General features: G+C 67.0%; 156 protein-coding genes, 1 other RNA gene and 1 riboswitch (1 of these 158 running past the window's edge). Of the genes, 79 read left to right on the top strand and 78 right to left on the bottom strand.

All coding sequences use genetic code 11. The features are described 5' to 3' along the window. A partial coding sequence (locus tag C1924_RS20625) for a transposase domain-containing protein (protein WP_254051289.1) occupies window positions 1-349 on the bottom strand: 349 nt, incomplete at its 3' end. A 113-nt stretch (window positions 350-462) separates the two neighbouring features. Then, window positions 463-1,515: an NAD(P)-dependent alcohol dehydrogenase gene (locus tag C1924_RS16750; RefSeq protein WP_108766314.1), complete on the bottom strand. Its 1,053-nt coding sequence runs from the start codon at window positions 1,513-1,515 to the stop codon at window positions 463-465. A gap of 104 nt (window positions 1,516-1,619) precedes the next feature. Between C1924_RS16750 and C1924_RS16745 the strand changes: the two genes are divergently transcribed. Beyond that, window positions 1,620-2,504 (top strand): LysR family transcriptional regulator, encoded by an 885-nt coding sequence (locus tag C1924_RS16745; RefSeq protein ID WP_108766313.1) that lies wholly within the window; start codon window positions 1,620-1,622, stop codon window positions 2,502-2,504. Window positions 2,505-2,554: 50 nt separating this feature from the next. Here C1924_RS16745 and C1924_RS16740 read toward each other — a convergent pair whose 3' ends face one another. Beyond that, window positions 2,555-2,971, bottom strand: coding sequence for a VOC family protein (locus C1924_RS16740; RefSeq protein ID WP_108766312.1), 417 nt, complete (start codon window positions 2,969-2,971; stop codon window positions 2,555-2,557). Window positions 2,972-3,087: 116 nt separating this feature from the next. On the opposite strand from C1924_RS16740, the gene C1924_RS16735 reads away from it, so the two are divergent. Further along, window positions 3,088-3,765 (top strand): SMI1/KNR4 family protein, encoded by a 678-nt coding sequence (locus C1924_RS16735; protein WP_108766311.1) that lies wholly within the window; start codon window positions 3,088-3,090, stop codon window positions 3,763-3,765. A 126-nt stretch (window positions 3,766-3,891) separates the two neighbouring features. Here the strand turns inward: C1924_RS16735 and C1924_RS16730 are convergent, their stop codons facing one another. Then, the gene (locus tag C1924_RS16730; RefSeq protein ID WP_108767104.1) at window positions 3,892-4,995 is read right to left on the bottom strand and encodes an alkene reductase; all 1,104 of its coding nucleotides are present in this window, start codon (window positions 4,993-4,995) and stop codon (window positions 3,892-3,894) included. Between the two features lie 128 nt (window positions 4,996-5,123). Here C1924_RS16730 and C1924_RS16725 point away from each other — a divergent pair, with 128 nt between their 5' ends. From C1924_RS16725 to fghA, 5 genes are read left to right on the top strand one after another with little or no spacing between them, the layout of a single operon-like run. Further along, window positions 5,124-6,032 carry a LysR family transcriptional regulator gene (locus tag C1924_RS16725; RefSeq protein WP_108766310.1) on the top strand — a complete coding sequence of 303 codons (909 nt, stop codon included), beginning with the start codon at window positions 5,124-5,126 and terminating at the stop codon, window positions 6,030-6,032. Between the two features lie 56 nt (window positions 6,033-6,088). Continuing rightward, entirely contained in the window at window positions 6,089-6,364 is a 276-nt protein-coding gene (locus tag C1924_RS16720; protein WP_108766309.1) for a metal/formaldehyde-sensitive transcriptional repressor, read from the top strand. A 58-nt stretch (window positions 6,365-6,422) separates the two neighbouring features. Then, window positions 6,423-7,532, top strand: a complete 1,110-nt coding sequence (locus C1924_RS16715) for an S-(hydroxymethyl)glutathione dehydrogenase/class III alcohol dehydrogenase (RefSeq protein WP_079223296.1) — start codon at window positions 6,423-6,425, stop codon at window positions 7,530-7,532. Between the two features lie 8 nt (window positions 7,533-7,540). After that, window positions 7,541-7,885, top strand: a complete 345-nt coding sequence (locus C1924_RS16710; protein ID WP_108766308.1) for a YqcC family protein — start codon at window positions 7,541-7,543, stop codon at window positions 7,883-7,885. Between the two features lie 21 nt (window positions 7,886-7,906). Continuing rightward, window positions 7,907-8,737 (top strand): S-formylglutathione hydrolase, encoded by an 831-nt coding sequence (fghA, locus tag C1924_RS16705; protein ID WP_108766307.1) that lies wholly within the window; start codon window positions 7,907-7,909, stop codon window positions 8,735-8,737. Between the two features lie 127 nt (window positions 8,738-8,864). Here fghA and C1924_RS16700 read toward each other — a convergent pair whose 3' ends face one another. Continuing rightward, a complete protein-coding gene (locus C1924_RS16700) occupies window positions 8,865-9,836 on the bottom strand; it encodes a hypothetical protein (RefSeq protein ID WP_159094827.1) in 972 nt (323 codons plus the stop codon). Window positions 9,837-9,844: 8 nt separating this feature from the next. Beyond that, a complete protein-coding gene (locus C1924_RS16695) occupies window positions 9,845-10,705 on the bottom strand; it encodes a PA4780 family RIO1-like protein kinase (RefSeq protein WP_108766305.1) in 861 nt (286 codons plus the stop codon). A 189-nt stretch (window positions 10,706-10,894) separates the two neighbouring features. Between C1924_RS16695 and C1924_RS16690 the strand changes: the two genes are divergently transcribed. Further along, entirely contained in the window at window positions 10,895-12,340 is a 1,446-nt protein-coding gene (locus C1924_RS16690; RefSeq protein WP_108766304.1) for a GGDEF domain-containing protein, read from the top strand. A 168-nt stretch (window positions 12,341-12,508) separates the two neighbouring features. Here the strand turns inward: C1924_RS16690 and C1924_RS16685 are convergent, their stop codons facing one another. Next, window positions 12,509-12,949, bottom strand: coding sequence for a universal stress protein (locus tag C1924_RS16685; protein ID WP_108766303.1), 441 nt, complete (start codon window positions 12,947-12,949; stop codon window positions 12,509-12,511). Window positions 12,950-13,091: 142 nt separating this feature from the next. Here C1924_RS16685 and C1924_RS16680 point away from each other — a divergent pair, with 142 nt between their 5' ends. From C1924_RS16680 to C1924_RS16665, 4 genes are all read left to right on the top strand, one after another. Next, the gene (locus tag C1924_RS16680) at window positions 13,092-14,000 is read left to right on the top strand and encodes a LysR family transcriptional regulator (protein WP_108766302.1); all 909 of its coding nucleotides are present in this window, start codon (window positions 13,092-13,094) and stop codon (window positions 13,998-14,000) included. A 226-nt stretch (window positions 14,001-14,226) separates the two neighbouring features. Further along, complete coding sequence (locus C1924_RS16675; RefSeq protein ID WP_108766301.1) at window positions 14,227-15,741, top strand: MFS transporter; 1,515 nt, start codon at window positions 14,227-14,229, stop codon at window positions 15,739-15,741. Between the two features lie 23 nt (window positions 15,742-15,764). Then, complete coding sequence (locus tag C1924_RS16670; RefSeq protein WP_108766300.1) at window positions 15,765-16,802, top strand: HlyD family secretion protein; 1,038 nt, start codon at window positions 15,765-15,767, stop codon at window positions 16,800-16,802. Further along, window positions 16,799-18,211: an efflux transporter outer membrane subunit gene (locus tag C1924_RS16665; RefSeq protein ID WP_108766299.1), complete on the top strand. Its 1,413-nt coding sequence runs from the start codon at window positions 16,799-16,801 to the stop codon at window positions 18,209-18,211. Before C1924_RS16670 ends, C1924_RS16665 begins: the two co-directional genes overlap by 4 nt. 100 nt (window positions 18,212-18,311) lie before the next feature. Here C1924_RS16665 and C1924_RS16660 read toward each other — a convergent pair whose 3' ends face one another. The 5 genes from C1924_RS16660 to C1924_RS16640 all read right to left on the bottom strand — a co-directional run bounded on the left by C1924_RS16660 (window position 18,312) and on the right by C1924_RS16640 (window position 23,096). Beyond that, window positions 18,312-18,650, bottom strand: coding sequence for a hypothetical protein (locus C1924_RS16660; RefSeq protein ID WP_079223285.1), 339 nt, complete (start codon window positions 18,648-18,650; stop codon window positions 18,312-18,314). A gap of 69 nt (window positions 18,651-18,719) precedes the next feature. Beyond that, complete coding sequence (locus C1924_RS16655; RefSeq protein WP_108766298.1) at window positions 18,720-19,661, bottom strand: DegV family protein; 942 nt, start codon at window positions 19,659-19,661, stop codon at window positions 18,720-18,722. A 92-nt stretch (window positions 19,662-19,753) separates the two neighbouring features. Next, window positions 19,754-20,386: a 2-hydroxychromene-2-carboxylate isomerase gene (locus C1924_RS16650; protein ID WP_108766297.1), complete on the bottom strand. Its 633-nt coding sequence runs from the start codon at window positions 20,384-20,386 to the stop codon at window positions 19,754-19,756. A gap of 20 nt (window positions 20,387-20,406) precedes the next feature. Continuing rightward, window positions 20,407-21,690, bottom strand: coding sequence for an amidohydrolase family protein (locus C1924_RS16645; protein ID WP_108766296.1), 1,284 nt, complete (start codon window positions 21,688-21,690; stop codon window positions 20,407-20,409). Next, window positions 21,690-23,096, bottom strand: a complete 1,407-nt coding sequence (locus tag C1924_RS16640; RefSeq protein ID WP_108766295.1) for an amidohydrolase — start codon at window positions 23,094-23,096, stop codon at window positions 21,690-21,692. Before C1924_RS16640 ends, C1924_RS16645 begins: the two co-directional genes overlap by 1 nt. A gap of 153 nt (window positions 23,097-23,249) precedes the next feature. On the opposite strand from C1924_RS16640, the gene C1924_RS16635 reads away from it, so the two are divergent. Together C1924_RS16635 and C1924_RS16630 are read left to right on the top strand one after the other, a co-directional pair. After that, window positions 23,250-24,026, top strand: coding sequence for an AMP nucleosidase (locus C1924_RS16635; RefSeq protein WP_108766294.1), 777 nt, complete (start codon window positions 23,250-23,252; stop codon window positions 24,024-24,026). A 43-nt stretch (window positions 24,027-24,069) separates the two neighbouring features. After that, the gene (locus C1924_RS16630) at window positions 24,070-24,609 is read left to right on the top strand and encodes a DUF924 family protein (protein ID WP_108766293.1); all 540 of its coding nucleotides are present in this window, start codon (window positions 24,070-24,072) and stop codon (window positions 24,607-24,609) included. A 166-nt stretch (window positions 24,610-24,775) separates the two neighbouring features. On the opposite strand, the gene grxD is transcribed toward C1924_RS16630, so the two are convergent. Further along, the gene (grxD, locus tag C1924_RS16625; RefSeq protein ID WP_108766292.1) at window positions 24,776-25,702 is read right to left on the bottom strand and encodes a Grx4 family monothiol glutaredoxin; all 927 of its coding nucleotides are present in this window, start codon (window positions 25,700-25,702) and stop codon (window positions 24,776-24,778) included. Window positions 25,703-25,762: 60 nt separating this feature from the next. On the opposite strand from grxD, the gene C1924_RS16620 reads away from it, so the two are divergent. Beyond that, on the top strand, window positions 25,763-26,542 hold the full coding sequence (locus tag C1924_RS16620) for a polysaccharide deacetylase family protein (protein ID WP_108766291.1): 780 nt from the start codon (window positions 25,763-25,765) through the stop codon (window positions 26,540-26,542). Between the two features lie 73 nt (window positions 26,543-26,615). On the opposite strand, the gene C1924_RS16615 is transcribed toward C1924_RS16620, so the two are convergent. Genes C1924_RS16615 through C1924_RS16605 form a run of 3 tightly spaced genes read right to left on the bottom strand, consistent with a single transcriptional unit; the run spans window position 26,616 to window position 29,233 of the window. Continuing rightward, complete coding sequence (locus C1924_RS16615) at window positions 26,616-27,335, bottom strand: methyltransferase domain-containing protein (RefSeq protein WP_108766290.1); 720 nt, start codon at window positions 27,333-27,335, stop codon at window positions 26,616-26,618. Between the two features lie 3 nt (window positions 27,336-27,338). Further along, on the bottom strand, window positions 27,339-27,956 hold the full coding sequence (locus C1924_RS16610; RefSeq protein WP_108766289.1) for an SGNH/GDSL hydrolase family protein: 618 nt from the start codon (window positions 27,954-27,956) through the stop codon (window positions 27,339-27,341). Between the two features lie 2 nt (window positions 27,957-27,958). Then, window positions 27,959-29,233, bottom strand: a complete 1,275-nt coding sequence (locus C1924_RS16605; protein WP_108766288.1) for a pyridoxal phosphate-dependent aminotransferase — start codon at window positions 29,231-29,233, stop codon at window positions 27,959-27,961. 114 nt (window positions 29,234-29,347) lie between these two features. Between C1924_RS16605 and rsgA the strand changes: the two genes are divergently transcribed. The 3 genes from rsgA (at window position 29,348) to C1924_RS16590 (ending at window position 34,618) form a co-directional block, all read left to right on the top strand. Then, on the top strand, window positions 29,348-30,457 hold the full coding sequence (gene rsgA, locus C1924_RS16600; RefSeq protein WP_108766287.1) for a ribosome small subunit-dependent GTPase A: 1,110 nt from the start codon (window positions 29,348-29,350) through the stop codon (window positions 30,455-30,457). Between the two features lie 219 nt (window positions 30,458-30,676). Further along, window positions 30,677-31,930, top strand: coding sequence for a flavohemoglobin expression-modulating QEGLA motif protein (locus C1924_RS16595; protein WP_108766286.1), 1,254 nt, complete (start codon window positions 30,677-30,679; stop codon window positions 31,928-31,930). 399 nt (window positions 31,931-32,329) lie between these two features. Next, complete coding sequence (locus C1924_RS16590; protein WP_108766285.1) at window positions 32,330-34,618, top strand: TonB-dependent receptor; 2,289 nt, start codon at window positions 32,330-32,332, stop codon at window positions 34,616-34,618. A gap of 94 nt (window positions 34,619-34,712) precedes the next feature. Here the strand turns inward: C1924_RS16590 and C1924_RS16585 are convergent, their stop codons facing one another. From C1924_RS16585 to tssI, 11 genes are all read right to left on the bottom strand, one after another. Then, complete coding sequence (locus tag C1924_RS16585; RefSeq protein ID WP_108766284.1) at window positions 34,713-34,982, bottom strand: PAAR domain-containing protein; 270 nt, start codon at window positions 34,980-34,982, stop codon at window positions 34,713-34,715. 4 nt (window positions 34,983-34,986) lie between these two features. Beyond that, on the bottom strand, window positions 34,987-35,517 hold the full coding sequence (locus tag C1924_RS16580) for an META domain-containing protein (RefSeq protein ID WP_108766283.1): 531 nt from the start codon (window positions 35,515-35,517) through the stop codon (window positions 34,987-34,989). After that, window positions 35,514-36,977: a DUF2875 family protein gene (locus C1924_RS16575; protein WP_108766282.1), complete on the bottom strand. Its 1,464-nt coding sequence runs from the start codon at window positions 36,975-36,977 to the stop codon at window positions 35,514-35,516. Before C1924_RS16575 ends, C1924_RS16580 begins: the two co-directional genes overlap by 4 nt. Next, a complete protein-coding gene (locus tag C1924_RS16570) occupies window positions 36,974-38,986 on the bottom strand; it encodes a DUF2235 domain-containing protein (RefSeq protein WP_159094826.1) in 2,013 nt (670 codons plus the stop codon). The genes C1924_RS16575 and C1924_RS16570 overlap by 4 nt, the downstream gene beginning before the upstream one ends. Next, window positions 38,955-39,536, bottom strand: a complete 582-nt coding sequence (locus C1924_RS16565) for a DUF3304 domain-containing protein (protein WP_159094825.1) — start codon at window positions 39,534-39,536, stop codon at window positions 38,955-38,957. Before C1924_RS16565 ends, C1924_RS16570 begins: the two co-directional genes overlap by 32 nt. Continuing rightward, window positions 39,529-40,110, bottom strand: coding sequence for a DUF3304 domain-containing protein (locus tag C1924_RS16560; protein ID WP_159094824.1), 582 nt, complete (start codon window positions 40,108-40,110; stop codon window positions 39,529-39,531). The genes C1924_RS16565 and C1924_RS16560 overlap by 8 nt, the downstream gene beginning before the upstream one ends. Beyond that, window positions 40,103-40,684 (bottom strand): DUF3304 domain-containing protein, encoded by a 582-nt coding sequence (locus C1924_RS16555; RefSeq protein ID WP_108766279.1) that lies wholly within the window; start codon window positions 40,682-40,684, stop codon window positions 40,103-40,105. The genes C1924_RS16560 and C1924_RS16555 overlap by 8 nt, the downstream gene beginning before the upstream one ends. Then, entirely contained in the window at window positions 40,677-41,255 is a 579-nt protein-coding gene (locus tag C1924_RS16550; protein WP_108766278.1) for a DUF3304 domain-containing protein, read from the bottom strand. Before C1924_RS16550 ends, C1924_RS16555 begins: the two co-directional genes overlap by 8 nt. Next, the gene (locus C1924_RS16545; protein ID WP_108766277.1) at window positions 41,255-41,890 is read right to left on the bottom strand and encodes a hypothetical protein; all 636 of its coding nucleotides are present in this window, start codon (window positions 41,888-41,890) and stop codon (window positions 41,255-41,257) included. Before C1924_RS16545 ends, C1924_RS16550 begins: the two co-directional genes overlap by 1 nt. 100 nt (window positions 41,891-41,990) lie before the next feature. Then, complete coding sequence (locus C1924_RS16540) at window positions 41,991-42,824, bottom strand: DUF4123 domain-containing protein (protein ID WP_108766276.1); 834 nt, start codon at window positions 42,822-42,824, stop codon at window positions 41,991-41,993. Beyond that, entirely contained in the window at window positions 42,821-45,334 is a 2,514-nt protein-coding gene (gene tssI, locus C1924_RS16535) for a type VI secretion system Vgr family protein (RefSeq protein ID WP_159094823.1), read from the bottom strand. Before tssI ends, C1924_RS16540 begins: the two co-directional genes overlap by 4 nt. A gap of 210 nt (window positions 45,335-45,544) precedes the next feature. Between tssI and C1924_RS16530 the strand changes: the two genes are divergently transcribed. Next, on the top strand, window positions 45,545-46,663 hold the full coding sequence (locus C1924_RS16530; protein ID WP_108766274.1) for a DUF4274 domain-containing protein: 1,119 nt from the start codon (window positions 45,545-45,547) through the stop codon (window positions 46,661-46,663). A 36-nt stretch (window positions 46,664-46,699) separates the two neighbouring features. Here the strand turns inward: C1924_RS16530 and phbB are convergent, their stop codons facing one another. From phbB to C1924_RS16515, 3 genes are read right to left on the bottom strand one after another with little or no spacing between them, the layout of a single operon-like run. Next, on the bottom strand, window positions 46,700-47,440 hold the full coding sequence (gene phbB / locus C1924_RS16525) for an acetoacetyl-CoA reductase (protein WP_079223230.1): 741 nt from the start codon (window positions 47,438-47,440) through the stop codon (window positions 46,700-46,702). Window positions 47,441-47,465: 25 nt separating this feature from the next. Next, window positions 47,466-48,797, bottom strand: coding sequence for a CitMHS family transporter (locus C1924_RS16520; protein ID WP_108767102.1), 1,332 nt, complete (start codon window positions 48,795-48,797; stop codon window positions 47,466-47,468). A 54-nt stretch (window positions 48,798-48,851) separates the two neighbouring features. Next, window positions 48,852-49,988 (bottom strand): porin, encoded by a 1,137-nt coding sequence (locus tag C1924_RS16515; protein ID WP_108767101.1) that lies wholly within the window; start codon window positions 49,986-49,988, stop codon window positions 48,852-48,854. A 254-nt stretch (window positions 49,989-50,242) separates the two neighbouring features. On the opposite strand from C1924_RS16515, the gene C1924_RS16510 reads away from it, so the two are divergent. Genes C1924_RS16510 through C1924_RS16495 form a run of 4 tightly spaced genes read left to right on the top strand, consistent with a single transcriptional unit; the run spans window position 50,243 to window position 54,068 of the window. Then, on the top strand, window positions 50,243-50,935 hold the full coding sequence (locus C1924_RS16510; RefSeq protein ID WP_108766273.1) for a response regulator transcription factor: 693 nt from the start codon (window positions 50,243-50,245) through the stop codon (window positions 50,933-50,935). Then, window positions 50,928-52,319 (top strand): sensor histidine kinase, encoded by a 1,392-nt coding sequence (locus C1924_RS16505; RefSeq protein ID WP_108766272.1) that lies wholly within the window; start codon window positions 50,928-50,930, stop codon window positions 52,317-52,319. The genes C1924_RS16510 and C1924_RS16505 overlap by 8 nt, the downstream gene beginning before the upstream one ends. Beyond that, window positions 52,316-53,371, top strand: a complete 1,056-nt coding sequence (locus C1924_RS16500; RefSeq protein ID WP_108766271.1) for an ABC transporter substrate-binding protein — start codon at window positions 52,316-52,318, stop codon at window positions 53,369-53,371. Before C1924_RS16505 ends, C1924_RS16500 begins: the two co-directional genes overlap by 4 nt. Before the next feature lie 49 nt (window positions 53,372-53,420). Then, window positions 53,421-54,068, top strand: a complete 648-nt coding sequence (locus C1924_RS16495) for a response regulator transcription factor (protein ID WP_108766270.1) — start codon at window positions 53,421-53,423, stop codon at window positions 54,066-54,068. A gap of 81 nt (window positions 54,069-54,149) precedes the next feature. Here C1924_RS16495 and C1924_RS16490 read toward each other — a convergent pair whose 3' ends face one another. From C1924_RS16490 to C1924_RS16480, 3 genes are all read right to left on the bottom strand, one after another. Next, window positions 54,150-54,986: an ankyrin repeat domain-containing protein gene (locus C1924_RS16490; RefSeq protein ID WP_108766269.1), complete on the bottom strand. Its 837-nt coding sequence runs from the start codon at window positions 54,984-54,986 to the stop codon at window positions 54,150-54,152. Between the two features lie 87 nt (window positions 54,987-55,073). Continuing rightward, a complete protein-coding gene (locus C1924_RS16485) occupies window positions 55,074-57,722 on the bottom strand; it encodes a PAS-domain containing protein (RefSeq protein WP_108766268.1) in 2,649 nt (882 codons plus the stop codon). Between the two features lie 68 nt (window positions 57,723-57,790). Continuing rightward, complete coding sequence (locus C1924_RS16480) at window positions 57,791-58,957, bottom strand: porin (RefSeq protein ID WP_108766267.1); 1,167 nt, start codon at window positions 58,955-58,957, stop codon at window positions 57,791-57,793. A gap of 329 nt (window positions 58,958-59,286) precedes the next feature. On the opposite strand from C1924_RS16480, the gene C1924_RS16475 reads away from it, so the two are divergent. Next, on the top strand, window positions 59,287-60,630 hold the full coding sequence (locus C1924_RS16475; protein WP_108766266.1) for a dicarboxylate/amino acid:cation symporter: 1,344 nt from the start codon (window positions 59,287-59,289) through the stop codon (window positions 60,628-60,630). A gap of 228 nt (window positions 60,631-60,858) precedes the next feature. Beyond that, window positions 60,859-63,150: an NADP-dependent malic enzyme gene (locus tag C1924_RS16470; RefSeq protein WP_108766265.1), complete on the top strand. Its 2,292-nt coding sequence runs from the start codon at window positions 60,859-60,861 to the stop codon at window positions 63,148-63,150. A gap of 152 nt (window positions 63,151-63,302) precedes the next feature. Here the strand turns inward: C1924_RS16470 and C1924_RS16465 are convergent, their stop codons facing one another. Beyond that, a complete protein-coding gene (locus C1924_RS16465; RefSeq protein WP_108767100.1) occupies window positions 63,303-64,025 on the bottom strand; it encodes a basic secretory protein-like protein in 723 nt (240 codons plus the stop codon). Between the two features lie 8 nt (window positions 64,026-64,033). Next, window positions 64,034-67,384, bottom strand: a complete 3,351-nt coding sequence (locus C1924_RS16460) for a GH92 family glycosyl hydrolase (protein WP_108766264.1) — start codon at window positions 67,382-67,384, stop codon at window positions 64,034-64,036. A gap of 421 nt (window positions 67,385-67,805) precedes the next feature. Here C1924_RS16460 and C1924_RS16455 point away from each other — a divergent pair, with 421 nt between their 5' ends. From C1924_RS16455 to C1924_RS16435, 5 genes are all read left to right on the top strand, one after another. Beyond that, a complete protein-coding gene (locus tag C1924_RS16455) occupies window positions 67,806-70,547 on the top strand; it encodes a TonB-dependent receptor (protein WP_108766263.1) in 2,742 nt (913 codons plus the stop codon). Between the two features lie 119 nt (window positions 70,548-70,666). Continuing rightward, window positions 70,667-70,864 (top strand): zinc-finger domain-containing protein, encoded by a 198-nt coding sequence (locus tag C1924_RS16450; RefSeq protein ID WP_079223205.1) that lies wholly within the window; start codon window positions 70,667-70,669, stop codon window positions 70,862-70,864. Window positions 70,865-70,876: 12 nt separating this feature from the next. Continuing rightward, on the top strand, window positions 70,877-71,992 hold the full coding sequence (locus tag C1924_RS16445) for a glycosyltransferase (protein ID WP_108766262.1): 1,116 nt from the start codon (window positions 70,877-70,879) through the stop codon (window positions 71,990-71,992). Next, window positions 71,973-73,304 (top strand): O-antigen ligase family protein, encoded by a 1,332-nt coding sequence (locus tag C1924_RS16440; RefSeq protein WP_108766261.1) that lies wholly within the window; start codon window positions 71,973-71,975, stop codon window positions 73,302-73,304. Before C1924_RS16445 ends, C1924_RS16440 begins: the two co-directional genes overlap by 20 nt. Window positions 73,305-73,578: 274 nt before the next feature. Then, window positions 73,579-74,028, top strand: a complete 450-nt coding sequence (locus tag C1924_RS16435) for a transposase (RefSeq protein WP_108766260.1) — start codon at window positions 73,579-73,581, stop codon at window positions 74,026-74,028. A gap of 42 nt (window positions 74,029-74,070) precedes the next feature. Here the strand turns inward: C1924_RS16435 and C1924_RS16430 are convergent, their stop codons facing one another. Continuing rightward, window positions 74,071-74,988: an LpxL/LpxP family Kdo(2)-lipid IV(A) lauroyl/palmitoleoyl acyltransferase gene (locus C1924_RS16430; protein ID WP_108766259.1), complete on the bottom strand. Its 918-nt coding sequence runs from the start codon at window positions 74,986-74,988 to the stop codon at window positions 74,071-74,073. A gap of 60 nt (window positions 74,989-75,048) precedes the next feature. Here C1924_RS16430 and waaA point away from each other — a divergent pair, with 60 nt between their 5' ends. Continuing rightward, window positions 75,049-76,347: a lipid IV(A) 3-deoxy-D-manno-octulosonic acid transferase gene (gene waaA, locus C1924_RS16425; protein ID WP_108766258.1), complete on the top strand. Its 1,299-nt coding sequence runs from the start codon at window positions 75,049-75,051 to the stop codon at window positions 76,345-76,347. A gap of 30 nt (window positions 76,348-76,377) precedes the next feature. Here the strand turns inward: waaA and mgtE are convergent, their stop codons facing one another. Next, a complete protein-coding gene (mgtE, locus tag C1924_RS16420) occupies window positions 76,378-77,760 on the bottom strand; it encodes a magnesium transporter (RefSeq protein WP_108766257.1) in 1,383 nt (460 codons plus the stop codon). Between the two features lie 91 nt (window positions 77,761-77,851). Next, window positions 77,852-78,523 (bottom strand): hypothetical protein, encoded by a 672-nt coding sequence (locus tag C1924_RS16415; protein WP_108766256.1) that lies wholly within the window; start codon window positions 78,521-78,523, stop codon window positions 77,852-77,854. Window positions 78,524-79,037: 514 nt separating this feature from the next. Between C1924_RS16415 and C1924_RS16410 the strand changes: the two genes are divergently transcribed. Continuing rightward, window positions 79,038-80,288, top strand: coding sequence for an amino acid transporter (locus C1924_RS16410; RefSeq protein ID WP_254051161.1), 1,251 nt, complete (start codon window positions 79,038-79,040; stop codon window positions 80,286-80,288). 106 nt (window positions 80,289-80,394) lie between these two features. Here the strand turns inward: C1924_RS16410 and C1924_RS16405 are convergent, their stop codons facing one another. From C1924_RS16405 to C1924_RS16395, 3 genes are all read right to left on the bottom strand, one after another. Further along, on the bottom strand, window positions 80,395-81,753 hold the full coding sequence (locus C1924_RS16405; protein WP_108766255.1) for a TolC family outer membrane protein: 1,359 nt from the start codon (window positions 81,751-81,753) through the stop codon (window positions 80,395-80,397). A 16-nt stretch (window positions 81,754-81,769) separates the two neighbouring features. Continuing rightward, a complete protein-coding gene (locus C1924_RS16400) occupies window positions 81,770-82,417 on the bottom strand; it encodes a protein-L-isoaspartate O-methyltransferase (protein ID WP_108766254.1) in 648 nt (215 codons plus the stop codon). 139 nt (window positions 82,418-82,556) lie between these two features. After that, window positions 82,557-83,234, bottom strand: coding sequence for a TetR/AcrR family transcriptional regulator (locus C1924_RS16395; protein WP_108766253.1), 678 nt, complete (start codon window positions 83,232-83,234; stop codon window positions 82,557-82,559). 121 nt (window positions 83,235-83,355) lie between these two features. On the opposite strand from C1924_RS16395, the gene C1924_RS16390 reads away from it, so the two are divergent. After that, a complete protein-coding gene (locus C1924_RS16390) occupies window positions 83,356-84,486 on the top strand; it encodes an efflux RND transporter periplasmic adaptor subunit (protein WP_108766252.1) in 1,131 nt (376 codons plus the stop codon). 4 nt (window positions 84,487-84,490) lie between these two features. Further along, a complete protein-coding gene (locus tag C1924_RS16385; protein ID WP_108766251.1) occupies window positions 84,491-87,652 on the top strand; it encodes an efflux RND transporter permease subunit in 3,162 nt (1,053 codons plus the stop codon). A 177-nt stretch (window positions 87,653-87,829) separates the two neighbouring features. On the opposite strand, the gene leuB is transcribed toward C1924_RS16385, so the two are convergent. The 9 genes from leuB to ilvC all read right to left on the bottom strand — a co-directional run bounded on the left by leuB (window position 87,830) and on the right by ilvC (window position 97,475). After that, window positions 87,830-88,891, bottom strand: coding sequence for a 3-isopropylmalate dehydrogenase (gene leuB, locus C1924_RS16380; RefSeq protein ID WP_108766250.1), 1,062 nt, complete (start codon window positions 88,889-88,891; stop codon window positions 87,830-87,832). Further along, complete coding sequence (gene leuD, locus C1924_RS16375; RefSeq protein ID WP_108766249.1) at window positions 88,881-89,459, bottom strand: 3-isopropylmalate dehydratase small subunit; 579 nt, start codon at window positions 89,457-89,459, stop codon at window positions 88,881-88,883. The genes leuB and leuD overlap by 11 nt, the downstream gene beginning before the upstream one ends. Then, entirely contained in the window at window positions 89,459-90,877 is a 1,419-nt protein-coding gene (gene leuC / locus C1924_RS16370; protein ID WP_108766248.1) for a 3-isopropylmalate dehydratase large subunit, read from the bottom strand. The genes leuD and leuC overlap by 1 nt, the downstream gene beginning before the upstream one ends. Before the next feature lie 60 nt (window positions 90,878-90,937). After that, window positions 90,938-91,711 (bottom strand): class I SAM-dependent methyltransferase, encoded by a 774-nt coding sequence (locus tag C1924_RS16365; RefSeq protein WP_108766247.1) that lies wholly within the window; start codon window positions 91,709-91,711, stop codon window positions 90,938-90,940. Window positions 91,712-91,721: 10 nt separating this feature from the next. After that, the gene (locus tag C1924_RS16360) at window positions 91,722-93,305 is read right to left on the bottom strand and encodes a 2-isopropylmalate synthase (protein WP_108766246.1); all 1,584 of its coding nucleotides are present in this window, start codon (window positions 93,303-93,305) and stop codon (window positions 91,722-91,724) included. After that, window positions 93,302-94,393 (bottom strand): threonine dehydratase, encoded by a 1,092-nt coding sequence (locus tag C1924_RS16355; RefSeq protein ID WP_108766245.1) that lies wholly within the window; start codon window positions 94,391-94,393, stop codon window positions 93,302-93,304. Before C1924_RS16355 ends, C1924_RS16360 begins: the two co-directional genes overlap by 4 nt. A gap of 99 nt (window positions 94,394-94,492) precedes the next feature. Further along, the gene (locus C1924_RS16350; RefSeq protein ID WP_108766244.1) at window positions 94,493-94,741 is read right to left on the bottom strand and encodes an ACT domain-containing protein; all 249 of its coding nucleotides are present in this window, start codon (window positions 94,739-94,741) and stop codon (window positions 94,493-94,495) included. Beyond that, window positions 94,725-96,461, bottom strand: a complete 1,737-nt coding sequence (gene ilvG / locus C1924_RS16345; protein WP_108766243.1) for an acetolactate synthase 2 catalytic subunit — start codon at window positions 96,459-96,461, stop codon at window positions 94,725-94,727. Before ilvG ends, C1924_RS16350 begins: the two co-directional genes overlap by 17 nt. A 39-nt stretch (window positions 96,462-96,500) precedes the next feature. Beyond that, window positions 96,501-97,475: a ketol-acid reductoisomerase gene (gene ilvC, locus C1924_RS16340; RefSeq protein WP_108766242.1), complete on the bottom strand. Its 975-nt coding sequence runs from the start codon at window positions 97,473-97,475 to the stop codon at window positions 96,501-96,503. A gap of 678 nt (window positions 97,476-98,153) precedes the next feature. Between ilvC and ggt the strand changes: the two genes are divergently transcribed. Beyond that, window positions 98,154-99,872 (top strand): gamma-glutamyltransferase, encoded by a 1,719-nt coding sequence (gene ggt, locus C1924_RS16335; RefSeq protein WP_108766241.1) that lies wholly within the window; start codon window positions 98,154-98,156, stop codon window positions 99,870-99,872. A 557-nt stretch (window positions 99,873-100,429) separates the two neighbouring features. Here the strand turns inward: ggt and C1924_RS16330 are convergent. Continuing rightward, on the bottom strand, window positions 100,430-102,007 hold the full coding sequence (locus C1924_RS16330) for a BCCT family transporter (RefSeq protein WP_108766240.1): 1,578 nt from the start codon (window positions 102,005-102,007) through the stop codon (window positions 100,430-100,432). Window positions 102,008-102,273: 266 nt separating this feature from the next. Next, window positions 102,274-102,375: riboswitch (TPP riboswitch) on the top strand. An 83-nt stretch (window positions 102,376-102,458) separates the two neighbouring features. On the opposite strand from C1924_RS16330, the gene thiC reads away from it, so the two are divergent. The 6 genes from thiC (at window position 102,459) to C1924_RS16300 (ending at window position 111,953) form a co-directional block, all read left to right on the top strand. Then, window positions 102,459-104,255 (top strand): phosphomethylpyrimidine synthase ThiC, encoded by a 1,797-nt coding sequence (thiC, locus tag C1924_RS16325; RefSeq protein WP_108766239.1) that lies wholly within the window; start codon window positions 102,459-102,461, stop codon window positions 104,253-104,255. A gap of 116 nt (window positions 104,256-104,371) precedes the next feature. Further along, window positions 104,372-105,043 (top strand): ion channel, encoded by a 672-nt coding sequence (locus C1924_RS16320; protein WP_108767098.1) that lies wholly within the window; start codon window positions 104,372-104,374, stop codon window positions 105,041-105,043. 258 nt (window positions 105,044-105,301) lie between these two features. Beyond that, window positions 105,302-107,605, top strand: a complete 2,304-nt coding sequence (locus tag C1924_RS16315; protein WP_108766238.1) for a winged helix-turn-helix domain-containing protein — start codon at window positions 105,302-105,304, stop codon at window positions 107,603-107,605. A 124-nt stretch (window positions 107,606-107,729) separates the two neighbouring features. Further along, complete coding sequence (locus C1924_RS16310) at window positions 107,730-108,629, top strand: helix-turn-helix transcriptional regulator (protein WP_108766237.1); 900 nt, start codon at window positions 107,730-107,732, stop codon at window positions 108,627-108,629. 49 nt (window positions 108,630-108,678) lie between these two features. Further along, window positions 108,679-111,534 carry a TonB-dependent receptor gene (locus C1924_RS16305; protein WP_108766236.1) on the top strand — a complete coding sequence of 952 codons (2,856 nt, stop codon included), beginning with the start codon at window positions 108,679-108,681 and terminating at the stop codon, window positions 111,532-111,534. Window positions 111,535-111,743: 209 nt separating this feature from the next. After that, a complete protein-coding gene (locus C1924_RS16300; protein ID WP_108767097.1) occupies window positions 111,744-111,953 on the top strand; it encodes a hypothetical protein in 210 nt (69 codons plus the stop codon). A gap of 54 nt (window positions 111,954-112,007) precedes the next feature. Here C1924_RS16300 and C1924_RS16295 read toward each other — a convergent pair whose 3' ends face one another. After that, window positions 112,008-113,129, bottom strand: coding sequence for an HDOD domain-containing protein (locus C1924_RS16295; protein ID WP_108766235.1), 1,122 nt, complete (start codon window positions 113,127-113,129; stop codon window positions 112,008-112,010). 151 nt (window positions 113,130-113,280) lie between these two features. Next, window positions 113,281-113,817, bottom strand: a complete 537-nt coding sequence (ppa, locus tag C1924_RS16290) for an inorganic diphosphatase (RefSeq protein WP_005410935.1) — start codon at window positions 113,815-113,817, stop codon at window positions 113,281-113,283. 219 nt (window positions 113,818-114,036) lie between these two features. Here ppa and C1924_RS16285 point away from each other — a divergent pair, with 219 nt between their 5' ends. The 5 genes from C1924_RS16285 (at window position 114,037) to C1924_RS16265 (ending at window position 119,724) form a co-directional block, all read left to right on the top strand. After that, the gene (locus C1924_RS16285; protein WP_254051160.1) at window positions 114,037-114,492 is read left to right on the top strand and encodes a hypothetical protein; all 456 of its coding nucleotides are present in this window, start codon (window positions 114,037-114,039) and stop codon (window positions 114,490-114,492) included. After that, window positions 114,489-114,968 carry a hypothetical protein gene (locus C1924_RS16280; RefSeq protein WP_108766233.1) on the top strand — a complete coding sequence of 160 codons (480 nt, stop codon included), beginning with the start codon at window positions 114,489-114,491 and terminating at the stop codon, window positions 114,966-114,968. Before C1924_RS16285 ends, C1924_RS16280 begins: the two co-directional genes overlap by 4 nt. 82 nt (window positions 114,969-115,050) lie before the next feature. Beyond that, complete coding sequence (locus C1924_RS16275; protein WP_108766232.1) at window positions 115,051-115,551, top strand: sigma-70 family RNA polymerase sigma factor; 501 nt, start codon at window positions 115,051-115,053, stop codon at window positions 115,549-115,551. A gap of 103 nt (window positions 115,552-115,654) precedes the next feature. Continuing rightward, window positions 115,655-116,626, top strand: a complete 972-nt coding sequence (locus tag C1924_RS16270; protein ID WP_108766231.1) for a FecR domain-containing protein — start codon at window positions 115,655-115,657, stop codon at window positions 116,624-116,626. Window positions 116,627-116,808: 182 nt separating this feature from the next. After that, window positions 116,809-119,724 carry a TonB-dependent receptor gene (locus tag C1924_RS16265; protein WP_108766230.1) on the top strand — a complete coding sequence of 972 codons (2,916 nt, stop codon included), beginning with the start codon at window positions 116,809-116,811 and terminating at the stop codon, window positions 119,722-119,724. A 146-nt stretch (window positions 119,725-119,870) separates the two neighbouring features. Here the strand turns inward: C1924_RS16265 and C1924_RS16260 are convergent, their stop codons facing one another. After that, a complete protein-coding gene (locus C1924_RS16260; protein WP_108766229.1) occupies window positions 119,871-120,128 on the bottom strand; it encodes a DUF2789 domain-containing protein in 258 nt (85 codons plus the stop codon). A 108-nt stretch (window positions 120,129-120,236) separates the two neighbouring features. On the opposite strand from C1924_RS16260, the gene C1924_RS16255 reads away from it, so the two are divergent. Genes C1924_RS16255 through C1924_RS16235 form a run of 5 tightly spaced genes read left to right on the top strand, consistent with a single transcriptional unit; the run spans window position 120,237 to window position 123,162 of the window. Beyond that, window positions 120,237-120,827 carry a biliverdin-producing heme oxygenase gene (locus C1924_RS16255; RefSeq protein ID WP_108766228.1) on the top strand — a complete coding sequence of 197 codons (591 nt, stop codon included), beginning with the start codon at window positions 120,237-120,239 and terminating at the stop codon, window positions 120,825-120,827. 13 nt (window positions 120,828-120,840) lie between these two features. After that, window positions 120,841-121,305, top strand: a complete 465-nt coding sequence (locus C1924_RS16250; protein ID WP_108766227.1) for a YbaN family protein — start codon at window positions 120,841-120,843, stop codon at window positions 121,303-121,305. Then, a complete protein-coding gene (exbB, locus tag C1924_RS16245) occupies window positions 121,292-122,020 on the top strand; it encodes a tonB-system energizer ExbB (protein WP_254051158.1) in 729 nt (242 codons plus the stop codon). The genes C1924_RS16250 and exbB overlap by 14 nt, the downstream gene beginning before the upstream one ends. Further along, window positions 122,021-122,446, top strand: coding sequence for a TonB system transport protein ExbD (gene exbD / locus C1924_RS16240; RefSeq protein WP_108766225.1), 426 nt, complete (start codon window positions 122,021-122,023; stop codon window positions 122,444-122,446). It begins immediately after the preceding gene. Further along, a complete protein-coding gene (locus C1924_RS16235) occupies window positions 122,443-123,162 on the top strand; it encodes an energy transducer TonB (RefSeq protein WP_108766224.1) in 720 nt (239 codons plus the stop codon). The genes exbD and C1924_RS16235 overlap by 4 nt, the downstream gene beginning before the upstream one ends. Before the next feature lie 173 nt (window positions 123,163-123,335). Here the strand turns inward: C1924_RS16235 and C1924_RS16230 are convergent, their stop codons facing one another. Continuing rightward, complete coding sequence (locus tag C1924_RS16230; protein WP_108766223.1) at window positions 123,336-125,363, bottom strand: sodium-translocating pyrophosphatase; 2,028 nt, start codon at window positions 125,361-125,363, stop codon at window positions 123,336-123,338. Window positions 125,364-125,724: 361 nt separating this feature from the next. Between C1924_RS16230 and C1924_RS16225 the strand changes: the two genes are divergently transcribed. After that, the gene (locus C1924_RS16225; RefSeq protein ID WP_108766222.1) at window positions 125,725-126,228 is read left to right on the top strand and encodes a hypothetical protein; all 504 of its coding nucleotides are present in this window, start codon (window positions 125,725-125,727) and stop codon (window positions 126,226-126,228) included. Window positions 126,229-126,533: 305 nt separating this feature from the next. Here C1924_RS16225 and C1924_RS16220 read toward each other — a convergent pair whose 3' ends face one another. Further along, window positions 126,534-127,328 (bottom strand): hypothetical protein, encoded by a 795-nt coding sequence (locus C1924_RS16220; protein ID WP_108766221.1) that lies wholly within the window; start codon window positions 127,326-127,328, stop codon window positions 126,534-126,536. Window positions 127,329-127,513: 185 nt separating this feature from the next. Beyond that, window positions 127,514-128,770: a 6-phosphofructokinase gene (locus C1924_RS16215; protein WP_108766220.1), complete on the bottom strand. Its 1,257-nt coding sequence runs from the start codon at window positions 128,768-128,770 to the stop codon at window positions 127,514-127,516. 136 nt (window positions 128,771-128,906) lie between these two features. Here C1924_RS16215 and C1924_RS16210 point away from each other — a divergent pair, with 136 nt between their 5' ends. From C1924_RS16210 to C1924_RS16200, 3 genes are all read left to right on the top strand, one after another. Beyond that, window positions 128,907-129,470 (top strand): adenylate kinase, encoded by a 564-nt coding sequence (locus C1924_RS16210; protein ID WP_079223114.1) that lies wholly within the window; start codon window positions 128,907-128,909, stop codon window positions 129,468-129,470. 330 nt (window positions 129,471-129,800) lie between these two features. Beyond that, window positions 129,801-131,165, top strand: coding sequence for a UDP-N-acetylmuramate:L-alanyl-gamma-D-glutamyl-meso-diaminopimelate ligase (mpl, locus tag C1924_RS16205; protein WP_108766219.1), 1,365 nt, complete (start codon window positions 129,801-129,803; stop codon window positions 131,163-131,165). Continuing rightward, a complete protein-coding gene (locus C1924_RS16200) occupies window positions 131,162-131,740 on the top strand; it encodes an LON peptidase substrate-binding domain-containing protein (protein ID WP_108766218.1) in 579 nt (192 codons plus the stop codon). The genes mpl and C1924_RS16200 overlap by 4 nt, the downstream gene beginning before the upstream one ends. Window positions 131,741-131,836: 96 nt before the next feature. Here the strand turns inward: C1924_RS16200 and C1924_RS16195 are convergent, their stop codons facing one another. Then, window positions 131,837-133,831, bottom strand: a complete 1,995-nt coding sequence (locus C1924_RS16195) for a bifunctional DedA family/phosphatase PAP2 family protein (protein WP_108766217.1) — start codon at window positions 133,829-133,831, stop codon at window positions 131,837-131,839. Window positions 133,832-133,916: 85 nt separating this feature from the next. On the opposite strand from C1924_RS16195, the gene C1924_RS16190 reads away from it, so the two are divergent. The 4 genes from C1924_RS16190 to C1924_RS16175 all read left to right on the top strand — a co-directional run bounded on the left by C1924_RS16190 (window position 133,917) and on the right by C1924_RS16175 (window position 136,278). Then, window positions 133,917-134,579: a serine/threonine-protein kinase gene (locus C1924_RS16190; protein WP_108766216.1), complete on the top strand. Its 663-nt coding sequence runs from the start codon at window positions 133,917-133,919 to the stop codon at window positions 134,577-134,579. Beyond that, the gene (locus C1924_RS16185) at window positions 134,576-135,082 is read left to right on the top strand and encodes a DUF2867 domain-containing protein (RefSeq protein ID WP_108766215.1); all 507 of its coding nucleotides are present in this window, start codon (window positions 134,576-134,578) and stop codon (window positions 135,080-135,082) included. The genes C1924_RS16190 and C1924_RS16185 overlap by 4 nt, the downstream gene beginning before the upstream one ends. A 72-nt stretch (window positions 135,083-135,154) precedes the next feature. Beyond that, window positions 135,155-135,691: a hypothetical protein gene (locus C1924_RS16180; protein ID WP_159094822.1), complete on the top strand. Its 537-nt coding sequence runs from the start codon at window positions 135,155-135,157 to the stop codon at window positions 135,689-135,691. Window positions 135,692-135,774: 83 nt separating this feature from the next. Next, window positions 135,775-136,278, top strand: coding sequence for a hypothetical protein (locus tag C1924_RS16175; RefSeq protein ID WP_108766213.1), 504 nt, complete (start codon window positions 135,775-135,777; stop codon window positions 136,276-136,278). 726 nt (window positions 136,279-137,004) lie between these two features. Here the strand turns inward: C1924_RS16175 and C1924_RS16155 are convergent. Continuing rightward, window positions 137,005-137,685: a hypothetical protein gene (locus tag C1924_RS16155; RefSeq protein WP_108766212.1), complete on the bottom strand. Its 681-nt coding sequence runs from the start codon at window positions 137,683-137,685 to the stop codon at window positions 137,005-137,007. 84 nt (window positions 137,686-137,769) lie between these two features. Between C1924_RS16155 and C1924_RS16150 the strand changes: the two genes are divergently transcribed. The 3 genes from C1924_RS16150 (at window position 137,770) to C1924_RS16140 (ending at window position 140,810) form a co-directional block, all read left to right on the top strand. Continuing rightward, window positions 137,770-138,612 (top strand): NAD(P)-dependent oxidoreductase, encoded by an 843-nt coding sequence (locus tag C1924_RS16150; RefSeq protein WP_108766211.1) that lies wholly within the window; start codon window positions 137,770-137,772, stop codon window positions 138,610-138,612. A gap of 98 nt (window positions 138,613-138,710) precedes the next feature. After that, window positions 138,711-139,700: a YiiG family protein gene (locus C1924_RS16145; RefSeq protein WP_108766210.1), complete on the top strand. Its 990-nt coding sequence runs from the start codon at window positions 138,711-138,713 to the stop codon at window positions 139,698-139,700. 159 nt (window positions 139,701-139,859) lie between these two features. After that, window positions 139,860-140,810: a YiiG family protein gene (locus C1924_RS16140; RefSeq protein WP_108766209.1), complete on the top strand. Its 951-nt coding sequence runs from the start codon at window positions 139,860-139,862 to the stop codon at window positions 140,808-140,810. Window positions 140,811-140,906: 96 nt separating this feature from the next. On the opposite strand, the gene C1924_RS16135 is transcribed toward C1924_RS16140, so the two are convergent. After that, window positions 140,907-141,779 carry an ion transporter gene (locus tag C1924_RS16135; RefSeq protein WP_108766208.1) on the bottom strand — a complete coding sequence of 291 codons (873 nt, stop codon included), beginning with the start codon at window positions 141,777-141,779 and terminating at the stop codon, window positions 140,907-140,909. Between the two features lie 63 nt (window positions 141,780-141,842). Between C1924_RS16135 and C1924_RS16130 the strand changes: the two genes are divergently transcribed. Further along, a complete protein-coding gene (locus C1924_RS16130) occupies window positions 141,843-143,069 on the top strand; it encodes an acetylornithine transaminase (protein ID WP_108766207.1) in 1,227 nt (408 codons plus the stop codon). Window positions 143,070-143,180: 111 nt separating this feature from the next. Here C1924_RS16130 and C1924_RS16125 read toward each other — a convergent pair whose 3' ends face one another. Next, window positions 143,181-143,789: an HAD-IA family hydrolase gene (locus C1924_RS16125; protein ID WP_108766206.1), complete on the bottom strand. Its 609-nt coding sequence runs from the start codon at window positions 143,787-143,789 to the stop codon at window positions 143,181-143,183. Window positions 143,790-143,893: 104 nt separating this feature from the next. Between C1924_RS16125 and azu the strand changes: the two genes are divergently transcribed. Beyond that, window positions 143,894-144,343, top strand: a complete 450-nt coding sequence (gene azu / locus C1924_RS16120) for an azurin (protein WP_108766205.1) — start codon at window positions 143,894-143,896, stop codon at window positions 144,341-144,343. Window positions 144,344-144,459: 116 nt separating this feature from the next. On the opposite strand, the gene hemL is transcribed toward azu, so the two are convergent. Together hemL and thiE are read right to left on the bottom strand one after the other, a co-directional pair. Then, the gene (gene hemL / locus C1924_RS16115) at window positions 144,460-145,749 is read right to left on the bottom strand and encodes a glutamate-1-semialdehyde 2,1-aminomutase (RefSeq protein ID WP_108766204.1); all 1,290 of its coding nucleotides are present in this window, start codon (window positions 145,747-145,749) and stop codon (window positions 144,460-144,462) included. Between the two features lie 15 nt (window positions 145,750-145,764). Continuing rightward, complete coding sequence (gene thiE / locus C1924_RS16110; RefSeq protein WP_108766203.1) at window positions 145,765-146,391, bottom strand: thiamine phosphate synthase; 627 nt, start codon at window positions 146,389-146,391, stop codon at window positions 145,765-145,767. A 34-nt stretch (window positions 146,392-146,425) separates the two neighbouring features. Between thiE and C1924_RS16105 the strand changes: the two genes are divergently transcribed. Continuing rightward, the gene (locus C1924_RS16105; protein WP_108766202.1) at window positions 146,426-146,650 is read left to right on the top strand and encodes a rubredoxin; all 225 of its coding nucleotides are present in this window, start codon (window positions 146,426-146,428) and stop codon (window positions 146,648-146,650) included. Between the two features lie 59 nt (window positions 146,651-146,709). On the opposite strand, the gene C1924_RS16100 is transcribed toward C1924_RS16105, so the two are convergent. From C1924_RS16100 to C1924_RS16065, 8 genes are all read right to left on the bottom strand, one after another. Then, the gene (locus C1924_RS16100; RefSeq protein ID WP_108766201.1) at window positions 146,710-147,555 is read right to left on the bottom strand and encodes a SirB1 family protein; all 846 of its coding nucleotides are present in this window, start codon (window positions 147,553-147,555) and stop codon (window positions 146,710-146,712) included. Window positions 147,556-147,688: 133 nt separating this feature from the next. Beyond that, window positions 147,689-148,129, bottom strand: coding sequence for a DUF192 domain-containing protein (locus tag C1924_RS16095; protein WP_108766200.1), 441 nt, complete (start codon window positions 148,127-148,129; stop codon window positions 147,689-147,691). Between the two features lie 21 nt (window positions 148,130-148,150). Beyond that, window positions 148,151-148,798: a ribose-5-phosphate isomerase RpiA gene (gene rpiA, locus C1924_RS16090; protein WP_108766199.1), complete on the bottom strand. Its 648-nt coding sequence runs from the start codon at window positions 148,796-148,798 to the stop codon at window positions 148,151-148,153. Window positions 148,799-148,820: 22 nt separating this feature from the next. Then, window positions 148,821-149,300, bottom strand: coding sequence for an EVE domain-containing protein (locus C1924_RS16085; protein ID WP_108766198.1), 480 nt, complete (start codon window positions 149,298-149,300; stop codon window positions 148,821-148,823). Further along, complete coding sequence (locus tag C1924_RS16080; RefSeq protein ID WP_108766197.1) at window positions 149,297-149,890, bottom strand: 5-formyltetrahydrofolate cyclo-ligase; 594 nt, start codon at window positions 149,888-149,890, stop codon at window positions 149,297-149,299. The genes C1924_RS16085 and C1924_RS16080 overlap by 4 nt, the downstream gene beginning before the upstream one ends. An 83-nt stretch (window positions 149,891-149,973) precedes the next feature. Next, window positions 149,974-150,159, bottom strand: a non-coding RNA gene (ssrS, locus tag C1924_RS16075) — 6S RNA. 97 nt (window positions 150,160-150,256) lie between these two features. Next, on the bottom strand, window positions 150,257-150,553 hold the full coding sequence (locus tag C1924_RS16070; protein ID WP_108766196.1) for a cell division protein ZapA: 297 nt from the start codon (window positions 150,551-150,553) through the stop codon (window positions 150,257-150,259). Then, complete coding sequence (locus C1924_RS16065; protein ID WP_108766195.1) at window positions 150,550-150,771, bottom strand: TIGR02449 family protein; 222 nt, start codon at window positions 150,769-150,771, stop codon at window positions 150,550-150,552. Before C1924_RS16065 ends, C1924_RS16070 begins: the two co-directional genes overlap by 4 nt. A 151-nt stretch (window positions 150,772-150,922) precedes the next feature. Between C1924_RS16065 and C1924_RS16060 the strand changes: the two genes are divergently transcribed. Together C1924_RS16060 and C1924_RS16055 are read left to right on the top strand one after the other, a co-directional pair. Further along, the gene (locus C1924_RS16060) at window positions 150,923-151,471 is read left to right on the top strand and encodes a UPF0149 family protein (protein ID WP_108766194.1); all 549 of its coding nucleotides are present in this window, start codon (window positions 150,923-150,925) and stop codon (window positions 151,469-151,471) included. 5 nt (window positions 151,472-151,476) lie between these two features. Further along, the gene (locus C1924_RS16055; protein ID WP_108767096.1) at window positions 151,477-152,799 is read left to right on the top strand and encodes an aminopeptidase P N-terminal domain-containing protein; all 1,323 of its coding nucleotides are present in this window, start codon (window positions 151,477-151,479) and stop codon (window positions 152,797-152,799) included. A gap of 724 nt (window positions 152,800-153,523) precedes the next feature. Here C1924_RS16055 and pepQ read toward each other — a convergent pair. The 7 genes from pepQ to rph all read right to left on the bottom strand — a co-directional run bounded on the left by pepQ (window position 153,524) and on the right by rph (window position 160,729). After that, complete coding sequence (gene pepQ / locus C1924_RS16050) at window positions 153,524-154,855, bottom strand: Xaa-Pro dipeptidase (RefSeq protein WP_108766193.1); 1,332 nt, start codon at window positions 154,853-154,855, stop codon at window positions 153,524-153,526. A gap of 75 nt (window positions 154,856-154,930) precedes the next feature. Continuing rightward, entirely contained in the window at window positions 154,931-155,305 is a 375-nt protein-coding gene (locus C1924_RS16045) for a PilZ domain-containing protein (protein WP_108766192.1), read from the bottom strand. Further along, a complete protein-coding gene (locus C1924_RS16040) occupies window positions 155,302-157,578 on the bottom strand; it encodes a DUF1631 family protein (RefSeq protein WP_108766191.1) in 2,277 nt (758 codons plus the stop codon). Before C1924_RS16040 ends, C1924_RS16045 begins: the two co-directional genes overlap by 4 nt. Window positions 157,579-157,734: 156 nt before the next feature. Beyond that, window positions 157,735-158,967 (bottom strand): radical SAM family heme chaperone HemW, encoded by a 1,233-nt coding sequence (hemW, locus tag C1924_RS16035; protein WP_108767095.1) that lies wholly within the window; start codon window positions 158,965-158,967, stop codon window positions 157,735-157,737. Window positions 158,968-159,024: 57 nt separating this feature from the next. Then, on the bottom strand, window positions 159,025-159,621 hold the full coding sequence (rdgB, locus tag C1924_RS16030) for an RdgB/HAM1 family non-canonical purine NTP pyrophosphatase (protein WP_108766190.1): 597 nt from the start codon (window positions 159,619-159,621) through the stop codon (window positions 159,025-159,027). Further along, the gene (locus C1924_RS16025) at window positions 159,618-160,007 is read right to left on the bottom strand and encodes a VOC family protein (RefSeq protein WP_108766189.1); all 390 of its coding nucleotides are present in this window, start codon (window positions 160,005-160,007) and stop codon (window positions 159,618-159,620) included. The genes rdgB and C1924_RS16025 overlap by 4 nt, the downstream gene beginning before the upstream one ends. Next, window positions 160,004-160,729 carry a ribonuclease PH gene (gene rph, locus C1924_RS16020; protein ID WP_005410889.1) on the bottom strand — a complete coding sequence of 242 codons (726 nt, stop codon included), beginning with the start codon at window positions 160,727-160,729 and terminating at the stop codon, window positions 160,004-160,006. The genes C1924_RS16025 and rph overlap by 4 nt, the downstream gene beginning before the upstream one ends. 124 nt (window positions 160,730-160,853) lie before the next feature. On the opposite strand from rph, the gene C1924_RS16015 reads away from it, so the two are divergent. From C1924_RS16015 to C1924_RS15960, 12 genes are all read left to right on the top strand, one after another. After that, a complete protein-coding gene (locus tag C1924_RS16015; protein WP_108766188.1) occupies window positions 160,854-161,714 on the top strand; it encodes a YicC/YloC family endoribonuclease in 861 nt (286 codons plus the stop codon). 190 nt (window positions 161,715-161,904) lie between these two features. Beyond that, complete coding sequence (gene gmk, locus C1924_RS16010) at window positions 161,905-162,570, top strand: guanylate kinase (protein ID WP_108766187.1); 666 nt, start codon at window positions 161,905-161,907, stop codon at window positions 162,568-162,570. Between the two features lie 110 nt (window positions 162,571-162,680). Beyond that, on the top strand, window positions 162,681-162,977 hold the full coding sequence (rpoZ, locus tag C1924_RS16005) for a DNA-directed RNA polymerase subunit omega (protein WP_108766186.1): 297 nt from the start codon (window positions 162,681-162,683) through the stop codon (window positions 162,975-162,977). A gap of 105 nt (window positions 162,978-163,082) precedes the next feature. Beyond that, window positions 163,083-165,245, top strand: a complete 2,163-nt coding sequence (locus C1924_RS16000; protein ID WP_108766185.1) for a bifunctional (p)ppGpp synthetase/guanosine-3',5'-bis(diphosphate) 3'-pyrophosphohydrolase — start codon at window positions 163,083-163,085, stop codon at window positions 165,243-165,245. Window positions 165,246-165,450: 205 nt separating this feature from the next. Continuing rightward, window positions 165,451-165,837, top strand: a complete 387-nt coding sequence (locus C1924_RS15995; protein WP_046987316.1) for a RidA family protein — start codon at window positions 165,451-165,453, stop codon at window positions 165,835-165,837. 7 nt (window positions 165,838-165,844) lie between these two features. Beyond that, on the top strand, window positions 165,845-167,956 hold the full coding sequence (recG, locus tag C1924_RS15990) for an ATP-dependent DNA helicase RecG (RefSeq protein ID WP_108766184.1): 2,112 nt from the start codon (window positions 165,845-165,847) through the stop codon (window positions 167,954-167,956). Window positions 167,957-168,115: 159 nt separating this feature from the next. After that, window positions 168,116-169,054 (top strand): nucleoside hydrolase, encoded by a 939-nt coding sequence (locus tag C1924_RS15985; protein ID WP_108766183.1) that lies wholly within the window; start codon window positions 168,116-168,118, stop codon window positions 169,052-169,054. An 88-nt stretch (window positions 169,055-169,142) separates the two neighbouring features. Further along, a complete protein-coding gene (locus C1924_RS15980) occupies window positions 169,143-169,385 on the top strand; it encodes a type B 50S ribosomal protein L31 (protein ID WP_079223041.1) in 243 nt (80 codons plus the stop codon). 296 nt (window positions 169,386-169,681) lie between these two features. After that, window positions 169,682-170,959, top strand: a complete 1,278-nt coding sequence (locus C1924_RS15975; RefSeq protein ID WP_108766182.1) for a citrate synthase — start codon at window positions 169,682-169,684, stop codon at window positions 170,957-170,959. A 324-nt stretch (window positions 170,960-171,283) separates the two neighbouring features. Then, a complete protein-coding gene (locus C1924_RS15970; protein ID WP_108766181.1) occupies window positions 171,284-172,363 on the top strand; it encodes a hypothetical protein in 1,080 nt (359 codons plus the stop codon). Window positions 172,364-172,834: 471 nt separating this feature from the next. Beyond that, on the top strand, window positions 172,835-173,335 hold the full coding sequence (locus C1924_RS15965) for a CS1 type fimbrial major subunit (protein WP_108766180.1): 501 nt from the start codon (window positions 172,835-172,837) through the stop codon (window positions 173,333-173,335). Between the two features lie 64 nt (window positions 173,336-173,399). Further along, on the top strand, window positions 173,400-173,595 hold the 5' portion of the coding sequence (locus C1924_RS15960; RefSeq protein ID WP_108766179.1) for a TcfC E-set like domain-containing protein. It continues 2,525 nt past the right edge of the window; 196 of the gene's 2,721 nt are visible here — the first part of the coding sequence; the start codon lies at window positions 173,400-173,402; its stop codon lies beyond the right edge, outside the window.

The following is a 173,595-nucleotide window of genomic DNA, read 5'->3' as shown; positions in this document are numbered from 1 at the left end:
CGGCTCCCCAATGCTGGCCGCACCTGCGGAAAAGATCCTCTACCGGATCCGCACCAAGCCGCGCGCGAGCCTGGCTGATACCGCTGCGTGCAGGCAGATCCAGTGATGCAAGGCCCTGGGCACAGATGTTCAGCCGCCTGGCCACCTCATGCACCGGCTCGTCGCGGAACAGGGCCATGCCCAGCACCAGCCACAGCACCTGATCGCTGGGCAATCTGCGCCTGCGGATGGAGGCCTGTGAGGAGAGCTCCAGTGCGCTGGACACCCATTCCACCGGAATGTTCTGGGTGAACGTGCTCAGATCGGAGAAATTGAACAGGTCACCAAGGTCGAGCAGTTGTTGTTGGATGGGCACAAAAAATCCGATGCCAGAAGACTGGCATCGGATTCTGATTGGCTCAGCTGCTTAAGTGAACAGCATTACGGCAATGCCGGGGTTTTTTCGTTCCATCACTGCAGCGATCAGGCCTTGATGGTGGCCATGTCGATCACGAAGCGGTAGCGCACATCGTTCTTAGCCATGCGCTCCCAGGCCTGGTTCACGTCCTTGATGTTGATCACTTCAACATCGCTGACGATGCCGTGCTCGGCACAGAAGTCCATCATTTCCTGGGTTTCGGCCATGCCGCCGATGGCCGAGCCGGTGACGTGCTTGCGGCCGAAGATGACCGTGCCACCCATCAGCGGCGGATCCAGTTCGGTGATGACGCCGACCAGGCACATGGTGGCATCGCGCTTGAGCAGGCTCATGTACGGGTTGGTGTCATGGCTGACCGGCACCGTGTTGAGCAGGAAGTCGAAGCTGTTGGCGTGAGCCTTCATCTGCTCCGCGTCGCGCGAGACCAGCACTTCGTCGGCACCCAGGCGCTTGGCGTCGGCACCCTTTTCCGGGGTGGTGGTGATCATCACCACGGTGGCGCCCATCGCCTTGGCGAACTTCACGCCCATGTGGCCGAGGCCACCGAGGCCGATCACGCCCACCTTCTGGCCCGGGCCGACCTTCCAGTGGCGCAGCGGCGAGTAGGTGGTGATGCCGGCGCACAGCAGCGGCGCGGCGGCCTTCAGGTCCAGTTTTTCAGAGACCTTCACCACGAAGCGCTGCTCGACCACGATGTGGTCGGAGTAACCGCCCATGGTCAGCTCGCCGGTGTTCCGGTCGTGGCTGTTGTAGGTGTAGGTCGGGCCCTTTTCGCAGTACTGCTCCAGGTCGTGGTCGCAGGCATCGCAATGGCGGCAGGAATCGACCATGCAGCCGACGCCGGCGAAGTCGCCGACCTTCAGGGCGGTGACGGACGGGCCGACTTCGACCACGCGGCCGATGATCTCGTGGCCCGGCACCATCGGGTACTCGGCGCCGCCCCAATCGTCGCGGGCCTGGTGCAGGTCGGAATGGCAGATGCCGCTGTACAGCACTTCGATGCGGATGTCGTTGGCGCCGACGGCGCGGCGCTCGAAGGTGAAGGGCTCAAGCGGGGCGGTGTTGGTACGTACCGCGTAACCATGGGCGAGGGACATGGGGAATCCTTGGCGGGGTTTGTCGAAAGGCGCTTTACAATACGCCGCTCGTACCGGCCCCAAAAGCCCGGATATCGGCATGATTCATCAAGTGGGACTGCACAATGGCCTCTGACAATCTCTCCCACCTGGCCGCCTTCGCCGCCGTGGCCCGCCACCGCAGCTTCCGGAAGGCCGGCGGCGAGCTGACCCTGTCGACCTCGGCGGTGAGCTATGCGATCCGCGCGCTGGAAGAGCGGCTGGGCGTGGGCCTGTTCCATCGCACGACGCGCAGTGTGGCCCTGACCGAAGCGGGCCAGCGCCTGCTGGACCGGCTGCAGCCGGCGCTGGGCCAGGTGCATGACGCGCTGGAGGAGATGAACCAGTTCAGGGACAGTCCGACCGGCCTGTTGCGCATCAACGCGGCCCGAGCGGCGGTCCCCACCCAGTTGGGCCCGCGGCTGACCCGGTTCCTGCACGCCCACCCGGACGTGCGCCTGGAGCTGACCGAAAATGATGGCCTGGTGGACATCGTCGCGGAGGGCTTCGATGCTGGCGTGCGCCTGCACGAATTCGTGCCCGAGGACATGGTGGCGGTGCCGCTGGGGCCGGCGCTGCACGGGATGATCGTGGGTTCGCCGGAATACCTGCGGCAGCACCCGGCGCCGCAGCACCCGCGTGATCTGCTGCAGCACGAATGCATCCGCTTCCGCTTCGCCAGCGGCCATCTGTACAAATGGCAGTTCGACCGCGATGGCCAGTCGCTGGAAATCGACGTGCGCGGGCGCCTGACTTTGAGCGAACAGACCACCATCATGCGTGCGGTGCTCGATGGGTTTGGTCTGGCCTACGTGCTGGAAGATGCCGCGCGCCCGCACATCGAGGCCGGCACGATGGTGGCGGTGCTGCAGGACTGGAGCGAGCCGTTTCCCGGCTTCGTGCTGTACTACCGGAAGCAGCGGCAGATGGCCTCGGCGCTGCGCGCGTTCGTGGACATGTTGCGGAAGTAATGCCGGGCTGATGCAGTAGATCCACGCCATGCGTGGATGGCACGCGCCGATCACTCCACCAGCGCGTCATACCCCAGCCCGACAAACTGGATCAGGCAGAAGCCATGCCCGAACGGGTCGGCCAGCACGGCCAGCCGGCCCCAGCGCCGCTCGCTGACCGGCTGTTCGATCACTGCACCTGCGGCCACTGCGCGTGACAGCGCGGCATTGATGTCTTCCACCACCCAGTCCAGGTGCAGCGGCGTCCAGTGGCGTTCGTAGTCGCGCACGTCGCCCTCGTCGGTGGCCACACTGCCCGCATCACTCTGCAGCAGGTACAGCGGAGTGGGTCCCCCCAGCAGTTCCACCGCGCCGGCACCCATGCGGCGGCCGGCGTGCAGGCCGAACGCTGCAACGTAGAACGCTTCTGCAGCGGCCAGGTCGGGCACATCGATGTTGACGATGAAGGTACGGGCTGGGGAGTCCATGGCGGGTGTCTGCGACGGCCGGTTGCAACGCAGTCTAGACCTGCCGGAGTGAGCTGCGGGTTCATCTGTCGCGCAGATTCAGGCAAGGTAGACAACTGCGACTGACAGGGACATGCATGAGCACATTGACCGAAATCGAGCAGGCCACCGGCCAGGCCTTTCCACCGCTTTTCCAGCAGCTGCTGGCCGCTGGCCGGTTGAGCTGGGGCGGCACCCATCCACAGTGGTCCGAAGCGGTGTTTCCAACGCTGCAGGACGATCCGCCTGTGTTGCTGTACGCCCAGGACTACGAGCCCCTGGAACACGACGAGCTGCTGGAGGCCTGGCAGGATCTCACCGCCGACGATCATTACAACCCCCTGCGTACCGACCTGCAGCTGCTGCCGTTCGCACGTACGGGCGCAGGCGACAGCTACTGTTTCTGGACCAACGCGCCGGGCTTTACCGAAGCGCCGGTGGTGCTGGTATGGCACGACGATGACCGCGCCGACGTGCTGGCCGCCAGCTACCAGGACTTCGTGTTCCGCAAGATGGTGGAAGCGGTGGTGGAGTACGAGCGGCCTTACTCGCTGCTGTCGCATGGCGATCTGGCGGCGAATCTGCAGCGCTGGCTGCAGAGCCATCAGTCCATTCTGCGCAGCGACCAGTATGCGGCGCTGGTGGCGCTGTTCGCGCGTGATGGCGAAATCGCTGACGGTGACATCAGCGACGATGAAGCGCAGGCCCTGGTGAAGCAGATCATCGGCTTCCCGAGGCTGGACGAGTCGTTCTCCTACGTGCAGGAAGGCGCTTGAAGGCAGGGGGTCGCATCCGCGCGAAGCGCGGCTCTGACCCCTTCAACGCCGAACCGGGGTCAGAGCCCTTTCCGTTGGAAAGGGATCCGACCCCATGCCCGGAAAGGGATCCGACCCCATGCCCGATCAGCTCGCCGCCGGGTAATCCAGATACCCCTCACGACCACCACCGTAGTAGGTGGCGCGATCCGGCGCCGCCAGCGCGATGTCCTGCTGCAGGCGCTCGACCAGGTCCGGGTTGGCGATGAACGGCTGGCCGAAGGCCGCGATGTCGATGGTGCCTTCGTCGACCAGGCGCAGGGCGTACGCACGGGTCATGCCACCGGCCAGCAGCATGGTACCGCCGTAGGCCTGCTTGAAGGCCTTCAGGAAGTCCTCGCCGATGGCGCGCTCGCCGCGCAGGTAGTTGTCGTTCAGATGCACATAGGCCAGCCCGCGCTTGCCCAGTTCTTCTGCCAGGTACAGATAGCTGGCTTCGTTGTCTGCATAGGCCGGCATGTCGAAGACCTGGCTGTTTGGTGCCAGACGCACGCCGACGCGGTGCGCGCCGATGCGTGCGGTCATCGCGTCCACGGTGTCCAGGATCAGGCGCGCGCGGTTGCGCAGCGAGCCGCCGTAGATGTCCTGACGATCGTTGGTGACCGGGTTGAGGAACTGCTCGAACAGATAGCCGTTGGCGGCATGCAGCTCGACGCCATCGAAGCCGGCGGCGATGGCGTTCTCTGCGCCACGCACGAAGTCACTGACGATGCCGGGGACTTCATCGGTGCGCAGGGCGCGCGGCGGGGTCGGGTCGGCCGGACCGCGGCTGCCGTCGTCGCGGTACACGAACGCGAAGCTCCTGGGGTCGTGTGCCACCGGACGCGCACTGGCGCTGACCGGCTGGCCACCGTCCGGTTGCAGGGAACTGTGCGACATGCGGCCGACGTGCCAGAGCTGGGCAAAGATCGTGCCCTGCGCGCTGTGCACGGCGTCGGTCACCTGCTTCCAGCCCGCCACCTGCTCGGCCGACCAGATGCCGGGCACGTCGATGTAGCCCTGGCCCTGCGGGGAAACCGGCGTGCCTTCGCTGATGATCAGACCGGCGCTGGCGCGCTGGCGGTAGTACTGCGCGGTCAGTTCGTTGGCCACGGCACCGGGATTGCGGGCACGGGTCATCGGCGCCATGGCGATGCGGTTGGGCAACGGCGTGCCTGCCAGGTCGTAGGGGCGGAACAGCAGATCGGTCATATCGGTCATCTCGGTGTGGGGAAGGGCGCCAGGAGCGCCATGCACACAGGATGGAGTTGACATCGAGGCTCATAAAGAGCTTCGATTTCCCTTTTGGCGGGACATAGCGTCCCCAATGGAGACTGCAGATGCTGCCCGTGGAATCCTTGAATGGTCTGGTGACCTTCGTCACCACGGCGCGCTCGGCCACCTTCACCGAGGCCGCCGAGGCGCTGGGCATCTCGCGCTCGGCCGTCGGCAAGGCCATCGCCCGGCTGGAGGCCCGGCTGGGTGTCCGCCTGTTCCACCGCACCACCCGGCGCATCGCGCTGACCACCGACGGCGAGGCGTACTACGCCTCGTGCGCGGCGGCGCTGGAGGAAATCTCCGCCGCCGAGGCCTGCCTGGGCTCGGGCGCACACCTGCCCAGCGGGCGACTGCGCATCGACATGCCCTCATCGTTCGGGCGCCTGGTGGTGATGCCGGTGCTGTTGAAGCTGTGCCAGCAGTACCCGGACCTGCAGCTGACGGTGACCTTCACCGATCACTTCGTCGACCCGATCGAGGAAGGCATTGATCTGCTGATCCGCTTTGGTGGCCTGCAGCAGGCCGAGCACCTGGTGGCGCGCAGGCTGGGCAGCCAGCGGCTGGTGACCTGTGCTGCGCCGTCCTACCTGCAGGCGCACGGTGTACCGCGCAGCGTGGAGGAGCTGCGGCAGCACCGCAGCATCGTCGGCTATCGCCATGGCCAGCCGATGGCGTGGCGGGTCGGCGCGGACGGTGAGGGCGGCACCTTCATTCCGCAGGCCACCCACCAGCTCAACGACGGAGACGCGGTGATCGACGGTGCCATTGCAGGGCTTGGCATCTGCCAGATGCCGATGTCGCTGGTGCGCCGGCACCTGCAGTCCGGCGCGCTGCAGTCGGTGCTCGATGACAGCATGCAACGGCATGTCGAGATCCATGCGCTGTGGCCGCCGACCCGGCATCTGCGCCCGAAGGTGCGCTTCGTGGTGGATGAACTGACCCGGCTGGGCGCTCAGGGCGCGTTCGATTGAGTTCCATCGGATGCCCTGTATACTATCCCCCAGTATAGTTCCGCAGGTGGCCCGCGATGCCGCATTCCCCCGAAGAGAAGAAGAAGGTCCTGGCCCGCGTGCGCCGTATCCGCGGCCAGTGCGATGCGCTGGATCGTGCACTGGAATCCGGCGCCGACTGCGGGCCGGTGCTGCAGCAGATCGCGGCCATCCGTGGTGCCGTCAACGGGCTGATGTCCGAGGTGATGGAGGCCCACCTGCGCGAGGAATTCGGCCAGCCGGCCACCTCCGATGAACAACGCGCTGAACGCGTGCGCGAGATGAGCGGGCTGATCCGCTCGTACCTGAAATAAACAACGGCGCACCATAGCGCCGTCCATCCTGTTATTGCCTGTCCTTGGAGAACCCGCCATGAAATCCCGTGCCGCCGTCGCCTTTGGTCCCGGCCAGCCGCTGCAGATCGTCGAGATCGACGTCGCCCCGCCGAAGGCTGGCGAAGTGCTGGTCAAGATCACCCATACCGGTGTCTGCCATACCGATGCCTTCACCCTGTCCGGCGATGATCCGGAAGGCCTGTTCCCGGTGGTGCTGGGCCACGAAGGCGCCGGCATCGTGGTGGAAGTGGGTGAGGGCGTGACCAGCGTCAAGCCGGGCGACCACGTGATTCCGCTGTACACCGCCGAATGCGGTGAATGCCTGTTCTGCAAGAGCGGCAAGACCAACCTGTGCGTGTCGGTGCGTGCCACCCAGGGCAAGGGCGTGATGCCCGACGGCACCAGCCGCTTCAGCTACAACGGCGAGCCGATCTACCACTACATGGGCTGCTCGACCTTCAGCGAATACACGGTCGTGGCCGAAGTGTCGCTGGCAAAGATCAACCCGGACGCGAACCCGGAACACGTCTGTCTGCTGGGCTGCGGCGTGACCACCGGAATCGGCGCGGTGCACAACACCGCCAAGGTGCAGGAAGGCGACAGCGTGGCCGTGTTCGGCCTGGGCGGCATCGGCCTGGCGGTCATCCAGGGTGCGCGCCAGGCCAAGGCCGGCCGCATCATCGCGGTGGACACCAATCCGTCCAAGTTCGAGCTGGCGCGCGAATTCGGCGCCACCGACTGCATCAACCCGAAGGACTTCGACAAGCCGATCCAGCAGGTCATCGTTGAGATGACCACTTGGGGCGTGGACCACAGCTTCGAGTGCATCGGCAACACCAGCGTGATGCGTGCAGCGCTGGAATGCGCGCACCGCGGCTGGGGCCAGAGCGTGGTGATCGGCGTGGCCGGTGCCGGCCAGGAAATCTCCACCCGTCCGTTCCAGCTGGTCACCGGCCGCAAGTGGATGGGCACCGCCTTTGGCGGCGTGAAGGGCCGCAGCCAGCTGCCGGGCATGGTGGAAGACGCGATGAAGGGCGATATCGAGCTGGCCCCGTTCGTGACCCACACCATGGATCTGGACAAGATCAACGAAGCCTTCGACCTGATGCATGAAGGCAAGTCGATCCGCTCGGTCGTCCATTACTGAGCCTGGGCATGGGCTGGCTGGATGCCCTGCGCCGGCCGCGTGCGGAAGACCCGCGCGCGGCCCTGGTCGCCCCGATCGAGCAGGCGCTGCGCGCGCTGGGCTGGGTCGAGGGCGAGGTTGGCGCGCCGCGTGCGGTGGATTCGCCGTTCGGCATCGATGAGATGCCGTTCGAGCACTGGCTGGCACAGGTGTTCCTGCCGCGCCTGCACGAGGCGCGCGCCGATGGCCAATGGCCGCCGCGCAGCGACGTGGCGGTGGCGGCCTTGCGCAACCTGGACGGCCAGCCCGGCGTCGAACCACTGCTGCACCTGCTGTCCCGGCTGGATGCAATGATCAACACAGGCGTGCGCTGACGCGCCGCGCAGGAGAACACCATGGAACGCATCGAACACCGCGCCTGTTTTGGCGGCTGGCAGGACGTCTACCGCCACCACTCGGCCACCCTGGGCTGCGACATGCAGTTCGCCGTGTACCTGCCGCCGCAGGCGGCCACGCAGGCGCTGCCAGTGCTGTACTGGCTGAGCGGCCTGACCTGCACCGAACAGAACGTCATCACCAAGGCGGGTGCGCAGCGCTACGCGGCCGAGCATGGCGTCATCCTGGTGGCGCCGGACACCAGCCCGCGCGGCGATGATGTGGCCGATGCCGAAGGCTACGACCTGGGCAAGGGCGCGGGCTTCTACCTCAACGCCACCGAACAGCCGTGGGCGAAGCACTACCGCATGCACGACTACGTGGTGCACGAACTGCCGGCGCTGATCGAAGCGAACTTCCCGGCCACCGATGCGCGCGCGATCAGCGGCCATTCGATGGGCGGCCATGGCGCGCTGGTGCTGGCGCTGCGCAACCCGGGCCGTTACCGCAGCGTGTCCGCGTTTTCGCCGATCGTGGCGCCCAGCCAGGTGCCGTGGGGCCAGAGGGCATTCACTGCCTATCTGGGCGACAACCCGGCGGACTGGGCGCAGTGGGATGCCACCGCGCTGGTGGCCAATGCCGGCGAGCGTCTGCCGCTGCTGGTCGACCAGGGCGATGCGGATGAGTTCCTGCAGACCCAGCTGCAGCCCGAACGCCTGCAGCAGGCCTGCGATGCCGTCGGCCACCCGCTGACCCTGCGCCTGCAGCCGGGCTATGACCACAGCTATTACTTCATCGCCAGCTTCATCGGCGAACACATCGCCCACCACGCCCGCGCACTGAAGGCCTGAGTTGTAGAGCCGAGCCTATGCTCGGCTGGCTTTTCGGTAGAGTCGAGCGTTGCTCTACTGGCTTTCCTGGGTGCCAAAGCAGTCGAGCAAGCTCGACTCTACCCAGGCCGGCCGACCACGCTCGACGCTACCGGGGCTGTGCCAGCCCCTGCGCCATGGCCTGCGCCTGTGCGCGCTGCGCATCATTCAGGTCGGGCAGGTTCGCGGCCAGCATGGATTCGAGCAGGGCTGGACTGAAGGATTCGGTGGCGCGGATCAGGTAGGCGGTCGCCTTCACCGGGTCGCGCACACCGAAGTCGTCGCTGGCGAACACGTGGAACGCCTCAAGATAGCTGCTGTCGCTGGGGGCGGCGAGGCCTGCCTGCGCGTACTCGACCACCTTGTCCTTGAACGTGTCCCAGGTGCCATCAGCACGGGCGGCCAGCGTGCTGGCATACCCCTGTCCATAGAAGCGGTACTGCGCCCGGGCCCGTGCATCTCCGCTCCGGGCGGCCGCGCTGACCAGATCGAACTGCCAGCGAGCGGGATCGTCGATACCGGCGCAGAAGCGATCGGTCGTGTTGAGCTGCGTGGCCACTGCATCGCGTTCACCGATGGGCATTCGGTCAGCCCGGCGAACAAAGTCCGCCTCGATGTCCGCCTGATGCGCGCAATCCTGCAGCTGCATCAGCAACCACAGCGTGGTCTTCGCATCCCGCCCGGCGACGCGCTGCCAGTGCGGCAGGTCCTGTGCAATGGGTTCCCCTGCAGCGCGCAGGGCCCTCAACCGGCTTGCCAGTGCGGCCGGAGCCGGGACCTGCGCCGCTGCCCGCACTGCCGTATCAGCCGTTTCGGATGTCTGCGGGCCGCTGCTGCCGGGGTCTGCGTGGGTCCACGCCCACAGTAGCGCCAGCAGACCTGCGGCGCACAGCACCGCGATCACCTGCAAACCGCGTCCCTGCATCGTGGTCCCCATCGTCCGTGATGTCCGCAGGTTACCGTACCCCGGCAGCCCGTATCCGCCGGGATCGCCTTTCTTGCAGTGGATCACGCCGCACTGGTGGTGGGGCGCGCTGTAGAGTCGAGCTTGCTCGACTGGCTTTTCCGTAGAGTCGAGCAAGCTCGACTCTACCGGTCGTCTTCTTCCGCTGCTTCGCGACCCTGCTGGCGGATCAGGGCCTCTTCGCGTGCATCGTTGATGGCGTGGCGCACGCCATCCAGATCGATGGTGGATTCATCGTGTACGAAGGTGCCGGTGAGCTCGCTGTCCGGCAACAGGTTGCCAGCCTCGAACAGTGCCCACATTTCCTCGCCATACCAGCTGTCCAGCAGCTCGGGCGCGAAACGGCCCAGGTAGCCGGTGAGGGTGTTGACGTCCCGCAGCAGCATGCTGCGCGCGGCGTTGTTGCCGCCGGCACTGACCACCTGCGGGAAGTCGATCACCACCGGGCCATCCGGCCCGACCAGTACGTTGTATGGCGAAAGATCGCCGTGGATCAGGCCGCAGCAGAGCATGCGCACCACCTGGCGCACCAGGGTCTGGTGGTACGCGCGGGCCTGGTCGGCCTCCAGCTCCACTTCGCCCAGGCGGGCGGCGGAATAGCCCTCTGCGTCGGTCACCAGTTCCATCAGCAGCACGCCGTGGTAGTAGCCATGCGGCTCCGGTACCCGCACACCCGCGTCGCGCAGCTGGTACAGCGCGTCCACCTCGGTGTTCTTCCAGGCGGCCTCCTGCTGCTTGCGGCCGTACTTGCTGGACTTGCCGATGGCACGCGCTTCGCGGCTGCCGCGTACCTTGCGGCCTTCCTGGTATTGCACGCGCTGCTGGAAACTACGTTGGGCCATGTCTTTATAGACCTTGGCGCAGCGCACGTCGTTGCCGCTGCGTACCACGTACACAGCCGCTTCCTTGCCGCTCTTGAGCGGGCGCAGCACTTCGTCGATCACGCCATCGTCGATCAGCGCACGCAGTCCTTCGGGGGTCTTCACGGGTTTTCGGGAGACGCTCGGGGGGCGGGGGAGGGAGTTTCGCATCTCCAGGCCGTGCCTGCTTGCCTGGGCCCCGGCCCGGCGCCAGGACACCCCTCGTGCTCCTGCCTTTATCTGCAGTGGATCACGCACGTTCACCGTGGGTCGCGCTATGGTGCGCACATACGGCCTTGCGGATGGGGGTAGTGCATGCCGGTAGTGCTGGCGCTGCTGTACGTGCTTTGCCACGGGGTGGTCGTGGCGTTCTGGCCTGGGACGGCCGGCGGCGGATCCTTTGCCTTCCTCACGGCCGCCCCCCTGCTGGCGGCGGCCGCCTGCCTGTGGCGGGCCCAGCGTGATCGCGCGGCGCTGGGCTGGCGCGCCACGGCGCTGGCCCTGCTGCTGTGGGCGGGGGGCATGGGCGCGAACATGCTCGATGCACTCAGCGCCGGGCGGCCCAGCATCACCCCCAGCATCAGCCTGCTGCTCTACGTGCTGTACGGCGTACCGCTGGTCTTCATTCTCGCCCGGGCGCGGCGCGAGCGCTGGACCATCAGCCTCATCGACGGTCTGATGGCTGCCCTGCTGGGCGTGCTGTTCTTCGTGCACACGCAGTCCTTCGCCGACCGCATCGACATCGATGACCAGGCGATGGCCAACATGCAGCACATGTTCGACATCCAGAACCTGTGCATTGCCGTGTTCGCCATGGTGCGCTGGCTGGCGGGCGATGCACCCGAGCGGCGGGTGTTCTTCCGTGCATTGGCCCTGTATGCGCTGAGCTACCTGCTGGTGGCGTTCTACATCAACCATTACACCGTCGAGCAGTCCTTCGGCGCGTACAACGACCTGCTGATCGACGTGCCGTTCCTGCTGCTGGCCCTGCTTGCGCTGCGCCAGGCACCGGCGCCGGGCCTGGTGCTGCACCCGCGTCTGTCGCGGCTGGTGCAGGCGGGCGGGCCGATCATCCTGCCGCTGCTGCTGCTGGTGGTGGGCACGTTGGTGGTGGACCATGCGCGACCGTTGGCGGTAGCCGGGTTCGTGGTGGCCACGTTGGGCTTCGGCCTGCGCAGCACGCTGCTGCAGACCGATCTGCTGGAACGCCAAGTCGGGCTGGACCAGCTGGCGCGCCAGGATGGCTTGACCGGCGTTGCCAACCGGCGCCAGTTCGACACCGTGCTGCAGGCCGAGTGGAACCGTGCGCGCCGCAGTGGCACCGAACTGGCTTTGCTGCTGGTGGACATCGACCACTTCAAGGCATTCAACGACCAGCACGGCCATCCGGCCGGAGACCGCTGCCTGCGCGCCGTCGCGGCCGTGCTGCAGGCCACGGCGGGGCGTGCGGCCGACAGTGTGGCGCGCTACGGCGGCGAGGAGTTCGCGGTGATCGTGCCGGGCAGCCCGTTGTCGGGCGTGCTGGCGCTGGCCGAGCGGCTACGCGAGGCGGTGGAAGCGCTGAACCTGCCCGAAGGCCCGGTCAGCATCAGCATCGGCGTGGCCTATCTGCATCCACCGGCCACGGCCAGCGCCGACCAGTTGCTGGCGGATGCGGATGCGGGGCTGTACGCAGCCAAGCGCGCCGGCCGCAACCAGGTGACCCTGCACGCTCGCGTGCTGGACGATGAAAGCGGCGAAGAAGGCGTGATTGATTGTTGATGCGGGCGCGGAGCCGGCCGTTGCCCAAAGCGCCAACCAAGGTTGGCATCTACCAGGGCAGCGCGGCAGGCACACGTGATCGATTGGCGGGCGTGAAGCCGGTAGTTGCCAACCTTGGTTGGCAGCCGTTGTCCGAAGCGCCCACCAGGGTGGGCATCGTGTGCGATGTCAGCCGCCGCGCGTTTCCACCAGCACCGGGCACGGTGCGTGGTCCAGGGTCCATTGCGCCACCGAGCTGTCGAGCAGGCGCTGCAGCCGCGACAGGTGGCGGTGGCCGATGACGATCAGGTCGGCGTCCAGCTCGCGGGCTTGAGTGCTGATCACTTCGCCGGGATCGCCCACCGGCATCGCCGGTCGGGCGTCGACTCCGCGCTCGTGCAGCTGTGCGACGGCGTCCTGCAACAGGCCTTCCGCCTTGGCCCGCTGGCGGGTGGCCTCAGAGTACTCGCGGCGGTCGGCTTCGCTGGCGTCGTCGGGCAGGGCGAACTCGGGATCGATCACGCACAGCAGGTGCACGCGGCTGCACGGGCCGGCGACGCGGGTGACCAGATCCAGCAGCGGGTCGTGCTGGTGGCCGCCGTCGAGGGCGACCAGCAGGGTAGTGAACATGGGGCAGACTCCTTGGCAGGCGGTGATGGTCGCCCATGCCGCGCCGCGCACCCATGCCGTGTGGTGCAGGCAATACGTGCATGGGGCGCAATCGACTTTGACTGAGAGTGTCGTAGAGTCATTCCATCTGTTGGAGACTGCCATGTCCCTGCCCGACCTCAATCTGCTGCTGGCCCTGGATGTCCTGCTGGACGAAGGCAGTGTCGCCAGGGCGGCCCGGCGCATGAACCTGAGCGCGCCCGCCATGAGCCGCACCCTGGGCCGGATCCGCGATGCGCTGGGCGACCCGGTGCTGGTGCGCGCCGGCCGTGGCCTGGCGCCGACCCCGCGTGCGCTGGAGCTGCGCGAGCAGGTGCGTGATGTGATCGAGCAGGCCCACCGGGTGTTCAACGATGGGCGCGAAGTGGACATCGGGACGTTGGAACACACCTTCAGCATCCGCGCCAACGATGTGTTCATCGGCAGCTACGGCGGCCGCCTGCGCGAGGTGTTCCGCGAGCAGGCCCCAGGCTGCACGCTGCGCTTCATGCCCGAAGGCGATACCGACGATGACGCGATGGTGCAGGGCCGGATCGACCTGTACATCAGCACCGCCGGCAAGCACACGCAGGAAACCAAGGTGCAGAACCTGTTCACCACGGCGCTGCTGGGCGCGGCGCGCGAGGACCATCCACTGTTCGACGGGGACATCACCGCCGAGCGCTTCGCCGCCTGCGACCACATTGCCGTTTCGCGGCGCGGCATCGCCCATGGGCCGATCGATGACGAGTTGGCGCAGATGGGCCTGCGGCGACGGGTGGCGATGGTCATCCCCACCTTCCACGGTGCAATCTTCGCCGCCGCCGCTTCGGATCTGGTGCTGCCGCAGATGCCCAGCGTGATGCTCGATCGCATCACCTACATGGGGCTGCCGCTGCGCATGTTCCCGCTGCCTGTGTCGGTACGGACGGTGGCTCTGGTGCAGGCCTGGCACCCGCGTATGGACAACGACCCGGCACACCGCTGGCTGCGCCGTGCGATCAAGAGCATGTGCGACGCCGACGCTTTGTAGAGCCGAGCCGCCCGTGCCGACCAAAGGTCGGCACCTACCACCATCGCGTGCCGACCAACGGTCGGCACCCACGGGCCCCCGACACCCGTGCGTCTGGCGCACGACTGGCATCGCATCCACGCCATTTTCCGCAGTAGTGGCCCTGCCTAGACTGCGCTCCCCACCTTCACGGAGCGCACGCCATGTCGCTTCACCTGCCGTGCGCTGCACGGATCGATCGGCGCCGATGAGCGCGGTCACCTTGCCCCGGGCGGCCGCCATCGCCTCCGCCCCCGTCTTTGATCGCCGCATCGTGGTCGGCCTGTGCGGCGTGCTGCTGGTGGTACTGCTGTCGGGCTTCAACGAAAACGTCACCAAGGCCGCGCTGGCCGATATCCGCGGCGCGATGGGGTTCAGCGTCGATGACGGCAACTGGATCACTGGCATCTACAGCGCCATGTCGGTCAGTGCCATGGCTTTCGCGCCCTGGTGCGCAGTGACCTTTTCGCTGCGCCGCTTCGGCTTGGTGATGATCGCGGCCTTCATGCTGCTGGGCGTGCTGTGCCCGCTGGCGCCGAACCTGCCGACCTTCCTGTTGCTGCGCGCGCTGCAGGGCCTTGCCGGCGGCGCGCTGCCACCGTTGCTGATGAGCGTGGCGCTGCGCTTCCTGCCGCCGGGCATCAAGCTGTACGGCCTGGCCGGCTATGCGCTTACTGCCACGTTCGGCCCGAGCATGGGCACGCCGCTGGCCGCGCTGTGGGTTGAACACGCGGGCTGGCAGTTCGCGTTCTGGCAGATCGTGCCGTTCTGCGCGGTTGGCATGGTGATGGTCGGCTGGGGCCTGCCGCAGGACCCGATGCGCCTGGAGCGTTTTTCCCAGTTCAACGGTGTGGGCCTGGCCCTGGGGCTGCCTGCGCTGGTGATGCTGGTGCTGGGCCTGACCCAGGGCGCGCGGCTGAACTGGTTCGATTCGCCGCTGATCACGGTGCTGCTGGACGGCGGCAGTGGCCTGCTGGTGCTGTTCTTCATCAACGAATGGTTCCACCCGCTGCCGTTCTTCAAGCTGCAACTGCTGGCCCATCGCAACCTCAGCTATTCGCTGGTGACCTGCGTGGGCGTGCTGTTCGTGCTGCTTGCGGTCATCTCCATTCCTTCCGGCTTTCTGGCCGGCGTGCAGGGCTATCGGCCGTTGCAGACCGCCCCGATGCTGCTGTGGGTGGCGCTGCCGCAGGCGATTGCGTTGCCGTTGGTGGCGGCACTGATGAACCAGCGTGCGGTGGATTGCCGCTGGGTGCATGCCGCCGGCCTGGTGTTGCTGGCGACAGCGTGCTTCCTCGGCGCGCAGCTGGACGTGCAGTGGAACCGCGACAGCTTCCTGTGGGTGCAGCTGCTGCAGGTAGTGGCGCAGCCGATGGCGGTGCTGCCGTTGCTGCTGCTGGCCACCACCGGTCTGGCGCCGCAGGACGGTCCCTATGCCTCGGCCTGGTTCAACACCGTCAAAGGCTTTTCGGCGGTGTTTGCCGGTGGCGTGCTCGATGCGGTGGGGCAATCACGGCGCCACTTCCATTCCACCGCGCTGGTCGACCACCTGGGCAACCAGCCGTGGTTGCCGGCCAGCGCCGATCTGCCCGCGCGGCTGCACGCCCAGGTGCAGGCCCTGACCTCGGCGGACCTGTACTGGCTGGTCGCGCTGGTGGCCCTGGGCTGCCTGCCGCTGCTGCCGTGGGCCACCCGCGTCCATCCGCCACGTGCCGTGGCCTGACCTCTCCCGCAAGGACTTCCCCCATGAGCCTCAACAAGACAACCCTCAATACCGGCCTCGCGCTGGGTGTATTGGCCCTGGCCATCGGTGGCTGGCTGCTGCTGCGCGACGGCCGCTACCAGCGCACCGACAACGCCTACGTCAACGCCGATTTCACCGTGGTCGCACCGAAAGTGGCCGGCTTCGTCAGCAGTGTCGAGGTGCAGGACAACCAGACGGTGAAAGCCGGTGATGTGCTGGCCCGCATCGATGACCGCGACTACCAGGTGGCGTTGCAGGCAGCGCGCGCCGATCTGGTCAATGCGCGTGCCCAGCTGGCCAATGCGCAGGCCGCGCTGGCACAGCAGGGCTCGCTGATCGAACAGGCGCGGGCCAGTGTGGATGTCAGCCGATCCGAGCTGACCCTGGCCAGTGCTGACCAGCAGCGTTACCGCGCGCTGGCCAGCGATGGCGCCGGTACGGTGCAGAACGCGCAGCAGGCGCAGTCGAAGCAGGCTGTGGCCCAGGCCCACCTGCAGCAAGGGCAGGCCGCACTGAGCAGCGCACGCCAGCGCACCGCCATCCTGGCGGCGGGCGTGCAGTCGGCGCAGGCGGCGGTGCAACGCGCAGAAGCGGCGCAGGCCCGCGCGGAGCTGGATCTTTCGCATACAGAGCTGCGTGCGCCGATTGATGGTGTGGTTGGCCGCCGTGCGGTGCGCGTGGGTGCCTACCTCACGCCGGGCACGGCCGTTGCGGCCGTCGTGCCGCTGCAGCGTGCCTTCGTGGTCGCCAACTTCCAGGAAACGCAGATGACCCGCATGCACGCAGGGCAGCCGGTGGAGTTGACGGTGGATGTATTTCCCGGCACGCGCCTGCATGGTCACGTCGACAGCATCGCGCCGGCCACGGGCGTGACGTTCGCGGTGGTCGCTCCGGAAAACGCCACCGGCAACTTCACCAAGGTGGTGCAGCGCATTCCAGTGAAGATCGTGCTGGAACCGGGCCAGCCGCTGCTGGATCAGTTGCGTGCCGGCATGTCGGTGGAGGCACGCGTGGACCTGCAGGGCGGGGAGGGCGCATGAGCATGCCCGCGTTGATGAAGGCCGTGGCCAGCGCGTCGCTGTGCATGGCCGTGGCGGCCTGCACGATGGGCCCGGACTTCGTACGGCCACAGGCCGAGCTGCCGGCGCAGTGGCAGGGCGAGGCGGTGGCCGCGACGGCCATCGACGATGATGCGGCATGGTGGGCCGGTTTCCACGATCCGCTGCTGGGGCAGCTGGCCCAGCAGGCATTGCAGTCCAACCTGGATCTGCAATTGGCCGCCAACCGCGTGCAGCAGAGCCGCGCGGCGCGTGGCATCAGCGCCGCTGATCGCCTGCCCGCGGTCGCGGGCAGCGCCAGTGGCGTGCGCGCACGCAACAGCGAAGTGGGGCTGAGCGATCCTTCCGGCAATGCCGGGCGCGAGGATTACGGACTATTCCAGGCGGGCGTCGGCCTGAGCTGGGAACTGGATCTGTGGGGCCGCGTGCGCCGCCAGCTGGAAGCGGCCGATGCGCGCGTGCAGATGGCCGAAGAAGATGCGCATGCCGTACGCATTGCCCTGCTGGCCGAAACCGCACGTTCCTACCTGCAGCTGCGGGCAACCTCGCAGCTGCTGGCGATCACCGAGGACAACCTGGGCATTGCCGCCGACATCCAGCGCTTGACCCAGGCGCGCCAGCAGCAGGGGGTGGCCAGTACCCTGCAGGTGTCGAGCGCGGCCGCGCAGGTGGCTTCGCTGCAGGCACGCATCGCGCCGCTGCGGCACCGCCAGTCGCAGCTGCGCAATGCACTGGCCTTCCTGCTGGCCAGGCCACCGCAGGGGCTGGACGCGCAGCTGCAGGGCATGCGTGCCGACTGGCCGCCGTTGCCCGCTGTGGCTGTGGGCCTGCCCAGTGAGCTGGTCGAACGTCGTCCGGACATCCGTCGTGCCGAAGCGGCGCTGCATGCGGCCACCGCGAACATCGGCGTGGCCCAGGCCAGCTTCCTGCCCCGCATCACCTTGAACGGCGATGCCGGCTTCCAGGCCAGGCAGCTGGATGGCCTCGATGGGTGGAATGCCCACCGCTTCAGCGTGGGCCCGTCGATCAGCCTGCCGATCTTCCAGGGCGGCCGCCTGAAGGCCAATCTGGCGTTGAGCCGGGTGCAGCAGCAGCAGTCGGCGCTGCAGTTCCAGCGCACGGTGCTGCAGGCCTGGCATGAAGTGGACGATGCCATCGATGGGTACGCGGCGGAACAACAGCGCACGACGCAGCTGCAGGTGGCGGTTGAGCAGAGCGATTCCGCGCTGGGTGCTGCACGGCGCCAGTACCAGGCCGGCGTGGTGGACATGCTGGATGTGCTCACCACCCAGCGCATCGCACTGGACAACCGGGCTGCGCTGGCCAACAGCCAGGCCACGGCGGCCATCGCCCGGGTCGAGCTGTACCGCGCGCTGGGCGGTGGCTGGTAGTGCCGGCCGCTGGCCGGCAGCGTGGTAGTTGCCAACCAAGGTTGGCGTCTACCAGAGCATCGCCATCGGCACCGGGTCGATCACGGCGCGGGCGGGGGCCTCAACGCACGTCGCGCAGTTCCCAGTGGTGGCCGGCCAGCAGGCGCAGGCGCTGCTTGAACACGTCACTGTCGATGCGGGTGGTGGCCACCAGGTTGATGCGCAGGTCCTTCTGTTCGCCGGTGACGGTGGCATCCGGGTCGGTCACGCCCCACTGCGGCTCCACGGCATCCGGGTCCGGCTGCTTGGCCTTCCAGCGCTCGAACAGCGTGCCGCTGCGCAGCGCGTCCTGCAGCTCTTCGGCGAAACCGCCGGCGCTCTGCGAATGGAAGGAAAGATCAGGGTCATTGCCGCGGGCCTTGGACGGGTCGGGCAGGCTGATGTGGTACTGCGCAGGCATGGTTCTTCTCCTTGAGGTGCGGCAAGGCTGGCACAGCCGCAGTGCAATGCTTGTGTACGCCAGAACGGCTTATTCGAAGCGATGCGGCCCGTCGGCAAAGCCCACGGTCACCGCACCCTTGCCGACGTTGACCATGCCGGTCAGGCTCATCACCGACTCGTACACCTCCACCCCATGGCTGGCGCAGACCTCCTTCATCTGCGCATAGCCGGGCAGGGCGCGCAGTTCGTCCAGTTCGCCGCCGTAGCTGACGCACACGGTGGGGGTCATCAGCCCGCTGCGCACACGCTGGCCGACCACCGCGAACAGCTTCTGCACGGCGTTGTCGAAGCCCTTGATCTTGGCTACCGGGCCGGTTTCGCCACGGTAGCCGTGCAGCACCGGCTTGATGTCCAGCGCGCTGCCCAGCGCGGCACTGAGCAGGCCGACACTGCGGTCACCCTTGTGGCGTGCGCGTGCGCGCATGTAGTACAGGTCGCGGGTGACCATGTAGCCGTGCACGTTGCCGGACAGTTCTTCCAGCCGCTCGCGGATCTGCTGCACGCTGGCGCCGCTGTCACGCAGGCGCACCGCTTCCACCGCGGTCACCGCCTGCGCGGCGAACAGGTTCTGGGTGTCCAGCACGCGTAGTGCGAACGGCGAGTTGTAGCCCGCCGCCTGGCGCACCGGCTTGTAGTCGTTGAGGATGGCGAAGCTGGCCTGCAGCGCGTTGTCGTGGATCGGACTGCGCGTCTTGGTGATGGTCATGCAGAACACGTGGTCATAATCGATGACCAGCTGCTGCAGGAACAGATCGCGGATCTGGTTGACGCTGAAGGGAATGGTTTCGGCCTCGGCACCGTGCTCGGCCACGTGGGCATGCAGGAAGCTCAGCGTGGCCTGCTCGTCCCGGTGGTCGGCCAGCACGGCCTCACCGATCCGCACGGTGATCGGCAGCAGGACGATGTTGTGCTCGGCAATGAAATCCTGCGGCAGGTCACAGGCCGAATCGACGACGATTCCGATGCGCATCCGGCTCCCCCTCCAGGGCGGTTGTAGGTTCGGAACGTGAAAGCTATCGCAATTTCATCCGTGGCGCGCGAGGGAATCGCGCCACTGCCTGTTCAGCGATTGCGCTGCACGGCCACTGGAAGCGTTACCACGGCCTGCCAGTCCGGGCGCTGCAACAGGCCGGGGTCGGCCAGCACGGCGGCCATCATCGGGTGTGCATCGTTGCCCCAGAACAGTTCGCCGTCGATGGCCAGGGTCGGCACACCAAAAACGCCCGCATCGATGGCCGCTTCGGTGTTGCGGCGCAGTTGCTCCTTCACCGCCGGTTCGGCGCAGGCGGCCTGCACGTCGTTGATGCCCAACCGTGCTGCCGGCGTGCGCAGCGCCTCGGCGCTGTCGGCGGCGTTGCCCTCGCGCCAGATCCAGTCGAACAGCACATCCACCGCCTGCGTGCTGGCACCGGCGGCCAGGCACAGCCGCAGCACGGCCAGCGGATTGAACGGATGGCCAGGCGGGAAGCGCAGCGGCGTGCCTTCGGCCTGTGCCGTCCACAGCAGCTGGCGGTAGATGAAGCGGCGCTTGGCCGGAATCTCCGCCGGGCCGAGGTTGCCCAGGTGGTGCAGCACCGCGCCGAAGGCGATCGGCACCGGCTGGATTGCCGCAAACTGCGGCAGCTGCTTGACCTTCTGCCAGTGCAGGTAGGAATAGGGCGAGACGAAATCGAAATACCAGCGCAGGGTCGGCATCGGCGGGTTCCTCGGGGCGGTCAAGGCTGTGCGTTGTGCTGCAGGTAGCGGTCACGCAGTTCGGTCTGGCGCGAGCGCATCGGCATGGCGCGGCCGCCCAGCCAGACCTGTTCGGCATAGTGCGCGACATCCAGCGGGTCGCCTTCCCACAGCACCAGGTCGGCGCGCTTGCCCGGTTCGATCGTGCCGATCTGGTCGGCCACACCCAACACCTGTGCGGGCACGCGGGTCAGGCCGGCCAGACCATCGGCCCACGGCAGGCCATTGGCCACCGCATTGCCGGCCAGCTGGCGCATCTTGCGGGCGTTGTGCGAGGCATCATCGCGCTGGGCAAAGCTGACCGCCACGCCGGCACGGCGCAGGCGCGCGGCATTTTCCAGGGTGGCGCCGATCTGGTCGAAGGTGGTGGGCAGGTTGCCCAGCGCATCGACGAACACCGGCACCTGCGCGGCCGCCAGTTCCGGGGCCATCTGCCAGGCTTCGGCACCGCCGGCGATGGCGATCTTCACCTTTTCGCGTGCAGCCCAGCGCAGCAGCTGGCGGATGTCGGCGGCGCGGTCCACTTCCACCACGATGCGGCCCTGGCCCGCCAGGTAGCGCGCCAGCGTGCGGCGGCCGGCGGGTGTCAGCAGCGCATGCGGCGAATCGGCGGCGACCTGCCCGCGCGCTTCGTCCACCATCTGCTGCAGCAGCATCCACTGCGCCGCGCGCGACTGCCCGGTCAGTTCCGAGGCGGCCGCACCCAGGCGCAGGAACAGCGCACGCGGGCCGATCGGGTCGGCACTGCCATCCAGACGCATCACCCCGCCCTGGCCGGCCACGAAGCCACCCCCGGTGGCAGCCCCCAGCGCAGTGAAGCCGATGCCATCCAGGCGTGCCACCGGCACCAGCACGGAGGCCGGGTTGTAGGCCAGGGTGACGTCGAATTCGGGGCGCAAGGGCTGCTCGCCGATCTTCAGGGTGCTGTCCACCGTGCTCGATTCACCGGAGACTTCCTCGATGCCGATCTCGGTGATGCCACCGAACAGCGCCGGCGTCAGCGGACGGCCATTGGCTTCGACCACGGCCACCCCGGCCGGCGCGGCCAGGCCGGGGCCGACCGCGCGGATCAGCCCACCCTGCACCAGCACGTCGGTGTTCTGCAGGCTGCCGCGCGCGCTGGCGGTGTGCACCGTGGCGTTGCGCACCAGCAGGTCCTGCGCCGATGCAGTGCCCGCGATGCCTGCCAGCACCATGACGGTAGCGCCAAGCCACGCCCGGCGGCGCTTCCTGGCCGACCTCGCCAACTTTGTGGAACGGACCATCAGCGCACCTCCTGGCCAAGCTGGAAATCTGATCGCGGCGTGGCCGGTGGGGCGCCACGGTCGAACAGCCGCCGGCCATCGACGAACACCTGTTCGGCCAGCGCGTAGGAGCTGAAGGGATTACCGTTCCACACCACCACGTCGGCCATCTTGCCGGCCTCCAGGGTGCCGGTCTGGCCCTCGATGCCCAGCGCCTTGGCGGCGTTGGCGGTCATCCAGGTGATGGCATGTTCCGGGGCGATGTCCGGCATGCGCGCGCGGCGTGCCGCGGCCATCACCTTGGCCGCCTCCTGGTTCAGGCGCTGGATGCCCTCGGGGGAGTCGGAATGGACGATGGCGCAGCTGTTCTTCGGCCGGTCCACCAGCGCGATGTTTTCGGCGATGCCGTCGAAGGCCTCCATCTTGAAGCCCCACCAGTCGGCCCACAGCGCGCCGCAGACGCCATCGGCAGCCAGCCGGTCGGCCAGCTTGTAGGCCTCTACGCCGTGGTGGAACGCAGCCACCTTGAAGCCGAATTCCTTGGCCAGATCGAGCATGGTGGCCATTTCGTCGGCGCGGTAGCAGTGGATGTGCACGCGGATGTCGCCCTGGATGGCGCCGGCCAGCGTGTCCAGCTTGAGGTCGCGTTTGCCGCCGGCATCACCGGCGCTGTCGCCCTTGTCGCTGCCGAACCAGCCCTTGCGCTTGGCCGGCTTGGGGCTGTTCTTGGCGATGTAGTCGGCCGCGTCGATGAAGGCCGCGCGGTAGCCGGCGACGTTGCCCATGCGCGTGGCCGGCGCGGTGCCCTTGCCGCCGTAGACGCGCTTGGGGTTCTCGCCGCAGGCCATTTTCAGCCCCCAGGGTGCACCGGGGAATTTCATGGCCTGGTAGGTGGTGGCCGGTACGTTCTTCAGCACCACGCTGCGGCCGCCGACCAGGTTGGCCGAGCCGGGCAGCACCTGCATGCTGGTCACGCCGCCGGCCAGGGCAGCGGTGAAGCCGGGATCCTGGGGCCACACCGAGTGCTCGGCCCACACGTTGGCGGTGACCGGCGCGGTCATCTCGTTGCCATCGCTGTGGGCACCGACGCCCGGGCTGGGGTAGACACCGAGGTGCGAATGCACGTCGATCAGGCCCGGGGTGACCCACTTGCCCTGCGCATCGATGCGGGTGATGCCGGCGTCGGCCTGCAGCTGGGGGCCGACGGCCACGATGCGGCCGTCGCGCAGCAGCACGTCGGCATGGTCCAGGCGCTGGCCGGTGCCGGTCAGCACGGTGGCGTTCTGGATCAGCACCGGGCCATCGGGATGGGCGCGGTAGGTGCTGGGGTAGGGATCGGCGACGAAGCGTGAGGCGCCCACCGCCGGGGCGGTGCTCAACGAGGCCAACGCCAGGCCAAGGCCGGCGCGCAACAGCGTGGATGACATGCGGGTTCCCCAGGCAGGCATGTGAATCCACCGACGCTATCCGGCGCCGGGGCCGGTTGCCAAGTGACCTTGGGCACCCCGGACGCCCCCCACGATGCCCCGGAGGGCGGGCACACGCCTACAATGGCACCCCCACGCCGCACCGGATGCGCCATGAAGAGCAAGCAGGAAATCGTCGACAACTGGCTGCCGCGCTATACCGGCGTGCCGCTGGACCAGTTCGGCCAGCACATCCTGCTGACCAACTTCGGCGGCTACCTGCATACCTTCGCCGAGCTGACCGGGGCCCCCATCGTCGGCCTGGACCGGCCGATGGCCAGTGCGACGTTCGACGGCATCACCATGATCAACTTCGGCATGGGCAGCCCGAATGCCGCCATCATCATGGACCTGCTGTCGGCGGTGATGCCCAAGGCGGTGCTGTTCCTGGGCAAGTGCGGGGGGCTGAAGCGCAAGAACCAGCTGGGCGACCTGGTGCTGCCGATCGCCGCCATCCGCGGCGAAGGCACCTCCGGCGATTACCTGCCGCCGGAAGTCCCGGCGCTGCCGGCCTTTGCCCTGCAGCGGGCAGTGTCGACCATGATCCGCGACCTTGGGCACGATTACTGGACCGGCACGGTCTACACCACCAACCGCCGGGTCTGGGAGCACGACGAGGCCTTCAAGGAGCGGCTGCGGGCGATGCGCTGCATGGCCATCGACATGGAAACGGCCACGGTGTTCGCCGCCGGCTTTGCCAACCACATCCCCAGCGGGGCCCTGTTGCTGGTGTCCGACCAGCCGATGATTCCCGATGGGGTCAAGACCGAGGCCTCCGATGCCAAGGTCAGCTCCCAGTTCGTGGAAAACCATATCCAGATCGGCATCGAGGCGCTTAAGCTTATCCGGCGCAACGGCAAGTCGGTCCGCCACCTGCGCTTTGACGAATGATGATGATGGCCTGGCGCGGTGCGCCGGCCCTGGAGAGCAGGTGATGGACGTTGCCGCGCAAGTGGTGGAATTCTGGAACGAAGCGGGCCCGGCGAAGTGGTTCGCCCGCGATGACGCATTCGATGCGCAGTTCCGCACGCTGTTCCTGGAGGAACACTACGCGGCGGCCGCGCGCGCGCGCGAGCACTGGCTGGGCAGCGCCGAGGGCGCGCTGGCGTTGATGCTGCTGCTGGACCAGTTCCCGCGCAACTGCTTCCGCGGTACCGCCCATGCCTACGCCACCGATGGCCTGGCCCGGCATTACGCCATGCGTGCCATTGAAGAGGGCCTGGACCTGCAGCTGGTACCCAAGCTGCGTGCGTTCATCTACCTGCCGTTCGAGCACTCCGAAGATCCGTTCGACCAGGATCGTTCGGTGGCCATGTTCGATGTGCTGGGTGACAAGGAATACCTGCAGTTCGCCGAACTGCACCGCGACATCATCCGCCGCTTTGGTCGTTTCCCGCACCGCAATGCCGTGCTGGGGCGGATTCCCGGTCCGGAAGAGCTGGACTACCTGGCCGAAGGCGGGTTCGCAGGGTAGATCCACGCCATGCGTGGATGCAGAAAAAACGCCGGCGATTGCCGGCGTTTTTGCGTGGTGGGGTCAGAGCCCTTTCCTGCGGAAAGGGATCCGACACCGGGGCCACTGATCGTGGTGGGTTCAGATCCCTTTCCGCAGGAAAGGGATCTGAACCCAGAGCAGCCGATCAGTACTTCGGCACGCCGTTGTCCACTTCGTCCGACCAGGCATCGATGCCGCCGGTGACGTTGAACACCTTGGTGAAGCCCAGGGTGCGGAACTGCTCGGCGGCCTGCGCGCTGCGGCCACCGTGGTGGCACAGGAAGGCCAGCGGGGTGTCCTTGGGCAGGCCTTCCAGCTCGGCGCGGCCATTGCCGTCGAAGCTCTTGAACGGCACGCCGACCGCAGCGATCGCGCGCTCGTCGGCCGGGCGCACGTCGACCAGGGTCACGTTGCCGGCACGCACCAGGTCATCGGCGTCACGCACGCTGATTTCCTGCACCGGCTTGGGCGCGTTCGGGTTGTCGATGGCCAGGCCCTTGCCGCGGATGTCATCGACCCAGTCGATGGTGATGCCGTCGGCGCGGCGTGCGCTGGACAGGTCGAACTGCACGCGCAGGCCGTTGGATTCGGCGGCAATCGCGCTGTCATCGTGCGGCGCCAGCTGGAAGTTCGGCTGGAAGCGCGCATCAATGGTCAGCTGCAGCGACGCACCCGGTGCATCGGCCAGTGCGCCCTTCAGCATTTCCACGGCGGCCGGGGTGACCGTGATGCGCGGCGGGGTGCGGTCCGGCGCGGCCAGGCCGAGCACGCTGCTCAGTTCGCCGCTGGCGGCCATCTGCAGGATGATGTCGCTGCCGCCGACCAGTTCGCCGTCGATGTACAGCTGCGGGATGGTCGGCCAGTCGCCGTAGGCCTTGATGCCTTCACGGATTTCCTGGTCGGCGAGCACGTTGACGTGGGCGAAGTCCACGCCCAGGTCCTGCAGGGCGCCCACGGCCTTGGCCGAGAAGCCACACTGCGGCATCGTCGGCTGGCCCTTCATGAACAGCACGACGCGGTTGGCATTGAGGAGGGATTCGATGCGCGAACGCAGGGCGGGATCGAGGGACATGGGAGGTCATGGGTCCGTAAATGCGAATCACGCATTCTACGCCCCATGGCATCATGGGGCATGACCAACGCAGGAACATTGCATCGCATCCCGACCCGGCCGTGGCGCTGGCTGCCGTGGCTGCTGGCGTCGCAGGCGGTGGTGATCCTGGTCTGGGTGCTGGCCGGCTGGCGCTGGGGGGTGCCGCTGATGGTAGCCAGCCACGCCTTGTTCCTGGTGCCGGTGTTCCTGCCCAACAGCCGCTTCTACGCCCCGGTACTGGACCGCCTGCCCGAGGCGGGCGACAGCGTCTGGCTGACGATCGATGACGGCCCCAGCGCGGAAACCCCGGCGCTGCTCGACCTGCTGGACCGGCACCAGGCCAGGGCGACCTTCTTCCTGGTGGGTGATCGCGCCCTGGCCCAGCCGCACCTGGTGGAAGAGGTGCTTCGCCGCGGCCATGACCTGGGCAACCACAGCCACACCCACCCCCAGACCCGGTTCTGGCGATTGGGCCCGGCGGCGATGCGGGCGGAGATTGAAGGCTGCCACCGGGCCCTGGAGACGGTCAGTGGCCGTCCCGCGCGCTGGTACCGCTCGGTGGTGGGCATGACCAATCCGTTCGTGGCGCCGGTACTGGCGGCACTGGGGCTGGTGCGGGTGGGCTGGTCCGCACGCGGCTATGACGGCGTGGGCTGTACGCCCGATGGCGTGCTGGCGCGGCTGCTGCCCGACCTGCAGCCCGGCGCCATCGTGCTGCTGCATGAAGGCGCCGCGCATGGCCACAACCTGGCCATCATCGAACGCGTGCTGCAGGCGCTGGACCAGCGCGGCCTGAAGGCTCGACTGCCATCGCTGTAATGCGGTAGCGCCCGAGCCTATGCTCGGGCGGCGGCGCGCTGCGTCGTAAAGGCAGCCGAGCATGGGCTCGGCTCTACACGGGGGATCGCCGCGCCACCAGCAGCCAGCTGTTGAACGGCGTGCGTCCATGCAGCGGACGCTCCTGGCCCACCTGCAGCCCGGATCCGGCCAGCGTCGCCCGCAGCAGTGCGGGGTCCGGGTAGTGCCGGGGCCGCGTTCCCATCCAACCCACCAGCCAGGCCAGGCGGTCGGCCACGCGCGTGGTGCGGTCACGGCGGTCGCCGGTGGCCAGCGGCGTACGCAGCAGCAGTCGGCCGCCGGGTCCCACCCGCGCGGCGGCGGCTTCCAGCAGGGCCTGCTGCGCCTGCGCATCCAGGTACTGCAGCACATCCAGCAGCAGCACGTGCCCGGCCTGCGCTGGCAGCGGTGCCTGCACATCCAGGCAGTCGAACTGCACCCGGTCCAGGCCGGCCGCGGCGCGGCGCGCGCGGGCGATCTTGCCGGCATCCACATCCACGCCCAGGTAGGGCGGGTGGCGGCCGCGCTGCCGCAGTACATGCGCGAACAGGCCCAGCCCGCAGCCGAGGTCCAGCAGCGGCAGGGCATCGTCGGGAAGATGCTGCAGGACGCCGTCGTACAGCGGATCACTGCCCAGTTTGCCGCGCGTGTAGTAATAGTCGCGGCGGTTGCCCCAGGCCTGCACCGGGCGGAACGCCTCGGCGATGGCCCGTGCCTGGCCGCTCGCCAGCGGTGAACAGTTCAGTGGTGTGCCGTTCCCTGGCAGGCCATCCATCGCTCAGTCCGTTCGCTGCAGCAGATGCGTGGCGACAGGCAGGGCGCGTTCGGCCCACAACGCGTACATCCGTGCGGAAGGATGCAGGCAATCGTCGGCAATCATCGCCGGGTCGGTGCCGTGTACGCGGCTGATGTCGGTGATGTCGACGAAGGCCACGCCCTGGTGGGTGCTGATGACTTCGGCGGCAGCGTTGAACTCGTCGGTTTCGATCTCGATGCGGGCCAGGTCACGGCCGCTGCCGGCACCGAACGGGGTGGTGCCCCAATCGGGGAAGGACAGCACCAGCACGCGGCCGGCATCGCCGCCGGCAAAGCCGATCGCACGCTGCAGCAGGGCCTCGAACTGGTGGCGGTACTCGTCCAACGGGCGCCCGCGGTACTGGTTGTTGACACCGATCAACAGGCTCACGAACGCAAACGGGCCCTGTGGATCGGCCGCGTTGATGCCCGCGTCCAGCTCGTCGGTGGTCCAGCCGGTGGTGGCGATGGTCTGCGGGTCGGCCAGGTCCACGCCCTGTGCACGCAGCGCCGCGGCGAGCTGGTGCGGCCAGCGGCCTTCGACCGCGACCGCTTCACCGATGGTGTACGAATCACCCAGTGCCAGGTAGGACAGGGCCACGCTCAGGCCACCGAGCGGCGCGGCTTCAGCGGTATGACCTTGGTAGCGTCTTCGGCGCGGCGGGCCAGTACGCGGTCGATGCGCGCAAACACATCGCGCATCACCGAGGCTTCGGGCAGCAGGGTCACGCGGAAATGGTGGCGGTAGGGCACGTTGAAGCTCGATCCCGGTACGACCAGCACGCCCTCGTTGTTCATCAGGTCCAGTGCGAAGGTGTGGTCATCGAAGCCCTTTGCAGCAGCGCCGACCACGGCCGGGAACGCGTACAGCGCACCGGCCGGGGCAACCAGCGACAGGTGCTCGCTGGCCTCGCAGGCTTCGATCACCGCGCGGCGGGTTTCATACAGGCGGCCGCCCGGGGCACACAGTCCGGAAATGGTGTCCGGGCCGTTCACGGCCGCGTCGATGGCGTACTGGCCCGGCACGTTGGCGCACAGGCGCAGCGCGCTGAGCAGGTCCAGCGCGGCGCGGAACTCACCCAGGCGCGCGTCGTCACCGCTGAGGTGGGCCCAGCCCACGCGCCAGCCGCAGGCACGGTGCACCTTGCTCAGGCCGCTGAAGGTCAGGCAGGGGTGGTCGCCGGCCAGCGGCGCGACCGGCTGGAACACCGCGTCGTCGTACAGGATCTGGTCGTAGATCTCATCGACCAGCAGCAGCAGGTTGTGGCGGCGGGCGATCTCGACCACGCGCTCCAGCAGCTCGCGCGGGTAGCTGGCGCCGCTGGGGTTGTTCGGGTTGATCAGCACGATGGCGCGGGTGCGCGACGACACCAGCGTCTCGATCTCGGTCGGGTCGGGCTGGAAGCCGTTTTCCGGCGCGCAGCGGTAATAGACCGGACGGCCATCGTTGAGGATGGCCGCCGCCGACCACAGCGGGTAGTCAGGCGAGGGCACCAGCACCTCATCGCCGGGGTTGAGCAGCGCACGCAGCGACAGGTCGATCAGCTCGCTGACGCCATTGCCGACGAACACGCGGTCGGGATGGGCATCGGGTGCGCCGCGTCGCGCATAGGCGGCGGCGATGGCCTCGCGGGCCACAGGCAGGCCCTGCTGGTGGGTGTACGGATCAGTGCGGCCCATGTCATCGGCGATCGCGCGCTGCAGGTGTTCCGGCGCACGGAAGCCGAAGTTGCCCGGGTTGCCGATGTTCAGCTTGATCAGCTTGCGGCCCTGCGCTTCCAGCTCCCGCGCTCGCCGGGCCAGTTCTCCGCGGATCTCGTAGCGCACTTCGGAAAGGCGCTCGCGGATGGCCAGGGGCTTGGGCGAAGGGGTGGACATGGGAGCTGGGCCGTCAAAAGGCATGGGGCTTCCATCCTACCGGAATTGCTGCAATGCATGGCAAGGCCCCAGGGCCTGCGGCTGCTGGGCTGGCAGGGCATCTGGCCGGTTAGAATGGCGGCGATGACCCAGACCCCCGATTTCAACGCCCTGCAGACCATCGGCTGGCCCTGGCCGGGCCCGCCGCAGCAGGCCGACTGGCAGGCCGCCATGGCCACGCACCCGCAGGCCCGCCCGGCGCGGGTGATCGAACAGCACCGCACGCACTATGTCGTGGCCGATGGCCCGGAAGCCTCGATCAAGGCCGAGTCGCTGCCGGAATGGCAACGGCCGCGCTTCCCCAGCCATGAACGGCCGGCGGTGGGTGACTGGGTACTGCTGGAGGGCATCCGCATCGTCGCCCTGCTGCCGCGGCGTACGGCCATCAAGCGTGGCGCGGCCGGTGAGCATTACCACCAGCAGGTCATTGCGGCCAACATCGACACGGTGTTCATCGTCTGTGGCCTGGATGCCGACTTCAACCCCCGCCGCATCGAACGCTACCTGCTGCTGGTGGGCGGTGGCGGTGCGGAGCCGGTGGTGGTGCTGACCAAGGCCGACCAGACCGAGTACAGCGAAGACGCGCTGGCGGTGCTGGAGGAGCTGGAGATGCAGGGTATCGCCCTGCACGCGATCAACGGCCTGGATGCCGACAGCGTGTCCGTACTGGAACCGTGGCTGGGCCCCGGCCGCACGGTGGTGCTGGTGGGTTCGTCGGGTGCCGGCAAATCCACGTTGACCAATACTCTGCTGGGCGAGCAGCGGATGAAAACCAATGCGGTGCGCGCCAACGATTCGCGCGGCCGCCACACCACCACCCACCGTGCCTTGATGCCGCTGCCGATGGGCGCGTGCCTGATCGACACACCGGGCATGCGCGAGCTGAAGCCGACCGGCGAAGAAACGCTGTCCGAAGGCGGTTTCGCCGATATCGAGGCATTGGCTGCGCAGTGCCGCTTCAACGATTGCATGCACCAGCAGGAGCCGGGATGCGCCGTACGCGCGGCCATCGATGCCGGTGAGATTGAAGAGAGCCGGCTGCAGAACTACTTCAAGCTGAAGGAAGAAGTGGCTGCTGCGGCAGCCAAGCTGGCCGTGCGCCAGGCCGAAACCGCGCAGGAGCGCGGCGGCAGGAAGGGCAAGGGCCAGCAGTTCCGCCCGGTGAACAAGAACCGCCGGCGGTAGCAGCGACTGACGGTAGCGTCGACTGACGGTAGAGTCGACTGACGGTAGAGTCGACTGTTAGTCGACTACTCTTCGACGGAAATCATCGCGCGGCGTTTCGTAGTGGACTAACAGTTAGTCGACTAACAGTCGACTCTACCGCCAGTCGACGCTACCGGACCGGCGGGTGTGCATCCCCGCGATACCGCCGCCTCCACCGTGGCGCGCTATAGTCCGCCCATGGAAACGACGGCGACGCTGGACCATGACGTGGCCCACCATGCGGCACTCGACGCGCGACTGGTCGAGGCCGTGGGCGGCATCCGCCTGCTGGGGCTGACCAGCTGGCCGGCAACGGTGCAGGCACCGTTCCTGGAAAGCGTGGCCCGCGGCCAGCCTGTCCTGCCGAAGGTGGATTATCCCCGGCTCGACTTCAGCGAGGAACGCCGCGCACTGGCCGCCATCGCCGCAGAGTGCGACACGGCCCATCCGCTGGGGCACTACGTGCAGCAGTCCGCACAGAGCTGGGACCTGGCAGCACAGCTGCTGGAAGGCCTTGGCACGGCCGCGGTGGATCGCTGTTCGGTGCAGTTGTTCGGTGCGCCGGAACAGCCGCTGCCGGGCAACGGCCCGAGCACGCGCGAGGCCGCCCGCCACTTCATCCAGATCGCCAGTGAACTGGACAGCGAACTGCTCGCACCGGAAGAGCAGGTACCCGTGTCGGCCATTGCCCTGCAGCTGCAGCTGCAGAATGATCTCGACGGCTTCTTCGAGTCGCGCATCATCCAGGTGCAGCTGGATCCGGATCTGGTGTCGAAGGCCGCGGCTGGGCCGACCCGCATCCGCCTGCGCACCACCGCGCGCTTCAGCGCCTACGACCGCGCGCAGCTGTTCCACCACGAAGCGCTGGTGCATTCGCTGACCGCCTTGAACGGCCGCGAACAACCGGTGCTGCCGAGCCTGGCGCTGTCGTCGCCGCGGGTGACCGCCACCCAGGAAGGCCTGGCCACGTTTGCCGAGCAGATCACCGGCAGCATCGACATCGAGCGGCTGAAGCGCATCAGCCTGCGTACCGAAGCCATCGCGATGGCGCGCGAAGGTGCGGATTTCATCGAGGTGTACCGCTACTTCTGCGATGCCGGGCAGAATCCGGAGGAGAGTTTCGCCTCGGCGCAGCGCGTGTTCCGCGGTGTACCACCGAGCGGCGGCCTGGCCTTCACCAAGGACACGGTGTATCTGCGCGGGCTGGTGTCGGTACACACCTTCTTCCGCCACATGCTGGCCGAAGATCGCCTGCAGGTCTGCCGCTGGCTGTTTGCCGGCAAGATGAGCCTGACCGATGCGATCACCTTCGCGCCGCTGTTCGAGGCCGGTGTGCTGAAGCCCCCGCGCTGGCTGCCGCACTGGGTCAGCCGGGCCAACGGGCTGGCGGGCATGCTGGCGTTCTCGCTGTTCGCCAACCGCATACGGATGGACCAGCTGGCGCCGGAGTAAAGGCATTCAGAGCCGGGGTCAGAGCCCGTTGCCCAGCAACGGGATCCGACCCCGTGCCATTCCAACAGATTGCGAGCAACTGTCGAAGGCGGGGCACTGTGGGTTTGCGGGGTGTGAGCCGCATGGATGCGGCGACCAAGCCCCCATGGACGGGTTAACGGCGTTCCCGCAAATCCACAGTGCCCCGCCATCCCACGGGATGCAGTCTTTTGACGTTGACGTTGACGTTGACGTTGAGCAGGTGCAGGGCGCAGCCCTGCCGAAAAAACCCACGAATGAGACGCGCGTCACTGCCCGCAACACCCGCGCGACTTCGTAAAAAACCTTTCATCTTCCCTTTGCATAGTGGCCGCGCGCCGTACCGAGCTGCGGCGGACTTCCCCCATGCAATGGATCTACATGCAGACCCGATACCTCACGATCGCCGTGGCGATCGCGCTCTCCGCTGCCAGCGCCCATGCCGCCGAAACCACCGATGCCACCGCCGACGCCACGCTGAGCGCACAGACGCTCGACACAGTGTCCGTCATCGGCCAGGGCGAAACCCGCCAGGTGCAGCGCATCACCGCCGTGGACAAACAGGTACTGCCGCCGGGCACCAGCGGCCAGAAGATCCTCGACCGCCTGCCGGGCGTATCGGTGCAGTCCAATGATGCCTTTGGCGCGAACGAGGAATCGCAGACCATCAGCCTGCGCGGCTTCGACAAGAGCCGCCTCGGCTACACGCTTGATGGCATCCCGCTGGGCGACAACAGCTATGGCAACTACAACGGCCTGAGCATCGCCCGCGCACTGATCGCCGAGAACCTCGCCGGCGCTGAACTGTCGCAGGGCATCGGTTCACTGGGCGTCGCCTCCACCAGCAACCTGGGCGGCACCATCCAGTACTTCTCGATGGACCCGTCCACTGAATTCGGCGGCCGCGCCAGCGTCACCGTCGGCGATAACAACCAGCGCCGCGGCTACCTGCGCGTGGATACCGGCGACATCAACGGCTTCTCCGCCTATGTCTCCGGTGTCCACCAGGACCAGGACATGTGGGCCGCGCCGTACCAGAACCAGACGACCCGCCAGTTCAACGCCAAGGCGGTGTGGAACGTGGGCGACCACCGTTTCGGCGCGTTCGTCGCTACCTCGCGCGCCAGCCAGGCCAACTATGCCTATCTGTCCAAGGACATGCTGGCCCGCGGCCTGGGCTGGGATTGGAACATCTACGCGCCGGACTGGGACCGTGCCGTCGCGGCCGCCTGGTGCGCCCCCGGCACGCGCGATCCGGCCAAGTGCCAGTTCAGCGGCGGCGTCAACAGCATCGACGATGCCTACTACCAGAGCCGCGCGCTGCGCGATGACAACCTGTACTCGGTCGATGCCGACCTGCGCCTGGGCGAGCAGGGCCGCCTGAAGCTGGTGGCCTATCACCATGACAACCGCGGGCAGGGCCACTGGTGGGCACCGGGCCAGCCGTCCTACCCGGGTACCGATCGCATGCTGCCGATCTCCATCCGCAGCACCAACTACACCATCAACCGCGATGGCCTGACCGCTGCGGTGTCGTGGCAGGTGGGCATCCACGAGCTGGAAGCCGGCCTGTGGTACGAGCAGAACGACCACAACGTGTCGCGCAATTTCTACTACATCAGTGGCCCGTTCCTGGATGATCTGTACCTGAAGAATCCGGACCGCCTGCTGTTCAACCAGGACTTCGACATCCGCACGCAGCAGTTCTACGTGCAGGACCGCATGCGCTTCCTCGACCAGCGCCTGACCGTGGACGTGGGCATCAAGAGCCCGAACACGCGCATGCGCGCCACCGCGAAATCCGGCGTGGAAACCAGCATCGCCTCGGGCACGCTGACCGCCAAGGAATCGGTGCTGCCGCAGGTCGGCCTGGGCTTCAAGCTCAACGCCAACAATGAGCTGTTTGCTTCGTACGCCGAGAACATCGCAGCCTTCGTCGGCGGCGGCAGCGGTGGCCCGCTGCAGGTCTCGCCGGAATCGTTCGCGGCCAGCGCGGGTCTGGAACCGGAGAAGTCCAAGAGCCTGGAAGCCGGCTTCCGCACCTTCGGCGAGAAGTACCAGGCCTCCATCGCCGCGTACAACGTGAAGTTCGACAACCGCCTGCTGTCGCTCAACCCGTGTTCGAGCATCGAAGTCGGCACGCGCCCGGAGTGCGTCACCCGCTTCATCAACGTGGGTTCGGTGAAGAGCCATGGCGCCGAGCTGACCTTCATCCTCAAGCCGGTCGACGGCCTGCAGTGGTACAACGCGCTGTCCTGGAACAAGACCACCTATGAGGACAACTACACCTCCGGTGGCGCGATCGTGCCGGTGGCCGGCAAGATCACCGTGGACACGCCGCAGCGCATGGCGTCCAGCGAGATCAGCTGGAACCGCGATGGCTTCTTCGCCAGCCTGCGCGCCAAGTACACCGGCAAGCGCTATTACACCTACACCAACGACCAGTCGGTGCCGGGCGTGACCACCTTCGATGCCGGTGCCGGTTATGACTTCGGCCCGGGCATGGGCCTGCGCAACATCCGCGTGTCGTTGAACGCGACCAACCTGACCAACAAGCGCTATGCGGGCCAGCTGAGTTCGTTCGCACCGACCGATCCGACCGGTACGCGTTATGCCATCCATGCCAGTGCACCGCGCCAGGTGTTCATGACGGTGGCGGCGGAGTTCTGACCGGGTAGGGATGAAGCATCCACGCATGGCGTGGATCTACTGAACGGTGGATCCACGCTGTCCGGGAGGGGCACGGGTCGGCTATTGGTCGTGGTCACTCCACCTTGATGTGTGCGGCTTTACCGGCGATGGCATGGCAGCCGCAGCTGAGCAGGTGGCCTTCCAGCACGATCGGCAGACCGTTGGCCAGGTGGGTGCTGCTGCCCTCGACGAAACTGTGCTCGCCGGGGTGCAGGGAACAGCTGGCGTAGTCACCCTTCACCGCCAATGGATGCCCATTGATGCGGTGGGTGGAAGCATGCTGGCAGCGGGTGACCTCGCCGTCGCCCGTGGTGGAATCGCCTTGGCAGATGGGGGAAGGCATGGCATCACCACCGACCCGGAGGGGGCGTGCGGTAGATCAATGTCGCGGTCACGCGCTCGCCGTCCAGCAGTTCCAGCACCGCATCGTCCTTGCCAAGGCGGTAGCCGGTTGCGGTGCTGAGTGCGGTGGCAAAGCGGTCACCGATCGTGTCGAACGCTGCCTTGTGGCACCTCGCACCTGTGCGGGCGACAGCCTCGATGGCCAAACCTTCTTCGCCATGCAGGCGGTAGATGCCGGTCAGCGGCTGGCAGCCCGCGAACCCGGTGATACGGCGGCCGTCCGCCTCGAAGATGACAAAGCCTGCCTGGGATTTAGGCACCAGCTGGACAGCGGGGTGATGGTCGTCAACTGGAAGGTGGCTCAGCTTCCAGACGGTTTGAAGCAAAGGCTGCGGGGCTTCGGGACCCGCCTGCCAGGGCTCCGGGGCGTACCAGGGGCGGGGTGGGGCTTCAACGGCCTGAGGCGCTTCTCTTCTGCACGCTGCCAGAGTGAACGGAAGTGCCAGCGCCAGAAGCAGCGTGGTGTAGTTCTTCATGCGGTTTCCTTGTGGAGCGGCACATCTGATGGGGTGTGGGCAAGGACAGGCTGCAGCAGTAATCCTTCTGCGGAAGCAAGCACGACCACATGGTTGCCGCCGCTGTGGGCGGCCAGCGCCAGTGAGGACGCGCCTGAGCCACTGCCCAGCGCGCCCACCTGGGTGTGAACATCCGTGGCGTGTTCGGGGGCGGCCAGGTCGATGGGCTCACTCAAGCCAGCCAGCGCACGCCGGAACGCGCGGATTGACCCAGGCTCGGCCTGGCTGTCGAACCAGATGTGAAGCGCACCTTGAGGAAGGGCGGTGGTAAGCGCGTTCCATGCGTCCACAATGCGCTGCTGCTGTATGCCATGAGAATCCGGAGCTTCGGTGCGCCGCTGGATCGGGATGAAGACCGGATGTGGCAGCGATGCCAGCACAGGCGCAGCGTCCCACTGTGCGACCTGTTCGTGTGTCCACGGCGCGGGGTACCACGGGTCATGGGTGCCCGCCGCGCGCTCTGGAACACCGTCGGTCATTTCCCCGGACATGGCCTGGTGCCAGGTTGAGCTTGGATGAACGTGGGTTTCGGGTGTGGCGAAGCGCGATGGGATCATCGATTCCATGGCGTCCCGCCACCAACGATAGGGCATGCGCAACGCGTCTACATCCACACGCGACCCCGGTATGGCTTCGGTGCGGATACGCGACGGCAGATGCTCACGACTGATCCAGAACAGCACGATGCTGTCGCAAGGAGATTGTCGAGGCGCTTGCTGGCCCGGGTCTCCGCGAATCAGGCGCCCATCGACGCTGAGTAGCGCGATGCTGTCCAGTTGCCGTGTCTCATCCATTATCCGATGCAGGTTCTGCATCAGCGGCGCGAGTGTGAGCCCGTCCATATCCTGCTCGCGCAGCAGTAGACGGGCAGGTTGATCGGATTGCATTTTCATCAGGCCCGGCCAATGCCGGGCGGCATAGCGACTGGCCTCTGTAATGGGAGGGGCCAGTGTCAGAATCGGCAGCGGGCCGCCATCGGGTACGTCTGTTGCAAGCATGTCCATGGCCAGAGCCAGTTGCACCTGCAGCTGCATTCCGTGTTGAGCAGAGCCATTGTCGATGCGCGCGCCTGCGTTCTCCGCAGGCACTGGGTGCCTGCGATGCGAAATTGAGGAAGCAAGCTCCGCAGCGGCGCTGCCTGCCATCCAGGCATGACACGCGCGAATGCAGAGCGTGCCGGGTACAGGTGATGGGGTGGAGGCGTGAGGCTGGGCCGGAGCCTGGGCAGCCGGAGACCGGAACGCCTGCTGCAACGCATACCCTGCCGTGCAGACAAGCGCGGCCCCAATCACGCCGCCGAGCCACGGCACCAGCGCCGCCGCGCCGGCTCTCTCGGTCGGATCGGTCGCGTAGAGGACCATCAGCACAGACCAGGCCACGGTCAGCAGAAGGAATGCGAATGTCCAGGCAGAGCGGCTCATGACAAGCCATCCGCATAGGTGAGGCGTTGGCTCATGCCCACTGGCTTGGTTGTCGGGGACGGCTGTGCCAGTGGTCCAGAAGGCGTTACCGCCGTCGTTGTACCGGAAGTGATGCGAAACACCTGGCGACGACGCAGGTAGCTCCAACGAGGCTCGCGGCGGGTGGATGTGGCAATTGCATCCAGGGCGTCGAGCTTGCCATCCATGAGTGATGCCGGCCTGGCATCCGTGAAGATCGGTTGGCCGCCATCACGGAAGATCTTCAATGCCCGCCGGTCCTCGACGTTCAACGGGTCGATCGGTGGCGGTGGCCTGTCTTCACCAGAGGCCGGACGCTGTTCCAGCCGTCGCTGATACCCCGGCAGCGTGACCTCGTCATAACGGCGCCGCGCCTCTCTATAGCGTCGATCTTTCTCCTCCAGTTCCTTGTGCATGTTGTCGTAGTCGCGCTGGCACTGGGGGTCGGTCAGAACGAATGCCGCGCGGGAATCATGGACGTGGTCTTCCAGCAGTCTGCGGACAGCGGGGGAAGGATCGGGCGAGGTACTCCAATAACGCTGGTACATGTCCCGCATGGGTGGAAAGCCGGTGACGTAGCCGTAGACCCCGGACCAGCGACTCACCATGCTGCGGAGCGTGCCACCCAGGCCCTCGCAGGCCTCAACATCCTGGTGCAGCTCGACGTTGGACTGGTCGAGATTGATGTAATCCTGCATCAAGGCAGGTTTGCACTGCCGGACGAAGGGCTGGGCGATGTAGTCGTTCCTGCGCAGTACGCTGCGGCGCCAGCCGATGTAGTCGAGATAGTGATGGTGCAATTGCCGCATCAAAGGTGCACCGCCCTTGAAGCTGCCGAGGCGGCTTTGATGTGCATCAAACGCACTTTGAAGCTCGGGGGAGATGGCGAAGTCATCTGCGAGCCCCTGTTCCTTCAGGTTTTCGAGGTCAACCAAGGGCACACCTGCTGCATGTGCCCGGCGATACATGTCGTTGAGCGGAATCTGCGACAGCATGTCCTGCTGCTGCTGACGAATGGCGCCGGACCGGTTCGTGCCTTTGCCCTGGGTAATGGGGCCGTAGCCACCACCCACGTCAGAGTGCATGCCGGGGTAGATGATCTCCAGGCGCTGAGGTGCATCACCCTGCCCTGCGCCGATGGTGGTAAGCGGGAACGAATTTCGCGCCTCGTGGGCAGCAATCATGTGCACGCACTGCTCGACAAAGCCTGGAATTTTCATGTGAAGGGGCTCAGCCCACTTCAAGTGACCATCGCCGGGCAGTATGGGCACCGAGTCGGCTACATGCACCGATGCCACCGTGTCGAACAGCCCCATGAAACGCACCCGCAGAGGAATGCCACAGATGGCGGCCTGTTTTCCGCCGGTCCATTCGATGAGTTGATTGAGGAACGCGCGGGCAGCAGTGGCGCCACGTGAGAAGCCAAACAAGTCCAGGGTGATTCCGGCAATGTTGGGTGCGGCGGGCTTGGGGTGGGCGAGAATGCCAGCCAGTGTAGTGGTCCAGACCTTTACCTGCTCCTCGTCTTCGATGGCGCGGATGAGCGCCTGCTCGTTCTCTTCGACAATGGGCGGGTAGCCACTGAGCCTGGCGATTCGATTGGCGACGTACAGGTAGGCATAGCGCAGGCGGCGGTCGCCGTAGAAGCCATCACGCGCGCCAAGAGGGTGCGGTTCGTGCTCGCCGATGGACGGAAACGGCGTGCCGACGCCGGGGATGTAGAGCCTGCTTTGACCAGTTTCGGATTTTTCAAGACAGACATCGAAGAGCCGTGCGACGTTGCTGTGTGAACCACTTGGCCTGTCTTCATCTGCGTGGTTGCGCGTGCCGTCAAAGAAGATGGAGACCTGCATTGTGATTAGGCAAGGTGCCGAGCCGGAACTGATCTGCGCTGATACTGGATTGAGGTGCAGCGTCGCCGGTGCGTCGCCGGGAAGCCATGCAAATTCGATCTCCCGCTTACTCATGTTCGCCAATGCCTCTTTTTTCATTGAAGTTCTTATAGGGGTAGCGCGCGCCGGGATAGTCAGGGTGGCGCGGTGAAAGTGCGCTAGGAACAACCAGAACCTCATCATTTTCAAAGATGTGCAGCCAGGTTTCGGCGACATAGGTGTAGGGCTGGACCGCTACATCTTTCTCTACCCAACGACAGCCTTTGTCTTCTGGTTCGCCTTGTACATAGTCCAGGTTTCGCTTGCAACGCCGCCACTTCACACGAACCGACAGTCCGGGATACCAACGGGTAGGCAGGCTGATCGCGCCCAGCGTGGTGCTCGCCCCAGTGCTTGCTCGCCCGCCTCCCTTTCCGTTCACATAGACCGGCCGAACGAAGGTGTCAGTCGGCTCGTAATCCATCGACGTCAAATTGCTGCCGATGTACTTCGGCTGCTCGTAAGCCTTGTCTGCACGCGCGCATGCACAGAGCGCTGCGGTAAAAATCAGCGGTATGATTCGGGTTGGCATTCGCCGTGGTCGGGTGCGTGTCGCCAACTGGCAGCAACGGGAACACTGGAGAAGCTTGGCGATTTTCTGCTTATTCATTTTCGCCAATGCCTCTCTTCTCATTGAAGTTCTTGTAGGGAAAGGACGCGCCCGGATAGTCCTGATCGCTCGGGAAAAGCGCACTGGGAATGACCAGCACTTCATCGTTCTCAAAGATGTGGAGCCAAGTCTCTGCAACATAGGTATAGGGCTGGACCGGTACGTCCTTCTCCACCCAGCGGCAGCCTTCGTCTTCCGGTTCACCCGGAACGTACTCAGTACCTGCCTCGCAACGCCGCCACTTGACGTGAGCCATCAGTCCGGGATGCCCGCGGGTCGGCAGGCTGAGGACGCCCAGCATGGTGCTGCCACCTGTGCCCGCGCTGTCGCCTCCCTTTCCGTTCACATAGACCGGCCGAACGAAGGTGTCAGTCGGCTCGTAGTCCATGGAGGTCAGGTTGCTGCCGATGTACGTCGGCGGCTCGGGGGCCTTGTCTGCGCGCGCGCATGCACAGAGCGCTGCGGTAAAAATCAGCGGTATGATTCGGGTTGGCATTCGCCGTGGTCGGGTGCGTGTCGCGAACTGGCAGGAACGGGAACACTGGAGAAGCTTGGCGATTTTCTGCTTATTCATTTTCGCCAATGCCTCTCTTCTCATTGAAGTTCTTGTAGGGAAAGGACGCGCCCGGATAGTTCTGATCGCTCGGGAAAAGCGCACTGGGAATGACCAGCACTTCATCGTTCTCAAAGATGTGGAGCCAAGTCTCTGCAACATAGGTATAGGGCTGGACCGGTACGTCCTTCTCCACCCAGCGGCAGCCCTTGTCCTTTGGCTCTCCCGGCACGTAGTCAATGTTTCGCCTGCAACGGCGCCACTTCACGCGAACCGTCAGTCCGGGATACCAGCGGGTCGGCAGGCTGAGGACGCCCAGCATGGTGCTACCACCTGTGCCCGCGCTGTCGCCTCCCTTTCCATTCACATAGACCGGCCGAACGTAGGTGTCACTCGGCTCGTAGTCCATCGACGTCAAATTGCTGCCGATGTACTTTGGTGGCTCGTATGCCTTTTCTGCACGCGCGCACGCGCAGAGTGCTACGGTCACAATCAGCAGCAGGATCCAGCTCGCCACCCGCAAAGTTCGGGTGCGTGTCGAGAGTTGATAAGGTCTTGAGCCTTGGAGAGGCTTGACGATCTCCGGCTTACTCATCTTCTCCAATCCCTCGTTTGTCAAAGAAATTCTTGTAGGGATAGGGCGCGCCAGGATAATTTTCGTCGCTCGGGAAGAGCGCGCTTGGAATGACCAGTACCTCGTCGTTCTCAAAGATGTGCACCCAGGTCTCCGCTACGTAGGTGTAGGGTTGGACCGGTACGTCCTTTTCCACCCAGCGGCAGCCCTTGTCCTTTGGCTCTCCTGGCACGTAGTCCAGGTTTCGCCTGCAGCGGCGCCATTTCACGCGAGCCGTCAGTCCGGGATACCAGTGGGCCGGTAGGCTGAGGACGCCCAGCATGGTGCTCGCGCCATCGCCGGCCATGTCACCTCCCTTCCCGTTCACATAGACCGGCCGGACAAACGTATCGGTCGGCTCGTAATCCATCGATGTCAGATTGCTGCCTATCCAGGTCGGCACGGGTTGCGATACTTCCCGGGTCTTCCAGATCACCAGCAGCACGGCAGACAAGGCGACGTACGCGATGAGCAGTGCAGCTTTCGCGACCGGGTGCAGCGAACCCAGTTTCAGCAGAAGCGAACGTCCCAGCGAACGAGAACGGTCGTGCATCACTCCTCCTCAACGGCTCCGGTCACCGCATGAATCGGGTAGTGGAGCTGCGCATCCTCTTGCCCCGCGTCTGCACCAGCGTGGCCTGGAACAAGCATTGACACGCCAAAGGCAGCGGCAGCTGCGGCAGTCAGCAGCGCAACGCTGATCCACGCCTTGCCCGCAGACCGGGCTTCATCGGCGAGTTCAGCCGCCGAGATCTTTTCCACGTGTTCCAGTTCCCGTGCCCACTCCGCTTCCTCTCGCTTGGCCTGGTGGTGCAGGCCGAAGATCAGCAGAGCCGCAGGCACCATGACGGCGGCGAGGTACAGCGGCATCAGCATCGTTGGGGGGTGTTCGCCGTACTGCGCGTAGCCGATGGCCATCACCAGCACTGCGGCAATGGAGCCGAATGCCATCTGATCGAGCGCGCGGGCATGCCGCATTCCGATGGCATGTCTTAGAAAACCGCGGCGCATGCCATTGACGACGAGGAACAGGGGGACGGCCAGTACCAGCGCAAAGCCAACGGGACTTTCCTCGCGTGCGTAGGCCACGCTGCCAGTCGCAGGCGGCCGGAAGGCGGGCAGCAGCGAGACCGCCGAAGTGACCAGTGCCAGCGTGACCAGCGTGTCCAGCAGGATCCAGCCGACCATGGTGGATTCCTCCCGCACGCTCCCGTCGCCATCGTCCGTCTTCCGTGCGTCCGGGGATGCGGTGCTCCGATCTGTGTTGTTCAAGCTGTGTTCTCCGTTGTCAGATTGAATCGGATGAAGGTCGAACGACCTCCGCATTCCCCAGTGCCATCCACAGATCCGCGCCTCGCAGCGCTTGTGCATGCACCGGATGCGCGCTAAGCGCATCCGCGTCCTCACTGCGAAGCACACCCCAGGCAATCCAGCTGGCCAGATCACTTGGTTCCACATAGCCGTGCTGCCGTGCTGCGGCAATCAGTGTTGTCGCCAGAGCGTGGCGCGCTTCCCGGGGTGTAGCTGACGGCATGGAGCGAAGCGTGGGTTTCAGTGATTGCAGCAGTGCATCAGCCAATCCCAGTTCAGCGAGCGCCGCCGTCTGGTCCGCGTCCCAGCCAGGAGACGCGTGCTCCATCCCAGCCATGGCATGCAGCGGGGGAATCGCCAGTGGCATCGCCCGTCCGTCGCGGTCTGCCAGCCACCACCCGGCCCACGGCGTGCTGAAAGCGACAAGCTGCTCGGGATGCCACACTTGGATCGCCGCACGCAGCACCCGCCCATCTGCCAGCCGGGTGTACTGCATGCCGGCTGGGTCGCCGTCGCGCAGCCAATGGCGCAGGTGCACGAGCGTCTCTCCGAAGGTGCAACGGCTGGCCAGCCAGTTCATTCCAGGGCCGCTGCCGTCCAGCCCCAACGACACGGCGTGGGCAGGGGACATCAGCCAAGGGCCGAGCGCCTGTGCCGCCCCGGGCAGATCCGAAAACAGCGAGACCGCGTCGCCTGCGCAGCTTGCCAGGCGTGCGCCGACGTCGCGCTGCATCGCGCCGTCCACCAGCACCAGCGGCTCGATACCGGGCTGCGTTCTGCAGTCACGCCACAGTGGGGGCAGTGGATTCATGCCGCGCCCGCCAGCTGCACGCGGGCGCTACCTGCGGCCGCAGCTCTGGCCAGGCAGGGCAGGCAGATCGGCGGGAGTTCGGTCGGCAACGTGCGGCTCCAGTGGTCGCTTGCCGGGCCTTCCCAGCGGTGCTCGGCACCGTGGAACGCCAGCGCCCCTTTGCTGCCGACCGTTACCCCATCACCGATGCGGATGAAGCTGCCATCGGCGGCCACCAGGCGGATGCTGGGTGAGGACAGCACGATCTCCCCCTTCTCCGTGCTCAGCTGCATGCCGGCGAGCGCATGACCGTCCAGCAGCCCGTCACGGGCCTGCAGCTGCAGGTCGCCCTGGTTGGCGACGGCCTGCACGCCGCCCTCGGCCACGAACATCGACAGGCCTTTGCCGGCCAGCAGCTGCATGCGTTCACCGCTGGTGTGCTGCACCCGCCCCTGCGCCACCACATCGTGGTGCTGGCCGCTGACATGCAGCTGGCTGGCAGGCGAGGCACTGACCAGGCCGGCAGATGCCGCCAGCGCAATGACCGGCTCGTTGGCTGCGACGGTATCCCCCGACCAGCCCTGCAGTGCGGTGTCCAACGCTGTCTGGGCATCGGCGTCCGGTGTGCCGGCCTGCAGGCGCGTGGCCATCTCGGCCAGGGTGCCGAACAGCTGGCGGCAGGTGCCAAGGACGTCCAGCAGCTCCGGCAGCGCCATCTGCGGGCCGGTTCCACCGCTCTGCGCATGGCTGCTTACCAGCAGGCCTTTGGCCGAGCGCAGCGCCAATGCCGCATCGGTGCGCAGCTCCGCACCCTGGCCGCGTGCCTGCGCGTTGCCATCGCTGCGCGGTGTTGCTACATGGCCCAGGTGCAGTGCACTTTCGAAGGGGCTGGATCGCAGCGTCGTGCCCAGTGCCTGCCCGGTGTCGTCCATCGAGAGTTCATTGAATCCGTCACCACCGTGCTCGTGGCTGCGGATGCCCGACACGGCGCGGTTGGCCGGCAGGCTGCCCATGCCACTAAAGCGTGGCGTTGCGTGGCGCCCGTTGTAGACGCCAGCGATGACCAGAGGGCGATCAATGTCGCCGTGAAGAAAGGCGACGACCACTTCCTGACCCACCCGTGGCAGGAACTGATGGCCAAAACCGTCACCTGCACTGGGCATGGCCACGCGCACCCAGGTGGATGACCACGCGTTCTGACCATCGCGATTGGCCGGTTCATCCTGGTCACGCTGCCAGTGAAAGCGGATGCGGATGCGCCCCAAGGCATCGGTGTACACGGTCTCGCCCTCCGGCCCCACCACCGTCGCGGTCTGCACGCCGGGCGCATTGGGACGCAACAGGGGGCGCGTGTGCATGGGTACCAGCGGCATATCGCCCGGCACCGCGCGGAACCGGGTGAGGCATTGGCCTGCCGGGGGCAGGTGCCCAGCTGCCGGAGCGAGGGAGGCCATCGCATCAGGGAGGTTGTTGGTAGCAAGCACGTGCACGCCACTGATGAGGAAGCCCGCAGGCGCCGGTGCCCCGGCTGTACCAGGTCGTCCTTCCACCAGCACGCTGTCGGCGGTGGCAAGCCCGCGGAAGTCGCCCTCGCCGAGGCACGTCCTCGACCTCAGCTCCTGCGCCTGCATCTGCAGGCGCGCGTAACGGTTCATGTCCGCAGTGTTGCTGCCGTAATAGAGGGTGCGTGCCTGATGGCTTTCCAGACCCTGCACGCTCCGGGTCATATAGGCACTTGCCGACAGCGCGAGACCGTCGCTGCCGCGCAGGCGCTGTGCGCTCGCATAGTCGAAGCTGGACAGCGTGTGGCGCGAGGGAATCAGCCTGTGCAGCAGCTGCCACCCCTGCAGATGGGGCGTGCCGTCATCCGTACCGGCGGCGCGGTGTGGCAGGGCAACGGCGCCGTCGGGATCAAACAGAGGCTGGTCGCTCAGAACAAGCACGTGGCGCGGCGTGCCGTCCACCCGATCGAACTCGAACCGGTAGCTGATGCCTTCTTCGGCAAGCAGGCGTTCGATGAACTGCTTGTCCGATTCGTTGAACTGCACGCAGTACGAGCGCATGTCATGCTGCGCCAGCAATGAGCGCCGATGGTCGAACGCCAGGGCGATGCTGGTGTTACCCTGGCGGTGCTCCTCAAGAATGCATGCCACGATATCCGGCACGCTCATGTCCTGGAAGACGCGGCAGGCCGTCCGTCGGTCCAGCAGGGCCAGCGCTGACACGATCCGGAATGTGACGTTGTGCCACGCGTCGTGCTGTGCTGTACACCGGATGGCATCGACGATGCCGCAGAACCAGCGACGCCCGTTGCCGGGGCGGGTCACGCCGACGCCTACAACGCGGCCCTGCAGTGCCTGTACCTCTTCAAGGCTAGCCTGCACCAGACCGTGGGCGGTGAGAGCGAAATCCTCGTTGAACGCATCCCGGTAGTCGAGCGACTGGATGAAGACCGACGGTTCATCTGCGCCCGGTCCCCAGCAGGTATCAATCAGGCGATCGCCACTCACGGGTTTCGCAATCGTGTGCATTACAGCGTGCCTCCCTGGCAGAGTGTTGGCGCAGGGTGCGGTCCGTTGACTGCCGTGGTCTATAGGACGATTACGAAAAATGAAGGTGATTTCTGGCTGGGTGCGCTGTAGGGGTAGCGTGGGTGGTGGCAGGTGCATCCACGCATGGCGTGGATCTACTGATCCCACGCTGTCGAGGAGGGGCGACTAAACTTTTGGGTTCCCGTTGTGATGGAAGCCTCCCCCTTGACCCCCGACGAGTACGAACGCGCCTCGCGCACGCTGCTGCAGGAGTACCTGCTGCAGGCATCACCTGCGCAGCGCCACATCTATGTTGCGCGCCGCAACCATGACGACAGCCCCGAGCTGCTGGCCTGGCTGGCAGGCCGCAGCGAGCTTGATCGCGCGACGGCCCTGCTGATGTACTGGTCGCTGGGCGCAGCCTGGTTCGCCCAGTACGCCAGCGATGGCGACGTGCCCGAGCATGAGCGCGATGCCTACGCGATCGTCCAGGGCATCGAGCAGCGCTATCTGGCAGGCTTCTATGCCGATCATGGGCTCGCCTTCGATCCATGCAACTGGCCTGGCCCATCGGCGGGCGATCATCCCGGGCTGACGATGCGCCGTGCCGTGCCGGACACCATGCTGGCCGCCGTCGTGGGCGCGCGGGCGGTCGATCCTTTCGCGGAGGTGATTGACGAAACCTTCGATGACGGCCTGCCATTGGACTGGGCTGCACAACTGCAGGACCTGGCCGCTGCGATGCAGCCTGATCGTGGCCCGGCCCTGGGCGACGACGTGGCCGGCGACGTCGACATCTATGCTGAAGCGGTCCCACCGATGCTGTCGCCGGTGGCGATGGCATCGGATGCGGGCTGGCCGGTACTCGAGTCCTTCCTGCGCCAGGCATCGCCGCAGCAACGCCATCAGGTGATGCTGTTCGCCGAGGCCAGCTCACTGTCAGATGCGCTGCAGTGGTTGCTGGACCAACCGAGCCTGGCTGCATCCAGCGCACTGGCGCTCTACTGGAACCTGGGCGCGTCGTGGTACGTCCCGTTCGCCACGATCGAGGATGTGCCGAAGTCGCACCGCTACACCGCTGCGGTGCTGCGACAGATCGAGCAGCGCCTGGCTGAAGGCGCCTACGCGGATCACGGGCTGGGTTTCGACCTGGAGTGGAACCGGCCACGGTTTCCCACGCGCTGGCCGGGTCGGGAGGTGTTGCGTGCGATTCCCGCCCTGATGTGGCTGCCGCGCCCGGGTCAGATCGTGGAGGAATCGGACGAAGTGGATTTCATCAGCGGCCTGCCCGAAGACATTGCCGAGGCGCTGGCGAACGCCCGCGGGTAGAGGATCAAGCATCCACGCCATGCGTGGATGGGCGCCTCACCCCATGTACAACCCACCATTGACCGGGTAATCCGCACCGGTCACATACGAGGCTTCATCCGAGGCCAGCCAGGCCACCAGGCCGGCCACTTCCTCCGGCCGGCCCAGGCGGCGTACCGGCACCGAGGCGGCCAGCCGGTCCAGCACGTCCGGCGGGAAGCTGCTGATGGCCTGGCTGGCGATGTAGCCGGGCGACAAGGTGTTCACGGTGACCCCGCGCGAAGCGACTTCAGCAGCCAAGGCACGGCTGAAACCGTGCATTGCCGCCTTCGCCGTCGCGTAGTTCACCTGGCCGATCTGGCCCTTGTGGGCGCTGACCGAACCGATGTTGACGATGCGGCCCCAGCCGCGCGTGGCCATGCCATCGACCACCTGCTTGGTCAGGTTGAACAACGCGTTGAGGTTGGAGGCGATCACCGCATTCCAGTCCTCCACCGTCATCTGCCGGAACAGCAGGTCGCGGCTGCCGCCGGAGTTGTTGACCAGCACGTCCACTTCGCCCACTTCGGCGCGCACCTTGGCGAAGGCCGCCGAGGTGGATGCCCAGTCGGTGGCATTGCCTTCGGAGGCGATGAAGTCAAAGCCCTGCTCACGCTGTTCGCGCAGCCAGTTGGCCTTGCGTGGCGAGTTGGGCGCGCAGCCGGCGACCACGGTGTGCCCGGAGCGGGCCAGGCTCTGGCAGATGGCAGTGCCGACACTGCCCATGCCGCTGGTGACGTACGCAATACGAAGGGTCATGGCAGAACGCTCCTTGGGAGGCAGGTCATGCAGCGAAGAGGGGATACAGGCCGAACAGCAGTCCACCGGCCATCAGCAGCAGCGAGATGGCGATGGCCCACTTCAGGGTGAACTTCTGGTGGTCGGCGAATTCAACCTTGGCCAGGCCCACCAGCAGATAGGTGGAGGGCACCAGCGGGCTGAGCAGGTGCACCGGCTGCCCGGCCAGCGAGGCACGGGCCATTTCCACCGGGGTGATGCCGTAGTTGCCGGCGGCCTCGGAGAGGATCGGCAGCACGCCGAAGTAGAAGGCGTCGTTGGACATGAAGAAGGTGAACGGCATCGACGCGATCGCGGTGATGACAGCCAGGTACGGGCCCCACGATTCGGGAATGATCGCCAGGAAGCTGTGCGACATCGCCTCGACCATGCCGGTGTTGTTGAGGATGCCGGTGAAGATGCCCGCGGCGAAGATCAGCGCCACCACCGACAGCACGTTGCCGGCGTGGTTGACCACGCGGCGGCGCTGTTCGGCCAGGTTCGGGTAGTTGATGACCAGGGCGATGGCGAAGCCCACCATGAACAGCACCGGCATCGGCAGCACGCCGGCGATCAGCGCACCCATCAGGGCCAGGGTCAGTGCCAGGTTCACCCACAGCAGCTTCGGGCGCTTGATGTCCTCGGCGTCTTCCACCGACGGCAGTGCGTTGTTGTCATCAGACACGCTGTTGTCCATCCAGCTGCCACCCTGCGGCAGGGTGACCACGCCCAGGCGGCGGCGTTCCTTCATGCCCAGGTACCAGGCCAGCAGCAGCACGCCGGCACAGGCGATCACCATCGACGGGATCAAAGGCACGAACACATCGGCCGGGTCCACGTGCAGCGCGGTGGCGGCACGTGCGGTCGGGCCGCCCCACGGGGTCAGGTTCATCACGCCGCCGGCGAGGATGGTCACGCAGGTCATGTTCAGCGCGTTCATGCCCAGCCGCTGGTACAGCGGCAGCATCGCCGAGACGGTGATCATGTACGTGGTCGAGCCATCACCGTCGAGCGAGATCAGCATCGCCAGCACGGCGGTGCCGAGCACGATCTTCATCGGATCGCCCTTGACGAAGCGCAGGATGATGCGCACCAGCGGATCGAACAGGCCCGCATCGATCATCACGCCGAAGTAGAGGATGGCGAACATCAGCATCACGCCGGTCGGCGCGATCTTCTTGATGCCTTCCAGCATCATTTCATCGATGTCGGCCCCAAATCCGCCCATCAAAGCGAAGATGATCGGGATGGTGATCAGGGCGACCAGCGGCGACAGTCGTTTGCTCATGATCAAGTACATGAACGTAATGACCATGCCAAAGCCGAGGATGCTCAGCATCATCTGCGGACTCCTAATGAAGACAGGACGTGGGGAAGGGGAGGGGATGGGGCGTCAGAAATCGAATTGCAGGCGGCCGGTGACCGCACGCGTGCGGTCCAGCGTCACCCCCGCGAGACGATCGCGGTTGCGGCTTTCGATGACATCGAGCATGAAGCGCAGGTTGTCGCGCAGGTACCAGTTGCCGCCCAGCGTCCAGGCGGCGGTACTGCCACGGCGCAGGTCCGGTGCGCCGTCGAGGTGCTGGGCGCCCCACATCTGGTCGTAGCGCAGCGCGACTTCAAAGGCACCGGCTTTGTGGCGGATGTCCTTCACCCGGGCGAAGCGCCCGGTCTTGCGGTCGTAGGCCTTGCTTTCGCCGGTGACGAACCAGCTGAGCATGCCGTAGGCGGCCATGACGTCACCGCGCTGGGCGCCGTCGTCGAAGGTCGCGCCGCTGAACTCACCCTGCCACGAAAGCGGGCCGCGCACCTGCGCGTATTCCAGCGACCACTTGTTGACGTCGGTGTCGCGGCCGGCGGAGAAGTCGACCAGGGTCAGGCGGCTTTCGTCGGACAGGTGGCCGGCCGGGCGCGGGCGGATCTTCAGGCCCGGGGTGCCGTTGCTGCCCGGATTGTCATAGGCCTCGTGGGCCAGCGACAGGCCCAGGTGCAGCACGTCGCCGTCGCTGGGCGAGGGGGCCCAGGTGACGCGGCCACCGGCAGCACGACCCTTCACCTGCCAGGCGTCGATGCTTTCCAGGCTGTAGAGGCTGGCCGCCCAGGTGAAGTCGCCCGGATTGGCCTGCCAGGACGCGCCCAGACGGTACAGCGGTGCCAGGGTGGTGCCGGCGTTGCCGCGCTCCAGGAAGCTGCCGTAGTTGGAACTGGTGCGGTCATCCAGCGAGAAATACTGCTTGAACTGGCCGACCGTCAGCTTGCCGGCCTTGCCGAAGCTGCGGCTGAGGTAGACGTCCTTGGCTTCGACGCGGTCCCCGGAAAAATCGGCCTCGGCCTTGTAGTCGACCACGAAAAACTTGCCCGACACATCCACCCAGGCACGGCGGATCTCGGTGTCGTCCTTGTTCGGGGTGCCGCGATCGTCGTTGTCGAACGTGGCGAAATCCAGGTGCAGGCGGCCGCCGACGGTGGCGGTCACCGGCCGGTGGTCTTCCGCAAAGGCCGGCGCAGCCAGCGCAGCCAGGGCCATCATGGCGGCGGGGCGCTGCCAGGCAAACTTCAGTTCCACAAACCCTCCCAGGTGCGCGCCGGGCGCGCGGCAATCGTGGGCACCGGATGGTGCGCGGCCGCAGTCTGGGTTGCCGTAGCTGTCATCGTCCTGTCAGCGGTTTGTGCGGTGCAGCGTAAATGCTGGCCGCTGCGCTCGCCGGGTATGGCTTGCCAGACGCCGTCGCGCCGCACGCGGTAGCATTCGCTTCCCTCCTCGTGCCTTCCCGCTCCCTGCCGATGCGCCTGCTGCTGGTCGAAGACAATCCGGATCTGGCCGATGCCATCATCCGTCGAATGCGCCGCAGCGGGCACGCGGTGGACTGGCAGGCCGACGGCCTGGCCGCCGCGAGCGTGCTGCGCTACCAGAGCTTCGACCTGGTGGTGCTGGATATCGGCCTGCCCAAGCTGGATGGCCTGCGTGTGCTGGCGGGCATGCGCGAACGTGGCGACAGCACGCCGGTGCTGATGCTGACCGCGCGCGATGGCATCGAGGACCGCGTGCAGGCGCTGGATGTGGGCGCCGATGACTACCTGGGCAAACCGTTCGATTTCCGCGAGTTCGAGGCACGCTGCCGCGTGCTGCTGCGCCGCGCGCGTGGCCAGGCCAGCGAGGTGGTACAGGTGGGCGGATTCCAGTTCGACAACGCCGCGCACCGCGTCACCGTGGATGGCGAGCCGATCGAACTGCCCAACCGCGAGTACCGCCTGCTGGAGATCCTGGTCGGCCGCCTCGGCCAGGTGGTGGGTAAGGATGAGATCGGCAATGGCCTGTTCGGTTTCGACGATGAGGCCGGGCCGAACGCCATCGAACTGTATATCGGCCGGTTGAGAAAGAAGCTGGCCGGTGCACCGCTGCGCATCACCACCGTGCGTGGCGTGGGTTACCTGCTGGAAGAAGCCGGCGACGGCAGCGGCGACGGCGATGGCTGAGGTGCGTCCTGCCGGAGCCGCGCCCGGTTCGCTGCGGCGCACGCTGCTGCTGTACCTGGGTACGCTGCTGGCAGTGTTCGCCGTGGCGCTGCTGTTTGCAGCACGCGATTACGGCCAGCGCGCCGCCAACCGTTCCTACGACCATCTGCTGGTGTCTTCTGCCCTGTCCATCGCCGATTCGGTGGCGCTGGTGGATGGCCAGTGGCAGGTGGATCTGCCGTATGCCGCGCTGGATCTGCTGGCAATGGCGCCGGAAGACCGCGTGTTCTACCGCGTGGCCGACAGCCGCGGCATTCTCATCACCGGCTATGGCGACCTGCCGGCGCCGCCACGCCGGCCCGGCACGCAGCCGCAGTTGTTTGACGCGCTCTACAGTGGCGAGACCGTGCGCTTCGTGGTGGTCAGCCGCAGCTTCGCGGCAGCCTCCGCGCAGGGCGAGGTGCAGGTGCAGGTGGGGCAGACCCGCCGTGCGCGCGAGGCCTTGGCGCAGGACATGGTGACCCGCGCGCTGCTGGCGATCGGTGTGTTGTCGCTGATGCTGCTCGCCCTGGTGGCCTTCGGTGTGCACCGCGCCTTCCGGCCGCTGGTGCGCGTGGAGCGCGAACTGTCGCGGCGCGAACCGTCCGACCTGAAGCCGCTGGATGCACGCGTGCCGCGCGAGATGGACCAGATGGTGGCGGCACTGAACCGGTTCATGGAACGCCTGTCCAGCAGCAACGAGACGCTGCGCGCGTTCATGGCCGAGGCCGCACACCAGATGCGTACGCCGCTGGCCGCACTGCGCGCGCAGGCACAGCTGGCGCTGGATGACGACGATCCGCAGGACATGCGCCGCAGCCTGCAGGCCATCGAACGCAACGCCACTCACATGAGCCGCCTGCTCAACCAGCTTCTCAGCGATGCCAGCGTGATCCATCGCTCCAACCTGCAGCGTTTCGCTGCGGTGGACCTGGTCGAGACCGTGCACCAGGCCCTGCATGAAGCATTGCCGCAGGCCGGCCCAGCGCCCCGCGTGCAGCTGGCGATGACGGCTGAGCCCGTGCAGGTGCATGGCGACGCGCTGCTGCTGCGCGAGGCGATCAAGAACTTGGTGGACAACGCGCTGAAGTACGGTGGTGATGGCCCCCTGCAGATCGCGCTCACTGTCGAAGGCGGGCACGCGATACTCACCATTGCCGACCATGGTGCGGGCATCGCGGCGGCCGATGCAGGGCGCGTATTCGAGCGTTTCGCCCGGGGGGAAGGCGCGCCGGCCGGTGGCGCTGGCCTCGGCCTGGCCATCGTCAAGCGCGTGGTCGACAGCCATGGCGGCCATATCGACCTGAGCAACCGCCCGCAGGGTGGCCTTGTCGCCACCATCCGTCTGCCCCGGAGCAGTTCATGATCCGCTTGTTCGCCACCACGTTTGCCCTGCTGCTGGCGCTGCCGGTGCTGGCTGCGCCGGGAGACGTGCGCCGCTTCACCGCGCAGGGGCCGGTCACCGCGCAGCTGCGCATTCATGGCACCACCGACATCGAAGTGTTCGCCGTGGTCATCGCCGATTACCAGCGGCTGCACCCTGGCACCGAAGTGGTGTACGAAGACATCATCACCCAGGATCTGTACGCGCGTTACCTGCATGATCGGGCCGGACCGGATTCGCCGGACCTGCTGATTTCCAGCGGCATGGACCTGCAGACCAAGCTGGTGAACGATGGCCACGCGCTGCCGCATCGTTCGGCACAGACCGCCGCGCTGCCCGCCTGGGCGCAGTGGCGCAGCGAGGCCTTCGGCATCAGCTACGAACCGGTGGTGATGGTCTACAACACCCGTCGCCTGCCAGCGGCGAAGGCACCGCATACGCGCCGCCAGCTGCTGGACCTGCTGCGCGCCGAGGGCACGCCGTTGCGCGGCAGGGTCGGCACCTATGACATCGAGCGCAGCAGCGTGGGCTATCTGCTGGCGACCCAGGACGCGCAGCGCGGCAGCATTGCCGGTGCACTGCTGGGGGCGCTGGGCGACAACGCGGTGCTGCGCGAAGAACGCACGGGCGTGCTGCTGGACAAGGTTGCCAGTGGCGAGCTGTCGCTGGTGTACAACGTGCTGGGATCGTACGCGCAGGCACGCATCGATGGTGGTGCACCCCTGGCCATCATCGAACCGGAGGACTACACCCTGGTCGTGCTGCGCACCGCGGTCATTCCGCGTACCGGCCCGCACCCGGAAGAAGCACGGCGCTTCCTCGATTACCTGTTGTCGCCGCGTGGCCAGCAGGTGCTTTCGCGCGAGGCTCGGCTGATGCCGATCGTGACCGGCAACGCCCGTACGGGCGACACGCCGGGCCGCAGCCGCCGTCCCATCCAGCTTGGCCCGGGCCTGCTGGTGTACCTCGATGCGCTGAAGCGGCGCCAGTTCCTCGATGCCTGGCGCAGCAGCGTGGAGCCGGCCGGGCGCTGAGCCCGCGGCTGGCGCCGGTCCATGGCCGGCGGACGGGTACAATGGCCCCATGAGCGAATACACCATCCTGATCGCCGATGACCATCCGCTGCTGCGTTCGGCGGTGGTGCAGTCGCTGCGGCAGAGCCTGCCGCTGGCGCAGGTGCGCGAGGTAGCCAGCGCCGATGCCCTGGCCGAAGCCCTCGACGCCCAGCCCGAGGTGGACCTGGTGCTGCTGGACCTGACCATGCCGGGTGCGCACGGTTTCTCGGCGCTGCTGCATGTGCGTGGCTCGCACCCGGATATCCCGGTGGTGATTCTTTCCTCCAACGACCACCCGCGGGTGATCCGCCGCGCGCAGCAGTTCGGCGCCGCCGGGTTCATCCCCAAGTCGGCCCCGGCCGAGACCATCGGCCAGGCGGTGCAGATGGTGCTCGACGGCAGCCTGTGGTTCCCGGCGATGGCGCCCGAGCGCAGTGAGTCCGACGCGCTGCTGGCCGCGCGCCTGGCCCAGCTCACCCCCCAGCAGTTCCGCGTGCTGCTGTGCCTGGCCGATGGCCTGCTCAACAAGCAGATCGCCTACGAACTGGGCCTGGCCGAGAACACGGTGAAGGTGCACGTGACCGCCATCCTGAAGAAGCTCGAGTGCCACAGCCGCACCCAGGCGGCGGTGCTGGTGAAGGCGCTGGAACCGGAAGGTGACGCGGACGGGATCTGACCCTGTGTTGCTGCTTTTGTAGAGTCGAGCTTGCTCGACTGGGCTGGAAATGCCAGTCGAGCAAGCTCGACGCTACAGTCGTCAGACGCTGAGGGAACGCAGATCAATGATGGGGCGCATGCCTTCGGTGCCGTCCCACTCTGCAGGCAGGCCCAGACTGGCGAAAGCGTCCACGATGGCCTGCCCGATCCGCTCCATGGCAGCGCTGTCGGGCGGGCCCCAGAAGCCGATGGACAGATCGCTGGTGCGCTTGGCGCGTTTCATGTCATCGCCGGAATAGAAGCAGAATCCTCTCAGGCCGGCAGCGGTACCGCCGCGTTCAACGAAGCGCTCGTGGGTGTCGTCATGGCCGTCGTCCTGGGTATCCCCCTGCGCGTGGCCAGTGACGATGCCCGTTGCCTCCAGAGCTGCAAAGGCCGCATCGATCTTTGCCCGCGCCAGTTTCCAGGCAGCGGCGGACATCTTCCGGTCGGGTTTGCGTACCGGCGCTTCGGGTGGCGCGTGGCCCGTGAGCGCGCACAGCAAAGCTTTCACCTGTGCAGACCAGGCGTTCTCCACGACGTGGTTTCCGTGTGCGTCTCGCACGTCCGGCCGTGCGCCGGCATCCACCAGAAGTTGCACGGCTTCCGGCCCGTCCGGCGAGAATTCGGCCGCCAGGTACAACGCAGTGCGTCCGCCATTGGCTTCGTGCTCAAGCGGGCTGCCGGCATCGATCAACAGGCGCAGCGTGGCCAGCGTGTCTTCCATCGGCGCGTGGTCGGCACTGCTGGCCGCGCGCTGCAGCGCGGTGAAGCCATGGGCGTCCACGGCGTGTACATCCGCGCCCGCTGCAAGAAGCGTCGCCGTGGCCTGCGCGTTGGCTGCCCATGCAGCAGCAAACAGGTCAGCGGGAACATCGGTCTTTGGGGATTTCGGCATGGATAGCCGTCCTGGCACAAGGGGGCTTCCATTGTAGAGTCGAGCTTGCTCGACTGCTGTTGCCAGCCCAGTCGAGCACGCTCGACGCTACGCGCGGTGCCGCAACAGCATCTGTGTCATCAGTGCCCGCAGTGCCGGGGGGCGCACGGGCTTCGGCAGGAAGCCCCAGCCCTGTTCGGCGGCGTGCGCCTTCAGCGCTTCATCGCGCTCGGCGGTCACCAGGATCACCGGCGGCCGCGCCTGCCACAATCTGCACAGTGCCTCGTACAGGTCCGGGCCGTGCCATTGCCCCATGCGTACATCCAGCAGCAGCAACTGCGGCACGTTCAGTGCACTGGCGATTTCCAGCGCGCCCTGCGGGCCATCGGCCAGCTCGACGTTGCAGCCCCAGCGCTCCAGCAGCGCGCGGGTGGCGGCACACACGCGCGGATCATCATCGATGCTCCAGACCCGGCATTGGCGCAGTGGGCTGTCGTCGGATGGTTCGGCGGCCACCACGGGCGGCGGTGCCGGCGCGGCCACATCGTCGGCATGGCCCAGTGCCACGCTCACCGCGAACACGCTGCCCTTGCCCAGGGTGGATTGCAGACTGATGCGGTGCCCGAGCAGGCGGCCGATACGCTCGACGATGGCCAGCCCCAGGCCCGCGCCCCGTTCCTGTTCGACGCCATCGTTCAGGCGGCGGAATTCCTCGAAGATCTCGCCCTGCAGGCTCTCCGGAATGCCTGGGCCCTGGTCGTGCACTTCGATGCGCAGCTGGTCGCCCACGCGGCGGCAGCCGATCAGCACGCGACCACGCGGGGTGTAGCGCAGGGCATTGGACAGGAAGTTCTGCAGGATGCGGCGCAGCAGTGCTTCATCACTCACCACCACTGCGCGGGTGTCGACCCAGTGCAGCTGCAGGCCGCGGCTCTGCGCGGCGATGCCGAATTCGCGCGCCAGGGTTTCCAGCAGTGGCGACAGGGCGAAGGCACGCACGCGGGTCTGCAGCGAACCCGATTCCAGCCGGGAGATGTCCAGCAGGCTGTTGAGGATGGCGTCCTGCGCAGCCAGTGCGGCATCGACATGCTCGCTGAGTTCGCGTGCTTCGCCACTCAAGCGCGCGCGCAGCACCGAAACGAACATGCGCGCCGCATTGAGCGGCTGCAGCAGGTCGTGCACGGCCGATGCGACGAAACGGGTCTTGTAGCGGTTGGCCTGCACGGCCTCGCGGCGCGCCTCGTCCAGGTCGTGGGTACGCTCGGCCACGCGGTGTTCCAGTGCGTCGGCCAGCGAGCGCAGTTCACGCGCAGCGTTCTTGTAGCTGGTGATGTCCGCATAGCTGGTGACGAAGCCGCCATCGGGCAACGGGTTGCCGCGGATCTCAAGCACGGTGCCGTCGTCCTTCTCGCTTTCGCGCATGTGCGGGCGGCCGCTGCGCAGATGGTTCAGGCGGCGCTCGATGGCATCGTCGATGGGGCCGGGGCCAAGCAGGCCACGGCGGGCATTGAAGCGGAACAGTTCTTCGATGGGCCGGCCCACCCGCACCAGCCCCTGCGGGAAGCGGAACAGTTCGATGTAGCGCGAATTCCACGCCACCAGGCGCAATTCGCGGTCGATGATCACCACACCCTGCGGCAGGTGCTCCAGGCTGCGGCTGAGCCCGCTGTCGGCATCGGTGGCGGCCTGCAGCAGGCCATCCTGGGCGGTTCGCAGCTCCTGCGCGTGCTGCTTGAGCAGGGTTTCCAGTTCGCTGCGGCTGCGTTGGCGGTGCCGCGACAGGCGCTGCCGCTGCTGCACGAACAGGGTCAGGAACCCCAATGCCATCCACACGGCGGCACCGGCCATGGCGGCGGCCCGGCCGGCACTGGCGGCACCACCGGCATCGTGCAGCAGGTGCAGGCTCCAGTCTTCATCGCGCAGCGGCAGGGTCTGCCACAGCATGGCCTGCGGCAGCGCCGGATCGAGCAGGCGCACCATCCGTCCACCGTCGGCCAGCACGTCCTCGGTACGCACGCGCAACGGCTGCAGCGAACGGTCCGCATACTGGCGGGCATCGAGCATCTCGCGGCGTTCCTCGGCCCCCAGCGGGCGCAGCAGCCGGTAGCGCCAGGCATCGCGGTTGGCCAGGAACACCACATCGTGGTTGTCACTGGCCAGCACCACATCCGGGCTGCCCAGCCATTCCTGCTCCAGCGCCGACAGCTCGATCTTGATGACGATCACGCCGATGCGCTGCCCATCGCCATCGACAATGGCCTCGGACATGAAGTAGCCGGGCACGTTGGTGGTCATGCCGATGCCGTAGAAGCGGCCCCGGCCATGGGCCATCGCCTGCTGGTAGTAGGGGCGGTAGGCGTAGTCCTCGCCCACGTTGCTGGCCGGCTCATTCCAGTTGCTTGCGGCCACTGCAACGCCATTGCGGCCGACCAGTGTCAGGGTCGAGGTACGCGTGACCTGGTTGGCGCGCTGCAGCTTGAGGTTCAGGCGCTGGCGTTCAGCCGCCGTCAGCGGTGTGCGCAGCGCCTGCAGCAGGTCCGGGTCCAGCGCCATCACCTGCGGCAGGGTGCCGAAGCGGTCGATGCGCTGCTGCAGGCCCTGGCCGTACAGCTGCAACTGGCGCTGCACCTGGTTGCTCTCGGCAGCCAGCGCGCGCCGCCAGGCCAGATGGCCGGCGATGATCGCGCACAGCACCGTGCCGCCGACCATCACGGCGATGGTCAGCAACAGCATCCGGTGGCGGCTGAGCCAGTACATGGCGGCAGTCTACGCAGGGCCGGCGGGCGTGGCATGCACGCCCGCCGGTTTCTGGTCCGTGGAAGGGATCAGAAGTGCATCTGCGCGCGCAGTTCAAAGATTTCCGGGGTGCTGTGCACGCCACGGCGGCTGGCATCGACCTTCACGTAGTTCGCCTGGAACTTGAAGTGGCTGGTCAGGTACCAGTTGGCGCCCACGGTCAGGTCGTGCTGGCGGCCGCCGAGGATGCTGCCGTCATCCAGGTCCAGGCGGCTGTAGCGGGCCAGCAGCTCGACCGCGCCGTAGCTGTGGGCCGGCTTGATGTTGGCCACCGCGCCGGCGTTGTACGGGCGCGATTCGCCGGTCAGCACCCAGCTGGCCATGGCGTACTCGCCATTGCCGGTGTAGTCGGGCAGGCCCTTGCGGGTCACCGTGGCCTGCAGGGCTTCGGCCTGCAGCGAGAACGGACCGCGGATCCAGATGCCTTCCAGGCCGGTACGGCGGATCTGGTCGGCGGTCACCAGGGCGCCGGAGTCGACCAGGCGGATGTCGGTCAGGCCGGCTTCCGGGCGCGCACGCAGGCGGGCGCTGGCTTCATGGTGCACATCACGGCCGTCGCTGTAGCCGCGCGGGTTTTCCTGCGAATAGGCCAGGCCCAGGTGGACCACATCGCCCGGTGCCTTGACCGGGGTCCAGACCGCGCGCACGGCCTGGGTGGTGCCCGGGTTGTCACCCTGCAGGTCCTTGCCACCGTAGGCGCCAGCCTGCAGCAGGTATTGCGGGCGCTCCAGCACCCACTCCACGCCGGTGCGGCGGCCTGCGTAGAAGGCCTGCACGGGCAGCGCGGTTTCCAGGAAGCTGCCGGCGCGCGAGGAGGTGTTGGCGTCCAGGCCGACCGGGGTCTTCATGTAGCCGAAGCGGAAGCGGCCGACGTCACGGCCGAAGAAGGCCTTGCTCTCGAAACGCACGAACACGTCCAGCCAGGTATCGGACTGGAAGTCGTAGTAGACCATCGCGTCATACACGCCCTTCTTCTTCAGCGTGGCGCCGAATTCCTTGCGGCGCACGGCGTCATCGTCTTCGATGCCGCTGCCCGTGGAAAAGTCGTTGTAGTCGTAGGCGATGTTGGCCGTGGCAGCCAGTTCGGTGCCGTCGCTGAAGGCGTACTTGGTCGGCCAGTTGTCGAAATCGGCGGCGGAGGCGAAGGCGGGCAGGGCGGCCAGCGACAGGGCCAGCAGGGTCGGAATGGGGCGCATGGTGGTGCGGCTCTCTCTCTCGGATGCGTGTGGACAGGACAACAGCGGCCGCAATGGCCGGAACTTTCGCAGGGGGCGCCCGATCGTTCAGGTCGGGCCATCGGCCGTTCCCGGGACAGGCGGTGCGGCGCCAGTGTAGGCATCCGAGCCACCTGAACCGGGGGGCTAGTACCAATAGGTTATCTGCGCCGGCGTGCCCGGCGCGTACAAAGGCGTCCATTGGTTGCACCACCCGCCACGCCGTGCCGGGCCTGCCACCAGTTCCACGGAGGCGGTCCCTGCACAGCGGGGATCGTTCGCGCCAGAACTCTCCCCTTCCGGAGTCCGCCATGCACATCCCGACCACCGCACCGGTGCCCAGCAAGCCGTTGCCGCTGTACCGCCAACTGTATTTCCAGGTGATCGTGGCGATCATCCTGGGCGCCGTCCTCGGCCACTACGAGCCGCTGATCGGCGAGAAGATGAAGCCGCTGGGCGATGCCTTCATCAACCTGGTGAAGATGATCATCGCGCCGGTCATCTTCCTGACCATCGTCACCGGCATTTCCGGCATGACCCACCTGCGTACGGTGGGCCGGGTCTTCGCCAAGGCGATGGCCTACTTCCTGTTCTTCTCCACCCTGGCCCTGATCGTCGGCATGATCGTGGCGCACGTGGTGCAGCCGGGCGCGGGCATGAACATCAACCCGGCCGAGCTGGACCAGACCGCGGTCCACAGCTACGTGGAGAAGTCGCATGACCTGACCCTGGTCGGCTTCCTGATGGACGTCATCCCGAAGACCCTGATCAGCGCCTTCGTCGATGGCAACATCCTGCAGGTGCTGTTCGTGGCCGTGCTGTTCGGCATCGCGCTGGCCTCGGTGGGTGAGAAGGGCAAGCCGATCGTGAACTTCCTGGAAGCGCTGGTCGCTCCGGTGTTCAAGCTGGTGCACATCCTGATGAAGGCCGCCCCGATCGGTGCCTTCGGTGCCATCGCCTTCACCATCGGCAAGTACGGTGTCGGTTCGCTGATCAACCTGGCCTGGCTGGTGGGTTCGTTCTACCTCACCGCTTTCCTGTTCGTGGCCGTCATCCTGGGCGTGGTCTGCCGCCTGTGCGGGTTCTCGGTGTTCAAGCTGGCCCGCTACCTGAAGGCCGAACTGCTGCTGGTGCTGGGTACCTCGTCCTCCGAATCGGCGCTGCCGTCGCTGATGGAGAAGATGGAACGCGCCGGTTGCAGCAAGTCGGTGGTCGGCCTGGTGGTCCCCACCGGCTACTCGTTCAACCTGGACGGCACCAACATCTACATGACCCTGGCCGCGCTGTTCATCGCCCAGGCCACCAATACCGAACTGACCCTGGGCCACCAGATCGCCCTGCTGCTGGTCGCCATGCTCAGCTCAAAGGGCGCGGCCGGCGTCACCGGGGCCGGCTTCATCACCCTGGCCGCCACCCTGGCCGTGGTGCCGGAAGTGCCGGTGGCCGGCATGGCACTGATCCTGGGCGTGGACCGCTTCATGAGCGAATGCCGCTCGCTGACCAACTTCATCGGCAATGCGGTGGCCACCGTGGTGGTGTCGCGCTGGGAAGGCGCGCTGGACCGTGACCGCCTGAAGCTGGCGCTGGATGGCCGCGAGAGCGAGCTGCCGGCACCGGTCGACGCCGTGCCGGAGGCACTGCCGGCCAAGGGCTGATCCAGATGTGTGGTACTGCGGGGCCGGTCACGTGAGTGACGCGGCCCCGCAGCGTTTCACGGCGTCCCATGGCTGTCATGGGCAGCGCCGAAGCTGGTCCCTGGACCCATCGCATACGGCACGGAATTGTGCGGTCGCAACATGATTGCGACAGGATAGCGACAGGTCCAGGCCCTCCAACGGGGGTATCATCCCCTGTCCCCCTTGCCCATTCATTAATCCACGTCGATGTCCAACGAAGATTTCAAACAGGCCGCCCTCGATTACCACCGGATGTCCCCGCCGGGCAAGATCAAGGTCTCTGCAACCAAGCCCATGCTGACCCAGCGCGACCTGTCGCTGGCGTATTCGCCGGGCGTTGCATACGCCTGTGAAGCAATCAAGGCGGACCCGCAGCAGGCCAGCGAGCTGACCGCGCGCGGCAACCTGGTGGCGGTCATCTCCAACGGCACCGCGGTGCTGGGCCTGGGCAACATCGGTGCGCTGGCCGGCAAGCCGGTCATGGAAGGCAAGGGCGTGCTGTTCCAGAAGTTCGCCGGCATCGATGTGTTCGATATCGAGGTGGACGAGACCGACCCGGACAAGCTGGTCGACATCATCGCCTCGCTGGAGCCGACCTTCGGCGGCATCAACCTGGAAGACATCAAGGCCCCGGAATGCTTCGTGGTCGAGCGCAAGCTGCGCGAGCGCATGAAGATCCCGGTGTTCCATGACGACCAGCACGGCACGGCGATCATCGTCGGTGCAGCGGTGCTCAACGCCATGGCCATCACCGGCAAGAAGATCGAAGAGGTGAAGCTGGCCACCACGGGCATGGGCGCGGCCGGCGTTTCCTGCGTGAACATGCTGGTGCAGCTGGGCCTGAAGCCGGAGAACATCCTGGCCTTCGACCGCGAGGGCGTCATCCACACCGGTCGTACCGACCTGGACCCGGAAAAGCAGCGCTATGCGCGCGACACCGACAAGCGCACCCTGGCCGAGATCGTGGACGGCGCGGACATTTTCCTGGGCCTGTCGGCACCGGGCATCCTGACCGCAGAGATGGTCAAGACCATGGCGCCGGACCCGGTCATCTTCGCTCTGGCCAACCCGACCCCGGAAATCATGCCGGAAGTGGCGCGCGCTGCGCGTCCGGACGCGATCATCGGCACCGGCCGTTCGGACTACCCGAACCAGGTCAACAACGTGCTGTGCTTCCCGTACCTGTTCCGCGGCGCGCTGGACGTGGGCGCCACCGCGATCAACGAGGAAATGAAGATCGCCTGCGTGCGCGCCATCGCCGCGCTGGCCCGCCGCGCGGCCACCGACATGGGCTCGGCCTATGGCGGCGACACCCCGAGCTTCGGCCGTGAATACCTGATTCCGCGTCCGTTCGACCGCCGCCTGCTGGTGGAACTGTCGGCCGCCGTGGCCCAGGCTGCGATGGATTCGGGCGTGGCCGCCCGTCCGATCGCCGACATGGGTGCCTACCGCGACAAGCTGGCCCAGTTCGTCTACCGCACCAGCCTGATGATGAAGCCGGTCTACGACCGTGCGCGCAGCGACAAGCAGCGCGTGGTCTACGCCGAAGGTGAAGAAGAGGTGGTGCTGCAGGCCGTGCAGAACGTGGTCGATGACGGTCTGGCGCACCCGATCCTGATCGGCCGCCCGGAAGTCATCGAATCGCGCATCGAGCGCCTCGGCCTGCGCCTGAAGATCGGCGAGAACATTGAAGTCACCAACATCAATGACGACCCGCGCTTCAACGAGTACTGGCAGTACTACCACGGCCTGACCGGCCGCCGCGGCGTGACCGTGGCCGCAGCGAAGAACCTGATGCGTTCGCGCCCGACCCTGATTGCCGCCGTGATGGTCGCGCGTGGTGAAGCCGATGCGATGCTGACCGGCATCGTCGGCCGCTTCCACAAGAAGCTGGGTTACGTGCGCAGCGTGCTGCCGCTGGAATCGAAGGTCACCTCGACCTCGGCGATGACCGGCGTGATCAACCAGCAGGGCGTGTTCTTCTTCGTGGACACCCACGTGCAGGAAGACCCGACCGCCGAGCAGCTGTGCGAGGCGACCCTGCAGGCCGCCTACCGCATGAAGCTGTTCGGCATCGAGCCGAAGGTGGCGCTGCTGTCGCACTCCAACTTCGGCAGCCATGATTCCAAGGATGCGCTGAAGATGCGCCAGGTGCGTGAGCTGCTGCTCAAGCGCAACCCGCGTCTGAACGTGGATGGCGAAATGCAGGGCGACACCGCGTGGGACGAAGCGCTGCGCCAGAAGCTGCTGCCGGGTTCGACCCTGCAGGGCCGGGCCAACCTGTTCGTGCTGCCGAACCTGGAAGCGGCCAACATCGCCTACAACCTGGTGCGCGTGTTCACCGATGGCGTGGCGATTGGTCCGATCCTGATGGGAGTGAATAAGCCGGTGCACATCCTCACCACCAGCGCGACCTCGCGTCGGATCCTGAACATGACCGCCATTGCCGCGGTGGATGCGCAGATCCGCAAGCAGCTGGAAGCGGAAAAGAAGGCGTAAGCCTTCGTTCCAGCGACAGCTGCAGAAACGCGCCCCACGGGGCGCGTTTCTGTTTCCGCGAAGCGGAAACGGGTAGTGCCGGCCGCTGGCCGGCAATCCCACACCGTTCGATCTGCGGCAGCAGCCGGCCAGCGGCCGGCTCTACCCAGCGGTCAGCGCTTGCCGCCCTGTGCCGGCGCCTCCATGCGCGGCCCCGCGTACGTGCTCCACAGTGCAGGCAATGCCTTGCCGGTGCGGGCCTGCCACAGCGCCGGGGTATATCGCCCAGTGCGCAGGGCGGAGTCCAGGGCCAGCACCAGGCCAGGGTGTTCACCCTCGGCCCACTTCAGGAATGCGCCGGTCACGCGGTAGCCGCTGTCGAAGGAATGCCCCACCTTGACCACCGACGGCAACGCCCAGCCTGCGGCGGCGTTGTCCACGCCATAGCGGTCGCGCGCGTAATCGGCAATGCCTTCCACCAGCCACCCCGGTACCTGCTGGTCGCCATAGCTGGGGTAGCCCTGCACGATGTGCATCGCTTCGTGGGTCACCAGATCCACGTCATCCGGGTGCTTGGCCAGCCAGCCCGGATTGATGGTGATGGTGGCCGCTTTCTCCTTTTCCCCCACATAGGCCACGCCGTCATACCCGGGGTCGATCACAATGCCGACCTGGGTCGGTGCCGTCGGGTGGAAATCAGCGCGTTCGCGCAGGTAGGCCGAAAAGAACGTCTCGATGATGCGGGCGCGTACCGGAGCGGCCAGCGCATCGGTGGCATCGCGGTAGTGCAGGGTCACGCCCTGGCGCGCCTCGGTGGCCTCCACCGCATGCGCGGAGGTGGCGGCGAGGGCGGCGGCCAGCGCCGCGGTGGACAGCAACAGTCGGGAAACAGTCATCGTCATCCTCAACGGGTCCGGACGGGAGCCGGTGCAAGCAGTTCGATTTCAGCCAGGGCCAGCCGACCCGGCGCGCCGAGGCGCAGGCGGTACTCGGCATGCTGGCCCGGCGTGGCAATGCGGAACGGACGGGTCTGGCGGGGCGAATCGAAGGTTTCGTTGCTGCGTTCGTCGAGCACGGTCCAGTTGCCGCCGCTGCTGCGCGCTTCCAGGGTCCAGCTGCCGCCCCGGATGGCATTGTCGCCGCTGGTCAGCGTGTACATCGTCGGTGCACCTTCGCCGACGGCCGTCAGTGCGATGACGGCACCTGCGCCCAGCGGGACGGCCGTGGTCGCATCGTCATCCAGCAGCGCGGGCACAGCACGGCCATCCGCCAGCGCCGCGCGGGCGCCGTTGCCTAGCAGGTCATGCAGCATCTGCGGGCGCTTGCCCGCTGCGGTGAGCGAACGCGGCACATCATCGGCACCGCTGCCCCAGCGCGAGGGCTGCGGTCCCATCACGAAGTCCAGCGTCGCGCCCTTGGCGATCACCTCGTGCGGCACCCAGGTCTTCGTCCACGGCTTGCCGTTGATCTTCAACGACTGCACGTAGACATTCTGCGCCGAGTTGTTGGCTGCATTGACGGTCAGCACGGCGCCGCCCTGCAGTTCCACCCGTGCATGCTCGAAGGCAGGCGAGCCGATCACATACTCCGGTGCACCCATGCGCAGCGGGTACAGGCCCAGCGAGGCCAGCACGTACCACGCCGAGGTCTCGCCGTTGTCTTCGTCGCCCGGATAGCCCTGGCCGATCTCGCTGCCGACATACAGCCGCGAGAGGATCTCGCGCACGTGCTGCTGCGTCTTCCACGGCTGCCCGGCGTACAGGTACATCCACGGGATGTGGTGCGCCGGCTGGTTGCTGTGCGCGTACATGCCCATGCGCACATCGCGCGCCTCGGTCATTTCATGGATGGTGCCGCCGTAGGAACCGGCCAGCGCCGGGTCGGCGGTTTCCGGGGTCGAGAAGAAGGTGTCCAGCTTGGCGGCCAGCTTGTCGCGGCCACCGTACAGCGCGGCCAGGCCCTCGCCGTCATGCGCGGCGGTGAAGGCGAAGGTCCAGCCGTTGGATTCGGTGTAATCGTAGCCCCACACGCGCGGGTCGTACGCCTTGGCATCCACGCGCCAGCTGCCATCGGCCTTGCGGCCCTGGAAGAAGCCGGCCGCCGGGTCGAACAGGGTCGAGTAGCCGGCCGCGCGATAGCGGAAGTACTCGCCTTCCGTGCGGTAGCGCTCGCGGGCGGCGGCGCTGGTTGCCTGCCTGGCCAGTGCGTCGGCCATGTTGGCGATGCCGAAATCGTTCAACGCGCCTTCCATCGTCCACGACATGCCTTCATGCACGTCGGCGCTGGCATAGCCACGGAAGGTCGAACGGTCCATGCCCTTGCGGCCGACATGGCGGTCCGGCGGCACCACGGTGGCGTTCTTCAACGCGGCGGCGTAGGCCTCGGCTGGGTCGAAGCCACCGATGCCCTTCAGCCACGCGTCGGCGAAGGCCACGTCCGAACTGGTGCCGACCATCAGATCCGCATAGCCCGGCGAGGACCAGCGGGCGATCCAGCCACCGGCGCGGTACTGCTCGATGAAGCCCTGCACCAGCTTGCCGGCATCGTCCGGGGTGAACAGCGCGTAGGCCGGCCACGTGGTGCGGAAGGTGTCCCAGAAACCATTGTTGACGTACACCTGGCCATCGCGCACGGGCGCGAAGCTGCGGGTGGCGCTGCCGTCGGTGTTGTTGTCCTCGGCACTGGCCTGGCTGGCATAGCGCCAGTCGGGCGCGGCGGCAGTGCCGGCATTCTCATGGCCGGAGTTGGGGTACAGGTACAGGCGGTAGAGGCTGGAATAGAGGGTGGTCTTCGCGTCGTCGCTGGCATTGCCGATGTCGAAGCGGGCCAGGCGGGCATCCCAGGCGTCCTGCGCACGGCCGGCCACGCTGTCCAGGGTGTCGGCGGCGGCGATTTCCAGGTCCAGGTTGTGGCGTGCCTGTTCGATCGAGATCAGCGAGGTGGCGATGCGCATGGTCACCTGGCGGTCGCTGCCGGCATCGAACTTGATGTAGCCGGTGGGGCGCCCCGTGTCGATGCGGCCGCTGCTGCGCCACGGCTTGTCGAAGCGGGCCACCACGAACATGCGGGTGGCGCCGTTGGACAGGCCGCTGCGGGTGTCGGTGTAACCGCTCAGGGTCTGCGTGGCCGCATCCAGAGTCAGGCCGCCGCGTGCGTCGACATTGTCGAACAGCAGGTTGGCATCACCGCCTTCGGGGAAAGCGAAGTGGAACAGTGCGGCGTGGTCGGTCGGCGCGAGGGAGGCCGCGATGCCGTTGTCGAAACGCACGTCGTAACGGTACGGGCGCGCGCGTTCGTGGGTACGGTCGAACGACAACGCGCGCTTGCCACGGTCGGCCTCCGGCACGCCGCGGCTGGCCGAGGGCATCACCTGGAACGTCTGGCGGTCGCCCATCCACGGGCTGGGCTGATGGCTCAATGCCAGCGCCTGCAGCTGCGGGCGGTTCTGCGCGTCGTTCTGCTCGTTCCAGCGGTACAGCCAGTTCAGCGCGCCGGCATCGGTCACCGGGGTCCAGAAGTTGAACCCGTGCGGCACCGCCGTGGCCGGGAAATTGTTGCCGCGCGAGAACGTGCCGTTGGCCTGGGTGCCGCGGGTAGTCAGCACCCAGTCCGAGACCCGCTGTGGCACGTTGCGCGGCTGCGCATCCAGCTGCACATCATCGATCCAGCCCGATACCGGCGCGCCGTCGGCGCTGGCCACTTCCAGTTCGATGGCCACCACGCGGCGGCCACGCAGCGCCGGCACGTCGCCCAGGCGCACGGCCTTGCGTGCCCACTGCTGCGGGTACAGCGTCTTCGAGTCGCCCTGTGCCTGTGCCCCCAGCGCGATGCCGTGCTGGTCACGTGCGCTGCTGGCCGAAACGCGGCTGCCATCGTCCAGGCGCAGGTCCAGCGAGACGTAGGTGGAGGCCACGGTGTCCTTGCCGACGATTTCCGGCAGCACCAGCCAGGACAGGGTGGTATCGGCCTCGATGGCCAGATCGGTACGGAACAGTTCGCGCCGCGCGCTGCCACCGTCGGTCTGGTAGTGCAGGGCGCGCAGGCCGCTGTAGCCGACGTTGCGCTTGGCCGCGTACGGCGCGGCCGGACCCTTGCCGATCTGCAGCTGCAGGGCGCCGCTGGCCGTGGCCGGTGCCGGTTCGCCCGCTTCAAACGAGGTCTGCAGGCCCTGTGCCATGGCCGGCAGGGCAGGTGTGGCGCAGGCCAGGGCGAGGGCAAGCGGAAGCAGGGCGCGGCGCGGATCGGACAGGGTCATGCAAGGTCTCCCGGGGTAAGGCAGGCGGCAGGCAGAACCCGCATCGGCACGCACCTCGGACAGCATCGCGCCCGCCGCCCGGGGGGGCAGTGGAAAGGGGCGATGCCGGTCCGGTGGGGGGCGGGCCATGCGATCGGGTCAGGGTCGGAATCGTCCCGATCCTGCCTCAGCCCATTGCCCCCTGACAAGTGCAATTAGTTCGATCCAAATCGGGCAAAACCGTTTCATTTCAAATTATTGACAGGGTGGCTTGGATCGATTTAAAAGTGCCAGCGCATCCCCCGCACCGGAATGTCCCGCATGTCCTGATCCGGGCTGGCCCCATCGCCACCCCGTTGTTGCCCGCCACTGCCGTCCATCCACGACCCTCCCGTCCGCCCCCCCACCGGCAGGACCGTCATCCGTCTCTGGAGAGAGCTTGATGAAACCTCGGTTGTTGTCGTTGTTGATGTCGTCGTTGCTGTTGTCGCCGCTTGCCGCGCAGGCCCAGTCCACCCCGCCGGGCGAGGGCGCTGATCCGCCACGCACCCGCGATCTGGACGCGGTCACGGTCACCGGTTCGCTCATCCCGCGCGCGCAGGTGGAGGGGCCCTCGCCGGTCACCACCATCACCGCCGAGCAGATCCAGGCGCAGGGCTTCACCACCGTGTTCGACGCGCTGCGCTCGCTGCCGGTGTCCAATGGTTCCGTGCAGGATTCGCAGGGCACCGGGTTCTACACTCCGGGCGCCAAGACCATCAGCCTGTTCGGCCTGGACCCCAGCTACACCCTCACCCTCATCAACGGGCGGCCGATCAACAGCTATCCGCTGGCCTACAACGGCAACACCAGCATCGCCGACATCGCCAACATCCCGCTGGGCATGGTCGAGCGCATCGACGTGCTGACCGGTGGCCAGTCGTCGGTGTATGGCTCCTCGGCCATTGCCGGCGTGGTCAACATCGTGCTGAAGGACCGCGTGGAAGGTACCCACCTGCGTTACCGCGTCGGCGGCTACAGCCAGGGCGGCGGCTCCAGCCAGCGCTTCAGCGCCAGCAGCGGTCAGAGCTTCGGCAACCTCGATATCAGCTACGGGCTGGAGTACACCAACCAGAAGGCGATCTACGCCTTCGATCGCAGCCGCATCGACAGCGTCAACGACAACCCGACCGGCCCGCAGGATCCCTCGCGCAGCTTCCTGCGCATGCGCATGGGCCCCAACGCCTACATCGACCCGGGCGCAGCCACCTGCGCGCCCTTGGCGGACCTGTTCGGCGGCAGCACCGTGTACGCGCACCGCGATATCTCCGGCGGTGGCTACTACTGCGGCAGCCCCGACAACGTCGGCACCGCTTCGCTGTACAACGCCAGCCAGGACGTCAACGCCACCACGTTCCTGCGCTATCACCTGAGCGAGGATACCGAGCTGTATTCGGACATCCTGTTCGGCTTCAGCCGGCCCACCTACAGCGGTGGCAGCCCGTTCTGGAACAAGACCTTCTACAACCAGACCAGCGGGCAGTTTGAACAATGGCAGCGCATCTATGCGCCCGAGGAAGTCGGGCTGGATGCCAAGGACCAGCGTGTCTACACGCGCTCGCTGAATGTCACCGCCGGCGTGCGCGGCGTACTGGGGGGCTTCGACTACGACGTCTACGTCAACCGTTCCAGCACCGATGTCACCCGCAAATCCACCGATTTCCTGGCCAAGGGGGGCGTGGACGATTACTACCTCGGGCCGATGCTGGGCATGCAGGATGGCTATGAGGTCTACGCACCGGACCTGTCACGGCTGTACCAGCCGATCACCCGTGAGGACTACAACCGTTTCAGCGGCCTCAACCGTGCCGCATCCAGTGCCTCGCGCACGGCCGTGACCGCACTGCTGACCGACCGCTCGCTGTTCACCCTGCCGGCCGGCGACGTCGGCTTCGCGTTGATCGCGCAGGGCCAGCGCGAGAAATTCTTCAACCAGTCGGCCGACCCCAATGCGGGCGTGCTGTTCCGCGGCCAGACCGCAGGCACCTCCGCGCAGGGCCAGCGTGACCTGTACGCGCTGGGTGCCGAGCTGCAGGTGCCGATCGTCGATACGTTCAGCGCCAACCTCTCCGGGCGCTACGACAAGTACGCGCTGCAGGGCGGTGGCGGCAACGGCAAAGCCACCTGGAAGCTGGGCCTGGAATACCGGCCGATCGAGTCGCTGCTGCTGCGCGGCAGCTACGCCACCGCGTTCCGCTCGCCGGACATGTTCTACCTGTTCTCGCGCGAAAGCAGTGGCTACACCACCAACACCGATCTCTACCAATGCCGGCAGGCCGGGTACACCTCCGACAACTTCGATGAGTGCGATCAGTCCGGCCTGTCCGTACTGTCCTCCAGCACCGGCAACCGCGACCTGAAGGACATCACCGCGCGCACCTTCACCTATGGCGTGGTGTGGTCGACGCTGGACAACGCCTTGACGCTGTCGGTGGACTACAACTCGGTGGTCATCGAGAACGAAGTGCGCATCCTGGGCACCGACAGCATTCTCGACACCGAGGCCAACTGCCGGCTGGGCGTATCGGAAAACGGGCAGACCCGGTTCGACATCAACTCGCCCACCTGCCAGCAGGTGCTGGGGCAGGTGCAGCGCAAGCCCGCCACCGATCCGCTCAACCCCAACGGCGTGGACAAGGTGTTCTCGTACCCGATCAACATCGCCAGCCAGCGCCAGAACGGCGTGCAGGCAGCGCTGGACTATCGCTGGGGCACGCAGTCGGCCGGTGATTTCGCCGTCAACGCCGGCTATTACCGGCCGCTCAAGCACACCACCCAGGACAAGGAAGGCGATCCGGTGTATGACCAGCTGTGCTGCGGCAACTCCAACGAACTGCAGTACCGCGCCACGTTGGGCGTGAACTGGACGCGCGGGCCGTTCACCGCCAGCGCGTTCGGCGTGCGCAACGCGCCCACCTGGGACAGCCGGGGCGAGCAGCGCAACATCGGCCCGTGGACCACCTGGAATGCCACCGTCGGCTACCGCATCAACGATCTGGCCAGCCTGCTGCTGACCGTGAACAACCTGACCGACGAGATGCCGCCGATCGACCGCAGCAACGGCAACTGGCCGTATTACGACCAGGGCATCTACAACGCCTATGGGCGCTCGGCCTTCCTGGAACTGTCGCTGGACTTCCAGTAGGGCGGCCGGCCCCTCGGGTACGCCCGGGGGGCTTGAACGGGCAAAGGGCAGGGGCGGCCGGGGCGCCGCCCCAAGGTGCTAGAATCGCAGGCCTCGCAATCCGTTCATCGACACCCGCCATGAGCCATACCGCCACCGCGCCCGCCAACGCCGAAAAGCGCTACACCGTGCACCGCAGCGACCTGCCGCTGAGCTGCCCGACCCCGGAAATGGCGCTGTGGAACTCGCATCCGCGCGTGTACCTGCCGATCGAAGACGAGCCCAACGGCGAAGCGCAGTGCCCGTACTGCGGTTCCACCTTCGTGCTGGCCGACTAAGCAGGCCCCTCGATGCGCCGACTGACCGTGGTGCAGTTGCTGCCGGCGCTGCACTCCGGTGGCGTCGAGCGCTCGACGCTGGAGATCGCTGCGGCGCTGGTCGCCGCCGACCATCGTGCGCTGGTGGTTTCCGCCGGTGGCCGCCTGGTGCAGCCGCTGCTGGACAGCGGTGCTGAACACCTCACCCTCGACATCGGCCGCAAATCGCTGCTGACCCTGCGCCACCTGCCCACCCTGCGGCGGTTGTTCGCCGAGGTCGGCGCGGACATCGTGCATGCCCGCTCGCGCCTGCCGGCGTGGCTGGGCCTGTACGCGATCCGCGCGATGCCGGTGGCACAGCGCCCGCACTGGGTGACCACGGTGCACGGCCTCAACTCGCCCAGCCGCTACAGCGCCGTGATGACCAGCGGTGAGCGCGTCATCTGCGTGTCCAACACCGTCCGCGGGTACGTGCGCCAGCATTACCCGACAGTGCCGGAGCAGACCCTGCAGGTCATTCCGCGTGGCGTCGACGTCAGCCAGTTCCCGCGCGTGGCGCGCACGGACCGCCGGCCGCGACTGGCCCTGGCCCGCGACTACCCGTGGCTGGCCCAGCAGGACGGCCCGTTGCTGCTGCTGCCGGGCCGGGGCACCCGCCTGAAGGGGCATGCGCATGCGCTGCAGCTGCTGGCTGACGTGCGCGCGGCCGGGGTTCCGGCGCAGCTGTGGATGCTGGGTGCCGACGAGCCGGGGCGCGAAGCCTACGTCGCGGAGCTGCGCCGCCAGGCGGCCGCGCTGGGCGTGGCCGAGGCGGTGCAGATCACGCCGCCGACCGCACGCATCGCGCAGGCTTATGCTGCCAGCGATCTGGTGCTGCAGCTGTCGGACAAGCCCGAGGCATTCGGCCGTACCGTGGTCGAAGCGCTGTCGGTCGGCCGCCCCGTGCTGGGCTGGGACCATGGTGGCGTGGGCGAACTGCTGCAGCAGCTGCAACCGGCCGGCGCCGTGCCGCTGGGCGATGCACGGGCCCTGGGTGAACGTGCCCTGGCCCTGCTGGCGCAGCCGCCCTCCTTGCCGGCCCGTATCCCGTTTACCCTGCAGGCCATGCAGCGCGATACCCTCCGTCTCTATGCCGACCTTGCAGGCTGACATCGCCCCCCAGGCGGGTGAAGACCGCGCGGGCCGCTGGGCGCCGTGGTGGGTGCTGGCCTACGTGGCGCTGTGGCCGCTGCCGGGCATCGCCGAAACGGTGCTCGGTCTTGGCGCGGTGTACGCCGCGGTGCGCATGATCGTGCGCCGCCTGCAGCACCGCCCGCACCTGCTGACCCCCGCCGCGTGGGCACTGACCTCGATCCTGTTCCTCGGCTACTGGCTGCCGCAGGCGTTCTCTGCCTTCGATGCGATCGATCCCGCCGCATCGTGGACCAAGGCCGCCGCCGGACTGCGCTACCTGCCTTTCATGTGGTTGGTGGCCATCGCGGTGGCCACTCCGCAGCGGCGCCGCCTGATCTTCGGCGGGCTGGCGCTGATCACCGGCCTGTGGACCTTGGACGCACTGGTGCAGGCGGTGGTGGGCAGCAGCCCGTGGTTCTGGTCGTTGCAGCAGCTGAAGCTGGCGATCAGCGGTCATGCGTTGTGCCCGGCCGAGGAAATGGTCCTGGCCGACCGCCTCAGCGGTCCGTTGGGCCCCTGCAACCTGAAGTTCGGCCAGGTGCTGGCCAGCCTCTCGCCGTTCCTGCTGCTGCCGGCCGCGCGCCGCTTCGGCACGCCGGGCTGGCTGCTGGCAGGTGCTGCGCTGGCCATCGTGCTGCTGCTGGCCGGCTCACGCGCGTCCTGGATCACCTTCGCGGTGATCGTGGTGTACAGCGGTGTTCGCCAACTCGGCTGGAAGCGGCTGGGCCTGCTGGCGCTGGCCGGCGTATTGGCATCGGCGGCGCTGACCGCCAGCGTGCCGCAGCTGCGCGAGCGCGTGGCGCGCACGGCGATGGCCTGGGAGGGCGGCAGCGATGGCGTCGATCAGGCGCTGTCCGGGCGCGGACGCATCTGGAGTGCGGCCGGCTGCATGATTGCCGGACACCCGATCAATGGCGTGGGCGCACGCGGCTTCCGCGATGCCTACCCGCAATGCGTCGATGACCAGGGGCCTGCAGTGTGGGGTGCCGAACCGGCGCTGCACGCGCACCAGATCGTGCTGGAAATCCTTGCTGAAACCGGTGTGCTGGGCCTGCTGCTGTGGCTGGCGGCTGTCGCCCAGGCCTGGCGCGCCTGGCGCTTCGCACCGCCGGCGGCACGCGAGCGCGCACGCCCGGCGATGCTGGCGCTTGCCGCCACGGTGTTCCCGCTCAATACCCATCTGGCGTTCTATTCCGCGTTCTGGGGCGGCGTAACCGTGCTGCTGGCCGCGCTGTTCGTCGGCACCCTGCTGGCCCGCGAACCGGATGAAGCGCTGAAGACCGCGTGATCGTGCATCCACGCGTGGCGTGGATCTACCGATGATCGCGCATGTACGCGCGACGTGGATTCACGGGTGACGATTCCGGATGACGTGCCGAAGGCCGCGTGATGGTGCATCCACGCATGGCGTGGATCTACCGATGATCGCGCATGTATGCGCGACGTGGATTCACGGGTGACGATTGCAGTAGATCCACGCCATGCGTGGATGGAGCTTTCCCGACGCCGCAACGGGTAAACGCCCAATAGCGGCGTTCCCGCACCTGCCGCACGCTGGGCACATGGCCAGCCCCCGACTCCGCTACGGTCGTTACTCCAGCACGGATAACGTATACCTGCTGACCACGGCCACCGCGGGCCGTGAACCCTTCTTCGACGATGCCGCCAACGTGGCGATCCTGGTCGATGCACTGCGCTTCGTGGAACGCGCCGGGCTCAGCCACAGCCTGTCCTGGGTGGTGATGCCCGACCACCTGCACTGGTTGATGGAACTGCATAAGGGCACCCTGGCCGAGTGCATGTCGCTGCTCAAATCCCGCAGCAGCCGCCTGCTGAACCAGCAGCTGGGCCGGCGCGGTGCACTCTGGCAGCACGGCTACCACGACCACGCGGTGCGGACCGACGAGTCACTACACGAGAAAGCCATGTACATCATGGCCAATCCGGTCCGCGCCGGGTTGGCATGCGTGGTGGGGGAGTATCCCTACGCGTGGTGCCGGTGGCCGTTGTAATCCGCTGGCACCGCGCGAAAATCATCCACGCATGGCGTGGATCTACTTGTAGAAATCACTGCGGCCGCCGGGCTGGCGCTTGAACCGCCGGTGGATCCACAGGTACTGGTCTGGCGCCTCGCGCACCATCTGTTCGATGGCCTGGTTCACCCGCGTGGTATCGGCTTCCACGTCCTCGCTGGGGAAGTTGTCCAGCGGCGCGCCGATCTTCAGGAAATACTTCCCGCCTTCGCGACGGTGGAAGTAGGGAATCACCGCGCAGCCGGTCATCCGCGCCAGCTGGTGGGTGGCGGTGATGGTGGCCGCGGTGTGGCCGAAGAACGGCACGAACACGGTGTCCTTGCCCCGCATGTCCTGGTCCGGCGCGTACCACAGGAAGCCGCCCTTCTTCAGGTGGCGCACGGTGGCACGGATGTCTTCGTTGGCGTACATCGCCTTGGCATAGCGCAGCCGGCCGAACTTCACCGCCCACTCATACACCGGGTTCTTGTGCTTGCGGTACATGCCGGACAGATCGACGTGGTCGCACAGCAGGCGGCCGCACATTTCCAGGGTCATGAAGTGGCCCGACACCAGCAGCACGCCACGCCCCTCGGCCTGCATCTGCTTGAGGTGTTCCACCCCTTCGATGTGCACCTGGGGGCGGATGCTGTCGATGCTGCCCCACCATGAACGCGCGCACTCGAAGATGCCCACGCCGAGCGCGTCGAAGCTGTCGCGCACCAGGCGGTTGCGCCAGGCCTCATCCTTCTCGGGGAAGCACAGCTTGAGGTTGACCTCGGCGGCACGGCGGCGGCTGCCGAGCAGGCGCCAGGTGATCCAGCCGACGCCACGGCCCAGCGCGCGCTGCAGCATCCAGGGCAGGCGGGCGATGCCGAACGCGGCGAACATGGCCGCGAACATCGGCCAGTTGCGGGGATCGGCCAGGGACGGGCGGATGGCGGTAGAGGCATCGGACATGCGGGCATTCTACCAACCCCGCCGCGTGTCTTTCCCGGGGGGCTCCCGTATCCTTGCCGCATGCGCAAAGACCCTGTCGAATGGATCCTGCGCGGCCTGTACTCGGCCGTGCTTTACATCCTGCTGCCGATCACCGTGTACCACCTGGTCTGGCGCGGTTTCCGGGTCCGTGAATACTTCCGGCGCTGGGATGAACGCTATGCGTCCTACCCGCAGCCGACCGGCCAGCCGCGGGTCTGGCTGCACGCGGTCTCGGTGGGTGAAGTCAACGCCGCCGCGCCGCTGGTCAACGCCCTGCGCGAGCAGCGCCCGGATATCCGCTGGGTCATCACCACCATCACCCCGACCGGTTCGGAGCGGGTGCGCGCGCTGTGGGGCGATGCGCTGGACCACGTGTACCTGCCGTACGACGTGCCCGGCAGCGTCAACCGCTTCCTCGGCCACTTCCAGCCCAGCCTGGCCCTGATCCTGGAAACCGAACTGTGGCCGAACATGCTGTTCGGTTGCCGCGACCGTCGCATTCCGGTGTACATCCTCAATGCCCGCCTGTCGGCCCGCTCGCTGCGGGGCTACCGGGTGCTGGCTGCGCTCATCCGCCGTGCGCTGCGCACGGTCACCTGCGTGGCTGCACAATCGGACGATGACGCCGCGCGCTTCGTGCAGCTGGGTGCGGCGCCGGAACAGGTGCAGGCGCTGGGCAACCTGAAGTTCGACATCGCCACGCCGGACGTGGCCGCGTTCGTCGCCGCGTTCCATGGCGATGTGCCTGCCTCGCGGCCGGTCTGGATCGCTGCCAGCACCCACGAGGGCGAAGAGCAGGCGGTGATCGACCTGCATCGTCGCCTGCGTCAGCAGTGCCCGGATCTGCTGCTGCTGTGGGCGCCGCGGCACCCCGAGCGTTTTCCCAAGGTGGAAGCGCTGGCCCGCGAACAGGGCTGGTCGGTGGCCACCCGCCGCGCGCAGCAGTGGCCGCAGGCCGGCACCGAGGTCTTCGTCATCGACACGCTGGGTGAGTTGATGCCGTTCTACGCGTGCGCGCAGGTCGCCTTCGTCGGCGGCAGCCTGCAGGCCATCGGCGGCCACAACCTGCTGGAGCCGGCCGCGATGGGCACTGCGGCCGTCACCGGCCCGCACCTGCACAACTTCTCGGAGATCTCCCGGCGCATGCGTGAGGCCGGGGCTCTGCTCATCGGCGATGACGTGCAGGCCGTGGGTGACCATCTGCAGCACCTGCTGGGTGACATCGACGCCCGCACGGGCATGGCCCAGGCCGGCTGCGCGCTGGTCAGCAACGGCCGCGGGGCACTGCAGCGCACCGTGGCCCTGGTGGAACCGCACCTGCCGCCACCGCGCAGCTGAGCGGCGGCAGGTGCAGGTCCGCGAGCGGCGTCAGGCGCCCGTGGCCAGCAGATCGCCGAGGAACAGCCAGGCGAAGCCGAAGTAGATGAACACGCCCAGCAGGTCCATCACCGAGGTGATCAGCGGTGAGGACAGCGTGGCCGGATCGGTGCCGATGCGGCGGGCCGCGAACGGCAGCAGGGCGCCGATGATGCCGCCCGCGACCGTGCAGACCAGCATGCTCAGGCCGACCACCAGCAGTACCTCCATGCCGACACCTTTGCTGAAGTAGGCCAGGATCGCCTCCAGCACCGCCACGCACAGGCCCAGCAGCAGCGCGACCGGAATCTCGCGGCGGATCACGAACCAGACGTGGCGCCACTTCAGTTCCAGCTCACCCAGCGCCATCGCGCGTATGACCAGCGTGGCCGACTGGCTGCCGGTGTTGCCGCCCATGTCCACGATGGGCGCGATGAAGGCCGCCAGCACGATCACCTGGCTCAGCAGTTCCTCCTGCGAGGCCACGAAGGTGCTGGTGATGATGCCGAACACCGTGAGCATCGCCAGCCAGAACACGCGCACCCCGAACATCGTGCGCAGCGGCGTGGACACCACATCCAGGTCGTTGCCGCCCATGCTGGCAGTGCCGCCGAAGCGGGCGAGCTGCGTGGCGTCCTCCGCTTTCTCGATATCCATGGCGTCATCGACGGTGACGATGCCGATCATCTGCTGGTCGTCGTTGACCACGGGAACGGCCAGCAGGTCGTAACGGCGGATGATCTCCGACGCCCGTGCCTGCGGCCAGCCGGCGTGCACGCAGACCGGGTCGGGTTGCGCGATGTCGCCGATGCTGCACCCGGCGTCGGCCAGCACCAGGTCACGCAGCGATACCGTGCCGCGCAGGGACTGCCGCGCATCGAGCACGAACACGACGTAGATCGTTTCCTTGTCCGATGCGGTGGCGCGGATGTGCGCCAGGGCCTCCGCCACAGTCATGCCGGCGTCCACCGCGACGAAGTCCGAGGTGGTGGCGGCGCCGACGGTGCCTTCGGCATAGGAGGACAGGCACAGGATGTCCTCGCGTTCGGCACGGTCGAGCGCGGCGAGCAGGCCGGGCTTATCCGGTGCGTCCATGCGGTTGAACAGGTCCGCACGGTCGTCGGCGGGCATGTGCTCGAACAGCTCAAGCACCAGGCCGCGGGGCAGGGCGCAGACCAGCCGGTCCTGCAGCGCGCCATCGAAATGGGCGAACAGATCGGCACGCGCCTGCGTGTCCAGCGCCATCAGAAGCGGTGCCAACTGGTCGGGGGGAAGCCCCTGCAGCGCTGCCGCCATGTCCAAGGGGTGGCTGCTGCGGGCGAGCAGCGCGAAGCCCTCGGGATTGCGGCTGCGCTGGTACGCACGGATGGCAAACATCAGCTCTTCACGGTTCATCGAACGATCTCCAGGGAAATGCACGCCGCCGGCGATGGGGCCGCGTGCGGAAAAGGCGGGGAGGAAAGGGGCACGCGCAGTGCCAAGGGCATTACCGGGACAGCGGCAGGTTCAGGCCGAGGGTCAGCCAGCGCTCGCCTGCATCGCCGAAGCGACGGCCGGCCAGTACATCCAGGGTTGCGCCGGCAGCACCCAGTTCGCGGCGCCCGCCCATCTGCACTGCGTGGCTGCCTGCAGCATCGCGGGCGCCTTCGGCCAGCAGCGACCAGCGCGGCAGCAGCGGCAGTTCCATGCCGATGCCCGACGTCAGGTAGCGCGCATCGCGCTCGACACGCCAGCCGAGGTTGGCGTGCAGCAGCATGCGGCCTGCGGTATCCAGGCGCAGGCTGAGCGGCACGGTGACGCCCCAGTTCGCGGCATTGCCGGAGCGCGCGTCATTGCCGGCATCGGCACTGATGGCCACCCGCAGCCGATCACCCTCCGGGCCCACGACGGTGCGCTTGGCGCCCAGCGCCCATGGCATGCCCTGGCCATGGGACAACCGGCTGATGCCCAGTGACCACTCGGTATTGCCGAGCCCGCAGGCCGGCACCAGGGTGGCCTGGCGGTGGTTCGTGTGGTGGCTCAGCCAGCTTTCAAGCTGGCACTCGGCCGCGGGCGTGGTGCCCGCATCGTCCACCAGCAGGCTGGCGGCAGCGTGGACGTCAGCGCTGAGCGGCAACGCCACCAGCACAGGGATGAAACGAAGAGCGAAAAGGCGCATGGGCGATCTCCAGACGAATGGAAACGCCAGCGGCACCTGCCCGGGCCGTTGTAGTGGATGCTGCGATGTAGAGGGAAAAGGCCGGCCGGAAGGCAGGCAGGGTCCCGTCCTGTGCGGACGGAACCTGGCGTGGTGTCAGGAGTTCGTCAGCTCAGGTGCTGCAGCGTGATCGACTATGACTGTCCAAGCAGGGGCCTCTGGGGCAGAAGGAATGCGCAGGAGAATAGGAGCGGGTCCGGCAACGATCAAGCGGCAAATGCGACAGCTGCGCCCACGCGCGACCGCCGTGCCCTGATGGCACTGATGCGCAGGCCGGCCACGCTGGCGCTGTCGCGTTCAACGGTTTCAAGTCTGCTTGATGCCATCCCCGCTGACGTTGATGGACCGGGTTGCGCTGCCGCCGCGTGTCTGCCATCACAACGTGACACACCGTCGGCCGATTCTGATTCCGTCCCCGTGTCCGGACTGCCAGCCTGATGTCGACCACGCTTGGGCGGCATCAAGGGAACTTGCGATGAAGGACGACAGCGGTGCCGATCTGCGCAGCGGGCGCGCGGCCCTGGACCCATTCGGCCGCGACCAGCTGCTGGTGCTGGCGCTGGCCCTGCTGGTCGGTGGCAGCGTGATTGCGCTGGTGGGCCAGAACACGGCAGCACGGGCCGGGCCGGCCATCGTGCTGAGCCTGTTGCTGGCGGCGCTGGGCACAGTGCCGCTGCTGTTCTGCCTGCGCGAAGTGATGCGGCGCTCACCGGATGCCGCGGGGCTGCCGGGGTTGCTGCAGATCGCGTGCGGGCAACGCCTTGCGGCTGTGCTGCTGGGCCTGCTGCTGCTGGATCTGCTGGCCACCCTGGTCGGTGCAGCGCAGTCGGGCGCCCGCCACCTCCATGCCGCCGCCAGTGCGCTGGAGGAGCCGCCGCAGCGTTGGCTGCCGGTGTCGATGGCGGCAATGCTGGGGCTGGTGCCGGTGGGCGTGGCGGCACTGCTGCGGCCACGTCGTGCGGTACACGTGGCCTGCGCACTGCTGACCCTGAAGGTGGGCCTGGGCCTGATGCTTGTCGCGGTGGCGGCGCGCTACGTGCACTACGGCAACTGGGTACCGTGGTTGCCCTCGGCCACCGGGCCGCATCGTTTCGGTCTGGGCGGCGTGCTTGCCGCTGCCGTGCCCCTGCTGGGCGTTTTCGCCAGCGTCGGCCTGCTGCTGGTTTTCGCCCCACGGGTGCAGCAGCCCCACCGGCAGCTGACCCGGGTGGCCGGGGGCACGGTGCTGGGTACCATGCTGATGCTGATGGGGCTGGCGGCGCTGCAGTCGGGCCTGGTGCAGTTCGCGGCGCTGGACAGCACGCGGCCGCTGTCGGTGGCCGTGCAGAGCGTGCCGGAGTTGGAGTGGATGCTGCCCCTGCTGCCAGCGGCAGGCTGGGCTGGGCTGGCGGCACTTCAGGTGGTGGTGCTGCTGCTGGCCATGGAACTGCTGCCGGCGCTGTGGAAGGCCGGTGCCGGCCGCGATGATCGCGCCCCGGGGCGGGTGGGGATGGCGTTGGGGCTGACCGCGCTGGCCATGCTGCTGGTGCCCTGGTTGCCCGGGCACGCGGCGCTGCCGTCGGGATGCGTCGTGCTGCTGGTACTGGCGGTGCTGTGCCTGGGGCTGCTGCGAGGGGCGGCCGACGTGTCGCCGCACCGCACGGCGATGATCCGTCTGGTGGCACCGCTGGCGGCGTTGTTGTGCCTGGTGCCGCTGGCCCGCCAGATCCAGCTCTGGCAGGGATGACGTGGGCCGCCAGCGAACGGCATCCACGCATGGCCCTCCCATCCATCTCCGCCCACAAAAAAACCACCCTTGCGGGTGGTTTCTTCTTCTGCCGGAAGGCGACGACTCAGTTCGTGGTCGTCGCCGGGTTGCCGGCATCCTGGGTCAGCAGGCGGTTGATGTCCTGCAGTTCCGCCACGTCCAGTGCGCCCAGCGACTGGCTCAGCAGCAGACGATTCTGCAGGAAGGTGTAGCGCGCGTTGGCGTAATCCAGCTGCGCCGAGAACAGGATGCGCTGGTTCTGGATCACGTCCAGCACCGTGCGGGTACCCACTTCCAGGCCGACCTGCGACGCGTCATACGCGCTCTGTGCCGAGACCACCGCCAGGCGGCGGGCTTCCACTTCGCTGATGCCCTGCACCAGGGTCTGGTAGGCATTGCGGGTGTTACGGTCCAGCGCGCGCTTCTGCTGCTCGTAGCCGTCCTGGGCGATGTCACGCTGGGCCAGCGCCTGGCGCACGCCGGACTGGGTGGCACCACCGGAGAAAATCGGCACGCTCAGGGTCAGGCCGATGCTGTTGCTGCGTGCATCCGGGGACAGCGAGCCGGCACCGGTGCTGTCGCCCCAGGTCGCGCTCTTGCCCCAGCTGCCGCCCAGCGACAGGGTCGGGTAGTGGCCGCCACGTGCAGCCTGCACGCCGGCTTCGGCCGCGCTCACCTTCAGTTCCTGCGCCTTCAGCGCCGGGTTCTGGCTGGTCGCCTGCTGCACCAGCTCACTGATGTTGCCGCGGTTGGCCGGGACTTCCGGACGGAAATCGGCCGGCAGGCCCTTCAGGTTGACCACCGGCTGGCCGGTCAGTTCGGTCAGTGCCTGGTAGTTATCGGCCAGGGTGTTCTGCGCAACGATGGTGTTGGCACGTGCCTGGTCGTACTGGGCACGTGCTTCGTGCACGTCGGTGATCGGCGCCAGGCCCACTTCCAGGCGCTTGTCGGCGAAGTCGAACTGCTTCTTCGCGGCCGCTTCATTGGTCTGTGCGGCGTTCAGCGATTCGATCGCCACCAGCACGTTGAAGTAGGCCGCCGAGCTGCGCACGATCAGGCTGTCGTTGGCCGAATCGAGGGTGAAATCCGCCGCCTTGCTCAGCTCGCGCTGCGAACGCAGGTTGTTGATCTGCGTCCAGTTGAACAGCGTCTGGCTGCCGTCGATCGTGTAGTTGCGGCGCTTGCTGGTGACCGAGCCGGAGTTGGCATCGGCATTGGCTTCGCTGCGCGTGCGGTTCAACGAGGCCGTGCCGTTGATCTGCGGCAGCAGCGCGGCACGCGCCTGCACGGCGCCTTCCTTGTCGTACAGCCGGGTCGATTCGGCGGCCGACAGTTGCGGATCGCCATTGCGTGCCATCTCGTAGACCTGCAGCAGGTCGGCGGCATGGGCGGACAACGGCAGCAGGGCAGTGGCCAGCGCAACAGCGAGGGATCGGCGGATCATTGCGGCTTCCTTGGACTCAGAGGTGGAACTGGGGTGCCGGGGCGGCACCGCGCAGGTAATCGATATCGGTTTCAAACAGCGATTCGGAGCTGCCATCGGCCTTGACCAGCAGGGCTTCCATCGCCGGGGAGCGGCCGTGGATCACGAACAGGCGACCGCCCGGACGCAGCCACGAGGCAAACTGTGACGGCACGACGTCGACCGCACCAGTGACACAGATCACGTCAAAACGGCGTTCGGTCTGCCAGGTCAGTGCATCGGCCACTTCGACGCGGACGTTGGTGCCCAGGCCGGAAGCGTCCAGGCGTGCACGCGCGGCGGCGGCCAGTTCCGGGTCGATTTCCAGGCTCAGCACGTCGCGCGCCAGCGCGCCGATGCAGGCGGACAGGAAGCCGCTGCCGGTGCCGATTTCCAGCACTTCGTCACCCGGCTGCAGATCCAGCGCCTGCAGGGTACGGCCCTCGATGACCGGCTTCATCATCTTCTGGCCGTTGCCGATCGGCAGTTCGACATCGGCATAGGCCAGCGCCCGGTGCGCGTCGGCGACAAAGGCCTCGCGCGGCAGGCGGGCAAGGACGTCGAGCACCTTGATGTCCAGCACGTCCCAGGGACGGATCTGCTGTTCCACCATCAGTTCGCGGGCGTGGGCGTAATCAATCGTCATGAGGTTCAAATCCAGCGCAGTGGGCCGGCCATTTTACCGGTGCCGGAGGCCGGCGGCGCGCCCAGAGCATCAGCTGCCGGGTGGCCGGGGTCGCAGTGCCGGAAGTCATCGCGACCTCCGGTTCGTTCAGTTTCGTGCTTCAGGCGGTTCCAGCCCCTCGCGGCGCATAGGCGCGCAGGAAGAAATCGACGCTGTCGGGCACGTGGCTGGAAGCATCGCATTGCCCCGGTGACAGCGGCATGCCGCACATCCGGTTCATATGGACTTCGCCCTTGATGAGGGTCAGGAACTGCTGGCCGGCCAGCCGGAAGTCGGTGATTTCCAGCTCGCCGCGCGCGGTGCGCGACCGCAGGAAATCGGCCAGCGCCTCGCAGGTACGCTCCGGGCCGGCCTGCCAGAACAGCTCGCGCAGGCGCTCGTCGGTTTCCGGCGCCATCATCACCCGCTGCACCGAGATCGCCGCGTCGGAGGTGATCATCTCGAAAAAGGCCTGGCCGATGCCCAGCAACTGGTCGCGCAATGGGCCTTCTGCATCGGCCACGAACAGCGCGTCCGGCAGCATTTCCATGCACTTGGACTGCACAGCTTCGGTGAAAAGCGTCTCTTTATCGCCAAAATGGCTGTAAACGGTCAGCTTGGATACGCCCGCCTGCGCGGCGATGCTGTCCATGCTCACGCCGGTATAGCCCTGCTCGACGAACAGGGTCTTGGCGGCTTCGAGGATCGCCGCGCGCTTGCCGAGGTCCTTCGGACGCCCGGGACCGGCGGCCTTGGCAGCAGGCTTGGCCGACGCTTTGCGGGAAGTGGGGGAACTCATTCCGACAATACTAGACCAAGCGGTTCGATATTTATACTATACCGGCCAGTTTACTAAATTCGGGTCGGCCGCCGTGCCGGCTCCCTCGCGTTTGAACCCTGCGTTTTCAGGACGTTGACCGATGAAGAGCGTGCGCTGGCTGGGCGGTATGGTGTGGGTGGTGGCGCTGGCCGCCTGTTCGGGGCCGGAGCAGGCGCCGCAGGCGGCGGTGCCGGTGCTGGTGGTGCATCCGGGCGAACAGGCCGGGCAGGGCGCCGCCGCGTTCCCGGGCACGATCCGTGCGCGCCAGGAAAGCCCGCTGTCGTTCCGCGTGGGCGGCAATCTGGTCAAGCGCCATGTCGATGCCGGCCAGCGGGTGAAGCAGGGCGATGTGCTGGCCGAGCTGGACGTGGCCGACTTCGCGCTGCAGGCGCGCGCCTCGCAGGCGCAGCTGGCTGCGGCCGAAGCTGACCTGGCGCGGACCCGCGATGACCTCAAGCGCTACCAGGTGCTGGCCGACCAGCAGTTGGTGAGCCGCTCGCAGCTGGACCAGCAGAGTGCGGCGTTCAAGGCCGCACAGGGCCAGGCCAATGCGGCGCGCGCCAATCTTGATGTGCTGCGCAACCAGGCCGGTTACGCCCAGCTGCGCGCGCCGACCGATGGCGTGATCGCCAGCCGCGAAGCCGAGGCCGGACAGGTCGTCTCGGCCGGCCAGACCATCTTCAACCTGGCCGCCGACGGCGCCCGCGAAGTGCTGATCGACCTGCCTGAAGCGACCGTGCGCGATTACGCCGTGGGCCAGCCGGTGCAGGTGGAACTGTGGAACCGGCCGGGCCAGCGTCTGCCGGGCACGATCCGCGAGATCGCCGCCGCCGCCGATCCGCAGGCGCGGACCTATGCCACGCGGGTGAGCCTGGCGGCCGAAGCGCTGGCCGATGTCGAGCTGGGGCAGAGCGCGCGGGTGTTCAGCAGCGCGGGCCGCAACGGCACCCTGCAGCTGCCGCTGGCCGCCCTGCAGCGCGGCGCCAATGGCACTTCCAGTGTCTGGGTGGTGGACCCGGCCAACAGCACGCTGAAGGCAGTGACCGTCACCACCGGTGCCTATGGCAGCCACAGCGTGCCGGTGCTGTCCGGCGTGGCTGCCGGTGACTGGGTGGTGGCGGCGGGCGGGCACCTGCTGCGCGCGGGCCAGCCGGTGACGGCGGTGGACCGGCAGAACCGCCCGGTGCTGAAGCCGGCCACGCCGGCCGCCGCGCCGAAGGCCAAGGAGTAAGCCGGTGCGCCGTTTCAATCTTTCCGAATGGGCGCTGGCCAATCGCCCGCTGGTGCTGTTCGCGATGCTTGCCTTCGCGGTCATCGGCGCGTGGTCGTACAAGCACCTGGGCCAGTCCGAAGATCCGCCGTTCACCTTCAAGGCGATGGTCATCCGCACGCAGTGGCCCGGCGCCACCGCCGAGCAGGTATCGCGGCAGGTGACCGAGCCGATCGAGAAGGCGCTGATGAACACCGGCGAGTACGAGTTCATCCGTTCGTACTCGCGCCCGGGCGAATCGCAGGTGATCTTCATGGCCCGCGACAGCCTGCGCTCCAAGCAGATTCCGGACCTGTGGTACCAGGTGCGCAAGCGCGTGGGCGACATCCGCGCGACATTGCCACGTGAGATCGTCGGCCCGTTCTACAACGATGAGTTCGGCGACACCTACGGCAACATCTATGCACTCACCGGCAAAGGCTTCGACTATGCGGTGATGCGTGACTACGCCGACCGCATCCAGCTGGAACTGCAGCGCGTGCCCGATGTCGGCAAGATCGACCTGGTCGGCCTGCAGGACGAGAAGGTGTGGATCGAGCTGTCCAACACCCGCCTGGCCACCCTGGGCCTGTCGATGCAACAGGTGCAGCAGGCGCTGGCCGACCAGAACGCGGTGACCGGCACCAGCTTCTTTGAAACGCCGACCGACCGCGTGCAGCTGCGCGTGACCGGTCAGTTCGACAGCATCGAGGCGATCCGGCAGTTCCCGGTGCGTGCCGGTGAGCGCACCGTGCACCTGGGCGACATCGCCGAGGTCAAGCGCGGCTTTGCCGATCCGGCCTCGCCGAAGATGCGCTTCATGGGCGAAGAGGCCATCGGCCTGGCCGTGGCCATGAAGGACGGCGGCGACATCCTCAAGCTGGGTGCGAACCTGGATGCGGAGTTCGAGCGCCTGCAGAAGACCCTGCCCACCGGCATGCAGCTGCGCAAGGTGTCCGACCAGCCGCAGGCGGTGGAAGAATCCGTCGGCGAGTTCGTGCAGGTGCTGACCGAGGCCGTGGTGATCGTGCTGCTGGTCAGCTTCTTCTCGCTGGGCCTGCGTACCGGCCTGGTGGTGGGGGTCACCATTCCGCTGGTGCTGGCGATGACCTTCTTCGTCATGCACTACTTCGACATCGGCCTGCACAAGATCTCGCTGGGCGCGCTGGTGCTGGCGCTGGGCCTGCTGGTGGACGATGCGATCATCGCGGTGGAGATGATGGCCACCAAGATGGAGCAGGGCTACGATCGACTGCGTGCGGCCAGCTTCGCCTGGGAATCGACCGCGTTCCCGATGCTGACCGGCACCCTGATCACCGCGGCCGGCTTCCTGCCGATCGCCACGGCGGCCTCCAGCACCGGCGAGTACACCCGTTCGCTGTTCCAGGTGGTGACCATCGCGCTGGTGGTGTCGTGGATCGCGGCGGTGCTGTTCATCCCCTACCTGGGGGACAAGATGCTGCCGGACCTGTTCAATCCGCAGCCGCCGAAGCCGGGCAGCCTGTCCGCGCGCTGGCTGGCGAGGCGCCGGCAATGGGCCGACCGCTACCCGGCCTTGGCCAACCTGCTGCGTCCGGCCGAGCACGGTCATGACCATGACCCGTACCAGCGGCCGTTCTACACGCGTTTCCGCCGCTTCCTCGACGCGTGCCTGCGCCACCGCTGGTGGGTGATCGCCGCGACCATCGGCCTGTTCGTGTTTTCGCTGATGATGTTCCGCTTCGTGCCGCAGCAGTTCTTCCCCGATTCGACCCGGCCGGAACTGATGGTCGACATCGAACTGGCCGAAGGTGCGTCGCTGCGTTCGACCCAGGCCCAGGCCGAGAAGCTGGAAAAGCTGCTGCAGGGTCGCGAGGACATCGCCAACTATGTGTCCTACGTGGGCACCGGTTCGCCGCGCTTCTACCTGCCGCTGGACCAGCAGCTGCCGGCGACCAATTTCGCCCAGTTCGTGGTGCTGGCCAAGGACACCCATGCCCGCGAGACCGCACGCGCGTGGTTGATGAAGGAGGTCATTCCGCAGTTCCCGGACGTGCAGATGCGCGTTACGCGCCTGGAAAACGGTCCGCCCGTGGGCTACCCGGTGCAGATGCGCGTGTCCGGCGAACACATCGAGCAGGTGCAGGCCATCGCGCGCCAGGTCGAGGCCAAGGTGCGTGAGAATCCGCACGTCATCAACGTCAACCTGGACTGGGACGAGCCGAGCAAGGTGGTGCGCCTGGTGATCGACCAGGAACGTGCACGCGCGCTGGGCGTGAGCAGTGCACAGGTCAGCCAGTTCCTGGCCAGTTCGCTGGCGGGGCAATCGGTGAGCGTGTACCGCGAAGGCAACCGCCAGATCGAGATGCTGCTGCGCGGCCCGGCCGACGAGCGTGACCAGCTGCAGCTGCTGTCCAGCCTGGCCATGCCTGCGGGCAACGGCGGCAGCATCACGCTCTCGCAGGTGGCCACGATGGAGTATGGCTTCGAGGACGGCATCATCTGGCACCGCAACCGCCTGCCGACCGTGACCGTGCGTGCCGACATCGGCGATGGCATGCAGCCGCTGGACGTGGTGCAGCAGATCCTGCCGACGCTCGACGGTATCCGTGCGCAGCTGCCCAGTGGCTATCTGCTGGAAACCGGCGGCACGGTGGAGGATTCGGCGCGTGGCCAGGATTCGATCAAGGCCGGCATGCCGCTGTTCCTGATCGTGGTGGCGACCCTGCTGATGCTGCAGCTGCGCAGTTTCTCGCGGGCGGCGATGGTGCTGGTGACCGCACCGCTGGGCATCATCGGTGCCACCCTGTTCCTGCTGCTGTTCCGCGCGCCCTTCGGCTTCGTGGCGCTGCTGGGCACCATCGCGCTGGCGGGCATGATCATGCGCAATTCGGTGATCCTGATCGACCAGATCCAGCAGGACATCGATGCCGGGCATGACCGCTGGCATTCGATCATCGACGCCACGGTGCGCCGCTTCCGCCCGATCGTGCTGACCGCGCTGGCGGCGGTGCTGGCGATGATCCCGCTGTCGCGCAGTGCGTTCTACGGCTCGATGGCGATCTCGATCATGGGCGGCCTGATTGTCGGCACCGTGCTGACGCTGGTGTTCCTGCCTGCACTGTACGCGGCGTGGTTCCGGGTCAAGCCGAACGAGGCGCGCGATTGATGGTGCCGGGGTAGGATCCCTTTCCCGCAGGGAAAGGGCTCTGACCCCAGCGCTCCGGACCGCGTCCCCTGTCGTTGCCGGGGTCAGAGCCCTTTCCTGCGGAAAGGAATCCGACCCCATCCACGGTAGAGCCACCCCATGGGTGGCTGCGTGCAATGCCCGCGTGACGCCAGCAGATCAGGAGAGCTTGGCCAGCACCGCGTCGGTGGCGGCAGCGGTGCTGACCGCCTGCCCCTTGGCTGCCAGGTCGGCGGTGAACACACCGTCATCCAGCACCGCATGCACGGCTGCTTCCACGGCCGCGGCTTCGGCTTCCAGCCCCAGCGAATGGCGCAGCAGCATCGCGGCGCTGAAGATGGTCGCGTAGGGATTGGCGATGCCCTTGCCGGCAATGTCCGGCGCCGAACCATGGATCGGCTCGTAGATGCCCACTGCGCCCGGCTCGCCCAGCGAGGCCGACGGCAGCAGGCCCAGCGAACCGGCCAGCATCGAGGCCTCGTCGGTGAGGATGTCGCCGAACATGTTCTCGGTCACGATCACGTCGTATTCGCGCGGCTTGGCCAGCAGGTGCATGGCCATCGAATCAACCAGCTGATGTTCCAGCGCCACGTCCGGGAACTCCTCCCGGCCGATGCGCGCGGCCACGTCGCGCCACAGACGAGAGGTTTCCAGCACGTTCGCCTTGTCCACCGAAGTGACCTTGCCGCGGCGCTGCTGGGCCAGGCGGAACGCACTGCGCAGCACGCGCTCGATCTCGGCCACGGTGTAGCGGCACAGGTCGCTGGCGCTGTCCGCATCGCGGGTCTTGTCGCCGAAGTAGATGCCGCCGGTCAGCTCGCGCACCACCACGAAGTCCACGCCCTGCAGCAGCTCGGCCTTGATCGGCGAGGCGTGCAGTGCGGCTTCATGGGTGCGCACCGGGCGCAGGTTGGCGTACAGGCCCAGTGCCTTGCGGATGGCCAGCAGACCCTGTTCCGGGCGCACCTTGGCGTTCGGGTCGGACCACTTCGGGCCGCCCACGGCGCCCAGCAGTACCGCGTTGGCGGCCTGGCAGGCGGCCAGAGTGGACGCCGGCAGCGGTTCGCCATGGCGGTCGATGGCGATGCCACCGATGTCGTGCTCGCTGAAGGTGAAGGTGTGGTTGAAGCGTTCGGCGACGGTTTTCAGGACGGCTACCGCAGCAGCGGCGACTTCCGGGCCGATGCCATCACCGGGCAGGACAACAATCTCAGCGTGCATGCTCACTCTCGTAACGTTCGATTTCAGGGACACGGCCCAACAGATACCCCAACTGGTCGACACCTTCCAGCAGGCAGGTCTGCGAGAAGCCATCCAGCGGGAAGGAATAGACGCGGCCGTCCGGCGTACGCAGCTCGCGTGCGGCCACGTCGATGGTCAGTTCATCGTCCGGGCGCTGCATCAGCACCTGCACGTCGGCCTCGTCCAGCACGATCGGCAGCAGGCCGTTCTTCAAAGAGTTGCCACGGAAGATATCGGCGATCTCGCTGCTGACGATGGCGCGCAGGCCCAGATCGGTCAGCGCCCACGGCGCATGTTCGCGCGAGGAACCGCAGCCGAAGTTGCGGCCGGCCAGCAGGATGCTGCGGCCGGCGTTGTGCGGCTGGTTGAAGGCGAAGTCGGCGACGGGCGAGCCGTCGGCCTGCCAGCGCCAGTCATTGAAGGCGTTGCGGCCCAGGCCGGCACGCTCGGTGGTGGACAGGAACCGCGCCGGAATGATCTGGTCGGTATCGATGTTGGTCTGCGCCAGCACTACGCTGGACGAGGTCAGGGTACGGAAACCGGCCATCACGCCACCTCCTGTGCAAACAGTTCGCGGGTGTCGGCCACCTCGCCCTTCACTGCCGCCCACGCCGCACTCATCGGCGAGGCCAGCAGGGTGCGCGAACCGGGGCCCTGGCGGCCCTCGAAGTTGCGGTTGCTGGTGCTCACGGCCAGCTGGCCGGGGGCGACCAGGTCACCGTTCATGGCGATGCACATCGAACAGCCCGGCTCGCGCCACTCGGCACCGGCCGCGCGCACGATCTCGTGAATGCCTTCGGCTTCGGCCTGGCGCTTGACGATTTCCGAGCCCGGCACCACCAGCATGCGCACGCCGTCGGCCACGTGGCGGCCACGCAGTACCTGCGCCACCTCGCGCATGTCGCTCAGGCGGCCGTTGGTGCACGAGCCGACGAACACCACGTCCACTGGTGTGCCGGCCAGCGCCTTGCCCGACTGGAAGTGCATGTAGTCCAGGCCCTTCTGCGCGGCGGCATCGTTGGCGGCAGGAATCGGCGCATCCACGGCGATGGCGGTGCCCGGGTGCGTGCCCCAGGTCAGGGTCGGGCGGATGTCCGCGGCGTCGATGTGCACTTCGCTGTCGAAGCGTGCACCCTCATCGCTGCGCAGCTGCTGCCAGCGTGCCACGGCGGCATCGAAATCGGCGCCCTTGGGGCCGCGCGGGGTGTTGGCGACGAAGTCGAAGGTGACCTGGTCCGGCGCCACCATGCCGGCGCGCGCGCCGGCCTCGATCGACATGTTGCACAGGGTCATGCGCTGTTCCATGTCCATCGCTTCGATGGTGCTGCCGCGGAACTCGATGACATGGCCGGTGCCGCCGTTGACGCCGATCACGCCGATGATGTGCAGCACCACGTCCTTGGCACCGACGCCGGGCGCCAGCGCGCCATCAACGGTGATCGCAAAGGTTTTGGCCTTGCGCTGCAGCAGGCACTGCGTGGCCAGCACGTGGCCGACTTCGCTGGTGCCGATGCCGAAGGCCAGCGAACCGAAAGCGCCGTGGGTGGAGGTGTGGCTGTCACCGCAGACGATGGTCATGCCCGGCTGGGTGAAGCCCTGTTCCGGGGCGATGACGTGGACGATGCCGCGGTTGTCCGAGGCCATGTCGAACAGTTCGATGCCGTACTCGGCGCAGTTGCGCGCCAGGGTGGCCACCTGCGCCTCAGAGGCGGCGCTGGCATAGGGCAGCTTGCCGTCCGCACCGGCCGGCAGGGTCGGCGTGGAGTGGTCCATGGTCGCCTTGGTGCGGTCCGGGCGACGCGGCGCCAGGCCACGCGCACGCAGTTCGGTGAACGCCTGCGGCGAGGTGACCTCGTGGATCAGGTGCAGGTCGATGTACAGCACGGCGGGGGCGCTGTCGGATTCGGGAACCACCACGTGGGCGTCCCACAGTTTGTCGTACAGGGTGCGGGGTGCGGAAGTCATGCGTATGCCTGGCAGAAGTACGAGATAACAAACATCAGTAAAGAAAATGAAACGGTCAAGTCAGCGACGGCGGGCGAGCACGCGCAGGCGCACATAATCGGCCAGGGGCTGGCCGGCCGCATTGCGCGGCAGGTCGTCCAGCAACGCCGCAGCGGCCTCGCGCACGTTGGCGCGGGCATCGGCCGGCAGATCGTCCAGCAGCGGTGCGGCGAACACGCGCAGCCAGCCGGTCACGCCGCTGGGCAGGGCGGTCGGGCGCGGCGTGGTCTCGATCAGCTGCACCTGGAAGCCATGCTGGCGCAGGCGGTCGGCGTAGGCATCGGCGGTGGGGAAGTACCACTGGAATGCGCTGGCGCCGTGGCCATGGGCGGCGCGTGCGGCCTGCACTGCGGCGATGATCGTGGCCACATTGCCATGGCCACCGAATTCGGCGACGAAGCGGCCACCGGGTCGCAGGGCGCGGCGCACGCCTTCCAGCACGCGGTCCGGGTTGCCCATCCAGTGCAGCGCGGCATTGCTGAAAACGGCATCGAATTCGTCAGTGAAGGTCAGCGCGTGGCCGTCCATCACTTGTGCATCGACGCCGCGCGCGCGGGCGGCATGGATCAGTTCCGGCGATGCATCCACGCCGTGGATGCGCGCGCCGCTCAGGGCCAGTTCGGTACTGAGGACGCCATCGCCACAGCCCAGGTCGAGGATGCGCTCACCCGCGCGCGGATCGAGCAGGCGCGCGACCGCGCCGCCGAGCAGCGGCACGAAGCCGGCATCGATCGCATAGTCCTGGGCATTCCACTGTTGGCCGGCGGCCGGGGTGGGGGTGTCGAAGGCACTCATCTCAGCTTCCTCAGGCAGTGGCGGCGGTCGGGGTTTCGGTGTTGCTGGCAGCGGCCTGGCGCTGGCGCAGCAGGCGGTTGGCGACGTCCAGCCAGGCCAGCGCGGAGGCTTCGATGATGTCCTTGCTGGTGCCGGTGCCGTCGTACTCCACGCCTTCGTGGCGCACGCTCAGGTTGGCTTCGCCACGCGCATCGGCACCGATGCCGACGCTGTGCACCTGGTAGCTGTCCAGCTGCAGCTGCACGCCGGTGGCCGAAGACAGTGCGCCAAACAGCGCATCGACCGGGCCGTCGCCCTGCGCGGTTTCGGCCACGCGGTTGCCTTCCGGGTCCGACAGTTCGACCAGGGCGTTGGCACGGCTGCCGACATCGCTGATGGTCATCGAGGCCAGGCGGTAGCCCTGGGAATCCGCGCCGCCCTGCATCAAGGTCTGCAGGTCGGCATCGGTGACCACCCGCTGCTGCTCGCACAGGCCCTTGAACTGCTCGAACACCAGCTTCAGTTCGTCCTCTTCCAGCCAGAAGCCCAGCGCACGCAGGCGCGATTCGACGGCGGCGCGGCCGCTGTGGCGGCCCAGCACCATCTGCGAATCTTCCCAGCCCACATCTTCCGGGCGCATGATTTCGTAGGTGCCGCGGTGGCGCAGCATGCCGTGCTGGTGGATGCCCGATTCATGGGCGAACGCATTGGCACCCACGATGGCCTTGTTGCGCTGCACCGGCATGCCTACCAGGCGCTGCAGCAGCTGCGAAGTGCCGACGATGCGCGGGGTGTTGATCGCGGTGTCCTGTTCGTAGAACGCCTGGCGCACCTTCAGCGCCATGGTGATTTCTTCCAGCGAGCAGTTGCCGGCGCGCTCGCCGATGCCATTGATGGTGCACTCGACCTGGCGCGCGCCGCCCTCGATGGCGGCCAGCGAATTGGCCACGGCCAGGCCCAGGTCGTTGTGGCAGTGCGCGCTGAAGATCACGTTGGCTGCGTTCGGGACGTCGGCCACGCCGGCGATCACCTGCTGGAACATCGCGCGGATCTCTTCCGGGGTGGTGAAGCCCACGGTGTCGGGCAGGTTGATGGTGGTGGCACCGGCGGCGATGGCCACGCGGGCTACTTCAACCAGATAGTCCAGCTCGGTGCGGGTGGCATCCTCGGCCGAGAATTCCACATCGTCGATGTACGAGCGCGCCAGCGTCACATGCTTGTGCACCGATTCCAGCACCTGCTCGCGGGTCAAGCGCAGCTTGTGTTCGCGGTGCAGCGGGCTGGTCGACAGGAACACGTGCAGGCGCGGGCTGACCGCTGCTTCCAGGGCGCGTGCGGAGGTTTCGATGTCGGCCTGCAGGCAGCGCGACAGCACGGCCAGGGTCAGGCTCGGGCGGCGCAGCTCACGGCCGATCAGGGCCATCGCTTCGCGGTCGGACTGCGAGCTGGCCGGGAAGCCGGTCTCGATGATGTCCACGCCCAGTTCGTCCAGCGCACGCGCCATCACCAGCTTCTGCGGCGGGCTCATGCTGCAGCCGGGGGACTGCTCGCCGTCACGCAGGGTGGTGTCGAAGATGCGGATGCGCGGGGTGGTAATTCGTTCGATGGTGGTCACAGGGAAATCTCCTCGACAGCGGGCGCGACGGCTTGCAGGTTGGAAGGGGAAGAGGTGGGGGAGGCGGGGGCGCTGGCCTTGCTGGGCGAGCGCGGGGTTTCACTGCGGCGCCGGCGCGGTTTGCGCGGCGGCCGGGGGCGGATGTCAGTGAGCAGGCCGGCCAGGACGCCGGCATCGATGTTGCCGCCGGAGACCACCGCGCACTTGCGGCGGCCCGCCACGCGACGGCCAGCGGCCAGGGCCAGCGCACCGGCACCCTCGGCGATGATGTGTTCTTCCAGGGCCAGGCGGACCAGGGTTTCGCGCAGCTCGGCTTCGCGCACGATCACTACATCGTCCAGCAGCGAGGCACACAGGCGGCGGGTCAGGTAGCCGGGCACCTTCACCCGCACGCCATCGGCCAGCGACGGCACCGGGGCGATCTCGTCGACGTCGCCACGGATCGCGCGGGCCATGGAATCCACGCCCTCGACCTGCGCGCCGATGATGCGCACGCCCTGCGATTTCAGGGCCAGCGCCACGCCGGAAGCCAGGCCGCCGCCACCGATGGGCACGATCACCACGTCCAGTGCATGCGGGGCCAGTTCGATGCCGACCGTGCCCTGGCCAGCGATCACGTCGGCATCGTCGAAGGCGGACAGGAAACGATAGCCATGGCGCTGCGCCAGTTCGACGGCGAAGGCAAAGGCCTCGTCGTAGCTGTTGCCATGCTGGCGCACGGTGGCGCCCCAGTGGGCGACGCCTGCGATCTTGGTGGCCGGTGCGCCATGCGGCATCACGGTGATGGCGGGCACGTCCAGGCGGTAGGCGGCCCAGGCGACGCCCTGGGCATGGTTGCCGGCCGAGGCGCAGATCACCGGGCGGGTGTCGCCGCGCTCGCGGCCGGCCAGCAGCGCATTCAATGCGCCGCGCACCTTGTAGGAACCGGTGCGCTGCAGGTTTTCCAGCTTCAGCCAGGTACCGAAACGCTCGGCATGGTGCAGCGGGGTAGGCGGCAGGAAGCGGCGCAGGCGGGCCTGCGCAGCCAGTACATCGGCAACGCTTACGTCGCCGACATCGCTTTCCTTGCTGGCATCAGCGGCCGGCATGGGCCACCAGCGGGGTGCCGGCGAGCGCCGGGCGCGGGCACGGGCGACGAAGAAGACGCCTCCGTGCCGGCACCGTGGTCGCTACGGTACGGGTGTTCATCAGGCAGCTCCTTCCACGGGCGTCAGCTGTACCGACACGCAGTCGTAGATCTTTTCCATCTGCCGGCACAGGGTGTCCGGCGGCCGCTGGCCATCGACCACCAGCTGCAGGTGCCAGCGTCCGTCATCGGCGGCCACCGGCGCGCCGTTGATGGCGCGCGGGGCGAAGCCGCGGCGCTCGGCCATGCCGATCACACGCAGCAGCGCGCCTTCGGCCGGGTGCAGCACCAGGTCAAGCCGGTATTGCATTGGGGGTCTCCTGGCGGGCGTGGGCGGGGTTGCTTTCCAGCATGGTGCTGTTGGCGGTGTTGGGCGGCACCAGCGGCCACACATTGGCGCGGGCGTCGATGGCCACGTGCAGCAGGGCCGGGCCCGGTTCGGCCAGCAGTGCGGCCAGGCCACCTTCCACGTCGTCGCGGTTGTCGATGCGGCTGGCGGCGATGCCGAACACCTTGGCCAGGGCCACGAAGTCCGGGTTGTCGGACAGGTCGATCTCGCTGTAACGCTCGGCGAAGAACAGTTCCTGCCACTGCCGCACCATGCCCAGCGAACTGTTGTCCAGCAGCACGATCTTCACCGGCAGGCGGCAGCGGGCGATGGTGGCCAGCTCCTGCACGTTCATCATGAAGCTGCCATCGCCGGACACCAGCACCACGGTGCGATCGGGGCAGGCGAACTGCGCCCCCATCGCCGCCGGCAGGCCGAAGCCCATGGTGCCCAGCGCGCCACTGGTCAGATGGTTGCGCGGGTGATTGAAGCGGCAGTGCTGGGCCACCCACATCTGGTGCTGGCCGACATCGCAGGCGATGACCGTATCGGCCGGCGCCACTTCGCTCAGACGCTTCAGCAGCGCCGGAGCGTAGATGTGCTGGCCGGGCGCGTCGTAGCGGGCGGCAAAGCGGTCGCGGTGCTGGGCACAGCGCTTGCGCCATGCATCCTGGTGGGCCTTAAGGGAGGGGAAGGCCGCACGCAGGGCACGGATGGCATGGCTGACATTGCCGGGCACCGCGACATCGGCGCTGCGCAGTTTGGAGATCTCGTAGGCGTCGGCGTCGATGTGGACGACACGGGCGAACGGCGCGAACTCGGCCAGCTTGCCGGTGGCGCGGTCATCGAAGCGCGCACCCAGCACCAGCAGCAGGTCGCTTTCCTGCACCGCCATGTTGGCCGCGCGGGTGCCGTGCATGCCCAGCATGCCCAGCGACTGCGGGTGCTGCGGCGGCAGTGCGCCCAGGCCGCGCAGGGTCATCACCGTGGGGATGGCGCTGGCCTCGACGAAGTCGCGCAGATCCTGCACGGCCTCGCCCAGGGCAATGCCACCGCCGGCGTAGACCACCGGCTTCTCGGCGGCGGCCAGCGCGGCGATGGCCTCTGCGATGGCGGCATCGGCCGCTGCTGCCGGCGGCTGGACACTGGCCGGCACGTGCGCAGGCAGGTGGCTGGCATCGGCCAGCTGCACATCCTTCGGCAGGTCGATCAGCACCGGGCCGGGGCGGCCCTCGCGCGCAATGCGGAAGGCATCGGCCACCACGCGCGGCAGGTCATCGACACTGCGCACCAGCCAGCTGTGCTTGACGATGGGCAGGGTCAGGCCGAACACATCCAGTTCCTGGAAGGCGTCGGTGCCCAGCAGCGGTGTACCGACCTGGCCGGTGATGCAGACCATCGGCACCGAATCCAGCATCGCATCGGCGATGCCGGTGACCAGGTTCGACGCGCCGGGGCCGGAGGTGGCCACGCAGACGCCAACCTGGCCACTGGCGCGGGCGAAGCCATTGGCTGCCAGCGCCGCACCCTGCTCGTGGCGCACCAGGATGTGCTTCAGCGACGAATCCACCAGCGCGTCGTAGAACGGCATGATGGTGCCGCCGGGATAGCCGAACAGCGTACGGACGCCCTCGGCCTCCAGCGCCTGGGTCAGCCAGCGCGCGCCGTTGGGCGGCGCGCTGCGGTGTGTGGGAGAGTTCATGGGGGAACCTTGCAAAGCGGGTGGGGGAGGGCCGCGTGGTTACGCGGCCTGTCCTTGCAACCAGACCATCTTGGCGCGCAGTTCCTTGCCCACCTTTTCGATCGGGTGCTCCAGGTCGGCCTGCTTGAACTTGTTGTAGTTCGGCAGGCCCGCTTCGTACTCGGCCACCCAGTTCTTGGTGAAGGTGCCGTCCTGGATGTCCTTCAGGACTTCCTTCATGCGCTCCTTGGTGCCGGCGTCGATGACGCGCGGGCCGCTGACGTAGTCACCGTACTGGGCGGTCTCGGAGATGAATTCCAGCATGCGCGAGATGCCGCCTTCGTAGAACAGGTCCACGATCAGCTTCAGTTCGTGCAGCACTTCGTAGTAGGCGATTTCCGGCTGGTAGCCCGCTTCGACCAGCGTCTCGAAGCCCGCCTGCACCAGCGCCGAGGCACCGCCGCACAGCACGGCCTGTTCGCCGAACAGATCGGTTTCGGTTTCTTCCTTGAAGGTGGTCTGGATCAGGTTGGCGCGGGCGCCGCCCAGGCCGGCGGCGTAGGCCTGGGCATGCTGCGCCGCCTTGCCGCTGACATCCTGGTAGACCGCCCAGATGCACGGCACGCCACGGCCGATCTCGTACTCGCGGCGCACCAGCGCGCCCGGGCCCTTCGGCGCAACCAGCACCACGTCCAGGTCGGCGCGCGGCTCGATCATGCCGTAGTGCACGTTCAGGCCATGGGCGAACAACAGGCAGGCACCCTGCTTCATGTTCGGCGCCAGCACCTCGTTGTAGAGCTTCTTCTGCACCATGTCCGGGGTCAGCACGGCGACCAGGTCGGCGTTCTTCACCGCCTCGGCCGGCGCCACCACGGTGAAGCCGTCGGCCTGGGCCTTGGCCTCGGTCGGGCCACCCGGACGCAGCCCTACCACCACGTCGAAGCCGGATTCGCGCAGGTTCAGTGCGTGGGCGCGGCCCTGGCTGCCGTAGCCGATGACGGCGATCTTGGTCTGGGGCAGGTCGTTGGTGCTCATGGGGGAGGTTCCTTGCGTGGGAAGAAAAAGACGGCCGGCAGTCGAAGTGACGTACCGGCCGGTCAGGGGAAAACGGTGGGGGAGGCGCCGGGCATCGCACGGGCACAGCCACCACGAGGCGTCGTGGTGTGGCAGGTCCGGGTTTTGCAGTTGGCGGTGTTCATGGTGGTTGCGTCTGAAACCAGGTCTTGAAATGAAAAAACCCGCACCGGGGCGGGTGCGGGTTTTTGATGAGTTCCGGTGTGTCTGTTGCTTACACGCTGGCTCGTCCCGCACCTGTAGGTTGGGTAATAAGTACGAGCACAAGAATCGAACGCAGCGAGGCGGCGCCGCTGTCGGCGGCTTCAACGTGGGTTCGCAGTGGCGTGGTGTGGTGCAACATGTGATCGAGAGAAACATGGCCCATTCGGCAGTGTCAACCCTCGCAACCGATTTTTTTTTGGTTTCCGCTGCATCCGGCGCAATCGCTTGTGGCGCAAGGATGGTTGCTTCTGAAAATGTTTCGGTGAACCCGAATTCACTCTTTTCAGGGGGGTGTTTGCGCGGGAATGAGGGGGTTGTTGTGTTCGACCCCGGCTGCTCCCGCCGCGGTGCCCAGGCGCCCATGACCTCTGCCCGATACCGCATGCAGGCCGCAGCGGCGAAGATCGGGGACCACCCTTCCATCGGAAACCGACCGTGTCCCGACGTATTGCCCGTTCCCTGCTGGCCGCCGCCCTGCTGTCCGCCCTGCCGACCGTGTCCTTCGCCGCCGATCGCATCACCGGCCAGACCTTCGCCACCCGCTCGGAGGTGATCGCCCCGCACGCCATGGCTGCCACCTCGCAGCCGCTGGCCACCCAGGTCGCGCTGGATGTGATGAAGGCCGGTGGCTCGGCGGTGGATGCCGCCATCGCCGCCAATGCCACGCTGGGGCTGATGGAGCCGACCGGCAACGGTGTTGGCGGCGACCTGTTCGCCATCGTCTGGGATCCCAGGACGCAGAAGCTGTACGGCTACAACGGGTCGGGCCGTTCGCCGAAGTCGCTGACCCTGGCCGAGTTCCAGCGCCGCGGACTGAAGGACATTCCGGCCACTGGCCCGCTGCCGGTGTCGGTGCCCGGCGCGGTCGACGGCTGGTTCGCGCTGCATGAACGCTTTGGCCGCAAGCCGATGGCCGACAACCTGGCCCCGGCCATCCGCTATGCCCGTGAAGGCCATCCGGTGGCCGAAGTGATCGCCTACTACTGGGACCGTTCGGTACCGAAGCTGTCCAGGTACCCCGGTTTCAGCGAACAGTTCACCATCAACGGCCACGCCCCGCGCAAGGGCGAGATGTGGAAGAACCCGAACCTGGCCAATACCCTGCAGCAGATTGCCGACGGCGGCCGCGATGCCTTCTACAAGGGCGCCATTTCCCACACCATCGGCGATTACTTCAAGGCCAACGGTGGCTACCTGAGCTACCAGGACATGGCCGACCACCATGGCGAGTGGGTCGAGCCGGTCAGCAGCAACTACCGAGGCTATGACGTGTGGGAGCTGCCGCCCAACAGCCAGGGCATCGCTGCGCTGCAGATCCTCAACGTGCTGGAAGGCTACGATTTCTCGAAGATTCCGTTTGGCTCGCCCGAGCACGTGCACCTGTTCGTCGAAGCCAAGAAGCTGGCCTTCGCCGACCGTGCGCGCTTCTACGCCGACATGGCCTTCCAGCCGGCACCGGTGCAGAAGCTGATCTCGAAGGACTACGCCGCCCAGCGCCGCGCGCTGATCTCGATGGACAAGGCGCTGAAGGAAGTGCAGCCCGGCACGCCCAAGCAGTTGGAAGAGGGCGACACGATCTACATGACCGTGGCCGACGCCGACGGCATGATGGTGTCGCTGATCCAGTCCAACTACCGCGGCATGGGCAGCGGCATGGCGCCGCCGGGGCTGGGCTTCATCCTGCAGGACCGTGGCGAGATGTTCGTGCTGCAGAAGAACCATCCCAACGGCTACGCGCCTGGCAAGCGTCCGTTCCAGACCATCATCCCCGGTTTCATCACCAAGGATGGCAAGCCGTACGCCAGCTTCGGCGTGATGGGCGGCGCGATGCAGCCGCAGGGGCACGCGCAGATCGTGATGAACCTGGTGGACTTCGGCATGAACCTGCAGGAAGCCGGCGACGCGCCGCGCATCCAGCACGAGGGGTCGACCGAACCTACCGGACAGGCGACGGCGATGAGCGATGGCGGTGAGGTGAACCTGGAAACGGGCTTCCCGTACGAGACGGTGCGTGCGCTGATGCGCAAGGGGCATCGCATCGTGTTTGCCGACGGCCCGTATGGTGGCTACCAGGCGATCATGCGTGATCCGGAAAGCGGGGTGTACTACGGCGCTTCGGAGAGCCGCAAGGACGGGCAGGCGGCGGGGTACTGAGTCTCCCGACCAACGGGCGCAGCCCACTCTGCGGTGGGGCGTGGGCGCGGGATCATGTGATTGGGCCGGGCGGGTGGGTTGGTCGGGGGACGCCGTGAATCCGTCCCTGGAGGCTTGGCAGCCGCATCCATGCGGCTGACACCCCCGCCCAACCCACCCGCCCGGCCACGGACAGTTTCCGTGGCCGCCACCGCAGGAAAAGAAAAAAGAAGAGCAAGAGCAAAGGCAACAGCAACAGCACAGCCGTGCGCTATGGATGGGGTCGGATCCGTTTTCCGCAGGAAAACGGATCCGACCCCTTCTCGTTTTCCGATACACCTCATCCACGCATGGCGTGGAGAACCAACCGTCACCGGGAAACTGTCGGGGGTGGGGCGGTGTGGGGGACAGGACCGCAGGCGCCATGGATGGCGCCTACGAGCCCCCATGGACGGGTTTACGGCGTGTCCTGCCCACCCACACGGCCCCGCCCAACCAGCAGCAACCCAGAGCCGCTTTTGAATTTGACCGTTGCACTTGCTTGAAAAAGCGGTGCAGCCGCAGGCTGCAAAACACCCTCAATCCTGATCCTGCGCGCGTGCGGCCTCCGCCTGGGTCACTTCCTGCGCCGCCATCTCGCGTGCGATCCACGCATCGATCATGTGCCGCTGGCGCTGCGCCTGCCGTCGCTCCCGCGTGTACTCCTGGTCCAGTACCCGGTACAGCGACACCATCACCAGCACCATCAGCAGCGCGAACGGCAGTGCCGCGATCGTGATCATGCCCTGCAGCGCATCCAGGCCGCCTGCCAGCAACAACGCCGCTGCGATCAGCGCAACGGCGATACCCCACGCCAGCTTGCGCTTCAGGGGCGGATCGCCCGCCTCGTCGGTGGACATGCTGGCCAGCACCAGCACGGCCGAATCCGCCGAGGTCACAAAGAAAATCATCAGCAGTACCAGCGCGACGCATGACAGCAGCAGGGGCAGCGGCATGCTGTCGAACAAGGTGAACAGCACCGTTTCATACCCGTTGCCCAGCGCCTGCACCAGATCGGCATGACCGAAGATCTGCGACCACAATGCAGTGCCGCCGAACACGGAGAACCAGAAGAAGCCCAGCAGCGTCGGCGCAAGCACCACGCCCACCACGAACTCGCGAACGCTGCGGCCACGCGAGATGCGCGCGATGAACGAACCCACGAACGGCGCCCAGGAAATCCACCAGGCCCAGTAGAAGATCGTCCAGTCGGCCACCCACGTGCTGCCCGAGAACGGCGACATGCGCAGGCTCATGGTCACCAGCTGGTTCAGGTAGGAACCCAGCGTGGTCGTGAACGTATCGAAGATGAAGCCCGTCGGCCCCAGCACCAGCAGGATCGCCGCCAGCAGTGCAGCCAGGGCCAGATTGAAGTTGGACAGCCACTTCACCCCGCGTTCCACGCCGCTGGCGGTGGAGGCCATGTACAGCACGAACGCCACCGCGATGATGGTCATCTGCACCGCAACGGTTGCCTGCAGGCCGAAGACGCGCTCGACGCCGGCGGCGATCTGGATGGTGCCGAAGCCCAGCGTGGTGGCCACACCGATGGCAGTAGCCACCACGGCGGCGACGTTGACCGTCTTGCCGATCCAGCCGCGATGGTGGCGGCCGATGATCGGTTGCAGCATGTCACTGACCAGGCCGCGGCCATTGCGGTTGAACTGGAACCATGCCATGGCCAGACCGATCAGTGCATAGATGGCCCACGGGTGCAGGCCCCAGTGGAAGAATGCATAGCGCATCGACGCGCGCGCGGCATCCATGCTCTGCGGCTCCAGGCCTTCAGGGGGCTTGCTGAAATGCGAGATGGGTTCGGCTGCGCCCCAGAACACCAGGCCGATGCCCATGCCCGCTGCGAACAGCATCGACATCCAGCTGGCACGCGAGAACTCCGGCTCGGCATCTTCGCCGCCGATGCGCAGGTTGCCGAAGCGGCCGAAGGCCAGGTACATCAGGAAGGTCAGTGCGAGGAACACGACCAGCAGATAGAGCCAGCCGACGCTGCGGATGACATCGGCCAGCACCGACTGCACCACGCTGTTGAAGGGGCCTGGCGCGAAGCCGGCCAGCAGCACCAGTACCAGCACCAGCGCGATGGAAATGCGAAACACCATGAAGGAGCTTCTCCGATCAAGGGATTGAGGGGAGCGAGCCAGAGCTTGCAGCGAGGGCCGCACGGGCGGCAGAAGGAACCGGACGTAACGACACGGTGCCTCTGCACGTTACTGAACGCGATGTCATCGTTCCGTTAACGAGACGGGGTCAGAGCCCGTTGCGTGGCAACGGGATCTGACCCCGGATCTCTGGAATGGCAGGGGTCGGACCCCGTTGCTCTGCAACGGGCTCTGACCCCGGATCACCGCACTGTGCTCTAATGCGCGCCAAGAAGCGGGGGTACCGCGGCCTGGTGGCCGCGGTTGAGATAGTCCCTTGGAACCTGATCCGGTTCATACCGGCGTAGGGAAGCTTTGCAGTGCTGCCGTGCCCGGAGTCCGCCCAAGGACCGTCCGGGCGCGGTGCGCAGTGCGCCGCCGCTTCGTCCCTGACCTTCCTGGACGATGCCCGATGAACGCACAGCCTTCCAACCTGCAGCAGCAGGCCCAGCAACTCTCCACGTCGGTGACCCGGCCCATTCCCGGTTCGCGCAAGATCCATGTGCCGGGTTCACGGCCGGACCTGCGCGTGCCGATGCGCGAAATCGCGCTGACGCGCACGCCGGCACTGTTTGGTGGCGAAGAGAACGCGCCGGTCACGGTCTATGACACGTCCGGCCCCTACAGCGATCCCGATGCCCGCATCGATCTCTCCGCAGGCCTGCCGGCGCTGCGTCGCGCCTGGGTGGAAGAGCGTGCCGATACCGAGCAGCTCGATCGCTTGAGTTCTGCCTTCGGCCGCAGCCGTGAGCAGGATGCGAAGCTTGATGCCGTGCGCTTCCCGGCGCGCAGCCTGCCGCGACGTGCACGTGCCGGTGCGAACGTCACCCAGATGCATTACGCACGGCGCGGCATCATCACGCCGGAAATGGAATTCGTCGCCATCCGCGAGAACCAGCGCCTGGAAGCGATCCAGGATGCGGCGCTGCTGCAGCAGCATCCGGGGCAGTCCTTCGGTGCCGCCATCCAGAAGATCATCACCCCGGAGTTCGTGCGCGATGAAATCGCACGCGGGCGCGCGGTGCTGCCCAACAACATCAACCACCCGGAAAGCGAGCCGATGATCATCGGCCGCAACTTCCTCACCAAGATCAACGCCAATATCGGCAACAGCGCGTTGTCCTCGGGCATCGCCGAAGAGGTGGAGAAGCTGGTGTGGGCGATCCGCTGGGGCGGCGACACGGTGATGGATCTGTCCACCGGCAAGCACATCCATGAAACGCGCGAGTGGATCATCCGCAATTCCCCGGTGGCGATCGGTACCGTGCCGCTCTACCAGGCACTGGAAAAGGTCGACGGTCGCGCGGAAGCGCTCACCTGGGACATCTTCCGCGACACGCTGATCGAACAGGCCGAGCAGGGCGTGGACTACTTCACCATTCACGCCGGTGTGCTGCTGCGCTACGTGCCGCTCACCGCGCAGCGCGTGACCGGCATCGTCAGTCGTGGCGGGTCGATCATGGCCAAGTGGTGCCTGGCGCACCGGCAGGAGAACTTCCTGTACACGCATTTCGAGGAGATCTGCGAAATCATGAAGGCCTACGACGTGACCTTCTCGCTTGGTGACGGTCTGCGCCCGGGGTGCATCGCCGATGCCAACGACGCGGCGCAGTTCGGTGAACTGGAAACGTTGGGTGAGCTGACGAAGATCGCGTGGAAGCACGATGTGCAGACCATGATCGAAGGGCCCGGCCATGTGCCGATGCAGCTGATCAAGGAAAACATGGACAAGCAGCTGCGCGAATGCGGTGAAGCGCCGTTCTACACGCTGGGGCCGCTGACCACCGACATTGCGCCGGGCTATGACCACATCACCAGCGCCATCGGTGCGGCGATGATCGGCTGGTATGGCACGGCGATGCTCTGCTACGTCACCCCGAAGGAACACCTGGGCCTGCCCAACCGCGAGGATGTGCGCGACGGCATCATGGCCTATCGCATTGCCGCGCACGCGGCGGACCTGGCCAAGGGCCATCCCGGTGCGCAGGTGCGCGACAACGCACTGAGCAAGGCGCGTTTCGAGTTCCGCTGGGAAGACCAGTTCCATCTTGGCCTCGATCCGGAAAAGGCCAAGGCGTTCCATGATCAGACGCTGCCGAAGGATGCACACAAGCAGGCGCATTTCTGCTCGATGTGCGGCCCGCACTTCTGCTCGATGAAGATCACCCAGGACGTGCGCGATTACGCCGAGGCGGGGTGGCAGCGGTAGCACCAGGCACTTTCCTGCTCCCTGCCGTGCATGACGTTGCCGGCCAGTGGCCGGCACGACCGCACGTGGATGCAGCACCGGCTATGCTCGCGCCCATCACCCAGGGGAAGGACACCATGCCCGTTGCCATCACCACCCGCTGGCTGGCCATCGCCCGCCGTCATCCTTCCGCCTGGCTGCTGGGGGCGCAGTTGATCGCCGTGCTGTTGTACCCGGCGCTGGACGACACGGCGGGCGGTCGCGCCGCGCTGGGCGTGTTCGGCATGGCGGTGCTGGGGCTTGCACTCTGGGTGGTGCAGCGCAGCCCGCTGGGCACATGGCTGGCGTTGGTGCTTGCCATTCCGTCGGTCGTTTTTTCCATCGCCGCCGCGCTGCTGGAGCGGCCGGCGCTGGGCACCACCGCGCAGCTGCTGGAAAGTCTTCTGTATTTCTATACGGCCGGCGCGTTGATTGCCTACATGCTGCAGGACCATAAAGTCACGCGCGATGAACTGTTTGCGGTTGGGGCAACGTTCACATTGCTTGCGTGGGGATTCGCATTCGCGTTCGCCGTGTGCCAGCAGTGGTATCCAGGCAGTTTCCAGGGCAGCGAAGCGGGCCCTCAGCGCACGTGGATGGAACTGCTTTATCTGAGCTTCAGCTTGCTGTCAGGAGTAGGGCTCAGCGATGTCGTACCACTGCATCCGCAGGCTCGCGCATTGGTCATGCTGGAGCAGTTTTCAGGCGTTATGTACGTTGCGCTGGTGGTGTCGCGGCTGGTCGGATTGACCATGATCCGGCGTATCTGAAAATGAACCCCAGCTAAAAATTTCGCGCCCAAGCGGGCGCGAATGATGTTGCTGCTTATGTGAATGCGTCGGCGAGAGAGAGCCTGATGTCGACCACGCGTAGGCGAGGTAACCTGCATAGGCTAATATTCGCCCGCTTCGTTTTTTTTGCGGTATGCGCCGATGCTTTTTGCGGAATCTGGCTTCTCGCTGTGCCTCGGACAGATGTGTGTCGATCGGCAGTTGTTTCCGTGGCCCGTTTCAGACCTGTAGCAGTAGATGACCAGCGAAACCCAGCCGCCTGAAGCCGACCGCATACGGATCGGCGATTGCACCGTGACGTTGTCCTCCCGTGAGGTCGAGGTCGTGGGTGCGCGTCGTCCGCGTCGGCTGACGCCGAAGGCATTGGGCGTGCTTCGCGTGCTGCTGCGCCAACCCGGGCGCGTGGTCACCCGCGAAGAGCTGTTCGCCGAGGTGTGGCCCGATACGTTGCCCACCAACGATGTGCTGACCCAGGCCGTGACGCAGCTGCGCAAGGCGTTCAGCAACGATCAGGACAACAGCCAGACCTACATCGAAACCATCGCCAAGACCGGCTATCGATTGCTGGTTCCGGTGCAGGTGCTCAGCGATGCCGTCACCGTCAGCGCCGAGGAAAGCGCGCCGTTGCCGGCCGTCGTGATCGACGAATCAGTGGCGCCGCCCTCACCGGCAGCACCTTCGCCGGCACGTCGCCGCTGGCGCTATTGGCGTCGCCGCCTGCTGCTTGCACTGGGCGTGGCGATGCTGCTGGCGCTGCTGGTGATGGCCGTGCTGCTGGCGCGTCGTCCCGCGCCGCCAAGCTCGCCGGTGGATGCCGCGGTGGAAGATGGCACGCGCGTGATCGGCAGCCCCGAACGCCCGTATCGCCTGATCACCGCAACGGCCGGATTCGAGACCTATCCCACGTTGTCGCCGGATGGTTCACAGGTCGCCTATGAAGGCGCCAACGACGACGGCAAGGGCGGCAGTGCGATCAGGGTGCAGACCTCGGGCAATGCGCCGGCGCGCCAGCTGCTGTCGCCCCCGGAAGGCGCCAACGACCGGTTCCCCAGCTGGTCACCGGATGGGCGCGAAATCGCCTTTGCGCGCTTCGGTGCCGGCGGCAGCTGCCAGGTGCTGATCGCCAGCGCCACCGGCGGTGCGCTGCGTCAGGCGACCCGCTGCGATGGCACCGAACTGCTCAGTTTCGACTGGACCCCCGATGGCCGCGGTCTGGTGTTCGGCAGCATGGTCGGGCGGTACGCCCATCGCGGCATCCGCGTGCTTGACCTGCCTACCGGGCAGTGGCGGGCGCTCGACTACGCGGTGGACGAGGACGACTTCGACTACGCGCCGCGCTACTCGCCCGATGGCCGCTGGCTGGTGTTCGTGCGCAACCCGCAACTGGGCGATCTTTGGCGCGTGCCGGCTGCCGGTGGCACGCCGGAGCAGCTGACCAATGAGTCGGCTGAGCTGCGTGGCTGGGCCTGGCTCGGTGATGGTCGCAGCATCGTGTTCGGCCGCCGCGTCGACAGCGAGGCGCGCCTTTACTACCTGGATGTGGCACGGCGTACCCTGCGTGATGCCGGCCTGGATGATGCGCAGTGGCCCGCGGTGTCGCGGCGCGGCGACATGCTCGCCTTCGTCCATCGGCGTGCCCAGTTCGGCGTGTTCAGGATGCCCGCGAGCGGCGGCAGTGAACGCCTGTTTGCGTCCAGTGGGCGCGACGGGCAGCCGATGCTCGCCCCCGATGGCCACCAGATGGTCTTCAGTTCCGACCGCTCGGGCAGCTTCGCGCTGTGGTGGGCCGACCTGCGGCGGCCTGATTCGCTGCGGCCGATCGAGGGACTGCGGCCGGAAGCCCGGCAGGCTCCCGACTGGTCCGAGGACAGCCGCCAGGTGCTGGTGGTGGGCCGCGATGAACACGGCAAGGCCGTGGTCTACGAAATCGCCCCGCGCGACGAGCGGCTGCAACTGCTGCCCGTGCCGGTCGAGCAGCCCCTGCAGGTGCTGTATGGCGCAAGCCCCAACCAGCTGCTGGTGCTTGAACGCGACGCCGACCAACACACCCGCTTGACCCTGTTTGATCGCAGCAGCCAGCCGTGGCGTCGCCTGGGCAGCCTGGAAGGCGTGTCGCAGGCCCGTGTGGATCGTAGTGGGGGGCGGGTGGTGTTCACCCGCCTGGCTGCCAGTGGGCTGTGGTCCATCGGCCCGACCCTGGACCCGGCCAGCATCCAGCAGATCAGCCAGGACCGGCCCAGCCGGTGGCGCTACCGCACCTGGACTGTGGCAGGGCAGGGCGGCATCGATTACCTGGGCACCCGCAACGACTGCGCCACCACGCTGGTACGCATGCGTGACGGGCACGACGAACCGGACCGCTGCCTTGACGCGCAGCGGCTCAGCGCAGGCAACGGTCTGAGCGCCAGCGCAGATGGCAACGAGCTGTACCTGGCCCTGGCGGTCAGCGACGGCGCGGACATCGGCGTCATGCGCCTGCCGAAGGCGCCGCCGCCGCTGTTTCCGGCCTTCAGCAAGTTCATGATTTTCAAAGAGAATTGATCTTCGTAAGTTTTTCGTGGTGATCTCGTCGCGAATTCGTGGCGATCTCGTCAGACTTTCCTGACGCGGAAGCACCTGATTGGGCAAAACGGTGGCCTGTACTTGGCAAATCCGTGGTGCCTCCATGCGTCAACTCTCTCTGGCCGATCGCGGCCAAACCGTGTCCCTCGACAAGGCCATCGATGATGTCGCGCCGACCTGCCTGGGCGTCGCACGCCTCGGCAGCCTGCAGACCTCCGGCACCAGCTTCACGGTGTGGATGCAGGTGCGGGGCACGTCCTGGGTGGAAGCGAAGGAAGGTCGCTTCCGTCTGCGCCAGGGCGAATGGATCGCGTTTGAGAAGGAATCGCGCCCGCTGGTGCAGGCCGGTCGCAACGGCCTGTGCGTGGGACTGAACCTGAATGCCGAGGCGCTGCGCGTGCTGGCCGAGATGGCCGACTGCGGCCTCTATGCGGGCCGTGGGCAGATGAGCCGCGGTGACGCCCGCGTCGGCCTGCGCCTGTGGCGTGATGCACTGGCCAATGGCCTGCCCGCACCCGCGCTGCGCCCGTTGCTCCTGCACCTGGCCGGCCTGCAGCGCACCCTGGCGGACAACGTGCAGCGCTGCCCCGGCCGCTCACGCAGCCGCAAGCGCCAGGTGTTCGGCCGCATGCAGCGCGCCCGCCTGTACCTGGAAGGCAACAGCCACCGCGTGGTGCGTATCGGTGAACTGGCCGAGCTGACCAACTTCTCCAGCTGGTACCTCTCCAAGACCTTCCAGAGCCTGTACGAAGAAAGCCCGCAGTCGCTGTCCGCGCGCCTGCGCCTGGAGCGCGCCGCCGATCTGCTGCGCGATACCGACATGATGGTGGGTGAAGTGGCCGCCGCCAGCGGTTTCGACAACTGCTGCAGCTTCGCCCGCGCATTCCGCGCACGCTACGGCACCTCCGCTTCGCGTTTTCGTGAAAACGGCGCGAAGCTTCCGCCACAATCGGCAAAGTCTCCGGGTGTGTCGCGCAAATACAGCGCTGCAACGCAATCGTAACGTGCTGGGGTGTTTTAACACGCTGCTAACACGTACCTTGGAGAGATTGATGAACTTCCGTAATCCCGCAGTGCGTCTCGGCCTGCTGCCGGCCGGCATTGCGCTGGCGCTGACGCCTGCGTTTGCTTCCGCCCAGGAAGCGGCTTCTGGCACCACCGACCTCGATCGTATTTCGGTCACCGGTTCGCGCATCCGCGGCGCCAACATGGAGACGCAGCAGCCGATCCTGACGATGACCCGTGAAAGCCTGGAAAAGCAGGGCTTCTCGAGCGTCGCTGACGTGCTGAACAACCTCACCTCGGCCGGCTCCCCGGCCATCTCGCGTTCGGAGTCGCTGGCTTCGGGCGAGAACGTCGGCGGCTACTACGTCGACATCCGCAACCTGGGCGCCGAGCGCACCCTGGTGCTGATGAACGGCAAGCGCCTGGGCGCCACCACCTCGGGCCTGCAGGACCTGAGCCAGATCCCGATGTCGGCCGTTGAGCGCATCGAGATCCTGAAGGACGGCGCGTCCTCGATCTACGGTTCGGATGCCATCGCCGGCGTCGTGAACGTGATCACCCGCAAGAACTTCGACGGTGGCGAAGCCAACGTCTACGTCGGCCAGTACGGCAACGGCGACGGTGACACCGAAACCTACTCGATGACCCTCGGTGCCCGCGGCGAGCGCGGCAGCCTGACCCTGTCGGCCGAGTACAACAAGCAGGACCCGGTGTGGGCCAAGGACCGCTGGTACAGCCGTGACGGCTCGCTGGGTCCGAACTCGACCTCGGCCGACTGGAGCCCGATCAGCCAGAACGGCAGCTGGTGCAACCCGACCCTGTACAACTGTGCAGGCAAGGACGCTGTCTGGCAGACCCTGAACCAGGGTGGCGATCCGACCAATGCGGCGGATTACCATGAACTGACCGAAGACGAATACGCCAACTCCAACCAGCAGATGAGCCTGCTGACCGGCGTCAAGCGCAAGTCCGTCTACATCAACGGCACCTACGACTTCACCGACTCGATCAGCCTGAACACTGACCTGCTCTACAACGAGCGCCAGACGTTCCAGCAGATTGCCGGCTACCCGTACCAGTCCGCTGCCAGCAACATCAACACCCCGCTGTCGGCTGCCAGCGCCTTCAACCCGGTCGGCCAGGAAGTCAGCTTCCGCCGTCGCCTGTGGGAAGTGCCGCGTACCACCGACAGCCAGCTGAAGACCCTGCGCTTCGCGCCGACCGTCAGCGGCTACTTCGACTTCGCCGGCAAGACCTTTGACTGGGACGTCGGCGCTCTGTGGAACCGCAACGAGTCGATCAAGACCAACCGCGGTGACATGAGCCTGATCGCTGCCAAGCAGGCGCTGGGCCCGTCGTTCATCAACGCTGATGGCGTGGCACAGTGCGGTACCGCTGCCAGCCCGATCGCGCTGGGTGACTGCCGCCCGTGGAACCCGCTGCTGCCGTACGGCGTGGACGGCCAGGGTTCGCTGGCTGACAAGGACCTGCAGGACTTCCTGTTCCCGACCTTCACCACCCGTGGTGTCACCAAGACCACCAGCTTCACCGCCAACCTGGCCGGTTCCATCGTGACCCTGCCGGCCGGCGACCTGGGCTTCGCCATGGGCGTCGAACACCGCAAGGAAGAAGGCAGCTACGTGCCGGACGCCTTCGCGCAGTCGGGCCAGTCCACCGGCCTGGGCCAGAAGCCGACCCGTGGTGAGTACGATCTGAACGAGGTCTACCTCGAACTGAACGTGCCGCTGCTGGCCGACGTGGCCTTCGCCAAGGAACTGACCCTGAACGTTGCCAGCCGTTACTCGGACTACAGCAACTTCGGTGGCACCACCAACAGCAAGTTCGGCCTGACCTGGCGTCCGATCGAGGGCCTGCTGGTCCGCGGTACCTACGCAGAAGGCTTCCGTGCGCCGACCATCAGCGACCTGTACGGTGGCCTGAGCTCGAGCTTCGAGTCGTACATCGATCCGTGCGGTGTCACCGCCCCGGGCTCGGTCAACGGCAATGCCGCGTGCAACTCGGCCGGCGTGCCGGTGGGCTACACCCAGGTCGGCCAGGGTGGCAAGGTCTGCTCGACCCTGCCGTGCCAGTCGGGTGACCAGTTCATCTCCGGTGCCAACCCGAACCTGAAGCCGGAAACCTCCAAGAGCACCACCTTCGGTCTGGTGTGGAGCCCGCAGTGGGTGCAGGGCCTGGACGTCTCGCTGGATTGGTACAAGTACGAAATCAGCGACATGATCATCGCGGACAGCGTCGACCGCATCCTGCGTGACTGCTACGTGCTGGGCAACTCGGCCCGTTGTGCCGACGTCGTGCGTGCCGATGACGGCCACGTCAGCGCCATCACCTACGGCACCGCCAACCTCGGCAAGATGGAAACCGAAGGTTACGACCTGGGCATCAAGTACCGCCTGCCGGAACTGGCCATCGGTCAGTTCAACATCGACTGGACGACGAGCTACACCGCCAAGTACGACGAGGAAGGCGAGAACAGCAACGGCGACACCATCATGATCGGTCGCGTCGGCGAAGCCGGCCTGTTCCGCGTGCGTTCCAACGTCGGCATCAACTGGCAGTACGGCGATTTCGGTGTGAACTACACCGCTCGCTACTACTCCGGCATGAAGGAAGGCTGCATCGACACCGGCGAGTTCTGGTGCAACGCGCCGAACCACTACGCCAACGGCGAAGCTGATCCGCTGCGCAAGACCGGCTCCAACACCTTCCACGACCTGCAGGTCAGCTGGAAGGCTCCGTGGGATGCCACCATCGCCCTGGGCGCCAACAACGTGTTCGATCACAAGGGTCCGCTGATGTACTCGGCCCCGAACTCGGCGTTCGCCTACTACGGTGGCTTCGACGTGGGTCGCTTCCTGTACATGAAGTACACCCAGCGCTTCTGATCCATCGAAGCGTCGCAACACGCAGTACAGGAGGGCGGACCGCAAGGTCCGCCCTCTTTGTTTGTGGCTGCTGCCGACCCATGCCGGCGGTTTTCCGGATTCTCTGTAGGGAAACTCTGACGCAGGGCAGAGGGTGAATTCGATCACGGACTACGATTGACGCATCCAGCACAGTCCCGTCGTCCAATGACGGACGCTTGGAGACGGATATGAAAGCCACGCTCTTGCGCAAGCTGTCTGCCGCGGTGCTGATCTACGCCACGCTGGCCGGGTCGACATCAGCCCAGAACCTCATCGTCTGTGCCGGTGGACGCTATTGCGAGCAGGTTCGCCAGGAATGCCTCGCAGCAGGCGGCTCTGCGGTGATGTGCCAGCTGCAATGGCGCAACTGCGTGCTGGACGCCTGTCCGCAGCGCTGATGCGCAGATGGCGCGCCCACGGGCGCGCCATCGCATCGGTTCAACCGGGTTGGGTCAGGCTTCGGTCGGTACCAGCCCCATCAGGCTGTTGGCATGCTCGCGCCACTGCGGCAGCTTGTTCAGCACGCCGGCACGCTGCAGGTAGTCCTCGTCCACCGGTTCGCCGTTGACCAGCGCCAGGGCGACATGCACCGCACCGGTCACCCAGAAGCTGCGCGTGTTCGCGCGCTGCGGCTGCAGGTGGAAGGCCACCGCTTCGATGATCGGCATCGGCAGGCCCCACAGGCCCAGCAGGTAGGCACCGGCCTCGGCGTGGCCGGGGCGCGGATCATCGGCCAGGGCCGGTTCGCTGCGCTCGTTGCGCACGCCGGGCAGCAGCAGGCCGATATCGGCCAGCAGCGCCGCGGTGGCGCCCAGTTCGGCACTGGATTCTGGCAACAGGCGGGCGGCCAGGCGCGAGGCCATCAGCGCGCGCTGCTGCAGCGAATTGCGCTCGGCACCGGACAGTGTCGGTGCGGAGAAGACTTCGCTGGCCAGCACCAGATCGCGCAGCGTGGCCAGTCCCAGGCGGGTCACCGCGGTGCGCAGGTCGGCAATGGTGCGGCCCTGGCTGAAGAACGCCGAATTGGACAGCTGCAGCACCTTGGCCGCGATTGCAGGATCGGCGGCCACCAGCTTGGCCACGTCGGCACTGTCGGTGTCGTCGTCATGTTCCAGCGCCTGGGTCAGGCTCAGGTACAGGTGCGGCGGCGAGGGCAGCTTCTCGATGCGGCCGATGGCGTCGCGCAGGCGCGGGCTGTCCAGTACGTCGCGCAGTTCTTCCAGGCTGGTCAGTGCTTCCAGCAGCACTTCCGGTGCCAGCGGCAGCGGCAGGAAGCGGTGGGCCACACCGATCAGGCGTGCCGGCGGCGGCCGGTTGCCCTGCTGGGCATCGACCAGCGCGATACGGATGGTTTCCGGCCGCAGCGTGCGGATCTGACCCAGCAACGTGGTTGCATTGAGGTCGGGCAGCTGCGGGCAGACGATCACCGCATCCACGCTCTGGGCCGCCACCGCCGACATCGCGGTATGGCCATCGAAGGCGGTGAGCGGTTGCCATTCTTCCCCAAGATCGGCAATGAATTCGCTCAGCTCAGCCGGCAGGCTGGCTGAATCCCCAACTAGCAGAATACGCACGACACATTCCCCTGGCTGTCTCGACGGTGCGCGTCGACGACGTGTGAAGTGACGCAATTTACCTAATACGGCGCCAACAGTGCTGGCCCGCAGTGTCGAAACGTGACCCGCATCGCTCCGGCGCGCTGCACCGGAGCGATCCTGTTCAGGCTCAGGCCTTGCTGTCGAGGTGGCGCTGGTGCGCCTCGATCAGGATCTGCTTGGCCTCGGCCGCGCCACCCCAACCGTCCAGCTTGACCCACTTGCCCTTTTCCAGGTCCTTGTAGTGCTCGAAGAAGTGGCCGATGCGCTCCAGCCAGTGGCTGGACACCTGGGCGATGTCTTCCACGTGGGCGTAGCCGCTGAAGATCTTCGAGACCGGCACGGCCAGGATCTTCTCGTCGCTGCCTGCCTCATCGCTCATCTTCAGCACGCCCACCGGACGGCAGCGCACCACCGAACCCGGAACCAGCGGCAGGGGCAGCACCACCAGCACGTCGGCCGGGTCGCCATCGCCACACAGGGTGCTCGGCACGTAGCCGTAGTTGCACGGGTAGCGCATCGGGGTCGACAGGATGCGGTCGACGAAGATCGCGCCGGTTTCCTTGTCCACTTCGTACTTGACCGGCTCCGAGTCCTTCGGGATCTCGATGATGACGTTGATTTCTTCCGGCGGGTTCTTGCCGGGCGAGACGAGTTCCAGACCCATGGTGTGCTCCAGGTGGGGGATGTAGACGGATAGCGGATCATTTTATGCCTTTGCCGTCCGCTGTGCAGGGTAGGGCGGGGCCGACCTTCGTCGTGGACGCTGGCGGAGGAAACAGGGCGGGGTTTTCCGATGGGGCCCGGGCGTGGCCGGGCGCAGGCTGGTGACCCATTCCCAAGGAACATCGCCATGCACTGGATGCCCTGTTGTGGTCTTGCCGTCGTGCTCTCCGTGGTCCCGTCGGCGTGGGCCGGCCCTCATGTGGACCTGATCGATTTCCCCCGGACCGAAGCCAACTGGGACCGTGCCTACGACCTGGAGGCTGCGCTGGCGGCCGAATTCTCCGCCCTCTGCGCCGATACCCTGTGCGAGGGCGACTACAGCAACTATCGGGTCATGCAGTTCCGCTGTGCCGTACGGGAGCAGGCCGGCACCGTGCAGCGCTGCGCGTGGGTGGTGGCTGCCAGCGAACTGGCCGTGCAGGCCGACACCGGCGTGATACAGGTGGCCGATGGTCGCTGGGTCTGCCCGGTGGATCTGCGGCCCGGGGTGCCGGTGGAAGCCTTCCATGCGTCGCTTGCCGCCCCCGGCGGCCTGGTGGCGCCGTTGCCGGTGGTCGGTCGCAGCCTGTTTTCCGGCCTGTTCGAGTGCCTGCAGGGCCCGGGGGTGCAGCCATGAGGCGCGCCCTGTCGTTGGTGATCGGCCTGCCGCTGTGCCTGGCCAGCCTGCCCGCCGTCGCCGCGGACCGTTACGTCGATGCCCGTCTCCATCCAGACCAGGCCAGTGGCTGGGAGCGTTTCCGCAACGTCGAGCGCGCGCTGGTGGCCGGCTTCGATGATGTCTGCGGCGATACCTTCTGCGAAGGGGAGTACTACAACCTGCAGCCCATGCGCCTGCGCTGCTCGGTCGAGCGGGCCACTGGTCGGGTGGCCGCCTGCACGTGGACCTTCGTCGGCAGCAGCACCTCGGTACGCGCTGATGGCAGCATCGATGTCGACCTGCGCAGCTATGCCTGCGTGCTGCCGCTGGCCCCGCAGACACCGCTGCAGGCCCTGCTCCAGGCCTGGGAAGCCGCTCCCGCGCGGGAGGCGCTGGATGTGCCATTGCCGGGCACCTCGACCAGCGTCTACGACGGCCTGACCTCGTGTCTCTGAAGGCGCTGGGGCGGCCTAAACGTGACTGATTCGCATTTACGGAGTAGCATGCGCGCCGCTCCCGTCCGTCTCCGTTCCGCGCATGCCCTCCAATGCCGCCACCCTCACCGAACTGCTGATCCGCGAACGGCCGGCGCTGCTGCGCCGGGTGCAGCGCATCCTGGGGGGAGACAGCGGCGCCGAGGATGTCATCCAGGCGGTCTGGTTCAAGGCGCGCGGGGTCGACAACCAGCAGTGCATCGACAACCCGCGGGCGTACCTGTACCGCCTGGCCATCAACCTGGCCACCGACCATGGCCGCGAATCGACCCGCCGCAACCGCCTGCTGGCCGAGCACTACCTGTGGCAGGAGGAGGATGAGGTGTCCACCGAGGCGCAGGTGATGGCGCAGGACGAACTGCAGCGTGTGCTGGACGCCGCCGGGCACCTGCCCGAGCCGACCCGTACCATCTTCCGCCTCAACCGCCTGCAGGGCCTGACCCAGGCCGAGATCGCGCGCCAGTTGGGCGTGTCGGTGACCACGGTGGAAAACCACGTGCGCAGCGCGCTTGCACGGTTGGCCTGGGCGCGTGAGGGCCGATGATCAATCGCCCTTGGGGGCCGCCGCGCCACGAACGTCTTGATACCTGGGCCGCGCTGCGGTTCAACCCTTTTCCCCGCGCCTGAACGCGCCCGACTGCCAGCCGATGAGCCCGCACTCCACTCCCAGCGCCCGCGCCGATGACCCCGTGGCTGAACAGGCCCGGAACTGGATCGTGTTCCTGGCCTCCGGCGCGCACACCGATGCGCAGATGCAGTCCTTCGAGCAGTGGCTGGCACAACCCGGCCACCGCCGCGTCTTCGAGCACGAACGCCGCCTGTGGCGCAGCCTCGGCGCCGCGCCCGTGGCTGCGGTCGCCGCCACCACGACGCCTCGCTCGCCCACGCGTGCGCATGCCCGTCCACGCCAGCGGCGCCTGCGCTGGGCCGCCGCCGCGGTGGCCGCCCTCGCGCTGCTGGTCACCGGCCCCGATGCCTGGCTGCGCCTGCAGGCCGACCATCGCAGCAATCACCTGGTGCAGGCGGTGCAGCTGCCTGATGGCAGCCGTGCAGTGCTCGACGCCGACAGTGCCATTGCCGTGCATTTCGATGCACAGGCGCGGCGTATCGAACTGCTGCAGGGGCGGGCCTGGTTCGAGGTGACCCCCGATGCGCAGCGACGTTTCAGCGTGGTCGCTGGCAACGGCGTGGTCGAAGATATCTCCACGGCATTCACTGTCGCCCGCCAGGGCAGCACGGTGGAAGCGGAGGTGGGGCAGGGCCGCGTGCGGGTGGCCAATCCGATCGACGGCGGTTGGACCTACCTGCAGGTGGGGCAGCGTGCGAGGTACGGCGCGCACAGCGGCGTCACCCGCCTGCCCGACGTGGCCGCCGATCGTGTCGGCGCCTGGCGCGACGGCGAACTGCTGCTCGATCGCATTGCTGTGGTCGATGCGGTGCATGAGGTCAGCCGCTATCGCCGCGGCGCAACCTTCGTCCGCGGCGATCTGTCGCGCCTGCCGGCGGTGAGCGCGGCGCTGCGCATCGACCAGCCGGACCAGGCGCTGGATGCCCTGGCCGCCACGGCGGGCCTGCACGTGACCCGCCTGCCGCTGGGCGTGGCCATCGTCCACCAATAATTCCACGCCCTGCGGGGATGGATCGCGCGCATCGCACGCAAGCGGTGAATCCGCCTTGGGGTTTCTTCCGCCCCATTCGTCCTACCCAGCGAACGTACCCGCCGCCGCCACGTACGTCGTTGTGTCCGCGCCAAGCGCGGATGACGCCGCACCTGCGGCTCCGTTCTCCTCACAGGTTTCCCATGTCCGACATCCGTCGTCCGGGCCGCGCACCGCGCCCGTCCCGTCTGTGCATCGCCCTGCTCGCCGCTGGCCTGGCCGGCACCACGCCGTCCGTACTGGCCCAGTCCGGTACGACCGCGCCTGCCGCACTGCTGCGCTTCGACATTCCCGCCCAGCCGCTGGAAGCGGCGCTGCGCGCCTACATGCGCCAGTCCGGCGTGCAGGTGGCGTATCCGGCCGCGCTCGGCAACGGGGTCACCACGCAGGCGGTCAGTGGCACCCTGTCGGCCAGTGATGCGCTGTCGCGCCTGCTGCAGGGCAGCGGCCTGGTGGCGCGCCGCGTCGGCAGTGATGCGGTCACCCTGGAAGCCGCGCCGGCAGCGGCCGGCAACGGCGTCATCGTCACCGACACGCTCAGCGTGTCCGGCGAGCACATCGAAGGCGGCGCGGTCAGCGATGAAGCGCGCCTGCTGGACAGCTACCGCAGCGTCGGCTCCACCACCACGATCAACCGCACCCAGCTGGAACGCTTCCGCGGTACCTCCAACGGTGACATCGTCAAGGGCGTGGCCGGTGTCACCGCCGGCGACCCGCGCGTGGGCAACGGTTTCGACGTCAACATCCGCGGCATCCAGGGCCAGAGCCGCGTGCCGGTCATCATCGACGGCGGCCAGTCCAGCATGGATACCTACCGTGGCTACGCCGGCCAGTCGCAGCGCACCTACCTGGATCCGGACCTGATTTCCCGGCTGACCATCACCAAGGGCCCCAGCCTGCAGGCCAACGCGTCCGGTGGCATCGGCGGCGTGGTGGAAATGGAAACGCTCAACGTCGATGACATCCTGCGCGAAGGGCGCGATGTCGGCGTGCGCGTGCGTGGCGGCCTGGCCAACGGCAGCGCGAACAACCTGCCGGGCTACGACGCCGCACCGCGCACCGACCGCGATGCCACCGGCAGCCAGTTCTTCAATGTCGCTGCGGCTGGCCACTGGGATCGCTTCGACCTGGTCGCCGCCTATGCGTACCGCGACAACGGGAACTACTTCGCAGGCAAGCACGGCTACGACGATTTTCCGCAGACCCGGCGCACGCTGGCACCGCTGAACCCGCCGCATTCTGAAGTGTTCAACACGTCCTCGCGGTCGAAATCGGCGCTGCTCAAAGGGACCTGGCGCATCGACGACGTACAGACCCTGGAGCTGGGCTACCGCCGCTATGAAGGCACGGCCGGAGAGATCATGGCGTCGCAGATCATCCGCGTCGACCGTGACCGCGTGCCGCAGTGGGATCCGGGCCACGTCGACATGGACAGCTACAGCGCGCGCTACCGCTTCAACCCGGACAGCGACAAGGTCGACCTGCGCATCAACGCCTGGTACACCGATACCGACAGCGTGATGTACAACAACCTGACCGGCATCACCCCGTGGTACTACGACCGCCGCACGGAGTGGTACGACGCGCCCAGCTTCAGTGGCAACCCCGGCTACAAGGACGCCTACCGCAACCCGCTGCGGCAGAAGCGCTTCGGCCTGGATGCCAGCAACACCTCGCTCTTCGAGACCGACGCCGGCCGTTTCACCCTGGATTACGGCCTGTCCTACAGCGATGAAGACATCGCTCCGGGCAGCTCCGGCCCGATCATGCACGACGATCTGGTCAACAACCGCTTCCTGCGCAACGCCGAGCGCAAGGAGTACAGCGCCGTGGCGTCGCTGAAGTGGGAGCCCGACGAGCACTGGGAAGTGCAGGCCGGTGGCCGCTGGAACCGCGTGGACGTGCACGACCGCAATCGCCTGGCCACTCCGGACCAGTACGCCGTGCAGGGCCAGTACCGCTACACCGAACTGCTCAACGGCGACCCGACCCTGCCGTCCTGGCGTGCCAAGCGCATCGCGCTGCTGAACTGGTACCCGGATGCCAACGGTGATTTCACCCAGGCCTCGCTGCTGGCATCGCCCTACGAGCGGGGCACCGTGGCCGATATCGGCGGCTGGAACTTCTACGACGCCGATGACGCTGAAGATCTGCTGGTGCCGGTCAGCTGGACCTGGTCCAAACCGATCCGCCGCCGCGACAGCGCGTTTTCGCCGACGGCCAGCGTGGCCTTCCACTTCAGCGAAGACAGCATGGTCTACCTGAAGTATGCCGAAGGCACCAAGCTGCCGAGCCTGTTCGAGACCACCCTGGGCCTGTTCACTGCGGCCAAGCCGGTGGCCGAACTCAAGCCGGAACGCGCCCGCAGCTGGGAACTCGGTGCCAGCACGATCCACCGCGATCTGTTCGTCGCCGGCGACCGCCTGGCGCTGAAGCTTGCGTACTTCGACACCCGCATCGACGACCTGATCACCCGTGATTACCGCACGCTGTCGGCCGGACTGATCCGCAACGTCGACCAGTTCAAGGTGTCGGGCATGGAGTTCCAGTCAAGCTATGACAGCGGCAAGCTGTTTGCCGATCTGTCAGCGCACTACTACTTCAAGGCCAAGACCTGCGCCCCGGACATCGCCGCCGAGCGTCGCGCCTATGGCGTGCAGCGCCGGATCGAGGAGCTGGCCAACACGCCTGACTGCGTCGACGGCGGCTTCGAGGGCTCGTACTCCAACACGCAGAACCCGCCGCGCTACATGGTCAACCTGACCGTGGGCTCGCGCCTGTTCGACGAGCGGCTGACGTTCGGCACCCGCGTGATCCGCAACGCCGGTCCGATCAGCAAGCTGGACAAGGAATGGAACGTCGGCCTGTCGGCCATCCAGCAGCTGTACCGCCCGACCACCCTGGTGGATGTGTTTGCCAGCTGGAGCTTCAACGACCAGTTGTCGGTGGAAGCCAACGTGGACAATCTGACCGACCGCTACTACCTGGACCCGCTGGCCCTGGGCGTGATGCCGGCGCCGGGCCGCACCGCGCGCCTGGCGTTGACCTGGAAGTACTGACCGGTCATCCACGCATGGCGTGGATCTACCGGGCCAAAAAATGGTAGTGCCGGCCGCTGGCCGGTAACGCCAGCGGGCGGCTCATCCACGCTTGGCTTGGATCTACTGGGAACGCCGGGCCATGCCCGGCGTTCCCCATTCCGCGCTTACAGCCCGCGCGCCGCCTTCACTGCGTCTTCGTGCAGCGCTTCATTCAGCTCGTCCACCACGGTGGTCCAGGCCGCATCGGCCTGCAGCGATTCGGCCAGGAACTGGCGCTGCGCATCGCTCCAGTAAGGCGCATCAGCCACTTCCACTTCGGTGGCCAGCTGGTGGTCGCGGATGAACTGGGCAATGCCCTCGTCGCTGGCATCCAGGCCCAGCTGCAGGAACAGGTTGGTCATGCTCGGTTCGGTGGTGATCATTGGAAGCTGCCTGGCAGGAGAAAGGTAAGCTGCATTATCGACGCATGCCGCCTTGGGGGAAGCCCCTTGCGATACGTCTCATCACCGACGCTTCCCCCTGGCACACCGATGACCGCGACAACTTCCCCCGACGACAGCCGCAGCGTGCGCCTGAAGGCTGCTACCCGTGACAGCCATGGCGCTCTCGACAAGCGCATCATGGCCGGCGACATCTTCGCCGACCGTGGCAACTTCGCCCGCTTCCTGCGCGTGCAGTACCGTTTCCACCGCAGCATCGACGCGCTGTACGCCAGCCCCGCGCTGGACGAACTGCTGCCGGCCCTGCACGAACGCCGCCGCCTGAACCAGGTGCGCAGCGACCTGCAGGATCTGGAACAGACCCTGCCAGGCCAGGATATGCCGCCGCTGCAGGCGGACCTGCCGCTGCCGGCCGCGCTGGGCTGGCTGTACGTGGCCGAAGGGTCCAACCTGGGCGGCACCGTGCTCTACAAGATGGCCGCCGCACTGGGCCTGGATCGTGATTTCGGCGCGCGGCACCTGGCCGCCCACCCCGATGGCGCGGCACGCCATTGGCGCGAGTTCACCGCTGCGCTGGATGCGGTGCCGCTGACGGCCGAGCAGGAACAGCAGGTGATCGATGCCGCCGATGCCGCGTTCCGCAGCGTGCATGGCCATGTCGAAGTGGAATTCGGCCCGTGAGCGGCCTCGGCTGATGCGCTGGCTGTGGTTCGTGCTGGGCTGGTTGATGGTCGGCCTCGGGGTGATCGGCGCACTGCTGCCGGTGATGCCCACCACCATCTTCCTGATCCTGGCGGTGGGCTGCTTCGCCCGCAGTTCGCCGAAGTTCGAGCAGCGCCTGCTGGCCCATCCGCGGTATGGGCCCTCGCTGCGCCTGTGGCGCGAGCAGGGTGCGGTCTCGCGCAAGGGCAAGGCGTTTGCCAGCGCCGGCATGGCGGTGGGCTTCGCCCTGTTCTGCTGGGGCGCGCACCCCTCCTGGCGCCTGCTGCTGGGCGTCGGCCTGTTCTTTGCGGTCAGCGCGGGTTACGTGCTGAGCCGCCCGGCACCCCGGTCCGAGCCCACACCGCTGGTGGGCGTGAACGATGCCGAATCCCGCGCGGCGCGCCGCCGTGCGTCTCCCCCCGATGCTGATGGACATTCCGACGATGCTGCCTGCTGATCTGGCCCCCCTGGCCGCGCCCGCCCTGACACCCTGGGGCATGTACCTGGCTGCCGATGTGGTGGTCAAAGCGGTGATGATCGCGCTCGCTGCGGCATCGCTGGCCACCTGGACCGTGCTGCTGGCCAAAGGCTGGGAGCTGTCGCGGCAGGCGCGCGCGCTGCGGGCGGCACGTGCACGCCTGCTGGCCGCGCCCACCCTGCCGGGCGCTGATGCCGAACCCGCGTTGGCGGCAGGCATTGCCGCGTCCATGCTGGATGCCGCGCGCAGCGAGCTCCGGCTTTCGCAGGATCTGGCCTGTCGCGAGGGCACCAAGGAACGGGTCGCCTCGCGCCTGGACCGGCTGGAGCTGGAGACCGCACGCGTGCAGCGTCGCGGCATCGGCGTGCTGGCCAGCATCGGTGCAGTGGCCCCGTTCGTGGGCCTGTTCGGGACCGTGTGGGGCATCATGAACAGCTTCATCGGCATCGCTCACAGCAACACCACCAACCTCGCCGTGGTCGCCCCTGGCATCGCCGAGGCGCTGCTGGCCACCGCGCTGGGTCTGGTGGCAGCGATTCCGGCGGTGCTGGTCTACAACCATTTCAGCCGCGTGCTGGCCGGCCTGCGCGGTCTGCTGGGTGATCTTTCGGCGGCGGTGCAGCAGCTGGTCTCACGTGATCTGGACCGGGCGGCCGCGCGCGCGCCGGCCAGCACGTTGCGCGCGGTGCAGTGAATGGCGATCAGGACCGCTTCCGACCGCGATGACGCGCCCGAAGAGGCGCACGAGATCAATGTCACCCCTTTCATCGACGTGATGCTGGTGCTGCTGATCATCTTCATGGTGGCCGCGCCACTGGCCACCGTTTCAGTGCCGGTGCAGCTGCCGGCCAGCAATGCACAGGCCACGCCCAGCGAACAGGCGCCGGTGTACGTGACCGTGCAGGCCGACCTGTCATTGCGTGTGGGCGAGCAGCCGGTGTCGCGCGACGGGCTGGGCGCCGCAGTGAAGGCGGCCACGCACGGTGATGCGGAGCAGCGCATCTACCTGCGTGCCGACCAGCGCGTGGCCTACGGCGAACTGATGGCCACCCTGGACGCACTGCGTGCGGCGGGTTATCTGAAGGTCGCCCTGTTAGGGCTGGAACAGGGCGCGCAATGAATACCCTGCGGCGCTGGGCGACCAGCCTGGCGATCGTGCTGCTGGCACACGCGCTGCTGATCACTGCCGTGTGGTGGTGGCATGCGCGCGCCGTACCGGTGACCGCCGTGGCCCCGCCGGCGGCGCTGATGCTGGAACTGGCGCCCACTGTGCAGGCACCGCCGGCACCGCCGCGCGCGCTGCCGACCGGCCCGCTGCAGCAGGAGCAGCAGCGTCGCGAGACCCTGCCGGAGCAGCCGCCCGCGCCCAAGGTGCCGCCGCGCCCGCAGGGCGATCTGCAGCCGAAGCCCCAGGTTCCGGCCAACACTGTGCAGGACAGCGCCGAGGTCAACGTCGACCGCACCACGGCACCGCCGGAGGTTCCGGCTGACGCCGCCCTGCGTTATGCCGCAGCGCAGACCACCGCCGGCGAACGCAGCCGCGCCAACGCCACCTGGCAGGGCCTGTTGCTGGGCCATCTGCAGCAGCACCGGCGCTATCCACGCCAGTCCGAACGGCTGCGCCAGCAGGGCGTAGCCTACGTGCGGTTTGCCGTGTTCCGCGATGGTCGCGTATCGGCCGCTCGCATCGAGCGCAGCAGCGGCTTCGCGCTGTTGGACCAGGAAACCCTGGACACCGTGCAACGCGCCAGCCCGGTGCCGGCGCCGCCGGCCGAGGTGGCCGGCGACCCGGTGGAGGTGATGGTGCCGGTGGCGTTCTACCTGCGCGGTCGCTGACCGGCAGCGGGGTCGGATCCCTTTCCGCAGGAAAGGGCTCTGACCCCAGCAGGATGCACGCGGTCGCCAGACCGTAGAGTCGAGCGTGCTCGACTGCTCGTGCGGTGCAGGCCAGAAGCAGTCGAGCAAGATCGACTCTACGGGACGGTCGATCATCCACGCATGGCGTGGATCTACAGCAGCGGCACCAGCAGCAGTGCCACGATGTTGATGATCTTGATGAGCGGATTGATCGCCGGGCCGGCGGTGTCCTTGTACGGATCACCGACGGTATCGCCGGTCACCGCAGCCTTGTGCGCCTCGCTGCCCTTGCCGCCGAAGTGGCCATCTTCGATGTACTTCTTGGCGTTGTCCCACGCGCCGCCACCAGTGGTCATCGAAATGGCCACGAACAGGCCGGTGACGATGGTGCCGATCAGCAGCCCGCCCAGCGCGCGTGGCCCCAGCAGCAGGCCCACCACCACCGGTACAGCCACTGGCAGCAGCGACGGCACGATCATTTCGCGGATCGCCGAGCGGGTCAGCATGTCCACCGCCTTGTCGTACTGCGGCTTGCCGGTGCCCTGCATGATGCCGGGGATCTCGCGGAACTGGCGCCGCACTTCCTCCACCACCGCACCGGCTGCACGACCGACGGCCTCCATCGCCATCGCGCCGAACAGGTAAGGAATCAGTCCGCCGATCAGCAGGCCGATGATCACCGTGTGGTCGCTGAGGTCGAAGCGGAATTCCTGGCCCGGATTGGCGGCCTGCAGGTTGTGGGTGTAGTCGGCAAACAGCACCAGCGCGGCCAGCGCCGCCGAACCGATGGCATAGCCTTTGGTGACCGCCTTGGTGGTGTTGCCCACCGCGTCGAGCGGGTCGGTGATGTCGCGGATGTCCGAAGGCAGCTCGGCCATCTCGGCGATGCCGCCGGCGTTGTCGGTGATCGGGCCGTAGGCATCCAGCGCCACGATCATGCCGGCCATGGACAGCATGGCGGTGGCTGCGATGGCGATGCCGTACAGGCCGGCCAGCGCGTAGGCGCCCCAGATCGCCGCACAGACGGCCACCACGGGCAGGGCGGTGGACTTCATCGAGATGCCGAGGCCAGCGATGATGTTTGTGCCGTGGCCGGTGGTCGAGGCCTGCGCCACGTGCTGCACCGGCTTGTACTGGGTGCCGGTGTAGTACTCGGTGATCCACACGATCAGGCCGGTCAGCACCAGGCCGATCAACGCGCAGCCGTACAGTGCCATCGGGCCATGCACGTTGTCGTTCATCAGCCCGGTGGTGATGGGGTAGAACGCGATGGCAGCCAGCACGCCGGAGACGATCACGCCCTTGTACAGCGCGCCCATGATCGAGCCGCCTGGCTTCACCTTCACGAACAGTGCGCCGATGATCGAGGCGATGATCGACACCCCGCCCAGCACCAGCGGGTACAGCACCGCATTGGCCCCGGCTTCGCTCAGCATCAGGCTGCCCAGCAGCATCGTCGCGATGACCGTGACGGCATAGGTCTCGAAGAGATCGGCCGCCATGCCGGCGCAGTCGCCAACGTTGTCACCCACGTTGTCGGCGATCACCGCCGGATTGCGCGGGTCATCCTCGGGAATGCCGGCTTCCACCTTGCCCACCAGGTCAGCGCCGACGTCGGCGCCCTTGGTGAAGATGCCGCCACCCAGGCGCGCGAAGATCGAAATGAGCGAAGAACCGAACGCCAGCCCGACCAGGGCATGCAGCGCCTGTTCCATCGGCAGGCCCAGGCGCAGCAGCAGTGCGTAATAGCCGGCCACGCCCAGCAGGCCCAGGCCCACCACCAGCATGCCGGTGATGGCGCCGCCACGGAACGCGACGTCCATTGCCGCGCTGATGCCGTTGCGGGCGGCCTCGGCGGTGCGCACGTTGGCCCGCACTGAAACATTCATGCCGATGTAGCCGGCGGCGCCGGACAGGACCGCACCGACGGCAAAGCCGATGGCGGTGTACCAGCTGAGGAAGACGCCGACCAGCACGAACAGCACCACGCCGGCCACGCCGATGGTCAGGTATTGGCGGTTGAGGTAGGCGCGTGCGCCTTCCTGGATCGCCGTGGCAATGGCGACCATGCGTTCATTGCCGGTGGGTTGGCGCAGGATCCAGCGCGCCGAGACGATTCCGAACAGGATCGCGAGAATGGCGCAGCCCAGCGCCAATGACAGCCCATGACGTTCCAGCATTAGACCCCTCCGCAGAATGGATGGTGAGCATCCAGTGGCGATGAACGTTCACCACGAGGGGGACAACGGGTTGCAGCCTGGAACCAACCCGTACCGACCGAGGCGGTCGTCCGACGTATGGCGGTGTTCAGCATTCCCTGGTGCCGGCAGTATGCGTCCGTCACCCTGCAGAGTCGAGCCATGCTCGACTGGCTCTTGCGAGCTGCGCCGCATGACTTGTGGGCGCCCCACCAGATGAGCGCGTCGCCATGCGCGCGGAACCCGCCGCCGGTCCATGGGCATGCTTTGAGAGCCACATCCCCTTTGCACCCGGTTAAGCCACGCTCTGCAAGCCTGCGCACAGTCACGACGGAGATTGCCCATGCGCCTGTCCTTGTTGCTGCTCGCCGCCCTGGTCCCGGCCATGCCGGCACTGTCTGCGGAGACGCCCGAACTGCAGCGCGCAGTCGGTGCACCGCAGGCGGTGGGCGCGGTCCATACCCTGCGGCAGATTCCCGAAGCCTGCGCCCGGCTGGAAGGCGTGTTCACCGGCCAGGCGGCCGAGCCGTACCGGTTCTCGGCGGTGCGCACCAGCGAGCAATGCCAGCCGCGTGCCCGTTTCGTCGACTACGCCAAGGCGCAGCCGGGTGCCGACAAAGGCTGGAAGCTCAACGACGTGATCCGCGTGCCCAATGCGGCGTGCCCGGCGCAGCAGGCGGTGGTGCGGGTGTGGCGCCTGCCCGTCAACAACACCCAGGCGCTGGATGGCCAGGGCCAGTCGCGCATCTATCTGGAAGAAGCAAAGAAGCAGGCGGCGGCCGGCAAGATCCCGCAGGTGACGATGTTTGCCGCGCAGCTGCAGGTGGAAGGCAAGGCCTGCAATTGAGTTGCATCCACGCACGGCGTGGATCTACCGGTAGGTGCCGACCGTTGGTCGGTACCTGATGCCGCATCCACGCATGGCGTGGATCTACCGGTAGGTGCCGACCGTTGGTCGGTACCTGATGCCGCATCCACGCATGGCGTGGATCTACCGGTAGGTGCCGACCGTTGGTCGGTACCTGATGCCGCATCCACGCACGGCGTGGATCTACCGGTAGGTGCCGACCGTTGGTCGGTACCTGATGCCGCATCCACGCATGGCGTGGATCTGCTGGAGCCTGCCTTGGTCGGCAGGCTCCGGTGCAGCGGTCAGTTGCCGCGGCAGTCCTTCAGCCAGAGCACGCGGCCGATCTGGTCGTAGTTGTCGACCACGCCGGTCAGCGTCACCTTTTCGCGCGGGCGCAGGGCCAGTGCGTAGGCGGTCTGGTTGGCGGCGAAGGAGCAGGTGATGGCCACGCGCTCGAAATCGATGCTGCCGTCGCTGGGCAGGTCGAAGCCGGTGTTGTAGGTGCCACCGCTCCTCAGCACCGAGGTGATGCGGCCGGTGATGGCGTAGGTCTTGCCCTTGTAACGGGGTTCGATGGCCGCCGGATTGTCGCGGTTCTGGCTGCGCAGCTGCGAGCCGAAGCGGTCGGCGGCGATGGTCACCACCGATGCCTGCGGGGCGGCCTTGGCGGCCTGGTCACCGGCCTTGCCCGGCTTGACCTGGTTGAGCAGCTTGCACATTTCGGTGCGCACGCCGTCGGCCGAGGCGATGGCGCCCTTGTTGACCTTCACCACCATGGCAACGGTGCCCTGGCCGCCTTCCGAGGTGGCGCTGATGATCATCGGGATCGGCTTGTGCGCCATGCTCTCCGGTTCCTCGATCAGCATCGAGCCGCCTTCGATGTCCTCGCTCAGCACGTCCATGTTGGCGTTCTTGGCGATGACCCGCATCTGCCCGATGGCGCTGGCCACGCTCAGGTCCGGGTGGCTGACCGACGAGGTGAAGGTAGTGCCGGTGAAGGGATTGCCCTTCTTCTGGAAGTTGGTTTCGCAGGTCGCGGCGAACGCGGGCGCGGCAGCCGTGCACAGCAGCACGGCGAGGAAGGTCTGGCGCTTCATGGATACAGTCCTTGTGATGTGGCACTACGCGCCCGCACCAGCGGGCGACGGATGGGTGGGTATGCATCGGCCCCTTGGCCCCGGGCCGGGCGCTGATTGTGGGCCGCTTCGCAGGTCGCTGCAATCCAATCATCAAGGGCCCTTACCACCGGCAAGGGCCCTTGCGTTACAAGGTGTGACGGAGCTCAACCTTCAAAGGCAGGCAGTTTCTGCTTCACCGCCACGTTCTTCAGGCTGACGTACTTCGGCAGGCCATCACTGCCGTAGGGCAGGGGCGCCTCGCCCTTGATCAGCGGCGACAGGTACGCGCGGGCCTTGTCGGTGATGCCGAAGCCATCGCGGCGGATGAAGCCGGCGGGCATCTTCTTCTCGTGGTTGGCGATCTTTGCCAGCGGCGCGGCCTCGATCTTCCAGCGGTAGGGGGCATCGCTGCTGCGCACGATCACCGGCATCACCCCGTTCTGGCCCTTCAGTGCCAGCTGCACGGCCGCCTTGCCCACTGCCTGTGCCTGTTCCCAATCGGTCTTGCTGGCCAGGTGCCGGGCCGACCGCTGCAGGTAATCGGGCAGGGCCCAGTGCACCTTCAGGCCCAACTGGTCCTTGACCCGCCCGGCCAGGTGCGCGGCCACGCCACCCAGCTGCGAATGGCCGAAGGAATCCTTGCCGCCGCCGGCATCGGCGACGAAGCGGCCGTCGGCGCTGGCGATGCCCTCTGAAGCCACCACCACGCAGTAGCCGACGCGTTCGACCACGGCCTTGACCTTGGCCAGGAACGTGGCTTCGCCATACGCGCGTTCGGGCAGCAGGATGATGTGCGGGGCTTCGTCCTCGCCGTTGCCGGCCAGGCCGGCCGCAGCAGCGAGCCAGCCGGCGTGGCGGCCCATCGCCTCGTAGATGAAGACGCGGGTGGAGGTCTCGGCCATCGCCGCCACATCCAGCGCCGCTTCGCGCACGGAGACCGCGGTGTACTTGGCCGCCGAGCCGAACCCCGGGCAGGTGTCGGTCACCGCCAGGTCGTTGTCGATGGTCTTGGGCACGCCGATGCAGGTCAGGTCGTAACCGGACGCCTTGGCCAGCAGCGAGACCTTCAGCGCGGTGTCGGCCGAGTCGTTGCCGCCGTTGTAGAGGAACCAGCGCACATCGTGGGCACGCAGGACGTCCAGCAGGCGGTCGTAGCGGGCGCGGTCGGCTTCCAGCGATTTCAGCTTCACCCGGCACGAGCCGAAGGCGCCGCCCGGGGTGTGGGCCAGGGCGCGGATGGCGGCGGCACTTTCCTTGCTGGTATCGATCAGCTCCTCGCGCAGGGCGCCGAGGATGCCGTTGCGGGCGGCCAGGACCTTGATGCCCTTGGCCCGGGCCTGCTCGATGACCGCTGCCGCAGTCGCGTTGATGACCGCCGTGACGCCGCCGGACTGGGCGTAGAGGAGGGTGCCGCTGCGCATGTTTCTACCTGCTCGCTGAGGGGGACATTGCAGTGACATTACCCGGATGCGCTAAAGTGGCGCTATTGCGGTGCAGCGATACCGGTCCGTCCGGGGCGCGAACCTTCTTTGTTTTCAACACGTTGGAGTCAGGTCAATGCGATTGGTTCTGTTGGGACCGCCCGGTTCGGGCAAGGGGACGCAGGCGACGCGCCTGAAGGAAAAGCTGGGCATCGCCCACATTTCGACCGGTGACATGCTGCGCGCGGAAATCGCCGCGGGCTCGGAACTGGGCAAGCAGGCCAAGGCGGTGATGGATGCCGGCAACCTGGTGTCCGATGACATCCTGCTGGGCATGCTGGAGTCGCGTCTGACCCAGGCCGATGTCGCCAAGGGCTTCATCCTGGACGGCTACCCGCGCAATGTGGCCCAGGCCAATGCGATGGACGGCCTGCTGGCCAAGATCGGCCAGCCGCTGGACGCCGTGGTGCAGCTGGACGTGGCCACCGAGCTGCTGGTCGAGCGTATTGCCGGCCGCGCCCAGGAACAGGGCCGCGCCGACGACAACCCGGAAGCAGTGCGCCAGCGCCTGCAGGTCTACAACGACCAGACCGCTCCGGTGGTCGATTTCTACGCCGGCCGTGGCACCCTGGCCCGCGTCGATGGCGTCGGTGACCTGGACGAGATCGAAGCCCGCATCCTGGCGGCGATCAAGGGCTGATGGCGGTCGGCCAGCCTTGCGCTGGCCACCGTAGCGGTACAACGAAACAGGCCTGATCCCTCCGGACCAGGCCTGTTTCGTTTCATAGGTGCCAGCGATGAGCTTGCTCAGGGCTCCGCAGCATGAGCTCCCTTGGGGATGGCCTCTTGGGGAGTAGGACCGGTTCGGGTACTACGGCTGGCTTCCTGAATTGTGTACGGGTTCACATACCTGCGCTATCAGGAATTCCCTGACAGACGATTGGAGTTTTCTCACAGGCGGTGTAGGACTTGTCTGAGCCCGTTTTCGACAATGGCCCTATACAGCCGTGATCGGTCACAATCTCCGGTCATGAGCAGCGTACATATCCTTGCAATCGCCGGCACCTTCATGGGTGGCGTGGCCGCCCTGGCGCGGGAACTGGGCCATACGGTCAGTGGCAGCGACCAGGCCATCTATCCGCCGATGTCCACCCAGCTGGAGCAGCTGGGCATCGTCCTGGACCAGGGCTACCGTGCCGACAGCGTACCTGCGGGCACCGCCGAGGTGGTGATCGGCAACGCCCTGTCGCGTGGCAACCCCGCCGTGGAAGCCGTGCTCGATGCCGGCCAGCGCTACATCTCCGGGGCCCAGTGGCTGTCCGAGCAGGTCCTGCCGGGCCGCGACACGCTGGCCGTGGCCGGCACCCACGGCAAGACCACCACCACCACCATCCTCACCTGGCTGCTGGAAAGCGCCGGGCGCTCGCCAGGGTTCCTGATCGGCGGCGTGGCCGAGGATTTCGGCGTCTCCGCCCGCCTCGGCCAGGGCCGTGAGTTCGTGGTCGAGGCCGATGAGTACGACACCGCCTTCTTCGACAAGCGCAGCAAGTTCGTGCACTACCGGCCGCTGGTGGCCATCCTCAACAACCTCGAATACGACCACGCCGACATCTTCCCCGACGTGGAAGCCATCGAGCGCCAGTTCCACCACCTGGTGCGCACGGTGCCCGCGCGCGGCCGCCTGATCGTCAATGGCGAAGACGCGCACCTGGCCAAGGTGCTGCAGATGGGCTGCTGGACGCCGGTCGAGCGCTTCGGGTTCGACCCGTCGCTGGAATGGCACGCGGAGCTGCTGGCCGCCGATGGCAGCGCGTTCCGCGTGCATCACCGTGGGCAGGCGCTGGGCGATGTGCACTGGTCGCTGCTGGGCCGCCACAACGTGCTCAATGGCCTGGCCGCGCTGGCTGCGGCGCATGCGGTGGGCGTGGCCCCGGCTGAGGTGATTCCGGCGCTCGCACGCTTCCGCAGCGTCAAGCGCCGCATGGAAGTGATCGGCAGCCATGACGGCATCACCGTCTACGATGACTTCGCCCACCATCCCACGGCGATCGCGACCACGCTGGAAGGTCTGCGTGCCAAGGTCGGCGACGCGCGCATCGTGGTGGCGATGGAGCCGCGCAGCAATTCGATGCGGTTGGGCGCGCATGCGCAGGCGCTGGCGCCGTCGCTGGCGCTGGCCGACGAAGTGGTGTTCCTGCACCGGCCGGAACTGGCCTGGGATGCTGCGGCCGTCATCGCGGCCGTGCGCGGGCAGGCCCATGCCGTACCGGATACCGACGCGCTGCTGGCGCAGCTGCAGTCCAGCGTGCGCAGCGGTGACCACGTGGTGTTCATGTCCAACGGCGGCTTCGACGGCGCCCCGCGCCGCTTCCTCGCCGCCCTGCAGGCCCGATGAGTACCGACGTTTCGCTGCCGCTGTTTCCGCTGCACACCGCGCTGGTGCCCGGCGCGGCGGTCGGCCTGCGGGTGTTCGAGCGGCGCTACCTGGACCTGGTGCGTGATACCGGCCGCAGTGGCGAAGGTTTCGGCGTCTGCCTGATCCTGGAAGGGCAGGAGGTGGGTGAACCGGCCACGCCTGCCGCTTACGGCGTACAGGTGCGCATCGAGGATTTCGATGTCGGCGCCGATGGCGTGCTGCAGCTGCGCCTGCGCGGCACCCGGCGCTTCCATGTCGAGCGTACCCGCGTGCGCGACAACGGCCTGGTCGTGGCCGACGTGCGCTGGTGCGAGGAAGACCCCGATGACGAACTGAAGCCGCAGCACGCGCTGCTGGCCACGGTGCTGGGGCACATCATCGAACAGGCCGGCGAAGCCTATGCGCCGGCCAACCCGGTGCTGCTGGACCAGGCCAGCTGGGTCGGCTGGCGGCTGGCCGAACTGCTGCCGCTGGGCGAGCAGCAGCGGTTGCAGCTGCTGCAGATGGATGACCCGCACCAGCGGTTGCAGCAGTTGCTGGGGTGGATGCCGTAGGGCCGGAACGGAACCGGTAGTTGCCAAGCTTGGTTGGCAGCCGTTTGCGCGAAGCGCCAACCAAGGTTGGCGTCTACCAGAGCGTGACCGCCGCCATCACGGCTGCGTTTTCAGCCGCAGCACCGGCAACCCGGTTTCGGCATGCACATCCTCGTGCTGCGGCAGGCCCTGCACCGCATCCTTCACCGCATTGAAGGCGGGGTCGATGCCGCGCACCGGGTGCCACATGCCGATCCACTGGAAGTGGCGCTCGTAGCGCAGGGTCTGCGCACTGCCCAGCCACAACGGAACATCGCCGGGCTGCAGCTGCGCCGGCGCCTGCCACAGGCGCAGCACGTAGCGTTCTTCCGGCTTCGCGCCCTGGCGCACCATCAGCAGCGCTTCCACACGCGTGTCGAGCGTCGCGGGCAGCACCGGCAGCTCGTCGGCACCGGTGTTCTTGTCCAGCATCAGCAGCGCTTCTTCCCAGCCGGCCTGCGCCTGTACGGTCCACCCGCGTGCTTCCAGCTGCGCCTGCAGCGGTGCCAGCGGACCGGCCAGCTGCACATCCAGCGGCCAGCGCTGGTCATCGTCGAACTCGTTGCGGCGCGCCGGCAGCTTGGCCCAGTCCTGCTGCCACCAGGCCTGCATGTCGATCGCCACCGGTGCCGGCAGGGTCGGCTCGAAACGCTCCAGCTTCACCGGGATGTTGCGCGGCGCGTACCACATCGCCGCCACCGCGCAGACGCCGTAGAACAGCCACGCCACCGGCTTCACCCAGAACGAGCGGTTGAAGCGGCGGCGGTAGGCGATACCCAGCACCAGCAGCCAGAACGTGCCGAACAACATGCCGCCGATCACGTCGCTCAGCCAGTGCGCGCCCAGATACAGGCGCGAGAAGCCGATCAGGCTGACCACGATGCCCGACACCAGGTAGGGCCAGACGCGGGTGCGGCCGGGCATTTCGCGGGCAATCAGCACCGCGAAGAAACCGAAGGTGATGGTGGCCATGGTCACCGACACCGACGGGAAGCCGAAGCCGCTGCTCGCATCGACCGGGCGCACCACGTCCACGGTGGCGCCCAGCAGCTTGGTCAGGGCCAGGCCGAAGGCCAGCGCGGCCAGCCAGTGCGCGGCGGCCATCCAGCGCCGGCGCCACACCAGGTAGCCCATCGCCGCGGCGGTGGCGGGCATCAGCACCTGCCAGGCGCCCAGCGAGGCCAGCGCCGCCATCGGGTAGTCGGCCAGCGGATTGCGCAGGGCCAGCATCGCCTGGTGCACAAGCAGATCGATGGCCAGCGGTTCGCCATGGGCGACCACCACGGTCAGCAGCGCGAACCAGCCCCAGCCCAGCAACAGCAGCATCAGCGCCAGCATCGCCAGCGGTACCGACTCGCGGCGCTTGGGGTCGAGCACGCCCACCGTGTAGCGGCCCAGCGTCGGGTGGCGGTTGGACCAGTCCAGCAGGCGCGCCAGCCAATGGTCCATGCGCGCGGCCGACCAGCGGTAGCCGTAAAGCACGATGGCCCAGACCAGGCCGAGGATGACCATCAGCAGGCCGACCACCACCACCAGGCGCCCGGCAACGGCAGCGACGGCGTCATAGGCCTCGCCGAGGATCCAGCCCGGGGCCAGGAACAGCACTGCCCACGACAGGCTGGCGATGCCGCTGGCCTGCACGTAGCGGCTGGCCGGCATCTTCAGCATGCCGGCGATCGCCGGCACGAACGGGCGGATGGCACCGACGTAGCGCGCGATCAGGATGCTCTTGAAGGCATTGCGGCGGAACAGGTTCTCGCCACGGTCCAGCAGCTGCGGGTAGCGGCTGAACGGCCACACGCCGCGCAACCGGTCGCCCCAGCGGCGGCCGATCCAGTAACTGATGCCATCACCGGCGAACGCGCCCAGCGCCGCCGCCGCCACCGCATACGGCCCGGAGATCTGGCCCAGGCCGATGAACACGCCCACCGCGAACAACAGCGGCAGCGCCGGCACGATGGCGCCGAGAATGATGACCGCATCGCAGAAGGCGATCAGAAAAATAACCGCGCCCGCCAGTACGGGATGGGCGGCAATCCACGCGAGGGTGGCGTCGATCCATGAAGAGTCCATTGCAGGATTATAGAGGCGTGAAGGTGACTGGTTCCCAGCGGCTTGGTGACCGTTTGCAATCGGCGTCATCGCCTAGAATGGGCCCATGCCGCACTCGAACGACGCTCCAACGCATGCCCTGAAGGCCGACAGCTTCGGCCGCATCCTGCTCGTGCAGGGGCCGCAGGGCCCCTTCGTGCGCCGTGACCTGGGGGCCACGCCGCTGTGGTTGCGACTGCCGGCATGGTGGCTGGCCCGCCGCGAAGCACGCGCGCTGCGACATATCGAGGGCATGGCCGATGTGCCGCAACTGCTGGACTGGGATGGCCGCCACCTCGACCGCAGCTTCATGGCCGGTGACGCCATGTACCAGCGCCCGCCGCGCGGCGACCTGGCCTGGTTCCGTTCGGCACGTCGGCTGCTGCAGCAGCTGCATCGCCGGGGCGTGGCCCATAACGACCTGGCCAAGGAAGCCAACTGGCTGGTGACCGAGGACGGCCGCCCGGCACTGATCGACTTCCAGCTGGCGGTGATCGGCAACCCGCGTTCGCGCTGGATGCGCCTGCTGGCCCGCGAAGACCTGCGCCACCTGCTCAAGCACAAGCGCATGTACTGCCGCGAATCGCTTACCCCGGTGGAAAAACGCGTGCTCAAGCGCACGTCCTGGGTGCGCGAGCTGTGGTTCGCCACCGGCAAACCGGTCTACCGCTTCGTTACCCGCCGCATCCTGCACTGGGAAGACAACGAAGGGCAGGGGCCGAAGCCTTGAGCGAAGCCGTCGTGGTGACCGCGCCGCCGAGCGCGGCCAGCGTGCTGCGTGCGCAGCTGCCCGGTGCCGGTTTCGTGCACGCCTGCCAGATCAGCACCCGTCGCAACGGACGCAGCGCGCTGCAGGCCTACCGCGATATGGCCGCGACCATTCCCGGTTGGTTCGATGGGCTGATGGCGCTGCGCAACCGTGGCATGCGCCTGCTCGGCATGAAGGACCTGGGCTCGTTGCGCGCGGTGCAGGACACTCCAGCACCGCGAGCGGGCCAGCGTCTGGGCATCTTCACCCTGCAGTCGCTGGACGAGGACGCCATCGTGCTGGAAGACAACGACCGCCACCTGCGCGTGCAGCTGGCCCTGCAGTGGCAGGGCGACGTGCTGGAAGTGGCCACGGTCGTGCATACCCATAACGCGTTCGGGCGGATCTACATGCTGCCGGTGGCGCCGATGCATCGATGGATCGTGCCGCACCTGTTGCGCAGGCAGGTGCAGGCGTATCGCTGAAGACCCGCGGTGTTCCGTAGCGTCGAGCATGCCCGCGTGGCGCGGGTTCGCATGCGGACGCGAAGGGGCGGCGTGAATCGAATCATTGTCTGGCAGGGCCGCGCGGCTCAGGAGGAGCAGGGGGTGTCAGTTCGTGCAAAGCAGAAGTGGGACATCGGAAGCGTCTTTCTGCTTCCGCTTGAGGATGGCGATTCGTGTGTTGGCCAGGTCATCGGGCGTGAGTCGCACGTTCTGAATAGTGCGGTGATTGCGCTGTTTGATCTCAAAGGTGCCTGGGCAGGTGGGGATATCCCCCCTCTAGGCCTGGACGCACTGTTTTCGGCTCTTTTTGTAACCCGCGATCTGCTGGATTCGGGTCGTTGGAAGGTGGTCGATCTTCGTGAAACAGGAGGCGTGGTTGACGCGGCCCCCTATGAGGCGCTGCGCAGGAGCGGATTCATTGGCGCCAAAATTCGAGGCTCGGGGATCGTGGAAGAGTTTGCAAATGCCTTCTACGGTCTTGCGCCCTGGGACGACTGGTATGTGCCGGACTATCTTGATGCCTTCTTGATTTCGGCGGACAGGAAACCGACTGATCGTCTTGTGTACTCGGGAAGGCACTCGATGTAGATGGCAGTGATATCGGATATGAGATCTGTTTCGTAGAGGTTGAGCATGCTCGACTCCTTCCGGCATTGATTGCAGGAGGCGCCATGGAGGTTCATGTGGAATCAATGGATGTAGCTGCGACGCTGGCGATGTACAGGCGCCTGCTCGCCGATAGTCATGACGAGGCGCGTATCGCTGACGCCATGGTGTTCTGCTGGCAGACCCTTGATCCGGGGCATGTCGCAGCCACGGATCTGCGCGGCGATCTGTTCGACGCCTGCGCCGGGCAGCTCGGCGAACTTCTCCGGTCGGTCGAAGAAACCTGCGGGCCGTGGAGTGCGCCTGCCTTCTGGAAGCGCTACATCGAGTGGGCTGACTACGGGACCCTGTTCAGCACCGAAGATCAAAGGGAATTCGCGCGGCATGATCCGGGCTATATCGAGCCCGCGTTCTCCGTGTTCTCGTTCACCGGGGGACAGCAGATGCGGGCAGAGGCGATGACCGTGCTCGCCGGGTGTGCGGCCTCCAGCACCCTGCGGGCCTCGTATGTGAGGTCCGTCATCGAAAGCCGTCTTCGCAGCGAAGCGTTCGCGGCCCGCACGCGTTGATTTCAGCGCCAGGCAATTGATTGGGATGATCCATGTGGTACTGCGCGCACGCCATCTTCTACTACGAAAGCGGTGGCCAGGAATCCTTCCTGGTGCATGAGCTTGCACGCGGGGATGCCATCGAGGTTCTGTACCAGGAGTAGAGTCGAGCTTGCTCGACTGAGGCGCGAGGAGCAGTCGAGCAAGCTCGACTCTACACAAGGCAGTCGAGCAAGCTCGACTCTACACAAGGCAGTCGAGCAAGCTTGTATGTTCCTCCCGGCTCCTACGAGGTATGTAGGAGCCAGGGTGGAGGGACCGCCAAGCAAGCATCTGCGGAGTCGAGCCGACAGACGAGTCGAGCGATCCCCATCCCGCACACGAACGTCGATAAAGGATCGTACGGCCCCCAAAAGGGGATCGTCGATGTAGGCAAGCTAACGTCGGTGCGGTACCACCCCAGCCCCTTAAGGATAGCTGGGAGCAGTGCAAATGTCCGATTCTCTTGTGATTGGTCTGGATGTGGACTCCAAGGAGCTCGTGCCAGCGGTGGCCGACTGCAAGGCGGGTGACAGAATCCCGAACACCAAGGCTGGCATCGCCAGATGGCTCCAGAAAGCTGGCCAGGATTGCGTGGGGTGTATTCAAGAGCGGCAAGGATTTCGATCCAGCCCTGTTGAAGGTGGGCCAAGCCCGCTTCCAGCAGGCTTGACTGCGAACATAGGATCTCGACTCTACGACCCCGGGTTACGGGGCCGCTGGCACCACCTGCTGGCCGATGAAGTTGCGCTTGCCATCGAAGTCATAACCGATCTGTAGCTGGCCGACATCCGGGCAGGCATGGCAGTCGCGCAGCGGCGTGCGGTACAGCAGGCGGATGCCGCCGCCATCAAGCGGTGCCGTGCCTGATGCCTGTGCGGGAGCGAACGGCGTGGCCTGCGGGTGCGCGGCCAGCACCGCCTGCACGCTGGGATCGGCGCGCAGGGTGTCGTCCAGCTGCACCGCGTCGACATCGATGCGCTTGCCGCCCGCATCCACCAGGCGCGTGCCTTCATTGGTGTTGGCGCGGAACGGGTATTCCACCGTGGCCACGCCCAGGCCGTCGTGCTCGTGCCAGGCCGTGACGTAGGCCAGCTCGCCACCGGTGGAGAGCTGCTCGGCAGCAGCCACGGCATCGGCGCTGGCGCCGCCGGACTTCATTGCTTCAGCCAGGCAGTCACGCGTCGCGTTGTTTTCGCCCTGGCGGCATGCGTTGAGGTCGCCATCCCAGACCACCGACTCGCTCCAGCGCAGCGAACCATCGGCGGCCTTGTTCGTGGCGGGCGCATCCGTGCCGGCCGCGTCCTTGCCGGGTTCCGGTGGCTGGCCCTGGCAGGCGGTGAGCAGGGCCAGGCCCAGGGCAGGCAGCAGCAGACGGGAACGGCGCATGGCGTGTACCTCGTGCGTTTGACCGGGGCGCCAGTATCGTCAACGCACGGTGAACTCCGTGTCGGCGCGGCATACTAGCGGCTCATGGCATACGCTGGAGTGTGGAACGTGGGCAGTCTGCAGGGCAAAACCCTTTTCATCACCGGTGCCTCGCGCGGCATCGGCCTGGCCATCGCACTGCGCGCGGCGCGCGATGGTGCCAACGTGGCCATCGCGGCGAAGTCGTCGGTGCCGAACCCGAAGCTGCCGGGCACCATTCACAGCGCCGCCGAAGCAGTGACTGAGGCCGGCGGGCAGGGGCTCGCCCTGAAGTGCGACATCCGCGAAGAGGACCAGGTGAAGGCCGCCGTGGCGGCGACGGTCGATACCTTCGGGGGCATCGACATCCTCATCAACAACGCCAGCGCGATCTGGCTGCGCGGTGCATTGGATACGCCGATGAAGCGGTTCGACCTGATGCAGCAGGTCAATTCGCGCGGCAGTTTCCTCTGCGCGCAGGCCTGCCTGCCGTACCTGCTGCAGGCGCCCAACCCGCACATCCTGACCCTGGCCCCGCCGCCCAGCCTGGAACCGAAATGGTGGGGGCCGCATACTGGCTACACGCTGGCCAAGATGGGGATGAGCTTCGTCACCCTGGGCCTGGCCGCTGAATTCGGTCCGCAGGGCGTGGCAGTCAACGCACTGTGGCCGCGCACCGTCATCGCCACCGATGCGATCAACATGATTCCCGGCGTGGATGCGGCCGGATGCCGCACGCCGCAGATCATGGCTGATGCCGCGCACGCGGTGCTGGTGCGCGAGGCCGCCGGTTTCCACGGCCGCTTCCTGATCGATGATGAAGTGCTGGCCGAGGCGGGGGTGACCGATCTGTCCGCGTACGCCGTGGACGCGTCGCGCCCGCTGCTGCCGGATCTGTTCCTGGATTGATCGGCGGCGTGCGCTTCTGAGGCGGTGGTCAAGGATGGCCACTGCCGAGGTTGGGTAGAATGCGGGGCTGGAACCGTTTTCAACAAGGACGTACCCCTATGCAATCCCTGCTTCGCGCGGCCACCCTGGCTGCTTCGCTGTCCCTCGTCCTGGCCGCCTGCGGTGGCAAGCCTGCCGCCCCGGCCGATGCCGCCGGCAATGCTGGCAAGAACGACACCGCCGCCGTAGACACCGACAGCGACCAGGCCCTGATGGGCAAGCTCAACAGCTACATCGAGTGCTACAACGATGTGGACCGCACCATCCATTCGGGCATCGGCCCGTACACGGTCTGGATGAAGGACCCCAAGGCCGGCCCGACCGGTCGCGAAGAGCGCCCGATCGGTCCGCCGGACCTGACCGCCGATGACCTCAAGGATTGCGACAAGGCGCTGCCGGAGGCCATCGCCGCGCAGCCGTCGCTGCCCGACCTGGACAAGGCGGCGCAGGGCTACCTGGACGCCTTGCATGCGCTGCAGCCGATCACCCATGAAGCGGCCGATTACTACCAGCGCAATGACTATGAAGACGATGGCTTCGCGCGCGGCAAGGCGCTGCATGCCCCGCTGATGTCGGCGTTCGGCACCTTTGTCGAGGCCAGCGAGGTGTTCAGCAACGCGCTGGATGCCGAGAACGACCGCCTGCAGGATTCCCAACTGGCCAAGGTGGAGGCGCAGGAAGGCCGCACCCGCAATTTCTACCGTCTGGCCATCATGCGCGACGCGAAGGCATTGATGGACCTGATGGCCGAAGACAATTTCGACGTGGCCCAAGCGCGCCAGCGGCTGGATGCGTTCAACGCGATCTCCGATGAGGCCCACGCCAAGGTGGCCGAGCAGGAGCCGGGCAAGCTGGACTGGAACAGCTTCGAGCGCGAAGCCGAGAACTTCCGCCGGGAAGGCAAGGAGCGTCTGAAGCGCGTCGAACAGAAGATTCCTTACAGCGATATCGAGCGGCGCATGCTCAATACGACCATGGCCCCGCAGGGATCGCCGGGCAAGCTGATGCAGGAATACAACTCGCTGGTGTTCCAGAGCAACCGTCAGTAAAACCCGAGGCGCGACCGTTGAGATTTGTCGCAATCGACCACCTTGATGGGGTCCTGCGGCGGTCCCACGGTCGCTGCCGCAGGCATCACCGTGCTCCGGCGCAGCGCGCTGCGGTGCGATCCGCAAGAATGCTCCCTGATTTACTCGCAAGGCAAGAAATTGAACGCTTCTGTACGTGTACTGCAGGTGCTGCTGTTGGGCGCCATCGCTGGCCTGGCCGGCTGCAACAACTCCACTGGCCTGTCGCTGGCCGATCCCAGCCTGGCCAAGGTCAACGCCTACATCGAGTGCTACAACGGTGTGGAGCAGCCCATCCATCAGGGCTACGAGACCTACACCGCGTGGATGGCCAATGTCGAGGCGGGCCCGACCGGAAAGGAAGCCCAGCCGCGCTCGCCGGGCAAGGTGCTCTCGCACCGGGTGGAGTACTGCGGCCAACCGCTCACCGATGCCCTGGCGATGCTGCCGGCGACGCCGATGGATGCACCGGTGCGCGACTACCAGCAGGCCTTCCAGGCGTTGTACGCAAAGATCGAGCAGGCCGATGGCTATTTCACCCGAGAGGAATTCCGTCGTGATGGCGGCCAGGGCATGCGCACCCAGCATGCGCCGCTGATGCAGGCCTATGCGGCCTTCTTCAAGGCCAGCGAGGCGCTGGACGTCGCGCTGGAAAAGAACGAGGAAGACCGTCGTGCCGCGCAGCTGAAGCAGATCGAAGAAAGCGAGGGGCGCACGCCGGCTTACTACCACCTGCGCCTGGTGGGCGAGGGCAAGCAGCTGGCGGTAGCGTTCCAGGGCGACGCCCCCGATGTTGCCGCACTGCGCACGCAGCTGGCGGGCTATGAGGCGCTGGTGAAGGAAATGCAGGACGCCGGCATCGGCAAGGGCGACCCGATGTGGGGCCATGTGCAGCGTTCGGTCGACATGCTGATCCGCAAGGCTGGCCGGGGCATTGAACGGCTCGAGGAGGGCAAGCCCATCAGCGCTGAAGGGCTGGCCGCCGAGCGCAAGGCCTCCGGCAGCTGGCTCACCTCCGACCCCGAAGGTGCGCAGTCGGACATCCTGGCCGCGTACAACGATCTGGTGACCACCAGCAACCGCATGCATTGAGGGCCGGATGGGTGGTGGGGGTGGTGGGTGCGGACCGTTGGTCCGCACTGCCTGGGCGGAACCACAGGTAGTGCCGGCCGCTGGCCGGCATGCGCCTCAGTGGTTGAACGCATCCGGCAGGACACCGCCGCATCGGCGGCAATGGCGCGCGTCGGGCTCGTGGCCCTCCAGCCCGCACTGCGGGCAGCCCCGTGCATCCCGGCGCGCAGCGAGGTCGGCCTCGCGCATGGTGCTGGCCAGTTCGGCGGTGTAGATGCCGGTGGGCACGGCGATGATGCTGTAGCCGATGAGGATCAGCACCGAGGTGACGAAGCGGCCCAGCACGGTCTGCGGAACGATGTCGCCGAAGCCGACGGTGGCCATGGTCACCACGGCCCAGTACATGCTGGCCGGAATGTTGCTGAATCCATGGGCCGGCCCTTCAATGACGTACATCAGCGTGCCGGCGATGATGGTGACGGTGATGACCGTGAACAGAAACAGCAGGATCTTGCGCCGGCTGCGCCACAGGGACTGCATCAGCACGCCGCTCTCTTCGATGTAGCGGGTGAGTTTGAGGATGCGGAACACGCGCAGGATGCGCAGCGCACGCACCACCAGCAGGCTCTGTGCGCCGGGGATGAACAGCGAAAGATAGGCTGGCAGGATCGACAGCAGGTCGATGATGCCCCAGATGCTGAACGCGTAGCGCAGCGGCCGTTTCACCACCGCCAGACGCAGCAGGTACTCGGCGGTGAACAGGGCGGTGAAGCCCCATTCGATGACGTACAGCCCGTCCGACCAGGCGATGTGCAGGTGCTGCACGCTGTCGATCATCACCACCAGGATGCTGGCGATGATGGCCACCACCAGGATCAGGTCGAAATTGCGGGACGGCCGGGTGTCATGGCGGTAGATGATGTCGAACCAGGTCCGGCGCCAGCCGGAAGCGGTGGCGGGGTTCAGCTGGGGGGCGGAAAACGGGCGCATCCGCACATTGTGCCGCAGGGGCTGGGGGGCGAGAATGGGCGTTCCTGAACCCATTCCATTGCCATGACCGCCGCTACCGATCCGTTGATCTCCCTGTCGCACTACTACCTGCCGGTGTACAAGCCCCGCCAGGTGGTGCTGGAGAGAGGCCAGGGCGCCCGCGTGTGGGACAGCCAGGGCCGCGAGTTCATCGATCTGGCCGCCGGTATCGCCGTCTGCGGCCTGGGCCATAACGACCCGGATCTGGTGGCGGCGCTGGTCGAGCAGGCGGGCAAGCTGTGGCACACCAGCAATGTGTTCTACAGCGCGCCGCCGCTGCACCTGGCCGAGGAGCTGGTGCAGGCCAGCCGCTTCGCCGAGCGCGTGTTCCTGTGCAATTCCGGCGCCGAAGCCAACGAAGTGGCGATCAAGCTGGTGCGCAAGTGGGCGTCCGGCAAGGGCCGCCCGGCCGACAAGCGCGTCATCATCACCTTCCGCGGCAGCTTCCACGGCCGCACCATGGGCGCGGTGACCGCTACCGCCCAGCCCAAGTACCAGGAGGGCTACGAGCCGCTGCCGGGGGGCTTCCGCTACATCGACTTCAACGATGAAGTGCAGCTGGAAACGGCGATGGCGGCCGGCGACGTGGCCGCCGTCATGCTCGAGCCGGTGCAGGGCGAGGGTGGCGTGATGCCGGCCAAGTCCGGCTTCCTCAAGCGTGTGCGCGAGCTGTGCGACCAGCACGACGCCCTGCTGGTGCTGGACGAGATCCAGGCCGGCATGGGCCGCACCGGCACCCTGTTCGCGCACTGGCAGGATGACGTGGTGCCGGACATCGTCACCCTGGCCAAGGCCCTGGGCGGCGGCTTCCCGATCGGCGCGATGCTGGCCGGGCCGAAGGTAGCCGAAACCATGCAGTTCGGCGCCCACGGCACCACGTTTGGTGGCAATCCGCTGGCCGCCGCCGTGGCCCGCGTGGCGCTGCGCAAGCTGGCCTCGCCGGAAATTGCCGCAAACGTCAGCCGCCAGTCGAAGGCGCTGCGCGATGGCTTCGCCCGCATCAGTGAAGAGTTCGGCGTGTTCAGTGGCGTGCGTGGCCGTGGCCTGATGCTGGGTGCCGTGTTGAGCCCGGCCTTTGCCGGCCAGGCCGGTGCCATCCTCGACCATGCCGCCGAGCAGGGCCTGCTGACCCTGCAGGCCGGCCCGGATGTGCTGCGCTTCGTGCCGTCGCTGAACATCACCGACGAAGAAGTGGCCGAAGGCCTCAAGCGCCTGCATGCGGCCATCGCCGCGTTCGTCGCCGCGCGCTGATCCGCGCCGCGTGGCCATGGGGTCAGAGCCCTCTCCGCTGGAGAGGGAACTGACCCCGATCACGGCGCAGGGGTCGGATCCCTCTCCAGCGGAGAGGGCTCTGACCCCGGATCAGCGCACGCCGTAGCGCTTCAACACCTTTCCCAGTCCACGTCCATCGCGCACGGTCTCGGCCTGCAGGCCCGCCGCGCGTGCGCCGCGCACGTTGACGAACAGGTCATCCACGAACAGCGTGTGGCGTGCCTCGACGTCCAGCCGCTGCAGCGCACGCGCGAACAGCGCCGGGTCCGGCTTGCGTCCGCCCAGCATGCCGCTGCACAGCACGCGGGGCTGCAGGCGGGCATGCAGTTCAGGCAGCAGCACGGGCAGCACCTGCGCCATCAGCGGGCCATTGTTGGTCAGCACCGCCATGGGCAGGCGCTCATTGATGGCCAGCAGGCGCTGCAGCACGGCGGCCTGTGGCCGGCAGGCGGCAACGCGCGCCGCAAGCCAGGTGGTGGCATCCACGTGTGTCTGCAGCGCCTCGCCCAATCTCCCCAGGTACGTGTCGGTATCGAGTGCTCCGGCGTCGTAGGCGGTTTCAAGGCCGCTGTCGAACAGCGCGGCCTGCACCTGTGCGCTGCTGCGCTGCAGGGCCTGCGCCAGGTGCATCACGCGTCGTGGCCGCTGGTACTGCAGCAATACGCCGTCGACATCCAGCAGCAGTAAACGAATCTCCATGCGTACAGCATGCCCGAACCTGCGCGCCGCGTGCGACAGACGGTCGCAGCCGGCGGCCAGCGGCGCTGCCTAGAATGATCGCTGAACCTGCAGGAGACGCAACGATGAAGGCTTGGATGGTGGCGGTGGGGCTGGGTGCGCTGGTGTTGGCGCCGTCGGCGATGGCACGCGTGTGTGCGGTGAGCATCGACAGCACGGACCAGATGAGTTTCAGCACGCGCCAGATCAAGGTCGCCGCCGATTGCACCGACGTCGACCTGACCCTGCGCCACACCGGCAAGCTGGCGGCCACGGCGATGGGCCACAACTGGGTGCTGACCCGCACCGCCGATTACCAGCCGGTGGCGCTGGCGGGCATGCGCATGACCCTGGCCGACAGCTACCTGCCCAAGGCCGACAAGCGCGTGCTGGCACACACCCAGGTGATCGGTGGTGGCCAGAGCACGCGCGTGCGGTTCTCGACCAAAGGCCTGCAGAAGGGCGGTGATTACACCTTCTTCTGCTCGTTCCCCGGCCATTTCGCCATGATGAAGGGCAGCTTCGTTTTCGGTTGAGTGCAGCCACGCCTGGCGTGGCTCTACCCGTAGATCCACGCCATGCGTGGATGTCCAGTAGATCCACGCCATGCGTGGATGTCCAGTAGATCCACGCCATGCGTGGATGGCGTGGATCAGCCCTTGGCTGCCTTGAACGCGACGCGCGCGGCCGCCAGGGTCGCCTCGATCACCGCATCGTCGTGCGCGCTGGACATGAAGCCCGCCTCGTACGCCGACGGTGCCAGGAACACGCCCTGCTCCAGCATCGCGTGGAAGAAACGGTTGAACGCCGGAATGTCGCAGGCGGTGGCCTGCGCATAGGTCTCCACCTTTTCGCTGGTGAAGAACAGGCCGAACATCGCGCCTACCCGCGTGGTGGTCACGGCCACGCCCGCCTCGGCCGCTGCCGCTTCCAGGCCCTCGCACAGGCGCGCGGTGCGCTCGGCCAGGTCGTCGTGGAAGCCCGGCTGCGACACCAGGTCCAGCATCGCCAGGCCCGCAGCCATCGCCACCGGGTTGCCGCTCAGCGTACCGGCCTGGTAGATCGGGCCGGCCGGTGCGATCTGCTGCATCAGATCGCGGCGGCCACCGTAGGCGCCCACCGGCATGCCGCCGCCGATGATCTTGCCGAAGGTGGTCAGGTCCGGGGTGATGCCGTAGTGCGCCTGCGCACCACCGAGGGCCACGCGGAAGCCGGTCATCACTTCATCGAAGATCAGCAGTGCGCCGTGCTGCGTGCACAGCGCGCGCAGGTGCTGCAGGTAGCCCTCGCGCGGCGGGATGCAGTTGGCGTTGCCCACCACCGGTTCGATGATCAGGCCGGCAATCTCGCTGCCCTGCGCCTCGAACAGCGCGGTGGCGGCCTCGAAATCGTTGTAGGGCAGGGTCAGGGTCAGTTCGCTCAGGCCGGCCGGCACGCCCGGCGAGGTCGGTACACCCAGGGTCAGCATGCCGCTGCCGGCCTTCACCAGGAAGGAGTCGCCGTGGCCGTGGTAGCAGCCCTCGAACTTCACGATGCGGTTGCGGCCGGTGGCACCACGGGCCAGCCGGATGGCCGACAGCGTGGCCTCGGTACCCGAGTTGACCATGCGCACCATTTCGCAGGACGGCACCAGGCGGGTGATGGTTTCAGCCATGGTCACTTCCGCCGCACAGGGCGCACCGAAGGACAGGCCGTTGTCGATGGCTTTCTTCACCGCCTGGCGCACGGCCGGGTGGTTGTGGCCGACGATCATCGGGCCCCAGGAGCCGACGTAGTCGATGTAGCGGTTGCCGTCGGCGTCGTACAGGTAGGCGCCATCGGCGCGCTCGACGAAGAACGGCTCGCCGCCGACGGACTTGAACGCGCGCACCGGCGAATTGACGCCGCCCGGCAGCAGCTGCTGGGCGCGGGAGAACAGGGCGTGGGACTGGTCGTGGTTCATGGGGCTTTCCTGGGCTTACGCGAACTGGGCGAGGAAGGCGCGCTGGGTCGCGACCGGGTCCTGCGCGGCGTAGATGCCGCTGACCACGGCCACGAGGTCGGCGCCGGCATCGATGATGGGACCGACATTGTCCGGCGTCAGGCCGCCGATCGCCACCCGCGGCACGCCCAGTGCGGCGCTTTGCCGCAGCAGGTCGGCATGCGCGCGGCTGGTGGTGATCTTGGTGGTGGTGGGGAAGAAGGCGCCGAAGGCCACGTAGCTGGCGCCAGCGGCCACGGCCTTTTCGGCGTTGGCCAGCTGGTCGTAGCAGGACGCACCGATGATGGCGGCCGGGCCGAGCAGCGCACGCGCGCTGGGGATGTCGCCGTCGGTCCCACCCAGGTGCACGCCGGCCGCGCCTACGGCCTGGGCCAGCAGCGGGTCATCATTGATGATGAGCGGCACGCCCTGGGTGGCGCACAACGCCTGCAGGGCGGTCGCCTGTTCCTGGCGCAGCGCATCGCTGGCGGTCTTGTTGCGGTACTGCAGCCAGGTGGCACCGGCGGCCAGCAGCGGCGCGGTGCGCGCCAGCAGGCGGGCGGTATCCGGTTCATCCGGGGTGATCAGGTAGACGCCGCGGGGCGCCGGGGAAGCAGAAGTCATCGATGGCTACCGGTGAGTGGGCCGCGATGGGACAATGGCAGCCCGTGAATCCAGTCCTGATTATCCGATGAGCGACGCCCCCCCCACCACCTTGCGTACCTGGATGTGCGTGGTCTGCGGTTTCATCTACCGTGAGGCGGACGGGCTGCCGGAAGAGGGCATCGCCGCTGGCACGCGCTGGGAGGACATTCCCGAGACCTGGACCTGCCCCGATTGCGGGGTGACCAAGGACGATTTCGAGATGGTCGAGATCGATTGATCGAGGGTCGGTGCGGCCCGTTGGGGTGGGTGCGGACCGTTGGTCCGCACACCGGTCAATCAATGCAGCCGCGGCATCGGCCCGCCGAGGTCGATCAGCTTTTCGCGCAGCCACTGCGCGTCGCTGGCTTCAGGGTTGCGACGCAGGTAGCTGCCCAGGTCGTGGCGCGCGCCCGCCAGGTAATCCAGCTGCAGATAGGCCAGGCCACGGTCACGCAGGGCGTCGTCCTGTTCCGGGGCCAGTTTCAGCAGGCGGTCGGCGCTGCGGGCCGCGCGGTCCCACTCGTTGGCCTCGGCGTAGACGCCGTGCAGGTTGCGCAGCATGCGGATGAGGATCGCGCGCGTCGGCGCCGGGTCGAGGATCTGCGCCAGCACCTGGTCGTCGGGGGCCTGTCCGCCCAGGTGTGACTTGGCCCGCTCCCGCAGTTCGTCCACGTCCAGCGGGCGACCGCCATTGAACGGGTCCATCACCAGCACGCCGTCATCCACCGGCAGACGCACCAGGAAGTGGCCGGGGAAGGACACGCCATCCAGCGGAATGCCCAAGCGCCGCGCCACTTCCATCTGCACCAGGGCCAGTGAAATGGGGTTGCCCAAGCGGCGCTCGAACACCTGGTTGAGGTAGCTGTTGCGCGGGTCGTAGTACTCCTGGTGGTCGCCGCTGTAGCCCAGTTCGTCGAACAGGTGGCGGTTGACCGCGGCCATCTTCAACGGCCAGCGCTCGATGGTGTCCACTTCCGCGCGCAGGTGGTCGACATGGCTCTGCACCAGCGCGTCGTACACGCCGGGCTGCAGGTCGGGGTATTCATCGCGCGCGATCAGCAGCGCGGTCGGCAACAGCGGCAGCGCTTCGTCATCGAAGTCAGCCAGCGCATCCCAGTCGGGGAGTGTGATCCGGTCCTGCATGGCCACAGACTGGAGGCAATTGCAGGCGGTTTCAAGCGGTGTGGCGTGAAAAGATGCCGGGGTCGGAGCCCATTGCGCAGCAACGGGATCCGACCCCGATGGCCCAGCTCATCCACGCATGGCGTGGATCTACCTACTGGATGCCAGGGCCGAAGGTCAGCGGTGTACCGTCCTTCAGCTTCAACTTCTCGGCCTGCCCGGCATTGAGTTCCAGCACGTACCGCGCCGGGCCGCCGCTGGGGTAGGGCGGGCACATGTCGCCGGCCGAGCACGGCGGCACGTCGCGCTGCTGGCTCACCAGCTTGCGTTCGCTGTCGAAGTACAGGATGTCCAGCGCGATCTTGGTGTTCTTCATCCAGTACGCCTGCATGTCCTCGCGCTCATGGATGAAGAGCATGCCGTGGTCGGTCGGCATCTGGTCGCGGAACATCAGCCCGCGTGCGCGGGTTTCATCATTGGTGGCCAGCTCGACCTGGTAGCGGGCGCCGTCCAGTTCCACCCAGTGACGGGCGGCATCGGTGGCGCAGCCGGTCAGGGCCAGCAGGGGGAGGATCAGCAGCGAGCGCAGTGACATGTCAGCGTCCTTGGCAGCAGATCAGAGCACGACCGGCGGCTCGCCGCCGACGATCACCACATCGGCGCGGCGGCGGGCGAACAGGCCGACGCAGACCACGCCCGGCAACTGGTTGAGCTCGCGCTCCAGCTTTTCCGGGTCGGTGATTTCCAGGTTGTGGATGTCCAGGATCTGGTTGCCGTTGTCGGTCACCACGCCCTCGCGCCAGGTCGGCTGGCCGCCGGTCATGTCGCGGATCTGGCGGGCCACCAGGCTGCGTGCCATCGGGATCACTTCCACCGGCAGCGGGAACCGGCCCAGCACCGGCACCTGCTTGCTCGGGTCGACGATGCAGACGAAGCGCTCGCTAGCCTCGGCGATGATCTTCTCGCGGGTCAGCGCAGCGCCGCCGCCCTTGATCAGGCACTTGTTGGCATCGCACTCATCGGCGCCATCCACGTACAGCGACAGGCTGCCGGCGTGGTTCAGCTCGATCACCTCGATGCCGTGCTGCTTCAGGCGGGCGGTGCTCTGTTCGGAACTGGACACCGCGCCCTTGATGCGGTGCTGGATGCGGGCCAGGGCATCGATGAAGTAGGCAACGGTGGAACCGGTGCCGACACCGACGATCATGCCGTCTTCGACGTATTCAATGGCTTTCTCGGCGGCCAGGCGCTTGGCTTCGGACATGGGAGGACTCTCAGGCAGGGAATCAGGATTTCTTTTCGAGCGACAGCAGCAGCTTCCACTGCGCGGCCGTCACCGGGAACACCGACAGGCGGTTGCCCTTGGCAACCAGCGGAAAGCCCTCGCCGAGTTCATCGGCATGCAGCTTGATCTCGTCCAGCGCGATCACCTGCGTCAGCTTGCGATCGAAGGCCACGTCCACCAGCATCCAACGCGGGTTCTCGCGCGTGCTCTTGGGGTCGTGGTAATCCGATTGCGGGTCGAACTGGGTGTCGTCCGGGTAGGCCGCGCTGGCCACCGTGGCCAGGCCGACGATGCCCGGCACCTTGGTGTTGGAGTGGTAGAACAGGATGCCGTCGCCAACCTGCATGCCGTCGCGCATGAAATTGCGCGCCTGGTAGTTGCGCACCCCGTTCCAGGGCTCGACCTTCACCTTGGCCAGATCATCGATGGAAAAAGCGTCCGGTTCGGACTTCATCAGCCAATAGCGCTTGCGGGCGGTCATGCGTTCACGGGGGCAGCGGAGGGGAACAGGGTGCCGTCTTCGGTGCAGATCGCGTCCACCGGCACGTCCCAGGACGCCACAGGCAAGGACTCGACCTGCTGCACCGCGAACGCTGCACCGACCAGCCAGGGCGGCGCCGGCCGGTCGTGGCGGAAGGCGAAGCTGCGATCATACCAGCCGCCCCCCATGCCCAGCCGCCGGCACTGGGCGTCGAAGCCCACCAGCGGGGTCACCACCAGGGCCATCTGCGCAGGTTCCAGCGTGTCCTGCACGGCCACGTCGGGTTCGGGAATGCCGTAGCGGTTGCTGGTCAAGGGTTGGCCGGGGCGCCACGGCGCGAAGCGCAGCACCTCGCCGGCCAGCACCGGCAGGCAGTAAGTGAGGCCTTCGGGCAACTGCAGCTGCCAACGGTGCAGGGCGATCTCGCCATCCAGCGCCCAGTAGCCGGCCACCGGGCCGGTGCGTGGGGCGAAGGGCAGGGCGAGCAGGGCATCGGCCAGCGATTCGGCGGCGGCAATGCGCGCGGGCGCGGAAAGATCGCGGCGGCGTTGTCGCAGGTCGTGGCGCAGGGCCTGGCGCGGGTCGGTCATGGCAGCGTGCGGCGGGAAACAGCCGTCATTGTGCCGGAAAGAACAAGGGCGACGCCCGAAGACGCCGCCCTTGCTGGAATATTGCATTCTCCGCAATGTCGATGCATGCGAAACGACCTTGAACCCGGGGGCTCAAGTGGGAACGCTGGAGAACCATCGGGCTTCCCGCTACAAGGCGGACCTGCACTCCCGGCGCTGTCGCGCTCCCGGTGTCGTTCTTAAGGGACAAGGCGAATGTTTGCACATGCCGTCGAGTACCGCAGAGAACGCGTGGCCATTATAGCCAGCACGCGCGATCTGGATAGGCCGTTCGTCGGCAACAGTACGTGCCAATTCAGTTATGAAAAGGCGCGATCCCCATCCTGCTCACGTACTGCTGTCGATCGCGCGGTCCAGGCGCCGGTTCAGATCGGCAAGGGTCTGCTGCAGGGCCGATGCCTGGCGGGCGTTCTCGTCGCGCAGCAGCTGCAGTTCGTGGGCCAGGTTGAGCGCGGCCAGCACGGCCACGCGGTCGACGGCGGCCATGCGGTTGCTGCCACGGATCTCGCGCATGCGCGCATCCAGCAGGCGCGCGGCGGCCATCAGGCTGTCGCGTTCATCGCCGCCCACGCCCACCGTGTATTCACGATCAAGGATGCGGACACTGACCGGTTCGGCGCTCATGTGTGCTGCTCCAGGGATTTGAGCCGGCTGATCATCGCTTCCACCCGCGAGCGTGCCTGCTCGTTCTTGGCCAGCAGCGTCGAGCGCTCGGCCACCAGCTGTTCCTGCTGGTGGCGCAGGCTGCGGTTCTCCTCGGCCAGGCGCTGGTTGCGTTCAAGCAACGCGTCCACGCGGGCGGCGAAGGCCTGCAACTGGGCAAGGGGGTCGGCGGGTTCCATGCCGCACGATAGGCAAGCCGGGTGAGGGCGGTCAAGCGTTGCCGCAGCAGGGCCGGACTGCCACGAGGAGGACCCGGCGGGGTTGCTACACTACAGGGCTCACGGGCGCGCGCGTGCGCTCCCAGGATTTCCCTTACGAACGAGCCGCACGATGACCGAACTTCCTTCCGTCGACGACGTTACCCGCGCCAGCCAGGCGCTGGGCCTGGGGGCCACCGCGGCCGAGCTGCATGGCGGCCTGTGCGGCTGGCTGGCTGCCGGCGGCGCCCCCGGCAATGACTGGCCGGCGCGCGTGCTGGCCGACGACACCGTGGCCCCGGTGGCTGACGGCAGCGCCTTGGCGCAGCTGCTGGAAGCCACCATCAAGCAGCTGGAAGACCGTGACTTTGCTTTCGAGCTGCTGCTGACCGACACCGACGACGTTGCCGCGCAGGCCGACGCGATGTTCGCCTGGACCCGCAGCTTCCTGGGCGGCTTTGGCCTGGGCAGTGGCGGCCGCCGCCCGACCTTGTCTGAAGAGGGGGAAGAAGCGCTGACCGACATGGCCAGCCTGGCCCGCGCCTCCAGCGAGGATTTCGAGGCCGGTGGCGAGGACGACGATGAAGCGCTGTCCGAAATCGAGGAGTTCATCCGCGTGGCCGTGCTGTTGCTGCACGGTGACGTCGTACTGGCCGCGCGCCACCGCCAGCGCCTGAACTGATGGACATCAAGCAGCGCACCGGCATCGCAGCCGGCGAGTACAAGCGTCGCCGCCGCCAGCTGATGGACATGGCCGGTGATGACGCGATCCTGGTGCTGCCGGCCGCATCGGAGAAGGTGCGCAGCCTGGACACGCATTTCCCGTACCGGCAGGACTCGGATTTCCAGTACCTCAGCGGCTTCCCCGAACCGGAGGCCGTGCTGGTGCTGATTCCCGGCCGCCGCCACGGCGAGGCCATCCTGTTCTGCCGTGAGCGTGATGCCGAACGCGAGGTCTGGGACGGCGGCCGCGCCGGCCAGGAAGGCGCGGTGGCGCAGTACGGCATGGACGATGCGTATCCGATCGACGATCTGGACGACATCCTGCCGGGCCTGCTGGAAGGACGTTCGCGCGTCTATTACCACTTTGGCCGCGATGCGGATTTCGACCTCAAGCTGATCGGCTGGGTCAACCGCGTGCGTTCGCAGGTGCGCCACGGCGCGCAGCCGCCGCATGAGTTCCTGGAGCTGGGCCATCTGCTGCACGAGCAGCGCCTGTTCAAATCCGGGGCGGAAGTGGCGCTGATGCACCACGCCGCGCAGATCAGCGTGCGTGCGCACCTGGCTGCGATGCGGGCGGCGAAGGCGGGCATCCACGAATACGAGCTGCAGGCCGAACTTGAACGCGTGTTCCGCGCCAGCGATGCCGTGCCGGCCTACTGCAGCATCGTCGGCGCCGGCCGCAACGGCTGCATCCTGCATTACCGGGACAACAACGCACGTTCGCGCGATGGCGAACTGGTGCTGATCGATGCCGGTGCGGAGTACCGCGGCTACGCCAGCGATATCACCCGGACCTTCCCGGTCAACGGCCGTTTCAGTGCCGAACAGCGGGCGCTGCACGACCTGGTGGGCGAAGCCCAGGCGGCGGCGCTGGCCCAGGCCAAGCCCGGCGTGGCCTACGAGACCGGCCATCTGGCAGCGGTGCAGACCCTTACCGAAGGCCTGCTGCGGCTGGGCCTGCTGAAGGGCACGCTGGAAAAGAACCTGTCAGAAGGCCTGTACCAGCGTTTTTACCGGCACAAGACCGGGCACTGGATCGGCCTGGACGTGCATGACGTGGGCGACTACCGACTGGCCGGCGAATCGCGCCTGCTGGAGCCGGGCATGGCGTTCACCATCGAACCGGGGCTGTACATCGGTGCCGACGATACGACGGTGGAGCCGCGCTGGCGCGGCATCGGCATCCGCACCGAGGATGACGTGCTGATCACCGACGACGGACATCGCGTGCTGACCGAGGGGTTGGCGCGCAGTGCGGACGAGATTGAAGCGGTGATGGCGGGTTGAGGGTTTCTGGACGGCAGGGCTTGCAGCCCTGAACCTGCTGGTAGTGCCGGCCGCTGGCCGGCAACCTCAAGAGCCAGGGCGGCATTCCGTGGGATGGCGGGGCACTGTGGGTTTGCGGGGACGCCGTAAACCCATCCATGGGGGCTTGGTCGCCGCATCCATGCGGCTCACACCCCGCAAACCCACAGTGCCCCGCCTTCGACAGTTGGCTGGAGGCTGTTGGTGGGTGCCGATCGTTGGTCGGCACATCTGTCGGATATGGAATGAATCATCCACGCATGGCGTGGATCTACTGGCACGTGCGGTTGTTGGTGGGTGCCGACCGTTGGTCGGTACATCTGTCGGATATCGAATGAATCATCCACGCTTGGCGTGGATCTACTGGCACGTGCGGCTGTTGGTGGGTGCCGACCGTTGGTCGGCACATCTGTTGGCTATCGAATGAATTCATCCACGCATGGCGTGGATCTACTGGTAGGTGTCGACCTTGGTCGACACAGAGCGAGCGCAGCGAGCGACCCGCTTTTGATCTTCTTTTTCTTTTCCGTGGCTGGCCGCGCACGGAAATTGTCCGTGGCCGGGCGGATGGGTTGCGCAGGGGCGTGAGCCGCATGGATGCGGCGACCGAGCTTACATGGACGTACTTGCAGCGTCCCCTGCGCAGCCCATCCGCCCGGCCAGGCGTCAGTAATCCCGCCGCACCCTGCGCCCAGCCACGAGGGGCTCAGCCGTTGGCCGCAGCGAACTCCGGACGCGTCAGGTTGTCCGCTTCGCCCTCCGTGCACAGCACTTCGTCTTCGATGCGGATGCCGCCATACGGGCGGAAGAAGTCCACGCGGTCCCAGTTGACCGCATCGCCATGGCCGGCCGCCTTCACTTCGTCCAGCAGCATGTCGATGAAGTACAGGCCCGGTTCGATGGTCACCACCATGCCCGGTTCCAGCACGCGGGTCAGGCGCAGGTAGGGGTGGCCGGCCGGGCGCTCGATGCGGCCACCTTCTTCGCTGGCCGCGAAACCGGCCACGTCGTGCACCTGCAGGCCGATCAGGTGGCCGATGCCGTGCGGGAAGAACGCAGCGCTGACGCCGGTTTCCAGCGTGGTCTGCGGCGAGACCTTGATGACGCCGAAATCCTTCAGCACGCCCATCAGCGAAAGATGCGCGTCCACGTGCAGCTGCTTGTAGTCGAAGCCGGCACGCACCGCCGCGCACATCCGCTGCTGCGCGGCGTCCACCGCGTCGATCATCGCGGCGAATTCATCGTGACCCTTGGCGGCGTAGGTACGGGTGATGTCGCTGGCATAGCCATGCGCGCTGGCACCGGCATCGATCAGGAAGCTGCGCAGCGGCTGCGGGGCCTTGCGGCCCAGTTCGGTGTAGTGCAGCACGGCGGCGTGTTCGTTCAGTGCCACGATATTGCCGTACGGCAGCTCGTTGGCATCCTGGCCGACGGCCTGGCAGTACGCCATGTGGATGTTGAATTCATCGGCACCATTGCGGAACGCGGCCTCGGCGGCACGGTGGCCGCGCACGCCCAGCACCTGCGCCTGGCGCATCAGCGCCACTTCGTACGGCGTCTTGTAGGCGCGGTGCCATTCCAGGTAGTTCACCACCGGCGCCGGGTTGTTCGGCACGTATGCACCCAGCGCGCTCTGTGGCTCGCCCAGGATCGCGCAGCGCGACGGATCGGCCGGCAGCAGGGCCAGCGCGTCGGCCGGCGTGCGGATGATGTGGATGTCGAAGTGCTCCACCCACCAGCCGCTGGGTGCATCCGGCACCACGTGCCAGTAGTCGAACGGCTGGTGGAAGATCACCGCCGGGCGCTTGCCCGGGGTGAACACCACCCAGCTGTTGGGCACGCGGGTGAGCGGCAGCCATGCCTTGAACTGCGGGTTGACCGCGTATGGGTAATCACGATCGTCGAACATCTGGTAGTGCAGGGTGCCGCTGGGCACCACCAGGTGGTCGAAGCCGCCGCGCGCCAGCGCCTGTTCGGCGCGTCGGCACAGCACGGCCAGGTGGTCGGAATACAGGGCGCCAGGGTCTTGCTGGATCATTGCGGTGGCTCGACACGGAAAACGGCCCTAGATTCTGCCGCATACTGCACAAAACCGCTGTGCAGGAACCGGCACTCAGCCTGTCGAAACCGGCGTCTCGACGTGGTCCTCGCCAATCCACGCGCGCAGCAGATGCCGATGCTCCCGCGACAAGGTCAGGAAACGGAACCCGGCCCAGCTCTGGCCGGGAGCGTGCGCTGGCTCGCTCCACAGCAGGTGCACGCCGACGTCGATGGCCTCGCTGCGGCCATCCCCCAGCGGCAGCGGGAAGCGCAACTGGTACAGCGCGTCGTCGCGCAGGGGCTGGCTGGCCAGCATCAGCATGCCGGTTTCGGAAACGTTGCCCAGTCGGCCCACCACGCTGTCGCGCATCTGGTCGGTGACCGGCACCAGGTCGGCCACTTGGCGGCGCGGCGCGCGGCGGGTGTCCTGTGGCGTCAGCTGGCTCATGCGTCGGGCTCCTGGTGGCGGCGGCCGGCCAACGCGCGCAGGGCGGACAGGCTGGCCTGCCACGCGCGGTCGACCAGGCGGCCCTTTTCTTCGGTGACCAGCTGCGCCCGGCCGCTGGCCATCTGCCGCGCCAGCGTATCCAGATCGGTTTCACTGCTCTTCTGCCCGCGCGGATTGACGAACAGCACGTGGCCGGTCAGCAGGCTGTACCACGACAACCGCTGGCGGCGGACGGTTCCATCTTCCCCGGCCAGGTCGAACCACGCGCCGAAAGGCAGCCGGATGAGCTGGTCATGGCAGGCCTGTTCGGCGGCCGTGCGCGGGGGGGCGTCGTGGCGGTCGGCGCTGGTCGCAGCGTGTTCGCCCAGGCGCGCACGCGCCTTCAGGCGCGCGCTGAGCTCGGTGCGTGAGGAGTGCTCGTCTTCGCCACCGGGCGTGGCCAGGCGGCGGGCCACCGCCGACGCTTCCTCGGGGTGGTAGCCGACCTGCAGCAGGGCCGCTTCCACTTCGGCAGCCAGCGGCGCGTCGGGCACGCTGTCTGCTTCGGCGGGTGCAGCGGTGACTGCCGCGATCCGTTCGGTCTGCTGCAGGCGTTCCTGCCACTGCGCCGAATCGTCGCCATGGCGCAGCCGGGTCAAGGTCAGTGCATCGGCCCAGGCTTCGCGCAGCAGGGTCTGCACGAAGCGCGGCGGCTCCTGCGCCTGGCACTGCTGGTCGATCTGCGCACTGGCTTCGCGGCGGGCCAGGGCCAACCGCTCCTTGCCGCGCGCTGCTTCGACATGGCGACGCTCGGCCAGTTCGGCACGATGCGCGGCCGCGCGCTGGTGCTGCTGGATCTCCTCGTTCGCTGCGGCGAAGGCTTCCGGCGTGCGCGCATCCTGGCCCAGCAGGCCCTGCACGCTCTGCGCCAGGCGCTGCATCAGCTGCGGGTCCACATCGTCATCGCCCAGCCAGTTGGCACCGGCTTCGGCGATGGTGTTGAGCAGCTCGCGGGCGGGATGCTCATCGCGGACGAAGAACGCGGGATCGGCCATCGCGGCACGTGCCAGCGGTACCTGCAGCCGCGCCAGCAGGGCGGCCGGCACGGGGTCGGGGCGCTGTTGCTGCTGGACCTGCTGCAGCAGCAGACGCAGCAGGTCCAGGTGGTCGCGATCATGGCTGGCCAGCTGGGCCTGCGCGCCGTGCTCGCTGCGCAGCTGCGCGGTCACCGCGGTCTGCAGGTCGGTGATGCTGGTGGCGGCGCCGGCCTGGGCCTGCAGGCGCGCCAGCACCGCGTCCACCAGCCCGCTGGGAATCGACGGCGGTTCGATGGCCATCGGCGCGGCATGCCGTGCCTGTTGCAGCAGGTCGTGCAGCAGGTTGGCCGGTGGCGTGGTCAGTTCGGGATTGGGCGCACCCGGCGGGGTGACATCGGCGAAGGCGTTCTGCATCAGCGCCGACCAGGAACCGGCGCGACCGGACCCGTTCCAGCCGGTCAACGGCTCGGCCGCACGGGGGGCGGGCTGCGTCGCGCGGCCGCCGCCGACGGACTGGGTGATGATCCGGCGAGTGCTGGACGAACGCGCCAGATAGGGGGTGTAGACCAGGCCGGGCAGCACGCCGTGCTGGGCCAGCAGGGTGTTGGCGCGTTCCAGGACATCGCCGAGGCGTTCCAGCAGCTGGCGCTCGAAACTGCGGTAGAGCGCCAGCTGCAGTTCCGCGCTAAGGCCATCCTGTTCGGCCAGGCGGCGCACCAGTGCGCACAGCGCCTGCGGCGCCAGCGGCAGCGTCTCGTTGTCGAAGGCCGGCGCGGCGGCCAGCACGGCCAGGCGCTGGCCCAGCAGGTTCAGCGCATTGCCCGAACGCTGGTTTTCCCGGCGCACCATCTCGGCCAGCACCAGGTTGCGGTCCACCTCGTGGTCATCCACCAGCGACAGGCCCAGCAGCCCCGGCGCACGGGTAGGGACCGGCGGTGGCGCGGTGTCCTGCGGTGCGCGCAGCTGTACCAGGCTGTCGGCCAGCGCATCGAGCATGCGCTCGCAGAACGTGCCGGCGAACGCATGCAGCTGGCCGCGCTGGGCCAGCAGCTCGGCCTGCATCTGCGGGTTGCGGGCATGGTCGGCATCGTGCAGCAGCGTCTGCTCGGCCGCTTCCACGGTGAGGATCAGCGGCGCGGTCAGCACGTGGCGGCAGAGGACGAGCAGCTCACCCAGCAGCTCGCGCACGCGTGGGGGCAGGTCTGCGGCGGCCAGGCGCGCGCTGTCAGGGGTAGCAAAGGGGAAAGCGGCAGACATCGGGAGCAGTTCCGGGATTCCCGCGAATCGACATGGGAATCTACCGTGTCGGCAGCGGCGGGCGCTACTTGAGGATTTTCTGCGGTGGGCACCCGTTCAAACGCAGCGAGGGCCGGCCAGCGGCCGGACCTGCCGGGCGGATGCGTTGCAGAACGCTCATTCCTCCAGGAACAGGCTCACCACATCATTGGTGAAGCGGCGGCCCAGTTCGGTAGGCTGCACATGGCCATCGGCCACGGTCAGCCAGCCGCGCCCTACGGCCTCGGCCAGCGGCGCATCCAGCACACGGCGGGGCAGGCCGGTACGCGACTCGAAATCGCGCAGGCCAAAACCTTCATGCAGGCGCAGCAGGTTCAGCATGTACTCGAAAGGCAGGCGGTCGGCGGCGATCACCTCATCGCCACCGAACGAGGCCGGGCTGCCGGCGCTGTCCAGGTAAGCCTGCGGGTGCTTGAGCTTCCAGCGCCGCAGCACGTGTTCTTCGGCACCGGAGCTGATCTTGCCGTGCGCGCCGGCACCGATGCCCAGGTAATCGCCGAAGCGCCAGTAGTTCAGGTTGTGCGCGCTCTGCCGGCCGGGGCGTGCGTAGGCACTCACCTCGTACTGGCCGAAACCGGCCTGCGCCAGCAGGGTCTGGCAGTGCTCCTGCATGTCCCAGGCATGGTCTTCATCGGGAATGCCCTGCGGCGGCCGCGCGAAGAACACCGTGTTCGGTTCCAGGGTCAGCTGGTAGTGCGAGATGTGCGCCGGCTGCAGCGCGAAGGCGCGTTCCAGATCGGCCTCGGCCCCGGCCAGGGTCTGTTCCGGCAGCGCGTACATCAGGTCGATGTTGAAATTGTCATAGCCGGCGTCCTGCGCCATCTTCACCGCGCGCTCGGCTTCACCACTGTCGTGGATGCGGCCCAGGCGCTTCAGTGCGGCATCGTCGAAGCTCTGGATGCCGAAGCTGAGGCGGTTCACGCCGGCTGCGCGGTAACGATCGAAGCGGCCGTGCTCGGCGGTGCCCGGGTTGGTTTCCAGGGTGATCTCGGCATTGGGCGCGAAGCGCAGGCGCGCGCTGGCCTGCTGCAGGAAGCGGTCGATGGCCTCCGGCGGGAACAGGCTGGGCGTACCGCCACCGAAGAACACGCTGTGCACCACCCGGCCCCAGACCAGCGGCAGGTCCTGGTCGAGGTCGCGCAGCAGGGCGTCGATGTAGGCCTCGAACGGCAGCTCGCCCTTGGCCTGGTGCGAGTTGAAATCGCAGTACGGGCATTTGCGCACGCACCACGGCAGGTGCACGTACAGCGACAGCGGCGGCGGCACGAGGCGCGGCGCGTGGTCGTGGCCATGGTCGCCGGCACAGGCTTCGCCGGGCAGGTGGTTGCAGTGGTCGTGGTCGTGCGGCATGGGCTTCATCGGTAGTGCCGGCCGCTGGCCGGCTTCCCTGCGGTAATCAGACGGGTATCAGAGCCAAGTGGCCAGCTGCTGCTTGAGCTGCTGCAGGGCAACGGCGCGGTGGCTGATGGCGTTTTTCAGCGCCGGTTCCATCTCCGCAGCCGTCAGCCCGTGGGTGGTGTCCAGAAACACCGGGTTGTAGCCAAATCCATTCGTGCCGCGCAGTTCGCGGATGATCTGTCCTTCCCAACGGCCTTCGCAGATCAGCGGCTGCGGGTCGGTGGCATGGCGCAGCAGCACGATGACCGCATAGAAACGGGCGCCGCGCTGGCCATCGGGCACATCGGCCATGGCTTCGAGCAGCTTGGCGTTGTTGGCCGCCGCATTGGTCGGGTGGCCGGCGTAGCGCGCGCTGTACAGGCCGGGGGCACCGCCGAGGGCGTCGACGATCAGGCCCGAATCATCGGCCAGTGCCGGCAGGCCGGTGGCTTCGCAGGCGGCCCGTGCCTTCAGCAGGGCGTTCTCGACGAAGGTCAGGCCGGTTTCCTCCACATCCCCCAGGCCCAGTTCGGCAGCCGAGGTGATCTGCAGCGGCAGGTCGGCGAGGATCTCCTGCATTTCCACCAGCTTGCCAGCGTTGTGGCTGGCCAGGACAAGCGTCTTCATCCGCGGGGCTCCAGCAGGTCCCAGGTGTTGCCGTACAGATCGCGGAACACCGCGACGGTGGCATAGGGCTCTTCGCGCGGCGCTTCCAGGAATTCGACGCCGGCGGCGACCATGGCCGCGTGGTCGCGGTGGAAGTCATCGGTATTGAGGAAGAAGCCCACCCGGCCACCGGTCTGGTTGCCGATGCGGCTGCGCTGCTCCTCGTTGCTGGCGCGGGCCAGCAGCAGGGCGGCGGCGCTGCCGTCGGTCGGGCCCACCACCACCCAGCGCTTGCTGCCCTGGTCGATGTCGTCCAGCAGGGTGAAGCCCAGTTTGCCGGTGTACCAGGCAATGGCTTCGTCGTAGTCGGCCACCACCAGGGTGGTCAGGGCAATGCGCCGGTTCATGCCGACAGCGCTGCCTGCTGCGCGGCCAGCAGCTCGCCCACGCCCTTTTCGGCCAGGCCCAGCAGCGCATCCAGTTCATCGCGGCGGAAGGCATGGCCTTCGGCGGTGCCCTGCAGCTCGATGAAACCGCCACCGTCGTTCATCACCACGTTCATGTCGGTATCGCAGTCGCTGTCTTCGGCGTAGTCCAGGTCCAGCACCGGGGTGCCGCGGTACACGCCCACCGACACCGCCGCCACCGCGCCCAGGATCGGGTTGCGCTTGATGTCGCCACGCTTCATCAGCACGTTCACCGCGTCGACCAGGGCCACGTAGGCGCCGGTGATGGCGGCGGTGCGGGTGCCGCCGTCGGCCTGCAGCACGTCGCAGTCCAGGGTGATGGTGCGTTCGCCCAGTGCGTTGCGGTCCACGCAGGCGCGCAGGCTGCGGCCGATCAGACGCTGGATCTCCAGGGTGCGGCCGCCCTGCTTGCCGCGTGCCGCTTCGCGGTCGCTGCGGGTGTGGGTGGCGCGCGGCAGCATGCCGTACTCGGCGGTCACCCAGCCTTCGCCCTTGCCACGCAGGAAGCCCGGCACGCGGTTTTCCACGCTGGCGGTGCACAGCACGCGGGTTTCACCGAAGCAGACCAGCACCGAACCCTCGGCGTGGCGGGTGAAACCGCGTTGGATGACGACCGGGCGGAGCTGGTCGGGCTGGCGGCCACTGGGGCGGGAATCGGACATGGTGCGGGTTCCGTAAGGGCAGGGGAGTACGCCGTCGCGCCCGCACCCTTGGCGGGGCGGGCAGGAGGGCTCTGGTGAGGGCGCTAGGGTACCATTCCCCCTTTGCACGCACCGGACACATTCCATGATTCGAAGCATGACCGCCTATGCCGGCGGCGAGCGCGTCACCCCGTGGGGCACGCTGGGCTGCGAGCTGCGCTCGGTCAACCACCGGTTCCTGGAAGTGGGCACCCGCCTGCCCGAGGAACTGCGTGCGCTGGAGCCGCAGCTGCGCGAGCGCATTGCCGCCCGCCTCAGCCGTGGCAAGCTGGACCTGGTCATGCGCCTGCGTGCGCCCGAGGGCGCCGCCAGCCTGCAGGTGAACGAGGCGCTGCTGGGCCAGCTGGGCCAGCTGGCACACCGCCTGACCTCCGATTTCCCCAACCTGCAGGTCAGCTTCACCGAGCTGCTGCAGCTGCCGGGCGTGACCCAGGGCGAGGCCACCGACGTGGCGGCCCTGCAGGCCGAGGCGCTGTCGCTGCTGGACCAGACGCTGGATGGCTTCGTGGCCGCGCGTGAACGCGAAGGCGCCACGCTGGCCGCCGCCATCGCCGAGCGGGTGGACGGCATCGAGCGCATCGCCACTGACGTCCGCACGCTGATTCCGGCCATTCGCGACGGCCAGCGCGCCAAGCTGGCAGCCCGCCTGGCCGATCTGCCGCACCCGGTCGACCCCGGCCGTGCCGAGCAGGAACTGGTGATGTGGCTGCAGAAGCTGGACGTGGACGAAGAGCTGGACCGCCTGGGCAGCCACATTGTGGAGATCCGCCGCGTGCTGAAGCAGCGCGAGCCGGTGGGCCGCCGCCTGGACTTCCTGCTGCAGGAATTCAACCGCGAAGCCAATACCCTGGGCTCGAAGTCGGTAGACAGCCGCACGTCCAATGCCGCGGTGGAGCTGAAGGTGCTGATCGACCAGATCCGCGAGCAGGTGCAGAACATCGAGTGATGTGCAGCGGGGCGCCTTCGGGCGCCCTGCGTCCGCTCTGCTAAAATTACGTGCCCGCTCCCGGGGAACCGTCTGCCGGGCCTGTTTCCAGGATGTTCCGCGCAGCCCCCGCCGTGCTGGCGCCATTTACCGCGCTGGCGCTGGAACACCGAGGAAAAACCTTGCGAAATCAACCTGTTGGATTCCGTGCATGAGCCCCCCGTCCACCCCGTCGGCCGCCATTGCGCGTGGCACCCTGTACATCGTTGCCGCCCCCTCGGGCGCCGGCAAGAGCAGCATCGTCAACGCCACCCTGGCGCGTGACCCGCAGATCGCCCTGTCCATCTCCTTCACCTCGCGTGCCATGCGCCCGGGCGAGGTGAACGGCGAGCACTACCACTTTGTCACCGCCGAGAAGTTCGAAGAAATGATCGCCGATGGCGACTTCTTCGAGCACGCGTGGGTGCACGGCGATTGGAAGGGCACCGCCCGCCAGTCGGTGGAGCCGCAGCTGGCCGCCGGCCAGGACGTGCTGCTGGAAATCGACTGGCAGGGCGCCCAGCAGGTGCGCCAGCTGGTGCCCGGTACGGTGACGGTGTTCATCCTGCCGCCGTCCAAGCAGGCCCTGCAGGACCGCATGCGCAAGCGCGGCCAGGACAGTGAGGCGGTCATCGCCCAGCGCCTGGGCGCCGCCCGCGATGAAATGCTGCACTTCAACGAGTTCGATTACGTCATCGTCAACGAGGTGTTCGACACCGCCGTGGATGAGCTGTGCGCCATCTTCACCGCCAGCCGCCTGCGCCGGGAGGCCCAGAAGGTCCGCCACGCCGGCCTGATCCAGGCCCTGTTGACCCCCGATCCGGGCGCAACTGACTGATTCCAAAAGAATCGGCTGGGGGTTGGCTTGATTTTGTCCAGTCCCTGCCAGTACACTCCGTCCCCTTTCCCTCATTCGACTGAGCGGCCGACCGGTCGCCGGGAGCCCGTATGGCCCGCATCACCGTAGAAGATTGCCTGGAAGTCGTTAACAACCGTTTCGACCTGGTCATGATGGCCTCCAAGCGTGCCCGTCAGCTCGCCAATGGCGTGCAGGCCACGCTGGACAACGACACCGAAGACAAGCCGACCGTGCTGGCGCTGCGCGAAATCGCCGCCCGCAAGATCGACAACGCGCTGATCGACGAAGTCGAGAAGGCCGAGCGCGAGCGTGCCGAGCGCGAAGCGCTGGAATGGGCGGCCGCTGAAGTGGTCGCCGACGAAGACATGTCCAAGAACGACGATTGATCGCCTCGATCAACGTCATTGCTGGATAGCCGAACAGCCCGCCCCGTGCGGGCTGTTTCGCATTCAGGGTTTGCCGTAATCGGCGCGCTGGCATAGGCTTCTGGCATGAACCCAGGCCCCACTGCCAAGGTAGCCGCGCCCACCGCCGCGGCCGTACCTGATTACGTCCTCCAGCTCGAACGCGCCGCCCATTACCTGCCGCCGGAACAGCTGCCGCTGCTGCGCCGTGCCTGGGAAGTCGGAGCGTCGGCGCATGCTGGGCAGACGCGCAAGTCGGGCGAGCCCTACATCACCCATCCGGTGGCCGTGGCCCAGGTGCTGGCCGAGCTTGGCCTGGATGTGGAAGCGCTGATCGCCGCGATCCTGCACGACACCATTGAAGACACCCCGCTGACCCGTGAAGAACTGGCGGCGGAGTTCGGCGAAGCCGTGGCCGAGCTGGTCGACGGCGTGACCAAGCTGGACAAGCTGAAGTTCCGCGACCGCCAGGAAGCGGCCGCCGAAAGCTTCCGCAAGATGCTGCTGGCCATGTCGCGCGACCTGCGCGTAATCATGATCAAGCTGGCCGACCGCCTGCACAACATGCGCACCCTGGGCGCGCAGAGCCGCGAAGCGCGCGGCCGCATCGCCCGCGAAACGCTGGAAATCTACGCGCCCATCGCCCAGCGCCTGGGCATGAGCCTGGTCAAGAGCGAACTGCAGAACCTGGGCTTCAAGGCGCTGTACCCCTGGCGCCACGCCATCATCGAAAAACACATCCGCAGCCAGCCGGTGGTCCGCCGCGAGGCGATGGCGCAGGTGGAAGTGCAGCTCTCGCAGCGGCTGGCGAAGGAAGGCATCGAGCACCGCCTGGTCAGCCGCATCAAGACCCCGTGGAGCATCTACAACAAGATGCGCGACGAGAACAAATCCTTCGACCAGGTCATGGATGTGTTCGGTTTCCGCCTGGTCGTGCGCAGCGTGCCCAGCTGCTACCACGCGCTGGGTTCGGTGCATGCCACGTTCAAGCCGCTGGATGGCCGCTTCCGCGATTTCATCGCCATTCCCAAGGCCAACGGTTACCAGTCGCTGCACACCGTGCTGTTCGGGCCCTACGGTTCGCCCATCGAAGTGCAGATCCGCACCGAGGAAATGGACCTGATCGCCGAACGCGGCGTGGCCGCGCACTGGACCTACAAGTTCGGTGGCGATTCGCCCAACAGCGCGCAGAGCCGTGCCCACGCCTGGATCGTCGAACTGATCGATTCGCAGCGCGCCGCCGGTTCCTCGCTGGAATTCCTCGACAACGTGAAGGTGGACCTGTTCCCGGACGAGGTCTATCTGTTCACCCCGAAGGGCAAGATTCTCGCCCTGCCGCGAAACTCCACCGCGCTCGACTTTGCCTACGCCGTGCACACCGACGTGGGCAACATGGCCGTGGCCTCGCGCGTGGACAAGAAGCTGGTGCCGTTGCGCACCAAGCTGGTGTCCGGGCAGTCGGTGGAAATCATCACTGCGCGTTCGGCCACGCCCAAGCCGCAGTGGCTGGAATTCGTGGTCACCAGCAAGGCGCGCACCGCCATCCGCCACCAGCTCAAACAGCTGGAGCATGAGGATGCCGTGCAGCTGGGCCACCGCATGCTCGACCGTGCGCTGGAAGCGATGGATTCCTCGCTGGAACGCCTGCCCAAGGGCCGGCTGGATGCCTTCCTGTCCGAGCACCGCTTCCCGCGCCTGGAGGCCCTGCTGGCCGAGGTGGCGCTGGGCAACTGGATGCCGACCCAGGCCGCGCAGGCCTTGATGGCCTATGCCGAACTGCGCGGCGGCCCGCATTCGCGCCAGCACTCGCAGGAAAAGATCCTCATCAACGGCAGCGAGCGCGGCGTGGTCACCTTCGCCGGGTGCTGCCAGCCGATTCCCGGCGACGAGATCATGGGCTACCACACCGCCGGCAAGGGCATCGTGGTGCACCGCATGGATTGCCCGAACCTGGCCGAACTGCGCAAATCGCCCGAGCGCTGGGTGCTGATCGGCTGGGACACCACCGTCTCCGGCGATTACGACACCGCACTGGTGGTGGAAGTGGAAAACGGCACCGGCGTGCTGGCGCAGCTGGCCGCGGCCATTGCGCAGAGCCACTCCAACATCGAACGGGTGGACTACCTGGACCGCGATTTCAATGCGGCCGTGCTGGCGTTCAACATCCAGGTACGCGACCGCAACCACCTGGCCGAAGTGATGCGCCGCCTGCGACGCCTGTCGGTCGTGCAATCGGTGCGCCGCCAGTAACCCCACCCCGGTAGCGCCGGCACACACCAGTAGATCCACGCCATGCGTGGATGGCTTTCCGGTAGCACCGGCCGCTGGCCGGCCTCCCTGGCAAACACCTGGGCTCAGAGCCGTTTCCCGCCGGGAAACGGATCCGACCCCAAGCCGATACAGCGCCCACCCGGTACAATCACCGCTCTGTTTTCTGCACACCACCGGAGCGACCATGTCCCGCCAGATCATCAACACCGAAAAGGCGCCCGCCGCCATCGGCCCGTACTCGCAGGCCGTGCGCGCCGGCAACACCGTGTATTTCTCCGGCCAGATTCCGCTGGACCCGGCCACCGGTGACATCGTCGGCGCCGGTGACGTCGAAGCGCAGGCCCGCCGCGCCTTCGACAACCTCAAGGCCGTGGCCGAAGCCGCTGGCGGTTCGCTGGACAAGGTCGTGCGCCTGGGCCTGTACCTGACCGACCTGGCCGAATTCGCCAAGGTCAACGCCGTCATGCAGGACTACTTCCAGGCCCCGTTCCCGGCCCGTTCCACCATCGAAGTCTCCGGCCTGCCCAAGGGCGCCAACTTCGAGGTCGACGCGGTGATGGTCATCGACTGACCCACCCGTGGCACGCAAGGCGGCGGTCACCCCGGCACTGTCACCGTCCGGCGAAGCATCCCTGGCGATGCTTGCCGGCGTAGGCCCGGCCGTGGCCGCCAAACTGCAGGCGCGTGGCCTGGCCACCCTGCAGGATCTGTGGCTGCACCTGCCGCTGCGCTATGAAGACCGCACCCGGCTGACCCGCATCGAAGACCTGCGCCCGGGCGTTCCGGCGCAGGTGGAAGTCCGGGTCACCGCGGTCGAACGCGGCATGCGCTACCGCCCCATGCTGAAGGTGGCGGTGGAAGACGAAGGGCAGGGCACCCTGGTGCTGCGCTTCTTCCACTTCCGCCAGCAGCAGGTGGGCCAGTTCGCGGTAGGCAACCGGCTGCGCTGCTTCGGCACGCCCAAGCCGGGCCATCTCGGCCTGGAAATCGTCCACCCCAGTTACCAGGTGCTGGGCCGCAACGACGACCCTGAACTCGGCGATCGCCTCGACCCGGTGTATCCCACCGTGGAAGGCATCGGCCCCATGACCATGCGCAAGCTGATCGGCCAGGCCCTGGACCGCCTGCCCGAGGAAAGCACGCTGGAACTGCTGCCCAGCGGCTGGCTGGACGGTCTAAGCCTGCCCTCGCTGCGCAGCGCGCTGCTGACCGTGCACCGGCCGCCGCCGGATGCCGATCTGGCCGCGCTGGCCGCCGGCACCCACCCCGCGCAGCGGCGGCTGGCGATGGAAGAACTGCTGGCCCACCACCTCAGCCTGCGCCGCCAGCGCATCGCGTTGCAGGCGCACCATGCGCCGCCGCTGGCCGGTCCCGGCAAGCTGGCCAAGGCGCTGCTGAAACAACTGCCGTTCGCGCTGACCGGCGCGCAGGCGCGTGTGTTCAAGCAGATCCGCGAAGACCTTGCCCGTCCCAGCCCGATGCTGCGGCTGGTGCAGGGCGATGTCGGTTCCGGCAAGACCGTGGTGGCCGCGCTGGCGGCGATGCTGGCGGTGGAGCAGGGCAAGCAGGTCGCGCTGGCCGCGCCCACCGAACTACTGGCCGAACAGCACCTCAACAATCTGCGCGGCTGGCTGGAACCGCTGGGCGTGCGCGTGAGCTGGCTGGCCGGCAAGGTCACCGGCAAGGCACGCGCCAAGGTGATCGAACAGGTGGCCAATGGCGAAGCGCAGGTGGTGGTTGGCACCCACGCGCTGATGCAGGAAGCGGTGGTGTTCCAGGATCTGGCCCTGGCCATCGTCGATGAGCAGCACCGCTTCGGCGTGCACCAGCGTCTGGCACTGCGCGACAAGGGCGCGGGCGCACACAGCGTGCCGCACCAGCTGGTGATGACCGCAACCCCCATTCCGCGCACGCTGGCGATGTCCGAGTACGCCGATCTGGATGTCTCGGCCATCGACGAACTGCCGCCTGGGCGCACCCCCGTGCAGACCGTGGCGCTCAACAACGACCGCCGACCCGAACTGATTGAACGCATCGCCCTGGCCTGCCAGGAAGGGCGGCAGGTGTACTGGGTGTGCACCCTCATCGAAGAAAGCGAAGAGTTGGATGCCACGCCTGCGCAGGCCACGTACGAATCGCTGCAGGCGCTGCTGCCCGGTGTGCGTGTTGGCCTGGTGCATGGCCGCCTGAAAGCGGCGGAGAAGCTGGCGACGATGGTCGCATTCAAGGCCGGCGAGATTGATCTGCTGGTGGCCACAACAGTCATCGAAGTGGGCGTGGACGTGCCCAATGCCTCGTTGATGGTGATCGAGAACGCCGAGCGCCTGGGCCTGGCCCAGCTGCACCAGCTGCGCGGCCGCGTCGGCCGTGGTTCGGCAGTGTCGCGCTGCGTGCTGCTGTACCAGGCACCGCTTTCGCAGATGGCGCGCGAGCGTCTGCAGACCATGCGCGAAACCAACGATGGCTTCGTCATTGCCGAAAAGGATCTGGAACTGCGCGGCCCCGGCGAACTGCTGGGCACCCGCCAGACCGGCCTGGCCGGTTTCCGCATTGCCGATCTGGCCCGCGATGCCGGCCTGCTGCCCGGCGTGCACGGCCTGGCCGAGCGCCTGCTGGCCCAGCAACCCGCGCTGGCCGATCGCGTGGTCAACCGCTGGATCGGCACCGCCGTGCGTTACGCCTCGGCGTAAGGCACGGGGTCAGATCCCTTTGCGCAGCAAAGGGCTCTGCCCCCCCATTCCGGTGGCACTCATCCACGCATGGCGTGGATCTACCGCCCCGGGGCAGGGTGCTCTTGCAACGGCCCCCAACCCGGTCCACACTTCGTTGCCGATCTGAAGACGGCAACGATGACCCACAAGATCCCGCTGTTGATCGACACCGACCCCGGTGTGGACGACGCCCTGGCCCTGCTGATGGCCTTCGCCGATGAACGGCATGACGTGGTCGCCCTGACCATCGCCGCCGGCAATGTCGGCTTGGACTACACGGTCCGCAACGCCCTCAAACTCTGCGACATCGTCGGCCGCACCGACGTGCCGGTGTTCGCTGGCAGCCCTGACCCGCTGATCCACCCCTCAGTGGACGCCGCCCACGTGCATGGCCGCGATGGCTATGGCGATGTGGACCTGCCGCCGCCCAGCCGCCAGGCCGAGGCTGAACATGCCGCGCTGGCCATCCTGCGCCTGTCGCACCAGTACGCCGGCGAGCTGATGCTGGTGATGCTGGGCCCGCTGACCAACTTGGCGCTGGCCCTGAAGCTGGACCCGACCCTGCCCCAGCGCATCAAGCGCATCGTGGTGATGGGCGGAGCAGTCACCTGCCACGGCAACATCACCCCGGCGGCCGAATTCAACATCGCCTTCGACCCGGAAGCGGCGCATGTGGTGTTCACCTCGTTCAAGCACCTGCTGGTGTCGGACTGGGAAGCCACCGTTGCCCACGGCCTGCCGCTGCAGGAAGCCGAGCAGTGGCTGCAGGCCGATTCCGACCGCGCCCGCTTCTACGAGCTGATCTCGCGCAAGACCCGCGCGCTGTCCGAAGACGCCAAGGGTGGCCGCTGGTACACCGCCGATGCGGTGGCCATGGCCTGGGCGCTGAACCCGGAAGGCCAGCTGCAGGTGGAATCGCGCCCGCTGAACATCGAACTGAACGGCACGTTCAGCCGCGGTGCCACCATCGTCGACTGGAACCGCCAGACCGGCCAGCCGGACAACTGCGATCTGCTGATGGCCTACGACCAGGCCCGTTTCGAGGCCCTGGTGCGCCAGGCGCTGGGCGCCGACTGAGCCCGATGTGCACACACCGGTTGCCCCGCGCGGCAACCGGTGTTTATAATGCCGCTCTTGACCACCAGCCCATTTACGGTGTGAGCCCATGAAGGCCGATATCCATCCGAACTACCGCGACGTCGTCTTCGAAGACGTCACTTCCGATTTCAAGATCCTGACCCGCTCCACCATGGCGACCAAGGAAACCACCACCTGGACCGACGGTAATGAATACCCGCTGGTCAAGGTTGAAATTTCCTCGGCTTCGCACCCGTTCTACACGGGCAAGCACAAGGTGATCGACACCTCGGGCCGTATCGACAAGTTCCAGAAGCGCTACGCGCGCTGATCCGTCGATCCAGCTTTGAACCGACGGCCGCGCTTTGCGCGGCCGTTTGTTTTTGTCCGGCGCCTACCCAACGGGCGTTTGGAAGGCCGGAACAGACCGTTCAGGGGATGGTGTCTTTGCCCATCAAGGCCGCTTGCCGGCAGGGTTCGTCCTGCCCGTCGTCTACGACTTCCGTCTAGCACCCGACAAATGCTGCTGTGCGATAATGACCTGATCCCCGGCACAGGCCGAGGACGTCATTCACGTGCCTGACCAATGCGCTTGGGCAGGCGCCTTCCCATGAAGGAGCGCACACAGTGTCCGATCTTGATCAGGTCACGCTCAACGCCGGCGAAAAGTCGGTCGTTCTGCCCGTCATCAAACCCACCCTTGGCAACGACTGCGTCGACATCGCGAAGCTGACCAAGGAAACGGGGTTCTTCACCTACGATTCCGGCTTCACCGCGACGGCCAGCTGCAAGTCCGCCATCACCTACATCGACGGCGACAAGGGCGTGCTGCTGTACCGCGGCTACCCGATCGAACAGCTGTCGGAAAAGTCGAGCTACATCGAAGTGGCCTACCTGCTGATCAACGGCGAGCGTCCGAGCGCCGAGCAGCTGAAGGCCTTCACCGATGAGCTGACTGCCGAAGCCAATGTCGATGAGTCGATCAACACCCTGATCGGCAGCTTCGCCAAGGATGCCCACCCGATGGCCATCCTGGCTGCCGCGATCGCGCAGCTGTCGGCCATCTACCACGACTCGCTGGACCTGTCCGACGCCGAACAGCGCCGCCAGGCGGCCGTGCGCCTGATCGCCAAGGTGCCGACCCTGTCGGCCCTGATCTACCGCCACGGCAAGGGCCTGCCGGCCAACAAGCCGGACACCTCGCTGGATTACGTCAGCCGCTTCCTGAAGCAGACCTTCGAGTCGGCGGATGGCCAGTACGATCTGAACCCGGACGTGGTGAAGGCGCTGGACCTGCTGTTCATCCTGCACGCCGACCACGAGCAGAACGCCTCGACCTCGACCGTGCGCCTGGTCGGTTCGACCGGTGCCAACCCGTACGCGTCGGTCGCCGCTGGCGTCACCGCGCTGTGGGGTCCGGCCCACGGCGGTGCCAACGAAGCCGTGCTGAAGATGCTGGAAGAAATCGGCACCGCCGACAACGTCGAGTCGGCCGTGGTCAAGGCCAAGGACAAGACCTCCGGCTTCCGCCTGATGGGCTTCGGCCACCGCGTCTACAAGAACTTCGACCCGCGCGCCAAGGTCATCGGCGAGATGACCGGCAAGGTGCTCAAGCAGCTGGGCGTGCAGGATCCGCTGCTGGACGTGGCCGTCAAGCTGGAACAGGCCGCGCTGCAGGACGAGTACTTTGTCGCCCGCAAGCTGTACCCGAACGTCGATTTCTACAGCGGCATCATCTACAAGGCGCTGCAGATCCCGACCGAAATGTTCACCGTCATGTTCGCCCTGGGCCGTACCTCCGGCTGGGTCGCACATTGGCTGGAACAGCAGGTTGACCCGGAAATGAAGATCGGCCGTCCGCGCCAGGTCTACACCGGCGCAGACGTGCGCGACTACCAGGGCTGATCGCCTGCGGTAGGTCGTGAGAAGAACGCCCCGCATTGCGGGGCGTTTTTTTTGCATCGCGCAGGGTGGGTGCCAACCTTGGTTGGCACGCATTGGACCTTCGCGGAAAGCCATCCACGCATGGCGTGGATCTACTGATGCGCTCGCCGACCCACGCACGTCCGACCTTGCTCTGGTAGATGCCAACCTTGGTTGGCACGGCCTTCACGTGGATCTACCGACGCCAAGACCGCGTGATTCAGGGGTCTCGCCAGCTTCACAACCGCACGCGCAGCCTCGGGATGCACGCTGCACCCGCAGCGGTTGATACGGAGCGTCCACCCCATGAGTACCCGATTCGATCCACCCGAGCGCGGCCCGCTCGGCCCAGACGTCGCCACTGTCGTCACCGCACCCATCGTCGCGCCGCCCAGCGAAAGCGCCGTGTCGTGGGGCGCGATCTTCGCCGGTGCCGCCGCCGCTGCCGCGCTCTCCCTCGTCCTGCTGATCCTCGGCGTCGGCCTGGGCCTGTCCTCGGTCTCGCCGTGGTCCTTCGAAGGCGTCAGCAAGGAAACCTTCGGCTGGTCCAGCATCGCCTGGCTCACCTTCACCGCACTGGCCGCCTCCGGCCTGGGTGGCTACCTCGCCGGTCGCCTGCGCACCAAGTGGACGCAGATCCACGGCGATGAAACCTACTTCCGCGATACCGCACACGGCTTCGTGTCATGGGCCGTCGCCACGCTGCTCACCGCGGGCCTGCTGACTTCGGCCATCGGGGGCGTGCTCGGTGCCGGTGCCAAGGTCGCAGGCGCCACTGCGGGTGCCGCCGTCTCCACCGCGGGCGTTGCTGCTGCAGGTGCTGGCAGCGCTGCAGCCGCTGCGCCGGAAGGCGACCTCAACTACTGGGTCGATTCGCTGTTCCGCAACGCCACCAATCCGGGCCCGGACGCTGCTGCTGCACCGCCGGCACCGGGCGCACCGGGTGCTGCGCCGATGGACGCGGCAGCACCGCCGCCGCCGGCCGCCAACGCCGCCCCGCGTGATGCCCGCATGGGCCCGCCGCCGCGCCCAATGCCCGGCCATGGCCCGATGGGTGACCGTCGCGAAGTGCGCGCCGAAGTGAACCGCATCATCGTCAACAGCCTGCAGGGTGATGGCCTGGATCCGGCTGACACCCAGTACCTGTCGCAGCTGATTGCCCGCGAAACCGGCATGAGCCCGGCCGAAGCACAGGCCCGCGTGACCGATGTGCAGACGCGCATGCGTGCGGCGCTGGAGAAGGCGAAGAACACCGCCAAGCAAGCCGCTGATGATGCGCGTAAGGCCACGGCCTACGCCGCACTGTGGCTGTTCATCACCCTGCTGATCGGCGCGTTCTTCGCCAGCCTCAGCGCCACCTGGGGCGGCCGCCGCCGTGACCTGTAACCCGCATTCCATGCAAGGAGACCTGCCATGAAAATGATTCTGCTCTGGCTGTTGGGCGTGCCGATTCCGTTGTTGATCCTTTACGCGATTTTCTTCTGAAGAAGCGCTGTTGAATGAGCCAGCATCAGGCCGCCGAAGGCGGCCTGATGCGTTCCAGGTAGCGCCGGGCCATGCCCGGCGGCTTCCGCCCCCTCCACGCGTGGCGTGGATCTGCTGATGCTGCGTGCAATGAGGTTAGTTGCAAAACAGACACCGAAAAGTTGTATCTCTCTCAATTCTTGACCGTCATCCCCAAAATTCCGTAACAACCAGATATTTAGGAATCGTTGAATGGTCAACGGGGGGTAGGGCTTCCTACCATTCTCCCCGTCACCTCCCCATCCACTGCGGGCGTGGTGATGCTCCCCTCCCACCCTCCTTCCTCCGGGAGGGGAGCCTTTTTCTTTTCATTGTCCGAGAGAGACAACACCGATGAATACCCTTCTGAAGAAGGCCGCGCTGGTTGCAGCGCTGGCCACCGCTTCGCTGTCCGCGCATGCCGCGGAAGTCGATATCTCCGTCTGGGCTGACGTTGACCCGACGCTGTCGCTCATGAAAGCCGACGGTACCGCGCTGGATGACTCCGTGAAGCTGTCCCACGACGCCGCAACAGGTCTTCTGATTCCGTGGAGCGTGCCGGTGCGCATCCATAGCAACGACACGGACAAGGACATCGAAGTCCGCCTGGGCTTCGACCCTACTCTGCAGCGTGATACCGGTGGTGGTACCCCGATCCCGCTGGCAGTGTCGCTGAATGGTCAAGCGCTGACCACCACGGCGCGTACTTACGACGCAAGCGCGATCTTCGATGGCGCACTGCCGGGCAGATCCATCCCGATGGATCTGCGAATTGCCCAAGGCAACAGCACCGCAATTGCAGATGCCGGTAAGTACAACGGCATCGTGCGGGTAGTGATGCTGCAGGCTCCCTAACCCCCTCAGCGTCAAACCCCGCGCCGGCCCGACCACCGGGCCGGCCGCTCCAGGCACCCCTCCCATGAAAGCTTCCGCCCCCGCCGTCACCCGGCTGGCGGTCGCGCTCGCCTTGTCGTTGGCCACGCCGCTGGTCGCGGCACGCGGCGTTCCCGTCGGTTTCGAGGATCTGGTCGATGGCCAGGTCGAACAACTCGACATCCGCCTGTTCGGCCGCAGTGCCGGGCTGTCGCCGGTACGCGTTACTCTGGAACACGTGC

The sequence above is a fragment of the Stenotrophomonas sp. ESTM1D_MKCIP4_1 genome (genome assembly GCF_003086895.1).
In the GTDB taxonomy this organism is placed as follows: domain Bacteria; phylum Pseudomonadota; class Gammaproteobacteria; order Xanthomonadales; family Xanthomonadaceae; genus Stenotrophomonas.
Note: the sequence above shows the minus strand (reverse complement) of the source record. Positions and strands in the feature narration are given on the sequence as shown.

Bases quoted from the DNA above. Each gene is read 5' to 3' on its own strand.
- C1924_RS16750 (WP_108766314.1), bottom strand. From the start codon at position 1,515: ATGTCCCTCGCCCATGGTTACGCGGTACGTACCAACACCGCCCCGCTT.
- C1924_RS16745 (WP_108766313.1), top strand. From the start codon at position 1,620: ATGGCCTCTGACAATCTCTCCCACCTGGCCGCCTTCGCCGCCGTGGCC.
- C1924_RS16740 (WP_108766312.1), bottom strand. From the start codon at position 2,971: ATGGACTCCCCAGCCCGTACCTTCATCGTCAACATCGATGTGCCCGAC.
- C1924_RS16735 (WP_108766311.1), top strand. From the start codon at position 3,088: ATGAGCACATTGACCGAAATCGAGCAGGCCACCGGCCAGGCCTTTCCA.
- C1924_RS16730 (WP_108767104.1), bottom strand. From the start codon at position 4,995: ATGACCGATCTGCTGTTCCGCCCCTACGACCTGGCAGGCACGCCGTTG.
- C1924_RS16725 (WP_108766310.1), top strand. From the start codon at position 5,124: ATGCTGCCCGTGGAATCCTTGAATGGTCTGGTGACCTTCGTCACCACG.
- C1924_RS16720 (WP_108766309.1), top strand. From the start codon at position 6,089: ATGCCGCATTCCCCCGAAGAGAAGAAGAAGGTCCTGGCCCGCGTGCGC.
- C1924_RS16715 (WP_079223296.1), top strand. From the start codon at position 6,423: ATGAAATCCCGTGCCGCCGTCGCCTTTGGTCCCGGCCAGCCGCTGCAG.
- C1924_RS16710 (WP_108766308.1), top strand. From the start codon at position 7,541: ATGGGCTGGCTGGATGCCCTGCGCCGGCCGCGTGCGGAAGACCCGCGC.
- fghA (WP_108766307.1), top strand. From the start codon at position 7,907: ATGGAACGCATCGAACACCGCGCCTGTTTTGGCGGCTGGCAGGACGTC.
- C1924_RS16690 (WP_108766304.1), top strand. From the start codon at position 10,895: ATGCCGGTAGTGCTGGCGCTGCTGTACGTGCTTTGCCACGGGGTGGTC.
- C1924_RS16685 (WP_108766303.1), bottom strand. From the start codon at position 12,949: ATGTTCACTACCCTGCTGGTCGCCCTCGACGGCGGCCACCAGCACGAC.
- C1924_RS16680 (WP_108766302.1), top strand. From the start codon at position 13,092: ATGTCCCTGCCCGACCTCAATCTGCTGCTGGCCCTGGATGTCCTGCTG.
- C1924_RS16675 (WP_108766301.1), top strand. From the start codon at position 14,227: ATGAGCGCGGTCACCTTGCCCCGGGCGGCCGCCATCGCCTCCGCCCCC.
- C1924_RS16670 (WP_108766300.1), top strand. From the start codon at position 15,765: ATGAGCCTCAACAAGACAACCCTCAATACCGGCCTCGCGCTGGGTGTA.
- C1924_RS16665 (WP_108766299.1), top strand. From the start codon at position 16,799: ATGAGCATGCCCGCGTTGATGAAGGCCGTGGCCAGCGCGTCGCTGTGC.
- C1924_RS16660 (WP_079223285.1), bottom strand. From the start codon at position 18,650: ATGCCTGCGCAGTACCACATCAGCCTGCCCGACCCGTCCAAGGCCCGC.
- C1924_RS16655 (WP_108766298.1), bottom strand. From the start codon at position 19,661: ATGCGCATCGGAATCGTCGTCGATTCGGCCTGTGACCTGCCGCAGGAT.
- C1924_RS16650 (WP_108766297.1), bottom strand. From the start codon at position 20,386: ATGCCGACCCTGCGCTGGTATTTCGATTTCGTCTCGCCCTATTCCTAC.
- C1924_RS16645 (WP_108766296.1), bottom strand. From the start codon at position 21,690: ATGGTCCGTTCCACAAAGTTGGCGAGGTCGGCCAGGAAGCGCCGCCGG.
- C1924_RS16640 (WP_108766295.1), bottom strand. From the start codon at position 23,096: ATGTCATCCACGCTGTTGCGCGCCGGCCTTGGCCTGGCGTTGGCCTCG.
- C1924_RS16635 (WP_108766294.1), top strand. From the start codon at position 23,250: ATGAAGAGCAAGCAGGAAATCGTCGACAACTGGCTGCCGCGCTATACC.
- C1924_RS16630 (WP_108766293.1), top strand. From the start codon at position 24,070: ATGGACGTTGCCGCGCAAGTGGTGGAATTCTGGAACGAAGCGGGCCCG.
- grxD (WP_108766292.1), bottom strand. From the start codon at position 25,702: ATGTCCCTCGATCCCGCCCTGCGTTCGCGCATCGAATCCCTCCTCAAT.
- C1924_RS16620 (WP_108766291.1), top strand. From the start codon at position 25,763: ATGACCAACGCAGGAACATTGCATCGCATCCCGACCCGGCCGTGGCGC.
- C1924_RS16615 (WP_108766290.1), bottom strand. From the start codon at position 27,335: ATGGATGGCCTGCCAGGGAACGGCACACCACTGAACTGTTCACCGCTG.
- C1924_RS16605 (WP_108766288.1), bottom strand. From the start codon at position 29,233: ATGTCCACCCCTTCGCCCAAGCCCCTGGCCATCCGCGAGCGCCTTTCC.
- rsgA (WP_108766287.1), top strand. From the start codon at position 29,348: ATGGCGGCGATGACCCAGACCCCCGATTTCAACGCCCTGCAGACCATC.
- C1924_RS16595 (WP_108766286.1), top strand. From the start codon at position 30,677: ATGGAAACGACGGCGACGCTGGACCATGACGTGGCCCACCATGCGGCA.
- C1924_RS16590 (WP_108766285.1), top strand. From the start codon at position 32,330: ATGCAGACCCGATACCTCACGATCGCCGTGGCGATCGCGCTCTCCGCT.
- C1924_RS16585 (WP_108766284.1), bottom strand. From the start codon at position 34,982: ATGCCTTCCCCCATCTGCCAAGGCGATTCCACCACGGGCGACGGCGAG.
- C1924_RS16580 (WP_108766283.1), bottom strand. From the start codon at position 35,517: ATGAAGAACTACACCACGCTGCTTCTGGCGCTGGCACTTCCGTTCACT.
- C1924_RS16575 (WP_108766282.1), bottom strand. From the start codon at position 36,977: ATGAGCCGCTCTGCCTGGACATTCGCATTCCTTCTGCTGACCGTGGCC.
- C1924_RS16570 (WP_159094826.1), bottom strand. From the start codon at position 38,986: ATGAAAAAAGAGGCATTGGCGAACATGAGTAAGCGGGAGATCGAATTT.
- C1924_RS16565 (WP_159094825.1), bottom strand. From the start codon at position 39,536: ATGAATAAGCAGAAAATCGCCAAGCTTCTCCAGTGTTCCCGTTGCTGC.
- C1924_RS16560 (WP_159094824.1), bottom strand. From the start codon at position 40,110: ATGAATAAGCAGAAAATCGCCAAGCTTCTCCAGTGTTCCCGTTCCTGC.
- C1924_RS16555 (WP_108766279.1), bottom strand. From the start codon at position 40,684: ATGAGTAAGCCGGAGATCGTCAAGCCTCTCCAAGGCTCAAGACCTTAT.
- C1924_RS16550 (WP_108766278.1), bottom strand. From the start codon at position 41,255: ATGCACGACCGTTCTCGTTCGCTGGGACGTTCGCTTCTGCTGAAACTG.
- C1924_RS16545 (WP_108766277.1), bottom strand. From the start codon at position 41,890: ATGGTCGGCTGGATCCTGCTGGACACGCTGGTCACGCTGGCACTGGTC.
- C1924_RS16540 (WP_108766276.1), bottom strand. From the start codon at position 42,824: ATGAATCCACTGCCCCCACTGTGGCGTGACTGCAGAACGCAGCCCGGT.
- tssI (WP_159094823.1), bottom strand. From the start codon at position 45,334: ATGCACACGATTGCGAAACCCGTGAGTGGCGATCGCCTGATTGATACC.
- C1924_RS16530 (WP_108766274.1), top strand. From the start codon at position 45,545: ATGGAAGCCTCCCCCTTGACCCCCGACGAGTACGAACGCGCCTCGCGC.
- phbB (WP_079223230.1), bottom strand. From the start codon at position 47,440: ATGACCCTTCGTATTGCGTACGTCACCAGCGGCATGGGCAGTGTCGGC.
- C1924_RS16520 (WP_108767102.1), bottom strand. From the start codon at position 48,797: ATGCTGAGCATCCTCGGCTTTGGCATGGTCATTACGTTCATGTACTTG.
- C1924_RS16515 (WP_108767101.1), bottom strand. From the start codon at position 49,988: ATGATGGCCCTGGCTGCGCTGGCTGCGCCGGCCTTTGCGGAAGACCAC.
- C1924_RS16510 (WP_108766273.1), top strand. From the start codon at position 50,243: ATGCGCCTGCTGCTGGTCGAAGACAATCCGGATCTGGCCGATGCCATC.
- C1924_RS16505 (WP_108766272.1), top strand. From the start codon at position 50,928: ATGGCTGAGGTGCGTCCTGCCGGAGCCGCGCCCGGTTCGCTGCGGCGC.
- C1924_RS16500 (WP_108766271.1), top strand. From the start codon at position 52,316: ATGATCCGCTTGTTCGCCACCACGTTTGCCCTGCTGCTGGCGCTGCCG.
- C1924_RS16495 (WP_108766270.1), top strand. From the start codon at position 53,421: ATGAGCGAATACACCATCCTGATCGCCGATGACCATCCGCTGCTGCGT.
- C1924_RS16490 (WP_108766269.1), bottom strand. From the start codon at position 54,986: ATGCCGAAATCCCCAAAGACCGATGTTCCCGCTGACCTGTTTGCTGCT.
- C1924_RS16485 (WP_108766268.1), bottom strand. From the start codon at position 57,722: ATGTACTGGCTCAGCCGCCACCGGATGCTGTTGCTGACCATCGCCGTG.
- C1924_RS16480 (WP_108766267.1), bottom strand. From the start codon at position 58,957: ATGCGCCCCATTCCGACCCTGCTGGCCCTGTCGCTGGCCGCCCTGCCC.
- C1924_RS16475 (WP_108766266.1), top strand. From the start codon at position 59,287: ATGCACATCCCGACCACCGCACCGGTGCCCAGCAAGCCGTTGCCGCTG.
- C1924_RS16470 (WP_108766265.1), top strand. From the start codon at position 60,859: ATGTCCAACGAAGATTTCAAACAGGCCGCCCTCGATTACCACCGGATG.
- C1924_RS16465 (WP_108767100.1), bottom strand. From the start codon at position 64,025: ATGACTGTTTCCCGACTGTTGCTGTCCACCGCGGCGCTGGCCGCCGCC.
- C1924_RS16460 (WP_108766264.1), bottom strand. From the start codon at position 67,384: ATGACCCTGTCCGATCCGCGCCGCGCCCTGCTTCCGCTTGCCCTCGCC.
- C1924_RS16455 (WP_108766263.1), top strand. From the start codon at position 67,806: ATGAAACCTCGGTTGTTGTCGTTGTTGATGTCGTCGTTGCTGTTGTCG.
- C1924_RS16450 (WP_079223205.1), top strand. From the start codon at position 70,667: ATGAGCCATACCGCCACCGCGCCCGCCAACGCCGAAAAGCGCTACACC.
- C1924_RS16445 (WP_108766262.1), top strand. From the start codon at position 70,877: ATGCGCCGACTGACCGTGGTGCAGTTGCTGCCGGCGCTGCACTCCGGT.
- C1924_RS16440 (WP_108766261.1), top strand. From the start codon at position 71,973: ATGCCGACCTTGCAGGCTGACATCGCCCCCCAGGCGGGTGAAGACCGC.
- C1924_RS16435 (WP_108766260.1), top strand. From the start codon at position 73,579: ATGGCCAGCCCCCGACTCCGCTACGGTCGTTACTCCAGCACGGATAAC.
- C1924_RS16430 (WP_108766259.1), bottom strand. From the start codon at position 74,988: ATGTCCGATGCCTCTACCGCCATCCGCCCGTCCCTGGCCGATCCCCGC.
- waaA (WP_108766258.1), top strand. From the start codon at position 75,049: ATGCGCAAAGACCCTGTCGAATGGATCCTGCGCGGCCTGTACTCGGCC.
- mgtE (WP_108766257.1), bottom strand. From the start codon at position 77,760: ATGAACCGTGAAGAGCTGATGTTTGCCATCCGTGCGTACCAGCGCAGC.
- C1924_RS16415 (WP_108766256.1), bottom strand. From the start codon at position 78,523: ATGCGCCTTTTCGCTCTTCGTTTCATCCCTGTGCTGGTGGCGTTGCCG.
- C1924_RS16410 (WP_254051161.1), top strand. From the start codon at position 79,038: ATGAAGGACGACAGCGGTGCCGATCTGCGCAGCGGGCGCGCGGCCCTG.
- C1924_RS16405 (WP_108766255.1), bottom strand. From the start codon at position 81,753: ATGATCCGCCGATCCCTCGCTGTTGCGCTGGCCACTGCCCTGCTGCCG.
- C1924_RS16400 (WP_108766254.1), bottom strand. From the start codon at position 82,417: ATGACGATTGATTACGCCCACGCCCGCGAACTGATGGTGGAACAGCAG.
- C1924_RS16395 (WP_108766253.1), bottom strand. From the start codon at position 83,234: ATGAGTTCCCCCACTTCCCGCAAAGCGTCGGCCAAGCCTGCTGCCAAG.
- C1924_RS16390 (WP_108766252.1), top strand. From the start codon at position 83,356: ATGAAGAGCGTGCGCTGGCTGGGCGGTATGGTGTGGGTGGTGGCGCTG.
- leuB (WP_108766250.1), bottom strand. From the start codon at position 88,891: ATGCACGCTGAGATTGTTGTCCTGCCCGGTGATGGCATCGGCCCGGAA.
- leuD (WP_108766249.1), bottom strand. From the start codon at position 89,459: ATGGCCGGTTTCCGTACCCTGACCTCGTCCAGCGTAGTGCTGGCGCAG.
- leuC (WP_108766248.1), bottom strand. From the start codon at position 90,877: ATGACTTCCGCACCCCGCACCCTGTACGACAAACTGTGGGACGCCCAC.
- C1924_RS16365 (WP_108766247.1), bottom strand. From the start codon at position 91,711: ATGAGTGCCTTCGACACCCCCACCCCGGCCGCCGGCCAACAGTGGAAT.
- C1924_RS16355 (WP_108766245.1), bottom strand. From the start codon at position 94,393: ATGCCGGCCGCTGATGCCAGCAAGGAAAGCGATGTCGGCGACGTAAGC.
- C1924_RS16350 (WP_108766244.1), bottom strand. From the start codon at position 94,741: ATGCAATACCGGCTTGACCTGGTGCTGCACCCGGCCGAAGGCGCGCTG.
- ilvG (WP_108766243.1), bottom strand. From the start codon at position 96,461: ATGAACTCTCCCACACACCGCAGCGCGCCGCCCAACGGCGCGCGCTGG.
- ilvC (WP_108766242.1), bottom strand. From the start codon at position 97,475: ATGAGCACCAACGACCTGCCCCAGACCAAGATCGCCGTCATCGGCTAC.
- C1924_RS16330 (WP_108766240.1), bottom strand. From the start codon at position 102,007: ATGGTGTTTCGCATTTCCATCGCGCTGGTGCTGGTACTGGTGCTGCTG.
- thiC (WP_108766239.1), top strand. From the start codon at position 102,459: ATGAACGCACAGCCTTCCAACCTGCAGCAGCAGGCCCAGCAACTCTCC.
- C1924_RS16320 (WP_108767098.1), top strand. From the start codon at position 104,372: ATGCCCGTTGCCATCACCACCCGCTGGCTGGCCATCGCCCGCCGTCAT.
- C1924_RS16315 (WP_108766238.1), top strand. From the start codon at position 105,302: ATGACCAGCGAAACCCAGCCGCCTGAAGCCGACCGCATACGGATCGGC.
- C1924_RS16310 (WP_108766237.1), top strand. From the start codon at position 107,730: ATGCGTCAACTCTCTCTGGCCGATCGCGGCCAAACCGTGTCCCTCGAC.
- C1924_RS16305 (WP_108766236.1), top strand. From the start codon at position 108,679: ATGAACTTCCGTAATCCCGCAGTGCGTCTCGGCCTGCTGCCGGCCGGC.
- C1924_RS16300 (WP_108767097.1), top strand. From the start codon at position 111,744: ATGAAAGCCACGCTCTTGCGCAAGCTGTCTGCCGCGGTGCTGATCTAC.
- ppa (WP_005410935.1), bottom strand. From the start codon at position 113,817: ATGGGTCTGGAACTCGTCTCGCCCGGCAAGAACCCGCCGGAAGAAATC.
- C1924_RS16280 (WP_108766233.1), top strand. From the start codon at position 114,489: ATGAGGCGCGCCCTGTCGTTGGTGATCGGCCTGCCGCTGTGCCTGGCC.
- C1924_RS16275 (WP_108766232.1), top strand. From the start codon at position 115,051: ATGCCCTCCAATGCCGCCACCCTCACCGAACTGCTGATCCGCGAACGG.
- C1924_RS16270 (WP_108766231.1), top strand. From the start codon at position 115,655: ATGAGCCCGCACTCCACTCCCAGCGCCCGCGCCGATGACCCCGTGGCT.
- C1924_RS16265 (WP_108766230.1), top strand. From the start codon at position 116,809: ATGTCCGACATCCGTCGTCCGGGCCGCGCACCGCGCCCGTCCCGTCTG.
- C1924_RS16260 (WP_108766229.1), bottom strand. From the start codon at position 120,128: ATGATCACCACCGAACCGAGCATGACCAACCTGTTCCTGCAGCTGGGC.
- C1924_RS16255 (WP_108766228.1), top strand. From the start codon at position 120,237: ATGACCGCGACAACTTCCCCCGACGACAGCCGCAGCGTGCGCCTGAAG.
- C1924_RS16250 (WP_108766227.1), top strand. From the start codon at position 120,841: ATGCGCTGGCTGTGGTTCGTGCTGGGCTGGTTGATGGTCGGCCTCGGG.
- exbB (WP_254051158.1), top strand. From the start codon at position 121,292: ATGCTGCCTGCTGATCTGGCCCCCCTGGCCGCGCCCGCCCTGACACCC.
- exbD (WP_108766225.1), top strand. From the start codon at position 122,021: ATGGCGATCAGGACCGCTTCCGACCGCGATGACGCGCCCGAAGAGGCG.
- C1924_RS16235 (WP_108766224.1), top strand. From the start codon at position 122,443: ATGAATACCCTGCGGCGCTGGGCGACCAGCCTGGCGATCGTGCTGCTG.
- C1924_RS16230 (WP_108766223.1), bottom strand. From the start codon at position 125,363: ATGCTGGAACGTCATGGGCTGTCATTGGCGCTGGGCTGCGCCATTCTC.
- C1924_RS16225 (WP_108766222.1), top strand. From the start codon at position 125,725: ATGCGCCTGTCCTTGTTGCTGCTCGCCGCCCTGGTCCCGGCCATGCCG.
- C1924_RS16220 (WP_108766221.1), bottom strand. From the start codon at position 127,328: ATGAAGCGCCAGACCTTCCTCGCCGTGCTGCTGTGCACGGCTGCCGCG.
- C1924_RS16215 (WP_108766220.1), bottom strand. From the start codon at position 128,770: ATGCGCAGCGGCACCCTCCTCTACGCCCAGTCCGGCGGCGTCACGGCG.
- C1924_RS16210 (WP_079223114.1), top strand. From the start codon at position 128,907: ATGCGATTGGTTCTGTTGGGACCGCCCGGTTCGGGCAAGGGGACGCAG.
- mpl (WP_108766219.1), top strand. From the start codon at position 129,801: ATGAGCAGCGTACATATCCTTGCAATCGCCGGCACCTTCATGGGTGGC.
- C1924_RS16200 (WP_108766218.1), top strand. From the start codon at position 131,162: ATGAGTACCGACGTTTCGCTGCCGCTGTTTCCGCTGCACACCGCGCTG.
- C1924_RS16195 (WP_108766217.1), bottom strand. From the start codon at position 133,831: ATGGACTCTTCATGGATCGACGCCACCCTCGCGTGGATTGCCGCCCAT.
- C1924_RS16190 (WP_108766216.1), top strand. From the start codon at position 133,917: ATGCCGCACTCGAACGACGCTCCAACGCATGCCCTGAAGGCCGACAGC.
- C1924_RS16175 (WP_108766213.1), top strand. From the start codon at position 135,775: ATGGAGGTTCATGTGGAATCAATGGATGTAGCTGCGACGCTGGCGATG.
- C1924_RS16155 (WP_108766212.1), bottom strand. From the start codon at position 137,685: ATGCGCCGTTCCCGTCTGCTGCTGCCTGCCCTGGGCCTGGCCCTGCTC.
- C1924_RS16150 (WP_108766211.1), top strand. From the start codon at position 137,770: ATGGCATACGCTGGAGTGTGGAACGTGGGCAGTCTGCAGGGCAAAACC.
- C1924_RS16145 (WP_108766210.1), top strand. From the start codon at position 138,711: ATGCAATCCCTGCTTCGCGCGGCCACCCTGGCTGCTTCGCTGTCCCTC.
- C1924_RS16135 (WP_108766208.1), bottom strand. From the start codon at position 141,779: ATGCGCCCGTTTTCCGCCCCCCAGCTGAACCCCGCCACCGCTTCCGGC.
- C1924_RS16130 (WP_108766207.1), top strand. From the start codon at position 141,843: ATGACCGCCGCTACCGATCCGTTGATCTCCCTGTCGCACTACTACCTG.
- C1924_RS16125 (WP_108766206.1), bottom strand. From the start codon at position 143,789: ATGGAGATTCGTTTACTGCTGCTGGATGTCGACGGCGTATTGCTGCAG.
- azu (WP_108766205.1), top strand. From the start codon at position 143,894: ATGAAGGCTTGGATGGTGGCGGTGGGGCTGGGTGCGCTGGTGTTGGCG.
- hemL (WP_108766204.1), bottom strand. From the start codon at position 145,749: ATGAACCACGACCAGTCCCACGCCCTGTTCTCCCGCGCCCAGCAGCTG.
- thiE (WP_108766203.1), bottom strand. From the start codon at position 146,391: ATGACTTCTGCTTCCCCGGCGCCCCGCGGCGTCTACCTGATCACCCCG.
- C1924_RS16105 (WP_108766202.1), top strand. From the start codon at position 146,426: ATGGCAGCCCGTGAATCCAGTCCTGATTATCCGATGAGCGACGCCCCC.
- C1924_RS16100 (WP_108766201.1), bottom strand. From the start codon at position 147,555: ATGCAGGACCGGATCACACTCCCCGACTGGGATGCGCTGGCTGACTTC.
- C1924_RS16095 (WP_108766200.1), bottom strand. From the start codon at position 148,129: ATGTCACTGCGCTCGCTGCTGATCCTCCCCCTGCTGGCCCTGACCGGC.
- rpiA (WP_108766199.1), bottom strand. From the start codon at position 148,798: ATGTCCGAAGCCAAGCGCCTGGCCGCCGAGAAAGCCATTGAATACGTC.
- C1924_RS16085 (WP_108766198.1), bottom strand. From the start codon at position 149,300: ATGACCGCCCGCAAGCGCTATTGGCTGATGAAGTCCGAACCGGACGCT.
- C1924_RS16080 (WP_108766197.1), bottom strand. From the start codon at position 149,890: ATGACCGACCCGCGCCAGGCCCTGCGCCACGACCTGCGACAACGCCGC.
- C1924_RS16070 (WP_108766196.1), bottom strand. From the start codon at position 150,553: ATGAGCGCCGAACCGGTCAGTGTCCGCATCCTTGATCGTGAATACACG.
- C1924_RS16065 (WP_108766195.1), bottom strand. From the start codon at position 150,771: ATGGAACCCGCCGACCCCCTTGCCCAGTTGCAGGCCTTCGCCGCCCGC.
- C1924_RS16060 (WP_108766194.1), top strand. From the start codon at position 150,923: ATGACCGAACTTCCTTCCGTCGACGACGTTACCCGCGCCAGCCAGGCG.
- pepQ (WP_108766193.1), bottom strand. From the start codon at position 154,855: ATGATCCAGCAAGACCCTGGCGCCCTGTATTCCGACCACCTGGCCGTG.
- C1924_RS16045 (WP_108766192.1), bottom strand. From the start codon at position 155,305: ATGAGCCAGCTGACGCCACAGGACACCCGCCGCGCGCCGCGCCGCCAA.
- C1924_RS16040 (WP_108766191.1), bottom strand. From the start codon at position 157,578: ATGTCTGCCGCTTTCCCCTTTGCTACCCCTGACAGCGCGCGCCTGGCC.
- hemW (WP_108767095.1), bottom strand. From the start codon at position 158,967: ATGCCGCACGACCACGACCACTGCAACCACCTGCCCGGCGAAGCCTGT.
- rdgB (WP_108766190.1), bottom strand. From the start codon at position 159,621: ATGAAGACGCTTGTCCTGGCCAGCCACAACGCTGGCAAGCTGGTGGAA.
- C1924_RS16025 (WP_108766189.1), bottom strand. From the start codon at position 160,007: ATGAACCGGCGCATTGCCCTGACCACCCTGGTGGTGGCCGACTACGAC.
- rph (WP_005410889.1), bottom strand. From the start codon at position 160,729: ATGTCCGATTCCCGCCCCAGTGGCCGCCAGCCCGACCAGCTCCGCCCG.
- C1924_RS16015 (WP_108766188.1), top strand. From the start codon at position 160,854: ATGATTCGAAGCATGACCGCCTATGCCGGCGGCGAGCGCGTCACCCCG.
- gmk (WP_108766187.1), top strand. From the start codon at position 161,905: ATGAGCCCCCCGTCCACCCCGTCGGCCGCCATTGCGCGTGGCACCCTG.
- rpoZ (WP_108766186.1), top strand. From the start codon at position 162,681: ATGGCCCGCATCACCGTAGAAGATTGCCTGGAAGTCGTTAACAACCGT.
- C1924_RS16000 (WP_108766185.1), top strand. From the start codon at position 163,083: ATGAACCCAGGCCCCACTGCCAAGGTAGCCGCGCCCACCGCCGCGGCC.
- C1924_RS15995 (WP_046987316.1), top strand. From the start codon at position 165,451: ATGTCCCGCCAGATCATCAACACCGAAAAGGCGCCCGCCGCCATCGGC.
- C1924_RS15985 (WP_108766183.1), top strand. From the start codon at position 168,116: ATGACCCACAAGATCCCGCTGTTGATCGACACCGACCCCGGTGTGGAC.
- C1924_RS15980 (WP_079223041.1), top strand. From the start codon at position 169,143: ATGAAGGCCGATATCCATCCGAACTACCGCGACGTCGTCTTCGAAGAC.
- C1924_RS15970 (WP_108766181.1), top strand. From the start codon at position 171,284: ATGAGTACCCGATTCGATCCACCCGAGCGCGGCCCGCTCGGCCCAGAC.
- C1924_RS15965 (WP_108766180.1), top strand. From the start codon at position 172,835: ATGAATACCCTTCTGAAGAAGGCCGCGCTGGTTGCAGCGCTGGCCACC.